The organism is Mycoplasma sp. OR1901 (assembly GCF_013348745.1).
Taxonomy (GTDB): Bacteria; Bacillota_I; Bacilli_A; order Mycoplasmatales; family Metamycoplasmataceae; genus Mycoplasmopsis.
Genome location: NZ_CP054666.1, coordinates 692057 through 922742 on the forward strand (window position 1 = coordinate 692057; position 230686 = coordinate 922742).

Genomic DNA, 230686 nt, shown 5'->3' on the forward strand with positions numbered 1-230686 from the left:
AATAATCTAGATAAACCATTAGAACATAAATCTTGATATTCTAAAACTAAACAAACAGAAATAATAAATAGTATTAGATTAAAATACAATAACATTTGTCAAGTATTTAATTAATTAAACCGAATTAAAAAATTGTTTTATGGTAAAATACATATATGAAAAATAATAAAGTTTCATTAGCGTGCGAAGAATGTAGAAGAAAAAACTACGTAACTAACAAAAGTTTAGGTAATTTAGAACGTTTAATTGTCAAAAAATATTGCGTTCATTGTAAAAAACATACATTTCACAAGGAAGAAATCTAAATGAAAAAAAATAATGAAGTAAGCGCAATTAAAGAACCAAGAAAAAAAAGATATTGAATTAGAAAAACTGTAAAAGAAGTTAAACGTGTAAGATGACCTGACGCTAAGACAAATACAAAAAACTTCGTTAGAATAATTGTTTTTACCGCTATTTTTGCTTTATTTGTTTATGGTGTTACACTAGCGTTCACAAAAATTTTAGAATTAATATAATAATAAACTAGGAGAATTTATGAAAGAAATGAAATGATACATGATTTCAACAATGAGAGGTAAAGAAGAACAAGTTGTTGAAGCACTTAATAACCGTATAGTAGCAGAAAACCTTGAAGAAGATTTTGATCAAGAAACAAGTGAAAACGGTGCATTTAGAATATTTAAAAAACCAAGCTTAACTCAAAAAGAATATCAAAAAAAACTTAACGGATTAGATTATAAAATTAATTACATAAATTTATATCCTGGATATATTTTCGCAAGAATGCATATGACTGATGCCGCTTGATTTTTAGTTCGTAATACACAATACGTAACTGGATTAGTCGGTTCATCTGGTAAAGGTGCTAAACCAACACCTGTAAGTACTATCGAAATTAAAAGAATGTTCAAAAGAGAACAAGAAGCTATCAAATCATTTGAAGCCGGTGAAGATGTTTTCGGTTTAGTTGAAGGTGATATTGTTGAAATCATCGGTGGACCATACATTGGACAAATAGCAAGTGTTATCAAAGTTGATAAAAGAGGTAGGGAAGCGACAGTTGTTTTCGAAAAATTCGGTAAAAAAATAGAATTAATTATCGAAATTGATTCACTTAGATTAAGTGAAGATAACTAAATTATAAAAAATACTAATATTTAAGTTTTGGAATTAACCAATCTTAAATATTAGTATTTTTATTTTTTATCAAAAAACTTAGCTTCTTTAAATAAATCAGAAATATGCTTACCAAATTCTTTTTCAAGTTCACTATAGTTAGATTTTTTTAAATTTTCAATTGTTTTATAATGAGCTAAAATAGTTTTAAATCTTTTCTCGCCAATACCTTTTATTTTTAAAATTTCGCTTGATCTCATTTCTTTATTTTTTGTTCTATTATATTTAAATTTTGCGTTTACATCAACTTGACTTTGTATTTTACTTAAAAAATTAAATATATCAGTATCAACATCTATAATTATATTTTTATCATTAATTATTTTTTCAGTCTTATGTTTTGAATCTTTAACTAACCCAAAAACTTTGTTAGTAAAACCAAAATTATGTAACGCTTCTTTTATTTCGTTTATTTGTGCGATAGACCCATCAGCAAAGAAAATATCATTTTCATTTATTCTAGTTCCTAAATCATCTAAAAAACTAACAGCATTATAATAAGTAAACTGCACATCAGATTTCTTTTCAATATCTTTAACATAATTTGTCAAATCATATGTTTTAGTCATTTTCTTAATTTGACCATTTGAATCAAAAGCTAAAACACTTCCGATAACATTAACATTATGGTTTTGGAATGAATTATCAAAAATAAAGATTTTATCTATACTATTTAAACTTAAATTATTTTTTAATTTTTCCCAAACTAAATCATTATCTTTCAAGAAATTAGGATGCTTTACAAGGTATTTATTAATGCTTTCTTTATTATTTAAAAGCAACAAATCACTAATTTGGTATAAAATACCTTTTTTGATAAATCTCACTCTCTTAGATATTAATTCATCTAATTCAATATTTCAGTCCTCTAACTCTTTTCTTAAAATAATTTGATTAGGAATTTTATTTTTGGCATAAAAATTAGATAAGTAATTTTCAATAAACTCCGAAATTAAACCTTCTCAATTTTTATCTTCATACTCCTGATAAATTAAAGAACCATAATTATATGAATACATTGAAATAAATATTTTTGATTTCACTTTTTGAAAATCAAAAAAATCAATTGAGTGTTCATTAGAAATTTCTGAAATTTGTTTTTCTTTAATTTTTTCTAAAAATTTAAGAGTTTTATAATACTTATTAGCAATTTCGAATTGCAATTTTCCACTATATTCTTGTTCTTTTTCTGTAACTAAACTTTTAAAAACCGAATACTTTAAATTGAATATGTCAGTAATACTTTTTAACACTTCTTCCATTTCTTCTTTAGATTTAAAATTAACTTTTTCTCCTTTGTCATATAAGTAAACATCTTTTAAAACATCTACAAAGTCACTAAAATAAGTGTTCGGAGGTAAAGGCCCAAAACTATAAAATGAGTTATTATCTTTATCACCAATTTGAATTTTTATCTCTTTTTTGCTTATGCTAAAATTGATATATGGATAAGTTTTTTTGTTAACCAGTTTAATATTAAATCTAGGATTATGTTCTTTAATTAATTTTTGTTCTTTAATGAAGGCATCATTTTCATTCTTAGCTAAAAAATAATCAAAATCAGTAATATTACTAATCATTTTAGGTGTTAATCAAGAATTATTATGACCGTTAAAATACTGCATTAACCTGTTTTTTAACTTTTTTGCTTTTCCAACATAAATAATTTCATCATTCTTTTTTCATAAATAAACACCAAAGGTGTTTGGTACTTTAGAAATCTTATTCATTATATTTTCTAATTTATTCATATTAAAATTTTACATTTATTTAACCATATTTATAGTTAAAAACTATAAATTAAAACTCAAAAGTGATAAGGGTATTATACTTTTGAGTTTTAATTTACTTTTTAAATAATTTTATTTGTGTATCTTTATCAACTTTCATTTCAGTGAGTAAACCAAGAGGAATAACCGAAATAGGCATTGTATGACCAAAATCCATATTAGCAATAATAGGTATATTCTTTAGTTCAATTTTTGTTTTTAATAATATTTCTAAGTCTTCATGACTTATTTTAGAACCGATTGGAAATCTACCAATTAATAAACCTTTAACATGCTTAAATCAAGTACTTTGAATTAAAGCCACCAACATTCTTTCAAAATTATCATAATCAAATAAAGAGACAATTTCGACTGCTAAAATAATATCTTCATTTATTTCAGGAAAATTAGAAGTACCATTAATTAGTAAAATAGTTGATAAATTCCCACCAATAATTTTACCTTTTGCAATACCTGTTTGTATGTTTCATCATCCATCATTTACATTTAAATCTCTATTTTCTTGGTCTAAAAATCATAAGTCATCACTTCAAATTTTAGAAGGTTCTAAATTAATTTCATCTAAATCATTCATAAACATATTTTTAAATTGTTCGACCATATAATCTGAATTTTTTATCATTGAAAATGATGAAAAATGTGGACCATAAAAGGTTGGAAAATTACAATGTTTTAATATAGCTAAATGTAATGAAGTTATATCGCTAAATCCACTAAAAATTTTAGGATTATTTCTAATTATTTCTCAATCAATATACGGTAATAATTGATGTGAATTAAACCCTCCAATCACAGTCAAAATTGCTTTAACATTTTTATCTAAAAATGCTTCATGTATGTCTTCGACTTTATCTTTAATTGATGCTGACATCCTATTTTCAACATTAAATACATTTTTACCGAAAGTAACTTTAAGCCCTAAAGACTCTAATCTTTGAACTGCTAATTTAATGTTTTTATCATCTATTAATTTAAGACTTCTAGCGGGAGCTATAACCCTTATTTCGTCTCCTTGTTTCAAATGTATAAATTTATCCATGTTTCTCCTTAATTATTGAACAAATAATAACATTTTTTAAAAATAATTTTTATAAAAATTTAAACAACTATCGAGTACTTAATTAATAAAATTTTTAAAATTAGCATTAAATAAATTACAACAATAAATTGTTTTACCCAAAATTTCTCTTTTTGAAAAATAAATAATAATCTCCATAAATTAACTATTAATACAATAGATGAGATTAATATTTTTTTCAAATAAGTTAGGTAAAAAATAACTAAATTAGATTTAACGAATTTACAAACGCTTGAGTACTAAAAAGTTTGGGTGAAATGGGTGAAATAACCGGTTCTACCGTTGATAAAGTAATTAGATCGAATGATGTTAAATGTTTATTACTAAATTACATGGATGTTTATAATAAAAAAGAAATTAAAGAAGAAAATCTAGTAACTAACTCAGCAACTCCGTTACAAATATATTCAAGTAACATAGTAGAAGGTGATGTTTTTATAACTCCGTCATCAGAAACTCCGGGTGAATTAGGTTTTGCAAAGACGGCAGATAAAACAATTTTGAACGGTGTTTATTCTTATCATTTAATGAGATTCAGACCAACCGATAAAATAAAAAATTCATATTTTGATTATCTATTTGATACACAAAAATATCGTGAATATTTTAGTGTAAATGGTCAAGGTGTACAAAGATATACATTATCATTATCATTTTTAAAAACCGCCATAATTAATATTCCTTCACTAGAAGAACAAGAAAAAATAATTACTTTATTAAAAAATTTAGACTCATCAATTACACTTCTTCAGCGTAAGTGTAAAAAACAAAGGAAAACAAAAAAATTTAAATTTTAATTATTTTTAAATAACCCTTAATAATGATGTTAAATTATTTTTTATGGTAAAATAGTTTAAAAAATTAAGGAGGTTAAATGAAAAGAATATATTTAGCTGGTGGTTGTTTTTGAGGTGTACAAGGATACTTTAAAACAATTAAAGGTACAAGGTTTAGTACAGTGGGTTATGCAAATTCAAACCTAGAAGCTCCTACATACAAACAAGTTTGTGAAGGTAATACAAATGCGGTAGAAACCTTAGAATTATATTACAACGAAGAACAAATCAGTTTATCTGAAATTGTTGAAAAATTATTCGAAGTAATAGATCCAACTGCATTAAATTTCCAAGGTCCAGACCACGGAACTCAATATAGAAATGGTATCTATTTTGAAACAAAAGAAGATCAAGAAATAATTGAAAATACCATAAATAAACTAGCAAAAAATATCGATGGTAAAGTAGTTACCGAAGTAAAAAAATTAGATAATTATTATCTAGCTGAAGAATACCACCAAGATTATTCAGATAAAAACCCAAATGTGGTTTGCCACATTAAATTCTAATTTTCACATTTAAAATGATTTTATGGAAATTAACATGAAATCATTTTTTTAATTTATAATATTGAATACGTATTAATTAATCAAGGAGTAAAATGAAACAATATTTAGAACTTTTAAATCTTGTTAAGGAACAAGGTTTAAATAAAGAAGATCGTACAAATACAGGTACAATAAGTTATTTTGGAGTTCAAACAAGATATGATTTAAAGAATGGATTTCCGCTAATAACTACAAAGAAAATGGCTTGAAAAGCAATAGTTATAGAGCTATTATGATTTTTAAAAGGTGAAACTAATATTAAGTATTTAGTAGATAATAACGTTAATATTTGAAACGAATGACCATATGAAGACTTTAAAAAATCACCTGATTTTAAAGGTGAAACTTTAAAAGAGTTTATTCAAAAAATAAAAGATGATGAAAATTTTGCAATGAAACATGGAAATTTAGGGCCAGTTTATGGTAAACAATGAAGAAACTTTTTAGGAGTTGACCAAATTAAAAACCTAATAAATGATATTAAGAAAAATCCATATTCTAGAAGACATATAGTGAGTGCTTGAAACCCTCTAGAAGTTAAAGAAATGGCATTGCCCCCATGTCATACATTATTTCAATTTTATGTTAATAAAAATGACGAATTATCATTACAGTTATATCAAAGAAGTGGTGATTTATTTTTAGGAGTGCCTTTTAATATAGCATCTTATTCATTATTATTAAGTATGGTAGCTCATGTTACAAATTTAAAAGTTGGTGAATTTGTGAACACAATTGGAGATGCACACATTTACTCAAACCACATCGAACAAGTAAATGAACAATTAAGTAGAACACCTTTAAAATTGCCTAAATTAGTTTTAAATAAATCAATTGATGATATTTTTGATTTTACTTTTGAAGATATAAAATTAGAAAATTATGAACATTTAGACCCTATAAAAGCAAAGGTGGCAGTTTAATATGATTAAATTAATTGTTGCAGTGGATAAAAATAATTTAATAGGTAATAAAGATAAATTGCCTTGACAGATTAAAGAAGAACTAAATCACTTCAAATCAACAACACTAAACCATACTTTATTATTTGGTAGAAATACTTTTTTAGGCTTGCCGCAAGTACTAAAAAATAGAAAAATATTTGTATTATGTCAAAATGATATACCTAACGTTGATTTAACAATACATAATACCGAAGAATTAGAGAAGATTTTTGAACAATACAAAAATAGTGATGAAACTCTCTTTATTGCGGGTGGTAAAAGCATTTATGAATCATTTTACAAATTTGCCGATGAATTAATAATAAGTAGAATTTTAGGTGAGTTTGATGGTGATGTTTATCTTGATTTAGATTTGTCAGATTATAAGTTAATCGAAGTGATAGAAAAAGGTTCATTTAATGTTGAAAAATGAGTAAAAAAATATAGATACTAATAATATCTATATTTTTTAATTTGAGAATTGAGAAGTGTACATATTATAATAAAAACCTTCTTTTTCTAACAAGCTCTTATGAGTACCGCTTTCAATTATTTCTCCATTATTAACAACTAAAATTAAATCAGCATTCTTAATAGTACTTAAACGGTGTGCGATAACAAATGATGTTTTATATTTCATTAAATTAAGCATTGATTTTTGGACTATTATTTCTGTATTTGAATCTATATTAGATGTAGCTTCATCTAATATTAATATATTTTTATTAGATAATATTGATCTAGTTATTGAAAGTAACTGCTTTTGACCTTGTGAGATATTTTGACCGTTATTTTCGATCAAGGTATTAATTCCCTTTGGCAATGAATCAATAAAATGTTGTGATTGAGTCATTTGTAAAGCATCGTTGATATCTTTTTCGACAACGTTTTCATTTGACATATTTAAATTGTCTAAAACTGTTTCATTGAATAAAAAGGAATCTTGAGATACTATTGTCATAATTCTTTTTAAATCTTTTCTATTAATGTTTTTTAATTCAAAACCATCGATAGTGATGCTTCCTTTTTGATAGTTATAATATTTACTAATTAAATTAATGATTGTAGTTTTACCAGCTCCAGTAGGACCTACTATAGCAATATTTTGACCTTGTTTAACCTTGAATGACGCACCTTTTAATTGGTATTTATTATTTTTAGTTGTGTCATAACTAAAATAAACATCTTTAAATTCTACACTCCCTTTAACAGATTTGTATACATATTTTTTAAGGTTAGGATCATATATTTTTCAAGCAAAGAATCCAAACGGATCTTCATTAGAACATTCCATAAAATCATTAGCTTTATCATTAAAACTAATTTTTACAATTCTAATTATTTCATGATCAGTCTTTGGTAATGGTTCATCTAATAATTTTGAAATTCTACTTGTGGATGCAATCCCGACTTGTATCCCGAACACGGCCCCCATTAAAGCTTGAAAAGGTCCTAAAAAGTTTCAATTTATTGAAATAAAAGTAAAAATTAATCCGGCAGTAGCATGACCATTAGCATCAGCACCAAAACCTTGTACTCCTAAAACGTTTGTTCCTTTGAAATAAAAGTATGCAGATATACCTGTAATTGCTAAAATTAAGAAATTACTTAAAAATGTATAAATGGTATCAAAACTTTTTGTAATGAAATCACCTTTAAATGCGGTATCACGAATCCTTTTTGTTATGCCTGTTAGTTTATTAAATAAGTCTTCTTGCTTATTAAATGCATTTGTTATTTTTGTATTTTGCAATGATTCCTCAACAAAAGCATTTAATTCACCGAAAATAACTTGTATTTTCATAAAGTATGGTTGTGATCTTTTAATTAATAAAAACACCATACCAAAACTAATTAATGTTATAGGTATTATAATCAATGATAATGCTGTCGAAACTAAGAACATCATTACAACAGCAATTGTTATATTAAATATGGCACTAATTAATTGTGAAAGTAATTGAAAAAGTGAATTAGCAATATTATTTGCATCAATAACTAAATTCGAAATTAAATCACCAGTTTTGTTTTTATCATAAAAACTAATATCTAAATGAATTAATTTTTCAATTATTTCATTTCTGAGCCTCGCCGAAGCTTGAAAACTTATTTTGGCATATATATATTGTTCTGAATATCTAAAAATTCCGTAGACCACATAAGAAAAAACTAACACTGCTAATATAATAAAAAATTTAGTTGTTTCAAAGTCGCTAAATGATTTGCCATGACCTAATGGCTCAAAAAATGTAGAAATTATATAACCAATTAAGTAACTACCACCAATATAGAAAATAGCATTAATTAAAGAGAAAAACATTGCTAAATAAAACATTTTTTTATCTTTTTTAACGAAAGATAAAAGTCTTTTTAAGTTTTGATAATAATTTTTATGTGTTTTTGTTTCTTTCATTTTTGCTCCTTTCTATTGTTCTAATTGGTTTTCACTAATCTCTTTATATCACTGACAATTTTCTAGCAAGTAATGGTGAGTGCCTTCTGCAACTATTTCACCATTATTTAAAACAATTATTTTATCAGCATTTTTAATAGATGATATTTTTTGTGAAATAACAACGTTAGTTGAAGAGTTTTTCTTAGAAATATTATTAATTAATGTTTTTGTTGTTAAATTATCTAATGCACTAGTTGAATCATCTAAAATTAATATTTTTGGTTTTATAAGTAATGTTCTAGCTATAGATAATCTCTGTTTTTGACCACCAGATAAGTTTTTACCTTGTTGAGAAACTTCATGTTGCAATTGTTTTTCAAACGAGTTTACAAAGTCTTTAGAACATGAAAACTCTAAAGCGTAATCAATTTCTTCTTTTGTTGCATCAGATTTTGAAAATCTTATATTTGATTCAATAGTTCCTGAAAATAATAACGCATTTTGATAAACAATACCTACATTTCTTTTTAAATCATTAGTGTTAATTTCTTTTAATTCTTTATTATCGATCAAAATATTTCCATTTGAATAAGACATATTATTAACAATTAAATTTGCAATTGTACTTTTTCCGGAACCAGTTGGTCCTATAATTCCTAAAGTTTGTCCTTCTTCTAATTTAAAACTAACATTTTTTAAATCTCAGCCTTTTGATTCTTCAAAATACTTAAATGACACATCTTTGAATTCTAAAGAATAATTAGGCTTATCTTCTAATCTAATTCCATCTACAACTTTAATCTTTTCGCTCTCATAATTAAGTATTTGCATAACTCTATTTGAAGATACTTTAGCTCTAAAGAATGAACCAAAGAATTGACTAAACATAGTTAAACCTAACGCAATCATAAACTCAAATTCAATAAAAGTATTAATTTTGGCAATTAACTGTTTTATATTAGTGTCAGGATTATTTTTTAAAATAAAAAATGCAGTAAGGAAAATTAGAAAAATAACAAAGTTAACCACAAAAAAGAAAAACGGTTGCCCTAAAGTGAAAAACTTCATAACTTTTCTTGAATTAACTAATAAATCATTATTTGTATTTTTAAATTTATTTAATTGTTGATCTTGTAAATTATAATCACGAATTAATTTAGCTCCTAGTATATTTTCACTAACAGCATTGGTTAAATTATCTAACCTTTTTCTACCTGTTTTTATGATAGGAACAACTTTGAAAAATATAAAAAATGTAAATATAACTAATATAGGAATCACGGCTAAAATAGATCATGTAAGCTCTAAATCAGTTGTAAAGGCAAATACTAAACCAATAATAACAAACATTGGAGCTTTAATTAAAATGCTTACAGCTCCTACTAAAAAGTCTCAAAACATTGCGACATCATCGTTAATTCTAGTTATTAAACTCGCGATTGTTATGTCTGAAATATCTTTAAGACTTAAAGTTTGAAACTTTTTATATAAAGAATCCCTATAAAAATTAGAGGCTTTTTCACCTGCTCAAACTAAAGTATAGGTAGAAACTAAAGTAATAAAAGTTGAAGCAAGTATCAACGATATAATTGTAGAAATTAAAAATGTTAACGTTGATTTATAGTCGGTAGATGTATAAATTGACTGTTTAAAAACGATAACACTATAAACTTCTGACTTACCAATTAATAATGGTAATATTTGTGATATTAAAACAGGAACAAACATCATTATAACTACGTTTAAGAAAATTAAAATGAAAGAAAAAAACATCTCAAACTTTATTTTTCTAGGTAGAATTTTAAACATTTTGACCATATTAGACTCCTTTATGAATAAACACTTTTTATTTATTAATGTATTAAATTATAAATTAATATTATTAAAAATCTCAAAAAAGGTATAAAAAAAATGGCGATCACGAGAGGATTCGAACCTCTGACCACAAGCTTAGAAGGCTCGTGCTCTGTCCTGCTGAGCTACGCGACCACGTACTAATATTCTACCACAATAATAGAGATTAGTAAAATATTTTTTAATAATTATTTTCAGTTATTAAGTTGAAATTAAAATTACCATCTTTAATTTTATCAACAATTTTTTTAGGTAATACATTGTATTTGTTTAATTCATTAATATCTACTCATTTAAAAACAAGTTTACGTTCACCTTCATAAAAATAAACATCTTCTTGTTCGAATCAAGGTTGAACTTCGGTTTCAATTAAATAATACATCGAAACTTCATGATAATCTTTTTTTACATACTGGTTGAAGAAAAATCCTTGATATAAACAAAATTCTTTTAAAGATTTAATATCAAGATTTAACTCTTCTTTTATCTCACGCTTAATACATTCTTCAAAACTTTCACCAAAACCAACTTTGCCACCAGGTAAATATTGATAATATGTATTATTTTCATCGTAAGCTACTAATAATCTATTTTTATGAATTAAAATAGCACCTACTCTAAGTTTAAATTTTTTATTTTTCTCGATCTCAAAAATAATATCCATAAAAACCTCCGTAAAAAAGACCAACTAACACAACACTTCCTCATATGGCTGCTACATTTCTGTCCTGACCAAGTTAGTGGGTTATTGTTTAGATGGCTTTATTATTATATCATCTAAATATTTAAATTGCTGTTTTTTTATAAGTTTTTATTTGGGACATTAACATTTTAAGGAAAATTTAAGTAATTAAACTTTTTCATAATTTATATTTAATAACTTAAAATAAGCGATATTAATATATAATTCTAGTTATGAAAAATAGAAAAATAGTAAGTTTTTTATTAGGAGCAATACCACTTTCAAGTATAGTCGCTTTAAGTGCGAGTTGTTCAACTAATAACGACAATAACACAAATCCTGACGGAAACACTAACCCAGATGGAAATACAAATCCAGACGGAAACACTAACCCAGATGGAAATACAAATCCAGACGGAAACACTAACCCAGATGGAAACACTAACCCTGATGGAAACGAAGATAAAAAAGAAAGTACTGATCCAGTAGATATTTTTAATAAAAATGATGAAGTTTTATCTCAATTAAATTTACTAGTAGAAAATAATTACACTAAATTTGCTGATAATCTTAATAATAAATTTAAGCAAGATTTAATTGAATATTTAAAAAATGAAAAAAATGTTGAAAATATTAAATCCGAAAACAAGGAATTATATGATTATTTTGTTAAAATTAACGAAAACAAAGCGAATTTACTCGATGGTATAAATAAAGAATACGAAGTAATTAAATCTGATAATAGTTTTGATTTTAAAAGCATCAATACTAAAATGGATTTTTACTTACAAATTTTGAATATATATAGACAATATTGATCTAAAGGCGGTATTTTTAGCGAAGAATCATTAACTTTCTTAAATAAAGAAATAAAAGACTTTAACAGTATATTAAGAATGTTTTCATTACACCCAATTAAAAACGCAGCTCAAAAATATGCTGATGATATTAGTGGATATGAAAACTTAGATCAAGACACTAAACAAATTTTAGAAACATTTAATGCTAAAAGTGATGAATACAAGGCTAATTTGGATAATTTTTTAGCTAAAATGGCAAAAGAAGATTTTGTATTTAATGAAGAAACAACTAAAGAATTAAATACTACAGTTTTAGATGTAGTTAACCAAATGGTAGATATTTTTAAAAACCAATTAAGTGAAAAATATGTTTTTTCTGACGAAGATAAAAAGCTTTGAAGTGTATCAACAAATAGATTTAATATTAAAAAAATTAATGTTCCAGTTGAACCTAAAACACCTGTAACACATGTGAAACCAACAACACCTGAAGGCAGCGAAACACCTGCGGAATCAACAACACCTGAAGGAAATGGAACACCACAACCGTCTGCTTCAAATCCTGAAACACCTGCAAGCGAAACTCCTGTAGATTCTGAAACAGAAAATAATAAACAAATACCAGAATTTGAAATATACAATTTAACTTCTTCAAAAGAAGAAATTTTAAGTAAAATAGGTCAAGAAAATCAAGATGTTAATGAATTCTTTAATTCAGAAAATATTAAAAATAGATATACTGATTCTAAATATATTTTAAATAATGTTATTTCAGAAGATTTTTACACAGCTTATGTTACTCAAAAATTAAGAGATCAAAACGGTCTTGAAAGACTTGTAAACAAGGATATTTATATAACAACTTATTCTAAAAATGAAGATAATAAGTTTGTACTTGCCGATGAAGAAGATACTGAAATTCAGTCAAATGAGACTAACTTAAGTGAACTATTACCAAAAGAATTAAATAATTTCTTTAAAGTTACTTTAGATATAAATAATTTACAATCAATTATGGATCTAATTAGTCCAAGTGATTTAAATAATAAAAATGTACAAAAATTTGTACAAGCAACAAAATATTTACCTATTGAGATTTATCAACCTACAATTACAAGAGCGGAATTTAATGAACAAACTAATGAATTAAACTTATTCTTCTCTTCAGGTATTCATGAAAATAGTGTAATTAAAAACAACTCATTCCAAAGTATTTTATTTAACAAAGACTTAAAATTTGTTTTTTGAATGAGCACACAAGCTTTAATTAACGAATTTGTTTATGATTTTTACTTCTCACTAGATAATGAAAATAATCAAAAGATTATTAATAAGTTAAAAGAGCTTAAAGAAGCAAATCAAACATCAACTGAACAATTGCAAACTAACAAACTTAAAATTAATATTAAAATTGATGAATAAAAACTCACAAACGTGAGTTTTTTCATTATTTATATGCTAATTTTTCTTCGTGTGTTTCTTTTGAATATGACTTAATAAATTCTGTCATTAAATCAATTGTTGCTTGAATATCAAGTAATGACGCAACACCGATTGGGCTGTGTAAATATCTTTGAGGAATAGAAATAGTCATAACAGCTGCTCCACCTGGTGCGTATTGTAATTCTGCAGCGTCAGTACCACCTCCTCCTGCAACATATTTGTATGTAGGAATTTCTTTTTCTTTTGAAATTTCATCTAAGTAATTAATTAATTTTGGATCTGGTAATGTACCTGAATCTTTAACTAAAATACTTACACCTTTACCTAAAACTGGTGTACCTTCTTTTGCTCCTGTTGTATCGTGTGAAGCACCTGTATCAACCGCAAAAGCAACATCAGGGTTAATTATTGAAACTGATGTTTTTGCACCACGAGTTCCAACTTCTTCTTGAACAGTTCCGACTAAGTAAACGTCAGCATCTAATTCTAAATCAGCAATATTATTTGCGATAAATTCCAATACAGTAACACCTGCTCTGTTGTCCATTGCTTTACCACCAACTAAATCGTTAGCTAATTCAACATATTCACCTGTCATGAAAATTTTATCACCGATGTTAATTTTTGCATTTTCTACTTCTTCTTTAGATTTAAAACCTAAATCAACGAATAAATCATCATTTTTAACTGCTGATTTATACATTTCAGGTGTTTGAATGTGGATACTTGTGTGTCCAAAAACACCTTCAAATCTTTGATTTGTTTCTGATGAAATTACAACTGCTCTTGTACCAATAGCTGTATTTGCTCATACACCACCAATTGGTGTAACCATTAAATTACCATTATCTTTAATTGTTCTAACCATGTAACCAACTTCATCCATGTGAGCTGCTAACATAACTTTTGGTGCATTTTCTTTTTTAGATTTTTTAAAGAAAATTACTGAACCCATTTTATCTCTTTGAATTTCAAAAGCACCCTTTTTAATGTTTGCTTTTAATTCATCAACGACTGGTTCTTCGAATCTTGAAATTGCTTCAATTGACATATATTTTTTAAGTCTTTGAGCTAAATTTACATATTTTTTATCCATATATCTCCTTTTTTAATATATTTTACACTTTATTTTAGATAAAAAAGAATTTTAAATCACTAAAAATACATTTTTGTATAAAACATTAAAATATTATTTTTACAACAATAGATTTACTTTTTAAAAAGCAACTTTATGATATAATAATAATACTTCTATTAGTTATGTAAAAAAAGGAGTTGTGCATCGCACAGCTCTTTGTTATTTTAAAGGAGTTTTTAATGGATTATAAACAAATTTTAGCAACAGAGTTTGGAGATGTTATTTTAGAATCAAAAATGATTCAAAATGATTTTGGGCCAACTTTAGAGGTTGTGGTAAATCACACAGATCTTAAAGAAGTGGAAGCACTTTCTAGAAAAGTTTCATTATTTTTAGAATCACAAAAGTGATTTACAGATAACCACTATTTAGAGGTTTTATCTAAAGGTTTTGATACCAATATAGATATCAACCAATTAGATAAATTTATAAATAAAGATGTAACTTTAAAACTTAAAAAATCATACCATGGACAAGATATTTTTGTTGTAAAAATACTTGAAGATAATAATGATAGTTTTATAGGTTCATGAAACAAAAAAGGACAATTTAAGAAAATTGTTTTTGATAAAAAAGATATTTTAAACGCTGAACTATATATTAAATTTTAAAGGAAAATATGGCAAAAAAAGATACACAAAAAGAAGATGTTAAATTAATTTCAGAGAAAAAAAGCTGATACGAAATAATTGAAAGTTATGCTGAAAAACATCATTTTAGTTTTGATTTAGTTTTAGAGATTTTTAGAAACGAAACTCAAAAAGTTTTCGAAAGAGATATTGATCCTGATGCTCAAATCATTTGAGAACCTAACCACGAAGAAAAAACAATTACTATTTTTAATGTCGCTGGTAGTGTTGAAGAAGAAGGTTTTGAAATCGAATTTGATGATAATAACGATTGAAACTTCGATCAACAAAGATTAATTAGCATGAATTATGAAGATGCTAAAAAAATAAACCCAAATGTAAAATATGGTGACAATATAAGTATTGAATTTAATTTTAGTGCTTTAACACAAAGACAAAAAACTGCAATCAATAACGGATTTAAATCTGAATTAAAAGCTAAAGAAAAAGAAAGAATTAGAGAAGTTTTTGATGATAAAATCGGAAAAGAATTTGACGGGAAAATTAAACACGCTTTACCAAAAGGTGGATTTTTAGTTGAAATACTTGATGATGAAAATAATGTATATACATCACACTTAAACAAAAATAAAGCAACAAGAATTAAAGAATTACACCCAGGTTCATATGTTAATGTTATTTTAGAAAAAGTTAATTATGATAGTACTTTAAATGTTTTAGAAGTATCAATGATTAAACCTAACCAAGTTGAAAACATTCTAAAAGAAACAATAGCTGAAATCGCTAACGGTGACATTATTATTAAAAAAGTTCAAAGAATACCAGGTATTAGAACTAAAGTAGCTGTTGAAGCTAACCCTGATAAGAATTTTGACTTCGATATCATTGGATCAATCTTTGGTGAAGGTGCAAAAAGAATTATTGCGGCTTCAAATCTTTTAGGTGAAAAAATAGATATTATTAGATATTCTGATAATAGAAAAGATTACATTATAAACGCTCTTTCACCAGCAAGAATAATCGATATTGCAATTCATAAAAAAACAGGTCAATGTTTTGCAGTTGTAGACGAAGATAACATAACAATAGCAATTGGTAAACGTGGTATAAATAATGATTTAGCTTCTAAATTAACTGAAAACAAAATCAACATTGTTACAGTAGATGAAGCAATCAGAAGAAAAATTCCATTTAATCAATCAGGTTACAAACCAGCTAGAGAGTACGATAAACCACTATTTTCACATAGCGAAAATAAAATGGCACATAAAAAATCTAAATCAAACAATTATTTCAAAGACATTGATTTAAAATTTGAAGAATTTGATAAAGATGTTAGTGAATTCTTGAGATCAACAAGATCTAACGAAGAGAAAACATTTGCTAACGAAAATGAATCTATTAAAAATAGTAGCAATACTAGAACACCAAAAAGAACTGAAAAAACTGATAAATCGTTTAATTTTGATGATGTATTTTCAGAATTAGAATCAAAATTAAATGACGGTGTTGAATTTGAAGAAACAAATGATTCATACGATTTTGTTAATGAATTAGGACAATATTACGATCAAGATATGTCTGATCCATATGCAAATGAAGAAGATGTAGAATTCGATGAAACAAATTCAAACGAATCAGCAAACAAAGAAACAAGCAAAAACAAGAAAAAAGTTATTGAAGAATACAAAAAAATTAAGGACTTCACAGTTGATACTGACTTAGTTAGTTATGGTGGTATAAACTTAGATCTTGATTTAAGTGAAATTGATGATGAGTGAGATGAAGAATAAGATTAATCGTAATTTCACAAGAAAATGTATTGCAACAAATCAAATAATTGATGTTGAAAATTTAATTAGGTTTAATTACGTAAAAACAGAAAACAAAGTAACTTTAGATTTAAAAAGAGAATCAAATGGGCGTGGAGCGTATTTTATACCATCAGAAGAAAACTGAAACAAAATCAAAAAAACAAAAGCTTTAAATAGAGTTTTTAAAAGTAATATTTCAAATGATAATTATTTAGAAATAGAGCAACAATTAAAGGAGGTCTTTTTATGGCTAAAAAAACACACAGAATAAGTAATGTTCATGATATTAAGCAACAATTACAAACTACAAAAACAGAAATCAAAGACGGAAAATTTATCTTCACAGGTAAAATGTCTATAAGTGACTTTTCGGAAGCGACAAAAATTAATTCAAACGATATAATTAAAAAATTCTTCATGGCAGGTAAAATGTACAATTTAAACCACATTTTAGATGAGGAAGAAATAGCAGAATTATGTCTTGAAAATAATTTAGATTTCCAAAAAGAAACAAATATTGATGGTTCAAACTTCTTAGACGAAGTTAACTTCGAAGATAAAGAAGAAGATTTAATTAACCGTAGTCCTATTATCGCAGTTATGGGTCACGTTGACCATGGTAAAACTACATTAATTGACAAAATTAGAAATACAAACGTCGTAGAAACAGAATCAAGTGGTATTACACAACATACAGGTGCATACCAAATTAAACATAAAGACAAAAAAATAACATTCTTAGATACACCAGGTCATGAGGCATTTACAAAAATGCGTGCTCGTGGTGCAAAAGTTACTGATATTATTATATTAGTTGTTGCCGCTGATGATGGTGTTATGCCTCAAACAATCGAAGCTATAACACACGCTAAAGCGGCTAATGTTCCTTTAATTGTTTTTGTAAATAAAATGGATAAACCAAATAAAGATTTAGATAGACTTAAAGGTGAATTAGCAGAACAAGAAGTTATCGTACCTGAATATGGTGGTGATGTTCAAATAGTTTACGGTTCAGCTCTTAAGGGTGAAGGTTTAATTGATTTATTTGATGAAATTACATTACTTACTGAAATATTAGACCTTAAAGCAAACCCAAAAAGATACCCAATCGGGACTGTTATTGAATCAAAAATTGATAAAGGTGCCGGAGCTGTATCAACTGTTATAGTTGAAAATGGTACTTTATACAAAGGTGACTTCATTGTTGCAGGTTCAAAATACGGTAGAATTAGAAAAATAACTAATGCTAACGGTTTAGAAATAGAAAAAATAGAACCAGGACAACCAGGTGTTGTTACAGGATTAAATTATGCTCCTGATGCTGGTGATAAATTCATTGGATTTAATGATGAAAAATTTGCTAAAAAATTAGCAAACGAAAAAGCTTTTGCTGATAAAATGGATTTATTACACCATAAAAACGTTGAAGCAATTAATGCCGAAGGTAAAAAAGTTATAAACGTTATTATTAAAAGTGACGTTCATGGAACAAGTGAGGCTATAAAAGGTCAATTATCTAATATGGAAAACGAAGAAGCTACTATAAAAGTTATCTCAGCAAGTGCTGGTCATGTTAGTGGAAGTGATTTATTATTAGCTCAAGCATCAAACGCTATTATATTTGTATTCAACTTAAAAACTCCTTCAACAATTAAACAAAATGCTGCCGCTCAAAATATTACTGTTATTGAACACAATGTTATTTATAAAATTATTGAAGACTGTCAATCTATGCTTGACGGTGAAAAAGCACCTATTTACGAAGAACGTAAAACTGGTGAAGCTCACATTATTAAAGTATTCTTCTACTCAAAAGTAGGTAAAATTGCTGGTGCTATGATGGACACTGGTTTAGTTAAAGAAAAAGCTAAAGTAAAAGTTTACCGTAGAGGAAAATTAGTTCACGAAGGTGTTATTGATAGTTTAAAAAGAGAATTAAATGATGCCAAAGAAGTGGTTAAAGGTAAAGACTTTGGTACACACATTAAAAACTTCAACGATATTGAAGAAGATGACGTATTAGAATTTTACGAAGATGTAAGAATAAATTAAAAATTAAGGTAAAATTAATTAGTATGGAAATTAAAAATTTAATTAGAGATATTCCTAACTTTCCAAAAGAAGGAATTATATTTAAGGACATTTCTCCTTTATTAGCTGATGGTGAAGCCTTAAACTACACAATTACTAAAATAGCAGAATACGCAAAAGATGCTGACATTATTGTTGGTCCTGATGCTCGTGGTTTCTTATTTGGAACACCGGCTGCTACAATATTAAAAAAACCATTTATTATGGTTAGAAAACCAAACAAATTACCTGGTGAAGTTATTTCAATGGAGTATGATTTAGAATACGGAAGTAACAAACTAGAATTACAAAAAGGTTTTGTAAAAGAAGGACAAAAAGCAGTCATTATTGATGATGTTCTTGCAACCGGAGGAACAACAAAAGCAATTATTAAATTGCTTGAATCACAAGGTGTTATTGTTACTAAAGTTATCGTTCTTTTAGAACTTAAAGAATTAAATGGTAGAAAATTAATTGGCAACGATATTGAAGTTGTTTCATTAATTGAAGTTTAAAAAAACTTATTAAAAAAGACTCAGCGATCTGAGTCTTTTTTAATTACACTTCGAATTGTTCGAATTCGAATTCATAATCATCATTGTTTATATGGTTTGATTCCATTTCATTATCATCGTAATTATAACTAATTACATCGTTTAAATCAAATGCGTTTTCAGAATCTGTTGTATCACCTTTGAATTCAATAGTTGGATCATATTTTTCTTTAAAGTATGATTTAGGATCTCTAATATCATATTTACCTTTTAGTTCATAGTTACTATTTGTTCCAGCAGGAATTTTATGACCTAAAATAATATTTTCTTTTAATCCGTCTAATTTATCAATTCTCATACCTACTGCAGAGTTAACTAATATTTTAGCTGTTTCTTGGTATGATGCAGCTGATAATCAAGAATCTGATAGAAGCGGAACTTGTTTAGCCCCTTTAATTTTAACTTCTCCATATGCAGGTTTTTTACCTTGTGCAAGTAATTTTCCATTTTCTTTTTGATAAATAAATGTATCAACTAATGCACCGTTAAAGAATTTAGAATCACCTGTATCTATAATCATAATTTTTGATAATAATTGTCTAATTATAATTTCGATATATTTATCTGAAATTGTAATACCTTGTAAACGGTATAGTCTTTGTGTTTCTTTTAATAAGTAGTTTTGTACAGCTCTTGGTCCAGCAGCGTTTAATAATTCATTTAAGATAACTGGTCCTTCAAAAATCTTTTGTCCTGGTGTAACTTTATCACCTTTTTTAACACGTAATTTTTGAGAAATTTTTCCGTGGTAGTCAGTGTGCACATCATCACCATTAGCATTTTTATTTGTAACTGTAACAATTGTAATGTCTGTTTCTTTACCTGTTTCTTTGTTTTTAGCTTGTTCAATTTTTGTGATTGTTCCATAAACTGTTGAAATAACAGCAGGTTTACCTCAAGGGAAATCGTAGGCATCGATAAGCTCAATAAGTCTACCAAAACCACCAGTAATATCTTCTACACCGGCAACCCCTCCTGTATGGAATGTACGCATTGTAAGCTGTGTTCCAGGCTCACCAATTGATTGAGCAGCGATAACACCGACAGCTTCACCAATACTTACAACCCTGTTAGTTGCAAGGTCTTTTCCATAACAGTGTTGACAAACGCCGTTACGTGTATGACATGATAAAACAGAACGAATTTCAACTACTTCTTTATTATGTACATTTACGATTAAGTCAGCAATTTCAGGTGTAATAAGTTTATTAGCACCAATAATTTCATTACCGTTATCATCGTAAATAGCTTTGTTTGTATATCTTCCTTCAATTCTGTCGTATAAAGATTCAATAACTGTATCAGTTTTTGTATCTTTAATATCTTTAACAGGGAATCCATAATCTGAATGACAATCATTTTCACGAACAACAATACTTTGACCAACGTCAACTAATCTACGTGTTAAGTATCCTGATTTAGCTGTGTTAAGCGCAGTATCTGTAAGTCCTTTACGGGCCCCGTGAGTTGATGAATAAAACTCATAAGCACTAAGTCCATCTAGGAATGATGATTTAACAGGAATTTCGATTGTAGAACGAACCACACGGTCGTTTTCCGCATCGGCTTTAAGTATTTTGGTGTTGTTATTCATAAGTCCACGCATACCAGCTAACTGTGTAAAGTTAGATGCATTACCACGGGCTCCAGAACTCATCATCATAAATAATGGGTTGTCTAAGTCTGATTTTGTAACTTCTTTAAGTTCTTTTTCAATTTCATCTTTAACTTTTGATCAATTTTGAATTGTTAATTTATATCTCTCATCATCTGTTAAGTATCCATTTTCAAAGTACTCTTTAAGTTCTTGTGTATGTTTATCACCTTTAGCAATTTTTTCTTTAGTAGATTCAAGTGTTTTAACATCGTTCATAGAAATTGTAATTCCTGAAAGTGTTGAGAATTTGAATCCTAAATCTTTAATAGCGTCAAGTACGAATGCAACTACGTTTGTATATTTAAATCAAACTTGTTCAAGAACATATGTATATTTAGTAATATCTCATTGATATTCTTGCATTCCTGAAGTAACACTTTCGTTTGTAAGTGTTTTTTTAGTTTTAAATCAAATCTTTTCAAATTCTTCTTTAATAAAGTTATTGATTAAGTTAGCGTGTGATTCAGGGATTAAATCATTTTTGTAATCTCTTAATGCTAAACACTCTTCTAACATGTTTTCGTAGTTAATACTATTTACTTTATCAATAACTTGTGCGATATCTTCCATAGATACAACGTGAACGTAATTTTCGTATACTTTTCTAATGATTTTAGCAATATCTTTTTTAGTTAAACTTAAGTTAGTTTCTCTGTTTTTGATTTCTTCAACAAAGTTTGTTCCGTAATCAAAAGTATATCTATCAAGTTGTTCTTGAACACTTGAAGAGTGAATTACTTCTTTTTCGCTAACAACTTTTAATTGTCCGTTTTCTTCTTTGTATTTACGTTCAGCATATTTACCAAAAATAAATTCGAAATCAATAGGGAATACATTATTTAATATAAATTTACCTACTGTTGAATAAATATATGGTTTGCTTGTAGCTTTTTCTAACATTTTTGATTTGTTTAAAGCTTTAATTGGTAATACAACTCTTGTGTGAAGAGTAACATTTCCTCTTTCGTAAGCTAATAACATTTCATCCATAGATGGGAAGAATTTACCTTCACCTTTAGCTCCGGCTTTTTCGATTGTTAAGTAGTATAAACCTAAGATAATATCCTGTGAAGGGTTAATGATAGGTTCACCATCTTTAGGTCCAAGAATGTTTTTAGAAGCTAACATTAACTCTTTTGCTTCTCTAACTGCTTGGTCTGAGATAGGAACGTGAACAGCCATCTGGTCCCCATCGAAGTCGGCGTTGAACGCTGTTGTTACAAGTGGGTGAAGTTTAATTGCTTTACCACGAATTAAAACAGGTTGGAATGCTTGGATTGATAAACGGTGAAGTGTAGGAGCACGGTTTAAAAGTACTGGTCTACCTTCGATTGCTTTTTCAACGTATTTTCAAATAATTGGATTTAAATTTTCAATTAATTTTTTAGCTGTTTTAATGCTTGTAATACTTTCTTCATTATTAATTAATTCTTTAATGATTCATGGTTCGAATAATTTAGCGGCCATATCACGTGGAATACCAACTTCGTGCATTCTAAGTTCAGGTCCACCAACGATAACACTACGTCCTGAGTAGTCAACACGTTTTCCTAAAAGGTTTTGACGGAAACGACCTTTTTTACCTGTAAGTGCATCAGAAATAGATTTAAGTGGTTGGTTATCTTTTGCTGTAACAGGGTTTGGTTTTTTTCTACCATTGTCAATTAAAGCATCAACCGCTTCTTGAATCATACGATACTCATTTTGTTTAATTAACATAGGAGCATCAGCGTTATTTCATTTTTCTAAACGACTATTTCTAATAATTATACGACGATATAATTCATTAACGTCACTAGTTGAGTGTCTTCCACCATCAAGTTGAACAAGTGGTCTTAAATCAGCAGGAATAACAGGTAAGTTATAAATTAACATATCTGTAGGTTTTTGACCTGATTTAATAAATGAACTAATAATTGTAAGTCTTTTATAAAGTTTAGATCTTTCTTGTAATTTAGAACTTGATGCATAACTATTACCAATTTCTAAATTAATTTTATCTATTTCAGCTTCAACTAATTTACGTTCTTCTTCTAAATCAATATTTTCAAGTAAATATTCAATAGCTTTAGAACCTGTACCAATTTTAGCTGTTGTATACTCTTCGATTAAATCGTTGTAGTGATAGAAGTCAACCCCGAAAGATTTACCATCTTCTGATTGTGCAACTTCAATTAATTCATCTAAAGTATCTTTAATATCTTGAAGAATTTCTTCATCATCGTATTCTAAAGTTAACATTTCTTCAAGTGCAGCACGGTAAATATTAGGTGCTTCATTAATGTCTATAATAGTGTTCTTTTTAAGAGATTTTAAGTTACCGTTATCTAAAACTATATGAGATTTATAGTAAATTAATTTTTCTAAATCTGCTTTTGTAACTTGTTTGTTTGAGTCGTGAACTCTTAAACCTAATAATTTAGAAATTATTGAGTGGTCAATTTTGAAAAATCAAAAGTGAACAACTGGGTTGTGAAGTTTAATGTGCCCCATTCTACTTCTTCTTGAAATTTTAGGAAGAATAACAGGTTTATATTTTTCACATTGAGGAGTTTTAGTACAGATATCATTTTCGTCTGTTTTTTTGTATTTTGTACCACAAATAGCACACTTATAATCTGTAACTGGACCAAAAATTAATTCGTCAAATAAACCATCTTTTTCAGGTTTATATGTCTTATAGTTAATTGTTTCTGGTTTTTTTACTTCACCATTAGATCATTGAGCAACGTCATCTTTTGTTGCTAATGATAATGTTATTTTATTAATATAATTTTTATTCACTATCTCCTCCAGTTTCGAATTGTAACATTTCGTACTCGCTTTCATTTTCGAAATCATCTAATGATTGTTCAGAAACTTCAAGTTTCATACCTAATCCTTTAAGTTCATAACTTAAAACATTAAATGACTCAGGTGTACCAGGTTTAGGTAATTCTTTACCTGAAACTAAAGCGCTATATAAAGCATTTCTACCTTGAATATCATCTGATTTATAAGTTAATATTTCTTGTAAAACATTTGTTGCACCATAAGATTCTAACGCTCATGTTTCCATTTCCCCAAATCTTTGTCCACCATTTTGAGATTTACCTCCTAATGGTTGTTGTGTAATTAATGAGTATGGACCTACTGAACGACCATGCATTTTATCATCAACCATGTGGTTAAGTTTAAGCATGTACATAACACCAACAGAAACAGGTTTATCAAATTTTCTACCTGTAATTGGGTCGATTAATGTTTGTTTTCCAGATTTATCTAATCCCGCTTCTTCTAGAGCAGCTTCAATATCTACTTTTTTAACACCATCGAATGAAGGAGTAACAAATTTAACATCTAATTTTCTCGCAGCCATTCCTAAGTGTAATTCTAAAATTTGACCGATGTTCATACGAGAAGGAACCCCTTGAGGGTTTAACATAATATCAAGTGGTGTACCATCTTCTAAGTATGGCATATCTTCAACTGGTAAAATGATTGAAACAACCCCTTTGTTACCGTGACGTCCAGCCATTTTATCACCAGGTTTTAATTTACGTTTTTGAGCGATTGAAACTTTAACAATTTTTTCAACACCTTCTTCTAAAACGTCATTATTTTCTTTTGAAAGAACTTGTATATCAATAACTGTTCCACCATGTCCGTTTTTAACTTTTAATGATGTATCTTTATAAGCTAATGATTTTGTACCTAAAATAGCATTTAAAAGTTTTTCTTCTTGAGATGGGTTTTCTTCACCTTTAGGTGATGTTCTACCAACTAAAACATCTCCAGGGTTAACATCAGAACCTAATTTTACAATTCCGTATTCATCTAAGTTTCTAATTGCATATTTTGAAACGTTAGGAATGTTTGGAGTAAGTTCGTCTTTACCTGCTCTTGAATTTCTAAATTGAATAATATGTTCTTCGATATGAATTGATGTATAAACATCTTCTTTCACAAGACGCTCATTGATAATAATAGCATCCTCGAAGTTATAACCGTTTCATGTTGTAAATCCAACTAAAACGTTTTTTCCTAATGATAATTCACCGTCTTTAAATGATGAACCATCTGTAAGTAAGTCGCCAACTTCAACTCTATCATTTAAGTTTACAATTGGTTTTTGGTGTATGATTGTACCTTGGTTACTTCTTTCAAATGTTCTTAACATATATTTGTCAGTAACACCAGTTTCATCTCTTTTAATATGTATTTTTGAACTATCTACAAAAGTAACAACTCCAGCGTTTTTAGCTGTTAAATTATATGATGAATATTTAGCAATATCTGCTTCGATACCTGTTGCAATAAGAGGTGCTTCAGTTTGTAATAATGGAACTGCTTGACGTTGCATGTTTGAACCCATAAGTGCACGGTTGGCATCATCATTTTCTAAGAACGGAATACCTGCGGCAGCAACTGAAACCATTTGTTTTGATGAAACCTCAATAAAATCAACTTCTTTTGGTGTTCCAATTAAGTAATTGTAATCACGTCTAATTGTTAAAGTATCACTAACAATTCTATTATTGTCGTCAATTTTAACTAATGATTGAGCAAATGAATAACCAATTTCTTGTGCAGCTGTTAAGTAACGAACATCTTCGTAATCAACAACACCATTATTAACTTTGAAGTATGGAGTTTTTAAGAACCCTAAATCATCAACTTGTGCAAATGTTGCATAGTTAAGGATAAGTCCGATGTTTAACCCTTCAGGTGTTTCGATAGGACAAATTCTTCCGTAGTGAGTTGAGTGAACGTCACGAACTTCGAATTGAGCTGTATCACGGCTTAATCCACCAGGTCCTAGAGAAGTAACACGACGTTTGTTTGATACTTCAGCAAGTGGGTTAATTTGATCCATAAATTGTGAAAGTTTTGATGAGTTAAAGAATGTTTTCATTTGATTTGTAATCAATTTGTTGTTTGTAACATTTTTAGCTGTTATTTTTTCAGTTTCTTTAGCTCCCATACGTTCACGTGTTGTTTTTTCTAATTTAGAAAGTGCAATCATAATTTGGCCTTCTAATAATTCACCAACAGAAACAATACGTTTGTTAACTAATGAATCCGGATCATCATCAGAACCTACACCAGATGTTAAGTTAAAGTAGTAGTTAACTGCAGCCACAATATCAGAGATTAATAAATGTGTTTCTGTAGATTGTGGATCATTACCAATAACTGTTACTGGTTCATTTGGTTTTAATTTCATTCATTTTTTACTTGGATACACTTTAACTTTTGTGATTTTAATACGTTTTTTAAGTTCAGGGTTTCCAACTTGTTGACCATATAAGTTTAAACCTTCAGGTCTATAAATTTTATGATAAACATGTTCTGGATCTATATTTTCAATTTTTTCAGCTTTTAAAATTTTGTTTTCATATAATGATTGAATTTCTTTAGCAATTTTTAAATTTATAAAAGTTCCTTTGTCAAAAAGCACTAAACCATCTTTGTCTTTTATATCTTCAGCTAAATATGTATTTGTTATACGATCAACTAATGAAAGTTTTTTGTTTAACATATAACGACCTGTTTTTGATAAGTTATATCTTCTCTTATCAAAAAGCATAGATGGTAAAAGAGATTTTTTAGCTTCGATTGTATCTCTATCACCTTTTCTTATTGTTTTAAATATTTCTTCTTGAGTTAATTCAATAATTTGTTCTTGAGTTAATTCACTATTACTTAAAATTTTATCTTTCTTTAATGTTTCTCTTAGTAAATCCGTTTCACCAAAAAGTTTAAACATCATAGTTGGAGTGAAACCAAATGAACCTAAGAAAGTTGTTAATGAAATGTTTTTACTTTTATCAACTTTAACTTTAACTGAGTCAATTGAGTTTGATGTAACTTTATGTGAAACTTCAAATCATGAACCGATTCTTGGTAATATTTCTAATTTGTTGAACAAGTCATCAGATTGCTTATTACGAACACCTAGACCAAAGTAAGCACCAGGTGAACGAATCAACTGACTAACTATAACTTTTTCAGAACCGTTAATAATAAAGCTTCCACCTGATGTCATGTGTGGAACCTCTCCTAAAAGAACTTTTTCACTTTTTAATTGACCTGTTTCAATATTTTCAACTTTTAATGTTGCATAGATTTTAAAACTATAGTTAATTCCTTTAGTCTTACACTTATTGATTTCGTCTCATTCGCTTGTAATTTTTTTGTAAGGATATTCAATTTCAAGCGAACCTTTAACATACTCTAATTTCATTTTACCTGCTGTAATTGGGTAAATTTCTAAAAGAGAATCTTGAATACCATTTTTAATAAATTGTGCAAAACTTTCTTTGCTTATTTTTAAAATATCAAATAAAGGAAGAGATTTCTTTGTAATTGAATAATCTCTCCTTAAAGTTTTGGGACCAAATTTACGAATTGTATATTTTTTATTTTTTTCGTTTTCGACAACCATTTATTTCCTCCGTTTATTGCAAAATGACTTTTATTATAAAAGTATTGAAATTATAGCACAATTTAAAATAAATTTTAATAAATAATTTGGTAATTAATAAAAATAGTGTATATGTGCGAGAAATTATTCTCATATTTTTAGTATATTTTTGATTTTTTATTTTAAAAATTTATTTTTTCGCCTTGTATATAGGCATAAAAAACAAATTTTCATATTAAAAAGCTTTAGAATCGGTTTATCAAAAAATAATATTAATAACTACGTAAAAAATTAAATTATTTTATAATTTATTTAAGGAGACATATGGAAAATTCAAATTTAAACAACAAAATTCAAAAAGGAAAAGAAATTAATCAGGAATTTGCATCTAAATTCGGTGATAATTTCCTATTAAGGTATGTAAATAATAATCTAGAAACTAGAATTACAGAAGAAACTTCAATACAAATTAAAGAAGAAAAAAACACTTTAGAACAATTTTATAATACAAGAAAAAATATTCTAGATAGTACATTAAAAGACATAAATCATGAGTTTGTTAAACAAACATACGATAATTTAAATTTAGCTAACAAAAAAATAAAGAAATTCAAAGTTCTTAGCATAGTATTTTTAGTTTTTTCAATTATATTTGCACTTGGTATTATTGCGGCTTCTATTTTAGCGTTCATACCAAACCTAAAGGGATTTACAGAAAAGTTAGTGGATATGATAATTATATTTTATTACGTATTGCCATCACTTGGTGCAGTGACAGGATTATTCATTTTATTAACAATTTTAATGTTTATTTTTAAAAGAAAAAACATTAAAAGAAAAGTAGAATCAGATAATAAAATAAATGAATATACTTACGAATTATTAACTAAAAATAGATATAATCTTGAGCAATTAAAAGGTTTTATTTTAAACGGTCAAAATGATGTTAAATTTTTAGATAGTAAAGGTGCAGTTAAACACTTTAATACATTAAAATACCCAGATATTTCACATCAAAAAAGATTACAAGACATTGGGTTATGTGAAATATACAAAATAAATAATCATACTATTGAAATCCAAAACTTAGAAGTTATTGATAATAATGATTTATACGATTCAACTTCTTATTCAAAAATTCAAAATGAAGCTACGAGAGAGTCATTAAAACCAATAATTAGCAACGACATAAAAAGATTAGTATTTTTTAAATTTTTATCTAACGAAGAGAAAAAACTTCCTAATTTCTCAATTTTAAATCACTATCAAATAAATAACGAGGGATATGAAGTGAGTTTAGTTCCTACTAAAACACAAAGTTTAGATATTAATATAATGTTTAAATTAAGAACAGACCACTCTATTAGTGAAAACGATAAAAACAACATTATTAGCGCTTTAGAAAACTTTAGAAACAATAAACTTTTCGGACAAGGTTATGTAATAGAAAGTTCCTCAATTTATGCACAAAATAATAATTTATACGCTTTATTAGCTTACAAAGATAACGAAAATACACTTTTCTTAGACAATAATTACATCCAAGAAATAATGAATAACGAAGAAGCATATAATGAATATAATGTCTTAAATATTTTAAGATCTATCGATAATGTTTCAATTCTTAGTCTTCAACTATCAAATTACTATAAAAATGCAGCGAAACCAATTTTAGAATTAATAGAAAATATGTAATGTTATGATAAAAGCAAACCTAATTGATAGGTTTGCTTTTATAATAATTATTCTTAATGTATTCTTTAATTTGCTTTTTATACTTAATGAATAATAAACAAAATTCAAGCATAATAAAGAATGAAATTGAAGGTAACATTAGTGGTATTATATACTCATATTTATCTTTAGATTCAAAATATGAAATATTAGTATTTATAGAAACAACACCAGTAAAAATACCGTAATTAATCGCGTTTCTATATGTCCCTTCAAACTCAAAAAATACAAAAGAATAAATGTCTTTTTTGATTTGTGGAATTAAGTACGTTTTATAAATTTTCCATTTAGAGTAACCTAATGAAATTAATGTCTGAACTTTTTTATCAACTTTTGAATTTATTTTTTCTGATATTTGTTTAGTTAGTGCTCTAAAAGCAATTACACTTAACATAAAAATAAAAGTTGCTTCTTCAGAAAATAAAATAATAATAAAGTAAAAATAAATAATTGCTGGTATTGATTTAAGTAGAATAATAATAAATTTAGCCAATAATGTTACTTTGAGTGATATTATCTTTTCTACTAATAAAAAAGAATATAGCAAAGAAAAAACAACTGCCAAAAATATCGCTTGATAAGTGTAGATAAAAGCTTTGATATAATCAAAATAATAAAATTTTCAAGTACCCTTTAAATAGCTAAAATCAGCACTCATTAATTCTTTAAAATATTTTTTAAAGTTATCTAAAGAAATAGTATCTTTAAAAAGATCGATTAAACCAAAAATAAAAACAACAAATATAATAATTAAAAATAAAACTGATATTATCTTTTTATAATTGTATCTCAATGTCTTATTAAAATTTATATTTCTAGTAATGTTAGAATTTCTAATACCTATAAATTTGTTGAATAGTACAAGTAAAGATTCTAAAATAATTAATAAAGTAACTATGTAAAAAATACTTATAGAAAGGTATTCAAACTTTTCTTTGTAGGCATCGATAAAAAGACCAATACCATAAATACCAATCGAACCTAAAATTGATGATCATCTGATGTTAGATTCATAAGCTAAAATAGAATTCATAATAAATCTATTTTTATTATTTAAAACAACATTTTTATAAAAACTTCTAAATTTATTTTTACCCAAATTAATTTCTGTTCAATATTTTTTAACATCTGAATTCTCAATAATATCGTTGAAATAACGGTGCATTCATAGTCAAGTTGATCAGAAAAAAATTAAAAAAGCAGTTAAATTTAATGTTGATATTTTTTTGAAAAAGTAAATTATTATCAATAAAGGGAAACTTCTTAAAATTGATATTAAAAACTTTATAGCAATTGCAAAAAATCTTTTTTTATGTAAATTAATTGCGTTTAAATAAGAAGTAAAGAAAGCTAAAATCAACCCACATAAAGTTCCGGTTAAAGTAGTTTTAATAGTTACTCATAAAAGTCTTAGATTAGATAATCATAAGTTATTAATATTGTTATCAATGTCATTATGATTAAATTTAAATAAACTAGATATTCTTTCTCATATTAATTCAAAATTACTATAAAATTCAAAAAACGATGAATAGTAGCTAAAAACAATAAAAATAGTCACTAAAACTAGGCTAATTAACCACTTAATTGTTTTAGTTTGTTTTATTTTATTATTGAACTGTTTTTTTGTCAAAATATTCCATTAATTGTTCTTTATTAGATACTTTTTCACTAAATATTTTTTCTATTTTACCGTTATCTATAGCGATTATATTATCACAATAATCTATTGCACTATCTAAATCATGTAAAGCTATTATAGTAATACGATTTTGTTTATTTCTTTGAATAGATTCGTATATTAATTTTGTGTTAACATTATCTAAATTACTGGTAGGTTCATCACATAATAAAACATCAGGAATATTAAATATAGCATTAATATAAGCTAATCTTTGTTTTTGTCCCGTTGAAAGATCTGATATTTTAGCAAAAGCATATTCTTCCATACCGAATTCTTTAAGCAAATCAAAAAGATAATCTTTTTGATTTTTAGTTAACAACTTAAAAACTTTATAAAAATAGTTTTTATATAATCTATATGACAGTAATATGTTTTCGTAAAAAGTTAATGAATCAATAAAATTATTATTAGCTTCCAAAAGCGAAATACTATTTTTAAAAGTCTTAATTTCTTTTGTAGATGTTCATTCATTCTTCTTATTACTAATTATTAAATTACCTGCTTTTATAATCTTTCAATCAAAAATAGAATACAAAAGTGTACTCTTACCGCTTCCTGATTTACCGATTAACCCATATACTTTATTTTTTTCAAATGTTAAATTAACATCCGAAAGAATTTTTTTGTCTCCGTAATTAAGTTCAACATTTTCGTACTTAATCATAATTATTTTTTACCTAAACTTTTTTCAATGATATCTCAAAATTCTGTTTCAGCATTTTCAATTAATTTATAACCATTAAATCCATTTGAGGATCCAAAAATATCTTTACCTTTTTTAGATAAATTAATTAATGCTTGACTAATATCATTAGCATCTTTGTCGCTTATTCTTTTACTTTTTAGACCTACGTTATAAGGAAAAACATCAGTAACTGTTAGAAAGTGTATTTTTTCATTAGGTCTTTCATTTGATTCATAATATTTAGCTAATTTACTTTCTTTAGTGTATGCATATGAACCTTCATTATCTAAAAATATATGAATATCTTTATTAGTGTCTTTTTCTTTAAACTTAACTTTTTTAATATATGATTGCATTTTAGGATCTTGTTGTAAGTTTAAAAATGACTTATATTTAGGTCCGAAATGTTTTTTAAATAAAGCTTGTGGTAATATATATTTACTTCCTGAACTTTGACTACCTATACCAATTCCATAAGAAATGAATTTATCATAATCTTTATCTTCTCAAGCTTTAACTATTTCGTTTTTAGTATTTTCGTCTGCTACAATGATAATCATACCTCTTTGGAATGGTGTTAAATTATTTGAATCTTGGTATAAATCTTGATAAATAGCACCATTTCAAGAACCTGTATAATTAGATTTATTTTTGTATAACTCATATTCATTTAAAGCGATTTTTCTAAGTGGATCATTGGTTGAACCATCTACATATGATTGATCATTTGATTCTTGTCCTTTAAATTTACGTGTATAAGTTTGAAGAAATAATTTTCCACCAGATCTTTTTAATAAATCTTCTTTCTTCTCATAAATGCTTGCAGAACTTAAAAAAACTATATCAGTTTCATTTTTTTGTATTGACTGTATTTGATTTTCGTAAGTTTCTTCACCTTTGATATTAATATCCAATTTTAGCTCTGGATTTATAAGTTTTAATTCTTCGTTTAAATCCGAAATAAATTGGTTGTATTGTGATTTATATTGAGATAGAATTTTGTTATATTCTTCGTCAGTTAAATTACCTTGTGCTTCACCTGTATAAATAGATAATTTAACTTCTTTCAAATTTTCCTTATCTTTGTTAGAGCAAGACAATGCAACTAACGGTATTGAGGTGAATGCTAATCCACCAAAAAATATTTTATTTAAAAATTTTGTTTTCAAAATGACTCCTTTTATCGAGGACTAAAAGGGTATTAAAAAATATAGACTCACTACGCTGGTATTATCCAGATCAGTTAATAAGAGTATTTCTCAACCGAAAAAAATGTTTTCAGTACCTCTGTCCTTCTTAATAATTATATAGCAAATACAGTTATGCGAATATAAAAAAATGCCGAAAATAACTTCGACATTTTATGTTAAAAATCTTCTTTATTTAGAGGCGTAGAATAATTATTTTTTTCTCACTCTAAATATTCATTCATTTTTTCTTCTTTTTCTTTTGATGTTAAATGAATTGACCTTGTTAAGGTGAGTTCATCATTGCTTTGTATTTCAAATTCTAAATCGTAAAATAAAGAATTAATATTGTTAATATCTTGATCTGAAGTTTTTGTTTGTAATGAAACTTCGTTTTGATTTTCTTTTTCCTTTTGTCTATTTAATATATTTTTGTATTCATTTAAAGAAACATATACATAATGATTTGTATCATTATTTATTTTAAAAATTTGATCATTAAATTCTATTTCATTAATTGTATTATCTACCACTTCGCCTTTTAAAACTTGCTTTGTAAATGGTGATTTAGGTTCTATTAATCCTTCAGGGAATTTAAATCCTTCTAAATTTTTATAATCATTAAAAATGTGAATCTCATCAAATGTTCCAGTTTGAATTAAATTTGAATCATTAGAAACAAAAATAAACGGAGCATCATTATCATCAGATAAAATAGAAAGAATTCTTAGTAATTCAGTCTTATCACTATAATTCATTATGTTAAAAGTATCATTAACTATGATTAATTTATTTTTAGATAATCAAAATGGTATTAATTTAAATTTAGTTCTTTCAATAATTTTTAACTTATTAAAGGGCTCCAAAAATTGTTGAATATTAACCGAAATAGATTCAAATGTCTTAATAAAAATTAACATTGTTTTGTAGTATATTTCGGCCTTTTTTGTAATAAAGTTTTTAGAATTCGTAAACTGTGAGATCTCAATAATAAAATTATAAAATTCTGATTCTTTAACAAATTTTGATAAAAGCTCATCTGTGCTCTTTAACCTTGCTTTTAATTCATTTGTAAAATTACTATCATAATAATTTTCTTGTAATGCAAGATAACAATTTTCTATTATTTCATTGATAACTTTATAACTTCTTTTGAGTCTTTTAAATTTATTTTGCTTAACTTTTATAGTTTTATTAAATAAATTATTACTTGATTTTTTAACTCAATTGGTTTCAGCAATTGACATATTAATTTTTTGTTTGATTTCATGGAACTTAATTTCATCTTTATGATCATTAAATTGCATGTAAACTTTATTTTTTTCAACATTTAATTCATTATAAAGAGATTCTAGGTATTTGTTTAAGTTATTCTTATTTTCTTTGGATTTAAAAAGAAAATTATCGATATTTGCATAAGGAATATATTCACTAAAAATATTAACTACTTTTGTTTTTGATACATCACTTTTGTTAGAAAATAAAATTAAGTGAAATTCATTGTTTAAATGCTTATGTAATGTTTCTAACTCTTCTAGATTTAAAAATAATAATTTTTCTTTGTGTTTTTTTCAGAAGCTAATTATTTTTTTATTAATTAAAACTTTATTGAACAAATTTTTTGTTGAAATTAATGGTTTTTTAGATAATATACTTATTTTAGTATTCAAAATACTATTTTCGTTTCTATATTTTTTAATAATATTATTAATATAATTTTTAGAATTAACTTGTGTTTTATGTATTATTTTATTTATAATTTTTATTTCATCATTAATTCTTTTAATTCTATATTCATTAGTTATTGTGTCTATAGAACTTTTTCTTATTTTATTTAATGATTTTAATCTGTTATTTAATTCAATAATTCTTTCTTCTTCTTGAACCTCATTTAAATCTTTATAATTTTGATTTAAAAATTTATCATTTTCTTTTATCTCTTTAAATAAATCGATATATTGAACTAACATTCTTAAAGAATAATCCTTAATATTCTTTTCAAACGAATCAAGAACCTCGTTAAAAATTTCTACATCAGACTTTTCTAATGTTGAAAACTTTTTATATATTTTTTTGAATGATCTCTCATAACTCTGATTAATATCAATAAATTTCTCAAAATGTAAAAGTAAGGTTTTAGAGAATAAGTTTTTAGTGTTATGGTGACTAATGTGATCAAAAATTTTAGATGAATTTTCTCTTTTATAAGAGTTGCTTATGTCTTTAAAACAAGTATTTCACATCTCTATTAAAGGTAAGTTGAAATCTTTTTCATCACTAATATCTACGGTATTAAAAACAAAAATACTATTTAATATTTCTTTTTTATCATTTAATATTTCTTTTCCACCATCTTCAGACTTATTCACTAATAATGATATTTGTGTATTTTTATTATATTTAATGGAATTTCATAAATTATCAAAAGTTAGACTTTTATTATCGTTAGATATGTAAAAAAATGTTTTTTTACTTTCGACACTTAAGTATTCAATATCAATTGGATTTTGTAATGAAATTTTCTTTCTATTAAGAAAGAATGGTTTTTTGTTTTTTCTTTCAAATAAATTGTATATATTAAAGACACTTTTTGTATTGTTACTCATTAATAAACTACTTTCTACCTTGAATTAATAAACTAAATTCTCATTTTTATTAACTAATTTACTAATTACAGAATATGTGAAGAAAATAACAAAAGTATTGAATCAAATTTTAAGAGGGCTAGATAAAATATGCTGAGATATTCATATAAAAATATCCTTAATATTACCGCTACCAAGCGAAATAAGATCAGCATAAGAAAGAACAGGCACATTAACTAATTCTAGGTAAGCACTAAACACAATTATAGGAACAATGTTTATGTATGTATTTGTTTTTAATGTGAATCTACCAATTAAAATAAATAAAACCATTAGCACAAAACCAATATTCATAATACCTAATAATCAATATCTATTTTGAATAATACCATTATCAATAACTTTATCAGGCATATTTAAAACGACAAGTGTATTAGTGGCTATAACAAGAATAATTAGTAATATTGAGACAAATAAATAAATATTTTTTTGATATCTTAAAGCGTGTTCACTAACAACATATTTCTTTTTAGAATTTAATTCTAAAATTTTTAAAGCTATTTTCTCGGACAAAATATCATCATTTCTAAGTTTTGCTTCATGATATTTTATTGATAAAATATTAATTTTTCTCATTGTTTTTTGTATCAAATATTCTTTACTATATGCTGTTTTAAGTATGTTTATAAAATAAAATCCAAAGATACCAGAAATTAGACCATTGATTGCGGTAGCTAATGTATAAACAGGGTTATAACCCGCGGGTGGAATGAATAAAAGCGAAAGGAAATCACTAACTATACCAACAAAAAGGCCTACCATAGGTCCGAATATAAATCCAGAAACCTTAACCGGTAGCCCGATAAATGAAAATTTATAAGTTGGTAAATTAACTATTGGAACAAGTTGTGCTGCAATTATTGTAAAACTAACCGAAATTGCGATTAAAATAGCAACAAACACCATTTTTTTAATTGTTCATTTTGGTAATAAATTAAATCTTTTTAAATTAAATTCAGTTTTTTTGTTTGTTGTTTTCATATACTTTATTTTACATTATTTTAAGTAAAATAATAACCCTAAGTTAGGCAATTTTACCACTTAATCTATTACGTTCTTTTTCTATGTTCAAAATTGTTGCTTTTACTGTCATTCCAGGATAATATTGATCAAAAATTTCAATATTATTAGGTAAATTCAAATCATTTAAATGAATGAATAAAGTTTGTTTAATACCAATATAAACAAATAGACCAAAATCAGTTATATTTTCAATTGTACCAACTACTTCTGAACCAACTTGAAGTTGTTCTAAGTCTACTATTGAATCTTTTAGTAAAAATCCTGATTTATCGTTATCTATTTTTTTAAGTGGGTTTTTAAAAGCATCTAAAATCATTTCTATTTCAAATTTATTTGAATTGTATTTTTGAACTAATTCGTCTATATTTAGCATAGAAACGTCAATTCCGTTGTCTGTTGGTTCTAAATTGTAATCTTCAATAATTTGATTAGCAATTTTATATGATTCGGGGTGAATAAAAGTTTTATCTAAGTAGTTATCTGAGTTAAAAATTCTTAAGAAACCAATTGATTGTTCAAATGTTTTATCACCAATCCCTTTAACTTTTTTAACTTGGTTACGGTTAGAAAAGTGTTTTATTTCTTTTCTATATTCAATAATATTATTTGCTAATGTTGAGTTTAAACCAGATATGTAAGTTAATATTGATTTAGTAGCTGTATTAATGTCAACTCCAACTTCATTAACTACTTTTTGAACTTTAAAAGTTAAAAAGTTTTCTAACTCTTTTTGGTTAACGTCGTGTTGATATTGTCCAACACCTATAGATTTTGGATCAATTTTTACAAGTTCATTAAGTGGATCAATAAATTTTCTACCAATATTAATTGCACTACGTTCTTCAACAGACATATCAGGAAATTCTTCAATCGCAACTTTCGAAGCAGAATAAACACTAGCTCCAACTTCGGAAACTATAGTTCATTTAATGTTTAATTTATTTTCATTAACTAAATCTGCGATAAATTTTTCAGTTTCTCTTGAAGCAGTACCGTTACCAATTACAACTATATCAATGTTATATTTTCTAACTAAATCTAATATTATTTTTTTAGATAATTCAACTTTTTCTTGTGGCTTATGTGGATACATTTTTTGCTTTGCAATAAAATCACCATTTTGATTTAAAACAGCCATTTTGCAACCATTAGCATAACCTGGATCAATAGCTAGAACTACTTTATCTTGTGTAGCAGGTGCTTTTAAAAGTTTTTCAACAGAATTTGCAAAAATATTAATTGAAGACTCTTCAGCTTTAGCAAATAAATCACTAAAAATTTCTCTCTCAACTGAAGGTAAAATTAAACGTTTTAATGAGTCGTTTAAAGCATCAATTATATTATCTTTATTAACTTGTTTTCTATCAATAAAATATAAGGCACTTTTAACTAAATAATCAACATTATATTCAAAACTTGTTGTTATTATTTTTAGTTTTGTTGCTCTATTAATTGCTAAAACATTATGGTTTTTAATGTATTTAATTGGAGTTTTTTTATCATAATAAATTTTAAATTTTTGACCTTCATCAACTGCGTTTTTCTTTAATTTAGTAACTATTAAACCGTACTTTAAAATTTGTTCTTTAATTGAATTTTTAACATTAACATTTTGAGAAATTCATTGTGCAATAATGAAATTAGCTTGCTCAAGTGCAAATTCTACACTCGCAACTTCGTCAGTTAGATATTTTAACGCTTCTTTTTCTTTATTAAATTTTGGGTCTTTATTTTCATAAATTGCTTTAGCAAGTGGTTCTAAACCAAGCTTAATAGCTGTAGTTGCTTTGGTCACTTTACCAATTTTAAATGGTTCATAAATAGCTTCAAGTTCTGATTTAACTTTTGTTGCTAAAATTGAATTTTCTAATTCTTTTGTTAATAAACCTTTTTCTTTTAAAATATTTATTATAGATTCTTGACGTTCAAGTAGTTCATTAATGTATTTATGTCTTTTTTCAATTTCATAAATTTGTTCTTCATTTAATCCACCTGTTTGTTCTTTTCTATATCTAGATATAAAAGGAACTGTGTTTCCTTCATTAAGCATATTCAATACTGTTTCAATACTTTTTGAACTTATTTTAAGTTCTTTTTGTAATTCTTCAATTGTTTTATTGTTCATATTATTTACCTTTTCTTTTTAACATATTTTTAAATTTTATTTTTTCACTAGTAGTTTTTATTTTCATTGCATTAAATAAATTTTTAACATCTTCGTTATTAATTATTTTAGGCAAAGTCTGCGATGATTCAATAAGTTTATTTATCGTTTGTTCTAAATTGTTTACATTAACTAACAAAACATGTTCTGGAACATCGTTTATTTCTATTTTGGTATTCTGGGGAAGAACAACCAAAGATGCATATGGGATATTTTTCTTAAGCATTTTTAAAACATGCTTAATATTATTTTCATTTTGAAAAATCGGATTTTTAACTTTAATTTTTCTTTTTTTACCTAAACTTAAAAATATTTTTTCGTTTCTAGCGTTCCCGGATAGTATACCATTATATAGTTTATATTCACAAACTACAATCATAGAATCACTAACCAAAAAACCGTCTAATTCATATTTTTTATTATCATAAGAATAAATACCACCTTCAGAGAAGATGAATGTTTTTTTATCAACTATCTTTTTTATTTTTTTATTTATTCAGTTTTCAAATAAGAAGCCTTGTTTGTTTTTTTTATAATCTATAAAATATTTTCAAAAAATATAGTACCCAAGTGAAAATAGAATTATCACACCGAATAAAACAATAAAAAAGATACTTAATACATAATGTGGATATTCGTTCATTTTTCTCCTAAAATATATTCTATATTATATAAAAAAATATCTCAATTTGAGATATTTATTTATTATTTATTAGATGGTTTTTCCATGTTTTGTGCTTTGTAATTTTTGTAAGAGATTACCTTAACAACAAATGGATTAACTATGTATTTTGTTAAACCTTGTACAAATATGTAAAATACAGGTGCGAGTAAGTCTGCTAAAATCATTGTTATAGTACCTGAAATTACAGAATTCATAAACGCTTCTTTTTTATCTGCGAAACTTAATCCATCAAATGAAACAAATGAATTTACAGATATTTCAGCTGTATCTAAGTTTTGCATAAATAATGTTGAAACTTGTTGTGATAGTCCTCTGGCTGGGTTAATAGCTGCAGAACCACCTAAAATACCCATTCAAACACTCATTGAAATTATAAACATAATGAATAAGTCACGATATTTATTATTAATATTTGGAGAAAATATTGGGAATAATAAAACTGCTGTCATAACTAATTCAACGAATAAAATTCAAAATGTTCCTGCTGTACTCATTGTTGAAACTGATGAATTACCTTGGAATAAATGGAAAGCTTTTTTAGCTGCTCCTAATGTTGTTATTGGTTGGTTGTATAAAAATCCGTCAGGAGCAGTAGAACTACCAACTGCGTAAATTATTAATCCTGCTATAAACCCACCAACAAATTGGATTGATATTTTATAAGATGTATATCAACCATTGTTTGTTCCGTTTAAATATCTAAATAACGAAACAGAAGGGTTAAGATCACAACTAAATCTTAAAAATATAAATAGCACTAATCCAACAGCGATGAAACCTGCATAGAATCCAACGATGATTGGGTGAAATAAATAATCTTCAATTACCACCGCTTTAGATCCGATTGCACTAACTGTTGTACTTAATCCAGCTAATAAAAGTGCTAGTAAAATTGTTCCGACTAGCTCAGAAATACCGTGAATTATTCAAGTCCTCACGTCCTTAGGTTTTTCAGCATTTTGTCTTTTTGAAGGCGCAAGTTTGAAAAAACTAAATAAATTTTTAAATAATGAATTGTTTTTTGTTTCTAACGTCTTATCCATTTTTTATTTTTCCGTTGTCCATTATAACTAATGAATTTTCGAAATCTCCTTTTTCTGCAGCATCTGCATTATCAAGTGTAACTTTTGCAATTTGAGTTAAAGCTAAATCAGTTAAGAATGCTTGGTGTGATGTAATTAATGTATTTGGTAATTCGATTAATTCTTTTCACTCAGGGTCAAGTTCTTTTAATTCGTCAATTCTTGAAGAAACATCTTCGTAGAATCTTCCTTCTTCTCTTTCTAAAACGTCACTTGCTAGACCCTTGATTTTTCCGCTTTTAAGACCTTTTAATACTGCTGGAATATGTAATAATTCACCTCTAGCTGTATTAACGATAATAACACCATCTTTCATTTTTTCTACAGCAGCTTCATCGATTAAGTGTCTTGTAGAATTAAATAATGGACAGTGAATTGATATAAAGTCACTTTGTGATAATAATCCACTAAGTGATGCTCATTCAAATCCCATTTTATCTGCTAAGTCAGGGAAGTTTTCTTCTGCGAAAGCATCAAAAACTAATACTCTAGCACCTGTAGCTCTTGCTATTCTAATGAATGTTTGTCCGATTTTTCCTGAACCGATAACACCAACTGTTGAGTTAGCGATACATTTTCCGTCTAAACTATTTAATGAAAAATTAAATTTTTCAACTCTCTGGTTTGCAAGCAATAAATTTCTGTTTAATGCTGACATTGTAGCAAAAGCGAATTCACCAACACTTTCTGCTGAGTAGTTAAAAATTCTAAAAACTTTTATTCCAAGCTCATTTGCTTTTTTAATATCAACTTTATTGTAACCCATTGATCTTTGCAATCAATATTTAACACCTAATTTTGATAACACTTCTAAAATAACTTTATCACCGTATGTATTTACGAAACCACATATTGCATCATATCCTTTTGCTAAAGAAACTGTATTTAAGTTTAAGTTTTCTTTAAAGTATGTAATTTCATGTCTATTATTATTGTATTTATCAAAATATTTAATGTCATAATCTTTTGCATCAAAAAATGCTATTTTCATAATAAACTCCTATATTTTGTAATTTGTCAAACTTTATTAAATTATAATATAATTTGCCGTATTTTGTAATTGAAAAATGCTATTTTTATTGTATTTATAAACAAAATTAAAAAAACTTTTTAACTATAAATACATTCAAATTAGAAAAATAAATATTTTTATTGAATATTTTATTGCTTATATCATTACTATTTTTAACTTTTAAACATAATATTTTAGAGGTAAAAAATCAAATTATCAACTAAAAAAGACCTTATTTTTATGTTTTATTTATAAAATATATCTTATAAATAAAGTGATTTTGTTAGTTTTTTTAGCTAATTTTTACATTTTTAGTTCATTTTTATTTTTTTATCACTTATTACATAGGAGGTAACTATGAACAACATAATTTTATACTTTGCAATAAAATATAAAAATGACTATAAATCAGTTATGAATGCAATTAAAAACACCGAAAAAATTGATAAAAATATAGAAAATGAATATATGAAAATCCTTAAACAAAATAACATTAATTTCATAACTATTTTGGATGATGAATATCCTAAAAATTTATATTATTTAAAAGAACCATTAATTTGTTTATTTTATAAAGGAAATATTAATTTATTAAATGATAAAAATAAAATATACGTAATTAATGAAATATGAAATAACACAACTAATAAATACTTAATTACAAATTCAGAAGCAATAGTTAATGGTGCAATTATCACAACATGCGACTACGCAAAAACTGAACGTAGAGTAATTAATTATTTTAGAAATAACAACGGAAGAATAATACATTTTGCTCAAAAAGGATTAGATTCTTATGATTTTAAAAATTTTAATTTTGAAAATGAATTGGTAATAAGTACTTACCCACCAAATACTCATCCTAAAATTAAACATTTTTATGAAACTAACAATATAGCTAGTTTAATTAGTGATAAATTCCTATCTTTTTCAATGGAGAAAAATTCCAAAACTAATAATTTAATTAATTGCTTTTTAAATTATGGAAAAGAAATTAATTGCTTTCCAGGAGTTGATATTGAAGACGGAAACAATCAATTAATTAAATCAGGTGCAAAATTAGTAACTTATATCTCCGGATTAATTCAAGTTTAAAAATTCATAATAGTTGAATAATTTAAATTTAAAAAACCAAAAAGATTAAATATGATATCAATCAAATTTTCTTTTTGGTTTTTTTACAATTTTTAATTTAGATATAAAAAAATAAAATGAGCTAAACCCATTTTATTAAATAAAATTTATTTTTGTCTTTCAGTGTAAACAGAAACATACTTTCTATTTTTTCTGCTTTCGTATTTAACATATCCGTCGATTTTTGTAAACAATGTATCGTCTCCGCCACGTCCAACATTTAATCCAGCGTGAATTTTTGTTCCACGTTGTCTGTAAATAATTGAACCTGCTGTTGCAAATTGACCATCACCTAATTTAGCACCTAAACGTTTTGAATGCGAATCACGACCATTTTTGGTAGATCCACCAGCTTTTGTCTTTGCCATTTTCTAGTTATTATCCTTCGATTTTAGTAATTTTAACACGTGTGTATGGTTGACGGTGCCCTAATTTTCTTTTATGTGTTGATTTTGCATTGTGACGATATACTATAATTTTTTTAGCTTTTCCTTGTTTTTCGACTGTTCCTAATACTTTAGCATTTGTTAAGAAAGGTTTTCCAATTTTATCATTGATTAATAAAACTTTTGTAAATTCAACTGTTGAACCTTCTTCGGCTTCAATTTTTTCAACGAAAATTGTTTGTCCTTCTTTAACTAAAAGTTGTTTCCCACCTGTTTCGATAATTGCTAACATGCAATACCTCCATTAAAGTGGCTCGTCCTTAGGGTGAGCTTTGCTTCTTTATAAACCCATTTGGTACGGTTACTTAAGAAGTAACGTATTCATTATATCAAAATATTATTTTTTAATATATAAATATATTATTTTATTTATGATAAAATGAGCATAAAAATAATTGTTTTTAATATCAAACTTAAAAAATAATTATTAATAAATACCTCCATTTAATATTTATTAATATATAATAAAAAGACCTATAAACAAGGAGTAAAGGAGAACATATGTTCAAATTAATTAAAAGAGTTCTACTTTCTTTTGGAAGCTTAACACTTGTAGGATTAGGTATCGGAGCATACTATATCTACAAGTGAACACAGAATTCTAACAAAAATAAAAAAAGTGAAAATAGTAACAATTCTACTATAATTGATAATTCAAATTCACAATTAGAAATTAGTAATGATATTCGTTACTACAAGCCAAAAAATGTAACTAGAGTAGGTCACTGAAATATATTAAATTTTGGTGGTACAACTTCAAACAAAGGTGGTCTTAAAGTTACCGCTATTGCTCAAGCTATAATTAAAACTAAATTAGACTTAGTTGGATTAACCGAAATTAACTACAAAAACGGTGATAAAGTAGGTAGAATCGTAAAAACAATGAATGAATTAGATCCTAATTCTAAATGAGAATCTATCATTCAACCCATTGAAGATTCTAACCCTAGTTCAAATAATGCTACTAAAGAGCAAATTGCTATTATATATAAAAGTATAAATTTAATGCCCGAAGCATTTAATAATAATAAAATTGGTGCATCATTTGGTACACAACATGCAAATGACGAAAACAACGTACAAAGAAGTTTTAAACGTCCAATATTCGGTGCACTTTTCAAAGAAAAAGAGTCTGATAAAAGAGTGATAACTGTTTTTGGTCATTTAGATAGCCCTGATGTTAAAAAAGACACTGATGAAAATGATTCTAAATACTCAGGACAAGGGACTCAAGAAGTTTTTGAAGCTGAAAGATTAGCAAATGCATTTGACTACTATTCAAGCTTAACAACACAAAATGCATCTATTATTTTTGGTGGTGACACTAATATAAAAACACCAAATAATGACTTATTTTTAACTCCAGAATTTAAAAATAGAAAAATCGTAAATTATTACGGAGACATGAGCTTAAATCAGGCGAAAAATGCAAGTACAAGTAGCAAATATGAATACTATGAAACAAGTTTAGGTTCAAAAAGTGGGTACGCAAACGCGTATGATAAAATATTATTTAAAGAAAATGATTTAAATATTATTACTGAAGTAGAAAAATTAAATGATCAAGATATTAAATATAGAAAATCATGATTTAAACTTGATTTAGTAAATTCATTTAAAGATGGATTCTTCGATAAAAACGAAATGATTAAACTTTGAAAACAATCACCATCATATAAAACACATACTGATTATAATGATTTCCAAATTATTCGTTCTCAAATTTCAGACCATACACTTGTATGAGTTGATTATGTAAAATAAATTATTAAAAAAATCAAACTTATCTCTAGTTTGATTTTTTAATACCATTATTTATTTTTTTAAAATTTATATATAATTCAAATACGAAAATTAAGTCAAATATCAAAAAAAGAATTAAATAATAATATCGAAATAAAATCATTTGATTTAAAGGAAAAAAATGTTCTAAATGTTATTTTCAAAAAATAGAAGAAAAAAATCTAAATAAAGATAATGATTGGACATTAATATATATTGAAAAGGAAAGAATTAAAATGAAAAATATATGTTCGTGGGCATTAGAAAGTGCTGAATTATTAAATTATCATAATAAAGAATGGTGCAATGTAATTAAAGATGATGCTAAGATATTTGAATTATTGGTGTTAGAATTTATGCAAACAGGACTTAGTTGAAATATAATACTAAAAAAGAGAGAATTTATGAGAGAAGAGTTTGATAACTTTGATTATAAGAAAATTTCTAAATATAATGAAGATAAAATAATTAAAATATTAAATAATAAAAATATTATAAGAAATAAATTGAAAATAAAAGCTTTAATAAATAATGCTAATAAATTTATAGAAATTCAAAAAGAATATAATTCATTTTATGATTATATATGGAGTCATACAGATTTTAAAGTTATAAAAAATAATTATAATTTAGACGAAGAAAGAAAAAGCGAAAGTTATTTATCAGAAACAATTAGTAAAGAGTTAAAAAAGAGAGGGTTTAAATTTTTAGGAAGTAAAGTAGTATATTCATTTCTAGAAGCAATTGGAGTCTATAATAATCATATGCAGTATTGTGAATATTCTAAAAAAATAAACTAATATTAAGTATCTTATCAAACAAATTTTCCTATTTTAGGTCCTATTTATTTAATTGTAAAATATATTAAAAATTAATATAATAAATTGTCGAAAAATGAAGTAAATTTTGAGGTTTCAACCCTTGAAATTTACTTCATTTTTTATTTAAAAATCAATATTCTATCTTTTAATAGAAAATTGTATAGAAAAATAACGTTTAACCCATTAAACATAATAAATTTTAAAATAATTAAATAATTTAAATCATTTACCCCAAACACCTAAAGGGGCTTCTAACCTCACCTAACCCCCCCAAACATTGGGGGAACTTTGGTTTGCTAAATTTTTGTGTTATGTCTAAAATTTGTTCTCTAAAATAATGTTTTTAGAATCAACCGATTCAGTTTGTAGCACTGATAATTTGTCGAAAATATCTTGTAATAATTCTTTAATTTCTTCGTAGTTTTCTGTTTTATTTTCTAATAATTTTTGAATTTTAGAAATGTTATGGTTTGTGAATTTTGAGTTTAAAGAATATAAATTAGCTAATCTTAGCATATTAGTATCTGATGGATCCAATCCTTTTTTAATCATTCATAATTCTATCGGAGTAAGTTGATGTCCTTTTGGTGTTTTAGCTTCGTATATTCTATTATCTCCTGTTATAAAACATAAACCATTTGAATCTTCTACTAACTTAATTTCGCTATTTTCATGCATATAAACTCTATTTCCATCTTTATCAAATGGTGCTAATAATTGATTGTTAAACTTAACAACGCCTTTATGAATTTTTCTCTTAATTTTAAAATCATTTTATTTTCTAGTTTCTCTATATTCGGAGCTCTAAATACATTTAACTTATCTTTTTCAGATTTTTTAAATTTATTGTTATAAAAATCAATTATTTCCTTAGCGTTATTATTTAAATCTGCAATAGATTTTATGTTTTTACTATGAAAATATAATGGATAGTTTGATTGTGCTGTTTTAAACAATCTTTCTACATTTGGCTTAAATGCAGGGCTAGAAGATGACGAAAGTTCAACGCCTTTTTCTCTCAACGCTTTTGTAAACCTTGTTTCGTAGTTAAGTGCATTTTTCATTATTGATCTTCTGTCTGAACATACGTTTTTAGGCAATCCATAATTATTAAAAACCATTTCCATAAGTTTTTGGTAACCATTATTAGTTTCTTGTTCGGCAGCATATAATGCTAATAATTTACCAGTACTTACATCAATTGCGTGATATATACATATTTCAGAATTTTCAGAATCGGAATTATCGTCATTTTTTCAAAATCTATGAAAGCATCCGTCAACTTCAACTATTTGACCAAAATTTAAAGCTGCTTTTTTATTGGTATAAATTTGTGCATCTTTTGTTCTTTTAAGTTTCGCTAAGCTTAAATTAATCGCATATTCTACTTTAGAATAATTTTGTGATAATAATGTTTTACTTATTTTTTAACTTTTCTTTTTTGTTTTTTTAGTTGCATATCCACTACAAAAAACCAGAAGATAATGATCTTTTATAAAAGGTTGATAATGAAAATTTAACATCTTTAGATATTTTTTCAAATCAGTCACTGTAAGTTATTGAACTTTTTGATTTTTCAGGAATAATAGAATTCTCGAACTCAATTAATTCCTTATTTACTTTTATAAAATCTTCATCATCGTATATTAGGGCATTTTTATTATATTTATTACCATGACTAATTTTGTATATATTATTATCACTTGAAAGAAGGAAGTTTAATTTCTGTTTCATTCTTCTTATTGTCCTAGTTGAACATTGTAATTTATTTGCTAATCATGATTCAATTTTATTATAGTTTTTCAAAATAAACTTTATTTGTTTATCCTCTTTTGACTCATAATTTGTAGATTTATTTTTGTCTATTTTCTTTTGCATTTTTAACCTCATAAAAATTTTAATGTAAATAGGACAAATTGTTTAAAAACATCTAGGGGACAAATTGAATAATTTTATATAATTATTCATTTTATACTTATTTTTTAAATTTAGATTATAATTGGTTTTTAATTAAAATAATAAGGAAAGAGATAATGATTTTGACAAATACAAATGTTGAAAACCAAAAAAATATAATAAATGATATAAATATCATAAAAACACAAAAAATTAACAACAAATTACAGAATGAGGAGTTAAAAACTAGAGTAAAAAATATATTAATAAACACCATTAATTTGAAACAGGTATCTATCGAGGCAAATCAATTTAAAGAACCAATTGCAAATTTTATATCCGATAATTTTGATAATATGATTGATGGTAGTTTTTATACAGAAAAGAAAATACCAAGAGAGGATATTACTAATGTTAATGAACAAAAACTTAATAATAAGAGTTAATTACATTAAAGAAAATTCAACTCTTAGAAATGTTTTAAAAATAATTAATATAATCTTATTTTTTATTTCAATATATTTATTAATAAGGTTAATTTTCAAGCAAGAAGTTCATGAAACTTTCTATTACAGTTTATCGTTTTCGATATTATTAGTATTATTATTTGGTTATTTAACAATACTATCCATAGTATCATTTGTTTTTGTATATTATTATGAAAAAAAAGACTATTTATTATCTAATAAATTATTAAGATTATTAATGTTATTAAAATTAAATATACATACCCGAAAACAAATTTCATTTAGCGACAGAACATTAGAAATAATAAAAGAGGTACAAAAAATATCAAAAGACAATAAAAATATAGTTACAACTGGTGGAGTTGCTTCCTTAATTGAATTGAATATTGATAGAGAAATAAATGATATTGATTTATGCTCTAAAAGTAGTTTGATCCCCAAAATAAACATATTTGGTGAGCAATTTAGTGAAAAAGATATTTTTATAAGAAAAGAAATTAAAAACGAAGAATACCAAATGATGCTTTTTAAGTTCATTCCTTCTAAATATTTAAAACATAAAAACGGTCTAATTATACCTAATTCATATTTTCAATTAGCGTCAAAACTATTACAATTATTAAAAATACTAAACATCGATAATTTTTCGAACTTAAAAATAGAAAGAATAATTTTTGATTTAAAACATTTTTCTTTAAATAATTGAGATATTACAGTTGAAGAATTTATAAGTATATATAAAGATGTAATATTGATGTCAAGTCTATTTTCGTTAGTGTTGCCTATTGATGAATTATTAAAATTAAATACTAACTTAAATTTAGATAACATAAATAAATTTGAAAATGAGAAAATTTTCTTTAATTTTTTTGACCATAAAATAGAATTATCTAATTTAATAAAATTGATAGAGAATGATAAAAAAATTATAAATTTAAGAAAATCATTTTCAAACAATTATGAACAAGTAGTATTGGAAGCAATCAGCGAACAAAGTCAATTTGACTTCCATAACCCTTTACTTTCTTTCGAGAATGCAGAAAGCAAAAATCATTTCATTAAAAAATACAACATTATAACAAACGAATTAATAAGTTCATACAATTTTAAAGAGACGGAAAACACAATCGACAGAAGAAGAATATTTTTATCTCTAATCGCAAATAAATATGAAGAATTAGAGAACGGGGGTTCAAATGGATAAAATTAAATATTTATTTGTTTATATCAAATCAACTAAGAGTCTGAGAAATGTAATTTCATCTCTTTTGATTAAATTACTAATTATAGTTTATTCAATTGCTATGATTATTTCAATAATATATATTTCAGAAGGTAATACCGAAGATATTAAAGCAATATTATTTTTAACCTTTTTATTTGTAATAATATTATTCTTATCTATCCCTTCCATTATATCGCTTCTATTTTTCAAAAAAGATGGATTAAATTATGTTGAAACAAAATATAAAAAATCAAAATTTATGAAACTATTACTTGATATATCAATAAAAGTATTTTTTAAAAATACTTTAATCAAAATATCTATTATAAAAAAATATCTTGATATGGATATATTAAATTCAGATAAAGAAAAACAAACATTTTAAATTTAAATATCTACGTCATAGGCATTTTAGTAAAAAAATCTAGAACTTAAATTCTAGATTTTTCATTATTTTTTAGTATCCACCTTTTGAATCTTTACCTTCAACGATTGCTACTGAACGACTTGTTCCGAATCTTGAAGCACCAGCGTTATACATAGCAATTAAATCATCCATATTGCTAATTCCACCAGCTGCCTTAATTAATAAAGAATCACCTGCAACACGTTTCATGATTTCAACGTCTTTAAGGTTAGCTCCTCTAAAACTAAATCCTGTAGATGTTTTAATAAATTCTGCACCAGATTTCATAACGATTTCTGTTGCTTTTTCAATTTCTTTTTCTGTTAATAAAGCTGTTTCAATAATAACTTTTAGTACATGTGAACCAATTGCTTCTTTAACTTTTTTAATATCATTTAACACATATTCGTATTCACCTTGTTTAAACTTACCAATGTGGATAACCATATCGATTTCATCGGCACCGTGATCGATAGCTAATTTAGCTTCTTGAGCTTTTGCTTGTGTAATCATTGCACCTAAAGGGAAACCAACAACACTAGTGATTCCTACTTCGCTACCTTTTAATTTTTCAGCAACGTATTTTACTCATGAAGAGTTAACACACACTGTTTTAAAGTCGTATTTTTTAGCCTCGTCAATTAACTTATTTAAATCTTTTTCTGTCGCTTCTGGTTTTAAATAAGTATGATCTATCATTTTATTGTAATTCATCTCTTTCTCCTTTTATTTCAATTTACCTAAAATAATTTTGTTTTCAACTTTTTCTTTGTTAATTTTGTAACCTTGTTCTAATTCGTTAACTAACTCACTAGAAATTGGATTTGATGAATATAAGTTGAATAAAACTTCACCTTTTTTAACGTATTCATTTGTTTTTTTAGCAATACTAATTCCTGCTTCAAAATCAATTGAATCTTCTTTAGTTTTTCTTCCTGCTCCTAATTTCATGGCAACTATTCCAAAAGTTAAACTATCAAAAATTTCAACATAACCTTCTTCTTTCGAAAGAACTTCAAGTTTATATTTTGGATTTCAAAAACTAGGGTCTTTAAGTGCATGAACATCTCCACCTTGTAATTCTATAAATTCATAGAATTTTTCAAGTGCACTTCCGTTCTCGATAGAATTTTTAATAAGTTCAAGTGCTTCTTCATGTGTGTTAGCAATTTTCGCTTGTTCTAAAATTGTTGCACATGAAGAAAATACTAACTCATTAAAATCTTCTGGTCCTTGACCTTTAAGTGTTAATATAGCTTCTAAAACTTCATTTTTATTACCAATCTCTCTACCAATTGGTCTATTCATATTTGTGATTTCTGCTCTAACATCAACATTTAATTCTTTACCAATATTAATCATTGTTTGAGCTAGTTCTGTAGCACTTTTTTCATCCTTCATAAAAGCGCCATTCCCACATTTAACATCTAATAAAATAGCATTTGAACCTGTCGCTAATTTCTTAGACATAATAGATGATGCAATTAAAGGAATTGCTTCAACTGTAGCAGTTACATCACGTAAAGCATATAATTTTTTATCGGCTGGAACTAATTTCGAACTTTGTCCAACTACTGCGATTTTATGTTCTTTAACTTGTTTAATGAAGTCTTTTTCGCTTAATTCTACATTGAATCCTGGTATTGATTCTAATTTATCAATTGTACCACCTGTGTGTCCTAAACCACGACCACTCATTTTTGCAACTGGTGCACCAATAGATGCAACAATTGGAGCAACGGCTAATGTAGTTTTATCACCAACTCCACCTGTACTATGTTTATCAACTTTAATTCCTGGTATTTCAGATAAGTCAATAACATCTCCTGAATACATCATTTCTTTAGTCATTGTTGCGATTTCACGTGGTGTCATTGAATTAAACACTACCGCCATTAAAAAGGCACTAATTTGATAATCAGGTGTTGACCCATCTACATAAGAACTAATCAAGAATTTAATTTCTTCATCGCTTAATTCTTGATTTCTTCTTTTTTTATCAATAATATCAACTACTCTCATATTATTTTGCTAAGTTTAAAGCAATCTCCATCATTTTTGTAAATGCTGTTTGACGTTCTTCTGATGAAGTTTCTTCATGTGTAATTAAGTTATCACTAATTGTTAATAAACACGCAGCTTCTTTACTTGTTGCTTCAGCATTTGTGAATAATGCGTATGATTCCATCTCAACACAAATAGCTTCTGTTTCTTTAATTCTGTCTTCAAGTGGAACTACTGAATAAAAGACATCAGATGAGTGAACTCTACCTTCATTTAAGTTTATGTTTAATTTAGATGAAATTTCTCTAATTTCATTGTTTAATTTGTCACTTGGTTTAGCAACATTTCCAGGTTTCCCTAAAGCAATTCTTCTAAAAGCATCACCATCAGCATATGCTTCTGTAGCTAAAACTACTTCGTATAGTCCTAAATCTTTTTTATATGAACCTGCTGAACCAATTCTGATGATTCTATCAACATCATAAAATTTAAATAATTCATATGAATAAATTCCGATTGAAGGACAACCCATTCCGCTCCCTGCGACTGTAATTGGTTTACCTTTGTATGTTCCTGTATACATGAACATATTTCTTACTGAATTTACTAATTTATAACCTGGATCTAAAAATGTTTCGGCTATATATTTAGCCCTTAATGGATCTCCTGGCATAATAACTGTTTTTGCAATCTCTTCTTTTTTTGCACTAATATGTGGTGTCATATTTTCTCCTATTCTAACATTGTAATTTAGGTTATTTACATTGCATTTTACAAAGGAATATAATAGACTAGTATTAATATTAAAAAATAACCAATATTATTTTAACACTTTAAAAATAAAATGGTTATTTTTTGTTATTCGAGTAGGCTAATTTAACGTTTAATAACTTCGTTTGTGTCTAAATTTATTAATAAACTAGGTACATTTGAGCCAGGACCGAAATTATATACATTTTTAACTTCAGGAAAAACTTGTTTCGCTTCTTCTATTTTAATTGGAGGAAAGCCAGATTTATTGGCGCTAGTCATATAGTGTGGTCCATTTTTTAATAAAAAATCTATTAATTTTTTATTATTAGGCATCCTAAAGCCTTGACCATTTACTATTATTGAAGTTGCGCCAGGTCAATATTTTTGTGCAACTTCGTTTGCTTGTTGGTTAAACTCTTTAAAATTATTTGCTTGTTCAATTGAACCTACTAAAATTATTACTTTTTTATTTGCGGGTCTATTTTTAAGAAAATAAATTTTCTCTAAAACTTGATCATTAACTTTACCACCAATACCGACCACAGTATCTGTGGTACAAATTACAATATCATCAAAATTATTCATATAATTATTTTAATACTTTTTATTATTTAATATAATAAATGCATGCCAGAATATCCAGAAGTTACAGTTGTGCAAAGAGCACTAAACACACATGTACAAGATAAAAAAATACTAAATGTTGAGGTTAAAATTTCAAAATTAATCAAAAATACAGACGAGAAAAATTTTATAAATTTCTTAATTGGTAAGAAATTTATAAATGTTGAAAATATAGGAAAATTCCTTATTTTCAATTTTTCTGATAAATCTCGTTTAATATCACACCTAAGAATGACAGGTAAATATTTTGTTAGAGATCTAAAAGACCCGGCGTTATACGCATATAGAGGAGATTGTATTTATTTTACTTTAGATAACCAAAAAGTACTTGTATACAATGATTCTAGAATGTTTGGAAGTATGGAAATTTTAGAATCTGAAGATCAGAGAAGTATTTATGAAATTAAAAATTTAGCATTTTTACCTGATAATGTTGATGTTGATTTATTATTTGAAAAATTAAAAAGAAAAACTATAAGCATTAAAAAGGTTTTATTAGATCAATCACTTGTTTTAGGTATTGGAAATATTTATGCGGACGAAAGTTTGCATATGACCAAAATTTATCCAATGACTCCTGCTAATAAAATTACAAAAAATGAATTAAAAGAACTTCTACATAATGCCCAAATAATAATGGACGAAAGTATTTTACATAATGGAAGTACCGTAAATTCTTACGCTTCAGTTAATGGAGTTGTTGGTGAATTTCAAAATTTACTAAAAGTTTATGGTAGAGAAAATGAAATTTGTCTAACATGCCAAAAAGATAAAATTGTAAAGGTAAAACTAGATTTTAAACCTAACGGAAGAGGAACAAGTTATTGTCCATATTGCCAAAAGGAGAAATAAATGGAAAAAAAATTAACTATAGTTGTAGATATGTTAAATGGGTTTGCTAAATTCGGAGCACTTTCAAGTCCCTTAATTAATGATATTATCCCTAACATTAAAAAAATTTTAGACAAATCTGAAAATATTATATTTTTAGCCGATGCACATAGTACTGACGATTTAGAAATGAAATCTTATCCAGTTCATTGTTTAAAAGGTACACCTGAAGCGGAAATAGTTGATGAATTATCACTATATGTTGATAAAAATAAAAAAAATGTTGTTTATAAAAACACTACAAATGGATTTTACGAAATCCGTCCGGACTATTGAGATAAATTTAATTCTTTTGAAATAGTAGGTTGTTGTACAGATATTTGTGTTTTACAATTAGCATTAAGTTTAAGAATGTGATTAAACAAAATTAATTCAGATAAAGAAGTTAGTGTCATCGAAAATTCAGTTGCAACTTTTGATTCAGAAGATCATAACGCAAAGGAATATCACCAAAATGCATTAAATATTATGAAAAATGCAAACATAGTGATTAAATAATAATGAAAAATACAATTGACATACATGGCTTTACACATGAAGATGCACTACCTAAAATTCAACTAAAAATTTATGAATTATTGGAGAATAAACACACTGAAATTAGAATAATTACAGGCATAGGTACAGGAGTTCTTCAGAATACTGTGGAAAACTACATAACAAACCACAATAAAAATAGTGATGTTAAGTTAGGATATAGTACACAAAATAAAGGAGGAACTTATATAATAACAAAAATTTATGATGATGACTATGATTTATATTATGAAGATGAGTTTGAAGAAACTCCATCACAAGAAGAAATCGATGACATTTTTAATAAATTTCCTAAATTATAGTAAGTTATAATATGAATTTAGAAACATTATTCGAATTACAAAAAAAATTAGACTCTAAAATACAAAGAAAAAGAGAAAAAACACACCCTGAATTTAGCGATAAAAATATAAAAACTCAAAAAATGTTAGCCTTAATTATTGAAGCGGCAGAGTACGTTAATGAAGTTCAAAGTTTTAAATACTGAAAAAATAATAAAAATGTAAATGTAGAAGCGATTAAAGAAGAATTTGCCGATTTGATGCACTTTTTAATAACAATAGGTTATGAACACAATGTTGACCCTAATTTTGAACCCAAAATAATAAATAGCGATATAAATGAACAATTTAAAGAGTTGTTTGTAAGTATTGGTAACTTAATAGAAAATCCTAATTCGACAAAAGTAAAATACGTGTTTGAAATTGCACTTGGATCATTTATCATGCAAGGTTTTAATTACTCAGAATTATTTTGATCATACTTTAAAAAGAACCAAAAAAACTACAAAAGATTGTATTCTAACTATTAATTATAGTATAATTTGAATATGCCTTAGTGGTGGAATTGGCAGACACAGCGGACTCAAAATCCGCCGGAATTTTCCTTGCAGGTTCAAGTCCTGTCTGAGGCACCATATATATTTGAAATATACCAAATACAGTTGATTTTTAATATCTACTGTATTTTTTAATAAAAGTGCGATTATTCTGTAAATTTCATTAAAAAAATAACTTTTATTAAATAAAAAATAGTTTTATCTATTATAATTATTCAAAATAATACGGAGGACAAATGAGCGATAAAGACAAAGAAAAAAATGGTTCTAATAATCATTGTTTAAATAAATGTAAAACAAAGAATTTAGAAAATGACTTAACTCAAAAAAGTCATGAAGCACATAATCACAATGAACATAAACAAAACCATGAAAATCACGCACATCATGAGCAAATAGAACATCACGAACATGATAATCATGATAGCAAAAAAGAAAATGAGCACAAACATCATGCTCATAATCATAGTGAGCATATGCACCATGATATGCACAGACATAATGATCACCAAGTAAACAAAAATGATAATCAACATAATAATGATCAACATCATGGGCACCATAATCATACGCATTCAAACCACTCAGGGCATGAGGGGCATGATCAACATAATCATAGTCAACATCATGGGCACCAAGTAAACGAAAATGATAAACATCATAATCATAGTCAACATCACGGACACCATAATCATGGAAATTCAAACCACTCAGGACACGGAGGACATGATCATCACGATCATACCGAGCACCATAAAGCAATGATAAAAGACTTTAAAATTAAGTTTTTCATATCATTGATATTAACAATACCAGTTATTTTAGTTTCAGGTCTATTTGCTAAATTAATCGGATCTACAGTATTACAATTCAATGGATCACAATACTTAGAATTAGCAATATCTAGTGTTGTTTTCTTCTATGGAGGTATTCCATTCTTTAAAGGTGCATACGACGAAATTAAAGCTAAAAAACCAGGAATGATGACCTTAATTGCTATCGCAATAACAGTGGCCTATACATATAGTTTTTACACAGTTTTTGCAAAAAATAAGGATAATTTCTTTTGAGAGTTAGTAACATTAATAGACATAATGTTATTAGGTCACTGAATTGAAATGCACTCAGTTGTAAGTGCATCTAATTCACTTAAAAAACTTGCTAATTTAATACCTGATAAAGCAAATTTAATTGTAAATGGAGAAATTAAAGAAGTGAAAACTTCTGAATTAAAAATCAGTGATATTATCTTAGTTAAACCTGGTGATAAAATACCAAGTGATGGAATTATAATTAAAGGTAATTCTGAAATTAACGAATCAATGTTAACAGGTGAATCTAAATTAGTTTCAAAAACTATCGGAGATAAAGTTATTGGTGGTTCTATTAATACAAATGGTTCTATTGAACTAAGAGTTAGTGCAACAAACGAAAATAATTACCTTTCAAAAGTAATTAAATTAGTTCAAGAAGCTAAACAATCAAAATCAAAAACACAACACTTAGCAGATAAAGCAGCCTTTGTTTTAACAATTTTAGCAATAAGTGTTGGAATAATCACATTTATTGTTTGAATCTCAGTTTCAAAAAATATTGATATATCAATTAAAAATGCTGCAACAGTTATGATTATAACTTGTCCGCATGCGCTTGGTTTAGCAATACCACTTGTTGTTTCTAGATCAACTGATAAATTAGCTAAAAACGGAATTTTAGTACGTAATAGAGTATCTTTTGAAAATGCAAGAAAAGTTGATATTGTTGTTTTTGATAAAACAGGAACTCTTACATACGGTAATTTTGAAATTGAAAATATCAAAATTTTTGATGAGAAATATACAAACGAAGAAACAATTAAAATTGCAAATTCATTAGAAAAATATTCAAATCACCCTATAGCAAATGCTATTTTAAATCATGCTAAAAATCTTAATTTAGATACATACGAATTAGTTAACAGTAATGTTATTCCAGGTTATGGTTTAAGTGGTTCACTAAATATTAATAATGAAACAAAAAATATAAAATTAGTTAACCATCAATATTTAATAGAAAATAACTTAAATATTGATTTAATTGATAATAAAATTGCTACTAATGTATTTTTATTAATTGAAAATCAAGTTATAGCACAGTTATTACTTAACGATAAAATAAGAGAAGATTCTTTCGAAACAATCAAAAAATTAAAAGAAAAAAACATTAAAACTTATATGTTAACTGGTGATAACGAATTAGTTGCACAAAGTGTTGCAAAACAACTTGGTTTAGACGGTTATTTTGCAAACGTATTACCTGATCAAAAAGAATCAAAAATTAAACAATTACAAAAAAATAATAAAATAGTTATGATGGTCGGAGACGGAATAAACGACGCTCCTGCTCTTGCTAGAGCAAATATAGGAGTAGCCATAGGTTCTGGAACCGATATTGCTCAAGATACTTCAGATATTATATTGATAAATAGTAATTTACAAGATATATTAATTATTACTAATTTTGCTAAAAAAACTTATAACAAAATGATTCAAAACTTAATTTGAGCTACACTTTATAACCTTATTGCAATACCGCTTGCAGCAGGTGTTTTATCATCTGTAGGAGTTAATGTTAGCCCTGAAATTGGAGCAATATTTATGACATTAAGTACAGTTGTTGTTGCAATTAATGCTATGTTATTAAGAATTAAAAAATAATAAATTCAAATTGATGCTACTTCATTGTAGTGTCAATTTTTATTATTCTAAAATTTGTTTAACTCTTTATTCTCTTTATAAAATAATAAATCTAAAGTAATTTCGTTTATAAAATTGTTTATAATATAAATATACAAATTATAAGAGGGGACAAATATGGAAAATAAAAATTATTCTCAATTACTTGAGGATTATAAAAATAAAATTGATGAATTATCAGTAAATGACTTGAATAAAGATCAAAAAGCAATATGTAAAATGCTTTTAGAGAACCTAACTGATAAAACACAATTACAAAACGTATACCAATTTTTAATGCAAAGAGTGAAAATTGGTTTTACATTCGATTCAGCACCCGAAATTAATAGCAAAATAATTTCAGTGCTTAAACACAACAAACAAAAGTCTTTTAGATTCAATGAATCTAAAAGCGAAAACACCTTAATCATAGGTGAAAACTATGATGCTCTTAAAAATTTATTAGTAATAGAGAGAGAGAGAGAGAGAGAGAGAGAGAGACGCGGCTTAGATTATAACTACGATGTAATCTATATTGACCCTCCTTATAACACAGAATCAGCACGTACAGACGGAAATAATTCCGCAAATGACAAAGAAAATATTTCCGCTTCAAAATTTATATATCGTGATAAATTCAGCCGTAATGGTTGACTTAACATGATGAACGAAAGACTTAAATTGGCCAAGAAACTTCTCAAAGATGACGGAGTTATTTTTGTATCGATTGATGACAACGAACAAGCATATTTAAAAGTCTTGATGGACGAGATTTTTGGAGAAGAGAATTTTATTGGTAACTTACCAAGATTAACCGTTAAAGGTGGAAAAACACAGACAAAACTATTCTCATCAAATCACGATGAATTAATTATCTTTGCGAAAAATATTAATAATATTTATATTAAAAAAGATTTAGTTGTAGATCAAGCGTTTAACAAAGAAGATGAATATTTGGTTGAGCGAGGACAATATCATACAAAACAAAGCTTAGATACAAATTCATTAGGTTATGTAAAATCACTTGACTACCCCATTATTTTTAAAGGTAAAACTTATTACCCAGGTGGTAAAGAATTATATGATTTAAGACAAAAAAATAATTTTAGTAACGGGAATGGTTGACGTTGAACATGATCGAAAGAATTAACTAATTTTGCTATTGAAAACGACTTTGTAACTGTTAGAAATAACAGATTATGGCCTAAAAAATATTTAAATGCAAAAATAGAAAAAATTAACGATTGTTATTCAATTGTACATGAAGAAAGAAGAAAATCAGTATCAGATTTAGAATTTGTAAATAATATTTATTCAAATACCATGGGCAACTATAATCTTGAAGATATTATAAGTGGTAAAGTATTTTCCAACCCAAAACCAACATCATTAATTAAAAGAATTATAAATTTAACTTCCGACAAAAACGCCCGTGTTTTAGACTTTTTCGCAGGCTCAGGAACAACAGGTCACGCTGTTTTAGAACTAAATAAAGAAGATGGTGGAAATAGAACTTTTACACTTGTAACAAATAATGAAAACAATATTGGTTATGATATCACCTACGAACGTTTATTTAGAATAAATCATGGTTTAGGCACAAATAACGAAACTTTTAAATGAAGTGAAAAAAATGAACCATATAAACAAAATTTAAATGTTTTTGACTTAGAATATAGCAATATTAGTCTTGATCAAAACCAAACTAAAACAGAATATTTAGTTGATACTCTTAGAGAATCATTAACTAAGTTTGAAGTTAAAGATATTAGCAATGATGAGTTATTAAACAATTTAACTAATTTATATTCATTAGATAAAGAGGAAGTTGATAAACTAGATGAAATTAACTAATACCCAAGATAGAGCGGTTTCTCAACTCTTAAAACATTTTAATAACTCATATAGTCTTAATCAATCTAAAATAGTTGAATTTAAAGCACCAACAGGTTCAGGTAAAACTTTTATGATTGCTAACTTTATTGATCAAGCTATTACAATTAATAAACAAAGAGATAATAAGCCTATTATTTTTGTTGTTATGACTCTTTCTAACGCTGAATTACCTAAACAAATGGAAGATAATTTTAATGAATATAAATATTATTTAGAAAATAGAAACAATCTTATTTTTGAAAGAAAAGAATCTCCATCAAATAGTAAAAATAATGTTAAAGATGCTGATTATACATTCAAAGTTGAAACTAATAAAGTATTTATTTTAGGAGCTTCTTCATTCGGTGCTAACAGAATATATACCGAACAAGGTATTTTAGATAAATTCATTTCAGAGATCTCAAACAATTACTTTGTTGCTTTTATTCGTGATGAGGCACATATCGGAACAAGTGAATCAGGAATTAAAGGTAGAGATAAGAAAGCAGCAGAAAACTTTTACGAAAAAATGAGTAAAGCGGCTAATTTTCAAATTAATATGACCGCTACACCAAAAGGTATTTATGAACAAGTTAAGATTAGTGAAAAAGAACTAAAAGAAGATGATATTAAATTACTTAAAATCAATGGTCATTTAAATGAAGGATTATCTGAAACTAATAGCGAACAACTTAGTGATTTAGAATTATTAGATGTTGCATGTACTAAATTTAAAGAAATTAAACAAAAGTATATAACCGAAGATGGGTTAATAGATAATATTAATCCTGCTATGTTAATTCAAGTAAACGATAAAAAAGCTAATGATAAAGATTTTGATGAAAAGATCGATAATATAATCAAAACATTAAAGAAACATAATTTAACATGAGCTAAATACTTTTCTTCTGAAAAAATAGATTCAAACATGCGTGGTAATATTTCTTTAAAAAATATTTCTAAAAGCAGTTCTGATATTGATGTAATAATCTTTAAAGTTGGACCTGCAACTGGTTGAAACATACCACGTGCTTGTATGTTGGTTCAATTAAGAAATGTATCTTCTGATAGTTTAAGCATCCAAACCATTGGACGTATCAAACGTAACCCAAATCCAGCTTATAAATTTGATGATAATTCAACAGCATATAACTATTGAGTATATTCAAATATTGAAAATATCGACAAAATAGGTAAAGATAGAGAATTCAGTTCATATAAATTAAATGAAGAAAGTTTAAATGATAAGTTTTACTATGGTGAAATCAATAAAGAAGTTGAAAAAATAAAGGTCGATCTAAGTGATGGGATTATTGAACTAATTAAAAACAATAAAAATCAATTATTATCAAATTATGATTATTATTTAAACTACTATAAAGAAAAAGGATTTTTACCTTATAAAGAAGAAAAAATAATAGATAAAGAAACTAACCAAGAATTACAATATATTAATAGAAAAATTAATAATATTATTGAATTAAGTCAATTTATAAATGAATTTAGCACAAAAACATCTAATATTCTTGATAAAAAAGATTTGAGAGCAATAGATCAATACTTTATTGATAATTATAAAGATCACATCAATTCACTACTTTGATATTCATTTATTAAGTTTATATACCCTAAGGTAAAAAAATATGTCTTAGATCAAAGAAAAAAACAAATTAACGAACTTAATATCCGTGAATTTAAACTCATGTATGATAAACAGTTACCTTCTGATATTAATTTTGAAATAACTGATGAAGATTTCAAAATTGAGTTTGAAGAGCAGAAAATAAATTATCAATATGAATTGATATCATTGTTAAATAATAAATCTAAACAAAGGTTGCACTATTATGATTCGAATAACGAAAAAAGTTTTATTAATAGTATTGTTAATCTTTTTAAAGACGACTTGAAAAATAATAATTATAAAAATATATCTCTATTTAGAAACCCAGTACAAAATGGAATCTTTTATGAATATTATGATGAAGATAATAATATCAAACGTCAATTTCCTGACTTTGTTTTAGTTTATAAAACAAATAAAATCGAACATCAAATAAATGTTGAAATTAAAGACTATAACAATGATTATGATGAGATAAAAACAAATAAAATAATTGATTCATATCATGGTTATTATGAAGATAAAAATAATAATTTAATGCAAATTGTTACTTCGCTATTAATTCAAGTTGATAAATCAAATGTCGGATCTAATAAATTTATTATTGCAGGCGGCGGAAGCACAAATGATACAATAAAGAAAATTATTAAAGAAAACATCGAAACTAACCAAATAATAAGTTGAATATATAATTTAGCAAAAGAGATTTAGAAATATGATGTACACTTAAAACTTTAATAAGTTTTTAGTGTACATTTTTTATTAAAAATGTAATTCTTCAAAAAATTGATACTACATATATTAGAGCAGATTTAACAAAAAAACGTATTTACGCAAAAATATTAAATGTTTAAGAAATTAATTTCATCAAAAATAGCATTTAGAGTTCTGCTTTTATTCTCAGATACTATAAGTTTAAATTTACTTTTCAAGTTTTTTATCTAAAACACCTGTATATTACGTAGTTTCGTTTTTTTCTCTTTTCATGCCACAAAATTGAAAAAATATATTGTGAAAGCATAAATTTATATTAAAAATGTTAAACATAAAACAAAAATAATAGCATAGTATTTTAAGTTCATTTAATAAAAATACGTATTTACGCAAAAATATTAAATTAATAATAATTTACTACTTTAAATATAAAAATAAAAAAATAGGTTTATAATATATACGCAGCAATATGTTTGGACGCTAAGGGGATTTTCCGTTTAGAGACTTAGAATTGGAACATATTGAGGACGGAATACTACGAGAAAAAAATATATTTTTCGGACATGGCGAATTGTTATGTCGATTTTTTTCAACTTTTTTAGGTATAAAAACGAACAAAATATAAATTTTGTTCGTTATTTTATAATAAATGAATGTTGTCTTTTTTCAATTCTTCTTTCATTTCTTTTGGTCAGTATGATGACTGTACTTCACCAATATGTTGTTTTTCAAGCATTAACATACTTAGTCTACTTTGACCAATTCCTCCACCAATTGTAAGCGGTAATGTATTTTCTACTATTCCTTTGTGGAACTCTGAAATCGACTTAACTTCTTCTTCGCTCATTTTTGACTGAGCTATTATTGAATCTTTATCCACACGTATACCCATAGATGATAATTCTATGGCTTTATTTTTTCAAGGAGCATAAATTATTAAATCTCCGTTTAATTTTCAATCATCATAGTCAAATGCTCTTTTAGATTGAATCATCCCAGACTCCATAGGTCAACCAATTTGGTAAATAAAAATAGTACCTTTTTCTTTGGCTAATTCATTTTCTCTTTGTTCTGGATTTAAATTAGGAAACATATTTTCAAGTTCTTGTGAACTAATGAAAAATACTTCATTTGCAAATACTTCTTGCAAATTATATTTTTCATTAATATAATTCTTAGTTTCTTTTACACAGTTATAAATTTTATTAACAATGCTTTTTAAGAAATCAACATTTCTATCTTCTACAGTAATTATTTTTTCTCAGTCTCACTGGTCAACATAATATGAATGAGTATCATCTAATTCTTCTTCACGTCTAATTGCGTTCATATCGGTATATAAACCTTCATATGTTTCAAAATGATAGTCAAATAAAGCTTGTCTTTTTCATTTTGCAAGTGAGTGAACTATTTGTAATTCTGTTGTTGAATCTTTTGGTAAAAATTTAACTGGTGCTTCGCCGCTTAACCCGTCATTTAATCCTGATTCTCTAGAAACAAATAATGGAGCGGTTGCTCTTGTTAAATTTAATTCTTTTTTAAGATCTTCTTGGAAGTGTGCTTTCAGATCCTGGATAGCACTTTGGGTTTCTCTTATGTTTAATTTTGATTTATACATATATTTCCTTTTAGTCTAACTTTGTTTTATATATAATATTATATAGTGTAATCGCATATACAAAAATAATTAATATGCATGATTACTAGGGAGAAAAATGAAAATCGAAATAAATAAATCTTACTTTTTAGAAGTGTCTAAATTACACAAAATTCATTATAAAATATATGGAAACTTAGAAGGCAAACCCGTTTTTGTAATACATGGTGGACCTGGTGGTGGTAGTCATTATAAACTTTTAGAATTATTTGATCAAAAGAAATTTATGATTGTTTTTATGGATCAACGTGGTTGCGGATTAAGTACACCTTTTTTAGAATTAAGTGAAAATAATACACATGAATTAGTAGAAGATATAGAAAAATTAAGAAACCACTTAAAATTAGATAAAATAATGCTATTTGGTGGTAGTTGAGGAACTACTTTAAGTTTAATGTATGCACTCAAATACACAAATAATGTTAGTGAAATATTATTAAGGGCAGTCTTTTTAGGACGTCAAGAAGATGTTGATTATCTATATGAAGAAAATGGTGCAAGTGTGTTTTATCCTGATTTATATGAGGAATATAAAAACAGTGTAATAAATTATCCTGGTAAAAATAATTTAGAAAGATATTATTACGCATTAAAAAATGAAACTGATACTGATAAACTTAATAAAGTTGCAACTACTTTTTCAAACTGAGAAAGCACCCTTGTTTCTATTAAAAATTTTACACCACAGATAAATTTAACACAAGAACAAATAAACGATAATAAAGCAATCGCTTTAATGGAAACTCATTACTTTATTAATAAGAGTTTTCTTGAAAGTGATAACTACATTTTAGAAAATGCATATAAACTATCTTCAATACCAACTTTCATAGTGCATGGTCGCCAAGATGTTGATTGTAGACCTATTGGTACATATTTATTACACAAAGAAATTAAAAATTCAAAGTTATATTTAATGGATTCAGCTAGTCACTCAACTAGTGAACCTCCAATATGAAATCAAATAATTGAAATTTTAAAAAATATCTAGTCTATTAAACTAGATATTTTTTACTTAAATTTAAGTACTTTCTTTAAATTAGTAAGAATTTTTCTAATGTTAGATGAAGTTTTTTTGTTTATTAAAGCATCTATTTTATTAATTACGATTCCAGAAGCAACATCTGCATTTGTGTTATGTATATGAACTACATTCTTAGAATATTTTTTAACTAGATGTGATAAATAAGGAGATAAATTATTATCTTTTAAATATAGGCTATCAACCTCTTTGAAAAAGTGGGTATTATTAATTTCTGCGCTTCATCTATTTTTTTCCAGTTTGCTTGATGCGTTTTCAACACCATACAAGCGATTAACGTTTGTTGTTTTAAAGTCTTTTGTTATAACAAAAACATAGTCTAATTTTTCTTGTAACGCAAGAGAAATTATATATTTCATTTTTCAGAATTTTCAATATCATTTTTCTTTATTAGAAAAATTATTTAATTTAATGTTAACTTCCGGATAAATAAAGTCTTCTATCATGTGACCGTCCATCACATTAATTGCATTAAATTGCATTTTCTTAATTTGTTTTAATCTTCTTTTGAATATTCCTCTTTGGAATTTATAACCATTAGTTTTTAAGTCATTTATATAGTCTACATATTCTTCAGAATTCGCATTAAAATCTTCAAATTTAGTAAATTTATTGTAGTTAAAATAAGGATTTAACTTATCTATAAGTACTTCTTTACCACTTGCACTTGTGCTAATAAATGCAATTTTAACATTTTGTTTATTAGTTGTTACTAAGTAGAAATAAATTGAGAACAACATATAAATAATATTAATTATCATAGTTGTTCAATTTAAAAATCCTACTCCTCCAAAAAAGATGAAAGAAAGTATGTTTTTAAAAATTCAAACTGGTCATGAGTCTCTAAATCCTAAAAGCATCATACTTAATGCAATTATTGATAATGCATTAATTAGAGAATTTAATATTATCGCTGCTTGATAATAATTAAAGTTTGATCCATATATTTGAGTCTTATCAAATTGATTTAATAAAATTAATATTTTTTCATGTAACAATGGAGTTACATAATAGAACAATACAGTCATCAAAATTGTTAAGAAAACAAAGAAACTGGTTGAATAAATATTGGATCTAAAAAATTCAAAGTTTTTATTATTCTTGATAATTCTCGTTGTTTTAAAATAAGTAAAAATTAATATTGGTATATAGATAAATAAGTTGATAAAGGCATCTAAAGGTATTTTGAAAGAAAACGCAAATAACGAAAATAATAATGCGTTTACAATACCTAATGGATACCCTATTTTTTTATGGTTAGAAAAAGCAATAACTGATAAAACACCTAGCAATGCGGAAAGTGAAACGCTAACCCCGATCACCTTTTGTCATACACTACCAAACTCTCATATTCATGATTTATAATCAAATGAATATAGGGTGTTAAATCCTAAAAATATTATAATTATTGCTACAATTATTCTTTTAATTACACTTGTATACATAATTAAACTATTATACTATAAAAGAAATAAAAAAGCATAAAAACAGGGTTTTTTACTATAAAATCCGTTTTTTATGCTCATTTGTCATAATTATTTTATATATTTTTCATCTAATATTCCGATGTAAGGTAGATTTCTAAATTTCTCTTGATAATCAAGTCCAAAACCTACCAAAAATTCGTTTGGAACACTAAATCCAAAGCAATCTGCTTCCAAATTAACTTTACGATTTTGTGGTTTATCCATTAAAGTTGCTATTCTAAATGAATTTGGTTCACGATTCATTAATATTTTTTTAATTTTATCAAGTGTAATACCACTATCGATAATATCTTCAACTATTAGGACATCTTTACCTTTAATATCTTGTGCTAAATCCATAATAATTTTAACACTTCCACTTGAAGCGTGGTGACCATTATAACTACTTGCAGTTATAAAGTCAATTTCATGATCCACTTCAACATGTTTAATTAATTCTGCTAGAAATGGTACTGAACCTTTTAATAATGCAACTATAATTAAATCTTCACTATCTTTATATGTTTCATTAACTCATTTTGCAACTTCTTTTATTTTTTCATTTACGAATTTTTCATCGAATAATATCTCTTTTATTTTTGGGTGTTTTTTCATATTTTCTCCTTTCAAAATCTTATAAAAAAAGCCGTATTAAAATACGACTTCATATTATAAGTGTTTAACATCTATAATTTTAATTGTAAATTTCTTAATACCTTCAACTTCAACTTCATCACCAATTTCGTGGTTCAACATAGCCACAGCTAATGGGCTAAATGTTGAAATTTTGTTTTGGAATGGGTCTGCATCGTGTGAACCAGTAATCATAACTGTTTTGGTTTCATTTTTGTCAAGAATTAAAAATGTAACTTCTGAGTTTATTCCGATTCTATTATCTTGCTTATCTGAATTAGATTCAATAATTTTTGCATTATCTAAAATATTTTCTAATTCTGAAATACGAGCTTCAACAATACCTTGTCTTTCTCTAGCTGCATCATACTCAGCATTTTCGGATAAGTCACCTTGAGCACGAGCTTCTTTTAAGGCCTCTTGTACAGATTTACGTTCAATATTAATTAATTGTTCGTATTCTTTTTTATATTCATTATACTTCTCAATTGATAAGTAAATTAAATTTTTGTCATCATTCATTTGGAAACTCCTCTAATTATTAATATTATTATACAATAAAGTTTATTTAACAATAAAAAGATATTTATTAGTTATATAAGAAACTTCATATTTTATGTTTTTACTTTTTAATTCATTGACCAAAACATTAAGATCAGATTTTTTAGTTTTCTTTAAGTTAATTACTAACATTCCGTCTTTATTCAACTTATTAAAATAGTCTTTATATAAATCATTGATATTGATATTCGATTTAAAAACGGCTACCAAATCAAGTAATTCATTATTATAAAGAAATAACGGTTTTGTTATATCTTCGTGATTACTATCTCTTAATTCTGTGAATTTTTCAAAGTCAAAATCATTCATTAAGTAATAGTTTTTAGCTTGAGTTTTTTCGTTTATGGCTATATTAGGGAAAATATCATTTTCAGAAATAACTAAAATATCTTGATATTTGTTAATGTAAATTGTATTTATAATACCTTCAATATCTAGATCATCAGTTTTTGACTTTATTTTTTCTTTTAACTCAAAAGGTAGAGTTCCAATATCATTTCTCATACTTTCGATTTTAATTAAAGTTTCTTGTCTAGACTTGTTTATAAAGTTATTTCTTACTTTTTTAGCTCAAATATTTATACCAATATAAACCAATATACCAATTACAAATACAACTATAGCAGAGATTGCTAAACCAATATTAGTAGGTGTTCACTTCATTATTTACCTCACTTATGTTTGTAATAATCTAAGTAATCGTTTAATATAATTTGAGCAGCTAAACTATCTTTATATTTTTTACTTTTAGTTGTATTTAATCCACCTTGTTTCAATATTTCTTTAGCTCTTTTTGTAGAATATTGTTCATTAACTAACATTACAGGTATATCAAAATTTTGTTCTAATTGAACTTTAAAGTTTTCAACCATTAAAGTTCTATCGCTTTTGTCACCGCTTATTTTTAAAGGGTAACCTAATACAAATCCATCTATTTTATAGATAGATAAGTAGTATTTTATTCTTTCTATTACTAAATTAAAATTATTTTCTTCAAACATAAAGTTTTCAACAGATGAAGAAATTATTTCACTTTCATCTGTAATGGCAAAACCACACGATTTTGTTCCTAAGTCAAGCCCTAATTTTCTCATTTTAAACTTTCAATAATAAAGCTTTTTAGGTTATCTTTGTGATCTATTTTTCCCATAGTTAAAATAGAATTTCCGCCACCTTTACCATTAAATTGTTCAAAAATTTGTGATGCAACAAATTTTGAATCGTATTTTTTAGATGAAACAACTAACATAGGAGTTGTTCCTTCTGAAGTGGCAACAATTAAAGAATTTGTATTCTTTTCTCTTAATGTAGTTGCTACATTTTTAATTGTTTTTCTGTCTAAGTTATCTAAATAAATTAATTCTTTATTATCGACCATTTCTTTTTCGACATTATCATAGTCAAAACTAAACTCATTTTCTTGTTTTTTCATTATAGCTACATAATCATTACGTATTAAATTACTTATGTTTTTTAAATATCTAATAGCTTCTTCGTGTGATTCAGGTATATCAAGATCAAATTGATATGATGGTTCTAATTTAGCGTTACGTTCTATTAAATTATCAACCTCAACTATTAATTGATTTTTTTGTTCTTCTAAAAATTCATCAACAAGTAAATTAGATGAAATGGCTCTAATTCTATAAACTCCTGCAGCTTTTTTCTCAACGTTAGTTATTTTAAAGTTTTCAAGTTTTTCTGTATTAGATAAGTGAGTTCCACCACATAAATCAGCTGTAATATTTTCAAATTCAACAATTCTAACAAAGTTAGGATCCATATATTCACCTTCTTCTAAGGTCATAATTGCACCCATTTGTTTAGCTTGTTCAGTTGACATATTTAAATATTCACGATTTGCTTTTTGTGCTATAAAACTACGAACTAATTCTTCAATTTTTTCGATTTGTTCTTCAGTTGGTTTAGTATCAGCAGGTAAGTCGAAAGTCAATCTATCTTCGTTATTATCACTTCCTAACTGTTTAATTTGATTACCTAGAACTTCTCTTAAAGCACGGAATAATAAGTGTGTTCCTGAGTGGTTTCTTTCTAGACCAAGTCTAATAACTGGGTCAACATAACAATGCACTGGTAGGTTTCTATTAATAGTTCCTTCCACTTTATGAATATGGTTACCAAATTTATCTTTAAATACGTCTAAAATTAAGATTTTATTGGCTCCTTGTTGAATGTAACCTCTATCGTGTTTTTGACCACCACTTGTTGCGTAGAATGGAGTTTCATCAAGAATTACATAACTAATATCATCAGAAGATTCAATTTCATTTTCGGTATTTAATAAGTGTAATATCTTACTTTCTGATTCTAAATTAGTGTAACCAATAAACTTGTCAATTTTAGATTTAATAATTGTTAGTGAATTGATAACTTTATCCATACCTGAAACTTTTGAAGTTTTACTTGCTTCTGAGTGTTTAACTCTTGCTTCTTCAAATGAATCCATTTCGATTGATATGTTTTTTTGTTCGAGTATTTCTTTAGTTAACTCAATTGGAAAACCATATGTTTCGAATAATTTGAAAGCAATATCTCCAGGAAATGTTTTTACATTTTCGTCAATATATTTTTCTAAAAGTTTTTTACCATTATCAATAGTTTTTAAGAAAGTAATTTCTTCTTGTTTAATCATTTGTTCAATTTTCTTTGTCTCATATTCAAAAGGTAAAGAATCTTTAACAACTTTAACTAATTTATACAAGAATAAATCGTTAATACCAAGTGAAATTGCCTTATACGAACTACGTCTAATTAATCTTCTAAGAATGTAACCACGACCAGTATTTGAAGGTTTGGCACCATCAGCAAGTGCGTTAACAACCGTTCTCATGTGATCTGCAATTATTTTGAAGTTAGTATTAATTTCAGTTTGAACCGGATCTTTAGTAAAGTAATTTTCAATTACATATTTATAAGATGTGTACTCTTCAATTTTATTGATTATTGGTAAAAATAAATCGGTATCAAAATTAGTTGGAGCATCTTGTAATATTGAAACAATACGTTCTAAACCAGCACCAGTATCGATGTTTTTTTGTTTTAATTCGGTGTAATTTCCATTTCCATCTGAATTAAATGTAGAAAACACTATATTTCAAATTTCGATATATCTATCATTTTCCATATCTTCTTTAAGTAATTGAATACCTCTTGAATCATATTTTTCACCACGATCATAGAAAATTTCTGTGTTAGGTCCACAAGGTCCAGATCCAACTTCTCAGAAATTGGTATCTTTATTACCTGGTATCATATGTGATTCGTCAAAACCTTGTTGCATTCACAATTCTTTAGTTTCTAAATCTTCAAAGTAGTATGTAAAGTATAATTTTTCTTTATCAAGGTTTAATTCTTTAGTTAAAAATTCAGCAGCAAATTCAATTGCTTCTTTTTTAAAGTAATCACCAATTGAAAAGTTACCCAACATTTCAAAGAATGTGTGGTGTCTTGCTGTTACACCAACATTTTCAATATCGTTTGTACGAATTGATTTTTGTGAGTTAACAATTCTTTTTGAAGGTGGTATTTTTTTACCTGAAAAATAGTCTTTTAAAGTAGCAACACCACTATTAACTCATAATAGTGATGGATCATTTTGTGGAACTAAACTTTTTGAAGGTTGAATAAAATGACCTTTTGATTCAAAAAACTTAAGTCATTTTTCTCTAATTAATTTTGAATTCATATTAACTCCTTAAATGTAATCAATTTTATTACCATTGATATAAATTTCATCGATTGTCGCACCACCGATACATTTTTCACCATCATATAAAACAACTTGTTGCCCTGGTGTAACTGCTATTGATTTTTCTGGGTACGAAACTCTAATTTTGTCATCATCTAAAATTTCTAATTTTACTGGAACATCTACTTGTCTGTATCTAAATTTAGCTGTTAAATTATTTAAATCATATTCATCATGATTAAATGTATATCCTGAAGCGATTAAAGCATCAGATTCTAAAAATTCTGGTCTTGAGTTTGGTGCTACATATATAATGTTTTTGTGAACGTCTCTACCACATACATAATAAGGTTCGCTCATACCACCTAAATTCAACCCTTTACGTTGTCCGATTGTGTAGTAAAACGAACCAACATGTTTCCCTACAACTTTTTTAGTAATTATGTCAACTATATCACCACTTTGAGCTGGTATATAATTTTGTAAAAATTGAGTGAAGTTACGTTCACCAATAAAACAAATACCTGTAGAATCTTTTTTAGATGCAGTTGCTAAATTTTGTTCTTTAGCAATTTCTCTAATTTGGCTTTTTTCTAAATTTCATAAAGGCATTTTTACTTTTTTAAGTTGCTCATGTGTAAGTTGTGATAAAAAGTATGTTTGATCTTTATTTTGGTCTTTAGCTCTATATAAACGACCATCTAAAACATGGGCGTAATGACCCATAGCAATATAATCCGCTTTTAAAACACTGAATGCGTATTTAGCAAACGCATTAAATTTTATGAATTTATTACATAAAATATCTGGATTAGGTGTTCTACCTTTTTTATACTCATCAATAAAATTTTGAAAAACATTATTTCAATATTCTGCAACAAAATCTACTCTATGTAATTTTATTCCCAATTTGTCAGCAACTAATTGTGCATCATTATAATCCATTTCCTGAGTACAGATTTCATTATTTATTTCTTTATTTCCTAAAATATCATTATTAACAATTGAATCTCAGTTACGCATAAATAGACCTTCTACTTGGTAACCTTCTTTTTTTAGTAAGTATGCAGCTACAGATGAGTCGACTCCACCACTCATTCCGACTACAACTTTAATGTTTTTTTTATCCATTAAGCCTCATTTCAACGAATTTAATGAAAAAATCCGTTATTTTTATAAAAATAATATTATTATTTAATTATATAATAAAAACGTCTTTTTTAACTTCAAAAAGTGATTTAGTAGGTATATTTTAGGTGAATATTAGCAATAAGCAATAATGTTATTTATTATTGAAGTTAAAAAGCAAATAAATAAAGTAATTAATATTAACATACCATTACCGAGAAATATACTATCAAGACCATATTTTTAAATATTTTATTCAATAGAATAAAAATAAATTTAAAAATGTATAATTAAATAATCATTAGAAAGGATATTTATGTTTGAAAAATTAAAAAAATTATTTAGTAAATTTGATGATAAAAACGAATCTAAATTAACAGAATTATACCCAGTTGCAAGTGGTAATTATGTAAAATTAACCGATGTTAAAGACCCAGCTTTTAGTTCATTAGCTATGGGAAATGGTTTTGCTGTTGAATTAGCAGAAAAAGAAGGTGTAGTTGATATTCTTTCACCAATTGACGGATCAATTAAATTAGTTTTCCCATCAAAACATGCTATCGGTATTGTAAACGATAAGGGTGTAAATGTTTTAATTCATATCGGAATTGAAACTGTTGGTTTAGACGGTAAGGGATTTGAAACTTTAGTTAACGTAGGTGATGCAGTTTCAAAAGGGCAACCACTTGTTAGTGTAAATCTTGACGTTTTAAATGAAAACAATTTAGACACAACAACAATGGTAGTTGTTTTACCTGAATCAAACACAACAACACTAAATATTTTAAACAACTATAAAACTGGTGATAAATTAGATATGATACAACCAGTTGTTAACGTTGAATAATTAATAAATAAAAATATAAAGGTTTTTCCCTTTATATTTTTTACTCTCTTTTTCTCTATATATTTTTAATTACTCTGTTGGTTTATCAACTTCAAATGTGAATGTTTTTTCTTGTCCGTCAACAATAATTATGACTTCAAAACTTAATTTATCATCTTTTTTAACAATTGCGGTATATCTATTATTTTTATTATATTTTGGAGATCACTTAACATTTTCATTTTCTTTTATTAATTTTAAAATAATATTTTCTTCTTTTATTCCTCCGCCTTTTATTCCTCAAAATTTAGGATTATTTGCGTAATAAAATTGCATTTGTTTTTTTGAAACTTTATATACTTTTTTGAAATTTTCTGCGTCAAAATTAAAATATTTTTCTGCTTCTAGTTCAGCAACGGTTTTTGTATCGTTAATTTCTTGAGGTTTATCAACTCTTTCATTACCTGGTGTATTTGAACCATCATTTTTTTCGGTTGTAGGTTGAGTTCCGTTATTTTCTCCTGAAACAGAATCGCTATCAATACCTTGTTTTGAATCACTTTTTGGTGCTCCTGAACCATCGTTGGTATTTTCAGATACTGTAGGTGTTTCTTCATCCGATTTATTATCAGATGTTGTTTTAACATTAGTTTTTTCTTTACCTTCAGTTGTTTCGGTTTTTTCTTCAGTACTTTCTTCTTCTATTAATGTTCCTTCGTGTTCCTTTGAAGTTTGTTCTTTAGTTAAATCTACTTTATCTTTATCTTCTTGCGACAATGCATTTAATTTATCTATTTCTGGATTTGAAGTTTTTGTTGAATTATCAACTTGATTTTTAGGCTCTGCCGGTGCTTCTTCTACCGCATTATTAATTTCCCCGGTATTTTCTTCTTCTATTAATGTTTCTTGATGTTTACCCGGAGTTTGATCTTTAGTTAAGTCTACTTTATCTTTATCTTCTTGAGACAATGCATTTCATTTATCTATTTCCGGGTTTGTTGTTGTTGAATTACCATTTTGGTTTTGAGATTCTTCCGGATTATTTTCTGGTGTAGTTGAATTATCCGGATTTTCAATTTTTTTGATTTGTTCTATTTCATTTCCGAAAAGAATTTCGAAAGTTTCCGATAGAACTTCATTGTCTTTTTTAAATTTAACTACAACTACTCATTTTTTATTTTGATCATCTTTCGTAACTATAGATTTATGTGTTTGTTCATTTTTTCCAAAAAATTGAATATTTGTACCATTAACTCCATCTTTTAGAACAAAAATAACATTTTTAGGGTCATTACTCATTCCTTTTAAACCGTAAAATTTGAATGATTTATCAGAATCAGGCACATTAGTTCCTTGGTATCCTTGTAATAAAATTTCGTTTATTTTTTTTGACTTAATTTTTTCAATATTTTTTTTATAAAATTCAACAATAATATTTCTAAATTTTTCTTCGCTATCCAAAGTTAGAACTTTATCATCTTGCTCTTGACCTGTTCCTGGTGTTTCAGGTGTTGTGTTTGGGTTTTCTGGTGTTGTACCTGGAGTGTCAGGTGTTGCGTTTGTATCACCGCTGCTATTTTCAGTGTTATATTTTGCATCAATTTCAGCAATTTTTTCAATTTCGTTTCCAAACGAAACTTCTAAAGATTCTTTAACATCTTTGTTGTCTTTTTTGTATTTAACATTTATTATTCATTTTTTATTTTGCTCATCTTTTGTAACTGCTAATTCATCATCTTCTTTAATGAACTCAATGTTTGTACTATCTGTTCCTTCTTTTAAAACAAAAATAATGTTTTCTTCTTTTTGTGTCATTCCATCTAAACCATAAAATGGTAATCCATTATTTAAGTCCGCTCTTTTATCTCGATTATACCCTTGTAATAAAATTTTATTTGTTTCTAATCTGCCAGTTTTTATTTTTTCAATATTTTTTTGGTAATATTTAATAAGCATTTCTCTAAACTTATCTTCGTTAGTTAAAACAATAATTTTGCTTACTTGTTGTTCAGACTCAGTTCCTGATCCAACTTCTTTTTTCTCTTTATCTTCTTCATTTTTTAGTGCACCACATGATATTGCTAGTGGTAATCCAGCTAATAAGGTCCCTGAAAGTAGGAACATTTTTCTAAGCTTGAATTTATTTCTTAGTTTCATTTATTTAATTTCTCTCTTTCATTTACATATTTAATAATATATATGTAAATATTATATTAAAATATTAAGTAAATGGTGTTTTTATGCACGATTATGCACTTCAAAAAAACTTTTTTTCGATAAATTTTAAATAAAAAACTTAAAAAATGGAAACAAAACTTAAATTACAAGTAGTATTTGGCTTTAAATCCAACTTTTTAATTTTTATTTAAAAATTTTCATAAATTTTCTCAAAATAAAAATGATATTTATTTACTTCTTTAAAAAACAAAATGTTATATAATTATTTTACTAATTGTTTAATGGCACCATAGCCAAATGGCCAAGGCATGAGTCTGCAAAACTTTGATTACGGGTTCGAATCCCGTTGGTGCCTCCATAATTTAATTAAATTAGTAAGATTAAAATGCGCCCGTAGCTCAATTGGACAGAGTGTTAGGTTACGGCCCTAAAGGTTGCGGGTTCGACTCCTGCCGGGCGCGCCATTTGATTAAATTCACCAAATAAAGTTCTAAGCTTAATTGCTTAGATTTTTTAATAAGTTTTTTGCAGAAAAAAGATTGCTTACTAAATACTAAGCAATCTTTTTATCATTATTTTTTGTCCATTAATTGTATGAATAAATCACTAAGTTGACTCTCATCAACTCCTGAAGGAGCTTCAGTGAATAAGTCTTCATTTTTTGAATTTTTAGGGAATGCAATTACATCTCTAATTGTTTTATGTTTTGTAATTAACATGATAATACGGTCAATACCTAAACCAATTCCACAGTGTGGTGGAACACCATATTCTAGAGCTTTTAAGAAGAAACCAAATTTAGCTTCTTGTTGCTCTTTGGTTAAGTTGATTAAATCAAACATTTTTTCTTGAACATCTCTTTGGTGGATTCTAGCAGAACCAGAACCTAATTCAAATCCATTCATCACTAGATCATAACTTTTAGCTTTAATAGTAGACTTATCTAATTTATCTACCTCTTCTAAAGAATGATCAAATTGAGTGAATGGGTGATGAGCAGCTGCTCAAGAATCATTTTCTTCATCATATTCAAACATAGGGAATTTCACAACTCATTTGAAATTAAATTCATCATCGTTTGCTCAGTTGTATCATGAATTTAGTTCAACACGAAGTGCACCTAGTGCTTGAGAAGCGTTTTCATATTTATTAGCTACAATTAAATATGTTCCTTCTCGACTTTCTTGTGAAGCAATTAATTTATCAACTGATTCTTGCGCTTTTGTTGCAAAGTTTGTTGAAGCAATTTCACCATTTTCAACTACAAAGTAGAATAAAGCATTTGCTTTATTTTTCTTAGCAATTTCTTCTAATTTTTTATGGTCTTTTTTAGTAATTTTTTCATCAATTTTCAGCATTCTCACTGAATCTGCATTTGCAATAATTCCAAAATCACTTCCTTCAAAAAATTCTTTGATATCAACTATTTTATTTTCGAATCTAAAATCAGGTTTATCTGAACCATAATCTCTAATACATTGATCATATTCAACACGCTCAAAAGGTATTTTTAAATCTACATTTAATACTTTTTTGAATGCATATTGGAACATTTTTTCAATATGTGATTGGAAAGTTTCTACATCTAAGAAACTTGTTTCAATATCCAACTGAGTAAATTCTGGTTGACGATCTTTACGTGAATCTTCATCTCTAAAACAACGAGCAATTTGGAAGTATTTTTCAAACCCAGCAACCATAAGTAATTGTTTAAATAATTGCGGACTTTGTGGTAAAGCGTAGAAAGAACTATAGTTACGTGTAGGAACTAAGAAATCACGAGCCCCTTCTGGTGTAGCTTTTGATAAAATTGGAGTTTCAATTTCAGTAAAATCAATATTTTGTAAGTATTCTCTAATTGCAAAAATAAATTTATTTCTAATTGCAATTGTTTTTTGCATTATAGGTCTTCTTAAGTCTAAAAATCTGTATTTAAGTCTTAATTCTTCTTTAGTATCAATATCATCTCTTATTTGAAATGGTAACTGTTCTTTTGATAAAGATAGAACTTCGTGCTCTAAAACATTAATTTCAATATCACCGGTTTCTAAACTAGGATTTTTATCTTTTCTCTCAACAACGATACCTTTAACTTTTAAAACGCTTTCTTTATTAAAGTTGATATCACCTTTAAAAACTAATTGTGTTATACCGTATTTATCTCTTAAATCAACAAAACTTAATTCACCAAATTTACGCTTATTAGCAACTCAACCAAATAAAGTAACTTCTTTATTAATATCAGTTAATCTTAATTCATTATTTTTAATAGTTTTATTCATCTTTAAGTAAATTCTCCTCAATATAATTTTCAATATTATCAACATCTAAATCGGAAATATCACAATCCTCAATGAATCTAAGTAAATCAGCAATCCCTTGATTGTTGAAAGAAAATACAATTTTATCATTAGATAATAAGTTTTTAGCAGTTAATAAGTTTTCATCATTTTTAACATCATCAAAAATTAAAATACTTGCATTACGTTTTTTAGCTTTTTCAAAAACTTTTTTAGATTTTAAAGTAGAGTATTCAAAGTGAACATTATTTAGTACTTTTACTAGGTGTTTATATGTTAAGTCAAATAGTTGATTTTTAGTTTGTCCACCTAAAGAACTTGATACAAATATATCAACATAATTTAATTCTTCATTGAAATTTGTTCTCTCAACGTATTTGCTTCTGATAATGTCAATAATTCTATCAACACCCATTCCGAACCCAACACTTGATAATCCTTTTGGCCCGCCTAATTCATGAATTAGATTTGAATATCTACCACCACCAATTAGTGTTGATTGCGAACCAGACTCATCACTAGTTGACACTAATTCGAAAACTGTTTCATCATAATAGTCTAAACCACGAACAAGTTGTGGAGAAACTTCATATTCAATACCAAATCTATCTAAAGTATCTTTTAATTCGTCAAAATATTCTTTTGATTCATCAGTTAAGTAATCATAAATTTTAGGAGCATTTTTTACCACGTCTTTTTTAGAATCGTTTTTATCATCTAAAATTCTTAAAACTTTACCAGATAAAACTCTTTTTTGAGAAACTTCACTTAACTCGTCTAAATATTTATTAAAGTATTCTGCTAATGCTACTTCGTATTTTTTACGTGATTCTAAATCACCAATTGTATTAAGTAAAATTTTGTGTTCAACTTCTAAATAATCTAAAACTTCATGTGCTACTATTATTGCTTCCGCGTCTTTTAAATAACTTTTTTCACCAACGTGTTCAATACCAGCCTGATAAAATTGACGATATCTACCTTTTTGTGGTTGTTCATATCTAAACATAGGTTGAATATATGCAAATTTTTGTATAGTTTCTTGTTGTCATTTATTTTCAATATAAGAACGAACAAAAGGTGCAGTCCCTTCTGGACGTAATGCTATTTCACGGTCAGATTTATCCTTAAATTCATATATTTCTTTATTAACTATTTCAGATTCTTGCATTGAACGAACAAATAGATTTTTATACTCAATAATTGGTGTCTCGATAAAGTTAAAACCATGTTTAATAACTATATCTTCGAATATTAAAGTAATCATGTGTTTTATATCAAATTCTAAGAAGTTATAATCTTTTGTACCTTTGATTTTATTAATCATTTTTCTCCTTTAATAAATTAAATTTATGGTGAATTTAATTTATATATATTTTATATTATTTTGTTTTAAAAAATATTAAATAAACAATATTAAAATAAAGGATCTATACTTAAAATAGATCTTTAATTATTTGAATATTTTTTACCTAAAATAGAATTAATTGTTTCTTGATTTGGGCTTTTAACTAAAAAAGTTCCGGCAACACATGCGTCAGCACCTTTTTTAAATGCTTGCGGTCCTGTTAGATCATTAATTCCGCCATCAACTTGTATTAAAAAATCATAGAAATTTTGTAGTCTTATATTTTTTAATTGTGATATTTTAACAAGTGAAGAATCGATGAATTTTTGACCACCTTTACCAGGTTCAACTGACATTACTAACACTAAAGCTAATCTATCTAAAAATTCTTCAATAACATCAATTGGTGTATCAGGTTTAATAGCTAAACCAATTTTTAATTCATGTTTATTTTTTGTTAAAAAATCATTAAATTTATCTAAATCATTTTCAATAGCTTCATAATGAAAAGTTAATATATCAACATCATTTTTTAGTTGTTCTACATAATCATAAGGGTTAACAACCATTAAATGAGCATCTTTCATATGATGTTTTGCATTTTTATTAATATTTTTAATTTCCTCAACTGTAATTGCTGTATTTTCAACAAATTTACCATCCATTACGTCATAATGAATTCATTTTATACCTTCATCGATTAATGTGTTAGCCATCTGTAATCTCTCTTCAGGTTTTACATTTAAAAGGCTTGGTGTAACATATTTTTTCATTTTTCTCCTTTATTTAATTTCGTTTTGTAATTTTAAATAATTATCATATCTTTCTTTAGTTATTTTTACTTCGTCTATATTTTGTTTAACTGCACAATCTTTAAAATTCTCATTTATATGTAAACAACTTCTGTATTTACATGTTTTCGCAAGTTCTCTAAAAACTTTATAGCTTTGAGCTAATTCAATTGATGATAAATTTAAATTTAATGATGAGAAACCGGGTGTATCAATTAAAAAACCTTCTTGAAGCGGTATAGCACGAACTTCTCTAGTAGTATGTTTACCCCTTCCAAGAGATTTTGAAATAATATTTGTTTCAAAATTAAAACCACCTAAATTATTAATTGTAGTAGTTTTACCAACTCCACTTTGACCCATGAAAACAGAATATTTATTTCTAAATAAATCATTAAATTCTTTTATATTTAAATTATTATTGTCAACTAAAATAACTTTGTATCCCATGTTTTCATAAATATTTTTATATTTTTTAGACTCATCTAAATCTAAATCACTTTTAGTGATGCATAAAATAGGTTCAATATTTTCATTTTCAATGATTGACATATATTTATCTACTAAAAAAGTACTAAATTGCGGCTCTTTAATAGACATAAAAATAAAAATAGTGTCAATGTTAGCAACTTTAGGTCTAATTAATTCGTTTTTTCTCTCTAAAATATCTACAACTTGGTTTTCTTTAACCACAACTATATCACCAACAACAGGACTTTTCCCTTGATACCTTAATTTACCAGCCGCAGGAAGCTTAATGATTTGATCATGCTTGTATAATTCATAAATTCCTGCTACTATTCCGTGTACTATAAATTTTTGCATATTAAATTAATTTTCAAACTTTCAATAAAATTACAACAACTAAAATAGATACGGTGATAAGCAATAACGAAATTCCTAAAAATATTGGAGAATTTATAAATCCTTCAATAGTTCTTTTTGGTTTTATGGTTTTAATAGAAATTAATTTTTCAATTTTTCTTTCATCATTTAAAGAAGTTTTGACATCATTTCTAAATTCTCAAACATCTTTATATCTATCATTTGGATTTTTTGCAGTAGCTTTAATTATTATATTTCTTACCGAGTTAGGCATGGCAACAAATTTATTTGGTTCAGGGAATTCTTTATCTCTGTGCATAACTATTGTTTCAACATCACTTTTTCCGGAAAAAGGATAATGACCAGTAATCATTTCAAAATATAGAATTCCTAAACTATAAATGTCCACTGCTTTTGTTTTTTTCAAGTTAGCATTTAAGAATTCTGGAGCAGCATAATAAGGCGAGCAAACAACTGAATTTTCACGAGTTAATTTTTTTGTATCTTGAGAGACGGAGATACCTAAGTCTAAAATTTTAACATCATGATCTTTTGAAATCATAATATTTTGAGATTTTAAATCTCTATGAATTATATTTCTAGAATGCAACTCTCCTAAAGTTTCGGCAACTTGTCTAATATAATTATTTGCTAGACCAATTGTTAGTCTCTTAGTTTTTTTAAGTATTGAATATAATGTATCACCATCAATGTATTCCATTACATAATAACACTCAAATTCATCTTCGTAATTTTCAATAATTCTAGGGATGTGTTTATGATTTATCTTTTTAAGTAAATTCACTTCATTTTTAAATCTTTCTCTAGAAACCGGATTACCGTTGTTATTTAAAAATTTCAATGCATACGAAGTTGAATCATCACTATTTTTCAATCTCACTTGAAAAACAGAACCCATACCACCATTACCAATCGATCTTATAATTTTATATTTTTCATTAATTTTAGACTCTGGTCTAATACCAGTCCTTTTAATTGTTTGATTGTCATTATTATTCATTTTCAGCCTCAAAATCTAGTAATACTAAACTCATATTGTCATCTGACTCATTAATCTTTGCTTTTTCCAATAATTTACTAGAAATAATTTTTAAATCACTATATTTTTTCAAAATAGATTCAATGTCATTTTTATCCACATAATCATGTAAACCATCAGAAGTTAATATTATTTTTTTGATTATTTCAACCTTGTTAGCGTCAAATTCAAAAAATTGAACGGTTGTTGAAACATTTCTACCGACACTACTTGTTAAATATTTTCACTTATAATCAAATTCTAAATTTGCGTCTGTTTTAATTTCTTTAAGAATTAAATTTCCATAATTTTGATCCTCAGTAACTTGAGTAAGATTTCCAAAAGTATCTAAAAAATAAGCTCTAGAGTCACCGATATTAAAAACATATATTTTATTTTCACTTTTAATATATAAAGCACCTACTAAAGTTGTACCCATATTAGATTTGGAAGGATCTAATTTGGCAATATTATTAAATTCAATTTTAACCTTATTTATTGTTTCAATAAAAAACTTTTTAGTTTCAACTGAGTTAATATATTTAAAATAATTTATAAAGTTTGTTTTTAGTGTAGTTATAGTAACTGCTGACGCAATTTCTCCAAAGTCATGTCCGCCCATACCATCGCACAAAATAGCAAAAGTGAAGTATTCATTCTCGAATACTTCCACTTTATCTTCATTATTTTCTCGAACATTTCCTTTTTCACTAATTGAAAAATATTCTCTAATCAAGTTCTAACTCCTTATGTAATAATTCTCTAATTTCATTAGCAGCTCTTTCAGGAATATCGTTAATTATTTTGTATTTGTAAAGTTCATCGGCTTCTAACACTTCTATTTCAGCTTTTTGTAATCTATCTTTTAAGGTTTTAGAATTTTCTGAACCACGAATTAAAATTCTTCTTCTAAGATCTTCCATTGAAGGAGGAGCAACAAAAATTGTAATTAATTTATATTTATTATTGAAAGGAGGATGTGATAATTTTTTTATCACTTGTCTAACACCTGTTGTTTCAATTTCTAACATAGGTGTTTTGTTTTTACTATGTATCTTATCTAATTCTGAATATAAAGTACCATAATAGTTATTTAAATGATAAGAAAATTCAATAAATTTACGATTTTTAATCTTGTCTCTAAAAGTATCCACGTCAAGAAAATAATAGTGAACTCCATTTAATTCACCATTTCTAGGTTTTCTAGTTGTTGCAGAACATGATAGAGATAAATTTAACTCGTCAAATTCAAATAACAACCTTTCAATCGTTCCTTTTCCAACTCCGCTAGGCCCTGAAAAGATAATAATCGGGCTCAATTTATTATTATTTTTCTTATTCATATTTCTATAATTATAACATTTTTATAAAATAAAAAAGATGAAAAATTAATTGATATTTCTTTTTAATAAAGCATTATTTTTCAATAGATTTTAACATTAAAATTATTAAAAAAATTCAACAAATGTTGAATTTAAATATTGCTATTATTTATTTGAATTTTTTAATACAAATTCATCTAAACGAGAACGTTTTCTAGCACCTTTGTTTTTGTGGAAAACACCTTTAGATACTGCTTTAGCAATAACTTGGTGTGCTTGTTTAACAAATTCACTAGCTTTAGCATCGTTAGCTAAAACAGCTTCTCTAGCTTTACGTATAGCTGTTTTAACACGTGATTTCATAGCTGCATTTTTAACTCTAGCAGCTTCCATCTTAGCTATACTTTTGATTTTAGATTTAATATTTGCCATATCGAATCCCCCTTTTTCTATTTTTTTGAAAAATCTTTTATATTATATTAAATTTTTTAAATAAATAAATTAATTCTCAAAATTTATGTGCTATACTTTCATATGCAATAGCTGATAGCTGCCTTTTATTAGGTAGAGGAAAGTCCGTGCTAGCACCAACTGCGATGTTGGTAGTGATCACGTTAAGCCCAATAAGCTTAAGCCTAGACGACTAGTGCCACAGAGACGAGAATTGTGAAACGCGGTAAACTCCGTGAGCTAGAAACCCAAATTTGGTAGGGGAATCGCAAATAGAAAATGAACAATTTTGCGAAGTATATCTTTAATGATATATTAGATAAATTATCAGCACTTTTTTAAAGTACAGAACACGGCTTATTTTGCGAAAACACTCATTTTTTGGGTGTTTTTTTATTTTTTTAGTTTAGGTCTATTAAATAAATATATTTATTTAAATAAAATATTTAAACTTTTTATCTTTAAGTTATTTTTTGCTTTTTTTGTTGTTTTTTTTCGTCATTATAATACAATTAAGGATATAAAAAAATGTAAAGGAACTAATGGAGAATTTTAAGAACTTTTTTTCAATAAAAAATATAAAAAAGATATCAATTTTATTTGGTCTTATTGGAGCAGCAATAACCATAACAACAATAACAATTTTAAAGGTAAATAAAAAATATAAACCTGCCTTTTATAACTATAAATCATATATAAACGAGTCATTAATAGATAAATTTAACGAAAAATTTGAATACAAAACATTTAATGAGGTTAGTGAATTTACTGCAGCATTAAATAATTTTAAAGTCGCAGCAGGTATAGGTAGTGATTTTCAAGCGATCACTTTAATAAAAAAAGGTTTAATTCAACCAATTAATTTTAGTAAATTACTAAAACTACAAATTAAAAATGATGAAGAATTAAAAAATATTTTGAAAAAAATATATACTCCAGATGTTTTTAAACATTTAGAATCATATGATGATCAATTACTTGAAGATGCTTACGGTAATAAATTTGAAAAACCTAAGCATTTATGAAAATATTTTGTTCCTTACTATGCACAAGATGGAATTATAGCTTATAATCCGTTGAAAAACAATAATAACATACTTAATAAAGATGATTTTACAAAAAATAATATTTATGACAATAGTATTTCTAATGTTTTAGATACAATATCTAAAAATAACTATAAAGATTTAGTTATAACAGATGCCGTAAGAGTTAATATGTTGTACGGTTCAACAGAACAAAAAAATGATAGTAAAATCAACGAAAACAACTATAAACAATCAATAAATGATTTTATTAATACAATCGAAAATTCTACTAACACTAGCATTTCAAGCGGTAATTATATTTCATTTAATTCTGATGGACAAGGAATTATAGCATCATTATTAGATAAAAAACGTATAGATGTAAATGCTGCAATTATGTATAATGGTGATGCATTAGATGCCTATTACTCAGAAGGAAATGGCTTCACAATTTATGATAATGAACAGAAGAAAGAAATCGAAATACCAAACGGAACAATACAAACAATAAAATTTAAAAATAATATCTTGTTGGTTGATGGTTTAGTTGTAGCAAAAGGTATAAATAGTTCACTTGAAGATGATTTATACTCAACTTTAAATAGCACAATTTATAACGATATGGCAGCAGCATATAATAACACAACTATCGAGCACTATCAGTTAAAAATGTATGATGAATACTTAAATAATTTATATAGAGACAAAATAATAACTGATTATAATAATAAAAATTTAAGAGGTGTTTTAAAATTCGATGAGTTTAAATCTGAACTAAGGGATATTTACTTAAAGGGTTTAAAACAGGAATTCAATAACGATATATTAAAATCATTCAACGAATATGTAATGAATAAATTTAATAATGATGAAACATTAAAAGATTCATTATTTGAAACACTAGATTCATCTATTAGTGATGAAGAAAAAATAGACCAAATTTCATTTAAACTTTCACACATTGATTTTCTTAATGAAAAATACTATGAATTTTTAGAGGACAAATATCCTAATTACGTGAATTTTGATTTTATAAACTATACTCCAACAAATATAGCTGAATATGAGTTAATTAAACGTAATTATTTTGTAAATGATGATAATACTTTTGATTATAAAGCTTTAGAAATTTATCAAATTAGCGATCAAGACGGATCAATTGTCCATAATTCAATAAATGGAGTAGACGATAAATTAGATTCTCTTTTAACTACATATTACTATTCAAAAATTAAACATTAATCAATTAAAAAAACCAAAATACATTACAGTTATGTATTTTGGTTTTTAAATAAATTATTTTCCGAATTTAAAGTGACAAATATCACCATCTTGCATTATATATTGTTTACCTTCTTGGCGCATTTTACCAGCGTTTTTAGCACCTTGTTCACCACCATATTTTATATAATCTTCATATGAAATAACTTCCGCTTTTATGAATTTCTTTTCAAAATCGGTATGGATTACACCAGCACATTTTGGAGCTTCTCAACCTTTGTGGTACACTCAAGCTCTTGCTTCAATTTTACCTGCAGTAAAATATGTTTCTAAATTTAGTAAATCGAAAGCTTCTTTAGTTAATAAATCTAAACCACTTCTTTTGATTCCGTACATTTCTAAAAGTTCATTTTTTTCATTTTCATCTTCAATAGCAACAAGGTCTGATTCGATTTGAACTGAAATAGGAATTATTTTTTCATCATCTTTTAATGATGATTTTAATTGTAAAAATAATTCATCATTTTGATAGTCCATAAATTGCTCATTACCTAAATTAGCTACGTAAATTATAGGTTTAAATGTTAATAAGTGATATCCTTTAATGAATTTAGCTTCTTTTTCATCTAATTCAACATCTCTTGCCGGGATATTAGCAAGTAGTGCTTCTTTTACTTTGTTAGCTGCATTTTGTTCAGTTATCGCATCTTTATCACCAGATTTTGCTTTTTTAGCAACCCTATCTAATACCTTTGTAATTGTTTCATAATCAGCTAAAATTAACTCATAATTAATGATTTCTTTATCTCTAACTGGATCAACAGAATTAGCAACGTGCATAATTCTTTTATCATCAAAACATCTAATAACATGTATGATCGCATCGACTTCTCTTATGTTAGCTAAAAACTTATTACCTAAACCATCACCTTTTGACGCACCTTTAACAAGACCTGCGATATCAACAAAGTCAAAAGTTGCTCAAACAATTTTATCGGGGTTAATTAATTTTGCAATTTCTTGTAATCTTGGATCAATTAATGGAACTGAAGAAACATTTGGTTCAATTGTAGTAAACGCATAATTAGATGCTTCGACTTTCTTTTTTGTAATAGCACTAAATAAAGTACTTTTTCCTACGTTTGGTAAACCTACTATACCTGCTTTTAATGACATATTTCTCCTTTAAATTGTGTATTTTATAAAATTTATATAATTATATCAAAATAATAAATAATACGGCACTATAAAGGAGTAACTAAACTTTAAAAATTAATAAAATAATATAAAAATATATTTTTAAATAAAAAAACATTAGAATAAAAAGTTGCAAATACATCATTACTTATGTTTTTTTATACCTTATATAAGCATTTTAAAAAATGATTTATAAATAAATTAGTATAATTAAAACATGAATGAAAAAATTTTAAAAAATTGATATAGCTTATATCACAATGAATCAATTTTTTATAGCACTTACGAAGAATTTAAAAACAAATTTCAAGAACAAGAAACAAATGGACTCGATAATTTAAAACAACCTAAAACTACTATTTATGGTATTGAATTTGATACAGATAATATTTTAGGTTTGAATAACTTTAATCTTTTTACAGTGTTAGCTATAACTGATATTTTTTGTACTAATTTAAGAAAAAATAATAGAAAAATTTTAGTCGGAAAAAGTAAATATATTGATAATAAACTTTTAGATAGTATGATTAAAATTGCTAATAAAAATAGCGCAGAAATATTTACTTATAACACCGAAGAAATTAACGAATTTATAATACTAAATACACTTAAAGGAATGAATATTAAGTATTCAATTTTGCTTGATTATAATCCTGTTAACAATAAATACTATATAAAAATATACAATTCAAATGAACTAATTTCATTAGAAGAACAAAATATAATAATAGAAAGTTTAAACGATTTTAATAAATTATTAATTCTTAATCACAACACAGATTCAACAGTGTTAAATATAGAGAAATTATTCAGTTTAATTGATAAAAAAAATATTCAGCCACAATTGATGAAGTTTAAAAATATATATAAAAAACCTCAATTTCACGTTCAAACTTTAATTAGTAATAAGCAAGATAATTATATTATTACTCAGATGTTATCAAATGTTGGTTTTAAGGTATCCAAGTTACAAAGTGGTTTATCTAAAAATATAATTAATGATATTAACTTTTATAATTTATATAAACTATTTAACACTTCAACTTATAAAGCCGATTTAATTATAATTCTAGACCAAAATAGCAACTTAAACATAATAGTTCGTGTTAAAAATAGTTATATTAAGTTATCTGAAGATGAATTAATATACCTTTATATTAATTATAGTTTCCTAAAGTGAAAGAAAAACGGAGAAATTATATATAAAAATATTTTCTTACCTCACGATGTATCATCTAACATATTAAACTTAATGAATATGTATTCAATTTCTTATAAATTTGAAAATGAATTAAAACCTAAAGATGTTTTATTAGCTTATAATAAAAATAAATTTTCTACATCAAATAGCTATAATTTAAATTTAGAAAATTTTGATTTTATATTTAACTTTTGTTTAATGCTATATGATTACAAAATAAATAATAATTTATTTGCGTACAAGTACAAAAAAATGTTAGATGATAATTCCAATATATTAATAAAAAATTACGCATATAAAACAACTTTAGATAAATCAATTTTAATAGCACAAAAAATAATGAATGAAGCGAAAATTTCAAAGAAATTTCATTTTGAAAAATTAGAATACATTAATGTTGATGTTCCTGATTTTTGTTACTTAATTAAAGGGCTTATAACAAGTAAAAATAAGATTAATATTTTTACTCTTACCTATGACAAATCAAAACAAAAAATGAATTTTAAAGTTGAAATAAAACATAATAATAAATGAATAACAAAAATAAGTAATTATTTTTATAACAAGAAACTTCAAAGAAACTTAAATAAATTTATAAAAAAATTAACTTAATATAAAAACCCCTGAATCCTTATTTAGATTCAGGGGTTTACTATACTTAACTAGTTTTTTTATTGCTTAATCCTAATACTTTATATCAGAATTTAAATATTAAAATAGGCAATCCTACTCCAATTAAAACAATAACAAAATTTAATAATAATTTAATATCTAAATTATTACCTTTATAGAAAAATGGGTGGAAGAAATCTAAAAATGAATAAATCACAATCCCTCCTTCTTTGTTGTATTTTAAATAATATGTGCTTATAAATAAAATAAACGCAAATCCAAAATAAACAAAAACATAAATTAAAGTCATATATTTATCTTTTGAAGGTATTTTTAACTTATCCTTTCAAATGTAGGCAAAAATGAACATGATAAGTGGATTAATTAAGTGTGTATGTAATGACTTATATGACTCAAAAATATTATTTCAGTTACTTGATCATGAAATTAAACCTCAGTAGACTAAAAAAGTAATTGAAATTAATACTATAGAGTGAAAGAATAACCTTCTAATCACATGTTTTTGACTAAAACACATTAATAGTAGTGTTATTAGACTAAAATAGTTTGTTAAATTAGTGAAATAAAAAAGTTGTGAATACCTTAAGAAAAAAGTCTCAAGGTTAAAATGCGTAATCTTTTTATTTGGATCTGGATCTTTAAATAAAATCATTGAAGTTAGTATTAGTCCCGTTGTAATCGCGAGTAATACCAAACTAACAACAAGTGTCACAATTTTGCGACAATTTGGTTTATCTTTAAATATTTTTTTCATAATTAACTATTATATAGTTAATACAAAAAAATAAAGCTTTTTTGCTTTATTTTTTTCGTTTGGAAGTTTGCTGCGAAATTTGTCTTTTTAAATCAAAATCAGTGCGATATAAATAATCATCAATAGCTTCTGCTAAACCATTTTGTTCAACACTTGATGTATGTAATTTTGCAAATTGGATTGAATAATCATCAATATTAGCCATAGCATAAGAATAATCAGTCATTTCAAACATAGAAATATCATTTTGGCTATCTCCTATAGCCATTGTTGTTTTAACATCTGTATCAAAAATATTATCACATAATCATTTCATTCCAGTACCTTTAGAAACACCGGGTTTAGTAATTTCAATATGTGAAACTAAATAAACAATATTTAAATTAATTTTCATTTCTAAAGCTTTGTCATAAAATTCTTTTAACTTATCTTTGTCACCATATAATTCGATTTTATGTAAATCATTTGGTATTTCACCAGTTAAAATTCAATCTTCATATTCACAAAATTCGGTTATAAATTTAAGAAATTCAGGTGTAGGGTCTTTTAAGAAATATCTATTGTCACCAAAGTAGTATAAAGATACACCCACTTCATCCGCTAAATCTCAAATTTTCTTAGCTTCAGTAGTATCGATATATTCAATATTCAATACTTTTTTCTCTAAATTATCATAAATAAGTGCACCGTTTGAACAAACAATGTAACGAGAACTCATTTGATCAGCTAACCTTTGTATTTTTTGGTATGGAGCATTACCTGTATTTATTACAAATTCAACTCCCTTTTCTTTAATTTCTGCTGCTTTATCAATATTTACTTGTGATAAAACTTTTCCAGGAAACGGATAAATTGTTCCGTCTACGTCACTAAAAATTACTCATTTTTTCATAATTTAAATTATACTAAACTTTAAAATATTAATAAAAAAATAAGCCTTTTAAATCATTTTTTTATTAATATAATAGTTATATTTATAACTTTAATATAGTATAATTTAAATACTTATGAATAAAGAAAAGATAAAGAATTTTTCAATTATTGCACATATCGATCACGGTAAAAGTACACTTGCTGATCGTATTTTAGAAATGACAAATACCGTAGCGACTCGTGATTTAACAAGTCAATTTTTAGACTCGATGGATTTAGAGAAAGAGCGTGGTATAACTATAAAATTAAACGCCGTGCAAATTAAACACAAAGATTATATTTTTCACTTAATTGATACACCAGGTCACGTCGACTTTACTTATGAAGTTTCACGTTCATTAGCGGCGTCAGAAGGTGCATTATTGCTTGTCGATGCTACTCAAGGTATTGAAGCTCAAACTTTAGCAAACGTTTATTTAGCATTAGAAAATAATCTTGAAATCATACCTGTTATAAATAAAATTGATTTACCTTCAGCTGACGTTGAAGCGGTTAAAAAAGAAATTGAAGAGGTTATCGGTATATCAACAGATAACGCAGTTTTAGTGTCTGCTAAAACTGGTTTAGGTGTTGATAAATTACTTGATAGTATTATTAAATATATTCCTTCACCGAAAGACGCTAACGATGATAAACCACTTAAAGGTTTAATTTTTGATAGTTATTTCGACCCATATCGTGGTGTTGTTATGCTTGTTAGAATTTTTGAAGGTAAACTTAAAGTGGGCGATAAATTTAAATTTATGTCAAGACACGATGAAGAAAATGACTATCACGTTATAGAACTTGGAATTAGAAACCCACACGAAACTAAAAAAGACTTCTTAGAAGCTGGTGAAGTTGGTTGAGTTTCAGCCGCAATTAGAGACGCTAAAGAAGTTAATGTCGGTGATACTATTACTTTAATTTCGAACCCTACAGATAAAGCACTTCCAGGTTATAAAAAAATGAAACCTGTTGTCTTTACAGGTTTTTACCCAATTGATACTCGTGATTACTCACTTTTAAAAGAAAGTTTAGAAAAAATTTCACTTAGTGATTCATCAATTACCTGAGATCAAGAAACATCTAAAGCTTTAGGTTTTGGATTTAGGGTTGGATTTTTAGGTCTACTACACATGGAAATTCTACAAGAAAGACTTGATAGAGAATATAAAGTTGGAATTATTGCAACTAGTCCTAGTGTTGAATATGAAGTACATTTAACAAATGGTGAAGTTGAAATGATCGCTAACCCAACTTTATTACCAGATAGAACTTTTATTGAAAAAATTAAAGAACCATATGTTGAAGCTAAAATCTTCATACCAAATGAATATATTGGTAATGTAATGGAATTATGTCAAAATAAACGTGGTATTTATAAAAACTTAGAAATGATTGATGAAAAACGTTCACTTGTTGTTTATGAATTACCATTAGCAGAAACAATTTTCGATTTCTTTGATAGACTAAAATCAAGCACAAAAGGTTATGCATCATTTGAATACGAATGAATTGGATATCGTGAAAGCGACTTAGTTAAAGTTGATATTTTATTAAATGGTGATAAAGTTGATGCTTTCTCAATAATTACTCATAAAGATAGAGCATATGAAAATGCTAGAGAATTGTGTCAAAAATTAAAAGACGCAATTCCACGTCAAAACTTTGAAGTTCCTGTGCAAGCCACAATTGGTGGAAAAATTATTGCTCGTGAAACTATTAAAGCCTTCCGTAAAGATGTTACAGCTAAACTTTATGGTGGTGATGTTACACGTCGTCAAAAACTACTTAAAAAACAAAAAGAAGGTAAGAAACGTATGAAGAAACTTGGATCAATCGAAGTTCCACAAGAAGCATTCTTATCAATTCTTAAAACAAATATAGATCCAAAAAAATAAAGGAGAAACAATGGAGAAAAAATTACTTAAAGATGACTTTTTTGCACATATAAATGCAGAATGGTTAAAAACAGCTAAAATTCCTGATGACCGTTCAAGTATCGGTTCATTCGTTGAATTAGATATTAATTTAGAAAAATTATTAAAAGAAACGATTACTAAATGATCAAAAGATCAAACACAAATACCTAATAATCCACAATTATTAGAAATGGTTAAATTCTACAATTTAATTATTAACACAGAAAAAAGGGATGAATTAAATTGATCTCCAGCTAAAGAAACATTTTTAGAACCACTTAGAAATGAATTAAAAAGCATGACTTTTAAAGATTTCTTTAACTGAGATAGAGATAAATATTTAGAATACTCATATTTACCATTTGATTTCTCTGTCGATGAAGATTTTGTTGATAACACTAGAAAAATTGCATGATTAGGTGAATTACCAACAATTTTGCCTTCAAAAGAAACATATCAAAATGAGGAAGAAAAAAATAAATTATTAAACGTTTGAAAAGAAATGGTATTAGATTTATTAACTGATTATGGATTAGAACAAGAAGTTGCAAATAAAATGGTTAATAATGCAATTGAATTCGATAACCTTTATAAAGATTATGTTAAGAGTTCAGTTGAAAATGCAGATTATGTTTCAGCATACAACTTAAGAAAAAGAGGAGAAGTTACATTATCTAAACAATTTGATTTTTGAACTAAATTAGACGAATTAATTGGACAAAAAGTAACAGAAGTTTCAATTCAAAACCTTAAAGTTTTTGATGCATTTGATGATATATTTAATGATAAAAACCTTGATAATTTCAAAGACTTAATGTTTATTTTTAATTTATTAGGTACAACTCCCTATTTAAATGAAAGAATTAGAGCTAAAGCATCTGTGTTCAAAAATACAGTATATTCAATTAGTAAAAATAGATCATTAGAAGATTATGCGTTTGATTTAACTAAAAAATATTTCTCTATGCCACTAGGTATGTATTATGCAAACACATATTTTGGTGAAAAAGCTAAAAAAGATGTTGAACAAATGGTTCAAAGCATGATTAAAGTTTATGAAGAAAGATTAAAAAATAACAAATGACTTTCGAAAGAAACAATTGATAAAGCACTTGTTAAATTATCTAAATTTGAATACATGGTAGGTTACCCAGAAATAATACAACCTTATTATTCTGAATTTAAAGTTAAAACTTATGATGAAAACGGAAGTATATTCTCATCAGTACATTCATTCGGAAAAATAATGGCTGAATATAGACTTAGTTTATACCATAAAGAAGAAGATAAAAGATTTTGAGGTATGTCACCTTCAACAATTAATGCATATTACCATCCAATGAAAAACCATATTGTATTCCCTGCAGCTATTTTAGCTTACCCATTCTATGATGTTAATAGATCTAAAACAGCTAACTTTGGTGCTATTGGTGCAGTTATTGCTCATGAAATATCACACGGTTTTGATAATAACGGTGCACAATTTGATGAAAATGGTAAATTAAATAATTGATGAACTGATAATGACAGATTAGAATTCCAAAAAAGAACAGCAGCTGCTATTAAATTATATGATGGTAGAGAAACTGAATTTGGTAAAGTTAATGGTAAATTAACCGTTTCAGAAAATATTGCTGATTTAGGTGGATTTGATTGTGCTTTAGAATCTGCACAACGTGAGCCTGATTTTAAAGCAGAAGAATTCTTTGAAAGTTGAGCAACAACATGACGATCAATCTACAAAGAAGGAACAGCGAAACGTTTATTAGACTCTGATGTTCACTCACCAGCAAAAATACGTGCAAATGTTATTTTAGCTAATAACGAATTATTTGAAAAAACTTATGATATTCAACCAGGTGATAAAATGTATGTACCTGATGAAAATAAAGTAAAAATTTGATAATAAAAAAAATAGAGGTTTTGGCCTCTATTTTTTTGTTAATCATTCAACATAATTGAATTTTTTAATTTTATAACCAGATTTGATTGATCTATCTATATAACCTTCAATAGTGTTGTCTACTTTTTTCAATATCCTTACAATTGATAAAGCATCAAATAAACCATCGTGGAAAGCTCCTCGTTCTAAATTATAATCATATACTAGATGTTCTAGTTTATAACTATTGTGGTTTGGTGCAAGTTTTTTCATTGTTTGCAAACTACATAAATAATCAAATTTTACATCATTTAATTTATCCCCAATTTCTTCGCTATAATGTTTAAAATTGAAGAATAATCTATAAACATCAAAAGCACTGTTATGTGCTATTCATAAATAATCACCAGTTAAATATTTATGTATTTTGTCAAACTCTTCGTAAAATTTAGGTTTATTCTTTAAAAAATCTTCACTAATTTTATGGACTGAATAAGCTTCATAATGTATACGTAAATCATTTTTAAAATATAAATTCATTTCATCAACTTTAACTTCGTTTTCGTAAACTACAAGTGCTAGTTGTATAATTTCACCTTGTAATGATGTTGTTTCTGTATCAAAAAACACTATCTTATCATATTTTCTTTTTGTTTTTATTGACTTATTATTTGTTTTTTTGACAGTTGTTGGAATATTATTAGTTACTTTTTTGGTTGTTGAATTATTAATTGTTAATCCAATGGAGTCATCTTGTTTTATATTTGAAGTAGGTTTTTTAATTATTAAATTTTTATTAATAGCTTCGATTTCGTTTTCGTTATAAGTATTAATAAATTCTTCAACACTAATTTCTTTTTCTTTTTTGTTTAAAGCTTCTAATAATACTTCTTCAAACTTATCATAATCTTTAATGTTGATTGTATATCGAGAATTATCTCTAATATTTATTAAATTACCAGATGGAATATTTTTATTTATATTTGTTTTATGTATTAAAAATAAGTAAATAGCTACTTGTAAATAGTTTTCGAATGATACTTTTGTTACGAATTTAACTTCATGAACAATATTAGCATCTTCTTGATATAAATCTATCATACCTACAACATTTTTCCAAGTGACTTGAAATTGTTTTTGAAGATTTAAGTCTGATAAGTATTCTAACATTCTTAAATTAATTTTAACACTATTTTTCTCATCAATTCAAGTTGGAAAATTATTAATATTATCTTCAAATGGTTTTAATCTTGTTAAGTCATTGTTTTCAATAGAATTCTTAATAAAACATAATTCTAAAAAAGTGTTAACTTTTTTATCTAAAATTTTATTAATATAATGCGATGTACTATTTGATATAAGTTTAAAACCTTTCATAATTTCCAATAATGTTTTATTTTCTTTTTTAAACTTATATAAGTCATTTCTTTCAAATATATTCTCGGCATAAATTCCGTTTATATCGGAAATATTGTAGACTAAATTATTATATGTGATGTTATTAGATATTTCTATGTTTTCATCTTTAGTATTAATTTGTTCAAATTCAATTAATTCTTTAAATTTTTCTTCAATTTGATTAGGTAAAAATTTTACAATTTCAGTTACTTTTTTAAATCTTTGGAAATCATCATTTGCTTCAATTTCGTCATCTTCATTTATTAAACCATAAATTTGGTCTTTTAAATATTTCATTAAAGTTGGTAAGCTATCTTTTTTATTATAAAAAATATGTAATTCTTCTATATTTCTAGTCGCTGCTACATAAAACAATTTATTAAATTTATCTGTATTGTAAAGTGCTTCAGTTCGTTGATTAAAATTAAGCATTACAACAACTTTACGCTCTAATCCTTTTACTTGATGTACTGTACTAAAAACAATTTTACCCATAGTTTCTATAGGATTTACTTTTTCCTCATTATCCGATCTAGAAACATAAACATTAAACCCGTTTAAAGTAAGTTTATTAGCGATAGATTTTATGTTTTCTGAATTTGTTGAATATGATAATACGAATATGTTTTCTTGTCCGTATTGTTTAATTTTATTTAATATAGTTTCTTCTATCAAATTGCTTCCGTAATCAAATGTACTAATATTTACTAAGCCATCTCTATTTAACGCATTAAAAGATTCGTTTTTATATTGTTTACTTCCATTTAATAAATGTCATGTTGCATTTGGAACTCTAAATGAACCATTTATTTCTAATTTTTTTCAAGTTTTAGAAGGTATTAATTTATCAATATTTTCTAAAAACATTGAATTAGCTTCTTTAAAACTATATATTTCCTGGTTAGAGTCACCTATAAACATAACTCTTGCAAGTGGATTACATTTTAGTATTTTAAGTATTAAACTTCAATAAAGCGGAGTTATATCTTGAGCCTCATCTATAATAATTGTGTCATATTCATTTAAAGTTAATGTAGCTATTTGATTAAATTCTTTTAATGAGAAATCATCTAAAACTGTTTTCTTACTTTTCTTAGTTGCAAATGAGTGAAATGTATGCACTTCATAACTTTTATCAGCGATACCTTTACTTTTAATTCTTTCTTTAGTATCACTCACTAATTTTGTGTTATATGATAAAACTAGTGTTTTCCAACTCAAATTATATTTGTTTGAATCATAAATAATTTCAACTATTGTTTTAGTTTTACCGCTTCCTGCAGCTGCGTTTACTATTAAATTATCACCATAAAAAGAGTCGATTATCTTTCTCTGCTCTACTGATAATTTCTCTTCTTTCTTTTCTACTTTCATATTATTAAATAATTAGAAAAATAGAGGTTACCCTCTATTTAAAATTATTATAATTCCTCAATTGTTCCATTAAGTTTTTCAAATGCTGCTTTTGCAGAAGCAGAAGCTTTATTTACAACAACATGTAATTTTTTAGTTAATGTACCATTTCCTAATAATTTAATAGGTAATGATCTTTTTACTAAACCTTCTTCGAATAATCTTTCTACTGTTACTTTTTCACCATCTTTGAATTTTAATTCTAAGTCTGATAAATTAATTACTTGGTATTCAACGTGATTTACGTTTGTGAATCCACGTTTTCCAATACGACGGAATCATGGAGTTTGACCCCCTTCGAATCCTAATCTGTGCCCTTTACGTTTGTTTTGCCCTGATTGACCTTTACCAGCTTGTTTACCTTTACCAGCAGCATGTCCACGCCCTTTACGGTGTTTGTCTGGTCTTGAACCTTCTGTTGATTTTAATGTATGTAATTTAATTGCCATAATTATTTAAAGTCCTTTACGTCTTTGTCTCTAAGGTCAGCGATTTGTTCAGGTGTTCTTAATTGTTTAAGAGCTTTAACTGTTGCTTTAACGATGTTTGCTTTTTTACGTGATCCGTATGTTTTTGTAACGATGTCTGTATATCCAGCAAGTTCAACAACAGCACGTACAGCACCAGAAGCGATAAGTCCTTTTCCTTTAGGAGCAGGTTTTAACATAACTTTAGATGCTAAGTATTTTGTCATTGGAATTTCGTGTGGTATTGTACCTGTTTTACTATCAAGTGGAACTGTTACTAAATTATTTTTAGCATCTTTGATAGCTTTTTTGATTGAATCTGGAACTTCATTTGCTTTTCCGTGTCCATATCCAACAACACCTTTTTTGTTTCCGATAACTACGAATGCTGAGAAACTAAATCTTCTACCACCTTTAACAACTTTAGTAACACGAGCAATATCAATAACTTTTTCTGTATATTCTGATTCTACTCTTTGACGGTTGTTTCTTGGGTTGTTTCTTCTTGGTCCACGACGATTTTGTGTTCTACCCTTGTTATCTGAGTTTTCTTTTTGTTCTCCAGTAGTGTTTTTTCTTGGTCTGAAAGTTTTTTTAGCGGTAACTTCTTTTGTACCTGTTGTTTCGTTTTGAGTTAAAACTTTTTTATTATCTTTTTCCATAATTAGAATTTAACTCCTTTCGCTCTTACTGATTCAGCAAATGCTTTTACACGACCGTGGTATAAATATCCACCACGATCAAATACTACTTCTTTAATTCCTAGTGAATTAATTTTATCACCCATTAATTCACCTAATTTTTCAGCAGCTTTTACGTTACCACCGTATGTTTCATCTTTAAGTGTTGAAACTGACGCTAATGTAACTCTTGCTTGGTCATCGATTAATTGTGCATAAAAGTTTTGGTGAGATTTAAAAACGTTTAAACGTGGTTTTGTAGCTGTACCGTTAATTCAGTAACGTGCACGTTGGTGCTTAACTTTTCTAGCTTGATTTCTTGATAATTTTGCCATAATGTTTTAATTAGCTTTCTAAAATTATTTAGAAGCTGTTTTCCCTTCTTTACGTCTAATTTTTTCACCTTTGTATGAAATACCTTTACCTGAGTAAACACTTGGTTTTCTAACCGCTCTAACGATTGAAGCAAAGTGTCCTACGTTTTGTTTATCGATACCAAATACTGAAACTTCTGTTGGTTTTGCAACTGTAACTTTAATGTCACTTGGAATTTCTAATGAGTGGATGTGGCTGTATCCGGCTGATACGTCTAATTTAGAACCAGCTAAAACTGCTTTATATCCAACCCCTTTAATTTCTAAATCAATTTTGAAACCTTTTGTAACACCCTCAATCATGTTTGAAATGTGTGAGTTTGTTGTTCCGTGTAATTGTTTAGTTGTTTTTTCTTCGTTTGCACGAATTGTTGAAACTTGATTATCTTCTACTTTTACTGTGATTAAATGACTGAATGTTCTTGTTAAAGTTCCTAATGGTCCTTTAACTGTAACTGTTGAATTGTCTACTGTAACTGTTGCTCCAGCAGGGATTGTTAAAATACGATTTCCTACACGAGACATACAACTACCTATCAAATGTGAGCGATAATTTCACCACCCACTTTTGCCTCTCTAGCTTGTGTTCCTGTCATTAATCCTTTTGATGTAGATATGATAACTGTTCCGTAACCTGACATAATTGTTGGAATTTCAAGAGTTTTAACATAAACTCTAAGTCCTGGTTTTGAAATTCTTTTAATTCCTACGATAGCAGGTTGATTTTTCTTGTATTTTAATGTAACTACTAATTCTTTTGATGTACCTTCACCTTTAACTTCATAAGATGAAATGTATCCTTCTGAGTGAACCACTTTTAAAATTTCTTCTTTTTTTGTTGAATAAGGCATTGAAACGGTTTTGTGTTTTCTAATATTTGCGTTTTTAATACGAACTACTAAATCTGAAATTGGATCTGTAATAAACATAATTATCAACTCGCTTTCTTCACACCTGGAATTTTACCTTCATGTGCAAGGTTTCTAAAACAGATACGACATATTTTATATTTTCTTAATACTGCATGTGGACGTCCACATAATTCACAACGTGTATAAGCACGTGATGAAAATTTTGGTTCACGTTTTGCCTTAACTATTAATGCTTTTCTCGCCATTATTTAGCTCCTTTTTTTTCAAATGGTACACCTAATGATTCTAATAATGTTCTTGCTTCTTCATTTGATTTTGCTGTAGTTACTACAAGAACGTCTAACCCTTTAATACGACGAATTTTGTCAAATTCGATTTCTGGGAAAATGATTTCTTCTTTAATCCCTAAGGCAAAGTTTCCTCTACCATCAAATGCTTTAGGATTTGCACCACGGAAATCACGAATACGTGGCATTGCAACATTGATTAATTTGTCTAAAAATTCTCACATTCTATCTCTACGTAGTGTAACTTTTCCACCCATAGGCATTCCTTCACGAAGTTTTCATGAAGCGTTTGATTTTTTAGCTTTTGTTTCGAATGGTTTTTGTCCTGAAATTAATGTTAATTCATTTAAAACTTCTTCGATTGCTTTTGAGTTTGAAACTTCTTTACCAGCTGTCATGTTTAATACAACTTTTTCAATTCTAGGTACTTGCATAGATGAAGAGTAGTTGTATTTTTCTTTAAGAGCTGGAACTGCTTTTTCTAAATAAACTTGTTTTAACATATACTACACTTCCTTTTGAGTTTTTCTAGCAACTCTTACTTTTTTACCGTTTTTATTAACTTTATATCCTAGTTTTGAAGTTTGTTGTTTACTTGTTTTACTTGATTTTTTTACTAAATAAGCTACGTTTGATGCATGAATTGGAGCAGCCATTTCTGTTATAGAACCGTCTTGATTTTGTTGTGTTGGTTTGTTGTGTTTTGTAACGATATTTACGTCTTTAACAATAACTCTGTTTGTTTTGTGGAATATTTTTTCAATAACTCCAATTTTCCCTTTTTCTTTACCAGCGATTACAATAACTTGATCATCTTTTTTAAATTTAATTTTTGTCATAATTTGATTTTCTCCTTTACTATAATACTTCTGGTGCTAAAGAAACGATTTTAGGGAATTTTTCTCTAATTTCACGAGCAACTGGTCCGAAAACACGAGTTCCACGTGGTGTTAAATCTTCTTTAAGAATAACAACAGCGTTATCATCGAATTTAATGTATGAACCGTTTGTACGGTGAATACCATATTTTGAACGTACAACTACCGCTTTAACAACTTGACCTTCTTTAACCATACCGTTAGGTAATGCTTTTTTAACTGAACACACTACGATGTCACCAATTTTGGCAACTTTTTTCTTTGAACCACCTAATACACGAATTACACCTATTGTTTTTGCACCTGAGTTATCAGCTACATTTGCTCTTGATAATTCTAAAATCATATTAGTTGTTTCCTTCGATAGCGGCTTCTTTTATTGAAACTAATCTAAAGTGTTTTGTTCTTGAAAGTGGTCTTGTTTCCATAATAACAACAACATCATTTAATTTTGCAACTTCGTTTTCGTCATGTACTGCAAATCTTTTTGTTGATTTGTAACGTTTTGAATAAAGTGGGTGTTTTTTGTATGTATCAACTGCAACAATAATTGTTTTAGCACTTTTCCCTGCTGAAACAACTTTACCTGTTAAAGTTTTTCTTGTATTTCTTTCCATAACTATTTATTCTCCTTTTTTGCATTTAATGCTGTAAGAGTTTTAGCAATATCTGTTCTTAAAAGTTTAATTTTGTGTGTGTCTCTTAAATCACCAGTAACATTTCTATATCTAAGTGTGAATAATTCAGCTTTTAATTTTAAAGTTAATTCTTCAAGTTCTTTTGTTGATTTTTCTAATAAATCTTTGTAACTCATAATTATTCATCTCCTTTTCTTTGAACGATTTTTCATTTAACTGGTAATTTGTGACCTGCTAAACGAAGAGCATCACGTGCGATTTCTTCACTAACACCACCAACTTCAAACATCATTGTGTTAACTTTTACTGCTGTATATCATAATTCTGGAGCACCTTTTCCTGATCCCATACGAACCCCGATAGGTTTAGATGTTTTTGAAAAGTGTGGGAAGATTCTAATGATAACTTGACCTTCACGACCCATTCTACGTGTTGCTGCGATACGTGCTGATTCTATTTGACGAGCTGTAACTCATGCTGATGTAACTGCTTGCAATCCGAATTCTCCGAATGCTACAGTATTTCCTTTTGTAGCTTTTCTTTTGTCGTGTCTAACAACAAAAGGCTTTCTATATTTAGTTCTTTTAGGTTGTAACATTATTTTTTACCTCCTAAAATTTCACCAAGTGAAACTCAAACTTTAACACCAATAGCTCCATATGTTGTTCTAGCTGTTGCTGTTGCGTATTCTACATTTTGTCTTAATGTATGAAGTCTCATTTCTCCTTCAGAATATCCTTCTGAACGAGCCATATCAACTCCGTTTAAACGACCGCTAACCATAGTTTTAATACCTTTAGCACCTGCTTTTAAAGCAGCTCTAATAGCTATTTTCTGAGCTTGACGGAAGCTTTCACGGTTTTCTAATTTTGTTGCAATCATTTCTGCAAGTAATCTTGCGTTTAAGTCATAGTTTTTTAATTCTATAACTTGTAATTTTAAGTTAAGATTTCTATTTTTAACAAATTTTTGTACCTTAACTGTTAATTCTTGGATGTTCTTACCTTCTTGACCTAACATTGCTGCTGGTTTAACTGTGTGTAAATTAACTGTCACTTTGTTGTCTTTAGTTCTTTTAATTTCAACTTTTCCGATTTGGTATTCACGTACTAATTTATCGAAGAATTTATAAATTTTAGCATCTTCAACTAAATATGATCCGAAATTATCTTTATCTGCGAATCATGTTGAATTATGGTTTTTTGAAACTCCGTAACGGAATCCATTTGGATTAACTTTTTGTCCCATTAGTTTCTCTCCTCTAATACTATTGATAAATTTGATGTACGTTTTAAAATTGAATAAGCTCTACCTTGACTTCTTGGTTGGAATCTTTTAAGTGTTGGACCTTCGTTTACATAAACTTCTTTTACGAATAATTTTGATGCGTTCATTCCGTGGTTGTTTGTTGCGTTAGCAACTGCTGAGTTAAGTAATTTAAGGAAAATTGGTGCTGATTTTTTAGATGTATTTTCTAAAAGACCTAAAGCAACGTTTACGTCTTTTCCTCTGAATAAGTTTGCTACTAATTTAGCTTTAGATGAACTTACTCTTTGTAATTTTACATGTGCTTTTGCTTGTTGTGCCATTATTTCTTCTTACCTTTATCTGCACCGTGACCTGAGAATGTTCTTGTAGGTGCAAATTCCCCTAATTTATGTCCAACCATATCATCTGTTACGTAAACTTCGATGAATTTATTTCCGTTATGAACTGCGAATGTTAAACCAACAAAACTTGGGAAGATTGTTGAACGTCTTGATCAAGTTTTAACTGGTTTTTTAGGTGCGTTCCCTTCAACGATTGCATCTACTTTTTTAAGTAAATGTTCATCGGCGAATGGACCTTTTTTAAGACTACGTGCCATTATTTAGCATCCTTTCTTCTTCTTAAAATAAGTTTATTTGAAGATTTCTTAGTTTTTCTTGTTTTAACTCCAAGAGCTTTTTTACCTCAAGGTGTAAGTGGAGCTTTACGTCCAACTGGTTGTTTACCTTCCCCTCCACCATGTGGGTGATCTACAGGGTTCATAACTGATCCACGAACTGTAGGTCTAATTCCTTTGTGTCTGTTAATTCCGGCTTTACCAACGTTAACAAGTGAGTGTTCTTCATTACCAACAACACCGATTGTTGCACGACAACGCGCTAACACACGACGTGTTTCTCCTGATTTAAGTCTAAGAACAACATATTTTCCATCGTCATCTTTTCCAAGTAATTGAGCTGATGTTCCAGCACTACGTGCTATAATACCACCTCCACCTGGTTGCATTTCGATGTTGTGTACAAATGTACCTTCAGGAATGTTTGATAAAGGAAGTGTGTTACCAACAACGATATCTACATTTTCTCCTGAAATAACTTTTTGACCTAAAACGATTCCTTTAGGTGTTAAGATATATCTTTTTTCTCCATCTGCATATGCTAATAAACTAATGTTTGCTGAACGGTTTGGATCATATTCAATAGTTTTAACAATAGCTGGAATGTTATCTTTATTACGTTTAAAATCTACAAGTCTGTAAAATCTTTTTACACGTCCCCCGTGATGTCTAACAGTAATTTTACCTTGGTTGTTACGTCCTGCATGATATTTTAGATTAACTAAAAGTGATTTTTCAGGTGCATGACCAGATAAATTTTGTCTGAAATCAAGAGAAGACATATTTCTACGACCGTTTGTAGTTGGCTTATAATGTTTAATTGCCATAATTGTCTTTTCTCCTTTGCTTAAAAATAGTGCGGAATTTCTTTTAAGCAATACATTTAATCCGCTTATATTTATATATATTATTTAATTTTAATTTAATTACGAAAAGTTCATCGGAGAACTATTCTCCACCAACTTTACGTTTTGTTGTTGTTTTTGCTTTAACTGTTGCTTTTTTTGTTGCAACTTGTTTTTTAGCTGCTAATTTTTTAGCCACTTTGTTTTCAACGTCTTTTGCTTTTGCTTCTTTTGCTTTTTTAGCTTCTTTAACTTCTTCTGAAACTATTTGTGCTTTTTCTTCATCTTCACTTGGGATGTAGTTAATTGATTGTCCTTCAACTAATGTAACCATAGCTTTTTTGTAACGATTTGTAAATCCGTGGAAACGACCAACATTTTTTGGTTGTTTTTCAACTTTGATTGTTCTAACAGATGCTACTTTAACACCAAAAATTGTTTCAACTGCTTCTTTAATTTGGTATTTGTTAGCTGCATAATCTACTTTAAAAACAAATGTTGATTGTGTTGTTCTTAAAACGTCAGTTTTTTCTGTTAAAATTGGTGATTTAATAACTTGTGTTAATTCCATGATTATTTAGCCTTTCTTTCTAAAAGCTCTAAGCTTTGTTTTGAAATGATCATTACATCAGCACCAACGATTTCTTCAACTGTTAGTGAGTTTGCTTTAGTTGTAGCAACGTTTGGTAAGTTTTTAGCTGATTTAAATACATTGTAATCTTCATTAACTACTAAAACGTGTTTTAAATCGTTTACATTAAGTTCAACTAATTTATTAACTAAGTCTTTAGTTTTGATTGAGTTTAATGTTAAGTCATCAACAATAACTGCATTATCTTGTGATAATAATGTTAATGCTGATACAAAAGCGTTGTATTTAACTTTTTTGTTAACTTTAAGTGAGTAATTTTTGTTTGATTGAGGCCCGAATGCTCTACCACCACCTACTCAGATAGGTGAACGCATAGAACTGTGACGTGCTCTACCTGTACCTTTTTGTCTTCATGGTTTTTTACCACTTCCACTAACTTCGGCACGGTTTTTAACTTGGTGTGTACCTTGTCTTCTTGAAGCTCTTTCTGATAATATTGTGTCAAAAATTGCTTGTTCATAAATTTTTTCGCTTTGGAATAATGCTTTAGGTAATTTAACTTCTGATTTTAAAACTTTTTTAACTACTTTTTTAGTAGTTGTAGTTGTTTTAACTTCTGTTTTTGTTCCTACTTGTTCTTTTTTAACTACTGGTTTTTTTGTAGTTGTTGTTGCTTTTTTAGCAACAGTTTTCTTAGCTGTTGTTGTTTTTGTTGTAGTTGCTTTTTTAGCAGCAGGTTTTTTAGTTGTAGTTGCTTTTTTTGCTGTAGTAGCTTTTTTTGTATCTGCCATAACTATTTATCCCCTTCTTGTGCTTCTTTAGCTTCTGCTTCTTCGATTAATGCTTTTAATTCTGATGAGTGCATTCCAACTGTAACTTCAATGTTGTGTTTTTTAGCTTGTTCAATTAATTCATTTAATAATTGTACTTCTTGAACATCAACAAGTTTAACACCTTCGTGTGCTGGAAGTCCTTTAACAGCTTCTTTAACTACTATGTATGATTTTTTAGGTCCAGGAATTGATCCTTTAACTAAAATAATGTTGTTTTCTAAATCAACTTTAACAACTTCTAGGTTTTGAACTGTAGTTTTTACATTACCTAAGTGTCCAGGCATTGTCATACCTTTGAAAACTCTGTTTCCGGCAATATCCCCAAGTGATCCTGTTTGTCTTACTGGTTGTGATCCACCACCACCACCGTGTGATTTAGGTCCAATGTGTTGGTTGTGTCTTTTAATTGTACCAGCGAATCCTTTACCTTTAGATGTACCTGTAACATCAACAAGTTCACCAGCTTTAAATATGTCAGCTTTAATTGTGTCTCCAAGTTCGAAACCTGACATTTCACGAACTTCTTTTACGAAGCGCTTAGGTGTTGTTTTAGCTTTAGCAAATTGACCTGAGTCTGGTTTGTTAACACGATTTGCTTTTTGTTCAAATACAGCAAGTTGTGTAGCAACGTAACCATTTTTGTCGTTTGTTAAAACTTTTGTAACAACATTTGGTTGTACTTCTATTACAGTAACAGGGATTCTTAAACCTGTTTCAGTGTAAATTTGAGTCATACCAACTTTACGTCCTAAGATTCCTTTCATTTTTTCTCCTTAAAAAATTTTTTTATTTTACTTTAACTTGAATTCCTACTCCAGCAGGTAATTCTAATCTGTTTAATTTGTCAGTAACTTCACTATTAGCGTTTTCAACAACAACTAATCTTTGATGAGTTCTACTTTCAAATTGTTCACGACTTGGTTTGTTAACGTGAACTGATCTTAAAATTGTGATTTCATCTCTTTTAGTTGGTAATGGAATTGGTCCACTAACTTTAGCTTTAAGTTCTTTTAATAATAAATAAACTTTTTTAGCTCCTTCATCAACTAATGTGTGATCAAACCCTTTAATTTTAATATTTAGTTTGCTCATGTTGTCTCCTTTTTGTTCTTTTGAACAATAACTCACTATAAAAACCTAGAAATACCTCAACAACTTTGTATTACTAGCAACCTTATAGATCAACGTTATAGTTGCTTTATAATTATATAATAAAAACCGAAAAATGGAAATCATTTTTTTCGGTTTTTAATTTTAACAACTGTTCTCGGTGTATCGCTATGTATTTTTATGCAATTCTTTTATCAATTCAGTCTTCTAAAACTTCTTCTGGAACGTATTCGAAACCTTTTTCAACTATTTCATCACCTTTTAATAATATAGTTGTAGGAACCTTTAGAACTCTTCATTTTGTATTTGGATCTCTGAAAAGTCTTGCTTCTTCGGCGTCAACATTGATAAATTCTACTTGTTCATTATTCTCGAATTTGTTGGCTACTTCATTAAAAACAGGTTTCATCATTTTACAATCTGTACATCATTCTGTTGTGAATGTTAAGAAAGTTAATTTATCTGAAGTTTTATTTTGAATAACTTCTTGCGCTTCTGCTCAATTTAATTTTTTAATCATTTTGCTCCTTTTTAATTGCTAAATTCATCATTTATGTCAAATTCATCTAATCAATCATTTTCTATATTTTGAACTTCTTTTTTGACAAATTTAATTGTTTTATCTTTTTCTTCAATATTATAATCAAATTCATCAGTTTTTGATTTTAAATCATTGTATCAAAAATAAAAATCATCTACAAGTTTTAAATCCGATCTTTTTAAAATAATTTTTTCAAGTTTTTTGAAACTTAAATTCCTGAAATCTAAAACAAAATGTCTAGATGCAAAGAAAATGAAGTCATAGTAATCTTTAACTTTTTTTGTATACACAAAATTTGTATTATGATCTTTTAATTCCTTAATTTTATCACTTAATGTAATTTTTGTCTTTTTATTTATTTTAAAATTAAATAAATGCTTAAAAATTAAAAATAAAATAAATACAAATAACATTATTGGTAAAATAGGCGAAATTAAAGGAATATAAAGAATATTAATAATGGTATCTAAAAATACACCAGTATTATTTCAAATAGAAATATCTAATATATTAATCGAATCTTTTTGATTTAAACCGAATTTTTTTCACCATCCTTCTGTAAATATAGTAGATAAATTTTGCGGGTTAAAACTAAAATTTTCAATTGTAACAAAATAAATAATTAAGTGGTCTAATAATGTTATTGCTAAGAAAAAATATATTATGGACTTATAAATTTTGTGTCTTAATTCCCCGATTCTAATCATCTGAGTTCTATCAAAATAAAAAAGTATTTTATTTTGATTAAAATTAAAATAAATTTCAAAGACAAAAAATATAGTTAATCCTGCTAGTAAAAAAATAATTGTGTTACCAAACAAGAGTCCAAAAGTATAAATATAAACTCAATTCAAAAATGTTGGTAAAACTCCCACACTGAATAAAACAAAGAAAATAAAAAGCAAAATAAATAATACTATAGATATAGTAAGTTTAATTTTGCTTATTTTTTTATAAAATACCTCTCTATTATTTTTATTATTTAATTCTTCTAAATAAGGCATTTTTAATAGATTAAGTAATTTAGATTTTAACATTTTAATTTACCTGTGTAAGTGTGAAAGCAACCATAGGGTCTTTATCTGTTAGTTTAAAAATTCTTTTTCTTATTGTTTTTCTTACTCTTTCATTTAGCTCGCGCATATTTGCATACTCTCTATTTGAGATTAAATCAATAATAACTTCTTTAATTAGATTATCAAATCTATCATATTCGTCACTATTGATGATTCCGACATAATTAATATGTAGTTTACCAACTATTTTTTTAGTTTTTGGAGAATATAATGAATTAATAATAATTACTCCATCACGACCTAATACTTCTCTTTCGGCTAATACTTCCGAAGAAATATCACCAACTCCAAAACCATCAATAATTGTGTCGCCAACCTCTTTAACTTTACCGTTATGCGAAATTAACTTACCATTTTCAAAGTGTGCTATCTTACCATTTAAAAGAACTATTGAATTAGTGTTTTTATTCTCTAATTGTAAATAATCACAAACATCAATTAAATATCTATATAAACCTTGAGCAGGTATAAAATAGTTTGGTTTTAGATTTTTAACTAAACTAAAAATATCTTCTCTTGAAGGTCTACAATAGAAATATTCATTATCAGGAACATCAATTAAATTCGAAGTAACTTTTGCTATCTCATCTAAAGTTTGAGCTGCTTCAGACTCTAAACCATTTACCGGAGGAGCCATCATTATTACAGTATCATTCTTATTAATTCTCATATAAACATCATCGTTTGAAACTATTCTCACAAAACGTGAATATAGTCTCTCAATTGAACCTGTAACTAATACTACAGCATTATCTGTTTTGTTGATTAATTTATAGTCTAAAATTTCTGGGAATTGATAATCCGGATAACCTTTTTCTAAAAATTGTTTAGTTAAAAATAGTATATCAGCATAATTTTTCCCATAAGGAATAATTGGTCTATTGTACTTTTTAGCAAGTTCGATTATTTGTTGTAAAGTAACAACATCTTCTGAATATGCACCAATAACAATTTTATTTTTTGAGTTTGATTTTTTAAATGCGTCTTCAATATAACTTGGCAACTTAAGTTTATCAATTGCTTTACCATTTGTTTTAGATCTACCTGCATCACTAACAATTGCATTTAATTTACGCTTACCGAAAAGTTTTGATAAGTGGTAGAATCATGTTTTACCAAAAATTCCTAAATCACCTTCGACATAGTTGAACATGAATAAGTAATCACCACTCTTGGTAATAAAATCAAAACCAAGATTACCTGGAGTTGATCCCGGAAGAGAAATAGGTTGAACAATAATAGATCCTATTTTTGTTCTTTCGGTAATTGTTTTTATTTGGAATTTATCCAATTTTATATTGTATTTTTGAAGTCTTTCTTGTATGAAGTGTTTGTTTAAAAAAGAAGTATAAATTCTAATATTTGGCACTTTCATTAGCAATCAAGGCAACGCGGAAAAACTTTCATTTCTAATATCTGTAATGAAAATTCCCTTAATTTTATCTTTATTTTTTTCTAAAAAAGTAAAGTCTGGTATTAATGTATCAACACCATTTTTTGAATTAATAGGAATTTTTACACCTGAATTAATTATGTATAAATCATCATTATAACTAAAAACGTAACTGTTTTTTCCGTTCTCGTCTTGACCACCTAATGCAAAAATTTTAACATTTTCCATTTTTGTCATCTCCTTGTTTTTAATAACGGAATATATTTCTTAATTATAACAAACTATTAGCTATTTTTTTATATAAAAAACACAAAACAATTATTTTTTAACTATTTTGTGTTTTTTTCTATACGACAGCAATTAAAATTAGACTTAAACTGTAAATTATCAAGTTAAAATAAAATGGATAATTTGATTTTGTTGGTTTATTTTCTTTTTCAATTTCTTTTTTCTTATTATTTTCTAGGAATATTCTTCTTTCTGTTTCGTTCATTTTTTTAGCTCTGTATTCAATCCTACTTTTATTACTTGAGTTAATACCTGATTTCATTTTTTCAATAGTTCTTTCTAAGAAACCTCATTTGAAAAGAAGGATAAATAAAACCAAAGCAAATGTAACTATTCCCGAAGCTGTTACGGCATTATTTCATTTTGTTATATCATCTTTTCCAGTAACAACGGAGTAAGTAAAAATTGAAAAATACATAACTAAATAAACTGAGCTTATTACGTAAAAACGTATAGAAGTAAAATTTAATAAACTTTGTTCTTTAAAATGTGTTCATAAAATATTTAATTTATTTCTCATAATTATTTGATTTTAAATATCTTTTTACCTAATTTGACTCATTCTACAATTATTTCGTCAATAAAATCAAATCCTTCTTTGTAGAAATTATTATCATTCAAATTAACTCCAACAGATTTTAAAATGTTAATAGGATAATCTCTACCACCAGCACTTAAGAAATTATCAATGTAATTATTAAGTGCTTTTTCGCCGTTTTGTTTATATTGTTTAAAGAAATAAAGTGCAACTAATTGTCCTATAGCATACTTGTATACATAAAATCCATAGTAATAATGTGGAACATAAATTGATTGGATTGTGTTTGATGTCGAATATTTTAATTTATTAGCATTATATTTTTTAGCATTTTCAAAGTAAATTTTACTAATTGAGTCATAACTTCCTGAAATTGTTCCATCTCAAATACCTTTATACAAGTCATATTCGTAATTTGCTCATAAAACTTGTTTGTGAACTGTACCAATAAAATTATCAATTAACGCACCTAAAACTTGGAATTTAAGTTTATCATTATTTGAATTTTTTAATAAGTGATCTGTTAACATTAATTCATTATAAATTGAGGCAATTTCAGCTAAGAAAATAGGGTATTGTGAATTAACCAAACTATTTCTTGTGTCTGAAAAATATGAGTGCATTGAGTGTCCTAATTCATGAACTAATGTTTCAACACTACGTAATGATCCTTCAAAGTTCATTGAAATATATTTTTTATCAATTCCGTAAGTACCACCAATACTGTAAGCTCCGCCACGTTTGGTGTCTGTAGGCATATAATCAACTCAATTTTCAGTTAACGCTTTATTAATTTGTTCGTTGTATTCATCTCCAAATGGCATAAGTGCTTCTTTTGCTAATTCAACCATTTCATCAACAGTATATTCAGTTTTAACATTAACTAAATCACGCATAGAATCTCATTTTTGCATTTTTGAATTAAATTTTGCTTGGTAAAATCTTTTATGTCAGTTACGATATTTTTGCACCATATCTTTACTTTGTGAGACTTGTTCGAATAATTTATTTAATAATTCATCTGTCATCTTGTCATCTTTTGTTAACATATCTGTGGCAGACTTGAATTTTCTAATTTTAGCTTCTGTAACAATTTCTTTAAAGTGTTGAAATAAAACTTCAGCAAGCGAATCTTTGTGATTTTCATACGCTTTTCAAAAGTTTTTGTATGATTCCTTTCTAACATTTTCATCTTTATTTTTACCAAATTGACGATAGTTAGTTGGGTTTAACTTAACTTTCTTTTTACCTAAATTAACATAACCATAATCTAATTCACTATTTGTAAGAATACTAAATACTTTATGGGGATCAGGTTGGCCATATGCTGATTCAATTAAGTACTCTTCAACTTTATCGTCTAATTTATGGTTGTATTCTTCAATTTGATCTTCTAAATGACGTTTGTAGTCTGCTAATCTTGGATCATTTTTTCATTCTTTAATTTTTTCAATATTTTTATAAAAACGGTTTGTCTCAGATCCAAATTCAATGTTTAATTTGTTAAAACGAACTTTTAATTCTGATTCTAATTTTAAAATTTCTGGATTAACTAAATCTTCGTTTAATTTATTTGAAACATAGTTTTCTACTTTAAATTCCAATAATGTTTGTTCTTCTGATTTTTTAACATCTTGTATGTAAGATTCTAAGTTATCATATTTAGAATCTTTATTTTTAATTCTTTCACGATATACTGTTTCATACTCATTAATTAATTCTTCGATTTTTCGACCTTTAAGTAAGTCTTCTAAATCTCATGTATATTTTTTAGGTATATCAGTGTGTTTTTTAAACTGTTTTGCTTTCATTTTGTCTCCTTATTAATAAATATTATTTTTATTTAATTATTATTCTTTTTTAAATATCAATTTATTGTACGCTTCGCTAATTTTATAATCTAAATTTTTCATTTCAAATAATGGTTTTGTGCTTTCATTCACGTTGTATCATGCCTCACAATAATCTTGTATTTCTTTTATATATTGGTCCATCTTATTAAATTCAAAATTAACTTCATCAAAAATATCATAAATATCAGTTAATTCTATATTAAAGCATTTCTTTGTTTCTCTAAGTAAAAACGATTGATTAATTTTACGTTTAAATAAATGGTCAATTACAAAACAAGTATCACTACTATTATCTAATGAATAATCAATTTTAGATGGAATAATATATGAATCAGGATTAGTCATTGTATAACCATCGTATATTAATTGGATTAAAAGTTCATTTGTCTTACTATTACTAATAATATTTTGAAATTCTGATTGTAATTCATCATTTATTTGTTTCTTTATCGATTTATCTTCCTTTGTTGTTGATAAATGTTCATCTAAGAATTTTAAGGAATGATTCTTAATAAATGATTTAATTGCAAGATCGATTTTTTCTTCTATTAAATTTTTAAAAATTTTATTTATTTTATCATTTTCAAATTCACCAAAGACAAAATAAAGTATAAATTTAAACTTATTATTTTTATTATTAGAAGTAAAAATATTAATTATCTCTTTTTTTGTTCATTTTTCTTCTAAAAATAGTAAATCCTTAATTATTAACCTAGCAAAAATATCTTTTTTATTTGAATTTAAGATAGAGTAATAACCGTTTTGAGTCTTTATTGTTTCATCAATTGTGCGAAGTTTTATAATATTTTCATTACTTAGTAAAAAATTACTATTTTTATCATTTTCTAAATATTTATTAGAAATTAAAAATACCAAATAAAATTTAAAAAACGTAAATCTAATTAAAGATTTTTTAACTAATTTGTCTATTATATAAAATGAAAAATGTTTAGAAAAACCAAGAATTAAATCGTCCGATAATTCATCAGCTATTTTGCCTGAACTATATTTTTTATTAATATTCTTCGGTATATAAAATGTTTTATTAACAAATTCTTGCAAAGTTTCATATAATTCTTTTTTAGTTGGATTAAAAATAATTAACTTTTGTATTTCTTTTCATGTGACTGCAAATTTTTTTAAGTAATCATCGTCTAATTCAGTATCTTTGTCATGTATAAAATTATTTAATTTTTCAATGTTATTTTTAAGCAACGAATTATCTTCTAATATTTCTTTTATAAATAAATTTTTTGTTATTATTTCAAAATTACTTATCTCATTCAAAATAACATTTATTTCTTTTCAATTTAAGAAATAATTAATGTAAGAATCTACAATTTTTGTAATTTCATCTCTTTTAATTTTTTGAAAAAGAGGATAGTCTGTTTTTATAATTTTTTTTCTTTTTGAAAATGTTATTTTATTGATAATTTTTTTAGATATTATATCTTTATCGATGTCTTTAAAATTATTTTTTACATCAATAATGGTATCGAAAAATCTTGTTTTAAACTCTTCGTTCAATACAGATGAATCAACAACATAAATAAATGTAATTTTTTTCTCGTCTTCTCTTAAATTTAGAAGACTATTCATTTCAAATAATTTTTGAAACACACTTTCTAATTTTTGTTTGTTTATATCTTCAAATATTATTATTTTTTTATTAGATTTTGCTATTACATCAACAATATCGTCAACATTAGCATCTAAAAAAGTAGTTTTAGTTTCTAGATTAAGTTCACTACCTTTAAATTTAATAGATTTAAATCTTCATAAATTATTATTTATAAGGTAAAAAGTTATAAACGTTATAATTCATACTAAACCAAAAGTTATTAAAACTATAAAATCAAAATGACTTTTACTAATTATTTCGCTAATAAATGTATTTATATTTCAATCAAACTTATAAAATGTTTTTAGAGATAAAGGAGTAAGAAAAATAGCTGTAATGAAAGATAACAAAATTATAAAAACAATTCTTTTTGGAGTTTTATTTTTCTTTACTAATGTATTACCAACAAAACGATTATTATCTAATTGATACATTATTTGTCTAACTAAACTTTTTTCAATTAAATTTTCACTATATTTTTCTTCGTTTGATTCAATTTTATTTATGTCACTAAAACTAATTTTAATAAAATCTTTTTCTTTTACATTTTTTAAAAACAATTTTAATATACTACTTTTTCCAGATAAAGCTTCCCCTGATACTAAAATATTTTTAACCTCATTTTTTTCAATTTCTTTATATATTTTTTTAGAATAATACTTAATTTCTTCATCATTGATTGTGTCTATATTAGAATTAGCTTCAATAAAATTAAGTTTTGAATTTATTTTATTATTTAAAAAAATATCATCTTTATACATAAATTCTTTCAATTCACTAAAAGATCATTGTAAATCTTCTAAATCAATTGATTCAAAAGGTAAAATAAAAGACTTTATATCTAGACTTTCGTTAGTGTCCAGTATTAAATTAGGATTTATATATTTAAATTTACTAAATGTATTATTTTTTTCATCCGTGTAGTCATTGAATTTATTATCTTTTAAAAAATGTGTGTAATTTTCCTTGTAAATATTATTATTTATTGTTTGTTTAAAATCAACAACTAAATTAGTTCAAGGTGTGTTTAACATCAATTCTAAATTGATCAATAATTTATTCAAAACATAAAATAAAAATACATCTTTATATCCACTATTATTTTTAAAAACGAAATGGTTTAATTTTCTTTTATATTCATTATTTTCATTAATAGGTTCTAAAAAGGAGTATAAATTAGCATAATAATCTTTATTTTTTAAAATTTCATATTTATCATTCTTAATTATTAACTTTTTGCCAATTTGTCTTTCTATAAATGTAATAAAAATTTTTGTAACATCATTATTGAAATGTTTTTTTTCATCATAAACAACATATTTCTTAACTAAATCTATCGCAAAAATAATTATTTCACCAACATCTAAATCATTTGGCAGTTTTGAAAAAATATCAGTAAGATCTATTTTACTTAAGGCATATTCATATAAATCAGGATTTTTTTTACTTATTTTATTATCTTTATACCATGAGTATCACTTACTATAATTTTCTCATTTTTTACCATAAAATTCTAGTTCTTTTTTAGATGTTTGTTGCTCTGTATTATGAGATTCTAGTTTATCTTTTATTTCAGTTCTAGCAATTATTAATTTTGTAAACAATTTTTTTAATGAATACTCTAAAACATTTTCTTCTATTACTACATTATTGTTTGTAAAAATTTTTAGTAAATATGATCAATTTAACCATAAATCACCGATTAAAACTTTAATTTTAGTTTTCTCAGCTCTAGTCATGTTGTCATTTTTTTTATCCATAAAATAATTATACTATATTAAAAGTTATAAGAGAATTAAGAGAATTTTAAATTATTTTAATGATTTATAAGTTTAAAAAATAATAAAAATCAACACCTTTCGATGTTAATTTTTTTATAATATTGATTATTATTTTGTTCACTCTTTTACTTGTTCTTCAGTTCCTAAAACATAGTGGTTTTTATCTTTGATTTGGTGAACAAATGGAATGTTTGGGAATATTTGGTCTTTCATATATGACAGTTCAAATTTAACTCCTTTGAATTTTTCGTTTGCATTCGAAATTTTCGGAATTGCTTTAAATAAATTAATTGTATATGGATGTATTGGTTTTTTGTAAATCTCTTCTGTTTTACCTGATTCAACTATTTTACCTAAGTGCATAATTTGAACTCTATCAGCAATATATTCAATCATAGATAAATCATGAGCTATAAAGATCATACCGATGTTTTTCTCTCTACATAAGTCTTTTAGTAAGTTAACAACCTGTGCTTGAATCGAGATATCTAATGATGCTATCGGTTCATCAGCAACAATAACTTTAGGTTCGGTGATTAAGGCACGAGCAATAACAATTCTTTGTCTTTGACCACCACTAAACTCGTGTGGATAACGGTATGCAAATTGTTTTAATAACCCAACATCTTCTAAACTTTTATAAATAGCAACTCTTGTTAGTAATTTATTAAGTTTAAATAATCTATAGAATAATGATATTTTTTCAAAAACAAATGAATATGCCTTATTTTTAAGTAATAATTCCAATTTAGAAATACCCATTAATATATAAATATTATTTAAATCTTTATTTAGATATTTTGATTCAATGTAGAATGAATTATTACTATTTTCTTTAGTGTTTACATTTGTTTGGTATACCTTCAATTGAACTTGATTTTGTTTGATTTTATCTTTAATTTTATCAATTTGAGATTTATTTTTTCTATCAACTTTACTTAACTTAGTTTTCAACTTAGTTATCATATTTGCTTGATAAAACTTAATAAATTGTTTATGAATTTGCTTGAATTTATTATCATAAACTTTTTCTTGTTCTTTTACTTCTTTAAGAATTGCTTCTTGTTCTTGGATTTCTTCATTTATTTTAAGAATTCTATTTTTATATTCAATAATATATTTTGCTAATTCTTCGTCAGCAACTTTCTTAGCTTCTAAATATTCTTTTTTAGACTCTTCAAGTTCGTTAAGTCTTGCTTGATAATTTTCTTCTTTTTTAGGTGAAACAAAGAAATGTTTAGTAGTATTTTTAACACTTACTCATAGCTCTTTAAATGAATTTTTAATAGCAGTTAATGTTTCTTTTTTTATTTTAGTCGAAGTCTCTAAATACTTATTAATATCGAGTGTAAATGATTTATCAATCATACTACGTATTTTCTTTTTATATTCAGATAATGATCCAAAATCATACGGTTCAATATTTAAATTATTTACAAAAAAGTCTCTTGAATCATCTTCAATTTGATAAATTAATTGTTGAAGATCTTCGTAGTTTAAAAATGCTAATTTTCTTCTATTTTTCTTGAATAACTTGTAAACGTTTCTATTTAATTCATATAATTTAATTTTATAAGCAAAAATATCTATATAAGGGCTTGAATAAGCTTCATTAAACAATAATCTTGCTTCATTTTTTAACTCACTAACTAGATTTTTTGTTGAGTTGTTTGAATCAACATACGCTTCTCTTCCGTTTGCGAAAATTTCTTTAAATTTTGTTCAATTTTCTTTAGCTAAATTCTTATATTCATAGTACGATTCAGTTTTTTTAGTCAATTGTTTTGCTAAAACATATCTATCTGTAGCTTTTTTAAGATTTTCTTCATCAAAATCAATTTCTTCATTTCTGAAGTTTTGTTGTTTATCTTTATAGAAATTCAATAATTTTTCTGTGTTTGTATATAAACTGTTAATAATTTTAGAATTGATTTTATTTTTTTCGTCTAAATATGAAAAATATGAATTGTATAAATCATCATAACTTTCTGAAGTTTGTTCGTTGAATTCTATTTTATCAAGCCTTTTAGATCATTTTTTCATAAAAGGATTTGATAAATTAGTATTTATTTTTAAGTTTTCTAACTTCAATTTAAGAGAGTATTCTAAAAATGTATAGTGGAAGTTGTTTTTGATTTTATCTCAATCTACTCTTATATCTTTAATTTTATTTTTAATAATACCGTTAACCACAAGTGGCTCTTTTAATATAGAAAATATAGTATTTTGACCATTTAATGAAGCCATTGGATCTTGGAATATCATTTGTATATTTTTATGTAAAAACTTATTTGTTTTACGTGTAATTTTTTTACCAGAGATTAATTTTCCATCTAAACGTACAAAACCATTAAAGTCATCATATAGACGTAATAATGAACGACCAATAGTTGTTTTACCTGAACCTGATTCACCGATTAAACCAACAATTTCACCTTCTTTAAGATCGAAAGAAACATCGTCAACAGCTTTATTAACAATATTTTTATTTTTGAAAAACTTTTTTAAGTTATAAATTTCTAAAATAGATTTATTATTTTGTTCCATCTGAAAATACCTTTCTAAAGTGGTTTAAACGTGTTTCTAATTCTTCACTTAATTTAACTTTTGGTGCATCCGGGTGTAATAATCAAGTTGCAGCTCAATGACCTTCACTAACTTCGAATAATGGAGGTTCTTTAATGAAATCTAATTCAATTGCATAATCATTTCTAGGTGCAAAAGAATCTCCTAATGGTAAGTTATTCATGTCTGGAGGTGTACCTTTAATAGAGTACAATCTATCATCTTTATTTTCTGGAATAGCAGAAATTAAAGCTCATGTATATGGGTGTCTTGGATCTGTAAAAATATCTTTTTTACTTCCTCTTTCGACAATTTTACCTGCGTACATTACATAAATGTAATCACAGAATTTAGCAACAACAGAAATGTTGTGGCTAATAAGTATTATTGAAATATCCATTGTACTACGTATATCTTCAAATAAGGCTAAAACAGAAGCTTGAACAGTTGGATCAAGTGCTGTTGTAGGTTCATCGGCAATAATCAAACTAGGTTTAAGAGCAACAACCATTGTAATAACAACACGTTGTTTCATACCACCACTTAATGTGTGTGGGTACATATCAAAAACTTGTTCAGCTCCATTAATACCGAATTTGACTAATAAGTCAACTAGATATTTTCTTTTTTCAGAATATGGTTTATTTTTTCAATCTTCATTTTTATTTAAAGCATCAATTAATTGTTTTCCTATTTTACGAGTAGGGTTTAATGATGTAAGTGGATCTTGTGGTATATAACCAATTTTGTGCCCACGAATTGTTTGTCAGAATTTTTCTTTTTTGCTTTGTGTAAGATCAATTCCTTCGATTTCCATTTTTTCACTTGAAACAACTGCGTTTTCATTTATATTTAAAAACGATTTCGAAGTAACTGTTTTACCTGAACCTGATTCACCAACAATTCCAATTATTTCACCTTTGTTTAGCTCAATATCAACACCACGAACTATTGTAATAAATTTATTTCTTTTTAATTTGAAACTTACTCTCAAATCTTTTATGTCTAATAATTTTTCTTTCATAATGTTCCTATTTTGCTCTAATAACTTTTGGATCAAGAGCGTCGTGCACTCCTAATGCTATAAAGTGTAATGATACTGAGATTGATAATAAAATTAATGATGGTAATAATAATACTCAAATGTTAACACCTGATTCTGATGGTGCTTGTGAAATAATTTGACCTAAGTTGATATCTGATTCCGCTTTAAAGAATCCTAAGAATGCTAATGAAGATATTGATAGAATGATTGATGGTATAGATTCAACAAATCCTGTTGCAATTTTACCAATAATTGTTGGTAAAGCATGTCTATAAATCAATCTTGCTTTTGATGCCCCAACAGATTTTGAAGCTTTAATAAATTCTGAATCTTTAACTGTGATAATAAATAATCTTGTTCTTCCTACTGAACCAACTCATCCAACAAAAATAAGTGCAAACCCTAATGTTAAATCTGTTGTTCCGAATAAAGAAACAAATAACAGTAATCAAATAAGTGTTGGAGGCGCTGAAAAGATATCAATTATACGCATTATAATTGTGTCAATTTGACTACCAACATGGAAACCTAAATATGAACCAATTGCAACACCTATAATTGTTTGAATTGTAGCTACAATAATAGCTAACCTAACTGCTTTTCAAGTACCAACTCATGATTGAGTTCAAATATCAACACCACTTGTTTTTGTACCTAAAATTGTGTTTAAAAATATTTGTGGGTTAGCTTGTAAAGCTTGGTTATATAATTCTTGATATTGAGCATTAGTTAAATTACTTGGAACGCCTGAGTAATTGAACACAATGAAAACACTATCAAGTTCAAATAATTTATATACATCAATGTATGTATCGTCTTTAATTGTTTTACTAATATTTTTATTTAAGAATTGCTCACCAAAGAAACCATTGAAGTTTGTAGCTTTAGCATATGCATTAGTTGTACTTTTAAATACGTCATCACTAATTGTATCACCTAACTTAACATAGTGATCGGCATATAAAGGTGGTAAGGAACTATCAAATGATGAACCTGAATTTGTTGTTTGTCCAATTTTATCACCAATTAAATTTAGTTGTATTTTTGAAACGCTTTCAGTAGCACTATATTGTGAATTTACTGTAACTATAATAGAAATTAAAAACACAACTAAGAAAACTATTAAGAATAAAACTGAAGGTCAACTCATAAAAAATCTTTTTAAAATCTCAATTAAGATTTTTTTAGGTTTTCCAGCAACGTTAGTGAATACATTTGTATTTTGTGAAAATTCAAATGGATTTTCAATACCATTTAAAGAAACTTTATATTTTGATTCAAATTCTTTAGCTGTCATTTCTAACTCCTTTCATATCTAATAAATTCTTTTTAAATTCTTTATTTCTAAGATAAGTTCTTTTTAGTAGAACTAATCTACTTTGGTTAGAACCAGAATTATATTTAATTCTAGGATCTAAAAGTGTATATGAAACATCAACTAATATTGATGTAAATATACCTAACGAAGTGAAGAATAAAGTATTAAACATAATAATATTAATTTCACCTGTTGGGAATGCTTGAGCAAGAACTTGAGAAGTTCCTGGAACTGATCAATATAGCTCAATAACAATTCCACCACTAAGTAGTCCAATATATGATGGAATTAATAATGCTGCAAGCGGTATTGAAATATTTCTTAAAACGTGTTTAAAGAATATTTCTGCTTTGCTTAAACCTTTAGATTTAGCAATTAATACATGATTAGAAGTTAAAACAGTAATAATTTGATTTCTTGTATAAGTTATATAAACTGATAATGAACCTAATGTAATTATTGCCATTGGTGGTAATCATGATAAAAATATTTGGGTATTTGTATGTTCTGTGTCTGTTGGTAATAAGAATTTTGGTGTAACACCAAATTTAAGAAGAATACTAATTAAAATTGGCGCAATAATGAATGATGGTAATGCTATAAATAAAAGTGAAAATGCATTAATAGCAGTATCAAACATTGTTCCACGTTTGTATCCTGAGATAATTCCAAGTGTTATACCAATAAGAGCACTAACAATAAATGCAGGAACTGTAATAATTACAGAATACCTTAAATATTTGAAGAATATTTGAGGTATTGAATTAGCAGAAAATCTTGTAAAGATTGTTTCTTCAAAAGGTAATCCAAATGGATGTTTTGAATTTGTAAATAAATCATTTATTCAGTAACCAAAACGAGTTACAGGGTTTAATTTATATGTAATTCATTCATTTGAGTGTAAATCATATTTACCACTTCAATCACTTGGTAAGAAATGATATTTAACCGACTGCTCATATAATTGTTTTAGTTTTTCCACGTTTCCACTTGAACCAGTTCCGTCAGCCTGTCCAATTGCCTTTTGAGCAAATGGATTTTCACTAAACTGAGCAACAAGTAGGAATACTACTACTAAAATAATCAGCAGGGTTAATATAGCAAATCCAATACGTTTTAATATATAATTTGTCATTTTTTCCTTTGCTTTATTTTAAAATACAAACAATTAACCTATCTTGTGGTTAATTGTTTTTTAGTTTTAATTATTTATTTTTTACTATTCTTAATTTTGTTAAATCAACGTAGTTTAATTGATCAACTGGTGAGACATAGTTTGTGTTTAAAATTGTTGTAACAAATGAATTTTTAGTTACTTTTGTAGATAATTTAACAATTGTACCTTGTTGGTTAGTAAATTCTCTTGCTAATTCTAATAATTCTTTCTTTGTAAATTTAGTTGCTGAAGAATCACCGTTATTTAATCATGAGAAGAATTGAGCTGAAATTGTGTAACCATCTTTAAATTTACCTGTAGCTACTTCTTCAGTTGTTAAGTCAACTAATTGACCTTGGTCATTGAATTTTTGTGAACCTAATAATTCAGATAAGTCATCTATTTCTGAGTTAGTTAATAAGTTTACTTTAGATGGTTCAACTGAAAGTACTATAGTTTCTTTGTTATGTTCTAAGAATTCACCTAATTTTGTTGCAGCTTTAACAATTGTTGGATATGAACTTAATAATTTTTGTTTGTATGTTTCACTACCTAAAACATTCATTAAGATTGGGAAAGCTTTACCCATTCCTCATGATAATCCATCAAGACCTGAACCGATTGATTTATAGTCATAACCTCAACCCGCTGTATGAACTGGTGAAGATGATTTTAATCAGTATGCGTAGAATTGAGCATCTTGTAATTCTTCAACATATGTAGGCGCTAATCTTTCATCTAAAGCTTTAATTGTTTCGATTTGACCTTTAACTATTTCAATGTAAGTTTGAGGGTAGTTTTTATATCTTTTTAGTAATTTAAATTCAATTTTTTGTCCATTTAATTCAGGGTGAGCGGCATAGAATTTATCAAGTAATGCTTTCATTCTTTTTTGTAATTCAACAAATGCTCCTGATTTATATTTATCATTATCTGTTGAACCTGCTGTTTCTGATTCTGTTGGGTCTAATTCAGTACCGATTGTTCCACCTAAATCAACTTTTTGATTTGTTTCATTATCAACAACGAAAAGTGTTGATAATAATTTTCAGTTATCTCTTGGACTGTTTGTTTCAACTGTTGTATCGTTTACATCACTATTAATTGATGAATCAGGTGCTAATGTAGATAATCATGTAACTGATTCTTCAGTTGGTGACATAACTGTTGTAATGTGTGATCAATTAACTGCGGCTGTTAAAATATTTCTAAATTCCCCTGCGATACCTGTTGTTGTGTATTCTAAAACATTTTTAGCTGTACCAGCTTCAATTTCAGATAAAGGTTTACCTCAAACAAGTTGTGAATACGCTTCGTTAACATAAGTTTCACCACCTTGTGCTTCTTTAGCACGTGGTACTAATGTTGAGAATATATTCCCTATACTGTGATCTGTATTTAATGATTGTTGTTTTGAAACACCGAATAATTTAGGGTTAGCATTAACTTCTTTTTTGTTTGACTCTGGTAAGTTAGAGTATGAAATTGTAGAAACTAAACCTGATTTATAGTTGTTAAATTGGTCTATTTCAAATTGTTTACCTTCTTTAGTTTGTTGAACGTAAACACTTCTAAATTCTTTAATTGTTGTTGGATCATTGTAATATGACTCTAAAGCATAATGGTTATTAATTTTATATGTTGCAGTAAATGTATTACCATTATATCCTTCGTAGTAGTATTTTCCTGAGAATAACGAAGATTTTTCATTAAATCCGTATCAGTAAACACCAGCTTTTTTAGCTAAATCACTAGCATTTTTAACTAAGTTTGTTTTTTCTGTTTTTACTTCTGTAGTTAATGTTGAATCAGTAGCGAAATCAGGAAGATTACCACTTTCGTTTAATTCATTAATGTAAGCACTTGGAGCAGGTGCGTATTCGTATGAACCGATGAAATTATTTGTAAATCATTCGTAAACTAACGCATCATCTCCACTTGTTGAAACGTTAAAGTAACTTCTTCCATCTTTGTTAGTAACTGTTTCTGTTTCGTTTAGAAGTTTTTTCATATCGATTTTATATAAATCAAATAAATAAGAGTTTGAGTAAGCATCTTTTTCTTCGAATAATTTAGCTCCATTTTTTGTGTATAAAGCTTTTGATGCAGCATCTAACTCAGATGAACCACCGTGACTACGTCTAAAAGAAGTATCGTTTGATAAGTAAGTTCTTAAAAACCCTACATAATAGTCATTTGCACTCATTTTGTAAGTAGTTTTTTCACCTTTGTTATTTACTCAGTAAACATTATCTCTAACTCTTGTCGAAACTTTAGTAGCTTTTTTAAGTTTGTCAAAGAAGTTTTGTGAGTTAATTGAACGTTCATTTGCACTTGTTTTTTGTACTCACATTGATGAATACAACCCATCTTTTCCAGGATTTGGCATAATTTCAGCATCATCGTTATCAAATGTATATTCCTGGTTATCAACTGTTAAAACAACAGCATCAGCAACATTTAATTCATAATGTCATGTTGAAGGTTTTGTAATTTTTGTAATTGTTTCTGTAACAGCACCGAATGAGTTTCTTTTATTTTCTTCTGTGTATTCTGCTTTACCTTCACTTTTTACTTCAACTAATTTACCAAATGTTGTATCTTCGTTTGTTAAAGTGAAACCACCATATGAACTACTCATATCAAAACGGTTCCTGCTATATGAAAATGGTGAATTATAATTTGAAGAATAAATACCATTTTTTGATAAAACATCAAAATTACCTAAAGTTGATGATGATGTATTGCTTCCACCATTGTTATTTTGTGATTCAGTCGTACCACATGCGACTGCAAGTCCTAAGCTAGATAAACTAGCTAATGAACCTAATAATAAATATTTTCTTTTCATTTTATTTCCTTTTATTTTACTTTTATCTGAATATGAAAAAAGCTTTGTATAGGCTATATAACCATACAAAACTTTTTTATTATTTTTCAATAATTTAAAGAAGTGTAAGTCTATAGCACCAATGGATTAACCAAAGAGTAGAAATCTTTTATGCTTTTCTACCAACTGACTTAACTGCCGTTAACTCAGTTTCGGCCACTATATCCTTTCATCAATATCAACGCTTGCCAGCTCAATTGATTACTAATACTAGTAGCTCCTCTATAGACATAACAGATTTCAATTTATACATTAAAATCTGTTATGCATACGTAATTAGTACAACAAAATTTTAATGATAAAACTAACGAATGTGAATAATAATATTGTTATTCATAATTTCGTTAATAATAATCATAAAGTCTCATTGTAACGCTTTTTTCATACCAATATTATACACATAAAAAAAATTTAAAAAAGTTTTTTGCAGTTTTATGATTTTTAAAAGTTTAAATTAATAAAATAAAAAGGGCAAAATACCCTTTTTAAAATCCAAAACCACTTCCAAATCCACCGAAACCACCGGATTTTTTGAAACTTTTAGCCATTTCGCTCATTTGTTTTACCATAGCATCAAAATCACTTAATAATTTATTAAATTCTTGTGGAGTTCTTCCTGAACCTTTTAAAATCCTTTCTTTTCTTGAAGCTTGTCTAAGTAATTTAGGATTATTTCTTTCTTTTTTAGTCATAGAAGAAATTAAAATTTGAAATACTTTCATTTTTTCTTCCGCTTTTTCAACTTGATCTTCATTTACTTTTGAAGATAAGTTACCAGGAAGCATTTTAAGTATTTTTGAAAACTTACCTAAGTTTTTAACTTGTTTAATTTGTTCCATTAAATCATCTAAAGTAAAGCTACCAGATAAAATCTTTTTAACCATATTGGTCATTTTATCTTGATCTAGATTATCTTGAGCATGTTCAATTAATGACATAACATCACCCATACCTAAAATTCTATCAGCCATACGTTCTGGGTAAAATAAATCTAAATTACCAATTTTTTCACCTGTACCTGTAAAACGAATTGGTAAATTAAGTATGTATCTTAATGAAAACGCAGCTCCACCCCTTGCATCTGAATCAAGTTTTGTAATTATCGAACCTGTTAATTTTAATTTTTCATTAAAGGTTTTTGCAACATTTATTATATCTTGACCACTCAATGAATCGGCTACAAAGAAAATTTCATCAGGATGAGCGATTTTCTTAACTTCAAGCAATTCATTCATTAATGGTTCATCAATAGATAAACGACCAGCAGTATCTAAAATAATTAAGTCATTATCATTATCTTTTGCATATTGTAAAGCGTTCGAAACAATTTTAGAAACAGGATTATTAACACCTTGCTCGTAGTAATCTGCTTGAATACTTTTAGCAAGAGTAACCAATTGTTCAACAGCAGCCGGTCTATAAATGTCAGCTGCAACCACAAGTGGTTTTTGAACGTGTTTTTTCTTTCTGAAATAATAAGCTAATTTTGCAGTTGCTGTAGTTTTACCAGAACCTTGTAAACCACACATCATAATTATGTAAGGTTTCTTTTCTATTTTAAATTCTTTTACTTTGTCACCTAAAATAGAAACTAATTCTTCATGTAATATTTTGATAAATTGTTGTGATGGATTTAATTTACCAATTAATTCTTGATCTAAAACTTTTTGTTTTACATTCTTAATGAATTCTTTCACAACTTGTAAATTAACATCGGCTTCTAATAAAGCCATTTTTATTTCTCTAGTAACTGCTACTAAATCTGCTTCTTCTAATTTTATTTTTTTAGACACTTTTTCAAGTGCTTTTTGCATTCTTTTTTCTAAAAATCCTACCATGTTTAAATTATACCATTTAGTAGTTAAATTAACTATTATTAAATAAAGTTAGTTATTTTCATAGTAATTACAAATTTAGGATAGTAAATATAATTTAAAATACATTATTTTGCAATTATCTAGGTAAGATATTAAACTTAAAAATATGTCTTTTTAATGTATAATTTAATATATGATTGAATTAAAAGTAGAATACAAAGAAAGAATAGATAAATATATCTCAAACAATACAAATATTTCACGTAATGATATAAAAATTTTAATTGAAGAACATGCAATTTTAGTTGATGATACACCTGTTAACAAACCTAAATTTGCCGTTAGAGAAGGTCAAATAATTAAAATAATGAAAGTTATCGATAAAGAAATTAATATCGAACCAGAAGAGATGGAACTTGATATAGTTTATGATGATGAATATATTTCTGTTATAGATAAACCAAGTGGTTTAGTGGTACACCCTTCACCCGGACACCCAAATGGTACTTTAGTAAACGGTTTACTTTACCATTTTAAAAATAACCTTTCTAATGAAAGCGGAATTTTAAGACCTGGTATTGTTCATAGAATTGATAAGGACACAAGTGGTTTATTAGTAATTGCAAAAAATAACCAAGTGCATCAATTACTTGCTGAAAAATTTGCAAATCACGAAATAAATAGAAAATATATTGCAATTTGTGATGGTATTATAGAAAATAAAAAATTAAAATTAGATCTTCCAATTGGTAGAAGTAGTGCTGATAGACAAAAAATGGCCATTACAAATACAAATTCAAAACACGCAATCACTTGAGTTGAAAAATTATCAACATTCTATATTGATAAATTACCAAAAACATTAGTTAAATGTGAATTAGAAACAGGTAGAACACACCAAATTAGAGTTCACTTAAAATACATTGGAAATCCAATTTATGGTGATCCTGTTTATGGTAAAAAAGTAGATGATTTTGGTCAAAGACTTCATGCTTATAAACTTGAATTTATACATCCAATTACTCAAAAGAAAATTGAATTATTTTCTAAAACACCTACAGAGTTTGCAGTTTCAGGATTTGATTTTGATGAATTCCTAAAAAATGAAAGGACACAATAATGTTTAACCAAAATTGAAACGAAAAATATAAAAATATAAAAACCACAGAAGAATTATGAAAACACGAAAAAAAGGACTTTAGAATTTACTTTATTTTATATGCAGTAGCTATTACCCTTTTAAGTTTAATTTGATTCACATGATTTATAATAATCTTAGCCGCTAAGGATCAATATTTATCTTTAGTAGCAGAGACTACAAAAGACATGAAGCAACCAGGGAACCCGATAGATTATTATAAAGCAGAATTGATCCAACAAACATTCTATGCAATTTCTCTTATTGCAATGAATGTGTCATATATAATGTCAATTTTTAAAAGTTATAAAAACAAAAACTTTAAATACATTAGTTCATGAGTTCAATTAATTTATTACGCTTTAGCTATTTGAAAAGTAATAGGATTTATCGTTTCGATAACTCAAAATTCTTTTGTCGGAATGGGAAATAATTATTTATCAATAATATCATTAGTATTTAATATATTATCTTTACTTATTTTTATGGTAATTATTTTCTTCTTACATGGAAAATTAAATAAAATTCAAAGAGCATTCAAATATATTGAATACGTTAAAACTATGGAAGAATATCAAAAAGCTTTCATGGAAAATATAAGAAGTAATAACCCATTTGGTCCTTCAACATTTAACGCTGACCCTGCATCAAATGAAGAAAAAAATAAAGAAAGTAAAACACAAAGTACAAAAACAGACGATTATTTAAATTCAGAAAACTATAAAAAAATTATCGAATTACCAAGAGAACAATTAAATGATATCGCTAAAAAACTAAATGTCTTCGGTTATGAAGAAATGGAAAAAGAAGAATTAGCAAAATTAATTTATAACATTACTAAAAAATAAAAAATATTTATAACATTGCAAAAATAAACTGCAATGTTATTTTTTTAGAATTTTTCTTAATGACTATTTAAAAGTTAAAAAAATGAAATTACATTTTATTTTGTAATTTCATTTTAATTATTATTGTTGTTCACTTTCGGTTAATTTTTTAGCTTCTTCTAATTTAACACTGAAGAAACTTGTAACACCTCTTTTTTGCATTGTAGCACCGAATAGACTATCAACTCTAGCCATTGTTCCTGTTCTATGTGTTACAACTAAGAATTGTGTTTGTTCTTTTAATTTTTGTAAGTATTCTGCATATCTAACAACATTAGATTCATCTAAAGCAGCTTCAACCTCATCTAAGATACAAAGTGGAAGTGGTCTTGCTTTAAGAATTGCGAATAATAATGAAATTGCAATTAAGGCTTTTTCACCACCAGAGAATAGTTTTAAGTTCTTAACTGTTTTACCTGGAGGTTGAGCAAAAATACTAATTCCACTTTCTAAAATGTTTTTAGGATCAATAAATTCAACGTAAGCTTTACCACCACCTAACATTGAACGGAATACAATATCCATTTCAACGTTAACATCATCAACGATTTTTGTTAAACGATTAATAATGTTGTTATCAAGATCTTTTATAGCTTCGATAAGAATATCTTTAGCTTCTTTAACTTCGTTATAGTTGCTTGTGTATTCTTCAAATCTTTTTTCAAGTTCTTCTAATTCAACGATTGAATTTAAATTAACATTTCCGATTTCTTCAATTTCGTGTCTTAAGTCAAATACTAATTCTTTAGCGGCATCAACTGACATTGTTAATGGGAAGTTATTTTTAGCGTTTTCTAATGTAATAGAGTAGAATGAACCCAATCTATCTTTATGTATGTTAAATAAGTTTTCCGCTTTATTTTTGGCTTTTTCTTTTTCTAAGAATGAATTTAATAAAGTATTTAACATTTTTTGTGTTCTTTTTCTAACTTCTTCAATAGAAACTATATCAGCATTAATTTTATTTCTAATTTTTGATTTAGTTTCTAAATCAAAATTAGTAATTTTAAGTTCGTTTTCAAGTTCGATAATTTTTGTTTCAGCTGAAACATTACCTTCAACAACTTTTTGTGTTTTATTTAAATCTGAAAAAGCAATTGTTGATTTATATTTTTTCAATTTCTCAACTTCTTTTTGAATTTCAGTTCTCATTAATGATTCACGTGTATCAAGTGAATTGTGTTTTGTTTGTTCATTTTCAATTAATTGAAGTAAGTTGTCTTTTTCTTTTCTTAAGTTTTCAACAACTTGTTTGTGCCCAGGAATAATTTCTTTCAATTGATTAATTTGTCCATCTAGACCAATTAAATCACTCGCAACATCCTTAGTTCCACCATGCATAACACCACCAACTCTGATGATGTCACCATCTTTGGTTACAACCATATATTTTTTCTCAACTAAGTTTGAAATTTGAGTAGCAACTTTAATGTCTGAAACTACGATAATATTACCTAATAAGAATTCATTTAAAACTCTATACTTATCATCAATTGAAACTAAATCTTTAGCTATACCAATGAAACCAGGGTTATTACGTAAAACTAGTTGGTAGTCATCTCTAACTGTTTTACCTTTAATAGATGCTAACGGAATAAATGTAGCTCTACCACCATTATTTGCTTTAAGGTAATTAATTGCTTTAACAGCAACATCTGAGTTTTCAACAACAATATTTTGTGCCGCTGCTTTTAAAATAACATCAATAGCTGGAACGAATTCCTGTTCAACACTAAATAATTCACTTACAAGTCCTACATATCCTCTAAAAACATGTTTGTTTTGAACAATATTTTTAGTACCTTGATGTAAGTTTGTTTGTTTATTTTTCTTTTCAATAAGGAGTTTTAATCTTGTATCTATAGAAATAATTTGATTTGTAGTATTGTTAATTTTACGTTCATAATCATTAAATTGTCTACGATATTCATCGATAAGTTTTGCTGCTTTTTCTCTATCAGCAACAACATCATTGTAGCTTTTTTCTAGGTATTTAATTTTATTTTCAGCAATTGTCGCTTCTTCGATAACAGCTTGAATTCTTTCTTCTTCGTTGAAGTTACCTTGTCCTTTAACTTTCATTTCTCTAAGAAGGTTATTTTCTGTTATTGTTTTATCAACAATTTGAATCTCTGTTGTTAAAGCTTCTTTTTTACTTGTTAAATCATTTATCTCTGCTTCAAGTTCGACGATTTCTTCTCTTTTGTTAGCAATCTTTTCTTCTGAATCTTGGATCTCTTTATTGTAAGATATTTTAGTCTCTTCAACACCAACTAATTCTTCAGATAAATCATTAAATATTTTTTCGTTACGTTCGATTTCGTGAGCTAAATAACCGATTTCAACAGTACGTAATTCATTTACTTTTTCTTTATATTTTTTAGCTTTTTCAGCTGCTTCTCTTAAAGGTTTTAATTGTCTATCCATCTCTTTAATTTTAGCTTCTAAAATATCTAATGAACGCTCTGAACTATCTAATTTAAGTGTAGCTTCGTGTTTACGTAATTTATATTTAGAAACACCGGCAGCTTCTTCAAAAATTCTTCTTCTATCTTCTTCTGATGAGTTAGCAATATCAGAAACAGTACCTTGCGAAATAATGGCAAGAGAACTTTTACCAATACCTGTTTCCATAGCTAAAGCTTTTATTTCTTTGTGTAAGGCTTTTTGATCATTAATAAAATACTCATTAATACCTTTACCACGCTCTAATGAACGTGTAATTTTAACATAATCACTTTGGATTGAACTTTCACCTTTTCTATTATCGAATGTAAGTGATACAGTCGCTCTTTGCATAGGCTGAACTGTTTTAGAACCAGCAAAGATAACATCTTGCATAGAATCACCACGTAATTCTTTAGAACTTTGTTCCCCTAAAACTCAACGTATAGCATCGTTAATGTTACTTTTACCTGAACCGTTAGGACCAACAATTCCAGCAACTCCACCATCAAAACGCAATACAATTGGATCAGCAAATGATTTAAACCCATGTGCTTCAAACTTAATTAATTTCATTTTACTCCTAATATTTATATAGTTTTTTTAACGCATCTTTTGCAGCTTCAGTTTCAGCTCTTTTTTTAGAACTTCCGGAACCTACACCATAAACAATACCGTCTTTTATAGCTTTTGCTATAAAAATTTTATCATTTTCTTCTTTTGTTTCATAAGTAATGTTTCTTTTATCTATGTTTTGAAAATACTCTTGTAATTGTGTTTTAGGATCTTTTTCAGTTGTAAACATTAAGTTTTCATCTGTTACTAATTTTTCATCATCAATTGAAGCAACTTTATGCTCCATATTTTCTTTAATTAAATGTTCAAAAACAAAATTGCTCGCAAATTCAGCACCCATATCGATGTAGATTGCACCAACAATAGCTTCAAAAGCATCCGCTTTTACCTTTAAAGAACTTTTTACTTCTTCTTCCATTTTACCGTTACCGGTTCTTAAAATATTTATTAATTTCATTTTATCAGATGCTTTAGCTAATGTTTTAGTATTAACTATATCAGCTCTTAATCTTGTTAACTCACCTTGACTTAAATTTTTAAGGTTTTTAAAAATTAAATCAGAAGTATAAAGTTGTAAAAAAGCATCACCTAAAAATTCTAATCTCTCATAATTTATTTTTTTAGTTTCATCTTTTGGATCAAAAGACTTATGAGTAGTAGCTAAAATATAATAATGAATCTCATTTGGTACATAATAAAAATTTTTGATAAATCATTTTATTAATCTTTTAGCATATGATTCTGTAACCTTTAGATTGTACTCATTTTTAGAACCTTTAATAAACGGAACTAATTTAGCTAAAATTTTTTCATTTTTTTCTTTATCTATTTTTTCTTCCATGATTAACCTTTTAAATGAGACATTAAATCAAATTCTAAAGCATCTTTCATATTTTTTAAGGCTACTTGAATTGTATTTTTATCACTTGCTCCGTGAATTTTAATAGCTGGAGCATTTACACCTATAACTCAAGCAGTTGCAATATTTCTATAATCGAAAGTTGCCGCCACTTTTTTAAATGCGCCCTTCATTAAAAGAGCACCCATTTTAGCCATAAAACTATTTTTAACATGAATTTTAAGAGCTTCTTTAAAAGTTAATAAACCACCTTCAAAACCTTTAATAGTTAAGTTCCCGCCATAACCATCTGATAAAGCAATTTGGTAATTACCTTTAAGCAATTCTCTAGGCTCTGAAAAACCAATATAATTGAAATTTTCTTGTTTTAAAAGATCGTTAGCATCTCTTAAATTTTGAGTCCCTTTATATTCTTCAACCCCAATGTTAATTAAAGTTAATTTTGGATTTTCAACCTTATACATTACCTTATAAAATCTATCAGCAAGGTGTGCTCATTCAACATAATACTCAGGTTTAGCTTCTAAACTCGCTCCAATGTCTAACATTAAAACAGGTTCATTTTTTATTGATAAAGCCACACCCATAAATGCAGGTCTAGATACATTTTCTAATCTTTTTAATTTAAAAGTTAATGATGATAAATAAGAACCACTATCACCGCCTGAAATAATTCCGCTAGCTTCATTATTTCTAACTAAATCAATAGCCTGATTTATAGAAATGTTTTCACGCATAACTTGACGAATGTCTCTAGGGTTAACAGATTTAGTATCGTTTTGATAAATTTTAATATTTGTAGGTAAATTATCAGTTTGCATTTCTTTGAAATCACCGACTAAATGAATTTCTGTATCAGGATTATTATTAATAAATATTTTTGAGGCTTCTAAAGCTTCGATTGGACCTAAATCTAATCCATTTGCATCTAAAGCAATTTTGTATTTAAATTCCATTATTCAACTCCTATTAAGTAAGGATAATTAGGTTGACTTCCATCAATTATTTGAACTTCTACTTCATAGTTAGATTCAATATAATTGCTTAAATCATTAGCCTCATTTATATTTCCTTCTTCTCCATAGTAAATACTTACAAGTTCACTATCTTCTTGAATCATTCTTGAAACTAAATCTCTTAATGAACTAGTAATATCTTTGTTTGAATTAACAATTTTACCGTTTAAGATTGTTAAATAATCATCTACTTTAACTTTTATGCCGTTTATTTTTGTGTTTCTTACAGCTTTAGTTATTTCACCTGTTGAAACTTGTTCGATTGATTCTTCCATTAATTCTTTATTATCTTCGGCATCTGTTTCTGGATTAAAGTTTAAAATTGCACTCAAACCTTGAACTTGTGTTTTAGTTGGTATAACAATAATATTTTTATCACGAACAACTTGCGCAGCTTGTTGTGCAACTAGAATAACATTTGAATTGTTAGGTAAAATAAAAACTGTATCAGCATTAACTGTATTAATAGCATTGATTAAATCTTGAGCTGAAGGATTTTGTGTTTGACCTGATTCTACAACAAAATCAGCACCAAAATCTTTCATGCGTTGAATAATTCCGGCACCTAGATTACATGAAACTATACCGCATAAACTTCTTTTAGAATTTTCTAAATTATTTTTTACAACTTTTGCATTTTCTCTAGAACCATTTGCTTGTAAAGTCATATTTTCAGATTTAATTTTAATGAACTCACCAAGTTCTTGAATGAAATTAAGCATATCACCAGGTTTGATAGTGTGACCGTGAACCTTTAAAATATTTTCATCATTTACAACGACTAAAGAGTTAGCAATAATTTCAAGTTTCTTAGTGAAGGCTTCCTTATCGAATTTTTTAGGTTCATCTAAATCAACTAAAACTTCAGTACAGTAACCAAATTCACCATTATAAACTTCTTCACTACTTAAAAATACATTGACATTTTCGTTTTCTTCTAATTTAACAACTCTACCATTAAAATATTCGTTTATACCTCAGAATATTTTAAATAAACCTTCACCACCACTATCGGTAACACCAACTTCACGTAAGGTTTTAAGTTTATTTGGAGTTTCATCACAACTTTCACGCATAAACTTTAAAAGTTTTGATCAAAATTCAATTAAAGTAACCTTACTACTATCAAAACGATAAAATTCTCTTTCTAAATCTTCAGTAGTTTCTCTAATTACTGTTAGCATTGTACCTTCAACAGGTTTAAATACAGATTTATATGCAGATTCTGTTGCACTTCTAAATGCTTTTAATAATGAATCTAAATTTAAAGATTGCTTGTTTTTACAAGCTTCGGCAAAACCTTTAAAAATTTGACTAAGTATAACTCCTGAGTTTCCTCTTGCCGCAAAAAGCATGCTATGTGCTAATTCTTTAGTAACTGTTGCTATATCAACATTTTCATCATAAGAAGATAAAAGTTCAATAGCAGCATAAGCTGTTGAAGACATGTTTGTACCTGTATCACCATCCGGAACAGGGAAAACATTCATTGCGTCAATTTGATTTTTTGCATTTTGTAATGCTGTTGCACCTGAAATAACCGCTTGTGCAAACTCGTAACCAGTTAAATTAATTGATTTCTTACTCATTATTTAACTCCTTTAACAATTATTATTAATTTATCTATCGAAATTTTATTTTTCTTAAAAGTTCTTTGTACTCTCTTATATAAATCGGTGTTTAAAGAATTTACATCAACACCTTCTAAAACAGTTATAGCTACCTTAAAACTAAAAACATTTGGCGTACTTTCGAAAGTAAAAATACGGTCGATTAAATCGACGTTTTCATCATCGGTATCTTTTGTAATTTTTTCATCATTGGATAGTTCATGAATCGCATGAATACCAGGAGTCGAAGTAATTATTTTGAAAAATAATTCGCTCGCTTGTTTTATTTCCACTTAAAACCCCTATTCTAGTATATAAAAAGTAAATAAGTACATTATTTAGTTATTATTTATATTTTACAACATTATTAGTTTTTTAATAAAATTTAATTCTAGTAAAATATTAATTGAGGAGAATCTTTTTATGGCTGTTAGTATTAAATTTGGGATAGTTTTGGAAGTTAAACAGATTGAAGAAAACGGCTTCATTGTTAGTTTCTTCACAAGAAGAGGAATGTTAAGACTTTTTGCACAAGGTTTAAATAAAATAGAGTCTAAAAATAGAGCTAATTTAATACCCGGTTCAATAGTGGAAATTGAATATTTTGCAAGTAGATTAAAAGATAAAGTTGGACGGCTAAAGAAGGCTACAATTACCCATTTTTTTGATATTACTAATAAGAAGAAAAATGCAGCTTTTTTAAGAATAAAAAAAATATTTTTAAACTTTAATTTTCCTAATCATTTATTCGATTCTTACAAGGATTATTTTGATAAATTTGACATAGAAAATTCTGAAAAATTTGTTACTTTTATTTACGTTCAAAGCACTGTATATTTCGGTATTGTTCCTGTTTTTAATAAATGTAGAATATGTGGTTCAAGAAAAAATTTGATTGATTTTCAAGCATCAGAAGGCGGATTTATTTGCAATAAACATGGCCATATTTATATAAAAACTAATTTAGAATTAAACGCTTATTGATCTTTATTTCATAACTTTGAAAAATATTTACAAATTGCAGATTATAACTTAGATAGAAAAATACGTTCCGAATTTTATATCTTAATTAAAGAATCAGGACATATAATTTAATTTTAAAAGTCAACACTAGTTTTAATAGTGTTGACTTTTAATTATTTATATTTTAAGTATTTATTCAATTTTTTGAACATATCAGTTTCTTCGCTATAACTGTTTTTATATCTTTTTGTATATATATTATATGTTTTTAAATCAATTAACTTGTCTTTTAACATTAATTCTAAATAATAAGCAATAATGCCTTCGTTGAAGAAATATTCATCTTTATTATATAAGTTAATAATTTCAGTTAATTCTTTATAAATGTCTTTTTTAAGTTGATCAGGATAATTATATAATTTAGAGTTTTCTTTAAACTCTTCTTTATCAACAATTTGTAAATCTCTATTAGGGTAACTTTTAACATCTAAATCATAGTCAATAAATTTAAGTGTATTATCTTCAAAAATTGGTCTAGATGCTAAATTAGTATAGTATGAATATCCTAATTTTTTCTTAATTAAAACAATTGTATTATATAAACTATCTTTTGGGAAAAATCAAATTGCATCTTCTTTGTATTTTCAACCTTTATAGTTTTTAGATGTTTCAATAACTCTTGTACCTTTTAGTGATAAAACAATATGCCTTTTATTATGAAAGATAATTTTAGCATTAGATCACTGGCGATATAATCTACCATTGTGTTTGTAAGCTTGAATGTTAACCATTTGTCCAATTTGTATTTTACTAAAATCTCATTTCATTAAATATATTCCTCTATCTTTGTGTTGTTATTTTCATCTTTTATAATTTTGTATTTAGGTAATTTTGTATTTGCAATACTTGATCTTTGTGTAGAAACTCATCTTTGTTCTGGTAATGTTATTTGGTCGCTATTTAATTCATTATCTTCAACAATACCGTTTTTATTTAAGTCAGTTCATAAATAAATTAAAGAATTATCCTTAATTTTAACAAAGTCTTTTGTTATATATTGATAATAATTTTTATTTTCAGGATATAAACGATTAGCAATTTGAGTTTCTCTATCTTGTGAATTTTTTTCGGTTTTAGGATCAACTAAGGTTGCACCTTGATCAAAATCTTTATGACCGAAAAAGTTAAATAAGTCATAATATTCGATCTTTAAAGTGTCGTATATCTGATTTTTAGAATCTTTAAGAACGATTCCTGTAACGTTCTTATTATCTAAAAATCCTGAAAACTTAATTGTCTTAGCTTTTTGATCATCTATTGAAACACCAGAATCACTAACTCATTCAAAGTCGTTATCAAAGTAAATTTGAGAAATAGTTTTACCATAACCCATTGTTTTTAAAAATAATTTATAAAAATCTTCTGATCTATTTCTTGTTTTATTTTCTGGTAGTTTCTTAATAACTTTTCTACTATTATAATTAATACCAGATTCATCTGTATATTTAAAATGAGAAATATCAAAAACAGATGTTGGATACATATAAGCACTCATTCTTGGTTCACCTGTATTAGGGTCAATGTTACCATCTTGGAACATATACTGTCTTCTAAATGAATCAAAATTATTTAAAAAGACCTTACTTCAATCATCAGCATTTGCTGATGGTGAAAAAATTAATGTTTTTTCGCCGTTTTCCATTTTATATGAGTGTATTCCGAATCATCCTATACTTGATTTACTTGTTTCTCTATTTTCATAAGCTTCGTTAACATCATTCATATTAAAATATGACTCATAAGCATATTTTAAATATTCTCTTGGTAATAATTCAGTTAATGAATAATAATATTTAATTTTAGAATAATCTAATTTGAATGATTCACTTGGAGAATAAGCTAAGTCAAAATAATTTTCTGGATTTTTTAAATGTTCAGGTCCGTTTTTAGAATTAGAAATCATTCATAAATCATTTGCCGATAACTTTCTATACATGAAAGTTAAATCACTTCTGAATGCTAAATCAGGTCCACCAAATAAAGATAAACTCTGGTAATCGATAAATCCATATTTATTTACATCATAGTTTAATAAATTGAAAAACTTATTTGTAAAAAATGCATTTCAATATTGTTTTGAACCATGTGTATGATTTTCTTTTGTAGTTGAATTAGGATTATAATAAATATTAATTCTTCTTTTATCTTGAATTTCTTCTTCTGTGGTTGAAACGTTAGCTTCGGGATCGCTTTCTAATCCGCTTTCTGCATAAGTTGTAGCTCAATGATGAATATATTCGTGGAAAATTGTTGGCATTATTCCGCCAATTCTTTGGTACTCAGTGAATGACTGTTCGCTATAAATTGAACCATTTATATAAATAGTTTTTGTTGAAGGAATATAAAGTCCATTAGCATTTTTACCAATAGTTTTAAAGTCATTTATATTGATTCCATGTAAGTCAAAAACTTCAGTACCAAAAGGTATTTTACGTTTAAATTCTTGTGCTAATTTAACTAATCCGCTTTTACCTAATAAATATCTATGCTCATCTTTAACTGAATAATATGAAAAATCCCTAAAAAATATTTTTGTGTATGGATCTTGATATTCATAGTAAAAACGTCCATCCTTAGTTTGTTTCTCATGTATTTCATCTAGACTATTGACTGAAGTTGCGTTTAATGCAACTAAATTTTCATAAACTTGATCTTCATTTAATGAAGTGCTATACGAAGTTTCATTTTTTAAAATCGGGAATAAATTAATATCTAAAAGACCGCTTATTACTGATCTCTCATTATTTTTGTCATTTTCAAACTCTGTGAATGAATTTCCATGACCTTCATTATTATCTGTTATTTCAGGTGTTTTATTATTTTCATTTTCAACATTAGTGTTGTTTTCTTTGTTATCAGAAGGATTAGAATCAGTATTATTATTGTTTGAATTTTCTACAGGTTTATTATTATTTTTAGGAGCTTGATCAAATCCATTACTTCCATCAAAAGTATTTGAAGTTCCGTCGTTTTTTATCACTATACCAGTTTCAGTTTTTGTAGTTTTATCGCTTTTTTCATTATCTAATAAAAAGTCCAAAACACCACAACTAACAGTAAATGGAATTGGCGAAATTATTAGAGAACTAATGGCTATTTTTTTGATTAGTGATAACTTCTTTTTCATCTTTTCTCCTTGTTTTATTTAAGATATATTAATTATATTATTTTTTCAAAATAATAAAATGAGTATTATTTGCAAATTCTTTTACTTTAAAACTTTCTATGAAGTTTTTATCTCTATCAATAATCTCAATTATTTTAAAATTTGTTTGATGAAGTATTTCAATTAACTCATCGTAAGTGTATAAATGCATAAAATCACATAAATTATCTTCATTTAAAAATATATGATCACCATATTTTTCAATGTTAAATTCGGTACATTTTTGAATTACATCACTACTAGGTTTTATATAATTCTCATCATTTCTTAGTATAGTTGAAAAAATAAAAATTCCTTCCGGTTTCAAGACTCTATATATTTCGTTTAATGATTTAATTCTAGAGCTCTCATTTGGTATACCAGGTCAACCGTTGAATGAAAATAACGCATAGTGAAAAGTATTATCTTCATATCTCAAATTTGATGCATCAGCAACTTCAAAAATAGGTTTAGTTTCATAATTTTCAGAAAGATATTTAGCTGTATCAATCATATTTTTAGAAATGTCGACTCCAATAATGTCGTTGTAACCTTTTTCTACTAAAGCAAACGTTGTTCGTCCTGTTCCACAACCGACATCTAGAAGTTTAAAATCTTTGTTAATAAAATATTTACTTAAAATATGCTCTTCGGATTTTCATAAACCAATTGATGAATTTGATTTTGCATACCTAACTACTGTTTGATCATTCTCAAATACACTTTTATTATTATCTTTAAAATTCATTAATTTATTATAACAAATAAAGGGTCATTCATCTTAATAATTAGAATAAAAAATATTCGAAATAGATTCGAATATTTAATTATTTTTGAATTAATCTACAAGTTCAATAATTGCCATTCTTGTATTGTCACCAAGACGTTTAGGTAATTTGATAATTCTTGTGTAACCACCTTGTCTTTCTTTGTATTTTGGTGCAATAGTGTCAATTAAGTGTTTGTAAACTTTTTTGTCTGAATTTTTAACAGTAATAGGTCTTACATAACTTGTAATTACACGGACATTAGCTAATGTAGGGTTTTTTGCTTTAGTAATCATTTTTTCAGCATGTTTTCTTAATTCTTTAGCTCTTGTTAAAGTTGTTGTTAAGTGACCGTTTGCGAATAATTCACTTGTAAGTGAACGCATCACACCGTTTCTTCATTTTGTATTACGTGAATAAATTTGTTTTGGATTAGCCATATTATTCTTCTCCCTCTTTTAATTGTAAACCATGTTCTTCAAGTTTTTCGATAATTTCTTGTACAGATTTCTTACCTAAGTTCTTAATTCCTTCAAGTTCTTCATATCTCATCTCAGCAACTTGACTAAGTTTTTTCTTACCGCTTTTCTTAAGAGCGTTTAATGAACGAACTGATAGTCCAAGTTGTGTAATATCTAAATCATCTTCTATTTGTTGTGGTTCTTCTACTTTTGGTTCTTCAAAAATTTGAATATCTTCCATATTTTCAACATCACCAATAACTGCAAATAATCCAATTAACATTTCTGATGCATATTTAACTGCTTCTTTAGCTGTAATTGAACCGTTTGTAACAACTTTAAATTCTAAAGCTTCTTCTATTTTAGTTGAAGCAGAGTTTAATTCTCTAACTTCATAACTTACAGTTTTGATTGGAGCAAAATTTGAATCAACTGCTAAAAATTCAGCACGTTTGATATCTGTTTCAAGTTTTGATTTTAAATCTTTATCGTTGATGTATGCTTTATTTTCTTCTTCTGTCATGTATCCACGACCTACACGAAGGAATAATTCAACATTTAACGCATCAGCTGAGTTTACAGTTGCTATGTATTGATTTGGATTGATGATTTTAACACCTGGGTTGCTTACTTCCATTGATTTAGCTGTAACTTGACCAATTTCATTTGATTTAAGTGTAACTCTAACAATTTCATCGTCAGCAACAACAGATGGTGAGTATGTAAAACGAACTTCTCTTAGGTTCATTATTAATGATAGAACATCTTCAGTAACATCTTTAAGTGGTTTGTAGTGAAATTCTACGCCTTCAATTCTTACACTAAATGGTGCTAGAGTAGGCATACTTGATAAAATCATTCTTCTAAGTGCAACACCTAAAGTTCTACCAAAACCTCTTTCTAGTCCTTCTAATATAAATGTTACTTCATTGTCTGAAACAACTCTAAATTCTGGTTTTTTTCTATATGATAATGGTTTCATTTTTTCCATATTTAGATTTCCTTTCTTTTTAAACTTGGTTTAAATTATTTTTTAGCACGTTCACGTTTTAAAATTCTTTTTGGTGGTCTTGTACCGTTGTGTGGAACTGGTGTTACATCTTTAACTTCTGTAACTGTGATTCCTGCAACTTCGATTTGTTTTCTAGCTGCATCTTTACCAGCACCTAAACCTTTTAATTCAACTTTAACTGTTTTAATTCCGTGTTCTTTAGCAGCTTCTGCTGCTGCTTGAGCTGCTAAACCTGCAGCATATGGAGTTTTTTTCTTTGTACCTTTGTATCCAATGCTTCCTGCAGAAGATCAAGCAATAACATTACCATTTTCATCAGCAAATGTAACAATGGTATTTTGGTTTGTAGAATGTATGTGTGCTACACCACTAACAATATTTTTCTTTTTAGTTTTACGAGCCATTATTATTTACCTTTCTTTCCTGCTACTGTTTTTCTTGGACCTTTACGTGTACGCGCATTTTTTTGTGTAGATTGTCCACGTACAGGTAACCCTTTACGGTGTCTTATCCCACGGTAGCTTTTAATTTCCATTAAACGTTTAATGTTTAATGTTACTTCTCTACGTAAATCACCTTCTGTTACATAATTTTTAGCGATTTCACGAATTTTAGATAATTGATCTTCTTGTAAGTCTTTTACTCTTGCGTTTTCATCAATTCCAGCTTGTGCACAAATATCTTGTGCTGTTGATTTACCAATTCCATATATGTATGTAAGTGATATAACAACACGTTTATCATTTGGAATTTCAACGTTTAAAATTCTAGCCATATTTTTCCCTTTCTAAATATTAACCTTGTCTTTGTTTGTGTTTCGGTTGAACACAAATTACACGGTTAATTCCTCTACGTTTAATAATTTTACAATCTTTACAGATTTTTTTAACACTTGCTCTAACTTTCATTTTGTATCTCCTCGAATAATTTTATTTATGACGATACACAATACGACCTTGAGTTAAGTCGTAAGGACTCATTTCGACATCAACTGTATCACCTGGTAAAATTCTAATATGATTAACTCTCATTTTTCCAGAAATGTGAGCTTTAATTGTTAAACCATTTTCAAGTTCAACAGTATATAAATCTGTTGTATGAGCTTCTTTTACAACAGCTTTTATTTTTAATCCGTCTTTAGCCAAATTAAATTCCTTTCGTAAGAATAACACCTTTTCCGTTTTTAATTAAAACAGTATGTTCATAGTGAGCTGTATTGGTTCCATCTTCACTAACAACTGTTCAACCATCATTCTTAATATAAATATTTTTTGATTGAGTTATCATAGGCTCAATGCAAATTACCATTCCGTCTTTTAATAGTGGACCGGTTCCTGCACGCCCTGAATTAAAAACATCTGGATCTTGGTGTAATTTTTTACCAATACCATGACCGCAAAATTCGGATGGTGTATATAATTTGTTTTTTCTAATGTAACGACCAACTGCATAGGAAATATCTCCTACACGTGCTCCTGGTTTTATAGCTGCGACACCTGCTTCAAAAGCACCTTTTGCTACATCGATTAATTTTTGGTCTAGTTCTGATATTTTGCCAACACCTTTAGTGAAAGCACTATCACTATAATATCCATCTCAAACACAACCGAGATCTACACTGACTAAATCTCCGTTTTTTAAAATTCTTTTTGATGGAATACCATGGATCAATTCTTCGTTTACAGATATACAAGCTGTAGCGGGGAAACCATATAAACCTTTGAAGGCTAATTTTGCTCCCCTTTTCTCAATTTCTTTACAAGCTAATTGATCAATCTCTTCTAAAGAAACCCCTGGTCTTATAAAGTCTCAAAGTACTTGTTTAACTTCTGCCAAGATTTGACAACTTTTAGTAATTTTTTTTATTTCATTTTCTTTTAAAATTTGAATCATAAATTCTCCTTAAATGTATAAAAAATATAGATACCAAAAGTATCTAAATTTTAACAAATTTTTATAAAATTCCAAGAACTTTTTTTGTCACTTCCTCAGGTGAAGGACTACCATCAACTACTTTTAATTCGTTTAGACCTTTATAGTAGTCTAATAATGGTTTTGTTTGTTCTTCATAAATTTTTAATCTATTAACTATTTTTTCTTCGGTGTCATCATTTCTTATTATTAAATCAGCACCTTCTAAGTCACATTTTCCAGGAACTTTACTTGGTTTAAATTTAACATGGTATCCAGTTCCACAAACAGAACAAGTTCTTCTTCCTCCAAGACGTTCTAATACAACTTCTTGAGATACTCTAATTTCAACAACATTAAATTCAAAGCCATCTAAACTTTTTAAGAATTCAGCTTGTTGTACTGTTCTTGGGTATCCATCTAAAATAAAATATTTACCTTCATTTTTTAATTTGTTAATAGCATTAAATACTATTTCATTTGTTATTTCATCTGGTACATAACCACCTGAATTAACATATTCTTGAACTTTTAAGCCTAATGGTGTTTTATTTTTTATTTCTGACCTAAAAATATTTCCAGTTGATAAGTGAACTAAATTAGTCTGTTTTGTTATCAATTCTGCTACTGTACCTTTTCCGGCACCGGGTTGACCCATAAAAATTAAGTTTTTTGTTATCACAATAATCCTTCATCTACATTGTTTGTATCTTTAATATCATTTATATCTCTTGATAAACGTTTTGCTTTAGCTAAACGCATTGTTTTTCTTCTAGCTTTTAGTTGATCTAATGTTTCAATACTTGTTGAAACTAAAATCATTAATCCTGTACCACCAAAGGCAATACTTTGTGGTAATATACCTGTCATTATTTGAACAAATTGCATACTTCCTAAAATTAGTAGATAAATCGATGAGAACACACTTAATCTAAATACAGTTCCGATTAAGTAATCTTGTGTTTCTTCACCTGGTCTAAGTCCAGGAATAAATGTAGAATTCTTAGTAAAATCTTCTGCAATTTTATCAACTTTAGATTGTTGAATACCCATTAATAATGAAAATACTCAAACAATCACTACTAATAAAGTAAATCCAACCGGTTGTGTAAATTGTAAATTAGTATTAATTCATTGTTTAGCAATACTTGTTTCAGGAAGTAAGTTAGCAATCATAGTAGGAAATGATAAAACCATCATAGCAAAAATTATCGGCATAATTCCTGCGGGGTTAACCTTAATTGGTAATTTACCCATTTCCTTAATGTTTCTTGAACGTCCAGCACCAACTTGTTGAATTGGGATATGACGTTCCGCAACATAAAATATTGCAATTATCAAAATTGTTAATAAATAAACACTAAAATATGTAACTACATCAATAATTCCGGTCATAACACCGCTAGAACCATTACCACCAACATAATATTCAACTGCGTTTTTAAATTGGTATGGTAATCTTGCTGCAATACCAGTAAAAATAATTAAACTAGTACCATTACCTATTCCTTTATTTGTAATTTGCTCAGAAATGAATAAAGCAAATAATGAAGCTGCGGTTAAAATAATTGGAATTATAAAATAAATTAAAGTAGCCTCACTAAAAACGTCATTTCCGACAATTTCAATAAATCCTCTTGAGCCTTGTGATGATAATGACTTAACAAGAAAAACAGCTTGCGGATAAGCAATAATTAACGTAATTAAACGTGTAATCATATTAATTTTTCTACGACCTTGCGGACCACTTTGGCTAAGTTTATGTATTGGTGGGAAAAATTTAGATTGTAAAATCATCATAATCAATGACGCATTAATAAACGGACTTATTCCAAGTGCGAAAAGTGAAAATTGTCTTAAACCACCTCCACCAATTAGGTTTAAAGTGTTTAAAAATGAATTTTCAGATAGTTGATTTTGATTTTGTATTCTAATGAAAGGTGCTGTAAGTGATGTCCCTAAAATGAAAACAATTAAAAACAAAAGTGTAAAAATACCTTTTTTTAATAATTCTTTTGTTTTTCAAAAAGAAACTCATGATTTTGAAAACGTTCTAAAAGCACGCCTTATATGTAATATTAAATTGTCCAATGTTACCTCTTTTTTGTATTTTAATTATATAAAATTTTTCTATTTTTGTAATTATTAATTTATTCAATATATTTTTATACAAATTAATTAGGTATCTTTTTATAAAACAAACTAAAAAATACAAGGTGAAATTAAGAAAAATATATACAAAAACAAATAAATATAACACATTTTTATGCAATAAAAAATAATAAAATTATATAATTTAAATAATATATTAACAATAAGGAGAAAAAATGATTAATATTGTACTTTATCAACCTGAAATTTTCCCAAATACAGGTAATATTATTAGAACTTGTTTTGCATTAGGTATGAAATTACACATCATCAAGCCTACTAGTTTTGATTTACATCCTAAATATCTAAAACGTTATGGAGCTGGTAGAATGCTTTCAGATATTAGACATGAAATTCATGATTCATATGAAGATTTTCATAAAAAATATCATGACAAAAATATTTACTACATAACAAGATACGGATTAAAAAATTATACAGAGGTAGATTATAAAAATGTTTTAAATCAAAACAAAGAAATTTGATTAATGTTTGGACGTGAATCAACAGGAATAGATAAAAAAATCTTAAAAAATAACATAGATAATTGTTTAAGAATTCCTATGGTTTCTGCAATGAGATCAATTAATCTAGCAAACTGTGTTTCTATTTTAGGTTTTGAAGTTATGAGACAATTAGATTTTAAAGAATTATCTTTATACGAAGTAGAAAAAGGAAAAGACTTTTTAATTAAAAATGATTTTAAGTAGTAGACAGAATCCTAAAATTAAATTTTTGAAAAAATTACTTGATAAAAAGTATCGCAGAGAAAATAATAAATTTTTAGTTTTTGGGTACCACTTAGTTGAAGAAGCTAAAAACGCAGGTATTATTGAAGAAATTTTTGAAATTCCAGGAAATCAAGAATATAAGAATTCATCTTTAATAGAAGAACATTTAATTGATTATATTTCGCCAACTAAAACAACACAACCTATTTTTGCACTATGCAATAGTTCAAAAATAAAAAATGTATCAAAAAATAAAGTAATTTTATTAAATAATGTTCAAGATCCAGGAAATATAGGAACTATTTTTAGATTAGCAAAAGCATTTGAATTTGATACCGTTATAATTGAAAATACAGACCCATACAATGATAAAATAATCCGTTCATCACAAGGTTCAATGTTCTCCATAAATATTATTGAGACAAAAACTAGTTTTGATACTATCAAGGAACTAAAAAAAGAAAATTTTAGAATTTACGGTACATTATTAGATAAAAATTCAACAAAACTAAATGACACTAACTTTAATAATCAAAATATAGTAATTGTTTTTGGTAATGAAGGAAGCGGAATTGATAAAAATATTATTGATTTATTAGATCACAAAGTATATATTCCAATTAGTTTTGAAAGCTTAAACGTATCAACTAGTGCTGCAATTATTTTAAATAAAGTTAGAAACGGATAACTCATGGATAAAAAGAATAATTATAAAATTTTAGAATACATTCAAAATAGCAAAATCCCAATTACACTAAAAGGTTACAGTACATTTGAAATAGATAGAATGCTTGAAAAAATTTATACTGATATAAGTATATTATTAAACGATTTAGAAGTTGAACAAAAGCAAAATCAAGAATTACAAAATCAATTAAAAAAAACACAAACTAAAAAAGAACAACTTGAATTTGATTTAATTAGATTAAAAACACAGTTGTCAGAAATAAAAAAAGGAAAAAATGAATAACGAAAACGAAAAAGAATATAACAATTTGATCAACTGATATCCAGGCCATATGGCTAAAGGGATTAGAGAGATAAAAGAAAACGCAACACTTGCAGATGTTTTTATTGTAGTGTTAGACGCTAGATGTCCGATTAGTTCATATAATGAAGATTTTGATAAAATAGCACCACAAAAACAAAGGTTATTTATTATAACTAAAAGTGATTTAATGGATCCATACAAAAAAGATGCTATAACTAAACGTTTCAAAGGTGAACATGTCCTTTGATTAGATTTAAGAAAAAATAAATCAAAGAATATTATCTTAAAAAAACTAAAATCAATGAATCAAGAAAGAATTGAAAGAAACAAAGCAAAAGGTTTAATTCAAACTAAAATTAAATCTTTTGTTGTTGGAATACCTAACTGTGGTAAATCGACACTAATTAACTTAGTGTCACCAACTTCAAAATTAAAGGTTGCTAATTATCCAGGGGTTACAAAAAGTCAAAAATGAGTTGTTAATGGTGAATTTTTATTTTTAGATACACCAGGTATTTTATTACCTAAATTCCATGACCAAGAAGTTGCAATCAAGTTACTTGCAATTGGTTCTATTAAAACTGAAAATTTTGGTAGAGAATTTGTTGCTACTAAAATTTGAGCCTTACTTTCAAAATATTATCCAAATGTTATTGAAAGTTGAGGTTTAAAACCTTCGAATGATGATAAAGAAATTTATTCATTATTCCACGATTATGCAGAAAAATTTAATTTCTATAAAGAAAAAGGGAAATTAGATTTAGAAAAAGCACAAAATCATTTTATACAATTTGTAAAAAATATGTCCGGTGTTACATTTGACTAAACCAATTATTGAACCCGTTTCATATATAGTTAAAAAATCTAATTTCATATCATATATTTTTGAGTTCCATGATAAAAAGGAATTAAAAAATATATTATCTGAACTTAAAAAAGAACATAAAAAATCAAGACATATTTGTTATAGTTATATAATAAATGATAATGGAGTTGAGTCGGCTGGTTTTAGTGACGATGGAGAACCTAAAAATACAGCTGGTAGACCCATGTTTGAATTAATGCGTATCAAAAATATATCTAACGCATTAGTAATTGTTGTAAGATATTTTGGAGGAATTAAATTAGGTGCTGGCGGTCTAATTAAAGCTTATAGAGTATCAAGCTCAATGGTAATAGATAAATATTTAGAGGAGATAAAAAATGATTAAACTAATTAAAAAAAATACAGGTAAAAATCAGGTTTTAAAACCTGCTTTTGAAGGAAAAGATTTTCCTAAATTTATAACAAAGAAAAATTTTGTTATAACAGATGATTTAGAAAACCAAGTATCATACGTATATTTTGATAAAGAACATCAAAGTGTTGATTCATTATCAGATTTTGTATTAAAATTTGCTTCATCACACAATAGAACTTATGAAGTTGAATTAAACGACTTTTTAGAAGTATATAATTTTGAAATAGTTTTAAGAACTTTTGTTCTTAAAACATACTTTGCAAAAGCAAAATTATTCAAAAAAACTGAAGAAGAACAAAAAGAATCTAAAGAAAAATTATTCTTAATTATTGATGAAACTAAACAAAAAGAACATGCTCAATTAATCAAAAAACTATTTATTTTAGCTGAAAACATTCAAAAAACAAGAAACTTACAAATCATGCCTGAAAACTTTTTAAATTCAGAACAATTAGCTTCTGAAATTACAAAAGATTTCAGTGGTATACCAAACTTAACAATCGATGTTTTAACTAAAAAAGAAATCGAAGAATTAGGAATGGGATTATTACTTTCAGTAAACAAAGGAAGTACACACGAACCAAGAGTTGTTGTAATTAAATATAATGGTGACTCAAAATCAAAAGAAAGTATTTCAATCGTTGGTAAAGGTATTACATTTGATACAGGTGGTGTTAACACAAAAGGTTACTACATGGACGGAATGAAATACGATATGTCAGGTTCAGTAATCAGTGCATACGCAGTTAAAACACTTGCACAAATGCAAGCAAAAGTAAATGTATCAGCAGTTATGGCTATTACAGATAACAGAATAAATTCAGATGCTTCATTACCAGAAAATGTTTATCGTTCAATGAGTGGTAAATGAGTTGAAGTTGTTGATACAGATGCTGAAGGTCGTTTAGTTTTAGCAGATGGAATTTACTATGCTGCAGAAAAATTAAAACCAACTACAATTATTGATGTTGCAACATTAACAGGTTCAATTTTAACTGCTTTAGGTAGCGTTTACACAGGAATTTGAAGTACAAATGATGAAAAATGAACAAACTTTGAAACAGCTTCTAAAGAAGCAAATGAAAAAGTTTGAAGAATGCCTCTTCATGAAGACTACAACAAAGGAAATAAAGGTTCTAAAGTAGCTGACTTAGCAAACTGATCTAAAACAGTTCGTCCAGATTCAAGTCAAGCAGCAATGTTCTTAAAAGAATTTACAAAAGGCATTGACTTTATCCACTGTGATGTTGCCGGAACAGCAGATAGAAGTGGTGAGCCACAAGGTGAATTGATTTCAACATTAGTTGAATTTGCATTAAAATATCAAAATTAACATAAAAAGTTGTAAAATTTAAATTATATTAAAATCATAGAAAGGAAATATTATGAAAATTAATTTAATAGATAATAAAAGAAATGATTCTATGTTATTAAGCGCCATTTTTAAAGGTGAAGAATACCCAAAATCATTAATAGAAAAAAATTCAGTAGTTACTGACTACTTTAACGAAAACAAATCATTTGTTTTCTTAGGAAAAAAAGAAGATTTAAAATTCTCTTCATTATACAATTTTGCAAAAGGATTATTCACAAACTTAGGTCGTGATTTACAAGTTAACTTAGATAGTTTTGTTACTGAAAAAGTTACTTTAGCAGAAGTTGTTAAAGCATTCGCAGAAGCTTACTCATACGTAACTGCAGAAATCTACAGCGCAAAAACAAACAAAAAAGAAGATAAATTTAACGTAAGTTTATTAAGCGAAAAAGCTACAGAAGGTGAAATTGAACAATTAAACAAATCAAATATCCTTTTAGAAGCTGTTAACTTTGCAAGAAACTTACAAATTACACCACCAAACATCTTAAATTCAGAAGAATTAGCAAAAAGAGTTCAAGAAGATTTAGCTCAATACGATAACTTAAAAGTATCAGTATTAAATAAAGCTCAAATTGAAGAATTAGGAATGGGGTTATTACTTTCAGTTAACCGTGGAAGTATGTTCGAACCTAGAGTTGTTGTTATTGAATACAACGGAAACCCAGATTCAGAAGAAAAAACTGTTTATGTAGGTAAAGGTATTACATTTGATAGTGGTGGTTACTCACTTAAACCAGGTCGTTCAATGTTAGGAATGAAATTTGATATGTCAGGTTCAGCTTTTGTTGCTAGTGCATTAAAAGCTATCGCACAATTAAAACCTAAAACAAACGTTGCTGCAGTTATGGCTATTACAGATAACAGAGTTAACGGTGACGCTTCATTACCTGATTCAGTTTGAACAAGTATGAATGGTAAAACAGTTGAAATTAACAACACAGACGCTGAAGGTCGTTTAGTTATGGCAGATGGTTTAACATATGCTGTTAGAAACTTAAAAGCAACTAGATTAGTCGATGTTGCAACACTTACAGGAGCAATCGTTGTTGCTTTAGGAAGCACATACACAGGAGTTTGAGCTACTTCAGAAGATGCTTGAAAAGAACTTAAAGATGCTTCAGATGCTCAAAACGAACTTGTATGAAGAATGCCTCTTGATGAAGCATATGCAAAAGAAATTAAAAACTCACCAGTTGCTGACTTAAAAAATACAGATTTAAGTGGTGCAGGTGCAGGTAGCTCATCAGCTGCTATGTTCTTAAAAGAATTTACAGAAGGTGTTGAATACATTCACTTAGATGTTGCTGGTACAGCTGATATTGGTGGTAGACCAACAGGTGTTATGGTTAAAACATTAGTTCAATTAGCATTAAATTCTAAAAAATAATTTAACTTAAACTTAAGGCATTAAGTCTTAAGTTTTTTTATGCAAAAATTCAACTAATTTATGACTAATTCATAATACTGTCGTGTAAAAAAGTATAAAAAAAGTGACATAACCATTGTTATGTCTGAAAAGTATTTTTCTTCGCTTATTCCGTCATTAATATATTCCAATTCTAAGTACCTAAACGGAAAGTCCCCTTAGCGTCCAAATATATTTCTGCATACATATTATATATAAATTTTAACTTTTCTCACACAAATTAAAGTAAAAAAATCAAACCCGTTAAGGTTTGACTTTTGAATATTATTCTTCGTCTTTGTTTTGAATGTTTCTTCTCTTAATGATTTCGTCTGAAATACTTTTTGGAGTTTTTTCATAGTGATCAAATTGCATTTGGTATGTTCCACGTCCACTTGTCATAGATCTAAGTTCTGTTGAGTAACCGAACATTTCTGAAAGAGGAACTGCTGCTTTAACAACAACTGCACCATCTGATCTTTGTTCTTGATCGTTAACAAGACCTCTACGACGTGATAAATCACCGATAACATCCCCCATGTGATCTGAAGGAACAACAACTGAAACGTCCATAATTGGTTCTAATAATACTGTACCGATTTGATCTTTAGCTTTTGTAAGAGCTTTAGAAGCTGCTATTTTATAAGCCATTTCTGAAGAGTCGACATCGTGGTATGATCCATCAAATAATGTAGCTCTCATATCGATCATTGGGTATCCAGCTAAGATACCAACAGCCATTTTTTCTTCAAGTCCTTTTTGAATTGATTTAATGTATTCTTTAGGAATTTTACCACCAACGATTTTATCAACGAATTCAAATCCACCATCTGGGTTTGGTTCAAATTTAATTCATACGTGTCCGTATTGTCCTTTACCACCAGATTGTTTGATGTGTTTTCCTTCAACGTCAGCTGATTTTGTAATTGTTTCACGGTATGAAACTTGAGGAGCACCAACTTTAGCTTGTACACCAAATTCACGTTTTAGACGGTCAACAATAATGTCTAAGTGAAGTTCACCCATACCAGCAATAATTGTTTGTCCTGTTTCGTCATCTGTGTATGTTCTAAATGTAGGGTCTTCTGCTGCTAATTTTTGAAGTCCTAATGATAATTTTTCTGTAGCTGCCTTTGATTCTGGTTCAAGAGCTTGTGAAATAACTGGTTCTGGGAAAACCATTTTTTCTAAAACGATTTTTGCAGCTTTTTCATCTACTAATGTATCACCTGTTGTTGTATATTTAAGTCCAACAGCTGCGGCAATATCCCCGGCACGACATTCGTCGATTTCAACACGGCTGTTTGCGTGCATTTGAAGAATACGTCCGATACGTTCTTTTTGTCCTTTTGTTGAGTTAAATACGTAACTTCCTTTATTTAATACTCCACGGTACACACGGAAGAATGTAAGTGATCCAACGAATGGGTCGTTCATAACTTTGAATGCTAAAGCTGCGAAATCACCTTCGTCTTTAGCTTCAACGCTAACTTCTTTATCTTCATCATGAGCTTTCATAGGTGGAATATCTAATGGTGAAGGTAAGTAATCGATAACTGCATCGATCATTTTCTTAACACCTTTGTTTTTGAATGATGTTCCTAATACTACCGGGAAGAATTCTGAACTTAATGTAGCTTTTCTGATTGCTGCTTTAAATTCTTCGATTGTAACATCTTCACCTTCAAGAACTTTCATCATTAATTCTTCATCAAAAGCTGAAGCAGCTTCTAATAATTCTTGACGTTTGATTTCTACTACGTCTTTTAATTCTTCTGGAATTTCTGTTGGAAATTCTTCTTCTGCTTGTTCACCGTTGTATGTGAATGCTTGACGTGTAACAAGGTCGATGATTCCTTTAAAGTGTGCTTCTGCACCAATTGGTCATTGGATTGCAACAGCATTTCCACCTAAACGTTGTTTAACAGAAGCAACTGATGCTGCAAAGTCAGCTCCAGCTTTATCCATTTTGTTAACGTAAACAATACGTGGAACTTTATAGTTTGTAGCTTGTCTTCAAACTGTTTCTGTTTGAGGTTCAACCCCTGATTGTGCATCAAGTACGGCAACTGCACCGTCTAATACACGTAATGAACGTTCAACTTCAACTGTGAAGTCAACGTGACCTGGAGTATCGATAATGTTTACTCTGTGTCCTTTTCAGAATGCTGTTGTAGCAGCTGATGTAATTGTAATACCACGTTCTTTTTCTTGGTCCATTCAGTCCATTTGTGATCCACCATCGTGTGTTTCACCAATTTTGTGAATTTTACCTGTGTGGTATAAAATTCTTTCTGTTGTTGTTGTTTTTCCTGCATCAATGTGAGCCATAATACCGATGTTACGGTATTTACTTAATTCGTAATCTCTAGCCATATTATTTAAAAAGTAAAGTGTACACTATCATCTGAAGTGTGCAAATGCACGGTTAGCTTCAGCCATTTTGTGTGTGTCTTCACGTTTTTTAATTGCTCCACCTGTTTTGTTTGATGCATCGATGATTTCATTTGCTAAACGAACGTCCATTGTTTTTTCGTTTCTAAGTCTAGCATATTGCACTAATCATCTAAGTGCTAATGTTTGTTTTCTACGAGTAGGAACTTCTGTAGGAACTTGATAGTTTGTCCCACCAATTCTTCTTGTACGAATTTCTAATTGAGGTGTAATGTTTTCAACTGCTGCTAAAAACACTTCCATTGGTTCTTTTTCTGTTTTCTTTTTGATAATTTCAAAAGCTGAATATAAAATATCTTGAGCTATTGATTTTTTTCCGTCAAGCATAATTTGATTAATTAACTTTGTAACTACTACTGAGTTAAAAACTGGATCTGCAAGTACTTCACGGATAGGTGCTGATTTTTTTCTTGACATAAAGTCCTCCTTAATATTATAAATTTAATTAATTATGCTTATTTTTTAGCTTTTTTTGTTCCGTATAAACTACGACCTTGGTTACGTTTAGCAACTCCGGCAGCATCTTGTGTTCCACGAACGATGTGGTATCTAACCCCAGGTAAATCTTTAACACGTCCACCACGAATTAAAACAACAGAGTGTTCTTGTAAGTTGTGTCCTTCCCCTGGAATGTATGCTGTAACTTCCATTGTATTTGATAACTTAACACGAGCATATTTACGTAAAGCTGAGTTAGGTTTTTTAGGTGTCATTGTTGCAACACGAGTACATACACCACGTTTGAATGGTGATGCCATTTTTTTAGATTTTTTAATAAGTGAGTTGTAGCTTAAGCTTAATGCAGGAGCATTTTGCTTTTTAATTTTTGAACTACGACCACTTGAAACTAATTGATTTGTTGTTGGCATTTTCTGCTTCCTTTCTTTTAATATAATTAAATGTAATTTGTTCAACTATAAAATATAGCTAATATATTATACCAAACAACATAGCCGTGTGTATCATATTTTTATTTTTTTTAAGCCTACAATATAGTCATAAAAGTTTTTTTATGAAGCTTTTTAGTAAATTAATTTCATATAAATTGGACTTTTTCAAAAATAAAAATATTTTTCAAAAAATGGTTTAAAATTATGCAAAAGGAAAATTATGAAGAAAAAATATAAATTTATAACAGGTATTATAGCCTCCACTTTTCCGTTAATAGCATTAGTTTCATGCTCAAATACTAATAATAGATACAATGCTATTAAAAGTGAAAACATTAGTAACAAACAAGATGCAAATAATGAAATACCGAAAACTACAAATGAAGTAAAAAATAAAGAAAATCAAGAAGAAGCAAAAGAAAAAGATGATTCAATTACTCAAGATATTAAAACCCAAGAACAAGATAAATCAATAGAAAAAGATACATCTAACTCAGAAAATCAAGAACAAAATAGTAACGATCAACAAAATAACACAAACACTAACTATGTTGAATTAGAAAATATTAAGTCTAAATTTAGCGACTTAATAAATTCATATTCAAGAAAAAGTGAAGGGTATCAAATTTTAAAAAATGAAGCAAAGAAAATTGAAGATAGTATAAATGAACTAATTAATAATAAAGTTAATAAAGAAAACATTAATTCAGAGGTTAATAAATACAACCTTAAATATGAATTAATAATTAAGAAAACTTCAATTGCGGACTCTCTTTATAATCTAGAAATAATTAACGAGACTATAAAAGATAATAAATCTAAATACGAGACTATAAACGAATTTGACCAACCAATTTCTGAAATAACTGATAAAATAAACGAAATTACATCCTTTTTATCTAAAGATCAAAATGATGATACTAATATAGAAACAAAAAATTTAGAATTGTATAATTTAAAAACTACAATGATAAATAAAAATAAGGAATTAATTAGAAAAATACAAAAAGATCATAGTGATATTTATCAATATTCAATAACAAAAGATCATGCAAATTCCTTATTAGAATATTTAAAAAATATATACCCTGATTTATATAGTCAAGAAGTTGAAAAAATCAATAAAATACTAAATAATAAGTCGGAAATATCAAGCAAAAATAACGAATTAACTACATTAATAAAAAATACAAATGAAGTAATAAATAATAAACAATTAAATAATAAGTCTAATTTAATATCTCAAAGTAACACATTTACAAATTACTTTGAGGGTTATAACTTTATGGATGAAAATATAACTACATATAATAAAGAAGGTGAAAAAGTAATTTATGTAGGTTTAAGAGATATGATTTATAAATTAGATGGATTATTTGTAAATAAAGGTATAAACATAATAAAAAACGATCAAGTTATAGAATATATATTACCTAATAAGGAAAAAATTAAAATAGATTTAAATAAAAATACTTTTTCCGCTACTAGTCCTGATTTTTGAAATTTCGTAAAAGAAAATGATTCTTTAGACCCTAATATTCACCTTGACTTTTATAGTAGTAAAAAAATAGTTCAATCAAACTCAGAATGAGTTGAGTACTCACTAGATGAATCAGGTTTTGATTTTATTAAATTAGATAACGAAGTGTTAATACCATTACCTATATTTAATATACTGTTCGCTAATCCTAACTACTACAATTTATATCTAAATGATAATCATATTTATGGTTTTGATACCGTTTATAATGGAAATAGTGATACTAAGAGAAAAATAGTTAATTTAAAAACAAATCAAGACTTAAAAGATAGGGAATACAATTTTAATACATTAAAATTCTTAATGAATAATTTTTACGGATTAAAAGATAAAAAATTTAATAATAAAAAATGAGAAGATACACTCACAAAATACCAAAAAGATTTAATTTTATCAACTGAAATTGTTAAAAATAATTTTGGTTATATTGATGTACTTCAAAATAATTTAAGTGATAGACATACAGTAGTAAAAAACTTTTCGTTTTTAAATCAAAATAATTCTTTTCCCTTTACCGAATACGGAAATCAAAATATTAATTTTAATAATTCAATACTTTCATCAACTATGTTATTTGATCAAAAACAAAACAATTATAGTGAAAGAGTTAATGACGGATCAAATATCTATAAAGAAGGTAATACAGCTTTTATAACTACATACTTATTTGATTTTAAGGAAGGTAATAGTACTTTTGATTTTTATAAAAAATCTCTAAAAACTATTTTAAACGATAATAAAAACTTGGAAGAAAGTAAAAAAATTAAGAATATAGTATTAGATTTTACAAGTAATGGTGGTGGTGAAACTATTTCATTATTTAAAGCATTGAGCTTCTTAACTAACGAACATGTCAAAGATTATCAAATAAATAAAATAGATAATTCAATTACATTAAAAGATTATACAGTTGATAACAACGAAAATAACGAATTTTTAGATAATGATAGCTTTGCAAATGATTTTAAATTTTATATTTTAACTTCGTTTAATACTTTTTCAGCAGCAAACATAATGGCTCATATAGCAAAAGAAAATAAATGAGCAACAATAATTGGAAACAACTCAGGTGGAGGTGGTTTCTCAGTTTTACCAACCTCATTACCTGATGGTACTTCATTATTCATCTCTTCAGTTAACGGTTCTTATACAACTAATAAAAAAGAAAGTGAAATTAAAAGTATTTCTGATTTAGTTGATGTTGAAGAAGGTGTTAAACCTGACTTAAAAATTAATTATAAGCATTATTATAATTTAGAATATATCAATAACTTATTAAATAAAGGTAATCAAGAAAATAATAAATCCGACTTTCCAAATACATTTGATTTAATTAAGACTTTTAGTGATAAAAGTTTAACTGAACAAAAAGAAAGATTAGATGCACAATTAAATCAAATTAAAGACGCTGTTATAGAAAATAACAACATAAATATATTCGAGTTTGTTAAAACATTTATAGAAACTGAACCACTCCCAAAAACTAATCCTTTCGACAATAAATTGTCGGAAAAACAAAGAAAAATTAAAGGTCAAATTAAGTTGTTGCTAGAATCATTAAAAATTCCTAATGAATTTAATTATGATGGTATTGATGATATATACGGATCATTCTTGATAATTAAAGATGAAAACACTTTAGAATTAACTTTATTATTAACAAATTTAAATGAATCATTATTATCAATTCCTTTATTAATAAAATATAACTAATAACAAATCAAGAATCACATCTTAGTGTGATTCTTGATTTTTTGCTCAATATAAACAAAAACAAAATAATGTATAATAAATTTATAATAAAGGAGAAATAATGTTAAATAAAAATAAAAACTATTTGAAAAAAGATATAAAAAATTTAAAGACTTCTAGAATATTAATGATAGTTGCATTAGCAATTATGCCTATATTAAGTTATATTATTGGACTACTTTCAGTCGGTACCTTAGCCTTTAGTCAAGGAACAAATAGTACAAATGTAAGTTCGTTAACAATATTTGTCATAATACTAGGTATTTTATTTGGAATTGCATATTTAGTAGTCATTATTATGCAAATATATTTAATAAGTCATAAAATGATTGAATTCAGTGGTATTAAAACAGCACTTATAATCGGTATTTTTAACCCACCAGTTTATGTTTTTGCAGCTTCATACTTTTTAATTAAAGCAACACCAATTATTAAAACTTATGTAAATAAAGATGACGAAGAAGAAATAGTAGTAGTTGAAGAGTTAAAATAAATTTTTAAAAATGTTCCTATCAATAAAAAGGAACATTTTTAATTTTATTATTGTGTTTTATTAATTTCAATTAAAAATTGATTCATTTTAAAATTAGATTTGCTTCAATATTTTTTTGTTCTTCTTCAGTATTAGGAGTAACTCCATTGAATTTAGGATCTAAAATTTCATTATTTTCAACAGTGTTATAAAATGATTCTGGCTTAATTCTTATTCTAACCATATCATCACTATTACCCTTATTTTCACTTTCTGTAGTTAATACTAAATATTTACCATTCTTTTTAGGGTTAAAAATTTCATTATTTTTAGCTTGTATTCCCCCGAATTCAGATCTAAATATAAAAATATCTACAGTTCTATCATTTGCGTTTCAAGAATTAGCAACTAAACCAATAGTTTTTGCATTATTATTTGGTTGGTCTAAGGTATTATAGTTATCATATAACTTAATATTGATTTTATATTCCTTATTTAAATAGTAAACCACTCTTGGGTTATTTTTAGGATATCAATCATCACCTTTCAACTTATCTAAGGTAATATTTTTGTCTAAAATATGTAATTTAAGTCTTAAAGCGTTACCATAAAATGTACGCCCTACGACTTCAAATTTTTCGCTATTTTTTATGAAATTATATTTTTCTATTAATCTGTAGTATTTTTTCATATTACCGTTTTTAGTTAATGTAAAGTAAATCATGACTCCAGGATTATCATTATTAACAGTCTTTTCAGCAGTTATTAAATTAGCTTGATAATTATTTTCGTCAATAGAGTCAAAAGTAATATTGCTATTTGAAGTCAACGAACTACTTGTTCAATTTTTATCTTTGAAATTAATAGACATATTTTCGGCAACTTCATCAAGTTCTTTTTCTCAATATTTATCTACATCTAATTTTCTTAATTTAGTTTTTTCAATCTCTTTATTTAATATTTCATAAACTTGTTCATAATGTTCAGAATCATTATCTCGTAAGCTTTTTAACGCTCCATTTATTTTATATTCCAATTTACGTTTTATAGCTTTATATTTAGTTTCTGTTAATTCTCTCTTTATACGAATAGCTTCATCTCTAGCTTTCTCTAGAAGATATCTTTTATCATCTTCGACTTTTATTTCTCATGTTTCGTTTAAGTTACTATTTAAATCTATGTTTAAATATCTAATATTAAAGTCTTTAAATGAAACCATTGCGTGTTCTTTTTCAACACTATTTTCAGATAATTTATTTTGTTGTGGTATTCAGCTATATTTTCAGTATTTAGCTTTTGTTGGATAAAAACTAATTGTTAATCTTTTTCTATCATTAGTAGTTAAAGATTTATAGTTTTGATTTTTATTACTATGGGTAAAGGTTACATTATTTACATTGCCAAAATCTTCTATTTTTACTTTACTTTGATATTTAACAGGTGTTCAAGTATTACCATCGTCAGAACTAAAAATTATAATTTCTTGAGGTAAGATCATTTTTTGATTCAAATTTGCATTTTTTTCGAATCATACATCAATTCTATCCACTATTTTGTAATCATCATTTTTAGTTTTGAATACTATTTCATTTTTATCATTTGTTTGATCTTTATTATGTCTTGAATCGTTATCTCACCCTTTGTTAATACCCGAATTTAATAAACCACTTATAAGATTTCGTTTTACATCACTTGATTTATTAAGGTCTACAGCAAACATATTATTTGAAGTTCTTACACCACCATTCATTGCTCAACTACCGGTTTGGGTATACGGAGCCTTAAAAATTAAGTCCATTTCATATCTAATATTGTTTAAGTCTTCGTGCTTTGTATTTTCTAATTTTCCAAATATTTTTACAGTTCTATTTGTAAGACCTTGCTCAGTTTCAGTTATATGACCAGAATAAATTTTAGATTGTAATAAATTATCGTCAAATTTTACTCTATATACCCCATCTGATATATTTCATTTACGTGCTTGTTCTTTAGTTATTTTAATTTCTCTATTATTGAATAATTGTTCATGTCTTACACTAGGGCTATAAACTGTTATTTTTTCGATCATTACTTTTTTAGTTTCAGGATCTTTAGGAATACTTAAAAAGTCTTCTTTTGGAAATCTATATTCAAAACTTTCGCTTTCAGGATTACCATCATCTCCTTTTTTAATTGAGTATGTTAAAATCAAAGAATTTGATTCATCATCAAAATGATGTGATTTATAAATTCCACTAAAACCTTGATCTAAATGGAAATTAAAATTATTTTGGTTTATACTGTTTGTGCTTTCCTTTGCACTTTCTCAAGTTATATTAGAAATATCATTGTAATCAATTCTTAATTTGTTATTTTGAATTAGATATTCTCTTTTTAATTTTTCGGATTCTAACTCTTGTTGTTTATTTTGATATTCCGAATTTGTGTTAGCGTGCATAGTTTTATAATTTTCAAGTTCTGTTTCTTTAGAATTTAATGCACTTGTTTTTTCTTGTAAGTCTGCTTCTAATCTTTGTTTTTGACTTTCTAATTTATTATAATTATCTTGCAAGTTAGTTTTTTCATGCAAAAGATTATTTTTTTCGCTTGTTAAATTAATTATTTCTTCATCTTTTGTAGTTACTAAATTTGTTAATCTTTCAATTCTTTCTTGACTTTCAATAAAACGTATTTTTTCTTGTTCTAATTGTTGCTCTAATTGTTCTTTTTCTCTTTGCTTTGCATTAATATCATTATTTTTTTGTTCAATTTGAGCTTTTAAAGAATTAATTGAATTTTCATTTCTAGTCGTTGCACTTTCTTCTTGTTTTAATCTTTCTTCTAGAAGTCTCTTCTCTTCTTTTAAATTGTCTATATTTTGTTGTTTAATTTGAATTTCTTTTGATTTCTCTTTTAAAAATTGATTATGTTCTTCGCTTCTATCTTTTTCAATTTTTAATTCTTCTGCGAGTTCATTTTTTTGTGTTGTTAATAAATTAATTTGTGTTGTAAGCTCTTCACTAGTTTGTGTTAAAGAATTAAGTTTTTCTTGGCTTGTTCTTAAACTTTCTTCTAGTTCTTCAATTTTTTTATTTTTCAAATTAATTTCTGCTTCCAAATTAGATGTTGGATCATCTTTGTTTCTTAACATTTGAATTTCTTTTTCTTTTTCGTTTAATTCAAATTTTTGTTTATCTATTTTAGTTTGATTTTTTGCTGCAATAGCAGATGCGACTGCTATTGATGCACCAATAACTAAACCGAATAAACCTAAAAATATGTATTTCTTTTTCATGTGTTATCCTTTCGTTTTTTTCGCATTCTATGATTATAATAAAATTGAAAAATACAAAAGAAAAATCCGATAAAATATGGTATTTTTTGCAGTTATTTTATAAGCGTTTTTTAATAAGAAAAACTCATTTGAAAAAATCGACTAAAAACACTTGTTCATAGGCATAAAAGAAGAGAATTGATATAAAAAAATAGACTTATATTTTGTAAGTCTATTCGATGAATTTAAGAAGGCATATCACAACCATTAAATGGGTGAAAATTAAAGTCTAATTTTTCTACCATTTCAATTTTAGAATTATCAATATTATTTAGTAAATCAACTAACAATAAAATGTCTCTAGTTGAACCATCTAAATGTGTAATTCTAAAAATTTGTTTAGCTAAATTTAAGACTTTTTCTCTTAATTCTTCTTCGTTATTAGATTCTACAAATAATTTCTTATTTTCAATTAAGACTTTATTAACACCATCTTTTTCGCTTGAAGCATTATTATCAGCTAAATATTTCATTAAATAGAATGAAAAATCATGAGCTACTTTTAAAAATCTATCATTTCTTGTATAAAAACTTTGTGTTAATTGTTCGTAGTCTTGATAAGTATTATCGATATATTTTTTAAACACTTTTCTTAAAGCGTCATAAACAGAGATAACATCGACTGACCAAGAGTTGATATCATATATATTTTCTTTTAGTTCTTTGTATGTTGCAAAAATCATAAAAACTCCTTTTTTGGTTTATTTTTCATTAATTTTATAACTTTTTGAAAAAAATAAATAAAAATTCTAATTATTTTTAGAGTTGCTTTATGATAAAAAAATTGATGTAATTAAATAATTTAAATACCTGCTTTAAACCAATAAAACATTAATATGTATATTATCAATAATAAAAAGTGTTATAATTGAAAATATATTACAAATATACAAATAATATATAATGAATTTTAATTATAAAATAGGAGATAAAATGTCAAAAATTTCAAAAATTCACGCACGTGAAGTTTTAGATTCACGTGGTAACCCAACAGTTCAAGTTGAAGTTTACACTGAATTAGGTGGATACGGTTCAGCTATGGTTCCATCAGGAGCATCAACAGGTTCTAGAGAAGCTTTAGAATTAAGAGATAAAGGTTCTAAATACGAATCAAACTGATTCGGTGGAAAAGGTGTTATGTTAGCTGTAGATCACGTTAACAACGATATTGCACCAGTTGTTGAAGGGTTAGAAGTTACAGATCAACGTTTAGTTGACCAAACAATGATTAAATTAGATGGTACACCTACAAAATCTAAATTAGGTGCTAACGCTATTTTAGGAGTTTCATTAGCTACAGCTAGAGCTGCTGCAAATGAATTAGACTTACCTTTATACAAATATTTAGGTGGATTTAACGCTCACTTATTACCATTACCAATGTTAAACGTTATTAATGGTGGTGAACACGCATCAAACACACTTGATTTCCAAGAATTCATGATTATGCCAGTTGGTGCAAAATCATTAAGAGAATCATTACAAATGGCTAACCATGTATTCCACAACTTAGCTAAATTACTTAAAAAGAATGGACATGGTGTTCAAGTTGGTGATGAAGGTGGATTTGCTCCAAACTTCAGATCACACGAAGAAGCTCTTGACTTCTTAATGGAAGCTATTAAAGAAGCTGGATATACACCAGCAACTTCAGGTGAAAAAGCAGTTGCAATCGCAATGGACTGTGCTTCATCAGAATTATACGAAAACGGAGTTTACACATTTGGTAAATTAAAAGCTGCTATCGAATCAAAACAACCAGGATTTGAAAACTTAACAGATGTTAAATTAGAATATACAACAGATGAAATGATTTCTTACTTAGAATCACTTGTTGCTAAATACCCAATTATCTCAATCGAAGATGGTTTAGCAGAAGCTGACTGAGCAGGATTCAAAAAATTAACAGCTGAATTAGGAAACAAAGTTCAAATCGTTGGAGATGACTTAACAGTTACAAACACAGAAATCTTAAAACGTGCTATTGAAGAAAAATCAATGAACTCAATCTTAATTAAAGTTAACCAAATCGGTTCATTAACAGAAACATTTGAAGCTATTCAAATGGCTCAAAAAGCAAACATGACAGCAGTTGTTTCACACCGTTCAGGTGAAACAGAAGATTCTACAATTGCTGACATCGCAGTTGCAATGAACACAGGACAAATTAAAACAGGTTCAATGTCAAGAACAGATAGAATTGCTAAATACAACCGTTTATTAGCTATCGAAGAAGAATTAGGTACAACATCAAAATTTGATGGTGCTAAATCATTCTACAACATCAACAAATAATAATATTTAAAATTACGTGTGAATCACGTAATTTTTTTCGTTTTTTATAGTAAAAAGTCGTTTTTTTAGTTTAAAAACAGTTTTTATTAATCTTTTTAATAAAAATGTGTAGAATTTTAATTGTTAAAAAATTAAATTTATTAACAATAAACAAAGAAAGGAAAAATGAACAAAAAATTTAGTGAAAAAAGCTTTATTTTTTACGGTATAAACTTTATAGTTGGTTTTGGTTTTATAGCAACTATTCAAAGTGTTATCAAAACAGGAAACTATAGTTTACTAATTTTTGCCATTACATCTCTAATTGCGGGAGGTATTATGCTCGCTTACGCAAGAGGTACTCAATATTTTGGTAATAAAATTGGTGGATCATATGTTTACGCAAAAGAAGCTTTCCCAAAAAACAAATGATTTTGATTTTTAAATGGTTGAAATCAATTTATGCAGGCTCCGTTATTTTCCGCTACTACGCCATTATTTTTTTCAACATTAGTCGGATTATTTATTAAAAATCAAGATTATAAAATACTATTACAACTTGGTTCTTTATTATTTTTTATAATATTAACAATAATATCCGCATTTAGCCTAAATGTTTCAAAAAAAGTAATCTTATGAAGCGGAATTGTTAAATGAGCTGTTTTTGTCTTAATTTTAGGTGTTGTGGTTTATTTAGTTGCATCAAACCCCGAAATACACTTATTTAAAAAAGATAATAATACACTCGAAACAATAACTCCATTTACAATCATTAGTTCTATCCTTAGTTTCATCTATGCATATGGTGGAATTGAAGGTTTAGCAGGACTATCGACAAACGTCAAAACAAAAAACTTCCAAAAAATATTATTATATTTATTTGGATTCGTAATATTTATTTACTTAATATTCTTCTTATTATTCTCATTTATACCTACGATACCAAACTCAAATCAAAGTGATTACGTAGCATTAATAATGAGAAACACACTAGGTATCACTGGAATTATATTATTTACAATAGGTTTATTATTCAAACAAATTACATCAACAATATTCTCAATGGTATACTATGCAAAAACAGTTGTTCCACTTGCTTTAGATGGTTTTCTACCAAGTTCACTTGCTAAAGTTGCAAAAAATGGTCAACACAAAAATGCAATTAAATTCGTTACAGTAATTAGCATTTTTGCAATGATACTATTAACAATAATTCCTCAAGTGTTAGGAATTTCTAACTCTTTTGGTGCAGTTTTAAATGCTGGTAATTTAGTTTTCTTTGTTCTATATTTAATAGCTATCTTATCTATATTAGTTATTTCATTCAAAAGAAAAGAATTTAAAATACCAAACTGAGAAAAAGTATTTTATGTGCTAACTCTAATACTTATTGGTATTGTTATTATAGTAACATTATTGCCACCTGTAGTTAACGAAAAATATGATCCATCACAATTAATAGTTATTTTAAGTTACATCGGATTTATGATATTAGGATTTGTAATTTGAGGCCTATACAAAGGTGTTAAGTTATTTAATCCTTTAAATAGATACGCTAAAAACTATTCAAAAATGTATGAAAACAAAAAAATAACATTAGATAGCTTAGAAAAAAGCGGAATCAAAGATGTAGTTGAAAAACTATTTATAAATTCATTCAAAACACAAAATAAATTTATTATGGTTACAAACCAAAGTGAATCATTTAGAGACTTAATCGTAAGAATGTTAGCTCAAGTAATTAAATTTTAATACTAAAGAAAATGAATTACCACTCAAAAATGTATATAAATTAAATACTGAAAAACTTATTTACACAAAAAGAAATAAAGTAACAAAAATTCTTTACAAACTATTTTACAGTAAATGAAACATTAACTCAAATACAATTATTTTCATTGAAAATATTGATCTATTAGACAAATTCGAAATTATTGAACTACTAGAACGTGTTAAAAATCAAACAAATATAAAAGTTATCGCTACACTAAAAGACGAAACTCAAATTTATAAATATAACGACTTATTTATCAATTCTTCAATTAATGATTTAAGTATTGAACAAAAAATAAATGTAACAACATACGCAAAAAATAAAATCGTAGCATCTCAATTATTAATATCTGACCCTTCTATTGATAAATTAATAGTTGAACTTGTTAATGAAAATGTTTATATAAGTGATATTCTTAATAAAGTTGATACTGCCGCAGCTTACTTAAATGCAGAAAACGATCAATGAGAAAAGAATTTGAAAGACTTATATGATCAAAAAGTTAAATTAGAATATGACAAATATATTAGTTTAAAAGACAAAAACAGTACAAACACAAAAGAAATTGATTCACAAATTGAAATAGTTGAAAATCAAATTGCACAAAGAATCGAAACTTTCGAATCTGAAAAACAAATAATTAAAGACTTAATAGATAGTTATAATTCGCTTTCTAACTTCAAATCTAAAGTTAAAGAATATGAAAAAGATAACAATATTTCTGCATCATATAATTTAAAAAACTCTATAATTCCACAAATAGAGAAAAAAATAAAAGATTTATCTGACTCAATTAATAATTTTAAAGAATACAAAGCAATAGTAACAGAAGACATTTTTAAAAAATCATCTCAATTGATATAAAAAACATAACTGGTTAATTTATACCAGTTATGTTTTATTATTTAATTTTAAAGCTAGTTTTACACACTTTATCAAGCGAATCTCTACCGTATAATTCTTCGAATTCAACAACAGATTCTTTAACTTTAGCACTAGCGCCAAGTGGAAATTGGAAATTTCACTCTTCGTTTTGTTTTTTCATATAATTAACTAAATAATATCTAGCAATAATTGAAGCACAAGCTACTGATAAATGAACACTTTCAGCTTTAGTAATAAAAAACACTTGATTATTTAATTCGTATACTTTTTTAAAATCAGCTATAAAGTTAAATTTATCTCTATATTTTAAAATAGAATTAAAAGTAGAATATCTATCAATTATAAAAATATCTTTCTCAAAATTATTCAAATCTAAATAAGAATTTGAATAATTACTAATAGCATTAAAGTGAATAAAGTATTTTACTTCATTAGCATTAAAACCTTTTGAAGTTAAACTATTGTAACCTTTTTGAGTTAAAGTATATGTCTTATACTTGATTTTCTTCATTAATTCTTTTGCAATAAAATTAATTTTAGTTGCACTAAGTTTTTTAGAATCTTGAACACCTAAGTTAATAGCCCATTCTTTTAATTCGTTAGGTAAATAAGCTACGCAACCTATTATTGGAGTGAAATAATCTCCAACACCTGTTTCATCTATTCCAATTACATTGTAATCATCTAAATTAACTTTATCCAAATTATCATAAAAAAGCATTATTAATCCTCTAAAATTCTTTTCTTTTTCTTCTCATTAGATTTAGATATTTCAAGTTCAGGATTATCTAAAAATTTGTTTATGTATCAACCAACTCCACCTTGTCTATTTGTTTTATTGATTTTAACTGTTGCGTATTGTCTTACATCTTTTGTGGCGTTACCCATAGCAACTGAAACGTTAGCAACCTTAAACATAGGAACATCATTGAAACCGTCACCTAAAGCAATTGTGTTTTCAACAGGTATATCATAATATCTCATAAGCATACTTAATGCTTTACCTTTATTTGCTGTGATATTAGTCATATCAAAAACAGGAGATAATCCTTCACCTTTACTTCAATATGAGAATTCAGCTAAATCACCATATCTAGCATTTAAATATGATCTTAATTCTTCAACATTTGTGTCTTTTTTAACATCAAAAATAATTCCTGTAGGCATAAGTGGAATTTTATGAAAATCTAAACCAATCATTAGTTTAGCTGATGAGCTAAACCCAAAAACTTTTTCCAAATCAGGATCTCTTTTTTGTAATTGAACTCAATCAGGTCCTTCTATCGCGATATTAGAAACTTCTTTTTGTACTTTTTCATCACCCAATACATATAAAGCTTCATTTAAATTTAAGTATTTAATGTAAGGAATAAAACCATCATCTTTAGGGTGGTGGATGTGTGCACCATTATAATTTGAAACTACTGTATCTAGACCTAATGTATCATAAATAAATTTAGTACTTCTTCATGGTCTACCAGTTAAAATACATACCTTATGTCCTAAAGAAACAGCTCTTTTTATAGCATTAACTGTTTGATCGTGTACTTCACCAGTAGAACTAGAAAGTAATGTTGTACCATCTAAATCGATGGCAAATAAGTATTTATTATTCATATAACTCCTTTATATAAATTTTATGTATTAAAATTATACAAGATTTTATTTTTTAATCTATAATAATGCACTTTTAGAAAAAATTTCATAATAATTATCAAACAAATGTTTTTTATCAATATAATATTCAAAAAACGAAAATATATTAATACTAGTTAAAAACGTCCAAAAAATAATTTTTTTCATTATTTTAGCGTGCAAATGACAAAAATTCTCATTTTTCTATTATAATTATTAAAATATTAAATATATGGTGAGAGGTGCAATGAATAATTATAAAAGAATATTGATAAAACTATCTGGTGAGGGTTTTGCAAATAAAGAAAAACACCTTGCGATTGATAGTGAATTAGTTAAAAAAATAGCTCTTCAACTAAAAGAAGTAGTAGCAAAAGGGATTCAAATTTCGGTTGTTATTGGTGGTGGTAACTTTTGAAGAGGTGCTTCTGCTGAAAAAAACGGAATACCAAGAAATAGAGCAGATTATATCGGTATGTTAGCAACTATAATGAACGGACTTGCATTAAGAAGTGGTTTTGAACAAGCTGGATTAAAATCTAGAGTTCAAAGTTCATTGAACATTGATCCAAAAATTGCTGAAACATACGTAAACGAAAAAACACTTAAATATTTAGAAGATGGAGAAGTGGTTATATTTGTAGGTGGAACAGGAAGACCATACTTTACAACAGATACAGCTTCAACACTTTATGCATCAGAAATAAACGCAGATGTAATATTAATGGGTAAAAACGGAACAAACGGAGTATATGACTCAGACCCTAAAACAAATCCAAACGCTAAGAAATTCGATAAAATTACATATGATGAAATTTTAGAGAAAAAATTACAGGTTATGGATTTAACAGCCACAAGCATGGCTAGAGACAATAATATTGATTTAATAATTTTTAACCTTTTAGAAGAAAACTCAATAATTAAAGTACTAGAAGGCAAAATAGAACACACAAAGGTAACACAGAGGTAATAATGGATATAGAATTATATTTAATGGAATTAGAAGAAAAAAACGAAAAAGCAATACAACATTTCAAATTTGAAATGTCAAAATTATCCACAGGAAGAGCTAACCCACAAATAATCAAGGGTGTTAGAATTAATTATTATGATACTCCTACTTCACTTGAAGAATTAGCAAATATTAGTGTACCAGAACCACAACAATTACTAATTAAACCATATGACTTAACATCAGTTAAAGAAATTACAAAAGCATTAGAAAAAGCTAATTTAGGTATTTTACCAGTTGATGAAGGTAACCAAGTTAGACTTACATTCCCTGCCTTAACAAGAGAACGTAGAATCGAAATGGTTAAAAACCTTAAAAAACTTACAGAAAATGCAAAAGTCGGAGTTAGAAACTCTAGACAAGATGTTAATAAATTAATTAAGAGTAACGATGAGTTATCTGAAGATGTTGCAAAAAATTACTTAGACATTATTCAAAAACATACTGACCAAAATATCGATAAAATTAACGAATTAAGCAAAGAAAAAGAAAACGAATTAATGAATGGATAATAATGTAAAGGTGATTAAAATCACCTTTTATTTAATTAATAAATATGAACGATAATATAGCAGCAATAAGTTCTGGTTCAAGAACAAACCAGCCCATCTCCATAGTTAGGCTAAGCGGTCCTAACGCGGTAGATATAATAAAAAAAATATACAAAGGTAAAATTGGTCATGATCATCAAATTACTTATGGTGAAATATATGATAAAGAAACTTTAATAGATGAAGTTTTAGTAATGTGATTTATAGGTAAAAAAAACAAAGACGGAAAAATGATTTATAACAACTACGTTGGAGAACCTATCATAGAAATAAATTGTCACGGCGGAATCGTTGTCACAAATAAAATTTTAGAATTGCTTTTAGTGCATGGCGCACGTCTAGCTGAACCTGGCGAATTTACAAGAAGAGCTTTTTTAAACGGTAAATTAGACCTAGTTAAAGCGGATGCAATACATGACTTAATAATGTCTAAAACAACGAGACAAGCTAACGCAAGTGTTTCTCGTTTTAAAGGTAAAACAAGTGATTTATTAGATAAAATTAATAATAGAATTAGTCTACTAATTGGAACAGCCGAAGTTAATATTGACTATCCAGAATATGAAGATGTTGATCAAATAACTTCAAAGTTATTTATCAACACTTTAGGTGAATTATCTAAAGAATTTAGTGAAATAATAAGAGTTTCCGAAAAAAGTAGATACATATTCGAAGGTGTTAAAGTCGCTATTTTAGGTAAACCAAATGTTGGTAAAAGTAGTGTCTTAAATGCTTTACTTTCTGAAGAAAAAGCCATCGTAACTGATATTGCTGGAACTACAAGAGATTTAGTCGAAGCAAGTTATCAAATTGATGGAATTTTATTCAAATTAATTGATACCGCTGGTATTAGAAAAACTGATGAAATAATTGAACAAATGGGTATTAAAAAATCTTTTGATCAAATCGAACAAGCGGATTTAATTTTACACATTTTAGACCCATCTCAAGAAAATAATGAGTTCGATATTGAAATTGAGAAAAAATCTAAAGAATTAAACAAATATTATATTAAAGTTATGAATAAATCTGACTTGGTGCAAGGCAAAAAAGACGGATTTATTTATATTTCTGCAATTAAAAAAGAAATCGAAGATCTCGAAAAAGCTTTAGTAGAAAACTTCAAAAATATCGATGTTTTAGATGAAAGAATTTTCTCAAATACAAGACAGTTATCATTAATTAAAAAATCTAAAAGACATATTGATGATGCTTTAGAATTAGCTAAAAATGAAGGGTATACTTTTGATACTCTAATAGTAGATTTATACGATGCTTGAGATTCACTAGAAGAAATAAAAGGGAGAGCTAATAGAGAAGATTTATTAGATACAATGTTTTCTAACTTCTGTTTAGGTAAATAATGGGTAAAAGAAGAAATAAATTTATAGATGCACACGCACACGTAAACTACTCATACTATAGCGAGTTTGCTATTCAACAAATAGTTGAAGCAACAGAATATAATAAAGTTGAATTTATAATAAATAATGGTGGTCATTTTGAAGAAAATGACCAAGTTATTGAACTATCACAAAAATATCCTCTTTTAAAAGCATGTATTGGAATTCATCCTGAAAGCATTAAAAATAATGATTCTATTAAAGGTTTTAAAGAAAAAGTTATCCACAACTTAGATAACATAGTTGGGATCGGGGAAATAGGTATTGATTATTATTATGAAGACGGTCCTGGTAGAGATGTTCAATTACATTGTTTTGAAGAACAAATTAAAATAGCAAGTGAATATAATTTACCTGCAGTTATTCATATTAGAGATAAAGAAAATGAATTCCAAGCTTATGAAGATACATATCAAATACTTAAAAAATATCCAAATTTAAAAGTTATGTTGCATACTTTTGCAGGTAACATTGAGTGAGCTAAAAAGTTCATGGAATTTAAAAATTTATATTTTTCTTTTAGTGGTGTAGTCACATTCAATTCAAGCGAAAATACTAGAGAAGTAGTTAAATTTGTTCCATTGGAAAAAATGCTAACCGAAACAGATTCACCATACTTAAGACCACATCCATACTCAGGAGAAAAAAATGAGCCCAACACAGTTGTTTACACAAGTTACTATATTGCAGCCTTAAAAGAAGTTGGTTTAGATAAATTTGTAGACAAAATAAATAGAAATTTAAGAAGGTTATTTAATTTATAAATGAAAAAAGAAGTATATGCAAAAAAGAAATTTGGACAAAATTTCTTAAAAGATAATAATATTATCAATAAAATTTTAAAAGTCACTGAAATAAAAGACAATAATATAGTTGAAATTGGTCCAGGGCGCGGAGCTTTAACAAAAGAATTAGTTAAAGAAGCTAAAAAGGTTACCGCATTTGAAATTGACCAAGATATGGTTAATGTAATTCAAGGCGAAATTAAAGAATCTAACCTTACACTCATTCATGAAGATTTCTTAAAAAGCGATCTCTCATCGATAGAAAAATCAAAAGTAATAGCAAATATTCCTTACTATATCACGACAGATATTATGTTTAGAATATTTGAACACCGTGATATTTTTAACGAAGCAATATTAATGGTGCAAAAAGAAGTGGCTGAAAGAATAGTTTCAAAAGAGAACTCTAAAGAATATTCTAAACTATCATTAAGTGCGCAATTTTTAGCAGATACTAAAATAGAATTTATTGTTCCTAAAAATGCTTTTTCACCTGCACCAAAGGTAGATTCAGCAATAATATCTCTAAAATTTTATGATGATATTGATAATCAAACATGAAATATATATAAAGACTTTTTTAAATTATGTTTTAATAACAGAAGAAAGAAATTAATAACTTCTCTTAAAACAGTTTATACAAATGATAAAATTTTAAAATCATTTAGTGAATTAGGGTATGACGAAAACATTAGAATTCAACAAATACCGCTTGAAAATGTTGTTGAGTTATACAAATTACTAAATGATTAAAACTAAGCAATACAGATTAATTATGAGCGTTTCAGAGCATATCTCTTATAAATTAAGATGTGCTTTTTATTTTAAACAAAAATAGTATTAAAAATAATCGCAATGCGATTATTTGTATGGTATTACGTGAACGTGTGTATGCATTACTTCTTGACCTGCGCTAGAACCAGTATTAATTACGATTTTAAATCCTGTAGCTTCGTTATTTTTAATTTTTTCCATAGCTAATTTACGTGCTATTTTCATTAAATAACTAATTTCTTCATCGGTTTGTTCAATAATGCTTGTTTTTTCCACTTTTGGTATAACTAGAAAATGTCCTGGTTGTTTAGGGTTAATATCTAAAATAGATATAACTTTATCATCTTCATAAATTATATTAGAGTTAATTTCTCTATTTATAATTTTTGTAAAAATACTAGCCAAGGAACTTTGATCCTTCTAACGATTTTTTCAATGTATCATTTTCTGTTATTGTTAATTTATTACCTAAAGCAACGAATGCTTCAACAGCTTTATTATAAAGTGACTCATCATTAACAGATAAAATTGTTGTTAGTATTAATAAATTAGGTGCAAAAATAGTGTTATCCATTGTAAAAATTGTCATTTCTTTTTCTTTATCGTTTGGATTAGCAACTTTTTTAGTTAAAGGCATAATTCTATTTAGGTAAGAAATGTTAATTTTTCCATCATTGTTAGTGATTTTAATAGATTCAGCTAAATTACCATCTTCTGTAACTTTAACTAAGTTTTTAGTTGAGTAATTGTAGAAACCGCTTAATAATACATTGTCTTGCGATAATGCTGTTAATGAGTTATCAAAGCTGAATGGAGTTTTTTGAATACCTACATAACCACCTAATTTTGTTTCAATTTTTTTATTATTTGAGAATAATAAGTTAGATGAAACAACATTATCTGTTGTGTAGTTTTTTAATGTTATGTCATTGAATTCTTGTATGTTTGAGATTGTTTTATATTTTGTAGTGAATAAATCTTGTTCTTTGCTTGATTTAAACTCTCATAATTGAACATAATTTTTGTCAAGAATGTAATCAATTAATAAGAAATTGTTTTGATCAAATTTATCTTTATTTTTTAAGTATTTAGAATTATCAACTTTTTGTAATTCTTCTTTTTTAGAAATTGTTAAATATTTATTAACTAACAATTGTTTGTTAACTAATAATCTAACATCAGATGATTTGTTTTTGTATAAAATAGAGAATTGTTCTAATGTTGGTAACGATTTAAAAGAAAAAGCTTTTTCTAATTCTTTATAATCATTTTCGTTTAATACACCTAGTGAAAGTAAGTTTGTGATTTGTTTTTCTAAATATTTTGAATCTTTTTGATTTTGGTATTCAACATATGTTTTGTAAGTTTGGAACGCTGCATCTTTATAGTCTTGGTTTGAGAATAATTCATTGTTATTTTCTACTGAATAATATGTTTTTAAAACATTTTCAATTCATAAGTTTTCAACTTCCGTTTTTACTTTTGTATCTTTAAACAATTCATCTTGTTTAGTTTTTTCAATTGAATCGGCAGTTCTTCCACAAGAAATAGCTGCCACACTAATTGATGCTAATGATACTGGTAAAATAACTTTTTTAATTCATTTTATCATTATTTATTCTCTCCTTGTTTTAACATTTTTCTTAATGCGTTCTCATATAAATTAAATGCACTTTCTTCTGAATAGCTAAAGTTTTTAGCAACAAGATCATAATATGCAACTTTCATTTTAGCATCTTTATAACTTAAGTTTAAGTTTGTCTCTGTGTTGTATGTATCTTTAATTCATTTGTCTACTTTATCTAAATTATTTGTAATATCAACATTTAATTTACCATTATGAATTGAGTAAGCGATGTTTGAGTATTCTTCAAGAACTTCATCTGTGTATTTTTCTTTTTTATCAGTTACGATTGGATTATATGTTTCTTTTAAAACATTTTTCATTGAATTATCTTTTAAAGCTTCAACAACAACTTCTTCTTCAGAGTATTTTCTATTAATTTTATTAACTAAATCAAAGTGTGTTGAGAACCCTTTTAAAACATTGATCATATCATCTTTAAACATTTTCATGTAAGTATCTTTTTCAGATATTGAATTAACTTTAAATAAATTAATTCCAGTGTTATTTAATAAAGCGTAATAATCATTTTTATCAGAAACTTTATAAACTGTAGAATTGTAATCTTTATTATCGATATTAATATTGAAATGAGTATTAAATGATTCTTTCACTCATTTATCAAATTGTGCATTATCCATAGAATTAATTAATCTATTAATGTAACTGTTTAATAGAGATGTTTTTTCAATAAATGTTTGATCGTTAGCAACCCCGCTAGTGTTTGATAATTCACTTTTTAGATCATTAATTTTTTTCTCTAAATCAGAGTTTATACCTGATGGTAATTTATAAATTTCATTTAAAGCAATTGTAGGAATTTTTTTGTTATTTGATGAAAGTTCATCACTAGCAATTATTCCTAAAGCTTGTTCTTGGTTTGATTTAAATAAATCTTTAAATGTTGTTAAACTGTTTTTTAGAAGTGTGTCTGATTTTGTTAATGTTAAAGATTCAATGTAACTTGAATATAATGATTTATTGTATTGAAAATCTTCGCTTGTTTGATCTTCTTTAATTAAAGAATACTTACTTGCCTCTTCGAATGTTTTAAATAATTCAACGTTTTGAATAAATTCTCTTTCTGTAGTTGTATTTTCACCATCTTTTTTTGTTTTAACTATTGATGAATAACTTAAAAGATTGATTAATTTTTCTTTTGATTTATCGTCAAATTTAAAAGGTTTTGTTAATTCAGGATTATGAGCACCAGGTAAAATTATAGACTCTACTGTCATTAAAGAATTTGAATCAAAGTAACCATCAATTAATTTTGTTGGATTTTTTAAAGTTTCAACGAATGAACGTGTTGTAAATGTAACAACTTTTTTATCATTAGAAGTATCTTTGTAGTAATTTACATTTTCTTCATAGAATGGTAAAACCTTATCACCTTTGTGGAATAAAACTTTTTGTGGTAAAGTATTTCCAAATTCATCTATATCGTAAATATCTCTTTTAGCAACTCTATTAATGAATGTTAAATCTTGTGATTTAACTTCAATTGTATAACGTCTTAATGCTTCGTTCTCAATTTCTTTAAATACTAAATAATCAGTTGCTTCTTCAACTGTATTACTTTTACCAAATTCTTCTGTTTGTAATTTTTCTAGAAATGCTTTTTCTCAGGTTTGGAAAGGATATTTCTTTTGAATATTATTTCTTTCTTCTTCGATTTTTGCTTTTTGTTCTTTTCTAATATCGTCTATTTTCTTTAGTTTAATATCACTTCTAACTGTTTCGCCACTAATTAATGAGTTATTTAAAATATGTTCATATAATTGTGAAGCACGTTGCTCTTGTTTATATCACTCTAAAATAATTTTTTTGTATAATGAACTTACTTTGTTTTGGTTACTTTTACTTGTATCCGCTAAAACATTTGTTAATTCTTTTACATTAATTTTAGTTACTGTACCATTACTATTTTTAAATTCTAAAACATCAACATTTTCTTTAGTTGGTTGTTCGTAAGTAACTTTTGTACTATTAATTACTGCTGGTATTGTAATACCTAAAATTCCACCAACTGCTAGAGTTGATAAAATAGCAATATTTACATAACTTCTCTTTTTCTTATTAGTAGTATTTTTATTTTGTTTTTTTTCATCGTATGAGTCATTAACTTCTGTTAAACGTTCAAAAAATGACTTTTGTCCTTTTGCCATAAAGCTCCTTTTTTATAAACTTTTAATTTTATATTAATTATAACAAAATAAACACTTTTTACGCAACTACAAAGACCAAAAAATGTTTTTTTTAAATTTAGCAAAATCTTTAGTGAATTAACGTATATTTTTATCACTTTTTTATCTATAAAATAGAGATTTTATACAAAACATGATTTTTCCGTAATAACAATCTTTAAAATTATTTTAAATGAAAATTAACCCAAAATTTTAGTACCACTTTTTTCAAAAAAAATTTAATATTTTTTTAAAACATGATACATGTGGTGTCAATGAAAATTATATATGGTAAAATATTAATAAATTTAAGACATTTAACGGAGAAAAATATGAGTAATAAGAATGATTTTAAGCCTGAAATTAGATTCAAGGAATTCACAAACGATTGAGTACTAAAACGTATCAATGAAATTGGTTACAAATTTAGTGGATTAACTGGCTTAACTAAAGATAATTTCGTGGGTGGAAAATCAATTTATATTTCGTATCTAGATGTCTATAAAAATAATATTATTGACTTTTTACCTGATAATTATGTAAATATTCATAATCATCAAAATAAAATTAAAATAGGTGATATTTTAGTACCTACTTCATCAGAAACAATTAATGAATCTGGAATGGCTTCTGTTTTTAATTTTGAAACTTCAGAAAATGTTTACTTAAATAGTTTTTGTTTCGGAGTAAGACCGTACGATGTTGAAAGTATTGTTCCTAACTTTTTAGGATTTTTAATGAGATCTAAAAACATCAGAAAAGAAATAATAAAATTATCTCAAGGTATTTCTAGATACAATCTTAATGTTAATAATTTTTTGAGTCTACAAATAAATATTCCAAATGATAAAAATGAAATGAAAAAAATCGCTTCTTTAATTGACGAAATTAGGCAATCAATTACACTTCTTCAGCGTAAGTTAAAGAAACTTGAAAATATTAAAGAGTTTTTATTGAATAAAATGTTTGTGAGCGGTCAAGCTAATTTTCCGGAAATTAGATTTAAGGAATTTACAAACGCTTGAGTACTTAAGCCTGTCGATGAAATTGCTACCGTAAAAACAGGCTCAAGTAATACAGATGATGCTACTCATAATGGTATATATCCGTTCTTTATTAGATCGGAAGACGTTAAAAAAAGTAATAAATACATTTTCGATAAAGAAGCAGTTATTACTATTGGTGATGGAAAAATAGGAAGTGTTTTTCACTACGTAAATGGTAAGTTCGATCTCCACCAAAGATGTTATGGTATATTTGATTTTAATTATGTAAGTGGTAAATATTTTTATTGATACTTTTCAAGTCATTTTTTAGAAAGAGCACTATCTCAATCAGCAAAAAATACAGTTGATTCAGTTAGAATGGAAATGATTACAAAAATGGATATTCAGTATCCAAATGTTGAAAAAGAACAAAATAAAATTACATTATTTTTTGATAATATTGACTCATCAATTACACTTCTTCAGCGTAAGCTTGAAAAACTGGAAAATATTAAGTCAACATTACTAAATAAGATGTTTATTTAAGAAAAAATGAACTTATGTTTCTACACTAAGTTCTTTTTTAATCAAAAAAATGATTGAAATTTTTAATTTCTATTAATTTTGTATAATTTTAGTATGGAAAATGTTGAAAAGAATAAAATACTAGTTAAATTCGATGAAATAGCGCACAAAAACAACTTTGTGTATTCACTATTTGGTAATTCATTACAAAAAATTGAAAAAGAACAACAATTAACTAGCCCTTATGAAATAGTTATAGATTTACAAGCTTTTTTAAAACTTAAAACTTATAATAGAGAGCAAATATCTGTTAATAAAAAATTTAGTGCTGACAACCCACTACCAAGTTTTAATTACTACGGTGAAAAAATTTATCTAAACCTTTTGTTAGCTTCTAATTCAACTGAATTAAACTATAAAATAATTAATAAATTACTAAATTTAGTTAATAAAAAATCAGATGCAGATGAAATATATAACTTAATTAACTCGATTTATTCTTATGAACCAGACATTTGAATTCTTCTTTATTTTGATTACGACGAATCATCATTAAAAATTAAAAAAATTACAAATATTAATCCTAATTATTATTCAGTTTATACTACTCAATCAAAACTAAAATTACCTTATCATAAAGGTTTTATAAATATACAAAAAAACGACTAAAACATATTTGTTATAGTCGTTTTTAATATAATGAAAATTCTTGGTGGAAGAAAATAAAGTTTTCTGGTTTAACGTAGAATTTAGCAGCAATGCTAATACTTTCGTTATCGTAACCTCACATAGTTATAACAACTAGTTTATTCTCTCCAAACATTTTAACATCTTCGTACTTTAACTCATAAACAATATTTGTTAAACTACTTCTTTCAGCTAAAGTATCGATAATTGGTTTATTTAAACTTATAGGTTCAAATTGATCTATATTTTTAGTTGATAAAAATATATCTGCTTCACCAATTAATTCTCCGTCAATTTCATATGATGTACGGAATTGTCTAAAACCATCAACAAAAATTATTCTTTTTTCATGGAATCATTCAGGTTCAGTTGGATTTTCTTTTTCGATACCTCTAACTCTATCAGCACCAATTAAAAAGCTAATTGGTTTAATTAAGTTGTAAAAATTCTCAGCGACAAAGTGTCCTCTTTTAGAAATTGTGTAAACAGCACCAAGAGCGTATAGTTTTTGATAAGCACCTACAACAACACTTCTAGAGCAATTAAACATTTCCATTAATGCGTGCTCTGAAGGCATAATTTTATTAACAGGAACTTTTCTTGTTACTATTAAATCAATTAAATATTTGACAACTTCATTAGTTTTACTTAATATTTTAGGAGTTGCTTTAGAAACTAATTCTTCATTAATTTTTTTTCTATTTTTTGCGTTTACCATATCACAATTTTACCAAATTTAAAAATTAATATTTTATTATTTTTTTATCAATTTAAAAATTGCGTATCCACCTTGCTTCATTTCGAAGTTTCAACCGTAATTATTTGTTTTATTTAACAAGATAGGTTTAAAGTGGTAATCTCTTGAAATTTTAATAAAATTTAATCTTTCGTTTTTGTAATTACAGAAGGCAAAAAGTAAGAATTCTTTTTCTTGACCTGGTGCTTTTCTTACTGTAACACTTGAGTAATCATCTGTATCAACAAATGTATAAGGGTCTGCAATTGTATCAGAATTTGTTTCTTTTAAGAAAGGAAATTCTTCACGTAATTTAGACATATATTGAATTAAACTATAAGGTGAATTTTCAACTTTAATAGCTTCTTCGATTACTGGTAATTGAGTTGCAGAAGTTAATAAAATATATTCTTCTAAGTTCTCAATAACAATACCATCATAAATGAAACAATTCTCTTGTGGATTTGATCATTTCATCGGTTCTCTTAAAGAAGGGTCACCATAATATCTTGTTCCAAAGTAGTATAATTCATCACCTTGATAAATAATTGGATTACCAGGTAATGCCATTAGTTGAAACATAGCTATTTTTAAGTTATCTTTCTCTAGTTCAGTTAACTTTTTAGTTAACTGATATGGTTTATTTTTAGAAACTTCTTCTCTGAATACTTCTAATCATCTTTTTGTGTCGTGATTATCTATGAAAGGCATTCATCTACTAATTGGAGATGCTTCTTCATATTTTTTAACTAGTTCTTTTAAGTCTTTAAACGGAATTCTAACATCAGTATTTTGTCTAAAGTATTTAAATCCATCATAAATAGTGTTTAAACCTAATTGATCTCCGTCTTTTAAATATTGTAGTCCTTTAAGTGTATCTGTGAATACTCATTCACCAACCATGAACACATCATCACGTCCTGCTGGTTTAGTGATTTCGTCACTAGCTTTTCTCAATATTGAGAATATTTTAGCTTCATTAAAATTGTTTTTTGTTTCGATTTCACTTGAAAAATATTCTGCTATAGCATCATATCTAAATCCATCAACTCCAACTGCAGTTCAGAATTTTTGAATTTCAGCTAATTCATCAATAACTTCTTTATTATCTAAGTTTAAGTCGGGCATTGAGTATGAAAATCTAGCTAAATAATGCTTATTTGTAGGAGTTTGATTAACTTTTGGAAAGCTTTTTCTGTAAAATTCCTTATCTAATTTAACATCTGGATCATTAATGTCTAAATCAGGCTCTATTCTGTAATATCTTTTGTATAATTCATCACCTTCGATTGCTTTTTGGAATCATGGGTGTTCAAATGATGTATGGTTAAAAATTAAGTCTAAATAAACTTTAATTCCTTTCTTGTGTGCTGCACTTAAAAAATCAATAAAAGCATCCATACCACCTAATTGATCTGCAACATTACAGTAATCTTTTACATTGTAACCGTGATAACTTGATGAAGGGTGAATTGGTGATAATCAAATTTGGTCAATTCCTAAATTTGATAAATAGTCGATTTTATTTTTTAAACCAATAAAATCACCTATCCCATCATTATTTCCATCAGCAAATGAGTAAACTAATACTTGGTACATTACATTTGTATTTTTGTAGTTTTGTAATGGTTCAGCTTTTGGAGCAGTCTTTCATAAATCTTTATAAGTTTGGTTAATATTATCCTTGTATTTTGGGTCATCTCACTTAGCATATTCTTTTCTAAGTTGATTTTTTAAATATTTTTTATATGTTAAGTTTAAATATTTTTTTATTGCTTTATCTTTTAAATTCATAGTAATAAAATTATAATAATTTATACAAAAACATCGCATATTTAGGGTATTTTCTTGACGGGTGCACCAAGTTTTAAAGAATATAAAAACAACAGGGCTTCCTGTTGTTTAAAATGATTTTAATTACCGTCTAATATATTTTGAATTTTGTTTTTTAAATCGTTAATTTTATTAGTTTTAGAAACAGATACTGAACGAGTTTTTTTACCTACGAACATTTTAATACGTCCATTATTATTTTCTTCTGAAGTAACTAATAATTTATCTTTAGTAACAAAACCAAATTTCTTTTTAGCGCTAATTGTAAATACTAATGTAATGAATGACATAATCATTGAAGATCAAATTAATTTATAGCTAAGATCATATTTTAATTGAACGTCAATTTCACGAAGTTCTTCATTAATAGTAATAACATTAATTTGTTTTACACTCTCTGGTTGTAATGAAATTATTGCAAATGAACTAACGAATAATACCGCTATTAAAAAGTATAAACTTTTAAAGTGTTCATCTGCATTACCAATATTCTTGTAAAGTTTGTATTGCATTACAAATAAAATAACAAGAATAACAACTGCAGAAAATACAAATAATGTATTTAAGAATAAGAATAATTCTGTTAGTTGATAAGTTGGAGAAGATTTTTTTCAGTTTAGAACTAACACATGACCTGCATTAATTCAGTTTTTTTCGATTTGAATTCTATCGAAAAAGTTAATGTACATTACTATTTGAAATATTAATGATATAAAAACTAGTAATGTAATTAAGAATAAAAGAATTTTTCTTTCTTTGTAATTTTTAAGATGTTTTGATAAATTCATATTAATTAATTCTGTTTTCAGTTTCTTTATCAAATAAGTGAATTCTTGGTATTATAAATTCAACATAAACTTGTGAATATAATTCAAATTCTTCACTATTAGAAGCATTAACGATAAATTCTAGATCTTCGTTAACTTTAACCGCAATAAGTTGATCTTTACCGATTAACTCAATATTTGTTATTTTACCTAAAACTGAATTTGGAACTTGTTTGCTATGTATTTTTAAATCTTCTGATCTGAAACCAACAACGATTTTTTGGTTTTCTTTAACTAATTGTTTAGATTCATCATCTAAAGTAATTTCTAAACTGTTGTTTTCTTCTATTAATTTACCATTTTTGTAAACTGCATCGAAAGTGTTCATTGTTGGTGAACCGATAAATTTAGCAACAAAAACATTAGCTGGTCTAAAGTATAAATCTTTACCTTTACCACTTTGTTGAATTTTTCCGTCGTTAAATACAACGATTTGGTCACCCATTGTCATAGCTTCTAACTGATCGTGTGTTACATAGATACTTGTTGTGTTTAACATTCTATGGATGTTAACAATTTCTCTACGCATGCTTTCTCTTAATTTAGCATCTAAGTTTGAAAGCGGCTCATCCATTAAGAAAACAAGTGGTTTTCTGGCGATAGCACGTCCAATAGCAACACGTTGTCTTTGTCCCCCTGATAAATCACGAGGTTTTCTATATAAGTATTCGTCAATTTTTAAGATCTTAGCAACGTCTTTAACACGACGGTCGATAATATCTTTTCTTTCTTTAGCAATTTTTAAACCAAATGAAATATTGTTATAAACATTCATGTGTGGGTATAAAGCGTATGATTGGAAAACCATAGCGATATTACGTTCATTTGGTAATAAGTTGTTGTATCTTTTGTTATTGAATAATAAATCACCTTTAGTAATTGAGTTAAGACCAGCAATCATTCTTAAAAGTGTAGTTTTACCACAACCTGATGGTCCTAAAAAGATACAGAAGGTACCTGGCTTAATTTCTAAATTAATATTTTCTAATGTATATTTTTCGTTTCCTTCATATTTTTTAGAAATATTTACTAAATTAATGTGGGCACCGCTGTTTGTGGAAGAAATTTCCCCAACTTCAGAAAGCATAGATTCTAAATCAATAGTTTCAAAACCAGTATCTAAATCTGAAATTGCATTTTCATTTAAATTGTTTTTCATATTTTTATCCTTTCACGGCTCCGTCACTTAAACCACCAACGATGTATCTTTGTAAGTACATGAATAACACAAAGGCAGGTGCTGAAGCTAATATTGAACCAGCAGCATATGCACCAGCATTAACGTGTTTAGGTTCAGTATCAATAAAGTAACTTAACCCAACAGCAAGTGTTGTATTTTCTAATTCGAATAAAACGAATTTAGGTAAGATAACATCTGTAAATGGTATTAGGAATGACCATAAAGCAACCATAATTAAAGCGGGTCTGATAACTGGAACTAATATTTTAAAGAATAGTCCTCAGTTATTACATCCATCAACTTTTGCTGAATCATCTAATTCTGATGAGATGGTATCTAAGTAACTTTTTAACATAAATGTGTTACCTGAAATTGAACCACCTGCATAAATTAAGATTAACATAAATATTGTTGGGAATCCAAGTGAATTACCCATTCTAATAAGTAAATATAGCGAAATTAAAGCCGATGTAGCTGGTATCATTTGAAGCATCATAATAACTGTTAATGAGTGCTTAGAACCAGCAAATTTAAATCTTGAATAAGCATAACCATTTAAGGCTACAGCAATTGTTGAAATAACCATTGTTAAAACAGCAATTAAAATTGTATTGAAGTATCATCTACCAAAATAACTTTGCTCACTTGTAAATAAGTAAGTGAAGTTATCTCAACCAAATTTAAATGGTGTAATAGCGATAATACGTGGGTTGTTTACGTTAAACGCTGAAACGATTAGCGAAACAATTGGGAAAAGAACAACTATTGCTCAAACTATTAAGATTAAATAATTAAAGAATAATCAAATTATTTCCATTGTTGTAGGAGGTTTTGAATCTGATTCGTTAAAGTTTAATCTTTTTTTGTCTAGTTTTTCTTTGTTTACTTTTATATCATCAAAAATATGTGAATAAACTCTTTTTCTAAAAAACATCTCTTAATCCCTCCTTGACATTGATTTAATAAATCCACGAGCACCAAGTGAAATACTGAATAATGCAGCTAAAGTTGTTAAGGCAGCAGCGAAGGCTTGATCTCCGGCAAATTTAACTGTACCAAGTGTTAATTTGTAAACTCATGAAATAATGATATCTGTTGAAGCTTCACCAAACACAGTAGGGTTAGCAAATGCAGGACCACCACCTGTGAAGATAGAAATTGTTGTAAAGTTGTTGAATGAACCAACAAATTGTCCGATTAACATTGGGGCAATTGATAATAATAGCGAAGGCAATGTTAAATATCTAAATAACTGTGCACCTCTAGCACCATCAACTGAACCAGCTTCATAAATATCTTTTGGTATTGATTGTAAGTTACCTGTTACTAACATAAAGATTCAAGCATAAGCAATTCATGTTTGAACAATAATAACAAGTACTCTTGTTTTTCCAATTTCGGCTAATCAGTTTTTAGCTTCACTGATTAAACCTACTTTTAGCATAATTAAGTTAATGAAACCTTGATCTCCACCTTGGAACATACTTTTAATAAATGTAAGTGTAACGAAAGCAGGAATTGCTCAAGGTAAAATGTAAATAACTCTAAACACTTTTTTGAATTTAATTCTTTGGCTGTTTGTTAATACAGCAATTATGATACCAACACTAATTGGTATTAATGTAGAGAATATTGTTCATAGAATTGTTCAACCAATAACTCTTTGTAATGATAATAATAAGTTATTTTCTCTGAACACTCATCAGTATCCTCACATCTTAAGTCCAACTCAATCAACTGTTTGTGATGGAGCTTGGTGTTCATAACCGAAGTTTGTAAATGAAATTAAGATAGATGTAAAGATAGGTGTTGCAACGATGAAAATCATTAAGAATCACCCAAAAAGTGAAATCATTCATGGGAATCCACTTGTGTTTAATCATCTCTTTGTGTGTGTTCATTTACTTGGTCTTGAACCATATTCTAGTTGTTTAGCAACACGGTATGAACTTATTGATGAAACCGATAAGTAAGCAACCGCAAAAACTAATAACACAACGGAAATAACACCACCAAATATATATAAACGAGCATCAGTGAAGACTCCTAATGATGCATTATGCAATCCTTTTCCAAGGTCACTGAATCCAGGGATACCACCCATTCTACTTCAGTAGGCACCAAATGAAAACGGAATAACAATTGTTCATATAAATGTTGATAGTAATGTTAATAAAACACCTTTAACATATTGTTTAAAGAATATTAACTCTGATAAACCAGGGAAAATGAATCCTAAGAATGCTGTTAAGAATCTTAAGTTCTTCATTGTTTCTACTGGTATTGTTTTTTGAGCTTCAGTTATTTTACTTTCGTAGATTTTTTTGTTAACTTTGTGCTCTGAAAACTCTCTTCAAAATGCTGTTCTTAAAATTTCTTTATTAGACATCAACATTGATTTAAGTTTTGTTTCACGAATTGTTTCTTTTTTATTAATTTTGTATTCGTAAATTTTATTTTTATAAGCTTGTTTTGAAATTTCTTTTGAAGCTATTTTACGTTTTAATTCGGCTTTTCCTTCTTTAAACTCTTTTATAGCTTTTGCTTTAGCAAGCTTGAATTTTTCATTATCTGTTAGAAGTTCTAGGCTTAATTCTTCGATATTTTTAACTTTATCTCTGTTTTTAAGTTTAGCCACTTCTTTACGTTTAAGTGCTAATAAATCATGTTTAGCACTTATTTTTTCTTTTCTAAAAGCTAATCTGGTTTTTCTTGAATCAATAAATAAATCTTTTAATGATCTAGATTCTTCTAAATTAAATTTACCTTCATATGTATATTTAACTTTACTTAAACCGATTTTTTCTTTATATTGTGATTTTAATAGGTTTTTAAATTCAATATATGTTCTTAATAAGTTTAATTTACTAAAGAATTGTGAGTAAGCAATTTTAACAAAATCATTTTCTTTATTTTCTTCAACGAAGTTTTTTACTTCACTTTTTAATGTAGTCGCAACTTCTTTTGCTTGATCAACTGTAAAATTACTTTTGAATGTGTAATCTAATTCAGGAACTTTAATTTCGTTTTTAGATAAAAAGCTCATAAAGTCTTTTGTATTTTGTACAATAGAACGATATTTAACTAATTTTAATTGTTCTTTGTAGTTTGATTTAATTTCTTTAATTTGAGCATTTGAATTGTCAATTATGTTTTTAACAACTGCTTTATTTTTAGCTTCGGCTTTTAGAATAACTTCTTTTTGTTCTTCTATTTTTTCTAACGCTTTTGCTTTAGTTTCTTTAGCACGTTCCATTAATTCATTAGATTTTTTTGTATATTCGTACTCTAATTCAAGTATTTTTTGCTTTGTTATTGTTTTAATTTGTTCTGTTTCTTCAATATAAAGCTCTTTTTGTAATTTATGAGTACCTTCAAATTTTCTAATTAATTCTTGTTTACGGTTGTATAAACTAATTCTTTGTTTTTCAACTTCGTTATAAATATTTGTAAAATATTCTTTTGGATTATCAAGTTTTTTAACTCATTCTAACTCTATTGGTAATAAAAAGTCATGAATTAAAGATATATTGAAATCAGTTTTTTCTATTTTTTGTAAATAAATTTTCATTATGTTGTAAACAGCGAATTTTTTAAATAATTCGTTTTCATCAACATATGTTTTAGTTTTTAATTTTTCTATGTTATCTAATTTGACATTAATTTCATCAGCACTTTGTTGTAAAGAGTAAACAAAATCTTTTGCATATTTTTTTGTATCTTTTAACTCTGCTTTGATTTTATTAATTTCAAATTGCAACAACTTGATTGTTGAATCTGAATATGATAATTTTTTAATAGAATCTTTTAAAACTGCAAGTTTATTCTTGTAGGCAACTTTGTGACTCGCAAGTTCTCTTTTTAAATTATCTTGTAGTTTTGTTCTAGCCCTTAAATATAGATCTTTATCTATATTTTCTTGAGACTTTATCCTATCCTTAGTTCTTAAAAATATGTTTTTTACTTGCTTTTTGTAAGCAGCCATATTACCTGAACTTTGGGGTAAAATATTATCAAATGACTCGCCATATCAATTATAAAGTTTTAAATCTTCCATAATTATCTGCTTCGTCCTTTGTGTATTTTATATCATTCATAATAGTGAAATTTTCTATCAATATGGTATTTTAGCATAAACACAAAAAGTGTCATTGCCATTACTCCTGATAAAAATGAAGCAAAGATACCTACCCAGAATTGAAATTTAGTATATTGACTAGTTTGTGCAGATCCTCCGTAAAAAGGCATTCCGACAAAAGTTATAAATACTAAAATTCAAATTATAAAGAATAGATATCCTGCTTTAATTTTATTTTTTAAAAGTAATATATATACCAAGAAAAATACTATCACGAATGAGTTTGCAATGTAAGATATTATCGTTTTCATTGCTAATTGTGAAACAAGTTTACTTATTTCTTCTTCATTATTTTTTGATTCAATTTTTTTAACAAATTCTTCGTTAATACCGTAACCAAAAGGTATTAAAACTCAAATTAGTAAAGCAACTGATAATAATGCTATTAATGAAATGAAAATATAAAATTGTTGTTTATTAATATTTGTCTTGTATTTTTGATACATACTTATTTTTGAGCTGGTTTTTTAGCATCGAACACAACTGTTAATGATGCTTTACCTTGAATTGCTGTTGCTATTTGAGTGAATAAGTAATCTAAATGATCTTCAAGTTTTGCAACAAGGTCTTCTTTGCTGTTTACTGAACCTTTAATTTCTTCTAATTTAACTTTGTTACCGATTGTTTTTTCGTTTCAGTTTCCTCATACTTGACCAAATTGAGGGTTTGAGTTATCGATACGTCTTTCTTGAGTTGATAAGATACCAATTCCACCATTTTTAATTGTTTCTGATGATGCAACAACTTTAAGAACTTTATCAACACTTTTTAGTTTGTTGTATTCATCTGTTTTTGTTGTAACTTCATCAAATGTAACATCAGAAGGTGTACCATCAGCTTTAACCATTCTTCCGCTTTCGTAAATTCCTGCTGTCGCAGATCTTACTCTAGCAACGTTTTTATAGTTAGCTAAGTATCCGTTTACTGCTTTTTTAATTTGTTCAGCATCTACTGGTGTATTTGCAACATCTGCTGAAAATTCTTTAGCTTTTTCAACAATACTATCAACATAAGCATCTAATTCTTCTTTATTATTAATGATGTTAACAAATGCTGCAATTAATGCTTCTTTTTCGTCACCATTATCTCCGTATGCACCGAAAATGTATCTTTCTACTTTTCTAACGTGTCATGAGTTTTGACCTTCCATTAAATCAGCGTATTTAGGATCTGTAATCTTAGAAAGACCACCTTTAACAATTTGTTCTCCAATTTGTCATACTTGACCATTTCCTGATAATTGATCTAATTTATTTAAGCCAAGAATAGCTGCAAGTGCATTTCTTAAAGCAAATGAATCTTCTAAACTATTGTTAAGAGTTGTGAATTGTTCCTCTGTCATTTGTTTAGGTTTAACATTAAAGTTTCCTTTTTGATCATCTGCTTTTGTTGCGTGTTCTTCAGGTGTTATTAATTGGTAACTAGATTTAGGAGATTTATTAGCATCGTTTAAAGGTTCGTTATTGTTTTCAATACTTCATGTATTACCTAATAAGCTACTTTTTGCTAATTTAGCAATTGGTTGTACAACTTCTTCGTATTTAGTAATTAATGCTTCAAAATCAGCAAAACCTAAATCTGTAGCAAATTTAGAGATCGCAGCATTTTTCTCTACGTTTTGTGCCGCATAAGCTGCTTGAACTTTTTTACGTTCTTCTTTAGCAAAAGGAATCTTAGAATCTCTTTCGAAGTATCTTAAGTATGGTTTTGTTTTGAAAATAATTTTAATTAATTCAACAATAGCATTTTTTCTGTCTTCTGAAACACCATTATTTCTAGCATTAATTGCGTATGATCATGATCCTGAAGCTTGTAAATATTTATATTCATCTTTTGTATTTACAACGTTAAAGAATGATTTAGCTTTTGCTGTTGATTGAGCATTTTGAATATCTCATGTACCAACTAAAGCAAAATTAATTTTTCCTTCTTTCATTAATCTAAATGAAATGTTTTGAGCATTACCTACATCACTACCTAAGAATGAAACTAAGTCAGCTTGTGAAATACCTTTTTTACCAAAAACTGTTTCAGCATATTGAACTGTATCTTTTTTATATGCAGCTTCGTAAATTGGTCATAATAAATCACCAACAACTTCAAGAGCTTTTTTAAATTGAGGGTGGAATTCATCTTTTTTCATGAACCCTGAAGAAACTTCATTATTTTTTGAATAAAGAATTTTTGACATTAAGTATGTAGATTTTTCACCGTTTGTAACTGCATCTTCTTGTAATTTATCAAAAACCCCACCAAAGATTCCGTTTCCGAATCAGAAGTCTTGAATTCTTAATAAAGCTTGACCACTAGAAACTAATTCTGCTAATGTATCTGTATTAACATTTTTTAAGATATCTCTAGCTGCATTTTCGTCTAATGCAGAAGCCATAACAATACCTTCAGCATTATGTCTTAAAGCTAAAAGTTTTTTAACTGTTCCTGCAGCTGCGTCATCTCTAACAACACCTTCTACAGTACCGAAATCTTTCATTTCTTTTTTCTCTTCTTCAGATGTAACACCTAATTGTGTTGCAAGTTCATCAAATAAAGTTGGTGAGAATTCATCAATTTCAGCTAATGAACCTGTTTGAGCTGTACTTGTAATTCTATCGTTAGGTGCATAGAATAAATCAGGAACTTGATCATCTGTTAAACCTTGAGTACCGAAGTCAAGAGCACCAAAAACGTTTTTAGTAATAGTTTTAATTTTGAAACCTTTTGTTTTAGCAAATGGTGTTTCGTTAAATTCTTTAATAACTTCTTCGTAAAATTCTTTTTGAGCTCCGTCAACTGCGATAACAATATCTTTTCTGTTGGCTCATGTGTTACCGTTTGAACTTGATGTTGTTGTTGAACCACAAGCGATAACTGCTGATAAAGATGCAAGACCTCCAACTAAACCAGTTGATAATAATAATTTTCTTTTCATTTTTTCTCCATTATTTTGTTTATTCGAACGCTAATTCATTTTTATTATAAGCGACGATTAAGAATAGGATACTTATCGGTGTTAACATTAGTAGTAAGCTTAAAACACCTATGATTGCTATTCATTTATTAAATTCTGTTTTTTGTAATATATAAAAAACATGTATCGATAAAATAATAGCAACCAAATAAGATGTTGAATATATAGATATAAGTATTCTAGTAGTATACTCCTTCATTTTTAGAATCAATGTGCCTCAAAATTCGCTTTTGTCCACTGTATTTGCAACATTTATTATATATAACGCAAAAACAACTTGTAAGGCCAATAATACCATACTCGAAAATATAAGGAATAAATATTCTAAAATTTTTGGCTTATATTTTCTTTCTAGCGGGTATTTACCTAGAAAAAATCATCTAATCTTCGTTTTGAAGGGGATTTTTTTAACTTTATATTTATATTTCTTTTTCATATCCTATTTATAATTTTATAACAAATTTAATTGTTATGTTTACATACAACTAAAATTGTATGTTTTTTGTTATTCTAACTTGATATATCAAGATAGATTGTTTCTTTCTATTTTTGATCTTTTCTACCTATTAAGTAGGCTGCTAACTTAACTCCGCCTTTACCTTGAATAAGTGTTGGGCTTTGTGTTGGATTAGATGGATCAAGTAATGATGTTTCAATATTTTTTGATAAGAATACTTCTTTTATTTCAAAATCTTTTTTAAGTCAAACATTTGAAAGTGGTTTATTGCTTCCGTTAAAGATAAATAAAACATATGTTCCATCGTGATTATCTCTTAAAACTGTTTCACTATATTTGAAATCATCTTGGTAAATATCAGGTCTTAATTGATAATCTAAAACTGTTTCAGGGTTAGCAATGTGTTCTACTTTTTGTTCACTAACTGATGGGTAATCTTTTCTAACTTTAATTAATTTAGAAAGTAATTGGTAGAAACCATTTGGATCATTAACTAAATATTCTGTATTTCCTTCACCAACTGAAGCTTTAGGTAAGATTTGTGCACCATCTCTTTCGTCAACAAAGTAAACTTGTTTAGACATATCTCCTCAGTATCAAGGTTCACGAACGTTTGTATCACCTTCACGTTTATTTCCACCTTGCATTAATATTTCATCACCCATATAAAGAGTTGGGTATCCACCTCTTGTTAATAATGAAAATACTGCATATTCATATGCTGATCTTTCTTGATCGCTAAGTGTATTTGGTTCAGCACCAACTTTACCATGTGATACTGTATTTCTAAAGTTAGTAATTCATCTATCAACGTCATGGTTTTCTAAGTGAGGCATTCATTCTCTTGGCTGTCCATTTTTATCTTTTAAAGCATTAAGAACATTTCTTTCATCTTCTGGACGAATGCTTACTTCGTTGTTATATCTTCATTTTGTTCCGTCGATTAATGAACCAATAGCCATTGAATCATTTGATTTATCAAATCAGTAATCTTTAGAGAATTTTGGACCTACTCAACCTGATGGATCACCTCATCATTCACCAAACATAAATGCTTTAGTTGATGAACGTGATACACCTTCTTTTTCAGCTTCTGCATATGCTTTTTCAGCTGCTTTTCTTCAACTTGATAATAATTTTGTAGTTGTTGAAGCACCAGATTCTTTACGTTTAAATCTATTTTCACTTTGGAAGAAGTGATAGAAAGCATCGTATCTAAATCCGTCAACACCTTTTTTAGCTCAGAAATAGTGAACGTTATTTATTTCTTCTTGTAACTTAGGTGAAAATAAGTTTAAATCAGGCATACCTGCTCAGAATTCGGCAACTCAGTGTTTGTTAGTTGTTTTAACGTCATACTCTTTACCGTCATAATCTGTGAATTTATCACCTTTTTGTAATACGTTTTTAAAGTAAGTTCTTATATTATCGTCGTCAATACCCTCTCTGTTTTCTCTACCACCAAAACTGTTGTAGAAGTTGTAGAAACTTTTGTATTGTGATTTATCATTTAATAATGCACTTTGGAATCATGGGTGTTCGTATGATGTATGGTTAAACGCCATATCTAATACAACTCTAATTCCGTTTTTGTGAGCTTCAATTAAGAAAGCATCAAAAGCTTCCATACCACCAAGTTCAGGTGCAACAGCTGTATAGTCAATTGCATCATATCCGTGATATGTAGAGGCTGGGAAAATAGGTGATAAATAAAGTGTGTCGATTCCTAAATTAGTAAAATAACTTAAATTGTTTTTTAAACCAATAAAGTCCCCAATACCATCACCATTACCATCAGCAAATGAGTAAACCATTAATTGATAAACAACATTAGATCTTTTAGCTTTTTTATTGAATGGAGCAATAGCTTTTACATTTTTAGCTTCATCAGCGTATGTAAAGTTATTTAAACTTTTTTGTTTGTTTACTTCAACAAACTTAGGGTTGTTTCAACCAATTCAATTTTTTCCAGATTCTTTTCTTCTGTTTTGAAAATCTTTTTGTTCATAAGGAACTAACTTTACATTCTCTTCTTTTGTTTCATTGCTAGAACAACTTAAAGAGACTAAAGTCGTAGCTGGTGCTAATAAACCAGCTGCTAAGTATAATAATTTTGTTTTTTTCTTCATAGTAATATAAATTATAGAAAATTTTATGGGTTTTTATAAAGTATAAGTGATAAAAAAAGATTACTTGATATATCAAAGACTATGATATTAAAAAAACACATTAAATTAATGTGCTTGATCGTTAATTAAATAATATAAACCAACTAATGCTGAGTCATCACCTAGTTCATCAAAAATTAACTCTATATTGTTGAAATGGTTAAAGTCACTCATTTTTTTAGCTTCTTCAAAAGCTTCTTTCACGAAATCACGGTTTGCTAATGCTAAGCTACCACCAACAAAAAATACTTGTGGGGCAATAATTGCAGCACTAATTGCAAACATTCTTGATAAAGCTTCTTTAGCTTCTAAAATTATTTTTTTAGAAATTTCATTTGTGTGTTCAGTATCAAAAACATCTTTAGCATTATTCCCAATTTTATAAAATTGAGCTTTTGTACCTATACCACTTCCAGAGCAGTGTAATTCTAAAGCAAAGTTATTAATTAAGCGATGCTCACCCTCAAATTCATTTCTTGCTATAGGTAATTGAGCTATTTCTTGTGCGTAGTAGTTATTTCCGTGGAAAATTTTATTATTTATAACTAAACCTGCACCAAAACCAGTACTAATTGTAAAGAATTGACTAACTTCAATATCTTTACCAAATTTCTTATGATTTGCTAAGGTCATAGCATTAGCATCATTTTCAAAAACTATTGATTTTAAGTTAGTTTTAGATAATAAATAAGTCTTAACATCGAAATTTACTCATGACCCTAATAGGTTAGGACTCTTTAAAACTACACCATTTTTGTAATCACTTGGTCCTGGAATACATAAAGCAAGATGCTCGATATTGTATTCATTAACTTGGTCAACTATTCAATCACAAGTTAATTCTGCACTATTTACATTTGTTTGTGTTTTGTTCTTTTTTAAAATTTTTGCATTTTCATCAAATAAGGCGAAACGTACATTTGTTCCACCAACGTCTACTGTTGCGTATTTTGTATAATTCATATTTATATTATATATATTTATAATTTTATTTATAAAAATAAACACATTAGCATGTGTTTATCGATATTATCTTTTAATGTTTATTTTAGGTTCTGTTTTGTTTTTCATTCTTAAAATATTAGGTTTATGGAAATAAATGATTAAAAATGCTAACAGTAATGTAATTAAAGGAATAACAATATAGTAACTTGAACTACTAATATTATTAAATATCCCAAGTGGTCCAGTAATCATCCAAGGTGTAAATAATGAAATAGATGACACAAATGAAGCAGTTATACTTGCTAATGAAACGTATTTTTTAATGTATAAAACACCAAAATACATGATGACAAAAACTAAAAATGCAATTACATTAATACATAACAATAATCCTACGAAGTTAGCTACTCCCTTTCCACCTTTGAATTTATGAAATACAGGGAAAATATGACCTAATAAAACCGAAAACCCACCTAATGTAGGTATTAAAATTAATTTACCGTAAATTTGATTAGAAACAACAAAAGCATTTGAAGTAGAAACATTTAATTCAATACTATTATTTATTAACTTAGCAATTCCGTATGATAACGTTATCACAATTATTGGTTTTATTATATCTGCAATTAAAATAAATGTACCAAACATTTTTCCATAAACACGCTTAGCGTTTGTTGAACCGGCGTTTTTAGAATTAAAATCTCTTAAATCTTTTTTGAAAAAATATTTACCAAGCAAGATTGATAAATTAATAGAACCAATCAAGTATCCAATTACAATAAAAAGTAAATTTGTTAATATTGCCATGTAAATTTGCATTTTTTCTCCTTATTTTCGCGTAATTATTAATTATTTAATTAATTTTTCTTTAATTAATTATATAATAAATAATATGAATAAACAAAAACAATTTGATGTAAAAATAGTTGAATTACCCGATAAGGTTTTAAGAAAAAATTCGTTAGACGTGGAATTACCTCTATCAGAAGAAAATATAGAATTAGCAGAACAAATGATCTACCATATTGATGACTCTCAAACAGAAGGAACTAAATTTAGACCTGGTGTTGGAGTAGCCGCAGTTCAATACGGAATTCTAAAAAATGCTTTTTATATTTTTATAAAAGATGAAGATGAAAAAGTTATTTTTAAAGACGTACTTTTCAATCCAAAAGTTGTATTTAAAAGTAAAGAATTAGTCGCTTTAAGTGAAGGTGAAGGATGTTTATCTGTTTCTGAAGAATGACCAAACCAAGCAGGTTATGTTCACAGAAGCAAAAAAATAATAGTTGACGCTTACAGTTATTTTGAAAAGAAATTTTTAAGATACGAAGTTACAGATTATTTAGCAATAGTATTCCAACACGAATTAGATCACTTAAACGGTATGCTTTTCATTGATCGTTTAAAGAAAAAAGAACCTTGAAAAAAACTTAAAAAATCTACTTATTTATAGCCAAATTAAATGGAAGGAATTTAAAAAATGAATTTAAACTACGTTAGTTACTTTTCTGAGAATAATTCTACAGAAAAAAGTAAAGACGCAATATCTCAGATATTAGAAAAAATTAATTACTTTTTCACTAAGTTAGACGTACCTAGTTTAACATACATAATACCAATCATGATAATTGTACTTTTTGCATTATCATTCCTTATTGGTATGTGATTAAGAACAAAATATGTTCTAGCTAAAGTTGTTGCTGTTGGTTTAACAATAGTTGGATCAATTGCAGCTGCTACAACACTACAAAACAATGAACGTTTCGTAGAATATAAGGACGCAATACCATTTGTTATTACTCTTGCAGCGTTAGGTTTCTATTGATTAATAAGAGGGATTTTATTCTCAATTACTATTACGCTACATATTTTAATGCGTTGAAGAAGAAAAAGAGTTGATAGAAAACGTAACTTCTTTAAAAAATCTACAATTAGATTATTAACTGGTGCTTCAAACATGGTAGCATCATCATTCGGTATTTTCTTATTTAGTAACGTTTTACTAAGTGCAAGTACAAAAGATAACAGTACTTCAAAAGCTAGTCAAGTTGCTGTTAAAATTATGACTGGTGGTAGAGGGGCAAGTCTTAATGGTATTGGTAACTTTGCATTATCAATCTACCAAATTGTTACTGGTGGTGATAAGTTGTTTGATGATTACGTTAATAACCCAAATAACAAAGAAATTAGAGAAAAATTCGAAAAAGTTATGGAAGGATTTACAGACACTTTAAACGATACAAATTTAAGAAATATCATCTTAAAAAATGTTGAAAAAATACCTCAAGTAAAAGAATTAAAACTTATTAACAACGAAACTGCTGCAGAAATACGTGCAAAAGTTGCTTCTGATGAACCTAGATACGCATTAGCAACTTCCGAAAAAGAAAGAAAAGAGATTGCGACAGATTACATTGTTAAAAATATTTCAAGTATTTATGATCAATATATTCAAGATTCACTTGATAACAAATCTAAATCTATATTAAGTAATTTCTCAACTAACTTAAACAAAGATGCTAAAGCAGCAATTTCTAAAAAATTCTCTGAAATTATAGAAAAGAACGTTGAAAAACAAAATCAAGTTATTGACTTCGATAAAGTTATGAATTCAATGTTTGGAGAATTAGAAAAAAGAGCAAAAGCAAATCAACCAACAAGTAACACTGAAAAAACAGAAAGCGAAGGAAACGGAGCGACAAACTAATTATGTTTAAACCAAAACAAAATAACACTAACTCAGTTAATATGGAAACTGGACAAATACCAGTAAACCTACAAACTTCACAAATTAACAATAGTTCTATGTTTGTTGATCCGCAAAAACAATTAAACCCAGCAACATACTCAATAATTAAAAAAGAAAAAAGAATTCGTTATCTATCATTCTTTTTATGAGGAACACTTTTTCTTCTTTCTCTCATTGCTATAGGTGTTAATTATTACTTAAACACATCTGTTGACAAAAACAATGGTATTGGATGATATGTACTTATTGGTTTTATATTATTATTATCATTTTCAGTTTCAGTAAAAAGTTTAATTAAAATTTCTGGTTGAAAAAATGTAGAAAGAAATTATAGATCAAACTATTCTAATGGTGATGCTGCTTCAAGCACAATGTTCGCAGATTTATATAAAACCTTAACATTAAAATCATTAAGATTAACTTGATTATTTGTATTTTTCGCAACATATTTCATACTATTTAATTTAGCTATAGTAATCCTTTATTTTGGTATTAAAGATATTACAATCGGTAGACCATTTAATGAAAGTGAAACTAACGGTTCACTTAACTTCCACATGTATGTTGACTTAGTTAAAAACTTAGATAAAACATTCGGAAACACAAAAACACTACTAGGAATTAATGGTGGTGTATTTGCCGGAATATTTGCACTTTATTTATTTATTACTTTATACGATAAAAAAAGAATACAAGACGTTAAAGCTCAATTTGGAACAGCCGAATCTGCTATTGCAGTTATGAAATTAGTAGAAGAAAGAAGAGCTACCGAAAATAAAGCGTGAATTAAAACTTATATAATAGTATTTGTTTTAGTAGTTCTACTTCCACTTGTTTTAATAATTTATCTTGCATATAGGGGAATTATTAGAAAAGGTAAAAAATAATATATGAAATTGTTAGTAATATTAGAAAACAATTTCAATGATCTCGAATTAGTGACACCTATTACAATTTGAAGTCGTTCAAATAAATTCGAAAAAATCGATTATTATAACCCAACATTAAAAAGTGCTGTTGGACAACTTAATTTAGCTAGAATTGACAATATTAAAAATAACGTAGTTTTTTCTGATTATGATGCAATCTTTATCCCTGGTGGTAAAGGTGCTCAAGTATTAAGAAATAATAAACAATCTCATGATTTAATCAATAAATTTATCAACAATAATAAATTCATTTTCGCAATTTGTGATGCGCCTAACGCATTAAAAGAAAATAATTTAATTCCAAAAAATACTCAATTTACTAGTTACCCTGGTGAATGAAGTAAATTAATTAGAGAAACACCTGATTATATAGATACAGACGTTATAGTTTCAAACAATTTTATAACAGGTAGTTCGGCTATGAGTTCAGAAAAATTAGCATATACTGTTTTAGAACAAATGTTTGATAAACAAACTGCTATTGATACATACAATTCAATAATAGGTAAAAAATAAAAGTTATTAAAAAAGTTAACCTTTTACTTAGTGTTAACTTTTTTTATTTCTGATTTTTTTGTGTATTTAAAAGTGTATACAAATTGAATTCCGAATAAAGTAAATGAAATTAATTGTCACATTAAACCACCAACATAAGGACCAACATTACTTGTTCCTGCGGTAAATGCGATTAATAAAATTCATCAAATTATTCAAACTATGTTATTTAATTCATAAACAACATACATTCAAATTGAAATACCTTTTCATTGTTTGTGTCTTCATGAATAGATTAATTGTGGTAAGAATGCAAATGTAGTTAATGCAGGGAATATTAAAGCCATAGCTGTTTGTGTTCCTGAGTCTCATTTGAAACTACTTAAACTTCTTGAAATGATAAATGATAGTCATACTAATAATATAAGTACCAATACCGAATATGCCACCTTCTTTTTAAAAAGACTAAATTCTTTTTTGAAAAAGTATAATAAACCAATCATTATTGTGTATAAAAATAAACATACCGAATTAGCTACCAAGGTTGGTTGTAATTCATCGCCACCAAATGATGATCAGAATGTTCACATTAATAATCCGATGTGGAATATTCAAAATGAAGTGAAATTAATTTTTCCAGTCTTTTTTGTTCTTAAAATATTTATCAGCTGCGGTAGACTTAAAATCATAACAAACACAGCTGCGATTCACGCTAGTATTTTTATTGCTTGTTCCATAGGACGAAATTATACCACATTATATTACCTTAGACTTAAATTTAAAATTTCAATTATTGTTTCACCTATTGTATTTGTATTATTTTGTCCAATAGTTTTAGTAGCTACTTTCTTAGCTTCACTTGTTCCGTTTTCCATAGCAAAGCTTAATTTAGCACTTTTTAACATTGTGATATCATTACCACTATCACCAAATGTAACTAAATTTTCGTAATTTAAACCTTCTAGTTCTAAAACTTTATCCAATCCTTTTAATTTATTAATCCCAAGAGGATTAACATCTGTATAAACACTATTTGTTAAGAAAATTGATGTTTCGTATTTTTTTAGTAATTCACTAATTTCTGAAGTTATCTTTTTCGCACTTTCCTTTGGATTTCTTGTTGCAATCTGCACAATATGAAAATCATTATTACTTATCTTATTTTGTAATTCGGGTATGTTACAAATATTAAGAATATTTAAATCCATCTTGTTTTCAGTGTTAAGTCAATTAGGTATTTTACCATCGGGTAAAATAGTGCAATTATGATCTATTGAATCAATTGTGAAAATCAACTTATTATCATCTGCATATTTTCTGATAATTTCAAATATAGAATTATCTAATTTACCTAGTACATAGGTTTTTTTGTTTTTTATATCATAAATAACTGCACCATTTGAACAAACAAAATAGTCAAAATTATTTATTGTTTCTTCGTTAAATAAAGGTAAAACCTTACTTATACCTCTACCTGTTGCAATCGCATTAATATTACCTAATTTTTTAGATAATTTTAATGCTTCAAAATTGAACTCAGAAACTCTATTATTTTCACCTAAAATAGTTCCATCTAAGTCAAATGCGAATAGTTTTTTCATTTATCACTCCAATCATTTTGTTTAAAACAAACATATTTAATTATATATTTTTTTACTTAAATTACGGTAAAAAGTTCGGTTTTATGTAGTAAATTAAAATATAGAAATTTTAATATTAAATAATAATACAAAAAACAATATTGAATAAGAATTAGAAAACTACCTTTAAAATTAAATTGTTATCATTCTAAAAAATACAATTTCGTTCTTATTTATCAACACAAAAAAAGTTTGATTTTTTTCGCAAAATATATATAAATTTCAATTTCAAAAAATTTAAAAAATAACTAAAAATATACCCTATTTTTAAACGAAAATACATTACCTATATCACTTTTAAACAATAATAATTATTAACTAATATATAACTTAAATTATTGTATAATATAAATACGCTTAAATATTATAATCTAAACAAGGAGGAAAAATGAGCAAACGTACATACCAACCTAATAAAAGAAAACACGTAAAAGTTCACGGTTTTAGAGCAAGAATGAAAACTGCTAATGGTAGAAAAGTATTAGCTGCTAGAAGAGCTAAAGGTAGAAAACAGTTAACAGTTTCTGACAAATAATAAAATACCAATATGAAAAAAATATATCGACTAAAAAAGAATTGGGATTTTCAAGAAATCATAAGTAAAAATAATTATTTACACAACAAATATATTGTTTTATACTACAAAAAAAGTAATTCTTTTAAAATGGGTATTACAATACCTAAAAAATTTGAAAATGCTGTTGGTCGTAATTTTAACAAGAGACAACTCAAAGCAATAATAAATAATTTAGATCTGTATGACCTAAATTATGATTTTGTTATTATTGCAAGAAAAGACTTTTGTATTTCTCCTTTTTCAATTAAAAAGGTAGAAATAGAAAAATTATTTGAAAGATTTAGAAAAAATGAAAAATAATAACTTTAATTATTTCAGAAACAATAACGATAGTTCAGACGAAAAAAGAGCGAAAGTAAAAAAAGATTTTTTCAAGTGATTGAAAATCATTTTATACCTTTTAATCTTTGGTCTAACTATGACAGGTTGTATTCAGTCATTCGTATTAAAGAATTCAACAACCGTTGGTAACGGTATCGAGTTCTTTAGAGACAAGAATGACATTGCACCTAGAGTTAATACATTCAAAGAACGTGAATATGGTAATGAAAAAACAACCGCATTACCTTTACTAGACAATGACGGAAACCAAACAAATGATAAATTAGAAATATCAAAGCTACAAATTTTAGACCAAAACGCTGACAAAAATATTTATGTTAGTGATAGAAAAATTTTGGATAAATTAAGAGAACAAACTGCACAAAACGGTGGTGAATATGCAGTTGAATCAAATGGACAAAAAATCTACTTATCAGCTATTAATATTGAAAACAAAAAAGGTAACAATAATAAATTTATAGTTGAAAATAACGGAAGATATTTATTTAAGTCAGCTAACTCGACTTCATATAAATATTCTAACGAAATTAATGATATTGTTTTATTAAGATTTTTACCAAATGCAGCAGTGCCATACATCGATGTTAAAACACATAAAATAGATGTAAAATCAGCTGATGGTAAAAAAACAATACAAAAAGATGTTTATGATGTAGATGAAAACAAAAACTTATCTGTTAAATTTATTAGTGGTTTACAATTAGTAAACAACTATAGCGAACAAAATGATAAACCTAAAGATGTTAAAGATCAAATTACATTAGCTAACAAAATGTATGCAAGAGATGTTTTACAAGAGTTTTATAATTACACATTCGGTATAAACAGTAAGTTTTTACAAGAATTAAACAAATATACAGTTAATAAAGTTAATAACCAAGACTTTTCTTCTGTATCAGACTACTTCAAAAGTTTAATCAAAGAAGATAAAAAATCAATAGTTAGTCAAGACAACACAGAAACTTTATTTAAAGTTTCACAAGCAGAGTTTACATTAATTAAAATGTACCAAGAAACAATGTTTAATTATTTAAATTCTTTAGGTTTCGCTCCAAAAAGAAAAGATAAAAATGATCCTAAAACAGTTGATCAATCTAAAATCATTTCTTCTGATATCAATAAATATGATTTAGAAACAGCGAAATTAAATGTTGAAAATAAAGACTTATTATTTAAAGGTGATTACGCATTACAACCTATTTCAAATTGAGCAGAATCATGAACTTATGGTCCTTTCTACGGTTTAATAGTTTATCCATTATCTGTTATTGTACAATCATTACAACAATCATTACCTAATTTAAAAGGGTGAGAAGCAATTATTGCCATTGTTATTTCATTAGTTTTAACTAGATTGATTGCATTAGCATTAACATTTAAAACTAAGATGTCACAATCATTACAAGAAGGATTAAGATATAAAAAAGCAGCAATCGAAGCTAAATATCAAGGTTTTGAAAAAAATAAACAAATGAAAATGAGAAAAAACCAAGAAATACAAGCTTTATATGCTAAATACAACATTAATCCTTTAGATCAATTTGGTAGTTTATTAATATCAATGCCTATTTTCCTTGCTATGTGAAGGGTTATTCAAGGTATTCCAGAAATTAAAGATACAGTTTGATTAGGGCTAAACTTCTCATCAGTTTCCTTCCAAAAAGTTATGGGTGGAGACATGAGTTACTTATGAATTTTAGTTTTAACAATAGCTATTCAAATACTTTCTCAATTATTACCACAATTCTTAAATAGAAAAAAATTCAAAAGAACAACAACAATTTCTGAAAAGAACGCACTTAAAAAATCTGAAAAAACCCAGAAAATTATGGTTGCAGTATTCGCAATTATAACAATTATGTTCGGGGTTGGTGTCCAAGTCTACTGATTATTTGGTGGATTATGACAAATGCTTGAAGTTCTTTCATTACATAAACTTAAGAAAACAAAATGGTTTAAAGAAAAATATTCTAAAAAACTAACTAAAAAATCATAAAAAATGACAGGAGTAAATTAGCTCCAGTCATTTTTTTATATAACATTAAAAATCTAACAAAAATTAACTCAAAAAAATAGTTAAATTTACACAAAATTACAAGTGTTTTTTTAATTAAATTTTATTCGTTGATATATCAAGAATTTAAACTAAATTTAATATTTAAAACGCTTATTTTATATAATAATATTATTATGAATTTAAGAAATAAAACAAGTAAATTCTACGCAAATTTCGACAAAAAATATTCATATGGTAAAGATGACTTAGGTGTTTTATTTAAAAAAGACTTAATTCAAGTAAAAATATGACAGCCAATTGCTGAAAATGTAGAATTATTAATTTTTGACAAAAGTAAAAAAGATAAAATTGTCAAAACATTAAACGGAACAAAAGAAGAAGTAGTTTGAAAATTTGAATTGCCTCTTGAATACGAAGATTATTTATATCAATTTAAAATCACACACGAAGACAAAAGTGTCACATATGCATTAGACCCATATGCTTACTCACTTGCTTCATTCAACTGAGAAGGTGAAGAAACTAAAGTTGGAAAAGGTGTTTTACTTGATTTAAACTCTGAAAAAAATGGTAAGAAACCAAAAAAATTAATTTGAAGAAAGAACAACCACGTTGACACAAGTATTTACGAATTACATGTACGTGACTTCACAAGTTCATTGAACCAAAAAGATTTTAAATCTAGACTTGGTACATTTGACGCTTTAAGAGAACACAAGTTATTTGATTATGTAAAAGACTTAGGAATAACACACGTTCAATTATTACCTATTCAATCAGCTTACACAGTTAATGACAAAGAAACTAAGATTTACAAAAAAGGTGAAGGTCAAGGTTGAACAACAAATTACAACTGAGGTTACGATCCTCATAATTACTTTTCAATTAATGGTGTGTATTCATCTAATGCTGATGATCCACACGCAAGAATTAAAGAGTTAAAAGAATTAGTTGCTGACGCACACAGTAAAGGTGTTGGTGTAATTATGGATGTTGTTTACAATCACATGATGACAAATAACATTTATGACAATATTTTACCTGGATACTACTATAGAGATGACGCTAAAATTAAACCTGTTATTTATCCACCACTAGCTGATGAACGTTTCATGGTTAGAAAGATAATATTAGATTCATTAAAATATTTTGTTAAATACTTTAATATTGATGGATTTAGATTTGACCTTTCTTCATTCCACCACTATGAAACAATAGATTATATTGCTCAAGAATTACGTAAAATTAATCCAAACATTGTTTTACACGGTGAAGCATGACCATTCTCAGATCTAAAATTTAGTGACTCATACATCAAAGGTGCTAGATCAAACAATATTGCATTTGGTTACTTTAATGATTCAGTAAGAGACGCTATCAAAGGTGATGAACACATCGAATTCAAAGGCGGATTAATCTCTAGATATGATGTTACTTCATTCAGAAGATACGTAACATCAGTTGTTGGTGGTATTAAAGACTTTAACTTTGGAAAAGCTAGCTACTCACGTGAAAAATACGTACTATATTCAGATGATATAGCAACAAACTTAGCCTATGCTGCATGTCATGATGGTATGACACTTTGAGATAAAATTAATACAACAACTACTAATTTAAGTTTCATCGAACGTATTGAAGCTTATCGTCAAGCTTTAATGATGACAACATTTACTCAAGGTAGACAATTTATTTTAGCCGGAACTGAGTTATTACAAAGTAAACCATGTGATTATTCAGGTGAAGAAGGATTCAAATGTAAAGTTTCAGAATATGATGACTTTAACGAAAATCCTGATAGAGCTTCATATCACCCAAATTCTTACAAAACAACTGACTATGTAAATGCTATAAAATGAGAACACTTAGAAAAAGACGGTGTTAAAGAATTTGTATATGATTTCTTTAAGAAAATCAACACATTCAGAAACAAAACAAAATTCTTTAGATTAGCAACAAATAAAGAAGTTAAAGATTCAGTTAAATTTACTAAAACTGATGCTAAAAAAGGTATTTTGAGTTTCACAGTAACTCAAAATGATGAAAAAATTGAAGTAATTCACAACTTCTCAAACCAAGAAATTAAATACAAATTAAACGAAGGTGATAAAGTGTTATTTAATTCAAGAATTAAATCTACAAAAGGAATTTTAGATAAAAATTCTTCAGTATTATTAAGGAGAGCATAATGAAAAACGTAATTAAATTAAAAGATAGAGTTATCTATCAAATCTTCCCTAGATCTTTTTACGATTCAAATAACGATGGTGACGGTGATTTAAAAGGTATTACTGAAAAATTAGGTTACTTAAAAGAATTAGGAATTGATAGTATTTGATTAACACCAACATACGAAACAAACTTCGTTGATGCTGGTTATGACGTTTTAGACTATAAATCAGTTTGAAAACAATTCGGAACTTTAGAAGACTTCAAAGAAATGGCTACTAAAGCAAAAGAATTAGGAATTGATATTATTATGGACATCGTTTTAAACCACGTTTCAAACGAACACGATTGATTCAAAAAGGCAACAGAATCAAGAGATAATATTGAACACAACTACTTCATTTGAAGAGATGAATTAAACGAAGAAGAAAAGAAAGCACAAAGTATTTTTGGTGGTTCTGCATGAGAATTTGTACCAAGTGTAAATAGATACTATTTCCACTTATTCTCAAAAGAACAAGTTGATTTAAACTGAGCACACCCTGATACAATTAAAGCTATGGTTGATGTTATTAACTTCTGATATGACTTAGGTGTACGTGGATTTAGACTTGACGCCATTAAACACGTTGCTAAAACATTTGATGATGTTAACTCAAACCCATACTTTGCATGATGTGAAGGTGCAGTAGACTTCTTAAAAGCATTTAACGAACAAGCATTCTTTGACAAACCAGATGCATTTACATTAGGTGAAGCAAGTGGTATCACAGCAGATGAATTATTAAAATATGGTGCTGGTGAATCAAAAGTTTCTCAAAACTACTACAACTTCTCATGATGATGAATTGGTTGAAGTAATAAAACAGGTAGAAATGGTTTTGATGCAAACTGAGATTATAAACAATTTATTTACCAACAACAACCATTCCAACACAATGAACAAATTGATCCTGAAATGTTCACAAACTTTTTATCAAACCACGATACATCACGTAGCATTTCACGTTGAGGTGATGAATCAATCTTTAGAGAAGAATCAGCAAAATCACACGCATTAATGTTAATGACATTAAAAGGTATTCCATGTATTTACTATGGTGAAGAAATTGGTTTATTAAACACACACTTTGTAAACAGAGATGAATTTAGAGACGTCGATGTTGCTAACGGATTTGCTGACTTAGTTGATACTAAAAAAGTGTACAGTGAAGACGAATTTATTAAATACTTAAACATTAATTCACGTGATGCTGGACGTTCATTAATGCAATGAGACAATTCAGTAAACGCAGGATTTAACAAAGGTGAAAAGCCATGATTTATTTTAGGTAGAAACCAAAAAGAAATCAACGTAGCAAAAGCTTTAGAAGACAAAAATAGTATTTTCTACTTCTATAAAGAATTAATTGCTATGCGTAAAGGTAAATTCCACGACGTTTTAGTTGATGGTACTTCAAAAATTGAATTATTATCAAGTGGTGCCGGAAAAATTACAAGAAATTACCAAAATCAAGAATTAATTGCTATACTTAATATAACAAACAAAGAATTAAATTTAGAAGAAGATTTAACAGCCTACACACAAGTTTTATCTTCATACAAAGACAACAAATTAGTAACTAATACATTAAGACCATTTGAGTCAGTATTATTAGTTAAGAAAGAAGTTTAAAATGAAAGATTTTTTAAAATACGATTTAGAAAACAGAACGATTACACAAGTTAAATTTGACCGTAATGTAACAGCTAAAACAGAAAGTATTTTTGCTTTAGGAAATGGTTACATGGGTATAAGAAGTGCCGATGAAGAAAAAGCTTCATACAACAAAGAAGACTTCTTTGTTAACGGTATGTTCAACAAAGATACAAAAGAAGATGTGTCAGAATTAGCTAACTTAGCTGATTTAATGACTACACCAATTTTCATGAACGGTTTACAATTCGATCTTAAAAAGAGAGATGAATACAAAAAAACATTATACGTTCGTGAAGGTTACTTAAAAAGAACTGTAGTTGCTCAAAGAGGTACAGGAAAATTTGAATTCGATTTTGAACGTTTTGTTTCAAATGCTGATGCGAATGTTTATGCACAAAAAATTACAATTAAAGTTTTAGAAACACCAGAAAACAAATCTGTAAAACTTACAATTAAACCTGCAATTAACGGTCAAGTAACAAACAGTGGTACACAACACTTTGGTGAAGGTAAAAAAGCAAGACCTACAACAGAATCATTACAAATGGAACAAGAAACAACATTATCTAAAAAATTCGCAGTTCACAACATGATTACACGTTTATTTGTAAACGGTAAACTTGTAAGAGGTGGGCACGATGATTATGTTGTTGAAATGCAACGTCGTTACGTTGGATTCAAAATCAACGTTGACGCTAAACCTGGTGATGTTATTGTTTTAGAAAAACTTATGTCAGTACATACAAGTGTTGATGGTAAAAAATTCTTACTTAAAAATGATGTTGTTAAAGAAAATGCAAACCTTAAACATGCAGAACTTTTAGCACAATCATACGATAACTTAAAAGAAGCTTCAATTAGTACAATGGATGAAAGAGTTTGAAAACAATTCTACGTTGAAATTGAAGGTGATAACGAAGAAAGTAAATACGATTCATTAGCTTTGGATTTTGGTATTTTCCACTTAAATGGATTTGTTCCAAGACACTCAACAAACATGAACGTTGGAGCTAAAGGACTATCAGGTGAAGGTTACCAAGGTCACACATACTGAGATACAGAATTCTTCATCAACCCAATTTACTTATTTAACGAACCTAAAATTGTTAAAAACTTATTAACATACAGATACAAAGGTATTCAAGGTGCACGTGCTAAAGCTAAAGAAGTTAAAGAACGTGAAGAAGAAAGTAACTTATTAGGAGCACAATTCCCATGAGAAATGGCATGACCAACAGAAGGTGAAGTTTGTCCATACTGAGGTCAAGCAGACGTTGCAACAGGTAAACAAGTTCCTATCGCTTCAAGACGTCAAGAAATTCACGTTTCAGCAGACGTTGCTTACGCAGTTAACCAATACTACAATGTAACAAAAGACGAAAAATTCATGGAGAAAATGGGATTCGAAATGATTATCGATACAGCTATTTTCTACCAAAACAGAGCTGAAATTCAACCAGATGGAAGCTACGAAATTAAAGATGTTATGGGACCTAACGAATATAAAGGTAACATTGACAACAACGCTTATATCAACATGTTCGCAAAACAAAACATTGATTTAGCTTTAAAATACATTAAATATTTAAAAGCTAAAAAACCATACGTATGAGCATCAATTAAACAAAAAATACCATACGCAATTAACGTTTCAAAATTAAAAGAAGTTTCAGAAAAACTAGTTCAACAAAAACCTAACAAAGATTTAGTTATTGCTGAAAACGATCAATTCTTAGGATTACCAAAAATGGATATTTTACCATTCCAAATGCTTGGTGATGCTGGTAAAAAATTATTCAATACAGCAGAAGGAATTAAACGTTTATCATCACAATTAGTTAAACAAGCTGACGTTGTTTTATTAACAAACATCCTTCCACACTTATACTCAAAAGAAGTTCGTGAAGCAAACTTTAACTACTACGAACCACTTACAACACACGATTCATCATTATCTCCTGCAACATACGCAATTGAAGCTGCAAGACTTAAAAAAGTTGATAAAGCTTACGATATTTTCAAATATGGAATTAACATCGACTTAGGTCCAGCAATGCATACATCAAATGCCGGAATTCACGCTGGTTCATTAGCTGCAATTTACCAAATGATAGTATTCGGATTTGGTGGACTTGACTGACACGATGACAAATTACACTTAGATCCAATTTTACCTAAAGCATGATCAGGATTAACATACAGATTCAAATACCAAGGTACATTATTTGAAGTTGTTTTAGAAAGAACACAATTCAGTATTAAAACAATTGGTACAGCAAGATTTGAAGGTGTTATCTACATCCACGGTAAAAAAGAATACATTACAAACAAACCAACATTCTTCGAGGTAAAAAATGACTAAAATTAAAGGATTCGTATTCGATTTAGACGGTGTTATTACAGATACAGCCGTTTTACACTTCAAAGCATGAAGAGAAATAGTTAAAGAATTTGATATTGATTATACAAATGACGATAACGAAAAATTAAGAGGGTTACCAAGATTAGACACTCTTAAAGCAATTATCAACATGAAAAAACCTGAATTAGTATTATCTGAAGCAGAAATGATTGATGTTGCTACAAGAAAAAATGATTTATATAAAGAATTATTAGCAACAGAAATTAATAAAGATTCATTATTACCTGGTGTTGGAAAATTCTTAAATGACGCTAAAGAAGCTGGTATTAAATTATCAATCGCTTCAAGTAGTTACAATGCACCTACAATTTTAGATAAATTAGGAATTAAAGATATGTTCGATTTCATAGTTTATCCAGGTGATGTTAAAAACGGAAAACCTGCACCTGATATCTTTATTCAAGCTGCACAAGGTGTTAATTTAAGTGTTGATGAATGTATCGGTTTCGAAGATGCTCCAGCTGGTGTTCAAGGAATTAAAGATGCTAACATGTATGCAGTAGCTATTACACATGGTTCATCTGAAGATTTTTCAAAAGCAGATACTGTTTATAAATCAACTTCTGAATTAGATTTCCAAACAATAGTAAATTTAAAATAATTAGTTAAAAAATCAAGATACAAAAAATCTTGATTTTTTTATTTCCTCAGTTAAACAATTCAATTTACAATATTTTTTTAATTTTTATTATAAATAATTTAATTTTTGTGCCAAAAAGTACTTTGTTATAACAAAAATTTAGTCATTTTCATAAATTTTTAAGAAAATTTACAAAAAATTAATGCCATTTTAATTTTTATATTATAATAATATTGCTCAAATAAATAATAATTTATAAATTTAGATTTACAAAATTATAAATATATGTTATACTATACGTACTACAAAAAAATAATTAAAATTTTACGAATTCTAATTTTGTAGTATAATACTATAGCCTAAAAAATAAGTTGGAGAAGTAGCTCAGCTTGGTAGAGCACTACATTTGGGCTGTAGTGGTCGCAGGTTCAAATCCTGTCTTCTTCACCATTTATGGGGGGTTAGCTCATTTGGCTAGAGCGCCTGCCTTGCACGCAGGAGGTGGTGGGTTCGAATCCCATACTCTCCACCATATATGGCACTGTAGCTCAGTTGGTTAGAGCATCCGGTTCATACCCGGAAGGTCAAGAGTTCGACTCTCTTCGGTGCTACCAAATAAATAAAACTATAAATCCATTATATTTTATTGGACCTATAGCTCAATGGTTAGAGCAACCGGCTCATAACCGGTTGGTTACAGGTTCGAGTCCTGTTAGGTCCACCAATAAAAATGGGTGATTACCCAAGTCCGGCTGAAGGGAGCAGTCTTGAAAACTGCCAGGGGCTTCACGGCCCGCGGGGGTTCGAATCCCTCATCACCCGCCATTTTTATAGTTTATTGATTTTTATATCGCGGAGTGGAGCAGTTTGGCAGCTCGTCGGGCTCATAACCCGAAGGTCACAGGTTCGAGTCCTGTCTCCGCAACCAAATGGTCCAGTGGTAAAGTGGTTTAATACGCCTCCCTGTCACGGAGGAGAACGCGGGTTCGATCCCCGTCTGGACCGCCATTTATGGCCCTGTAGCTCAGTTGGTAGAGCAACAGATTGAAGCTCTGTGTGTCGCTGGTTCGATTCCTGCCGGGGCCACCATTCAAAATAACTCTATTTTGGAAGCTACATTTTAGCTTATAAAATAGAGTTATTTTTTTATTTTATAATATAATTTTAATTATTGAAAAACAAAAACAATTGTGGAGAAAATATGAATTATAAAAAAACATTAAATATGCCTAAAACAGATTTTGAAATGAGGGCAAATTTAACACAAAAAGAATCTAAATTTAGAGAATTGTGAACAACAAATGAAGTTTACAAAAAAGTTTTAGAAAAAAACAAAGATAAACCACGTTTTATATTACACGATGGTCCACCATATGCAAACGGAGACATTCACGTTGGTCATGCATTAAATAAAATACTTAAAGACATAATAGTAAGATATAAAACACTTAGAGGGTTTTATTCTCCTTTTGTATTCGGTTGAGATACTCACGGTTTACCAATTGAACACAAAATGCTTACAGAAGCAAAATTAAATAAAGACGAATTAAGTCCAATTATCATCAGAAAAAAAGCTGCTAAATACGCGTTAAAACAAGTAGATAAACAATTGAAACAAATGGAATTATTACAATTGTTTACTGATTATGACAAAAAATATATTACACTTGATAAAAAATATGAAGTTAAACAATTAGAAGTTCTTAAAAAATTAGTTTTTGACGGTCTAATTTACAAAGGATTAAAACCAGTTTATTGATCACCAAGTTCACAAAGTGCACTTGCTGAATCAGAAGTTGAATATCAAGATGTTGTTTCGCCTTCAATTTATGTTGCTTTCAATGTAATTAAGTCAGATTTTGAACATATAAAAGTAAATGATAAAATTGTTATTTGAACTACAACACCATGAACATTATTAGCAAATGCTGGTGCTGCTTTAGGTGAAAAAATTGAATACAGTGTAATTTCATACCAAAATCAACGTTACTTAGTAGCTACAGAATTATTAAATGATTTTGTTACTAAATTAAACTGAGAAAATTACGAAGTTGTTGAAACTTTTAATGGTTCAGCAATTGAAAGTCACTCAATTTTATACCACACACCAGTGACAAAAGTTGAAGCTCCGGTTGTTTTAGGACACCATGTTACAACAGATTCTGGAACAGGTATTGTTCACATCGCACCAATGTTTGGTGAAGATGACTACTTGATTGGTAAAAAATATAACTTAAACATGATAATGCACATTTCTGATAAAGGTTATATCGAAAACACAAACACTCAATTTGATAATATTTTTTATGATGATGCTAACAAACTTATCGGTCAATTTTTAGCTGATGATTTATTACATTTTAGTCGTTTTAAACACTCATATCCACATGATTGAAGAACACATAAACCAATTATTTATCGTGGTACTCCACAATGATTTGTTTCAATTGATAAAATAAGAGATAAAATTTTATATGAAATTGAAAATAATGTAAATACATACCCAGAATGAGCTCACAAAAGACTTTACAACATGATTTTAAATAGAGGAGATTGAACAATCTCAAGACAAAGAACTTGGGGTGTACCACTTATTTTCTTCTATGATCAAGATAATAACCCTGTTTTTGAAGAGGATATTTTTGATTATGTAATTAATCTTGTTTCTGAACATGGAACAGATGTATGATGAGAAAAAGAAACTGATGAGTTGTTACCAGAAAAATATCGTGGAAAAGGTTTCACACGTGAAATGGATATAATGGATGTTTGATTCGATTCTGGTGTTTCAAGTATCGCAGTTGATATTGATAATGAAAATGGAATTAAACCTCCTTATGATTTATATTTAGAAGGAACAGATCAATATCGTGGATGATTTAACTCATCAATCATTAACTCTGTAGCATTTAATGGTTTTGCACCTTATAAAAAAATTGTTTCACACGGATTCACAGTTGATAAAAAAGGTGAAAAGATGTCTAAGTCTAAAGGGAATGTTATTAGTCCTCTTGACATCGTTAAAAAACGTGGTGCTGACATTTTAAGATTATGAGTTGCAAACTCAGAATATTCAAATGATATTTCAATTTCAGATGAAATATTAGATCAAAATACAGAAATTTACCGTAGAATAAGAAATACAATTAAATTCTTACTTGGTAATTTAAACGAATTTAAATACGACTCAAAAGTTGAACGTACAGGAATTCACTTATACATTAAAAACCAATTAGAAAATGTTAAAGAAAGCATTTTTAAAGCATATGACGAATATAAATTTATTAATGTTATTAAATTATTAAACAACTATATTGTTGATTTATCAAGTTTTTACTTAACAATAACAAAAGATATTTTATATGTTCAAAAAATGGATAATCCACAAAGAATAATGGTTTTAACAAACCTATATGAAATAACCGAGTTCTTAATTCACGTAATTGCTCCAATTTTACCAACAACAGCAGAAGAAGCATATTCATTCTTTAATATTGAAAACAACCAAAAATTATTAATGCTTTCAGATTACATGAACGATAACAAAGTTACATATGATAATGCAATTTTAGAACAATATAAAGAATTTTTCGAATATCGTGACCAAGTTAATGTGTTAATCGAAAAAGAAATTAAGAGCGGTTTAATTAAACGTTCAAATGAAGCGCATTTAATTTTAAATACAGAATCAAAACTAATGAAATCATTAGATTTAAAAACATTATTAATGGTAGGTAAAGTAACTTTTGATAACTCAAAAGAAACTCAAATTACAACATTCGAATCATTAAAATGTGAAAGATGTTGAAACCACTTTGAAGAACATGATTTTGACAAAGAAAATAACATTTGTTTAAGTTGTTCTGAAATCGTTAAAGGATTTCCTTTAGATGAACTTAAAGATTAAAAAAGAACTAGAAAAAATTAAAAAAAATAAAAAAAGAATTTTAGCTAGTTACTTAGTTATATTCACAACACTTATTATTTTCTTGGTAATAGATCAACTTACAAAGAACCTTTTATTTAAGCACGGTGATATTTTCACCTTAAATAGTGATGGTTTAATTACGGATGGTAATACATATTTTCTCCCTGAGAAAATATACCAACCACGTGACCAATGATTAGATTACAAAATTATTGGTGTACGTAGCATTTGACACGGTGGAGTTACATTTTTAAGTACTAGAAATACCTTTGTCATTCAATTTATCGGAATAACAGTCGCAATATTCGTATTGCTTTCTGTATTATTCTGAAACAAACAAAGATTTCTTTTAGCTTTCTTACTAGGTTTAGTTTTAGCGGGTGACTTAGGTAACGCTGTTGATAGATTTATATTTAACGGTTATGTAAAAGATGTATTCTTCACACCTTTTGTAGAACATCGTGGTACATTTAACTTTGCTGATTTATGTATATTTATAGGTATAATTGCAACTATAATTTACACACTAGTAATTAATTTTCTTGAAGAAAAGAATCAAAAAAATAATAAAAATCAAGAGTTGATTATCAAATAATTAAGTAAAAGATATCAATTGCACATTGATATTTTTTTATTGGAGGACAATGTTTGAAATACATAATTTAAAATTTAAAAATATATTAAATATAGAACATTTAAAATTTGAAGTAGGCAAAATAAACGTTATTGTCGGTGCTTCAGGAGTCGGTAAAACAACACTACTAAGAATGTTAAACAAATTAAATTCACCAACTTCAGGAGAAATACTTTATAAACAAAAGAATATTGAACAAATAAGCTCATTAGAATTAAGAAAAGAAGTTTTAATGTTACCTCAAAACCCCATACTTTTAGGTGATACAATAGAAGAAAACTTAACAGCTCCTTTCAATTACCAAAACAAACCAAAACCATCACAAGAAAAAATGAAAAAGTGCTTAGAGCAAGTTAAATTAATCAAAGAATTAACTGATTTAGCAACCAATCTTTCTGGTGGAGAAAAGCAAAGGTTAGCACTCGCAAGAATCTTATTATTAGAACCAGAAGTCTATTTATTAGACGAACCATCTTCAATGTTAGATAAAGAAACGGAAGACTTTATTATCAACTATTTAGTAAATTTCGCAAAAGAAAACAATAAAACAATTATCATGATTACTCACTCAAAAGAAGTTGCATCTAAATACGCAGACAATATAATTGAACTACAAAAAATAACAGAGATTAACAAAATTAACTAGTATTAAGGAAAATATGAACGGAATTATAGAAATATCATATTTAAGATTAGGTTTTGCTTATCTTTATTTAGTAGCCGTCTTAATTATTGTTTTACTAATAAAACTAAAAAGAATAAAAAATATACTTATTTCAGCAATAAGAATGAGTGTTCAATTGTTTTTAATGGGATATACTCTAGGTTATATTATTGAAAACCCAAACCCATTCATCACTATTGGTATTCTAATAGTTATGGAAGCATTTGCGATATTTAGTATTTTTAGGAAGTTTAAAGTTAAAATGTCTTCCAAATTAAAATTGATTACTGCAATCTCAATGCTTGCAGGAACAGTTAGTTCGATTGTTTACTTCTTATTTGTAGTGGTTGGTGTTAAAGTTTGATATGATCCACAATACTCAATACCTCTAGCAGGTATGTTAATCGGAAATTCTATGACCGGAATTTCATTAGGAGTTAAGGTTTTAGTCGAAGATATGGCTAAAAGTAGAGATGAAATAGAACAAAAATTAATCTTTGGAGCAACTCCGAAACAAGCAACTAAAGATATAATTTTAAAAGCATTTGATTCTGCAATTATGCCAACACTTAACTCTATGTTAGGGATGGGGATTATTTTCTTACCAGGTATGATGACAGGACAAATTTTATCAGGTGTAGATCCTGTAAATGCAATATTATATCAAATCGCAATAATGCTAGGTATTTTAGCTTCAGTTTCGATAACTGTTTTACTTAGTTTAGAATTTGGATATAGGACTTATTTCAACAAAAATCATCAATTTATATCGCAAGAATAATAATAAAATTTAATTTGAAAATCGCAGCGTATCAGTTGTGATTTTTTAATTAAATTAATTTTTAGATATTATATTTTTATGACTATATTTAAGCGTTATAAATCATAAGTTTCAACTTTTAAACATGGTAATTTTTACACACCAAAAAATTTCTGCATTTTTGTTACTCTTTGGGTATCCTTTTAGTAACAAAAAGCACTTTTTATGTTAAAATTAAAATACTATGGAAAATACAATGTACAAATCACTTATGCAAATTAAAGAAAAACATGAAGAGTTAGAAAAAGCACTTTTAAACCCTGATGTTATTTCTGATATAAAAAAATATAATAAAATTAACAAGGAAATCAATTCAATTAATGATATTGTGGAGGCATTTACAAAATACTTACACAGTGAAGAAGCATTAAAACAAGCTAAAGAATTACTTTCTATCGAAAAAGATGAACAAATGATTCAATTAGCAAAAATGGAAATTACCGAAGCTGAAGATAATATGTCAAAATTAAGCGAAGAGCTTAAAATACTTATTTTACCTAAAGATGAAAATGATGACAAAGACGTTATCGTTGAAATTCGTGGTGCCGCTGGTGGTGATGAAGCTAATATTTTTGCTGGTGATTTATATAGAATGTATTCGAAATGATGTGCTCAAAATAATATGAAAACTACCTTACTTGATGCTACAGTAGCTGAAGCAGGTGGGTTTACATTAGTTACATTTTCAGTTAAGGGAGATAAACCTTATTCAAAACTAAAATTCGAAAGTGGTGTACATAGAGTTCAACGTGTACCTGTTACTGAAACTAAAGGACGTGTTCATACTTCAACATCAACAGTTACAGTTATGCCTGAAATTGATGATGATATCGAAATAGAAGTAAGACCTGAAGATATTAGAGTTGATGTGTTCCGTTCAAGTGGAAATGGTGGTCAATCAGTTAATACAACTGACTCCGCAGTTAGAATTACTCACTTTGCAAGTGGGATAATAGTTTCTTGTCAAGAAGGTAAGAGTCAAATTCAAAACAAAGAAATAGCAATGCGTATTTTAAAATCTAAATTATATGATTTAGAACTTAAAAAGAAACAAGAAGAAGAATCTGGTTACCGTAAATTAGCTGGTTCTGGTGCTAGATCTGAAAAAATTAGAACTTACAACTACCCACAAGATCGTGTGACAGATCATAGAATCGGTTATTCAACATCACTTAACTCAGTTATGGAAGGTAAATTAAATTCAATTATAGACGCACTTTTAACAGAAGAACAAAATGAAAAAATAAAAGAAGCTGGTATTTAATGCCAACCCGTGAAGATTTATTATTAGAAAAAAGAAGATATGGACTTAAAGAGGAAATATCTTCTTTTGAATTAGAACAATTGAATTCCGGTATGCCCGTTCAAAAAATTATGGGTTATATTGAAATGGCGAATATTAAAATTGATCTTAGACACAATGTTTTGATTCCTAGATATGAAACTGAAGAATTAATTTATTTAGCTAACCATGAAATTTTAAAAAATAATTTTAACTCAGTTCTGGACCTTTGTTCAGGATCAGGATTTATTGGGTTAGGTATTAAAAAAAGACACCCAAATACTTTTGTTACACTTGCAGACATTTCTAAAGAAGCAATTCAATCAGAACAACTTAATTCTAAAATCAACAATCTAGAAGTTACAATTGTACAATCAGATTTATTTGAATCAATACAAGGCAAATTCGATATAATAGTTTCGAACCCACCTTACATAGGTGAAAATGAAATATTGAGTAATTCTGTTTTAAATTTTGAACCACATAATGCATTGTTTGCTGATGATAATGGTTTATATTTTTATAAAAAAATAATAGAGCAAGCTCCAAAATATTTAAATGAAAATGGAATGCTAATTTTTGAAATTAACCCTTTACACATAGATTATTGAAATTCAATTAAAAATAATTTTAAATTACTAGAAATTAGCAAAGATATAAGTAATAAAAATAGATTTGTTAAAATTATCTTTTAATTTTCATCCTAAAACCACTATAAATAATGTGTTTTAGGATTTTTTTATTTTTTCAAATAAATTGATCGCTTAAATGTTATAATAAAAAACCAACAAAGATTGAAAGGAAATTTACAAATGAATAAATTTAAAATCTTATTATCTATAATGCCACTACCTATTGCAACAATAGCATCAGTGGCATGTTCACAAAGCACAACTGAAAATAAAAATGATTCGAACACAAATGTAGAAGTTACAAATGACGTTAATAAAAATACAAACGAATTTAATTTTGAAGCAAACAGGAAACCATTTATGGATTCGATTATTATTAAAAATAAAGAATATTTAAAAGGATTGGCAGACGGCCACTCAAAATTATTTTATGATAGAGTTGCAAAAAAATTCTATGATAAACCATCATATGGAAACCCAGATAAAATTGTTATTTTAGAACAAGATAAAAGTATCTATACTTTTAAAGGAACATACGACGCTTCAACAAAAGCGGAATCATCTTTAAGAGCTAATTCAAACGGTAAAAGCAAATCTAAAGATGATGTTATCATAATAAAAAGTGGTAATACAATAACTTTAAAGCTTTGATTATGTCACTACGTGAGAGAAGAAGGTTCACAACGTGGTAATTATATTCAAGACGCAGTAGAATTATCAAAAGAATTTACTTTAGATTAAAAAATAAGTCTCCATCTATTTAAGGAGACTTATTTTTATATTTATTTATATGTAATTTTTTTGTGTTTATTAACTCTAATTATATATGATAATTAGCAAAATTATAAAAATGAATTTAAATGGTTAAAAAGCAAAAAAATTTCATAATATACATTCATTTATTATCGTTTTTAACATTAGTTGCTAAACTTAAAAGTGTATTACATCTTTTAAATGTTAAAGATAATTTCAATTTATATACACATTGAAAAACTAAATATATAAAAGGCAGAAAAAAATGAAAAAAACTAAAAATCTATTTTTATCAATATCAAAATTAGGTTCATTAATGACCATTGCAACTTTACCAGTAATAGCTGCATCATGTTCAAATTCAAATAGTGGAACAAGTAAAGCTGATGCTAATTTCAAATTAGTTAAAGCTAACGGATATTCAGACGAAATGACAAAACTTGACTTAGGTACAGCAACTTTAGCAGCAGGTTGAGGTGATACAAGAGCTTTAATCAAAAACTCAAATAATTTAGTAGTTGTGGGTGCGACCGAAACTATTGCAAACGACGGTGTACAAGCTAGATCAACACTAAAAAGAGGTGATGTTGAAGCAATTAAATCAATTTTACAACACGCTATTAAAGATAAACAAAATCCAAAATTACAAATTAGTGACATACAAAATCCAGGTAAAACAAAATTTGTATTTAAAACATATAGTCATAATGATTATTCATCAGTTGATGAAAATGGACAAATAATTATCGACACAAAAGGAACAAAAGTAAATACTTATGGTACACCATTAGTAGATGGTTCAGATTACTTTGTTAAAAACCAAGACGGGACTTTCGCAAGAAAACAAGGTTCAAATAATAAATTTAAAATTCAATTTATACCATCAAGTGACCCTGCAGAAGTAAGAAAAGCTTCGCAAGCTTTAGAAACATATTTAAATGAAAAAGGTTACAATATCGAAATTTCAACTGCAACAGAATATAACGCTGCAGCAAACGCATTAAAAGAAGGTTCTATTGATGTTGCGTTTTTACCAGCAGGTTCATGAGCTGAACAAGCACAAGGAACAAACTTTATTTTAGTAGCTGGTAGAGGTGTACAAATTATTGATCCATATGAATCAGTAACTAACACAACAACTCCTGCATTTAAAGATGAAAAAATATTAGTAGATGCAATTAACGGATACAATACCTTTAATGCCAAAAATGGTAAATCTAAATTATACATACCTAACACATTAGAAAATGCTCCACAAACTGTCGATGAGCAAAATGGTTATTCTCAAGTGCTTAAAAACAAGGTAGAAAGTATTATTAATGCCGCAAATGGTAACGTGCCTGTAGTAGGATTTTATCGTTCATACGTTATGGCTAAAAAAGATTCAGAAATAGCTGTTAAAATTCAAAACGCACTTAAAACACAAGGTTCAAACTGAACATTGCCTTGAGATGAAGTTAAAGGACTAATTAAATTCGCCTACACATCAACAACTTCATCAGGTTCATATATCTTTCCTGAAGCATGATTCAAAAAACATTTTACAGGGTTCACATCATTTAAAGGTGAGTAATAAATATGCAATATTTTAAGAAAAATAAAAATATTGCAACAGATAATTGAAATATAGATTGACGTGACGTTAATAAAACTTATCCTAACGGAAAGAAAGGATTAACTAACGTCAATCTTTCTATAAAGCAAGGTGAATTTGTTGCAATTATTGGGCTCTCAGGAGCCGGAAAAACTACATTATTAAAAACAGTTAACAAAATAAACGAAATATCTTCTGGTAGTCTAACAGTAGGTCCGCATAACGTTAACGATTTAAAAAGAAAAGCATTAAGAGAATTTAGAACAAAAGTGGGTATTGTTTTTCAAGGCTATAATCTAATAGATAACATAAGTGTATTACAAAATGTTTTAGCTGCTAGATTACCACAAATGCACCCACTAAGATCTTTCTTGGGTTGATATACAAAAGAAGATACTGAATTTGCATATCAATGTTTAGCTAGAGTAAATATTTTAGAAAACGCATATGATAGAGCAAAAGATCTAAGTGGTGGACAGATGCAACGTGTTGCGTTAGCAAGAACTCTAGCACAAAAACCTAAAATCATTTTAGCTGATGAACCTGTAGGAGCTTTAGATCCTATTATGGCTAAATCTGTTATGGACGGGTTTTTATTAGTAAATAAAATGGATCAAATAACTGTTTTGGCTAACTTACATCATGTTGATTTGGCCTTACAATATGCTGATAGAATTATCGGAATTAAAAAAGGTGAGATTGTCTTTGACGATAGTTGAGATAAAGTAAATTTAGATGTTTTAAAAAATATTTATGGCGAACAATTAGAACAATTTGATGAACAACAATTTATTGAAACTAAAAGAAAAAGAGAGATAATTCAAGAAGAAATAAATTCAAAAATCAAGGAATTTAAATAATGCAAAAAAGTAGTAAAAACAATACTGTATTTGCTTTTAAGAAAATACAAAAATCAGTTTTTGATTATTTTAGACCTAAATTCATTGATATCAACGGGCAAAAAGTTATTAAAAAGTTTCCTTGACTTTTTGCTTTAACCGCATTAGTTAGCCTTATAATAATTATTTTATTATTCATTAAAATAAAACCTGATTTCCAAAACTCAAATAGTTTTGTTAAATTAATCGCAAACTTTTTTAAATTTAACACTAATGCGGTAATAGGTTCTAAAACAGATATCACAATTGCGGATACCACACTTCAAAGCTTAAAACTACTTTGGCAAACAATTTCTTACTCAGTTTTAGGAACAATACTTGGTATCTTTTTAGGTATCCCTATTGCACTTTTAAGTTCAAAAAACTTCATTAAAACACCTTGAATATACGGCCCAATGCGTGCATTCATGAGTGTTTTAAGAACAATTCCTCCGATAGTATACGCTTACATAATTTACTTTATATTATCACCTTCATTAGTTGCAACTCTTTCAATAGCAATTTTTGTTGCTTCTTTAATGGCTAAATGATTATATGAAGATCTAGATACTTATGATGTAAGTAGTTACTACGGTTTACAAGCCATCGGAAATAATAAGTGAAATGCTTTCAAAAAATCAATCCTTCCATATTTAATAAAAAGAATTGTTAGTTATGGATTCTATAGTTTTGAAATGGTCGTTCGTTTCGCTGCTATTTTAAGTATTATTGGTATATCTACAATAGGTCAATTAATGGCCGATGAATATGCCGTTCCTAATAATTTTGCTCACTTATCAATCGCAATTTGAATTCTTGTAATTTTCATGGTTATACTAGAAGTTTTTACATTCCTAGTTAAAAAATGAATTTTAGAATACTCAGCAAAACACCCTAAAATTGATGAAGGTTTAGATTTCAAAGCAAAATTAGAACAATTAAAAAAACAAAAGCCTAAAAACATTTATATAAAAATAATTGTATCAATAATTGTATTTTCACTTTTTATCGCCTCATTATTTTCAGTAGAATTTAAAACTACAGGACCTGAAGGGTTCGCATATTTTAATGAAGGTGTTAAAAATCTATTACATCCTAATTGAAGCGTATTCAAATGAAATAGTGGAGATAACCCAATAATACTAGGTACAGAAGCGTTAGCAATAGCGGTTCTAGCAAGTATAATCGGACTAATATTCAGTTTATTTTTTGGTATATTAGCTTCTAAAAAAGTAACTGGTTCATATCTATCACTATTATTTAAATTTATAATCATTACTCTTAGAGCGATACCACCATTTACATATGCATTAATTTTCTTATTGTGACAAAAAGATTCAATTATATGAGCAGGAACACTTGCTTTAGGAATCCACAGTATTGGTATGTTAGCAAAATTAATTAACGAAAGTGTCGATAAAATAGATGATAAAGTCTTTCAATCCTTAGATAGTTTAGGAGTTTCAACTTGAACAAAAATTAGAGTAGGAATAATCAAGGAAATCTTACCTCAAACTCTTTCTAATTTCTTATATAGAATTGAGATTAATTTTAAAAGCACTGTAGTAATCGGTGCTGTTGGTGCATGTGATTATGGTTATCAAATTACTGTTTATTCGGTTGATATCCGTTATTGAAGCATTTTGAGTTCATATTTAATATTTACAATTGTATTATTATTAATAATTGAGCAAATTTCAAATATATTAAGAAAGAAAATAATGAATGGTTACTTCTTAGAAGAAAATGTATTTCTTAAAAAATATTTTAGAACTAGAACTTTAGTAAAATCATTGGCTCTATCAAACATAAATAACACTGTTTTTATGTTTGATAATAGAATCTCTAAATATAATATTTCTAAATTTAATAACGAATTATTAAATCAATTTTATTTTGAGAATAAAATCAAATTTAATCAATATAAGGTCTTAAAAAACAAATGATCAAGTGAATCTAGTATAATTTATAAAGAATTGAAAACACTTAAAAAAGAAGCGTTTTTAAGTGTTTGAAAAGAAAATAAAAATTTAAAAATTTGATCATGAAGTAAAAGAATAAAATTAGCTTTACAAGCTTCCGATAAAGTTAGTTCAAAATACTTCGAGAACAAATCAATTGAAAGTAGAAAATATGCTAGTTAATCAACTTAAAAAATTCTGAGAAATAGTTTTACAAGCTGAATATATTACCTTATGCACTCATATTGAACCTGACGGTGATACTTTAGGTAGCGCAGTAGCCTTAAAAGAGTTAATTTGGCTTAACTCTCCAAAAATAAAAGATGTAAAAATATCTGGTAAAGATTACCCACGCAATTTAAGCTTTTTGTTAAGCGAAAAAGCAGATCTTGTGTCTGATGAATTCTTTGATAAAAGTCTTAAAGTAGTTGTTGATACATCTACAAAGTCTAGAATTTACGACCAAAGAGTTGTAACTAAAGAAGCCCTTAAAATAGATCATCACCCATTTGAAAATGAATGGTTATTCGAAATAGGTGGAGATAATTGACCTGCTACAGGTCAATTAGTCGCAATGCTTATCAAACATTTAAACCTTAAAACAAATAATTTGGCACTAGAAGGTGCTGCCGTTGCTATTTTAACTGATACAGAATTTTTCAAAGAAAGAAATATATCCGCCGAAACTTTTGAGGCCATGAAAGTACTATTTGAGCATAATTTAAACTATCCTTCTTTATTGATTAAAATGCAACTTAATAATGAGGAATTAGAAACTATTTGAAGCGTATGTTATAACAAGAAAGTTGATAAATACGTAACATATACAGTCTCAAATGAAATAATAACCAACGATATTGCTCGACCTTTAGTCGCAAAATTTGTAGAAATTTCAAACACCGATATCACAATAGCATTTTTAAAAAGAGAACAGGGTGATTATAGAGCTGAAATAAGATCTAACGGGTCTTTTGATGTTTCATTAATTGCAAAACATTTTGGTGGTGGCGGACACCATAATTCAAGTGGATTTATAATTGAAAATGAAGAAAAAATTGCAAACGTTATAAAGTATATAAATAATTTAATAACATCTTAATAAAAAGTCGTTTCATAACGACTTTTTATTTTGTTAAATCTTTAAAAATATCATCCCTATTATTTCAATAGTTTATTATTTCTTCTAAATTTAAAGAATTTCCGTTTAGTAAAATATGATTATCACCTGAAAATAATAATAAATAAAAGTAAAAGTTAAATTTTTCCTGGTTTTTATTTATTTTAAAAATAAAATTAAACGTAGAAATATAATTTTCATTTACATTATCTTTAAAACTAACCAATAATTCTTTTCCAAGAAACATTTTATCTTTTATTTCTTTGGGTTCTATTTTTATTTCTTCTTCGAGTGGCGAATTACTTAAATTATTTTTCTCAAATCTAAAATAATCAAAGAAAATAATAATTCAAAGAATATTGAAATATAACACAGGAATAAAAGTAATTATTCCTAATATTACTCAAAGATAACCTCATTGCCTTGAAATTTCAAGAGTATCATTGATTGAAAAAACAATTATTAGTGGTATGAACACAAGAGATAAAATAGATATTAAAGAATTAAAAATTAAAAATTTTAATATCTTGCTTTTAATTATTTTATTTATTTGCTCATTTATTTTTAGATTTTTAGTTTTTGCATTATGAAATATACTTTTAAATATTGCCTAAAAAAATCTGGGATTTAATGACGGCAATTTAACGCTCATACTAACGTAATAAAGATTAATAACAAAAATTACAATAAAGAAATATATACTATCCATGACTATTTAACTCCACTATTATTTAGTTAATAAAATTTGAATAAACACTATCTAAATTATTTCAAATTCTAATAATTTCTTCGTCACCTAAATAATTATTATCGCTATTTAAAATGTGATTTGTACTTGAAAATAACAATAAATAGGCAACATACTCAAACTCATCTTTGTCTTTAATGTTTTTTAGAAATCTATCAATATCAAATTTATGAATATTAATACTTTTATTGCTTCAAAATTTAAAAATTTGTGATAGTAATTTATATGAACAATTTAATTTTTTAGATCGAAAAATACTTTTAAATTCAGCGTCGTTTTCATTGACCTTTACTTTTTCTTCTAACAAGGTTTCTTTATCATTTTTTAAAGTTTTAAATTTAATAAATAACACTAAAACTCTTATAAATAAGAACAAAAATACAATTGGCGGTATAAATAATAAAAATAAAGATAAATAAGGCATTAATGTAAGTATATTGTCAAAATTAGAAACCAAAGTCATAACATTAAATACAATCGAACCAATACCTAATAAATTTATAGTAAGAAATAAAACTAACAATAAAATTATTGTTTTTAAAATTCTTTTTAGTTGTTTATCGTTTATTTTTAAACCATTATTGGTTACATTTTTTAACATGCTATCAAACAATATAATATACATTTTAAAGTTTAATTTTGTGTTATTTACCATCAACACTAATAATGTCATTGGGATAAAAACCAGACCAAAACCAAGAAATAAATTCGTCACTTTTCTTCTCCTTTTAATATTAATTTTTACCTATTTTAATTGTATTAAACAATAATAAAATTTATATGAAAAAGCATTTTTTATTCACTTAAATATAAAATAGTTAAGTCTTTTTTTATAATAAATGAACTACTTTTAAAATATTTTTAAATATCGAAAAAATACGATGTCTTTTACTAAAATATGTATATAAAAAGACCGCAAATGCGGCCTTAAAATTCTTAAAAACCTTCGGTGAATAATGCTGTATCTTTTTTTCCGTTTCCAAATCCTGATGGATAAATTTTTCTTAAGTTTTCACGATATGAAGCTATTTGTCCTTCATATTTAGTTTTATCAGTTCCATCAATTAAGTTATAAGCTTTGATGGTGTTGTTATTAAGTGTGTAGTCTTCAGATAGTAATAGTGGTGTAAATGATGAAATAGAACTTAAATCACCATATTTAACTTTACTACTTACTCCACTATATGCACCTATAATTTGACCAAATTCATTATAAACTACAGACCCTGAAGCGCCATAGTATAATGAAGAAAAATGAATTGAATGTATAAACCCATAAAAATCAGCTAATGTTTTACCAAAAACTGTTGTATATGGCGAAAAGTTATTGTTTGTCATTTTCTCTTCATAACTTCTAGAAGGAAGACCAAACGCTTCTGAATTTTTTGGTGCTCTATTGTATCATGTTTCATCACTATTTCTTTCTACTGGATTATTTTGACTTCATGAAGAAAATGAGGATTCATAAGCTGGGTATCCACCAATATAAATATTTTTAGAATTCTTTAAATTATCAGTGCCCGTCTGTTTTTCAGCAGTAATATAGTCAGTTGTAAGCATGTATTTAGAAATTGATTTATCTTGATTTGGGGTTATATTTTTTGAATTTCTTTCGATGTATTTATCTAATGCTTTAATTGCATTTTTAAATCACTCTGCATAATTAGAAGTCATTTTAGTAAAATCAACATCTATTTCAAAGACGGCAAAGTCAGTGTAAAATGGAATATATTTATTATTTTTCAATGTGTTATTAAGTGCTCAAACTTCACTACTTTTATCATCCGGATCATAAGAAGTATTTGCTAAACTATCCAGTTTTTCTTGTGTTTTACGTTTCGCATCTTCCTGATATTTATCAATATATTCATGTTTAATAAAATCATAACCAGCAAAAATTAATTTTGGTTTTGAAATAGCACCTTCTGTAGCTTTAGTTGTTCTAGAAGCATCTTCATCACTTTTTTCACGATTTGTGAAATATTCATTGTTAGTTAATCATGTTGCCTTATAATCTTCATAACCACCATAAGGGAAATTGTTATTTTTAGGACTAAAATCTTTTATTGGAACATTACTTTTACCAATAGATATGGAATTTGCTTCGAAGCCTCTTTCATCTACATAATTCAATGTTTCAGCTATCGAATTATCTAAAGTATTTGACAACATTCCAATTACATGTAAGTTAGTTGCAAAAAATAATTTGTACTTATTCTCATCTTCTTTATGATAATCTAATAATCATGTCGTACCAGCTGAGGAAGCTAAAAAGGAATCGTTATTTTTTTCTAAATTTACACCAAATTTAACGGAAAATGTACGATCATAAATTTCTTTATAAATATCACTAGCTTCGGTTTTATCGAATTTGCTCACATCAACTGAATATTGATGATTTTTCTTACTCAAATTACGGAAAAAATCAGCGTCTGGGAAAGTTGGTATTTTTGGCTGTGTATTATTTTCTGTCGTTCCACCTTCACTTGAACCTTCAGTGCTTTTACCGGTACCATCATATGTATTCGAAGCATTTGAAGAAGTATCATTACTAATTTTGTCATTTATTGTAGAATCTTCATTTGAAGAGTTGTTACCGTTAGTGCTATCACTTTCAGTATTTTCCACTTTATCTATAACACTATCATTTTTTGTGTTATTTATATCTGTATTTGTGTCGATTTTTTTAGTTTCATATTTATTTTGAGAACAAGAAACTACTCCGATTGTTGGTAAAAGAGTAGTAGTTATCATTGATAATAATATTTTCTTTTTCATCGTTATTACCTTCCTTAATCTTTTATAATAAACTTTAACAAATTATATACCTATCTAAAAATGAGGTTTAAATTTCAATAAATTATTGATTAAATTTTGTGTGATAATATATTTTTACTATAACCAATTTGTTTTTTGTTATAAAATATAAGCGAGTAGTTTCTTACGTATTTATTCTTAAATTAAATAGGAGGTAGATATGATTAAACTACAAAACAAAATTTTGAAATATAATTTCAAAAATCCACTTTTATTAACCCAAGCACTAATTACTAGAGGTCATTCAAACACCAATAGTAACGGTGGTAGCTTGGAAAATGGATTGAAAACAGCAAACAATGAGTATTTAGAGTTTTTAGGGGATCCTGTTTTAAACTTAGTTGTTAAAGAGTATCTAATTAACAAATATAAGAAAATAGATATCCCTAGTTTAGATATCGGTGTAGATTTAGGTAAAATTAATGAAGAATCGCAAGGTTATTTCAAAAATGAACACCTAAAGAAAATTGCCAAAGCTATTAATATTAATGAACTCAAACACTCTAGTCTTGCCGATGATGAAAATTATAGTTCTAAAGAAAACGCGGACATTATCGAAGCAATTATTGGTGCAGTTTATATTGATTCAAACTATGATATCAATGTAACAAGAGATGTTGTTATTAGACTACTTCAAATTGGTGAATCTTCTGGAAAAAGTGACGAAAATATTATTAATAACTCAGTTAAAAATAATAGAGAAGTTGCAATTTCTAAGCAAAATAAAGTAGAATTTAAAATACCAACAGAAAATAGCCAAACTCATAAACTAATTAAATCAGATGTCATTGAATTAAAAAATGCAATTTCGCAAGTTATTAAAGAAGGTTCAAATAATAATTGAGAAAGTGTAATTACAATCTTAGTTAAAATAGGCGATAAAACTAAAACTAAAGATTTTAAGTCAAATAAAACTAAGAAAAAAGATTCAATAAATGATGCAATTTTACAATTAGAAAAATGAGCAAAAACATATTCTAATGTCCCAAAAGAAACACTTAGTTTGTCATCTGATGAAGAATGAAAAAACTATGTTAATAAAAATCAACACGATAAAATTGAGTTTTTAAAATTTGATATTACTAATAAACAAGATAGTAAGACAACTTGATACTTTAAAGGGTCTTTAAAACTTGAAAATATAGATTCTATATATCCATTAGATTTTTCTGAATCTAAAAAAGATTCGCTTAAGAAATTAGTTAAAGAGAATATTTCAAAATTAATTGAAAACTCTCATAAACTTGATTTACCTGAAGAAAAATCAATGAATGAAGTTAATGTTGAAAGTTTAGATAATAAATTAGAAAGATATTATGAATTATCTAATACTTTTAAAGTTGTAGTGGCTAAATTAGGAAAATATCAAATTAATATTAGCAATATTAACGATTCTTTAAAAGGAGAAAAGAAAGTACATTTAAGCGCCGACTTTTCTTCTGTAAAATATAAGTTCTCAGCAAAAAAAGAAGTGACTAAAGAAAATCTTAAAAAGGCTTTAAATTATCTTTCAAATGAGTTATATTTAGAACTTAAGAATCTAGATAAATCAAATTTAAATAATGATAACTTTGATAAGACAATAAAATTATACGAAAAAGAATCAATACAATTCGCTAGTCTGAAACCAAAACTTAAAAAGTATCAATTTAACATTACAAATTTAAATCAATCTCAAACTACAGATAACAAAGTGAAATTAATTATCACTATAGAGTCTGAAAAATATAATTTTTCAATAACAAAAGAGATAATAAAATCAAATCTCGAAAAAGCTTTAAACTTTATTTCTAATGAATTACATTTAGAAATAAATAAGCAAATTAAAAAATAAAAGATTATACAAGTAAGAAACTACTCACCAACCTACTTTAAGGTTGTAAAAAGACCTAGGATTTAAAATACCTAGGTCTTTTTAATTTAATTGTTGTGACACAATATAAATAATTAAATATACTTATAACTATTTCATTATATCTACTTTTGCACCGAATATTGTATAACTTTTGGTGCAAAAGTATGTATAAATATTTTGTTCACATAAATAAAATGTTAATTATTAAAAACCTAAACGTCAAACAGTTTAGGTTTTTAACTTATATTATTTATTTAAATCTTCTCATTTTCAATTTCTAACTTCATCAATATCAATACCAACTTCTTTTATGTAATAGTTGTGGTATGCTATTTTTTCATCCATTAAATCTAAGAAATCTTTTGCATTTTCTTGTCCGAATACTGCTCTAGCAGCTGTTTTAGACATGTGGAATCTATCCATGTGTGACATTAAACGAATGTCGAATGATGTTGTAATATCACCATTTTCTCTATATCCGTGAATTCATAAATTGTGGTTTCTACGTGAGAAGAAGATATCTCTAATTAAACCTTCGAATCCATGGAATGCAAATAAAATAGGTTTATTTGTTGTAAATACAGAATTAAATTCTTCATCTGATAATCCACGAGGATCAATACTTTGGTGTCTTAATTTTAATAAATCAACAACGTTAACAAATCTAATTTTAAGATCTTTAAAGTGTTTGTGTAATATTGAAATTGTAGCAAGTGCTTCTAAGTTTGGTTCTGTACCAGCAGCAACTACTACTAAATCTGGTTCTTCACCTTCTTTAACTGTTGATGCTCAGTCAATTACTTTATAACCTTTTTCAACTAATTCTTTAGCTTCTTCAGTGTTATAGAATTGATCTCTTGGTTGTTTTGAAGCAACAATTAAGTTGATTACATTTCTTTCTTTAAATGACTTATCTAATACTGCTAATAATGTATTTGAGTCAGCTGGTAAGTATTCTCTAATTAATTCAGGTCTTTTATCAGCTAAGTGACCTAAGATACCTGGATCTTGGTGTGTATAACCATTGTGATCTTGTTGGAATGCTGTAGAAGTAGCAATAACGTTTAATGAAGGGTAATCTTTTCTTCATGAAATTTTGTTTGCTTTAACAACTCATTTCATGTGTTGTGTTAACATTGAGTCAACAACTCTTAAAAATGATTCATATGAAGCGAAGAATCCATGACGTCCTGTTAATACATAACCTTCTAAGAATCCTTCTGCTTGGTGTTCAGATAATTGTGAATC

At 27.0% G+C, this 230686-nt stretch carries 201 protein-coding genes, 12 tRNA genes, 2 other RNA genes, 2 pseudogenes and 2 riboswitches (2 of these 219 cut by a window edge); of the genes and pseudogenes, 91 read left to right on the forward strand and 126 right to left on the reverse strand.

Annotated features, from left to right (window positions below; genetic code table 4):
• The 4 genes in view from HTZ87_RS02295 to nusG are tightly spaced (at most 41 nt apart) and all read left to right on the forward strand, a layout consistent with a single transcriptional unit that may run on beyond the window.
• Window positions 1-114, forward strand: partial view of a hypothetical protein gene (locus HTZ87_RS02295; RefSeq protein WP_174892952.1) — the 3' end only. The gene continues 498 nt to the left of window position 1, outside the view; the window shows 114 of its 612 coding nt (coding positions 499-612); its start codon lies off the left edge, out of view; its stop codon occupies window positions 112-114.
• Window positions 115-155: 41 nt separating this feature from the next.
• Entirely contained in the window at window positions 156-305 is a 150-nt protein-coding gene (rpmG, locus tag HTZ87_RS02300; protein ID WP_174892953.1) for a 50S ribosomal protein L33, read from the forward strand.
• Window positions 306-518: a preprotein translocase subunit SecE gene (secE, locus tag HTZ87_RS02305; protein ID WP_174892954.1), complete on the forward strand. Its 213-nt coding sequence runs from the start codon at window positions 306-308 to the stop codon at window positions 516-518. It abuts the gene before it with no gap.
• A 19-nt stretch (window positions 519-537) separates the two neighbouring features.
• Entirely contained in the window at window positions 538-1140 is a 603-nt protein-coding gene (gene nusG, locus HTZ87_RS02310; RefSeq protein ID WP_174892955.1) for a transcription termination/antitermination protein NusG, read from the forward strand.
• Window positions 1141-1199: 59 nt separating this feature from the next.
• On the opposite strand, the gene HTZ87_RS02315 is transcribed toward nusG, so the two are convergent.
• Together HTZ87_RS02315 and HTZ87_RS02320 are read right to left on the reverse strand one after the other, a co-directional pair.
• The gene (locus HTZ87_RS02315) at window positions 1200-2930 is read right to left on the reverse strand and encodes a GIY-YIG nuclease family protein (RefSeq protein ID WP_174892956.1); all 1731 of its coding nucleotides are present in this window, start codon (window positions 2928-2930) and stop codon (window positions 1200-1202) included.
• 94 nt (window positions 2931-3024) lie between these two features.
• Window positions 3025-4008, reverse strand: coding sequence for a S66 peptidase family protein (locus HTZ87_RS02320; protein ID WP_174892957.1), 984 nt, complete (start codon window positions 4006-4008; stop codon window positions 3025-3027).
• Between the two features lie 296 nt (window positions 4009-4304).
• Here HTZ87_RS02320 and HTZ87_RS02325 point away from each other — a divergent pair, with 296 nt between their 5' ends.
• From HTZ87_RS02325 to HTZ87_RS02340, 4 genes are all read left to right on the forward strand, one after another.
• Window positions 4305-4844, forward strand: coding sequence for a restriction endonuclease subunit S (locus HTZ87_RS02325; protein ID WP_174892958.1), 540 nt, complete (start codon window positions 4305-4307; stop codon window positions 4842-4844).
• Between the two features lie 77 nt (window positions 4845-4921).
• A complete protein-coding gene (gene msrA / locus HTZ87_RS02330) occupies window positions 4922-5392 on the forward strand; it encodes a peptide-methionine (S)-S-oxide reductase MsrA (RefSeq protein WP_174892959.1) in 471 nt (156 codons plus the stop codon).
• 92 nt (window positions 5393-5484) lie between these two features.
• Complete coding sequence (locus HTZ87_RS02335) at window positions 5485-6354, forward strand: thymidylate synthase (RefSeq protein ID WP_174892960.1); 870 nt, start codon at window positions 5485-5487, stop codon at window positions 6352-6354.
• Window position 6355: 1 nt separating this feature from the next.
• A complete protein-coding gene (locus HTZ87_RS02340) occupies window positions 6356-6829 on the forward strand; it encodes a dihydrofolate reductase (protein WP_174892961.1) in 474 nt (157 codons plus the stop codon).
• A gap of 15 nt (window positions 6830-6844) precedes the next feature.
• Here HTZ87_RS02340 and HTZ87_RS02345 read toward each other — a convergent pair whose 3' ends face one another.
• The 5 genes from HTZ87_RS02345 to ffs all read right to left on the reverse strand — a co-directional run bounded on the left by HTZ87_RS02345 (window position 6845) and on the right by ffs (window position 11391).
• Window positions 6845-8788, reverse strand: a complete 1944-nt coding sequence (locus HTZ87_RS02345) for an ABC transporter ATP-binding protein (RefSeq protein ID WP_174892962.1) — start codon at window positions 8786-8788, stop codon at window positions 6845-6847.
• 12 nt (window positions 8789-8800) lie between these two features.
• Entirely contained in the window at window positions 8801-10588 is a 1788-nt protein-coding gene (locus tag HTZ87_RS02350) for an ABC transporter ATP-binding protein (protein WP_174892963.1), read from the reverse strand.
• Window positions 10589-10682: 94 nt separating this feature from the next.
• Window positions 10683-10759, reverse strand: a tRNA-Arg gene (locus HTZ87_RS02355).
• Between the two features lie 46 nt (window positions 10760-10805).
• The gene (locus HTZ87_RS02360) at window positions 10806-11288 is read right to left on the reverse strand and encodes an NUDIX hydrolase (protein WP_174892964.1); all 483 of its coding nucleotides are present in this window, start codon (window positions 11286-11288) and stop codon (window positions 10806-10808) included.
• A gap of 9 nt (window positions 11289-11297) precedes the next feature.
• Window positions 11298-11391, reverse strand: an RNA gene (gene ffs, locus HTZ87_RS02365) — signal recognition particle sRNA small type.
• A 148-nt stretch (window positions 11392-11539) separates the two neighbouring features.
• On the opposite strand from ffs, the gene HTZ87_RS02370 reads away from it, so the two are divergent.
• Window positions 11540-13528 (forward strand): hypothetical protein, encoded by a 1989-nt coding sequence (locus HTZ87_RS02370; RefSeq protein WP_174892965.1) that lies wholly within the window; start codon window positions 11540-11542, stop codon window positions 13526-13528.
• Between the two features lie 25 nt (window positions 13529-13553).
• Here HTZ87_RS02370 and HTZ87_RS02375 read toward each other — a convergent pair whose 3' ends face one another.
• Window positions 13554-14645: a M42 family metallopeptidase gene (locus HTZ87_RS02375; protein ID WP_174892966.1), complete on the reverse strand. Its 1092-nt coding sequence runs from the start codon at window positions 14643-14645 to the stop codon at window positions 13554-13556.
• A gap of 221 nt (window positions 14646-14866) precedes the next feature.
• Here HTZ87_RS02375 and HTZ87_RS02380 point away from each other — a divergent pair, with 221 nt between their 5' ends.
• The 5 genes from HTZ87_RS02380 to HTZ87_RS02400 are packed head-to-tail and all read left to right on the forward strand — an operon-like array spanning window position 14867 to window position 19676.
• Window positions 14867-15298 (forward strand): ribosome assembly cofactor RimP, encoded by a 432-nt coding sequence (locus tag HTZ87_RS02380; RefSeq protein ID WP_174892967.1) that lies wholly within the window; start codon window positions 14867-14869, stop codon window positions 15296-15298.
• Between the two features lie 8 nt (window positions 15299-15306).
• Entirely contained in the window at window positions 15307-17070 is a 1764-nt protein-coding gene (locus HTZ87_RS02385; protein ID WP_174892968.1) for a NusA N-terminal domain-containing protein, read from the forward strand.
• Window positions 17060-17362 carry a YlxR family protein gene (locus tag HTZ87_RS02390; protein WP_254616012.1) on the forward strand — a complete coding sequence of 101 codons (303 nt, stop codon included), beginning with the start codon at window positions 17060-17062 and terminating at the stop codon, window positions 17360-17362. The genes HTZ87_RS02385 and HTZ87_RS02390 overlap by 11 nt, the downstream gene beginning before the upstream one ends.
• Window positions 17338-19143: a translation initiation factor IF-2 gene (infB, locus tag HTZ87_RS02395; protein WP_174892970.1), complete on the forward strand. Its 1806-nt coding sequence runs from the start codon at window positions 17338-17340 to the stop codon at window positions 19141-19143. Before HTZ87_RS02390 ends, infB begins: the two co-directional genes overlap by 25 nt.
• A gap of 23 nt (window positions 19144-19166) precedes the next feature.
• On the forward strand, window positions 19167-19676 hold the full coding sequence (locus HTZ87_RS02400; protein WP_174892971.1) for an adenine phosphoribosyltransferase: 510 nt from the start codon (window positions 19167-19169) through the stop codon (window positions 19674-19676).
• A gap of 43 nt (window positions 19677-19719) precedes the next feature.
• On the opposite strand, the gene HTZ87_RS02405 is transcribed toward HTZ87_RS02400, so the two are convergent.
• Complete coding sequence (locus HTZ87_RS02405; protein WP_371813973.1) at window positions 19720-24156, reverse strand: DNA-directed RNA polymerase subunit beta'; 4437 nt, start codon at window positions 24154-24156, stop codon at window positions 19720-19722.
• Window positions 24149-27799, reverse strand: coding sequence for a DNA-directed RNA polymerase subunit beta (locus tag HTZ87_RS02410; protein ID WP_174892973.1), 3651 nt, complete (start codon window positions 27797-27799; stop codon window positions 24149-24151). The genes HTZ87_RS02405 and HTZ87_RS02410 overlap by 8 nt, the downstream gene beginning before the upstream one ends.
• A 303-nt stretch (window positions 27800-28102) precedes the next feature.
• Here HTZ87_RS02410 and HTZ87_RS02415 point away from each other — a divergent pair, with 303 nt between their 5' ends.
• Window positions 28103-29473 carry a hypothetical protein gene (locus HTZ87_RS02415; RefSeq protein WP_174892974.1) on the forward strand — a complete coding sequence of 457 codons (1371 nt, stop codon included), beginning with the start codon at window positions 28103-28105 and terminating at the stop codon, window positions 29471-29473.
• A gap of 19 nt (window positions 29474-29492) precedes the next feature.
• Here the strand turns inward: HTZ87_RS02415 and HTZ87_RS02420 are convergent, their stop codons facing one another.
• The 9 genes from HTZ87_RS02420 to HTZ87_RS02460 all read right to left on the reverse strand — a co-directional run bounded on the left by HTZ87_RS02420 (window position 29493) and on the right by HTZ87_RS02460 (window position 41658).
• Window positions 29493-31145: an ABC transporter permease gene (locus tag HTZ87_RS02420; protein WP_174892975.1), complete on the reverse strand. Its 1653-nt coding sequence runs from the start codon at window positions 31143-31145 to the stop codon at window positions 29493-29495.
• Complete coding sequence (locus HTZ87_RS02425) at window positions 31123-31860, reverse strand: ATP-binding cassette domain-containing protein (protein WP_174892976.1); 738 nt, start codon at window positions 31858-31860, stop codon at window positions 31123-31125. Before HTZ87_RS02425 ends, HTZ87_RS02420 begins: the two co-directional genes overlap by 23 nt.
• Before the next feature lie 2 nt (window positions 31861-31862).
• The gene (gene cypl / locus HTZ87_RS02430; protein WP_174892977.1) at window positions 31863-33050 is read right to left on the reverse strand and encodes an ABC transporter thiamine pyrophosphate-binding lipoprotein p37/Cypl; all 1188 of its coding nucleotides are present in this window, start codon (window positions 33048-33050) and stop codon (window positions 31863-31865) included.
• Between the two features lie 30 nt (window positions 33051-33080).
• Window positions 33081-33180, reverse strand: a riboswitch (TPP riboswitch).
• A gap of 67 nt (window positions 33181-33247) precedes the next feature.
• Window positions 33248-35674: an MAG1360 family OppF-related protein gene (locus HTZ87_RS02435; RefSeq protein WP_174892978.1), complete on the reverse strand. Its 2427-nt coding sequence runs from the start codon at window positions 35672-35674 to the stop codon at window positions 33248-33250.
• A gap of 24 nt (window positions 35675-35698) precedes the next feature.
• Entirely contained in the window at window positions 35699-36694 is a 996-nt protein-coding gene (locus HTZ87_RS02440) for an ECF transporter S component (RefSeq protein ID WP_174892979.1), read from the reverse strand.
• 43 nt (window positions 36695-36737) lie between these two features.
• Window positions 36738-38861 (reverse strand): Tex-like N-terminal domain-containing protein, encoded by a 2124-nt coding sequence (locus HTZ87_RS02445; RefSeq protein ID WP_174892980.1) that lies wholly within the window; start codon window positions 38859-38861, stop codon window positions 36738-36740.
• Window position 38862: 1 nt separating this feature from the next.
• Entirely contained in the window at window positions 38863-39543 is a 681-nt protein-coding gene (locus tag HTZ87_RS02450; RefSeq protein ID WP_174892981.1) for a nuclease-related domain-containing protein, read from the reverse strand.
• 62 nt (window positions 39544-39605) lie between these two features.
• Complete coding sequence (locus tag HTZ87_RS02455; RefSeq protein WP_174892982.1) at window positions 39606-40628, reverse strand: aquaporin; 1023 nt, start codon at window positions 40626-40628, stop codon at window positions 39606-39608.
• Window positions 40621-41658 carry a 2-hydroxyacid dehydrogenase gene (locus HTZ87_RS02460; RefSeq protein ID WP_174892983.1) on the reverse strand — a complete coding sequence of 346 codons (1038 nt, stop codon included), beginning with the start codon at window positions 41656-41658 and terminating at the stop codon, window positions 40621-40623. The genes HTZ87_RS02455 and HTZ87_RS02460 overlap by 8 nt, the downstream gene beginning before the upstream one ends.
• A 378-nt stretch (window positions 41659-42036) precedes the next feature.
• Between HTZ87_RS02460 and HTZ87_RS02465 the strand changes: the two genes are divergently transcribed.
• Window positions 42037-42774: a DNA-processing protein DprA gene (locus tag HTZ87_RS02465; RefSeq protein ID WP_174892984.1), complete on the forward strand. Its 738-nt coding sequence runs from the start codon at window positions 42037-42039 to the stop codon at window positions 42772-42774.
• A gap of 146 nt (window positions 42775-42920) precedes the next feature.
• Here the strand turns inward: HTZ87_RS02465 and rpmA are convergent, their stop codons facing one another.
• Both rpmA and rplU read right to left on the reverse strand, forming a co-directional pair.
• Complete coding sequence (gene rpmA, locus HTZ87_RS02470) at window positions 42921-43181, reverse strand: 50S ribosomal protein L27 (protein ID WP_174892985.1); 261 nt, start codon at window positions 43179-43181, stop codon at window positions 42921-42923.
• Between the two features lie 10 nt (window positions 43182-43191).
• On the reverse strand, window positions 43192-43491 hold the full coding sequence (gene rplU, locus HTZ87_RS02475) for a 50S ribosomal protein L21 (protein WP_174892986.1): 300 nt from the start codon (window positions 43489-43491) through the stop codon (window positions 43192-43194).
• 269 nt (window positions 43492-43760) lie between these two features.
• On the opposite strand from rplU, the gene HTZ87_RS02480 reads away from it, so the two are divergent.
• Together HTZ87_RS02480 and HTZ87_RS02485 are read left to right on the forward strand one after the other, a co-directional pair.
• The gene (locus HTZ87_RS02480; RefSeq protein WP_174892987.1) at window positions 43761-45023 is read left to right on the forward strand and encodes an MnuA family membrane nuclease; all 1263 of its coding nucleotides are present in this window, start codon (window positions 43761-43763) and stop codon (window positions 45021-45023) included.
• A 254-nt stretch (window positions 45024-45277) separates the two neighbouring features.
• Window positions 45278-45841, forward strand: a complete 564-nt coding sequence (locus HTZ87_RS02485; protein ID WP_174892988.1) for a DNA-3-methyladenine glycosylase I — start codon at window positions 45278-45280, stop codon at window positions 45839-45841.
• Window positions 45842-46177: 336 nt separating this feature from the next.
• Here HTZ87_RS02485 and HTZ87_RS02490 read toward each other — a convergent pair whose 3' ends face one another.
• The 3 genes from HTZ87_RS02490 to HTZ87_RS02500 form a co-directional block, all read right to left on the reverse strand.
• A complete protein-coding gene (locus HTZ87_RS02490; RefSeq protein ID WP_174892989.1) occupies window positions 46178-46540 on the reverse strand; it encodes a hypothetical protein in 363 nt (120 codons plus the stop codon).
• A 32-nt stretch (window positions 46541-46572) separates the two neighbouring features.
• Window positions 46573-46989 carry a hypothetical protein gene (locus tag HTZ87_RS02495; protein WP_174892990.1) on the reverse strand — a complete coding sequence of 139 codons (417 nt, stop codon included), beginning with the start codon at window positions 46987-46989 and terminating at the stop codon, window positions 46573-46575.
• 337 nt (window positions 46990-47326) lie between these two features.
• Window positions 47327-47740 (reverse strand): hypothetical protein, encoded by a 414-nt coding sequence (locus tag HTZ87_RS02500; RefSeq protein ID WP_174892991.1) that lies wholly within the window; start codon window positions 47738-47740, stop codon window positions 47327-47329.
• A gap of 155 nt (window positions 47741-47895) precedes the next feature.
• Between HTZ87_RS02500 and HTZ87_RS02505 the strand changes: the two genes are divergently transcribed.
• From HTZ87_RS02505 to HTZ87_RS02515, 3 genes are read left to right on the forward strand one after another with little or no spacing between them, the layout of a single operon-like run.
• Window positions 47896-48204 (forward strand): hypothetical protein, encoded by a 309-nt coding sequence (locus HTZ87_RS02505; protein ID WP_174892992.1) that lies wholly within the window; start codon window positions 47896-47898, stop codon window positions 48202-48204.
• Entirely contained in the window at window positions 48170-49429 is a 1260-nt protein-coding gene (locus HTZ87_RS02510) for a hypothetical protein (RefSeq protein WP_174892993.1), read from the forward strand. The genes HTZ87_RS02505 and HTZ87_RS02510 overlap by 35 nt, the downstream gene beginning before the upstream one ends.
• Window positions 49422-49835: a hypothetical protein gene (locus HTZ87_RS02515; protein WP_174892994.1), complete on the forward strand. Its 414-nt coding sequence runs from the start codon at window positions 49422-49424 to the stop codon at window positions 49833-49835. The genes HTZ87_RS02510 and HTZ87_RS02515 overlap by 8 nt, the downstream gene beginning before the upstream one ends.
• A 72-nt stretch (window positions 49836-49907) precedes the next feature.
• On the opposite strand, the gene deoC is transcribed toward HTZ87_RS02515, so the two are convergent.
• The 4 genes from deoC to HTZ87_RS02535 all read right to left on the reverse strand — a co-directional run bounded on the left by deoC (window position 49908) and on the right by HTZ87_RS02535 (window position 53198).
• The gene (deoC, locus tag HTZ87_RS02520) at window positions 49908-50570 is read right to left on the reverse strand and encodes a deoxyribose-phosphate aldolase (RefSeq protein ID WP_174892995.1); all 663 of its coding nucleotides are present in this window, start codon (window positions 50568-50570) and stop codon (window positions 49908-49910) included.
• 12 nt (window positions 50571-50582) lie between these two features.
• On the reverse strand, window positions 50583-51878 hold the full coding sequence (locus HTZ87_RS02525; protein WP_174892996.1) for a pyrimidine-nucleoside phosphorylase: 1296 nt from the start codon (window positions 51876-51878) through the stop codon (window positions 50583-50585).
• Window position 51879: 1 nt separating this feature from the next.
• Entirely contained in the window at window positions 51880-52584 is a 705-nt protein-coding gene (gene deoD / locus HTZ87_RS02530) for a purine-nucleoside phosphorylase (protein ID WP_174892997.1), read from the reverse strand.
• Between the two features lie 152 nt (window positions 52585-52736).
• Window positions 52737-53198 (reverse strand): Sua5/YciO/YrdC/YwlC family protein, encoded by a 462-nt coding sequence (locus HTZ87_RS02535; RefSeq protein WP_174892998.1) that lies wholly within the window; start codon window positions 53196-53198, stop codon window positions 52737-52739.
• A 42-nt stretch (window positions 53199-53240) separates the two neighbouring features.
• Between HTZ87_RS02535 and mutM the strand changes: the two genes are divergently transcribed.
• From mutM to HTZ87_RS02575, 8 genes are all read left to right on the forward strand, one after another.
• Window positions 53241-54089, forward strand: a complete 849-nt coding sequence (gene mutM, locus HTZ87_RS02540) for a bifunctional DNA-formamidopyrimidine glycosylase/DNA-(apurinic or apyrimidinic site) lyase (RefSeq protein WP_174892999.1) — start codon at window positions 53241-53243, stop codon at window positions 54087-54089.
• Window positions 54090-54626: an isochorismatase family cysteine hydrolase gene (locus HTZ87_RS02545; protein WP_174893000.1), complete on the forward strand. Its 537-nt coding sequence runs from the start codon at window positions 54090-54092 to the stop codon at window positions 54624-54626.
• A gap of 2 nt (window positions 54627-54628) precedes the next feature.
• Window positions 54629-54967, forward strand: coding sequence for a Smr/MutS family protein (locus HTZ87_RS02550; protein WP_174893001.1), 339 nt, complete (start codon window positions 54629-54631; stop codon window positions 54965-54967).
• Window positions 54968-54978: 11 nt separating this feature from the next.
• Window positions 54979-55476 (forward strand): dUTP diphosphatase, encoded by a 498-nt coding sequence (locus HTZ87_RS02555; RefSeq protein ID WP_174893002.1) that lies wholly within the window; start codon window positions 54979-54981, stop codon window positions 55474-55476.
• Window positions 55477-55496: 20 nt separating this feature from the next.
• Window positions 55497-55581: transfer RNA gene (locus HTZ87_RS02560), tRNA-Leu, on the forward strand.
• 158 nt (window positions 55582-55739) lie between these two features.
• The gene (locus HTZ87_RS02565) at window positions 55740-58199 is read left to right on the forward strand and encodes a copper-translocating P-type ATPase (RefSeq protein WP_217481410.1); all 2460 of its coding nucleotides are present in this window, start codon (window positions 55740-55742) and stop codon (window positions 58197-58199) included.
• Window positions 58200-58355: 156 nt separating this feature from the next.
• Window positions 58356-60071, forward strand: a complete 1716-nt coding sequence (locus tag HTZ87_RS02570) for a site-specific DNA-methyltransferase (protein WP_174893003.1) — start codon at window positions 58356-58358, stop codon at window positions 60069-60071.
• Window positions 60058-62427 carry a DEAD/DEAH box helicase family protein gene (locus tag HTZ87_RS02575; RefSeq protein ID WP_174893004.1) on the forward strand — a complete coding sequence of 790 codons (2370 nt, stop codon included), beginning with the start codon at window positions 60058-60060 and terminating at the stop codon, window positions 62425-62427. Before HTZ87_RS02570 ends, HTZ87_RS02575 begins: the two co-directional genes overlap by 14 nt.
• A gap of 643 nt (window positions 62428-63070) precedes the next feature.
• Here the strand turns inward: HTZ87_RS02575 and HTZ87_RS02580 are convergent.
• Window positions 63071-64048, reverse strand: coding sequence for an aspartate--ammonia ligase (locus HTZ87_RS02580; RefSeq protein WP_174893005.1), 978 nt, complete (start codon window positions 64046-64048; stop codon window positions 63071-63073).
• Window positions 64049-64145: 97 nt separating this feature from the next.
• Here HTZ87_RS02580 and pip point away from each other — a divergent pair, with 97 nt between their 5' ends.
• Window positions 64146-65078, forward strand: a complete 933-nt coding sequence (gene pip, locus HTZ87_RS02585) for a prolyl aminopeptidase (protein WP_174893006.1) — start codon at window positions 64146-64148, stop codon at window positions 65076-65078.
• Between the two features lie 20 nt (window positions 65079-65098).
• Here pip and HTZ87_RS02590 read toward each other — a convergent pair whose 3' ends face one another.
• The 7 genes from HTZ87_RS02590 to mnmA all read right to left on the reverse strand — a co-directional run bounded on the left by HTZ87_RS02590 (window position 65099) and on the right by mnmA (window position 72629).
• A complete protein-coding gene (locus tag HTZ87_RS02590) occupies window positions 65099-66574 on the reverse strand; it encodes a nicotinamide mononucleotide transporter family protein (protein ID WP_174893007.1) in 1476 nt (491 codons plus the stop codon).
• A gap of 90 nt (window positions 66575-66664) precedes the next feature.
• The gene (gene hpt, locus HTZ87_RS02595; protein WP_174893008.1) at window positions 66665-67210 is read right to left on the reverse strand and encodes a hypoxanthine phosphoribosyltransferase; all 546 of its coding nucleotides are present in this window, start codon (window positions 67208-67210) and stop codon (window positions 66665-66667) included.
• Between the two features lie 54 nt (window positions 67211-67264).
• On the reverse strand, window positions 67265-67750 hold the full coding sequence (gene greA, locus HTZ87_RS02600; protein ID WP_174893009.1) for a transcription elongation factor GreA: 486 nt from the start codon (window positions 67748-67750) through the stop codon (window positions 67265-67267).
• A gap of 42 nt (window positions 67751-67792) precedes the next feature.
• Window positions 67793-68452, reverse strand: a complete 660-nt coding sequence (locus HTZ87_RS02605) for a BC85_0335 family putative methyltransferase (protein WP_174893010.1) — start codon at window positions 68450-68452, stop codon at window positions 67793-67795.
• Window positions 68452-68883: a Holliday junction resolvase RuvX gene (ruvX, locus tag HTZ87_RS02610; protein ID WP_174893011.1), complete on the reverse strand. Its 432-nt coding sequence runs from the start codon at window positions 68881-68883 to the stop codon at window positions 68452-68454. Before ruvX ends, HTZ87_RS02605 begins: the two co-directional genes overlap by 1 nt.
• A complete protein-coding gene (gene alaS / locus HTZ87_RS02615; protein WP_174893012.1) occupies window positions 68871-71495 on the reverse strand; it encodes an alanine--tRNA ligase in 2625 nt (874 codons plus the stop codon). Before alaS ends, ruvX begins: the two co-directional genes overlap by 13 nt.
• Before the next feature lie 9 nt (window positions 71496-71504).
• Window positions 71505-72629, reverse strand: coding sequence for a tRNA 2-thiouridine(34) synthase MnmA (mnmA, locus tag HTZ87_RS02620; protein ID WP_371813974.1), 1125 nt, complete (start codon window positions 72627-72629; stop codon window positions 71505-71507).
• A 313-nt stretch (window positions 72630-72942) separates the two neighbouring features.
• Between mnmA and HTZ87_RS02625 the strand changes: the two genes are divergently transcribed.
• Window positions 72943-73473: a PTS glucose transporter subunit IIA gene (locus HTZ87_RS02625; protein WP_174893013.1), complete on the forward strand. Its 531-nt coding sequence runs from the start codon at window positions 72943-72945 to the stop codon at window positions 73471-73473.
• Window positions 73474-73542: 69 nt separating this feature from the next.
• Here the strand turns inward: HTZ87_RS02625 and HTZ87_RS02630 are convergent, their stop codons facing one another.
• The gene (locus HTZ87_RS02630) at window positions 73543-75609 is read right to left on the reverse strand and encodes a hypothetical protein (protein ID WP_174893014.1); all 2067 of its coding nucleotides are present in this window, start codon (window positions 75607-75609) and stop codon (window positions 73543-73545) included.
• Window positions 75610-75913: 304 nt separating this feature from the next.
• Between HTZ87_RS02630 and HTZ87_RS02635 the strand changes: the two genes are divergently transcribed.
• Together HTZ87_RS02635 and HTZ87_RS02640 are read left to right on the forward strand one after the other, a co-directional pair.
• Window positions 75914-75988: transfer RNA gene (locus HTZ87_RS02635), tRNA-Cys, on the forward strand.
• Between the two features lie 29 nt (window positions 75989-76017).
• Window positions 76018-76094: transfer RNA gene (locus HTZ87_RS02640), tRNA-Arg, on the forward strand.
• Between the two features lie 108 nt (window positions 76095-76202).
• On the opposite strand, the gene aspS is transcribed toward HTZ87_RS02640, so the two are convergent.
• From aspS to rpsT, 8 genes are all read right to left on the reverse strand, one after another.
• The gene (gene aspS / locus HTZ87_RS02645) at window positions 76203-77912 is read right to left on the reverse strand and encodes an aspartate--tRNA ligase (protein WP_174893015.1); all 1710 of its coding nucleotides are present in this window, start codon (window positions 77910-77912) and stop codon (window positions 76203-76205) included.
• Complete coding sequence (gene hisS / locus HTZ87_RS02650; protein ID WP_174893016.1) at window positions 77905-79257, reverse strand: histidine--tRNA ligase; 1353 nt, start codon at window positions 79255-79257, stop codon at window positions 77905-77907. The genes aspS and hisS overlap by 8 nt, the downstream gene beginning before the upstream one ends.
• A 122-nt stretch (window positions 79258-79379) precedes the next feature.
• Window positions 79380-80051 carry a ribulose-phosphate 3-epimerase gene (locus HTZ87_RS02655; RefSeq protein ID WP_174893017.1) on the reverse strand — a complete coding sequence of 224 codons (672 nt, stop codon included), beginning with the start codon at window positions 80049-80051 and terminating at the stop codon, window positions 79380-79382.
• 9 nt (window positions 80052-80060) lie between these two features.
• Window positions 80061-80894 (reverse strand): ribosome small subunit-dependent GTPase A, encoded by an 834-nt coding sequence (gene rsgA / locus HTZ87_RS02660; protein WP_174893018.1) that lies wholly within the window; start codon window positions 80892-80894, stop codon window positions 80061-80063.
• A 1-nt stretch (window position 80895) separates the two neighbouring features.
• The gene (locus HTZ87_RS02665; RefSeq protein WP_174893019.1) at window positions 80896-81915 is read right to left on the reverse strand and encodes a serine/threonine-protein kinase; all 1020 of its coding nucleotides are present in this window, start codon (window positions 81913-81915) and stop codon (window positions 80896-80898) included.
• Complete coding sequence (locus HTZ87_RS02670; RefSeq protein WP_174893020.1) at window positions 81908-82669, reverse strand: PP2C family serine/threonine-protein phosphatase; 762 nt, start codon at window positions 82667-82669, stop codon at window positions 81908-81910. Before HTZ87_RS02670 ends, HTZ87_RS02665 begins: the two co-directional genes overlap by 8 nt.
• A complete protein-coding gene (gmk, locus tag HTZ87_RS02675; protein ID WP_174893021.1) occupies window positions 82662-83276 on the reverse strand; it encodes a guanylate kinase in 615 nt (204 codons plus the stop codon). Before gmk ends, HTZ87_RS02670 begins: the two co-directional genes overlap by 8 nt.
• Window positions 83277-83420: 144 nt before the next feature.
• Complete coding sequence (gene rpsT / locus HTZ87_RS02680) at window positions 83421-83687, reverse strand: 30S ribosomal protein S20 (protein ID WP_174893022.1); 267 nt, start codon at window positions 83685-83687, stop codon at window positions 83421-83423.
• Window positions 83688-83789: 102 nt separating this feature from the next.
• Here rpsT and rnpB point away from each other — a divergent pair.
• Together rnpB and HTZ87_RS02690 are read left to right on the forward strand one after the other, a co-directional pair.
• Window positions 83790-84070, forward strand: an RNA gene (gene rnpB, locus HTZ87_RS02685) — RNase P RNA component class B.
• 177 nt (window positions 84071-84247) lie between these two features.
• Window positions 84248-85975 carry a hypothetical protein gene (locus HTZ87_RS02690; protein ID WP_174893023.1) on the forward strand — a complete coding sequence of 576 codons (1728 nt, stop codon included), beginning with the start codon at window positions 84248-84250 and terminating at the stop codon, window positions 85973-85975.
• A 54-nt stretch (window positions 85976-86029) separates the two neighbouring features.
• Here HTZ87_RS02690 and ychF read toward each other — a convergent pair whose 3' ends face one another.
• Complete coding sequence (ychF, locus tag HTZ87_RS02695; protein ID WP_174893024.1) at window positions 86030-87130, reverse strand: redox-regulated ATPase YchF; 1101 nt, start codon at window positions 87128-87130, stop codon at window positions 86030-86032.
• Between the two features lie 238 nt (window positions 87131-87368).
• On the opposite strand from ychF, the gene HTZ87_RS02700 reads away from it, so the two are divergent.
• Complete coding sequence (locus HTZ87_RS02700) at window positions 87369-88964, forward strand: MAG5620 family putative phospho-sugar mutase (RefSeq protein ID WP_174893025.1); 1596 nt, start codon at window positions 87369-87371, stop codon at window positions 88962-88964.
• A gap of 46 nt (window positions 88965-89010) precedes the next feature.
• On the opposite strand, the gene HTZ87_RS02705 is transcribed toward HTZ87_RS02700, so the two are convergent.
• A complete protein-coding gene (locus tag HTZ87_RS02705; protein WP_174893026.1) occupies window positions 89011-89739 on the reverse strand; it encodes an MAGa3780 family membrane protein in 729 nt (242 codons plus the stop codon).
• Between the two features lie 46 nt (window positions 89740-89785).
• Window positions 89786-90631, reverse strand: a complete 846-nt coding sequence (locus HTZ87_RS02710; protein ID WP_174893027.1) for a Cof-type HAD-IIB family hydrolase — start codon at window positions 90629-90631, stop codon at window positions 89786-89788.
• 115 nt (window positions 90632-90746) lie between these two features.
• Here HTZ87_RS02710 and lepA point away from each other — a divergent pair, with 115 nt between their 5' ends.
• On the forward strand, window positions 90747-92555 hold the full coding sequence (gene lepA / locus HTZ87_RS02715; protein WP_174893028.1) for a translation elongation factor 4: 1809 nt from the start codon (window positions 90747-90749) through the stop codon (window positions 92553-92555).
• 10 nt (window positions 92556-92565) lie between these two features.
• Window positions 92566-94482 carry a M13-type metalloendopeptidase gene (locus HTZ87_RS02720; protein ID WP_174893029.1) on the forward strand — a complete coding sequence of 639 codons (1917 nt, stop codon included), beginning with the start codon at window positions 92566-92568 and terminating at the stop codon, window positions 94480-94482.
• A gap of 24 nt (window positions 94483-94506) precedes the next feature.
• Here HTZ87_RS02720 and HTZ87_RS02725 read toward each other — a convergent pair whose 3' ends face one another.
• From HTZ87_RS02725 to ffh, 33 genes and pseudogenes are all read right to left on the reverse strand, one after another.
• Window positions 94507-97230, reverse strand: coding sequence for a UvrD-helicase domain-containing protein (locus HTZ87_RS02725; protein WP_174893030.1), 2724 nt, complete (start codon window positions 97228-97230; stop codon window positions 94507-94509).
• A 47-nt stretch (window positions 97231-97277) separates the two neighbouring features.
• A complete protein-coding gene (gene rplO / locus HTZ87_RS02730; RefSeq protein WP_174893182.1) occupies window positions 97278-97712 on the reverse strand; it encodes a 50S ribosomal protein L15 in 435 nt (144 codons plus the stop codon).
• A gap of 8 nt (window positions 97713-97720) precedes the next feature.
• Window positions 97721-98200 (reverse strand): annotated as a pseudogene (rpsE, locus tag HTZ87_RS02735) (30S ribosomal protein S5); the annotation flags it as partial.
• A 200-nt stretch (window positions 98201-98400) separates the two neighbouring features.
• On the reverse strand, window positions 98401-98751 hold the full coding sequence (gene rplR / locus HTZ87_RS02740) for a 50S ribosomal protein L18 (RefSeq protein ID WP_305848728.1): 351 nt from the start codon (window positions 98749-98751) through the stop codon (window positions 98401-98403).
• Window positions 98752-98775: 24 nt separating this feature from the next.
• Complete coding sequence (rplF, locus tag HTZ87_RS02745; protein ID WP_174893032.1) at window positions 98776-99315, reverse strand: 50S ribosomal protein L6; 540 nt, start codon at window positions 99313-99315, stop codon at window positions 98776-98778.
• Window positions 99316-99323: 8 nt separating this feature from the next.
• Window positions 99324-99719 (reverse strand): 30S ribosomal protein S8, encoded by a 396-nt coding sequence (gene rpsH / locus HTZ87_RS02750; RefSeq protein WP_174893184.1) that lies wholly within the window; start codon window positions 99717-99719, stop codon window positions 99324-99326.
• A 2-nt stretch (window positions 99720-99721) separates the two neighbouring features.
• The gene (locus HTZ87_RS02755; protein WP_174893033.1) at window positions 99722-99907 is read right to left on the reverse strand and encodes a type Z 30S ribosomal protein S14; all 186 of its coding nucleotides are present in this window, start codon (window positions 99905-99907) and stop codon (window positions 99722-99724) included.
• A complete protein-coding gene (gene rplE / locus HTZ87_RS02760; RefSeq protein WP_174893034.1) occupies window positions 99907-100452 on the reverse strand; it encodes a 50S ribosomal protein L5 in 546 nt (181 codons plus the stop codon). The genes HTZ87_RS02755 and rplE overlap by 1 nt, the downstream gene beginning before the upstream one ends.
• A gap of 3 nt (window positions 100453-100455) precedes the next feature.
• Window positions 100456-100779 (reverse strand): 50S ribosomal protein L24, encoded by a 324-nt coding sequence (gene rplX, locus HTZ87_RS02765; RefSeq protein ID WP_174893185.1) that lies wholly within the window; start codon window positions 100777-100779, stop codon window positions 100456-100458.
• A 28-nt stretch (window positions 100780-100807) separates the two neighbouring features.
• The gene (gene rplN / locus HTZ87_RS02770; protein WP_174893035.1) at window positions 100808-101173 is read right to left on the reverse strand and encodes a 50S ribosomal protein L14; all 366 of its coding nucleotides are present in this window, start codon (window positions 101171-101173) and stop codon (window positions 100808-100810) included.
• A gap of 1 nt (window position 101174) precedes the next feature.
• Window positions 101175-101444 carry a 30S ribosomal protein S17 gene (gene rpsQ, locus HTZ87_RS02775; RefSeq protein WP_174893036.1) on the reverse strand — a complete coding sequence of 90 codons (270 nt, stop codon included), beginning with the start codon at window positions 101442-101444 and terminating at the stop codon, window positions 101175-101177.
• A gap of 2 nt (window positions 101445-101446) precedes the next feature.
• Window positions 101447-101641, reverse strand: a complete 195-nt coding sequence (gene rpmC, locus HTZ87_RS02780; protein ID WP_174893037.1) for a 50S ribosomal protein L29 — start codon at window positions 101639-101641, stop codon at window positions 101447-101449.
• Window positions 101642-101643: 2 nt separating this feature from the next.
• Entirely contained in the window at window positions 101644-102063 is a 420-nt protein-coding gene (rplP, locus tag HTZ87_RS02785) for a 50S ribosomal protein L16 (protein ID WP_174893038.1), read from the reverse strand.
• Window positions 102063-102713, reverse strand: coding sequence for a 30S ribosomal protein S3 (gene rpsC / locus HTZ87_RS02790; RefSeq protein WP_174893039.1), 651 nt, complete (start codon window positions 102711-102713; stop codon window positions 102063-102065). Before rpsC ends, rplP begins: the two co-directional genes overlap by 1 nt.
• Window positions 102713-103054, reverse strand: a complete 342-nt coding sequence (gene rplV / locus HTZ87_RS02795) for a 50S ribosomal protein L22 (RefSeq protein WP_241007012.1) — start codon at window positions 103052-103054, stop codon at window positions 102713-102715. Before rplV ends, rpsC begins: the two co-directional genes overlap by 1 nt.
• Entirely contained in the window at window positions 103054-103332 is a 279-nt protein-coding gene (gene rpsS, locus HTZ87_RS02800; protein ID WP_174893040.1) for a 30S ribosomal protein S19, read from the reverse strand. Before rpsS ends, rplV begins: the two co-directional genes overlap by 1 nt.
• Complete coding sequence (gene rplB, locus HTZ87_RS02805) at window positions 103332-104177, reverse strand: 50S ribosomal protein L2 (RefSeq protein WP_174893041.1); 846 nt, start codon at window positions 104175-104177, stop codon at window positions 103332-103334. Before rplB ends, rpsS begins: the two co-directional genes overlap by 1 nt.
• Before the next feature lie 121 nt (window positions 104178-104298).
• Window positions 104299-104766: a 50S ribosomal protein L23 gene (gene rplW, locus HTZ87_RS02810; RefSeq protein ID WP_174893042.1), complete on the reverse strand. Its 468-nt coding sequence runs from the start codon at window positions 104764-104766 to the stop codon at window positions 104299-104301.
• Window positions 104767-104768: 2 nt separating this feature from the next.
• Window positions 104769-105578 (reverse strand): 50S ribosomal protein L4, encoded by an 810-nt coding sequence (rplD, locus tag HTZ87_RS02815; protein ID WP_174893043.1) that lies wholly within the window; start codon window positions 105576-105578, stop codon window positions 104769-104771.
• Between the two features lie 182 nt (window positions 105579-105760).
• Window positions 105761-106384 (reverse strand): annotated as a pseudogene (gene rplC, locus HTZ87_RS02820) (50S ribosomal protein L3); the annotation flags it as partial.
• Window positions 106385-106406: 22 nt separating this feature from the next.
• Window positions 106407-106712 (reverse strand): 30S ribosomal protein S10, encoded by a 306-nt coding sequence (gene rpsJ / locus HTZ87_RS02825; protein WP_174893045.1) that lies wholly within the window; start codon window positions 106710-106712, stop codon window positions 106407-106409.
• A gap of 196 nt (window positions 106713-106908) precedes the next feature.
• Complete coding sequence (locus HTZ87_RS02830; RefSeq protein WP_174893046.1) at window positions 106909-107250, reverse strand: co-chaperone YbbN; 342 nt, start codon at window positions 107248-107250, stop codon at window positions 106909-106911.
• Window positions 107251-107261: 11 nt separating this feature from the next.
• A complete protein-coding gene (locus tag HTZ87_RS02835) occupies window positions 107262-107978 on the reverse strand; it encodes a hypothetical protein (protein ID WP_174893047.1) in 717 nt (238 codons plus the stop codon).
• A gap of 331 nt (window positions 107979-108309) precedes the next feature.
• A complete protein-coding gene (locus tag HTZ87_RS02840; RefSeq protein WP_174893048.1) occupies window positions 108310-109968 on the reverse strand; it encodes a ribonuclease J in 1659 nt (552 codons plus the stop codon).
• A 118-nt stretch (window positions 109969-110086) separates the two neighbouring features.
• Window positions 110087-110548, reverse strand: coding sequence for a hypothetical protein (locus tag HTZ87_RS02845; protein ID WP_174893049.1), 462 nt, complete (start codon window positions 110546-110548; stop codon window positions 110087-110089).
• 2 nt (window positions 110549-110550) lie between these two features.
• Entirely contained in the window at window positions 110551-112377 is a 1827-nt protein-coding gene (gene pepF, locus HTZ87_RS02850) for an oligoendopeptidase F (protein ID WP_174893050.1), read from the reverse strand.
• 39 nt (window positions 112378-112416) lie between these two features.
• Window positions 112417-115800, reverse strand: a complete 3384-nt coding sequence (locus tag HTZ87_RS02855) for a hypothetical protein (RefSeq protein WP_174893051.1) — start codon at window positions 115798-115800, stop codon at window positions 112417-112419.
• 129 nt (window positions 115801-115929) lie between these two features.
• Window positions 115930-118368, reverse strand: coding sequence for an ATP-binding cassette domain-containing protein (locus HTZ87_RS03555; RefSeq protein ID WP_174893052.1), 2439 nt, complete (start codon window positions 118366-118368; stop codon window positions 115930-115932).
• The gene (locus HTZ87_RS02865; protein WP_174893053.1) at window positions 118355-119410 is read right to left on the reverse strand and encodes an ABC transporter ATP-binding protein; all 1056 of its coding nucleotides are present in this window, start codon (window positions 119408-119410) and stop codon (window positions 118355-118357) included. The genes HTZ87_RS03555 and HTZ87_RS02865 overlap by 14 nt, the downstream gene beginning before the upstream one ends.
• Before the next feature lie 7 nt (window positions 119411-119417).
• Window positions 119418-120728, reverse strand: a complete 1311-nt coding sequence (locus HTZ87_RS02870; RefSeq protein ID WP_174893054.1) for an ABC transporter permease — start codon at window positions 120726-120728, stop codon at window positions 119418-119420.
• Window positions 120718-121884, reverse strand: a complete 1167-nt coding sequence (locus HTZ87_RS02875) for an ABC transporter permease (protein WP_174893055.1) — start codon at window positions 121882-121884, stop codon at window positions 120718-120720. The genes HTZ87_RS02870 and HTZ87_RS02875 overlap by 11 nt, the downstream gene beginning before the upstream one ends.
• A gap of 70 nt (window positions 121885-121954) precedes the next feature.
• Window positions 121955-124756 (reverse strand): OppA family ABC transporter substrate-binding lipoprotein, encoded by a 2802-nt coding sequence (locus tag HTZ87_RS02880; RefSeq protein WP_174893056.1) that lies wholly within the window; start codon window positions 124754-124756, stop codon window positions 121955-121957.
• A gap of 105 nt (window positions 124757-124861) precedes the next feature.
• Window positions 124862-125028, reverse strand: a riboswitch (Lysine riboswitch).
• Window positions 125029-125280: 252 nt separating this feature from the next.
• Entirely contained in the window at window positions 125281-126633 is a 1353-nt protein-coding gene (ffh, locus tag HTZ87_RS02885; protein WP_174893057.1) for a signal recognition particle protein, read from the reverse strand.
• Between the two features lie 172 nt (window positions 126634-126805).
• Here ffh and HTZ87_RS02890 point away from each other — a divergent pair, with 172 nt between their 5' ends.
• Window positions 126806-127732: an RluA family pseudouridine synthase gene (locus HTZ87_RS02890; RefSeq protein ID WP_174893058.1), complete on the forward strand. Its 927-nt coding sequence runs from the start codon at window positions 126806-126808 to the stop codon at window positions 127730-127732.
• On the forward strand, window positions 127732-128598 hold the full coding sequence (locus HTZ87_RS02895; protein ID WP_174893059.1) for a hypothetical protein: 867 nt from the start codon (window positions 127732-127734) through the stop codon (window positions 128596-128598). Before HTZ87_RS02890 ends, HTZ87_RS02895 begins: the two co-directional genes overlap by 1 nt.
• 120 nt (window positions 128599-128718) lie before the next feature.
• Here HTZ87_RS02895 and HTZ87_RS02900 read toward each other — a convergent pair whose 3' ends face one another.
• From HTZ87_RS02900 to HTZ87_RS02920, 5 genes are read right to left on the reverse strand one after another with little or no spacing between them, the layout of a single operon-like run.
• Window positions 128719-131658: an AAA family ATPase gene (locus tag HTZ87_RS02900; protein ID WP_174893060.1), complete on the reverse strand. Its 2940-nt coding sequence runs from the start codon at window positions 131656-131658 to the stop codon at window positions 128719-128721.
• A gap of 7 nt (window positions 131659-131665) precedes the next feature.
• Window positions 131666-132499: a ribonuclease III gene (gene rnc / locus HTZ87_RS02905; RefSeq protein ID WP_174893061.1), complete on the reverse strand. Its 834-nt coding sequence runs from the start codon at window positions 132497-132499 to the stop codon at window positions 131666-131668.
• A gap of 2 nt (window positions 132500-132501) precedes the next feature.
• A complete protein-coding gene (gene plsX / locus HTZ87_RS02910; RefSeq protein WP_174893062.1) occupies window positions 132502-133473 on the reverse strand; it encodes a phosphate acyltransferase PlsX in 972 nt (323 codons plus the stop codon).
• Complete coding sequence (locus HTZ87_RS02915; protein ID WP_174893063.1) at window positions 133473-135122, reverse strand: DAK2 domain-containing protein; 1650 nt, start codon at window positions 135120-135122, stop codon at window positions 133473-133475. The genes plsX and HTZ87_RS02915 overlap by 1 nt, the downstream gene beginning before the upstream one ends.
• Window positions 135122-135436, reverse strand: coding sequence for a hypothetical protein (locus HTZ87_RS02920; RefSeq protein ID WP_174893064.1), 315 nt, complete (start codon window positions 135434-135436; stop codon window positions 135122-135124). Before HTZ87_RS02920 ends, HTZ87_RS02915 begins: the two co-directional genes overlap by 1 nt.
• A gap of 130 nt (window positions 135437-135566) precedes the next feature.
• On the opposite strand from HTZ87_RS02920, the gene recO reads away from it, so the two are divergent.
• Window positions 135567-136238: a DNA repair protein RecO gene (gene recO, locus HTZ87_RS02925; protein WP_174893065.1), complete on the forward strand. Its 672-nt coding sequence runs from the start codon at window positions 135567-135569 to the stop codon at window positions 136236-136238.
• A gap of 41 nt (window positions 136239-136279) precedes the next feature.
• On the opposite strand, the gene HTZ87_RS02930 is transcribed toward recO, so the two are convergent.
• The 12 genes from HTZ87_RS02930 to secY form a co-directional block, all read right to left on the reverse strand.
• Window positions 136280-136933 (reverse strand): DUF402 domain-containing protein, encoded by a 654-nt coding sequence (locus HTZ87_RS02930; RefSeq protein WP_174893066.1) that lies wholly within the window; start codon window positions 136931-136933, stop codon window positions 136280-136282.
• Window positions 136933-139293: an MYPU_1760 family metalloprotease gene (locus HTZ87_RS02935; protein WP_174893067.1), complete on the reverse strand. Its 2361-nt coding sequence runs from the start codon at window positions 139291-139293 to the stop codon at window positions 136933-136935. The genes HTZ87_RS02930 and HTZ87_RS02935 overlap by 1 nt, the downstream gene beginning before the upstream one ends.
• A 37-nt stretch (window positions 139294-139330) precedes the next feature.
• Window positions 139331-140059 (reverse strand): class I SAM-dependent methyltransferase, encoded by a 729-nt coding sequence (locus HTZ87_RS02940; RefSeq protein WP_174893068.1) that lies wholly within the window; start codon window positions 140057-140059, stop codon window positions 139331-139333.
• A 90-nt stretch (window positions 140060-140149) separates the two neighbouring features.
• On the reverse strand, window positions 140150-140518 hold the full coding sequence (gene rplQ, locus HTZ87_RS02945) for a 50S ribosomal protein L17 (protein WP_174893069.1): 369 nt from the start codon (window positions 140516-140518) through the stop codon (window positions 140150-140152).
• A 1-nt stretch (window position 140519) separates the two neighbouring features.
• Window positions 140520-141530, reverse strand: a complete 1011-nt coding sequence (locus HTZ87_RS02950; protein WP_174893070.1) for a DNA-directed RNA polymerase subunit alpha — start codon at window positions 141528-141530, stop codon at window positions 140520-140522.
• Between the two features lie 35 nt (window positions 141531-141565).
• On the reverse strand, window positions 141566-141955 hold the full coding sequence (rpsK, locus tag HTZ87_RS02955) for a 30S ribosomal protein S11 (protein WP_174893071.1): 390 nt from the start codon (window positions 141953-141955) through the stop codon (window positions 141566-141568).
• A 2-nt stretch (window positions 141956-141957) separates the two neighbouring features.
• Window positions 141958-142326: a 30S ribosomal protein S13 gene (rpsM, locus tag HTZ87_RS02960; protein WP_174893072.1), complete on the reverse strand. Its 369-nt coding sequence runs from the start codon at window positions 142324-142326 to the stop codon at window positions 141958-141960.
• A gap of 19 nt (window positions 142327-142345) precedes the next feature.
• On the reverse strand, window positions 142346-142459 hold the full coding sequence (gene rpmJ, locus HTZ87_RS02965; protein WP_174893073.1) for a 50S ribosomal protein L36: 114 nt from the start codon (window positions 142457-142459) through the stop codon (window positions 142346-142348).
• A 21-nt stretch (window positions 142460-142480) separates the two neighbouring features.
• Entirely contained in the window at window positions 142481-142681 is a 201-nt protein-coding gene (gene infA, locus HTZ87_RS02970) for a translation initiation factor IF-1 (RefSeq protein ID WP_371813988.1), read from the reverse strand.
• Window positions 142682-142697: 16 nt separating this feature from the next.
• A complete protein-coding gene (map, locus tag HTZ87_RS02975) occupies window positions 142698-143444 on the reverse strand; it encodes a type I methionyl aminopeptidase (protein WP_174893075.1) in 747 nt (248 codons plus the stop codon).
• 61 nt (window positions 143445-143505) lie between these two features.
• Window positions 143506-144144 carry a nucleoside monophosphate kinase gene (locus HTZ87_RS02980; protein WP_174893076.1) on the reverse strand — a complete coding sequence of 213 codons (639 nt, stop codon included), beginning with the start codon at window positions 144142-144144 and terminating at the stop codon, window positions 143506-143508.
• The gene (gene secY, locus HTZ87_RS02985; protein WP_174893077.1) at window positions 144138-145553 is read right to left on the reverse strand and encodes a preprotein translocase subunit SecY; all 1416 of its coding nucleotides are present in this window, start codon (window positions 145551-145553) and stop codon (window positions 144138-144140) included. Before secY ends, HTZ87_RS02980 begins: the two co-directional genes overlap by 7 nt.
• 236 nt (window positions 145554-145789) lie before the next feature.
• Here secY and HTZ87_RS02990 point away from each other — a divergent pair, with 236 nt between their 5' ends.
• The 7 genes from HTZ87_RS02990 to HTZ87_RS03020 are packed head-to-tail and all read left to right on the forward strand — an operon-like array spanning window position 145790 to window position 151341.
• The gene (locus HTZ87_RS02990) at window positions 145790-146323 is read left to right on the forward strand and encodes a tRNA (cytidine(34)-2'-O)-methyltransferase (RefSeq protein WP_174893078.1); all 534 of its coding nucleotides are present in this window, start codon (window positions 145790-145792) and stop codon (window positions 146321-146323) included.
• Entirely contained in the window at window positions 146310-147032 is a 723-nt protein-coding gene (locus HTZ87_RS02995) for an RNA methyltransferase (RefSeq protein WP_174893079.1), read from the forward strand. The genes HTZ87_RS02990 and HTZ87_RS02995 overlap by 14 nt, the downstream gene beginning before the upstream one ends.
• Window positions 147033-147035: 3 nt before the next feature.
• Window positions 147036-147314 (forward strand): hypothetical protein, encoded by a 279-nt coding sequence (locus HTZ87_RS03000; RefSeq protein ID WP_174893080.1) that lies wholly within the window; start codon window positions 147036-147038, stop codon window positions 147312-147314.
• Window positions 147307-148161, forward strand: a complete 855-nt coding sequence (gene ylqF / locus HTZ87_RS03005) for a ribosome biogenesis GTPase YlqF (RefSeq protein WP_174893081.1) — start codon at window positions 147307-147309, stop codon at window positions 148159-148161. The genes HTZ87_RS03000 and ylqF overlap by 8 nt, the downstream gene beginning before the upstream one ends.
• Entirely contained in the window at window positions 148154-148546 is a 393-nt protein-coding gene (locus tag HTZ87_RS03010; protein ID WP_305848729.1) for a YigZ family protein, read from the forward strand. The genes ylqF and HTZ87_RS03010 overlap by 8 nt, the downstream gene beginning before the upstream one ends.
• Complete coding sequence (locus HTZ87_RS03015; protein ID WP_174893082.1) at window positions 148539-149909, forward strand: M17 family metallopeptidase; 1371 nt, start codon at window positions 148539-148541, stop codon at window positions 149907-149909. Before HTZ87_RS03010 ends, HTZ87_RS03015 begins: the two co-directional genes overlap by 8 nt.
• A gap of 52 nt (window positions 149910-149961) precedes the next feature.
• Window positions 149962-151341, forward strand: a complete 1380-nt coding sequence (locus tag HTZ87_RS03020; RefSeq protein ID WP_174893083.1) for a M17 family metallopeptidase — start codon at window positions 149962-149964, stop codon at window positions 151339-151341.
• A 303-nt stretch (window positions 151342-151644) separates the two neighbouring features.
• Here the strand turns inward: HTZ87_RS03020 and fusA are convergent, their stop codons facing one another.
• From fusA to rpsL, 3 genes are read right to left on the reverse strand one after another with little or no spacing between them, the layout of a single operon-like run.
• Complete coding sequence (fusA, locus tag HTZ87_RS03025) at window positions 151645-153735, reverse strand: elongation factor G (protein ID WP_174893084.1); 2091 nt, start codon at window positions 153733-153735, stop codon at window positions 151645-151647.
• Between the two features lie 24 nt (window positions 153736-153759).
• Window positions 153760-154230, reverse strand: a complete 471-nt coding sequence (gene rpsG / locus HTZ87_RS03030) for a 30S ribosomal protein S7 (RefSeq protein WP_174893085.1) — start codon at window positions 154228-154230, stop codon at window positions 153760-153762.
• Between the two features lie 38 nt (window positions 154231-154268).
• Window positions 154269-154682, reverse strand: a complete 414-nt coding sequence (gene rpsL / locus HTZ87_RS03035; protein WP_174893086.1) for a 30S ribosomal protein S12 — start codon at window positions 154680-154682, stop codon at window positions 154269-154271.
• A 241-nt stretch (window positions 154683-154923) separates the two neighbouring features.
• On the opposite strand from rpsL, the gene HTZ87_RS03040 reads away from it, so the two are divergent.
• Window positions 154924-157956, forward strand: coding sequence for a S41 family peptidase (locus HTZ87_RS03040; RefSeq protein WP_174893087.1), 3033 nt, complete (start codon window positions 154924-154926; stop codon window positions 157954-157956).
• 100 nt (window positions 157957-158056) lie between these two features.
• Entirely contained in the window at window positions 158057-158488 is a 432-nt protein-coding gene (locus tag HTZ87_RS03045; RefSeq protein ID WP_174893088.1) for a hypothetical protein, read from the forward strand.
• A 70-nt stretch (window positions 158489-158558) separates the two neighbouring features.
• Here the strand turns inward: HTZ87_RS03045 and HTZ87_RS03050 are convergent, their stop codons facing one another.
• Window positions 158559-161741, reverse strand: coding sequence for a hypothetical protein (locus tag HTZ87_RS03050; RefSeq protein WP_174893089.1), 3183 nt, complete (start codon window positions 161739-161741; stop codon window positions 158559-158561).
• Between the two features lie 224 nt (window positions 161742-161965).
• The gene (locus HTZ87_RS03055; RefSeq protein ID WP_174893090.1) at window positions 161966-162463 is read right to left on the reverse strand and encodes a hypothetical protein; all 498 of its coding nucleotides are present in this window, start codon (window positions 162461-162463) and stop codon (window positions 161966-161968) included.
• 250 nt (window positions 162464-162713) lie between these two features.
• On the opposite strand from HTZ87_RS03055, the gene eno reads away from it, so the two are divergent.
• From eno to HTZ87_RS03070, 3 genes are all read left to right on the forward strand, one after another.
• Window positions 162714-164075: a phosphopyruvate hydratase gene (gene eno / locus HTZ87_RS03060; RefSeq protein ID WP_174893091.1), complete on the forward strand. Its 1362-nt coding sequence runs from the start codon at window positions 162714-162716 to the stop codon at window positions 164073-164075.
• A gap of 165 nt (window positions 164076-164240) precedes the next feature.
• Window positions 164241-165806: an APC family permease gene (locus HTZ87_RS03065; protein WP_174893092.1), complete on the forward strand. Its 1566-nt coding sequence runs from the start codon at window positions 164241-164243 to the stop codon at window positions 165804-165806.
• 499 nt (window positions 165807-166305) lie between these two features.
• Complete coding sequence (locus HTZ87_RS03070) at window positions 166306-166692, forward strand: hypothetical protein (protein WP_174893093.1); 387 nt, start codon at window positions 166306-166308, stop codon at window positions 166690-166692.
• Window positions 166693-166729: 37 nt separating this feature from the next.
• On the opposite strand, the gene HTZ87_RS03075 is transcribed toward HTZ87_RS03070, so the two are convergent.
• Window positions 166730-167434 carry a ribonuclease HIII gene (locus tag HTZ87_RS03075; protein ID WP_174893094.1) on the reverse strand — a complete coding sequence of 235 codons (705 nt, stop codon included), beginning with the start codon at window positions 167432-167434 and terminating at the stop codon, window positions 166730-166732.
• Window positions 167435-167436: 2 nt separating this feature from the next.
• On the reverse strand, window positions 167437-168330 hold the full coding sequence (locus HTZ87_RS03080) for a Cof-type HAD-IIB family hydrolase (protein WP_174893095.1): 894 nt from the start codon (window positions 168328-168330) through the stop codon (window positions 167437-167439).
• Between the two features lie 265 nt (window positions 168331-168595).
• On the opposite strand from HTZ87_RS03080, the gene pyrH reads away from it, so the two are divergent.
• Genes pyrH through rsmA form a run of 5 tightly spaced genes read left to right on the forward strand, consistent with a single transcriptional unit; the run spans window position 168596 to window position 172852 of the window.
• A complete protein-coding gene (pyrH, locus tag HTZ87_RS03085) occupies window positions 168596-169318 on the forward strand; it encodes a UMP kinase (RefSeq protein ID WP_174893096.1) in 723 nt (240 codons plus the stop codon).
• A gap of 2 nt (window positions 169319-169320) precedes the next feature.
• Entirely contained in the window at window positions 169321-169872 is a 552-nt protein-coding gene (gene frr, locus HTZ87_RS03090) for a ribosome recycling factor (RefSeq protein WP_174893097.1), read from the forward strand.
• A 44-nt stretch (window positions 169873-169916) separates the two neighbouring features.
• Window positions 169917-171275, forward strand: coding sequence for a tRNA uridine-5-carboxymethylaminomethyl(34) synthesis GTPase MnmE (gene mnmE, locus HTZ87_RS03095; protein WP_174893098.1), 1359 nt, complete (start codon window positions 169917-169919; stop codon window positions 171273-171275).
• Window positions 171275-172078: a TatD family hydrolase gene (locus HTZ87_RS03100; protein WP_174893099.1), complete on the forward strand. Its 804-nt coding sequence runs from the start codon at window positions 171275-171277 to the stop codon at window positions 172076-172078. Before mnmE ends, HTZ87_RS03100 begins: the two co-directional genes overlap by 1 nt.
• Window positions 172079-172852, forward strand: coding sequence for a 16S rRNA (adenine(1518)-N(6)/adenine(1519)-N(6))-dimethyltransferase RsmA (gene rsmA / locus HTZ87_RS03105; RefSeq protein ID WP_174893100.1), 774 nt, complete (start codon window positions 172079-172081; stop codon window positions 172850-172852).
• A gap of 108 nt (window positions 172853-172960) precedes the next feature.
• Here rsmA and hinT read toward each other — a convergent pair whose 3' ends face one another.
• Genes hinT through HTZ87_RS03120 form a run of 3 tightly spaced genes read right to left on the reverse strand, consistent with a single transcriptional unit; the run spans window position 172961 to window position 176665 of the window.
• Window positions 172961-173278: a histidine triad protein HinT gene (hinT, locus tag HTZ87_RS03110; protein WP_174893101.1), complete on the reverse strand. Its 318-nt coding sequence runs from the start codon at window positions 173276-173278 to the stop codon at window positions 172961-172963.
• Window positions 173271-174485: a HinT-interacting membrane complex lipoprotein P60 gene (locus HTZ87_RS03115; protein WP_174893102.1), complete on the reverse strand. Its 1215-nt coding sequence runs from the start codon at window positions 174483-174485 to the stop codon at window positions 173271-173273. Before HTZ87_RS03115 ends, hinT begins: the two co-directional genes overlap by 8 nt.
• Window positions 174485-176665, reverse strand: a complete 2181-nt coding sequence (locus tag HTZ87_RS03120) for a HinT-interacting membrane complex protein P80 (protein ID WP_174893103.1) — start codon at window positions 176663-176665, stop codon at window positions 174485-174487. Before HTZ87_RS03120 ends, HTZ87_RS03115 begins: the two co-directional genes overlap by 1 nt.
• Window positions 176666-177015: 350 nt before the next feature.
• On the opposite strand from HTZ87_RS03120, the gene HTZ87_RS03125 reads away from it, so the two are divergent.
• Window positions 177016-178215, forward strand: coding sequence for a restriction endonuclease subunit S (locus tag HTZ87_RS03125; RefSeq protein WP_174893104.1), 1200 nt, complete (start codon window positions 177016-177018; stop codon window positions 178213-178215).
• A 93-nt stretch (window positions 178216-178308) separates the two neighbouring features.
• Window positions 178309-178863 (forward strand): hypothetical protein, encoded by a 555-nt coding sequence (locus HTZ87_RS03130; RefSeq protein ID WP_174893105.1) that lies wholly within the window; start codon window positions 178309-178311, stop codon window positions 178861-178863.
• Between the two features lie 22 nt (window positions 178864-178885).
• Here the strand turns inward: HTZ87_RS03130 and HTZ87_RS03135 are convergent, their stop codons facing one another.
• The 12 genes from HTZ87_RS03135 to plsY all read right to left on the reverse strand — a co-directional run bounded on the left by HTZ87_RS03135 (window position 178886) and on the right by plsY (window position 194952).
• Window positions 178886-179599 carry a winged helix-turn-helix domain-containing protein gene (locus tag HTZ87_RS03135; protein WP_174893106.1) on the reverse strand — a complete coding sequence of 238 codons (714 nt, stop codon included), beginning with the start codon at window positions 179597-179599 and terminating at the stop codon, window positions 178886-178888.
• A gap of 36 nt (window positions 179600-179635) precedes the next feature.
• On the reverse strand, window positions 179636-181411 hold the full coding sequence (locus HTZ87_RS03140; RefSeq protein WP_174893107.1) for an alpha-amylase family glycosyl hydrolase: 1776 nt from the start codon (window positions 181409-181411) through the stop codon (window positions 179636-179638).
• A gap of 119 nt (window positions 181412-181530) precedes the next feature.
• A complete protein-coding gene (locus HTZ87_RS03145) occupies window positions 181531-182238 on the reverse strand; it encodes a hypothetical protein (protein WP_174893108.1) in 708 nt (235 codons plus the stop codon).
• A 1-nt stretch (window position 182239) separates the two neighbouring features.
• The gene (locus HTZ87_RS03150) at window positions 182240-183436 is read right to left on the reverse strand and encodes an ABC transporter ATP-binding protein (RefSeq protein WP_174893109.1); all 1197 of its coding nucleotides are present in this window, start codon (window positions 183434-183436) and stop codon (window positions 182240-182242) included.
• Between the two features lie 4 nt (window positions 183437-183440).
• Window positions 183441-184391 (reverse strand): sugar ABC transporter permease, encoded by a 951-nt coding sequence (locus HTZ87_RS03155; protein WP_174893110.1) that lies wholly within the window; start codon window positions 184389-184391, stop codon window positions 183441-183443.
• A 3-nt stretch (window positions 184392-184394) separates the two neighbouring features.
• Window positions 184395-187514, reverse strand: coding sequence for an ABC transporter permease subunit (locus tag HTZ87_RS03160; RefSeq protein ID WP_174893111.1), 3120 nt, complete (start codon window positions 187512-187514; stop codon window positions 184395-184397).
• A gap of 2 nt (window positions 187515-187516) precedes the next feature.
• Window positions 187517-188041: a hypothetical protein gene (locus HTZ87_RS03165; protein ID WP_174893112.1), complete on the reverse strand. Its 525-nt coding sequence runs from the start codon at window positions 188039-188041 to the stop codon at window positions 187517-187519.
• Between the two features lie 2 nt (window positions 188042-188043).
• Window positions 188044-190524, reverse strand: a complete 2481-nt coding sequence (locus HTZ87_RS03170) for a hypothetical protein (RefSeq protein ID WP_174893113.1) — start codon at window positions 190522-190524, stop codon at window positions 188044-188046.
• 19 nt (window positions 190525-190543) lie between these two features.
• Window positions 190544-190999 carry a hypothetical protein gene (locus HTZ87_RS03175; RefSeq protein ID WP_174893114.1) on the reverse strand — a complete coding sequence of 152 codons (456 nt, stop codon included), beginning with the start codon at window positions 190997-190999 and terminating at the stop codon, window positions 190544-190546.
• 107 nt (window positions 191000-191106) lie between these two features.
• Complete coding sequence (locus HTZ87_RS03180; RefSeq protein WP_174893115.1) at window positions 191107-193149, reverse strand: alpha-amylase family glycosyl hydrolase; 2043 nt, start codon at window positions 193147-193149, stop codon at window positions 191107-191109.
• A 105-nt stretch (window positions 193150-193254) separates the two neighbouring features.
• Window positions 193255-194151 (reverse strand): ROK family protein, encoded by an 897-nt coding sequence (locus tag HTZ87_RS03185; RefSeq protein WP_174893116.1) that lies wholly within the window; start codon window positions 194149-194151, stop codon window positions 193255-193257.
• A 66-nt stretch (window positions 194152-194217) separates the two neighbouring features.
• Window positions 194218-194952: a glycerol-3-phosphate 1-O-acyltransferase PlsY gene (gene plsY, locus HTZ87_RS03190; RefSeq protein WP_174893117.1), complete on the reverse strand. Its 735-nt coding sequence runs from the start codon at window positions 194950-194952 to the stop codon at window positions 194218-194220.
• Window positions 194953-195025: 73 nt separating this feature from the next.
• On the opposite strand from plsY, the gene def reads away from it, so the two are divergent.
• Genes def through HTZ87_RS03210 form a run of 4 tightly spaced genes read left to right on the forward strand, consistent with a single transcriptional unit; the run spans window position 195026 to window position 198330 of the window.
• Complete coding sequence (gene def, locus HTZ87_RS03195) at window positions 195026-195589, forward strand: peptide deformylase (protein ID WP_174893118.1); 564 nt, start codon at window positions 195026-195028, stop codon at window positions 195587-195589.
• A 27-nt stretch (window positions 195590-195616) separates the two neighbouring features.
• Window positions 195617-196843, forward strand: a complete 1227-nt coding sequence (locus tag HTZ87_RS03200) for a hypothetical protein (RefSeq protein WP_174893119.1) — start codon at window positions 195617-195619, stop codon at window positions 196841-196843.
• A 2-nt stretch (window positions 196844-196845) separates the two neighbouring features.
• A complete protein-coding gene (locus HTZ87_RS03205; protein WP_174893120.1) occupies window positions 196846-197772 on the forward strand; it encodes an MSC_0882 family membrane protein in 927 nt (308 codons plus the stop codon).
• 3 nt (window positions 197773-197775) lie between these two features.
• Complete coding sequence (locus tag HTZ87_RS03210) at window positions 197776-198330, forward strand: DJ-1/PfpI family protein (RefSeq protein WP_174893121.1); 555 nt, start codon at window positions 197776-197778, stop codon at window positions 198328-198330.
• 23 nt (window positions 198331-198353) lie between these two features.
• Here HTZ87_RS03210 and HTZ87_RS03215 read toward each other — a convergent pair whose 3' ends face one another.
• On the reverse strand, window positions 198354-199046 hold the full coding sequence (locus HTZ87_RS03215; protein WP_174893122.1) for a PQ-loop domain-containing transporter: 693 nt from the start codon (window positions 199044-199046) through the stop codon (window positions 198354-198356).
• Window positions 199047-199070: 24 nt separating this feature from the next.
• A complete protein-coding gene (locus HTZ87_RS03220; protein ID WP_174893123.1) occupies window positions 199071-199910 on the reverse strand; it encodes an HAD-IIB family hydrolase in 840 nt (279 codons plus the stop codon).
• Window positions 199911-200337: 427 nt separating this feature from the next.
• Here HTZ87_RS03220 and rpmH point away from each other — a divergent pair, with 427 nt between their 5' ends.
• From rpmH to HTZ87_RS03350, 26 genes are all read left to right on the forward strand, one after another.
• Window positions 200338-200484 carry a 50S ribosomal protein L34 gene (gene rpmH / locus HTZ87_RS03225; RefSeq protein WP_174893124.1) on the forward strand — a complete coding sequence of 49 codons (147 nt, stop codon included), beginning with the start codon at window positions 200338-200340 and terminating at the stop codon, window positions 200482-200484.
• Window positions 200485-200496: 12 nt separating this feature from the next.
• Window positions 200497-200826, forward strand: coding sequence for a ribonuclease P protein component (gene rnpA, locus HTZ87_RS03230; protein ID WP_174893125.1), 330 nt, complete (start codon window positions 200497-200499; stop codon window positions 200824-200826).
• Window positions 200798-202864, forward strand: a complete 2067-nt coding sequence (yidC, locus tag HTZ87_RS03235; protein ID WP_254616014.1) for a membrane protein insertase YidC — start codon at window positions 200798-200800, stop codon at window positions 202862-202864. Before rnpA ends, yidC begins: the two co-directional genes overlap by 29 nt.
• Window positions 202865-203058: 194 nt before the next feature.
• Window positions 203059-205074, forward strand: coding sequence for an alpha-amylase family glycosyl hydrolase (locus tag HTZ87_RS03240; protein ID WP_174893126.1), 2016 nt, complete (start codon window positions 203059-203061; stop codon window positions 205072-205074).
• Window positions 205074-206729 (forward strand): alpha-amylase family glycosyl hydrolase, encoded by a 1656-nt coding sequence (locus HTZ87_RS03245; RefSeq protein WP_174893127.1) that lies wholly within the window; start codon window positions 205074-205076, stop codon window positions 206727-206729. The genes HTZ87_RS03240 and HTZ87_RS03245 overlap by 1 nt, the downstream gene beginning before the upstream one ends.
• Window position 206730: 1 nt before the next feature.
• Window positions 206731-209115, forward strand: a complete 2385-nt coding sequence (locus tag HTZ87_RS03250; RefSeq protein ID WP_174893128.1) for a glycoside hydrolase family 65 protein — start codon at window positions 206731-206733, stop codon at window positions 209113-209115.
• Window positions 209108-209776 carry a beta-phosphoglucomutase gene (gene pgmB / locus HTZ87_RS03255; protein WP_174893129.1) on the forward strand — a complete coding sequence of 223 codons (669 nt, stop codon included), beginning with the start codon at window positions 209108-209110 and terminating at the stop codon, window positions 209774-209776. Before HTZ87_RS03250 ends, pgmB begins: the two co-directional genes overlap by 8 nt.
• A 352-nt stretch (window positions 209777-210128) precedes the next feature.
• A tRNA-Pro gene (locus HTZ87_RS03260) sits at window positions 210129-210205 on the forward strand.
• Between the two features lie 5 nt (window positions 210206-210210).
• Window positions 210211-210287, forward strand: a tRNA-Ala gene (locus tag HTZ87_RS03265).
• Window positions 210288-210292: 5 nt separating this feature from the next.
• A tRNA-Met gene (locus tag HTZ87_RS03270) sits at window positions 210293-210369 on the forward strand.
• A gap of 34 nt (window positions 210370-210403) precedes the next feature.
• A tRNA-Ile gene (locus HTZ87_RS03275) sits at window positions 210404-210479 on the forward strand.
• A gap of 8 nt (window positions 210480-210487) precedes the next feature.
• Window positions 210488-210580, forward strand: a tRNA-Ser gene (locus HTZ87_RS03280).
• Between the two features lie 26 nt (window positions 210581-210606).
• Window positions 210607-210683: transfer RNA gene (locus HTZ87_RS03285), tRNA-Met, on the forward strand.
• Between the two features lie 3 nt (window positions 210684-210686).
• A tRNA-Asp gene (locus tag HTZ87_RS03290) sits at window positions 210687-210763 on the forward strand.
• A gap of 5 nt (window positions 210764-210768) precedes the next feature.
• Window positions 210769-210844: transfer RNA gene (locus HTZ87_RS03295), tRNA-Phe, on the forward strand.
• A 112-nt stretch (window positions 210845-210956) separates the two neighbouring features.
• Window positions 210957-213662 (forward strand): isoleucine--tRNA ligase, encoded by a 2706-nt coding sequence (gene ileS / locus HTZ87_RS03300; RefSeq protein WP_174893130.1) that lies wholly within the window; start codon window positions 210957-210959, stop codon window positions 213660-213662.
• A complete protein-coding gene (locus HTZ87_RS03305; protein WP_174893131.1) occupies window positions 213646-214278 on the forward strand; it encodes a signal peptidase II in 633 nt (210 codons plus the stop codon). Before ileS ends, HTZ87_RS03305 begins: the two co-directional genes overlap by 17 nt.
• A gap of 49 nt (window positions 214279-214327) precedes the next feature.
• The gene (locus tag HTZ87_RS03310) at window positions 214328-214963 is read left to right on the forward strand and encodes an ATP-binding cassette domain-containing protein (RefSeq protein WP_174893132.1); all 636 of its coding nucleotides are present in this window, start codon (window positions 214328-214330) and stop codon (window positions 214961-214963) included.
• Between the two features lie 13 nt (window positions 214964-214976).
• On the forward strand, window positions 214977-215762 hold the full coding sequence (fetB, locus tag HTZ87_RS03315) for an iron export ABC transporter permease subunit FetB (protein WP_174893133.1): 786 nt from the start codon (window positions 214977-214979) through the stop codon (window positions 215760-215762).
• A 223-nt stretch (window positions 215763-215985) separates the two neighbouring features.
• Window positions 215986-217065, forward strand: coding sequence for a peptide chain release factor 1 (prfA, locus tag HTZ87_RS03320; protein ID WP_174893134.1), 1080 nt, complete (start codon window positions 215986-215988; stop codon window positions 217063-217065).
• Window positions 217065-217778, forward strand: coding sequence for a peptide chain release factor N(5)-glutamine methyltransferase (gene prmC, locus HTZ87_RS03325; RefSeq protein ID WP_174893135.1), 714 nt, complete (start codon window positions 217065-217067; stop codon window positions 217776-217778). The genes prfA and prmC overlap by 1 nt, the downstream gene beginning before the upstream one ends.
• Window positions 217779-217895: 117 nt before the next feature.
• Window positions 217896-218456: a hypothetical protein gene (locus HTZ87_RS03330; RefSeq protein WP_174893136.1), complete on the forward strand. Its 561-nt coding sequence runs from the start codon at window positions 217896-217898 to the stop codon at window positions 218454-218456.
• A gap of 277 nt (window positions 218457-218733) precedes the next feature.
• The gene (locus HTZ87_RS03335; protein WP_174893137.1) at window positions 218734-220041 is read left to right on the forward strand and encodes a PhnD/SsuA/transferrin family substrate-binding protein; all 1308 of its coding nucleotides are present in this window, start codon (window positions 218734-218736) and stop codon (window positions 220039-220041) included.
• Window positions 220042-220046: 5 nt separating this feature from the next.
• The gene (phnC, locus tag HTZ87_RS03340) at window positions 220047-220922 is read left to right on the forward strand and encodes a phosphonate ABC transporter ATP-binding protein (protein ID WP_174893138.1); all 876 of its coding nucleotides are present in this window, start codon (window positions 220047-220049) and stop codon (window positions 220920-220922) included.
• Window positions 220922-223084 (forward strand): ABC transporter permease, encoded by a 2163-nt coding sequence (locus HTZ87_RS03345; RefSeq protein ID WP_174893139.1) that lies wholly within the window; start codon window positions 220922-220924, stop codon window positions 223082-223084. The genes phnC and HTZ87_RS03345 overlap by 1 nt, the downstream gene beginning before the upstream one ends.
• Window positions 223074-224000 (forward strand): bifunctional oligoribonuclease/PAP phosphatase NrnA, encoded by a 927-nt coding sequence (locus HTZ87_RS03350; RefSeq protein WP_174893140.1) that lies wholly within the window; start codon window positions 223074-223076, stop codon window positions 223998-224000. Before HTZ87_RS03345 ends, HTZ87_RS03350 begins: the two co-directional genes overlap by 11 nt.
• A gap of 25 nt (window positions 224001-224025) precedes the next feature.
• On the opposite strand, the gene HTZ87_RS03355 is transcribed toward HTZ87_RS03350, so the two are convergent.
• From HTZ87_RS03355 to HTZ87_RS03365, 3 genes are all read right to left on the reverse strand, one after another.
• Window positions 224026-224496: a hypothetical protein gene (locus HTZ87_RS03355; protein WP_174893141.1), complete on the reverse strand. Its 471-nt coding sequence runs from the start codon at window positions 224494-224496 to the stop codon at window positions 224026-224028.
• 253 nt (window positions 224497-224749) lie between these two features.
• A complete protein-coding gene (locus tag HTZ87_RS03360; protein WP_371813975.1) occupies window positions 224750-225481 on the reverse strand; it encodes an MAG0920 family protein in 732 nt (243 codons plus the stop codon).
• 221 nt (window positions 225482-225702) lie between these two features.
• A complete protein-coding gene (locus tag HTZ87_RS03365) occupies window positions 225703-227544 on the reverse strand; it encodes an MIP family Ig-specific serine endopeptidase (protein WP_174893143.1) in 1842 nt (613 codons plus the stop codon).
• A gap of 199 nt (window positions 227545-227743) precedes the next feature.
• Between HTZ87_RS03365 and HTZ87_RS03370 the strand changes: the two genes are divergently transcribed.
• Window positions 227744-229417 carry a ribonuclease III domain-containing protein gene (locus HTZ87_RS03370; protein WP_174893144.1) on the forward strand — a complete coding sequence of 558 codons (1674 nt, stop codon included), beginning with the start codon at window positions 227744-227746 and terminating at the stop codon, window positions 229415-229417.
• A gap of 267 nt (window positions 229418-229684) precedes the next feature.
• Here the strand turns inward: HTZ87_RS03370 and HTZ87_RS03375 are convergent, their stop codons facing one another.
• Window positions 229685-230686 carry the end of a phosphoketolase family protein gene (locus tag HTZ87_RS03375; RefSeq protein ID WP_174893145.1) on the reverse strand. It continues 1383 nt past the right edge of the window, so the window shows 1002 of its 2385 coding nt (coding positions 1384-2385); its start codon lies off the right edge, out of view; its stop codon occupies window positions 229685-229687.